Source organism: Ruegeria sp. HKCCD9138, from assembly GCF_057220975.1.
In genome coordinates, this window is record NZ_JBWVAZ010000005.1 from 1 (window position 1) to 224,447 (window position 224,447).

Below are 224,447 nucleotides of genomic sequence, written 5' to 3' on the forward strand. Positions count from 1 at the left end.
CACCCAACTCAACATGCAAAGCGTAAAGAGGCGTGCGCTTAATATCGGTCATCGGTATGGCCTTTCAATCAGCGGGATCGGTCGCGAACGACCATGACGGTGCAATGCGCATTGCGCACGACACGCGACAGGTTCGGGCCAATCTCGTAGTTAGGGAAATCGCCCTTGGTCGAGGCCATGACGATCAGATCAAAACCCTCCTTGTAGGCAAGCTTCAGGATTTCGCGGTAGACACTGCCTTCTTCGATATGCACGGGCACATCGGAAGCACTGCCATGATCCAGAATGGCCTGAACCGCCTTACGCACGTGCTCCTTGGCACCCGCGCCATAGTTGGCGGGGAGGTTCGGTAACTGAATGATCTCGGGGATGACAGAGATCGCGTGCAACTCGGCCCCGTAGAATCTGGCCTGTTCCAGAGCGACCGGCAGAGCCTGTTTCCAGGAACGGTCATCAGTGTGATCAATGGGCAGCAGGATTTTCGTGGCCATCACGCATCTCCTCGGGAATTGTATTTGGTTTCGGAAAGCGGAGGGCCGGACCGGCCCCCCGTGAGGTTTAGTTCCGAGCTTACTCGGCTGCTTTGCCGCCTGGCTCTTCAGATTGGCCGCCGCTGGCAAAGAACTCTTTCGTCAGCTTGAAGACGATCGGGCTCAGCAACGCCAAGGCAATCAGGTTGGGGATGGCCATCATGGCGTTCAGCGTGTCCGCAAGCAGCCAGATGAAGCCCAGATCCGCGGTTGCACCGAAGTAGATCATGACGATCCACAGCACGCGGTAGGGAATCAGGGATTTGACACCCAGCAGGAACTCGACGCATTTCTCGCCGTAGAAGGACCAACCCAGGATTGTGGTGAAGGCAAAGATCGACAGAGCGACGGCGATCAGCGAACCACCAATACCCGGCAGAGACAGCTCGAACGCGTGGCTGGTCAGCGCCGCACCGGATTCACCCGACGTCCATGCACCAGACGAGATAATCGCCAGACCGGTGATCGAGCAGACGATGATGGTGTCGATGAAGGTCCCCAGCATCGCGATCAGACCCTGATTGACCGGGCCTTTTGTCTCGGCCGCTGCGTGTGCGATCGGAGCAGAACCCAGACCGGCTTCGTTCGAGAACACACCACGAGCCACACCAAAACGGATTGCGGCCCAGACGGCTGCGCCTGCGAAACCACCTTCGGCGGCGGATGGAGTGAACGCGTAGGTGAAGACCAGCGACAGTGCGCTGCCGATATTGCCGATGTTGATCAGCAGAACCAGCAAGCCGGCAATGATGTAGGCAACTGCCATGAACGGTACCAGCTTACCCGCAACCGCACCGATGCGGGTGATGCCGCCCAGAATGACGGCGGCGGTCAGAACCATCAGGATCACTCCGGTGACCGAGGTGTTCACGCCGAAATTCGAATCCAGAACCTGCGCCACGCCGTTGGCCTGCACACCGTTGCCGATGCCGAACGCGGCAATTGCACCGAACAGGGCAAACGCCCAGCCCAGCCAATGCCAGTTCGCGGACAGGCCGTTCTTGATGTAGTACATCGGGCCGCCGACAAAGTTGCCCAGTTCGTCCTGTTCGCGGTATTTCACCGCGCAGACGGCTTCGGCATATTTGGTGGCCATGCCCACCAGGGCGGTCATCCACATCCAGAACAATGCGCCCGGACCGCCCAGGAAGACAGCAGTGGCCACACCGGCGATGTTACCGGTGCCGATGGTCGCCGACAGCGAGGTCATCAGCGCGTTGAACGGGCTGATCTGCCCCTCGCCCTGACCTTCACGGCCTTTGAACAGCAGGCTGAAGCCCGTGCCAATGCGCAGGATCGGCATGAATTTCAGGCCGACCTGGAGAAAGAAGCCTACGCCCAGAATGAGAACCAGCATCAGCGGCCCCCATACGACGCCATTGATGGCTCCTACGATTGAGTTTAACGCTTCCATGGTATCCCTCCCATTTGCGTTAGGTTGATGCCCCGTTGGCGATGGCCCGCTGGCGGGCCTGCTTGAGGGCGGCAAAGTCTTCGTCCGCATGGAACGACGACCGGGTCAGCGGAGTCGCCGACACGTGCAGAAAGCCCTTTGATCGGGCGATTTGTTCTATTTTTTTAAACTCTTCCGGAGCCCAGAAACGGTCAATCCGGTAGTGTTTCGGCGTCGGCTGCAGGTATTGTCCAACCGTCAGGAAATCGACATTGGCGGCGCGCAGGTCATCCATCACCTGACGCACATCGTTCAAAGTCTCGCCCAAGCCTACCATAAGGCCGGACTTGGTGAACATATTCGGGTTCGCGCGTTTGGCGTCGTCCAGAAGCCGCAGCGACGTGTAGTAGCGCGCGCCGGGACGAACCGCCGGATACAGATGCGGCACGGTTTCCAGATTGTGATTGAACACGTCCGGCGCCGCGTCGAAGACAATGTCGGCCGCATCGCCTTTGCCCAAAAAGTCAGGGGTCAGCACTTCGACCGTGGTACCCGGGTTTTGGTAGCGCACCGCGCGGATGGTCTGAGCGATATGGTCTGCTCCGCCATCCTCCAGATCGTCACGATCTACGGACGTGATCACAACGTGGCGCAGGCCCAGCTTTTTCACCGCCGCCGCGACTCGGCCGGGCTCGAACACATCCAGCACATCGGGGCGACCGGTCGCTACATTGCAGAAAGAGCACCCACGGGTGCAGATTTCGCCCATGATCATCATGGTCGCGTGGCGCTTGGACCAGCATTCGCCGATATTGGGGCACGCAGCCTCTTCGCAGACAGTCGCCAGATCGTGATCGCGCATCAGGCGGCGGGTTTCGTAATACTCGGCGCTGTCGCCTTTTTTCTTGCGAATCCACTTGGGCTTACGCGGAATGACACTGTCGGTCTTTTTTGCCTTTTCCGGATGGCGGGGGCGAAGCTGGATGGTCATCTGGTTCCCCTCGTTCACGCGTGGATCGCGCGGCTCATGGCGTCAAGGCAGGCCTCTTTGACCGCCTCGCCCATGGCCGGATGCGCGTGGCAGGTCGTTGCGACCTCGGCGACCGTTGCGCCCTTGGTCATGGCCAAAACCAGCTCGGCGATCAGATCGCCGCCATGCGCGCCGCAAATATGTGCGCCCAGAATTTTGCCGTCGGTGCCAGCCAGAACCTTGACCGCTCCGTCCGTTTCCCCGGTCGAACGTGCTCGCGAATTCGCCATGAATGCGAACTTGCCGACCGTGTATTCGGTACCGGTCGCTTTCAGTTCCTCCTCGGTCAGACCGACCGAGGCAACTTCGGGATCGGTGTAGACGACGCCCGGAACGGTATTGTAATCCACATGACCGCCCTGCCCGGCCAGCATTTCGACACAGGCAACGCCATCTTCTTCGGCCTTATGCGCCAGCATCGGTCCCGGTACGCAATCGCCAATCGCATAGACGCCATCCACAGTGGTCTGAAAATTACCGTCCACTTCAATAAAACCGCGCGGGTCAAGGGCCACCCCTAAATCTTCCAACCCCAACCCGCGCGTCACCGGGCGGCGTCCGACGGCGATCAGGACCTTGTCGGCCTCGATCACCTCTTCCTTGTCTTTGCCGACCCGATCCATAATCAACGTCAACCCGGCTTTGGACTTAGCCACGGTTTTCAATGCGCGACCCAGCTGGAATTTGAGGCCACGCTTTGTCAGGGCGCGCTGCGCGAGCTTCGCGATCTCGCCATCGATGCCAGGCAGTACGCGGTCGAGATATTCCACAACCGTGACCTTCGCACCCAACCGCGCCCAGACCTGCCCGAGTTCAAGCCCAATCACGCCCGCACCAACAACAACCAGATGTTCCGGCACGTTTTCCAACGCAATTGCGCCGGTCGAGCTCAGGACGTCCTGCTCGTCTATTTCGATCCCGCCCAGCGGCGTCGGTTCCGAGCCCGTCGCGATCAGGATGTTTTTGGCCCCAAGGACCTCATCGCCAACCCTGACCTGCCCGGCCGCAGGAATGCTGGCCCAGCCTTCGATCAGTTCAACCCCGTTTTTCTTGAACAGAAACGCGATGCCTTTGGTCAGATCACCGACGATCTTGTCCTTGCGCCCCATCATCGCCGCCACATCGATGCTGGCCCCCTCGACCGCAATACCGTGGGAGGAGAGATGTGCAAATTCGGCATATTTGGCCGAGGAGGTCAGCAACGCTTTGGAGGGTATGCACCCCACATTCAGACAGGTCCCGCCCAGCGCGCCGCGCCCTTCGACGCAGGCGACTTTCATGCCCAGCTGGGCCGCGCGGATGGCAGCCACATAGCCGCCCGGCCCGCCCCCGATAACGATGAGATCGTAGGTGGTCATTAGGTGTTCTCTCAGTAAATCGGGTGGCTTGCGCACAGGGCGCGAACTTTTTCGCGAGTTTCTTTTTCGACCGCTTCGTCGCCCTCCGGCGACTGCGCGAGGGCGTCCAGCACGTCACCGATCAGATGGCCGATCTGCTGGAACTCTTCAGGTCCGAAACCACGGCTGCAGCCGGCTGCAGTGCCAAGACGAATACCGCTTGTGATGGTGGGTTTCTCCGGATCACCTGGTACGCTGTTCTTGTTGCAGGTGAAACCGGCGCGTTCCAGCGCGGCTTCGGCGTCCTTTCCGGTTACGCCAATCGGGCGCAGATCCACCAGCATCAGATGGTTCTCGGTTCCGCCCGAAACGATGTCACATCCCCGCGACATCATCACATTCGCCAGGGCCGAGGCGCTGTCGACAACACGCTGCATGTATTCTTTGAATTCCGGTTTCAGTGCTTCACCGAATGCCACAGCCTTACCTGCGATCACATGCATCAGCGGGCCACCCTGAAGCCCTGGGAAAACGGCGGAATTCATCTTTTTCGCCAAAGCTTCGTCGTTTGTCAGGATGATCCCGCCACGGGGACCGCGCAGTGTTTTATGCGTGGTTGACGTCACAACATGCGCATGACCGACAGGTGAAGGATGCAAGCCGGTTGCGACCAGTCCGGCGATATGCGCCATATCCGCCAGCAGCCATGCACCAACCTCGTCCGCAATGGTGCGAAAGCGGGCAAAGTCGATTTTTTGAGAATAGGCAGATGCACCCGCGATGATCAGTTTGGGTTTTTCGGCTTTGGCCAGTTCTTCAACCTGATCATAATCGATCAGACCTGCATCCGTCAGCCCATACTGGATCGGGCGGAACCACTTGCCGGATTGGGCAGGCTTCGCACCATGGGTCAGGTGCCCACCGGCATCCAGCGACATGCCGAGGATCGTGTCGCCCGGGCTCAGAAGTGCCAGCTTGACCGCTCCGTTAGCCTGCGCGCCCGAGTGCGGCTGGACGTTGGCATAGTCGCAGCCAAACAGTTTCTTGAGACGCTCGATGGCCTCGACCTCGACCTCGTCGACATATTCGCAACCACCGTAATAACGGCGACCCGGATAGCCTTCTGCGTATTTGTTCGTCAAAACAGAACCCTGCGCGTCGATCACGGCCTGTGAGACGATGTTCTCGGATGCGATCAGTTCGATCTGTTCCGCCTGGCGCTTGCCCTCACGCGAAATCGACGCGGCAATGACCGGATCAGCCTCAGTCAGCGGCGTTTTGAACATGGTCTCCTCCATCTGAACCGAATCCTCAGTACGAAATTTTGTTTCCTATAGTGGAAATCATACACGCAAAGCAACACAAATCTCTAAAATGTGAAGTTGTATCCAAAAGGGGATTTTTGTAACCTTCGATAAAACAGGGGGATTATGCGTGACGGAAGAAAATCAAACGGAGGTTTCCGGGCCGGAAGAACACGATGGCGCCGCCTTGGGGCGATCCATCCGGGACGCGCGACGCGCCAAGGGCTGGACGTTGGAGGAAGCTGGGCGCGCCGCCGGGATAGGGCGTTCGACCTTGTCCAAGATCGAGAACAATCAGACCCGGCCGAGCTTCGACATCGTCCGCCGTCTGACACAAGCACTGGATATGAACACGCCCCAGCTGTTTTTGCAGTCCGGGCAATCAGGGATATCGGGAAGGCGAGACTTCACTCCGAAGGGCGCGGGCGAAACCCGACAAACGCCAACCTATGTGCATGAGTTGCTGTGCTCGGAACTGACCAGCAAACGGATGCTGCCCTACATTGCCACGATCAAGGCACGAGATGTTTCCGAATTTGAGACCTGGATCAGGCACTCGGGCGAGGAGTTCATGTATGTTCTGAGCGGTGAGCTGATCTTTATCTCGGAACATTATCGGCCGCTGCCGATGAAGGCGGGCGACGCGCTATATTACGACAGCGGGATGGGGCACGGCTGCATATCGACCAGCAAAGAAGATGCACAGGTGCTGTGGGTGTCGTTGGAATAGCGGTCAGCGATCAACCTATCCGCCAGAATATTGCGACGAATAGTAAAACGCGATCGCCTGGGTTCTGTTTTTCACCGACAGTTTTTCGTAAATGTTCGACAGGTGAAACTTGACCGTATTCGTCGAAATCTGAAGCTCTTTGGACAGGTCGCGGTTCGACATCCCCTTGGCCAGCGCCTCAAGAATTGTGCGTTCCTTGCGCGACAAGCTTTGGATCGGGTCCTGTTGCATCTTCCGAACGTCGATGAACGGAAACACCATTTTGCCCGCCGCCACATCGGCACAGGTTTCCAGCAAGACTTCGACCTCACCGGACCGGGCGGCAAATCCCGCGGCGCCTGCCTGCATCGCCAGCCGCGGGATGTCACCTGCCGTATCGCCGTAGACGACAAAACGGGGCGCATTGGCCTGTTCGCGCAACACTTCGATCAGCTTGGCCGCGCCCAATACCGGAAGATTCCAGTCCACCACACCAACCTGAACCGGGACTCGCATAACCGTTCCAAGAAACCCTTCGGCGGTGGCTGATGTCGCGACGAGAGAGAATCGCGGGTCGCGTTCGAAGATTTCGGACATCGCCGAAAGAACCAGCGGGTTACTGTCGGCCAACATGACATCGATCGGGGGTTTGGCGGCATCAACCAACTGATTTCTCCCTTATTTTCCAAAAAACTACCCATTTTGGCGGGGTGCTTTTCGGTATACATCGGTATTTTTACCACTATGGGTAGGTTATTTCCCATACTAATAGCCATCCTAAAGCAGTAGTAAGTTACGTTGCGCGATCTGGCAAGTCTCGGTTTTCTGTCTGCCAACGTAACACAACGGGCCACGGCCCAGACCAACAGCCGAGGATGTCAAACCATGACTTTTCAGATTTTCCCTCCGCTCGAGATTCCCGAGACTCTCGCTGCCGGTCCGGGACCGGGCAATACCGACGCCCGCGTTCTGCGCGCCTTTGCCAGCGCCGGTGTCGCGGACCACATGCAGGGCGATGTCCTTAGGGGCATGGTCGAATGCAAACACATGCTGCGGAAGATCTGGGGCACCGAGAATGCCTATACCTTCGCGGTTGCCGGCACCGGATGGAGCGCGCTGGACACCATGTTTTCCGCCGTCATGCCCGGTGACAGGGTCGTTGCCTTCACCAACGGCACATTTTCCGGCATCGATGCGCTGACCCTGCGCATCAAGGCCGCGACTCCCGAAGAGCATTCCGCCAACCCGCTTGACCCTCAGGCCGCCAGCGTCACGGTGATCGAGGTTCCGCATGGCCAGCCCGTGACCGGAGAAGTGGTTGAGGCCGCTTTAGCTCAGCACAAACCGAAATGGGCCTTCATGGCGCATTGGGAAACCGGATCAGGTCGTGTCAATGACCTGCGCGGCTTCTCGGATGCCTGCGAGAGTCACGGTGCATTAGGCCTGATCGACGCCGTTTCGTCACTGGGGGCCGATGATTTTTCGATCGACGACTACCCCGGAATCGCTGGTTGGGCCTCGTGCCCGCAGAAAGGCCTGTGCTGCCTGCCCCTGACCTACGCGCCGGTCAGCTTCACGGACGCCTATATCGAGTCCCTGAAAACCTCGGGTGCATATACCTATGTGCACAATCCGATTTTCGAAGCCCGCCACTGGGGCATCGTCGACGGGAAAGACGTGGAAAAAGGCACCTACCACCGGACACATTCCGGATATGCCGTCGCTGCGTTCCACGAATCCCTGCGCCTGACGCTGATGGAAGGCCTGGCGAAACGGTCACAGTCTTACCGGACCCACGAAAAGGTTCTGCGCGACGCCGTGACCGAAATGGGGTGCGAAGTGACCTCGGACATGCCCAGCCTCGTGGTCCTGAACCTGCCGCCGGAACTGGCGGGTCGCGAGATGGAGCTGGTTCAGAACTGCCGCGCCCGGGGCTTCGGCATCTGGCCAACGCTCAGCGCGCCCGTTCAGGTGCGCATCGGCATCCTCAATCAATTGAACCGGGAGGCGGTCAGCCGGATCGTGCGCCTGTTCGCCGAGGCCCTGCGCGAGCTGGGCGGAACTGTCGATCAGGAAGCCATCGAGGCTTTGCTGGAAAGCCGTTACGGCACTTCAATCGCTGCATAAACAGGAGCGGATCAGATGGATATCCACGAATACCAGGCGAAGGAAATCCTTGCCAATTTCGGCGTCGATGTGCCGTCGGGTGCATTGGCCTACAGCCCCGAACAGGCGGCTTATCGCGCCCGCGAACTTGGCGGTGACAAATGGATCGTCAAGGCTCAGGTCCACGCAGGCGGTCGCGGCAAGGCCGGTGGTGTCAAGCTGTGCAACACCGAGCATGAAATCTACGAGGCCTGCGATGACCTGTTCGGCCGCAAACTGGTTACACATCAGACCGGGCCGGAAGGCAAAGGCATCTACCGCGTCTATGTCGAATCCGCCGTGCCTATTGATCGCGAGATCTATCTTGGCTTCGTGCTCGATCGTTCCAGCCAGCGGGTCATGATCGTGGCCTCGTCGGAAGGCGGAATGGAGATCGAGGATATCTCGGCCGAACGACCCGACAGCATCGTCCGGTCGATTGTCGAACCGGCGGTTGGCTTGCAGGAATTCCAGGCACGTGAAATTGCGTTCAAGCTGGGGCTGGAACCCAAGCTGATCCAGCAGATGGTTCGTACCCTGCAAGGCTGCTATTCGGCCTTCAGCGATCTGGACGCCACCATGGTCGAGATAAATCCGCTGGTCATCACCGGCGACGACCGTGTCCTGGCCCTGGACGCCAAGATGAGCTTTGACGACAACGCCATGTTCCGTCACCCGCAGATCGCCGAGCTGCGCGACAAAAGCCAGGAAGACCCGCGCGAAAGCCGCGCGGCGGACCGGGGCCTGTCTTATGTCGGACTGGACGGCAATATCGGCTGCATCGTGAACGGTGCCGGTCTGGCGATGGCGACGATGGATACGATCAAACTGGCCGGGGGCGAGCCCGCCAACTTTCTCGATATCGGCGGCGGAGCCTCACCAGAACGTGTGGCCAAGGCGTTCCGGCTGGTTCTGTCGGATGAAAATGTGCAGGCGATCCTGGTCAACATTTTCGCCGGCATCAACCGCTGCGACTGGGTTGCCGAAGGCGTCGTTCAGGCGCTGAAGGAACTGGACATCGACATCCCGGTTGTCGTGCGACTGGCCGGCACCAATGTCGAAGAGGGGCAGAAAATTCTTGCGAAATCGGGCCTGCCGATCATTCGCGCGACGACGCTTATGGAAGCCGCCGAACGCGCCGTCGGCGCATGGAAAAACGACCTTACTCAAGGCACCAAGATGAGGGCTGTGTAATGAGCATTCTTCTCGATCGTGACTCGCGCGTTATCGTGCAGGGCATCACCGGGCGCATGGCCCGGTTCCACACCAAGGACATGCTGAACTACGGCACCAATGTCGTGGGCGGTGTCGTGCCTGGAAAAGGCGGCGAAACCGTCGAAGGCGTGCCGGTCTTTGACACGGTCAAACAGGCTGTCGAAGCCACCGGGGCGGATGCCAGCCTTGTGTTCGTGCCGCCGCCGTTCGCAGCAGATTCGATCATGGAAGCGGCGGATGCCGGTATCCGTTACTGCGTCTGCATCACCGACGGTATTCCGGCGCAGGATATGATCCGGGTCAAGCGGTACATGTATCGCTATCCACGGGACAAGCGCATGGTTCTTACCGGGCCGAACTGCGCGGGCACGATCTCTCCCGGTAAGGCACTGCTAGGGATCATGCCGGGACACATCTACCTGCCCGGGCATGTGGGAATCATTGGCCGCTCAGGCACGCTGGGCTATGAGGCTGCGGCTCAGCTGAAAGAGCGCGGGCTTGGCGTTTCGACCAGCGTCGGGATCGGTGGCGACCCGATCAACGGGTCGTCCTTCAAGGACATCCTGCAGCGGTTCGAAGAGGACGAGGACACCCATGTCATCGCGATGATCGGCGAAATCGGTGGCCCGCAGGAAGCCGAAGCCGCTGAATACATCCGCGATCACGTCACCAAGCCGGTAGTCGCCTATGTGGCAGGTCTGACCGCACCCAAAGGCCGAACCATGGGCCACGCGGGCGCAATCATCTCGGCCTTTGGCGAAAGCGCCAGCGAGAAGGTCGAGATCCTGTCCGCCGCCGGTGTGACCGTGGCTGAAAACCCGGCTGTCATCGGCGAAACCATTGCCCGCGTGATGGAGGCTGCGTGATGGTCAAACCCTCGGTCCTTGTTACCCGTCGCTGGCCTGCCGCCGTCGAGGCGCAACTGGCCGAGAACTATAACGCCGTACTGAACACCGGGGACAAACCCATGTCCCCGGCCGAAATCCGGCAAGCGCTGAAGTCCTATGACGCTGTGCTGCCAACGGTCACGGACACGCTGAGCGCGGAAGCTTTGGATGTGCCTAGCGCGCAGACAAAGATCCTCGCCAATTATGGTGTCGGCTACAGTCATATCTGCGAGCCGTCGGCACGCGGGCTGGGCATGACGGTGACAAACACGCCTGACGTGCTGTCCGAATGCACCGCCGATATCGCCATGACGCTGCTGCTGATGGTGGCACGTCGGGCGGGTGAGGGCGAGCGCGAGCTGCGCGCCGGCAACTGGACCGGCTGGCGACCCACGCACCTGATCGGCACCAAGGTCAGCGGCAAAACGCTGGGCATCATCGGCTACGGCCGTATTGGGCAAGAGATGGCCCGCCGCGCCCATCACGGGTTCGGCATGGACATACTTGTATACAACCGCAGCCACGTGGCCCCGGACGTTCTGGCCCAGTGCAACGCAAAGCAAGTAGACACAATCGACGAGTTATTACCACAGTGCGATTTCGTGTCGCTCCATTGTCCCGGTGGTGCTGCAAACCGGCACCTTATCAACTCGCGCAGGTTGGGCCTGATGAAGCCCGATGCCTTTCTGATCAACACTGCACGCGGTGAGGTGATCGACGAATGGGCGCTGATCCAAGCCCTGATGTTCGACATGATCGGCGGCGCGGCACTGGACGTCTTCGATGGGGAACCCCGCATCAGCCCGGACCTTTTGCAATGCGACAACCTCGTGATGCTGCCGCATCTGGGCAGCGCCACAAAAGAGGCACGCGAGGCGATGGGGTTCCGTGTGCTCGACAACCTGAGTGACTTTTTCGAAGGCCGCGAACCACGTGACCGTGTGATCTGAGACTCATTTGAAACATCAGCCAATGCATCCAAGGCAGCCGCATCGGCCTTTCTCAACGGAGATATGAACCATGAATGCTCCCCACCGTTCCGACGGTTTTTTCACCCAGTCCCTTGCCGAGCGTGACCCCGAGCTGTTCGGCTCGATCACATCCGAGCTGGGCCGCCAGCGCGACGAGATCGAGCTGATTGCCTCGGAAAACATCGTCTCCTCCGCCGTGATGGAGGCGCAGGGCTCGGTGATGACCAACAAATACGCCGAAGGCTATCCCGGTCGGCGCTATTATGGCGGCTGCCAGTTCGTCGACATCGCCGAAAACCTGGCCATCGACCGCGCCACGCAGCTGTTTGGTTGTGGCTTTGCCAACGTGCAGCCGAACTCGGGCAGCCAGGCCAACCAGGGTGTGTTCCAGGCGCTGATCAAACCCGGCGACACCATTCTGGGCATGAGCCTCGATGCGGGCGGCCACCTGACGCACGGCGCCCGCCCGAACCAGTCGGGCAAGTGGTTCAACGCGGTGCAGTACGGCGTCCGCAAGGAAGACAACATGCTCGACTACGATCAGGTCGAGGCGCTGGCGAAAGAACATTCCCCCAAGCTGATCATCGCGGGCGGCTCTGCCATCCCGCGCCAGATCGACTTTGCCCGCATGCGTCAGATCGCCGACATGGTTGGCGCCTATCTGCACGTGGACATGGCGCATTTCGCCGGTCTGGTGGCCGCAGGCGAGCACCCCAGCCCCTTCCCGCATGCGCATGTGGCGACGACGACCACCCACAAGACCCTGCGTGGTCCGCGTGGCGGCATGATCCTGACCAATGATGAAGATATCGCCAAGAAAGTGAACTCGGCGATCTTCCCCGGCATTCAGGGCGGTCCGCTGATGCATGTGATCGCGGCCAAGGCGGTGGCCTTCGGCGAAGCGCTGCAGCCTTCGTACAAGGACTACATCAAGCAGGTCGTGACCAACGCGCAGGCGCTGTCGGATCAGCTGATCAGAGGCGGTCTGGACACGGTGACCCACGGCACCGACACCCACGTCGTGCTGGTCGACCTGCGCCCCAAGGGCGTCAAGGGCAACGCGACCGAGAAGGCTCTGGGCCGGGCGCATATCACCTGCAACAAGAACGGTGTGCCGTTCGACCCCGAAAAGCCGACCATCACCAGCGGCATCCGCCTGGGCTCGCCCGCCGGCACCACCCGCGGCTTTGGTGAGGTCGAGTTCCGCCAGATCGCCGACTGGATCATCGAGGTGGTCGACGGCCTGGCCGCCAATGGCGAAGACGGCAACGGTGCCGTCGAGGCCAAGGTCAAGGCCGAAGTCGCCGAGCTCTGCAAGCGCTTCCCGATCTACCCGAACCTGTAATCTATTCGGCAAAAAGCTGAAAACGGCGTCCAGATCAGGCGCCGTTTCTTATTTTGTTGAGCGCATTCTTCACCTAAGTGGTCAGATGAAATCTTGCCAACGCAGGATCACAAGAAACACAGTCGCAAGAGCCAGTAAACCGAGCGCCATTGAGCCGAGAATACTCAGAAACAGGCCCCAACGGCGATCCGCAAGATTGATGGAATTCAGGTGGGACTGCACCTCATCCGACGCTTTCTGAAGTGCAGGGGTATCCAGAATCAACCTCAGCTTTGGGTGTTCGACCATTGGCTCGGCACTGGCGAGCACCAAAGCCTGTTTGTAGACCTTGCGCGGTAGTCGCCGCTTTGCCCGCCGAACGGATGCAGCCAGCGTTTTGTCGCGCACGCCGAGCTTTTTGCGCAGCAACTGGATCGTCTCGGATATCCGGGATTGGATTTCGGTTTCCTGCGACATGAGCCCTCCTGAACGGGCAATGTAGCTGTGGGTGGGGCGGGGGACAATGGGGCTGGTTACTCCGCCCGGTGAAAGGTATCACGGCAATATGCTGAACACGATCATTCACGGCACGCCGACACAGAAACCGCCATTGTTGATTGCTCATGGCTTGTATGGCTCGGCCCGGAACTGGGGCGTCATTGCCCGCAGGCTTTCAGATGAGCGGCAAGTGATCGCCGTGGACATGCGCAATCATGCCTACAGTTTTTGGGACAGTCATCATGATTATCCCCATCTCGCCAACGATCTGGCCGAAGTGATTGAGAGTATTGGCGGTCAGGCAGATGTCGTCGGGCATTCCATGGGGGGCAAAGCCGCAATGGTATTGGCCCTTCAACATGGTGAAATGGTGCGCAAGCTTGTTGTCGCCGACATCGCGCCCGTTTCCTACGGCCATAGCCAAATCCAATTCATCGAAGCGATGCGTGCCGTTGATATGTCACGTGTCGAAAGACGATCGGATGCGCAGGAACAGTTGTCCGAACTGGGTGTCGACACAGCACTGCAGAGCTTTTTCACGCAATCGCTGGATACCGAAAAAAGGAAATGGCGTCTTAATCTGGATGTTCTGGCCGAAGAAATGCCCAAAATCATGGGCTTTCCGGACATCTCATCCTCCTGGGACGGTCCGGCACTGTTTCTGTCCGGGGCCGCATCTGACTATGTGCTGCCCGAACATCGAGACCGCATTCGCAGCCTTTTCCCATCCGCCAAGTTTGCCAAGATCCCCGGCGCCGGTCATTGGCTGCATGCCGAAAAACCGCGAGAGTTCGAGGCTGCGGTCCGGGCATTCCTGAATGCCTGACTACGCGGCGTCTTGATACAGGCGCTTTGCCACCAGCCAGGATACCGGCGCAGCCACAACAGCCCCTACCGCGGCTGCCGCAAGAATGGCCATGGCTGAAACCATACCAGCCGACAAAACGGCGATTACGGCGGTCCCTGCCGTGGCGGTAGCGATCAAAGAGTACAACATGGCGGCAAGGCGAAACATGTCAGTCGTCCTATCCGGTGGCAATTGAGATTCACATAGCAACAACTGAATGCAACTTCCTTGATCTGCATCAGATCAAAGGGTTACATCCCCGAATCCACCGGACCGACCACCTTGCCACCGCCATTTACCCAATCCGCGAAACCGCCGAGGTTGTAGACCTGTTCATACCCCATTTCCCTGAGCAGCTTACCCGCCAGTGCGGCACGCCCGCCCGAGGCACAATGCAGGATTATCGGGCGATCCTTGCGCAGTTCTGCGTCGTACGAGGGCAATTCCGGGTCAGCGCGAAACTCCAGCATCCCACGCGGGATATGATGCGCCCCAACAGCGCGTCCGGCTCGTTCCAACTCGGGTGCATCGCGCACATCCAACAGCAGTGCGCCCTGCTCCAGCAGGTTTTTCGCCCGATTCACGTCGATGCGTTCGACCACGGCGTTTGCAGCCTCGAGCATAGTTTTTACCGTCAGCGGCATGAGCATTCCTCCAGTTCTGATCTGGCCAGAGGTTAACATGCAATTTTTCGAAGATGTAGCCGTGTCGGGGCCGATCGCACGAACGTCAGTGTTCCCGAAACGCACGGGACATGCTGTCGACCACGGGTTTGGCGATATAGGCCGCAAAAGTCCTCTCTTCTGTCTGGATCATGATCTCGGCTGGCATTCCCGGGGTCGGGACAAAACCGCGAACACGTTCGATTTCGTCGGCTGTCAGGGAAATACGCGCCAGATAGACCTCTTGCGGAACACCGGCCGAATCCTCGAGCAACGCGTCGGCCGAGACGTAAAAGACTTCGCCGCTCAGCACCGGTGTGGTGCGTTGATTAAGGGCCACCAGACGCACCGTTGCGGATTGCCCGGTTACTACGCTGTCAATTTCAGTGCGCGGTATCTGCGCTTCGATGATCAGTGGCGCATCGGCTGGCAGGATTTCTGCGATAGGTTCACCGGTTTCGATAACACCGCCCGGCGTATGGTGATGCAGACGAACGACCGTTCCGGTCACAGGCGCACGCACAACGGCGCGGTCCAGAACGCTGCGCGCCTGACGCGCTTTTTCACGCACGCTTTCCAGATCAGCCTCAATCACGCCCAATTCGTCCAACGCGGCTTCACGATAGGCAGATCGGGTTCGCGAAATCTGTTCCTCGTACTTCAAAAGCATCTGGTTGACTTCAGCCGTTTCGGCCTGCAAACGCGCCAGTTGGCCTTCGGCCTCGGCCTGAACCCGGCGGATCGTGTTCAGATCACCTTTGCGCACTAACCCTTTTTCGAACAAGGATTGTTTCGTGTCGAACTCTTCCTGAAGAATATCCGACCGGCGTTTCATGCTGATCAGCTGTGCTTCAAACCCCGATGCGCGTATCCTCAGCGCCTCCATGTTGCGTTCCAGCAGAGCGATGTCGTTCAGCAAAGTTTTGCGCGACACGTCAAAACTGAGCTTCTGACTGTCGAGAATGGTCATTACTTCGACATCGCTCGACGCTTCGATCAGAGCGGGCGAGAAAGTCAGTTGCTCTTTTTCGCTGTGTTCGGCCAACAGGCGTTCGGTCATGGCCTGCAAGCGAATCTTGCGGATGAACAATTCGCGCTCATTGGCTTGTGCAGAAGTCTGGTCCAGCGTCATCAGAACCTGACCGGCTTCAACCGCCGCGCCTTCCAGCACCAGGATTTCCTCGATAATCCCGCCCTCAAGATGCTGCACGATCTTGTTTCGCCCGGTGGCGACAAAGCTACCCTGGGCGATAACCGCAGCGGCCAGCGGAGCACTGAACGACCACACGCCAAAGCCACCAAAACATACAATCAACATCAGAATTCCAATGACGATCAGCTTGTTGATCGAGCGTGGGACCTCGGAATACCAAAGGGTCGGGTCATCGGTTCGAGCCAGGTCGTTCATCACATCCCCCTACCTTTGCAACTCGGGCTTACGTCGGTGGCCGCTGAGTTCCTGCAAGACCTGATCGCGCTGACCGAACAGTGCAACGCGGCCATCCGTCAGCAGCATGATCTTGTCCACCACATTCAGCAGCGTGGGTTTTTGCGTGATCACGACGACCGTGATTTTGCTTTCCCGCGCTTGTTCGATCGCCCGCGCCAACGCCTTGTCCCCTGCCACATCCAGGTTCGAGTTTGGCTCATCCAGAACCACCATTCGGGGGTTGCCAAAAAAGGCCCGCGCCAGTGCGATACGTTGCTTTTGCCCGCCGGACAGCGGCGCGCCGTCTGCGGCCACTACGGTTTCATATCCTTGCGGCAGTGTAGCGATCATATTGTGCACATCGGCCAGAACCGCAGCATCGTGGATTTGCTCGTCAGTCACATCAGCCCGCATACGGCCGATATTGTCCTTGATGGTTCCGGGAAACAGCTGCACATCCTGCGGCAGGTACCCGATGCTTTCCCCGAATTGGCGAGGATCCCAGTTGCGGATATCCATCAGATCCAACCGCACGCTGCCGGATGTCGGCAGAACCGAACCGACCAACGATTTTCCCAGCGTTGTCTTGCCTGCGCCGGAGTTGCCGATGATAGCCAGCGTTTCACCCGGATTGAGCGAAAAATTAATGCCGTTCAGAACCACCCGCTTGGTGCCGCCGGGAACGTAAAGCAGACGCTCCACATCCAGCCGGCCTTCTGGGCGCGGCAGGCGCAGCTTCTCAAACTGCAGCGCAGAGTTGGAGAGCAGCGCCTTGATGCGGCCAAAAGCGCCACGCGTCAGCAGGAAGTTGTTCCAGCCTTCGATCGACCCTTCGATCGGCGCAAATGCGCGGCCCGCGATAATCGAGGCCGCGATGACCATACCGCCGGTAATCTCGCCTTGCAGGGCCAGATAAGCCCCCCAACCCAAAATCCCGATCTGCGTCAGCAGACGCACTGCCCGTGATATTGCGGCGAAGATCACGTTGCGATCCTGCGCGCGCACCTGCCACGTCAGGGATTGTGCCGTATCGCGCCCCCAGATGCGTACCGCCTCGGGGATCATCGCCAAAGCGTTTATGATCTGACTGTTGCGCGACATCGAATCCAGATGCTGGTTTGCCATCGATTGCGCCCGATTGGCATTGGCAAACGGCTTCGCAGTCATTTTCTGGTTGATCAGGGCGATAATCATCAAAAGCAGCGCAGTAACCACAACGATCATTCCAAGCTGCGGATGCACCAAAAAGATCATCAGGATGAACATCGGCGCAAAGGGAACATCCAGGAACGAGATCAGAGTACCCGAGACAAGAAAACCTCTTACTTGCTGCAAATCGCCCAGTGTCTGGTATTCGCGGCCGTTCCCATGCAACGAGGCATGCGCGGCTGCACTCAATACCGGTGCGCCAAGACGTGCGGCAACCTCGACAGCTGTGCGCATCAGCATGAAACGGCGCACCGCATCGAACGCTGATTGGAAGATTACGGCCCCGGCTACGATTGCCGTCAACATGATCAGCGTATCCAGTGACCGGCTGGTCAGTACTCGGTCGCTGATCTGGAACAGGTAAATCGGGATCGAGAGGATCAGAATATTCGTGGCGCAAGTCAGCAACAGAACGAATGAAAGGTTACGCCAGATTGCGCGTAGAGACGTGCGAAGCGTTTTCTGAAAATCCTCGGGCGGAGTGCGTTTGTGGAATGTCTGGGGTGGCCCTTTACCGTCACCGCCGCCGGATTCCGGTCGCAACAACGGCTGATTAGCCTTGGCCTCGATCGTGGCGCCCATGCGATCTCCGCCGTCCGACGGCGCAGAGGGGGTCATACGCGCAGTCGACTGGTCGGTGGTATCACGATCCAAGGTATCGGCGTTGGCCACCCCTTCGCCGCTGTCCACGCCGGAATTGTCGGTGGCAGGTTGCGGCTGCGCACGCTGTTGGGGAGGTTCGGCGCGCACTTGATGTTCTGAGGCTTGCGGTGGTTGCTCTTTCATGCCGGCAGGGTCGACCTTTGGCGATTGCGGAGGTTGCACCGCCTGTCCGGCCTCTTCAGCTTTCACCGCCTTGGTATTTTCGCCGGTCAGCGTGGTCGTGGTTGAATCCTGATCGGCGTCCGGCACACGCATTTCCCCGGTCAAAAGAAGCTCTCTGTCTGCCGCCGGTGCTTTCGCCGGCTTTATGGATAGCGATTCAATGCGGGGCTTCTTGGTATTCGCCTGTGCGCCTCCGTTTCGGTCCAGCGGGCTGGAGTAACGGGTGCGGCGTGACGAAAAACAAATCGACATGAATAAACCTTTGAGTCACTCGTAACATTTACGGAAATCAGGCCAGCATGGTCTGCAGGCCATCGACTGAGTTCGCTGTCTCGGACGGGGTCAAATCCGGACCGTTCTGATCTACGCCCGCCTGAGCACCCGTCTGGTTTGGGTCATCCATCAGGAAGGCAATCGCTTCGTTGGCAAGCTCCGAACCGGTGTCGGCCTGGGGCGAGTCGATCAGGCTGGCCTGATGAATCAAGAGATCCGAATAGGTTCCGTTTGCCGCCATAACCGTCGAGTCCACTCCGGACTTGGTAATGTTGGCCGCGTTCAGCATCGCATTGCTGCCCGCGATCACTTCGGTCTGGGCGGCATTTGGCCCGCTCAGATGAATATCGTCCTGATCTGACAGCTTGGTAACTTGGTCAACGATATTAAGCTGCAACAGGTCGCCGTCGATCTTGAGCACACGCATCTGCTCCATGCCGGCGAACATCGGATCGTTCAGCAATGCATCCTCAAGAGCAGCAAGATCCGCTTTGGCAATCGCCATCGCGTCAGATATTTCTTTCTGAACGGCACCCTCGATATCCTGGCCAAGTGTGGTCAATGACGCCTGGTTCATCAGCAGGTTATCGTCGGCACCGCGCGCAGGTCCGGGCATTCCGCCGGTAACCACATCATCATCGGCCAGGACAAGGGTCTGAAACAGCATGTCGACGGAAATCATGTCGCCGGCAATCATGATGAGGTCATAATAGCTGCCCAACTGCACGATATCCGTCACGTTGACCAACTGGTTCGCGCCCATCGTATAAAGAGTTGAGGCGGCGGTTATTTCGGTCTGAATGTGGTCGATATCGGTGGCGTCAATCGTTTGCTGGATAAAGTTCGACACGATCAGATCAGTCTGAATCCAGTCAATATGAATTTGCGACGGCTGGCCGCCGGGATTGGTTGTGGCGTCCAACCAAGGTGCCGCTTTCGCCTCGGTCTTGATTTCAGAGGACTGGACGACATTTGTTCCTGATCCGGAGCCGGGGATGCCCTGGTCGTGATCCGAGACTACTGCAACCTGACTGATCATGGTCAGATTGACCGCCTGACCACCGACCGCGATGAACGGGGCGTCCACCCATGCAATGGTCGCAGCCACCTCGTTAATCGCAAGGTTCCCACCGGTGACCACGGTGTGCCCGTCCGCAAATTCCGGATCTTTACTTTGATCCCACTCAGCGGGAGTCATTTCTGGCCCCGCATCTTCGCTTTCGGGATCATCGGGCTGATGATACGCGGGAAGCAGATCGCTCCATTGCGGGGCCTCATCAACACGCTGCCCGTTCACAATGATGCCAACCGCGTCATCGCCGTGGAACTGGTAGATGGTTACTCCTTCCACTTCAGCCGTAATCGGCGACAGCATTTTCTGGGCCAACGCTTCGACGTACTCTACGGAAAGATAGTCCGATATCGAAAACGACGGCGCGGATAATGCGTGCAAGGACAAGGCCGTATCCAACATGGCTTCGGCCTGCGCCATCAAAGTTTCGGCGTCGCGGAAATCACCCGAACCTAACGTGTCATTGTCGCGCATGAACAGGGTCTGGAATGTGTAGGTAACGGCCGATCCGATTAAATCTGTCACGATCTGGGGTTGCAGGATGACAATAGCCTGCTCCGCAGACACAATCGGCTCAACCTCTGGCAACTGGATTTCTGGCAGGTACGGCAGTCCCACAGAGATCAAAGGCCCCGCACCCACGCCTTCGGTCGGCGGAGGCGAATCCGGATCGGTCGGAGGAGATGGAAGCCGGTACGGAAGCGGGTCATATTTTCCGGGATCAAGGTCCAATTCCGCCTTAACCCTGATAGCCGATGGATCTTCCAGCTCATCAAGCTCGAACTTGCGCCGCAGCGCAGTGAATTCTTCGTATTGATCCCTCAGGCGGGCTTGTTCAATCGTAAGGTTAAAGGTTCCGATAAAATGGGCAATCGTTTCCGTAACACTGTCGAGAGACATCTGAATGATCCCTATCTCCCTCACCGGCCAGAAATTTCCGGATCTGGGTTCGCTGTGCCGGGGCCGACAGTCCGGCCCCGGCGATTAGTTAAAACACGGAGGCCGAAAATGCGGCCTCCGAAACTGGTTTTAGACGTCAGTATCGTCGCTTGCGTAAGACGAAGACATTGCTCCGCCAACCATTGTCGTATCGACCGAATTGCCAAGTACGTTGGCACCCATGATGATCGACTGGTTGAAGGCCGACGTGTCGACCACGGCCGCTGCCGAGGCATAGGACTCACCGGTCACGATGCCGTCACCGCCATTGTTCGAGCCCCAGTTGCCGCCATTGCCGCCAGCACCGCCAGCGCCTGAATAGGCACCTGCTGCGCTACCGCCGGTAACAGTTGCACCCATGGTGTCGCCAGACATGCCGGTTCCAGTGGACGAACCGCTGGTTCCGCCGGTCGACGAAGCCATACCTCCGGCGCCGCCCGCACCCGAGCTTGCCGCGCCAGTGGCGCTGCCCGACCCGGTCGAAGTGGCGTCGTTGTCGCTGTTGGCCGATCCGCCATACCCGGCGATGGCTTCAGCAAGGCTGTCGGCTGTGCCGGTCGTCGCCGAGTCGCCCATGACGTCGGCACCACCACCCGCACCAGCGGTATTGGCCGCATCGGCCGAACCCGCACCGCTACCGGTCGAAGTCGAGGTCGGTGTGGTTGTACCACCGGCACCCGCCACGCCATCAGCCATCGACGAGCCGGATCCCGATCCGGTTGCCGAGCCAGTCGCGGAGTTGGAGCCACCGGCGCCGCCATCCGTGTCCGTTGCTTGCGAGTTGCTGGCTGCACCATTCACATCGCCAGGACTCTGATCGATGTCTGGACCGCTGGTAGACTGATCACCAACACCCTGGGACGTCGACTCTGCCGAAGACGTTCCGCCAGTACCGGCACCACCAGTACCGGTTCCACCGGTGCCGTCGCCGCCGGTTCCGTCGCCACCAGTGCCGTCACCACCGGTTCCGTCGCCGCCTTCACCGGCTTCGGCATCAAATCCGGCGATTTCTTCCTGCAGGGCCATGATGGCCGCCTCGACTAGTGCCGAGAATCCACCTTCGCCATTGCCGCCGGTGCCGTCGCCACCGGTGCCATCACCGCCAGTACCATCACCGCCGGTACCGTCGCCACCAGTACCATCACCACCAGTACCGTCGGCGCTGCTGGTGGAGGCGCTGTTTGCCTCGCCTTCCGCGGCATTGCTGCCGGCAGTCGCATCGTTGGCTTCGGTATCTGCATCGCTGGAGTTATTCGCTGTCCCGGCGGTTGTCCCGGTTGCGTCGCCGCCGTTTGCTCCACTCGCAGGAGAGTAGTTGCCGGCAGAGCCATATCCTGACGCGTCAGAGCTGGACCCGTTGTCGCCGCCGTCTGCATCGCCATTGGCGTTCGAGCCCGAAAGACCGAGGCCAAGGCCAAGGCCAAACGAGTCCGCGCTTCCGCCGTCACCGCCGGTACCGTCGGCATCTACGCCAGACGAGCCGTTATTGTTTGCGTTGGAGTTACCCGTGGCATTGCCACCATTTCCGCCGGCGCTATCGCCGTCCGCGCCCGCACCGGACAATCCCAGTCCCGCGCTGACATTGGTTGCATTACCAGAGGCACCACCGGCGCCACCTTCCGAGCTTGCACCGGCATCACCGGTATTACCGCCAAAGCCCAGCGCATGGCTGCCATAGGTGTCCGAGGCAGCCGAACCGCCATAGCTGGTTCCACCACCGCCGGAATTGCCGCCATCCGTGGACACTTTGATGCCTTCTTGCGCGTTCGCAGTGCCGCCATTGGCGTCGCCATACTGATAAAAGCCCGAGTTGTTTGACACTGACGCGTTTGACAGCGTGTCATCGTCGCTCAGCTCCGCCATCTGTTTGTTGATCGACGACATGTCATTGCCGGCACCATCAAGCGAGATGTTCAGATTCAGGTCGTCGCCCGGATCGTAATCCAGGGCGTCGCCGGCAGTAATCACGTCACCACCAACATAGCCGCCTTTGCTCACGTCAACATCGACCTTGTCGTCGTCACGCGGAATCCACTCGCCACCGCCAAAATCAATGTTGATCGAGTTGGTGTTCGAGTTGTCGTTGCTGTCGTCGCCGCCATTGACGTTGGATTGATTCTGAGCCTGTTGCTGAGCCTGGTTCTGATCTTGGTCCTGGCCTTGCTCATTGCCAACCTCGGTTGACTGTTCCTGGCTCTGCTCATTCTGGTCGGCATTGTTGTTTTCGACAGCCTGATCCTGTTGTTGCTGTTGTGCGTTCAGGTCGGCATCAATCTCGGCTTCTGCAACTTCGATATCTGTTTCGAAATCAGCGTCAAGATTGTCGATATTTACTTCGTCAACGGTCGTGACATTTGTATTATTCGTATTGCGTCTCATAATAAATTTCCATCTTTCGAGCGCCAGACCGCCATTCATCTAAAAAGCGATTACAAGCGCGATTGAAACAAACCGAAAAGCACCCGCGCACAAAATCATGCGCGATTGCCACCAAAGTTTTTCTCTGTCTGCACCCCCTTTCTCGGCCAAGCCGATTCCGTGACCTCGCAGATTCCGCAAAATAAGCGGCCTGTTCACCGGTCAGGTTCAAGGACACTTCCAAAATTGAAGCAGGTTCATCGTTGCAGCGACACAGAACTGTGACTAGCTGACCAAAAGCATAAAACCATGTAACAAGCTGTATTGAATTCGTTTTTTACAGTGGCGCCGACAAACGTGAGGCGCTGGCGCAAGAACCTAACGATCTGACCAGGGATTGGAATAAATTCAGACTTATCGCTGGGTTACAATTCAACAAGGGTTTTTTCCCTAACCAAAAGTTCTAATTTCCAGAAAAACACAATTCCCATTGGTTGCCGATTTCCGCACTTTCAGCTATAATGTGCACACATTTTAGAGACCCTTTGAACATCCTGTACCGGTTAAGTATCGCGCCCTATTTGCAAGGGACCGTTTATTAGTGGGGAAGGAAGCAATGATCGATTCATTGAAAAATAACGCCCGCAATCAGAATGATTACCCAGCAGAATTATCAGTAGTTTTTATTGGAAAGGAATTATTCTACTCCAACCAAACCCTGAGAAGTGTACAAAGCGAATTTGGAGTGCTGGCCTTTCGGTACGACAGTTTGGATACTCTACGTTCGAACAACGGCAAACAGACCCCAATCGAAAGCATTATCATAGTCGACCAGATGTTGCTGGAAGACCTGTTGGCGCGCCCCTCGGACTACACGAAAGTGGCGGCGGCGGGGTGCCTTGCGTTTGCATATCGCAAGGAGAATTCGGCCAGGTTTCTGTTCGAACACTGGGACAGGCGACATCATGGCGACATCGGCTATCTGCCGATGAATGTCGCGCCGGACGTGTGGCGCGCTATTCTGCGCCTTTTGATGCATGAGGAATTGCACCTGCCCAGCTTTGTGGCCGATTGCCTCCCGCACACGCGGGACGTGCAGCCGGAACAATCACACGCGCGAAAGACAGAGCCCAGTAAGCTCAAGCTCTATTCAACGCTGACACGTCGCGAGAAGCAGGTGCTGAAATTGGTTTCGCAAGGCAAAAGCAACAAGATGATTGCAGCCAAACTGGGGATCACCGAACACACCGTAAAACTGCATTTACATAATGTTTCCGGGAAGATCGGAGTGGGCAACCGCACCGCAGCAGCTCATTTCTTCTTCGAGGTCGCTCCGGACGAGCAGTTTCGTGACTGACACATTCGAAACCCGGTTTGACAGGCTGATCCTTCTGGTCGGCCGTCTCAACTATATGTGGACCAATACCGAAAGCTTGCTGATCCATTTGATCGCGGGCCTGACCGGGGCCAATAAAGATGTGGCCGTTATCATATTCCTGACCCTCAACACGACACGCGCGCGGATTGACCTTGTCGAACGGCTTGCCAAGATGGAGGGGAGACCCCCCGAGGTACGCGACCCAATTCTGGATCATACGCATCGCCTTACCCGTCTGGCCGCAATTCGGAACAGGTACAATCATTGCATCTATTCCTTTGACCCCGAGAGCGGGAACCCCAAGACCATTCTGATGCGCATTGCCGATCGCAAAACCGATATCAAGCTTGGCCGTGCCGACACCGTTGATGAAAAGGCCATGAAAGAGATCGAAGGCGTGGTCGACCAGCTGTCAGCCGCAAACCGCGATATCTGGCAGTTGATCCGTCAATTGGGATATCCCGTCTGATCATCCTGTAGGTGAATTTTTCAGCCAGCGGTGGATATCTTAGGTGTTGTCTCAGTACGCTCATGTTTATAACCGCTTGGAACAACGATGCAGGGTGGCTTGGTGAAACGACGTGACTTGCTCTTGTCCGGAGGAGCACTTGGAATGATCGGACCGGCGGGCCTTACCTCGGCAGGTTCAAAAACAGGTTTCTTTGTCCCCGCGGAAGACTCCAGACACCAGCGGACATTCATGCAGTGGCCTGTCAGCAGACAAGTATACCCCGACCCGCTATTCCTCGAAATGATTCAACAGACCATCGCCGACATCGCAAATATGATCGCGGAATTTGAACCGGTTTCGATGTTGGCGGCCCGAGCGGACCACAGCACCGCACGTTCGAAACTAACTGGCGCAGTCGAGCTTTGGGACGTTCCAACCGAAGATCTGTGGTGCAGGGACTCAGGTCCGATTTTTGTCGTAAACCCTGCCGGCGAAATTGCCATCAGCCACATCCAATTCAACGGTTGGGGTGGGAAGCAAGTCGACACACACGACAGCCAGATTGCGCGTCGTGTGGCAGAATTGCTGGGACTGCCGCTTTTGCCCACCGGCTTAGTCGGTGAAGCGGGCGGGATTGAACAGGACGGCAACGGCGTACTTCTTGCTCATGAAAGCAGTTGGGTGAACGCGAACCGCAACCCGGACTTGTCACGCAATGAGATCGAGTCCCGCCTGTTGGAAGCCTATGGCGCGGATCGCATGATTTGGTCCGAAGGCGTCTGGGGCGAAGACATAACCGATTACCACATCGACAGCCTTGCCCGGTTCATCGGACCCGGGAGAGTATTGATTAATCTTCCCGACGTGCCGGACGTGAACGACCCGTTTCACCTTGCAGCGTTTGATACATATGACAAGCTTGTCACGTCGGGCCTGCAGGTTGACATCATTCCCGAGCCGCACTCACCACGTATAAAAGGCATTGATTTCGTAGCATCTTATGCAAATTACTACGTCTGCAACAATGCCGTGATTGCGGCAGAGTTTGGCGACCGCGAGACAGACCAAATTGCCAAAACCGCTCTGGCGCGCCATTACCCAGACCGTGAAATCATCACGCTGAACGTCGATCCGTTGGGCGAAATGGGCGGAGGAATTCATTGCGCGGCACAGCAGATGCCGGTTGCTTGACCAAAACGCCGTGAAGCCCAGGCCGAAGCCCTTCAGCCATTTGGCTACACCTGCAAGTTTTCTGTTTTGCAAAGCATGTCTTAGCGCAGTGGTGCGGGCGGTGGGACTCGAACCCACACGGGCGTACGCCCTTCAGATTTTAAGTCTGATATGTCTACCATTCCATCACGCCCGCACGGCGCCGGACCCGTTGCGGGTCTGAAAAACCAGTAAGGCCACGGGCCACTGAATACAATCCGTTTCACCGACCAGACACCAGGATTTTCTGTTCCTTCAAAGAAACCTGAGCCAGCTCCTGCAATCCTGATCCCTCTTGTCTTCACGCCGGAATCAAGCCAAGGCCTCGGCATGACTTACGACACGATCATTCTGGGCGCCGGAGCAGCAGGCATGATGTGCGCGACCCGCTGTGGCGGGCGGGTCCTGGTGATCGATCATGCAAAGGCACCGGGCGAAAAAATCCGCATCTCGGGTGGCGGGCGGTGCAACTTCACCAACCTGTACGCGGGTCCCGAAAATTTTCTGTCCGGCAACCCGCACTTCTGCAAATCCGCCCTGGCACGGTATACGCAATGGGATTTCCTTGATCTTGTGAACACCCATGGCATCGCCTGGCACGAGAAGACGCTGGGGCAATTGTTCTGCGATGGCTCATCGAAGCAGATCATCGCAATGCTGCTGGCCGAAATGGAACGCGCAGGTGCCGATTTGTGGCTGCAAACCACACTGCAAACGCTTGACCAGACCGAAGACGGGTTCGCTGCAGAGCTCGAACGCGATGGATGTCGATACAGCGTGACCTGTCGCAATCTGGTGCTTGCGACAGGCGGCAAATCGATCCCCAAAATGGGGGCGACTGGGCTCGCCTATGAAATCGCTCGGAAATTTGGCCTCGAAATCACGGATACACGGGCAGCTCTGGTGCCGTTCACGTTTTCCGATGGCCGATTCAATGATTTGTCAGGTGTTTCCGTGCCTGCGCGTCTTACGAATTCCCACGCAAGTTTTGATGAGGCACTGTTGTTCACGCATCGCGGATTGAGTGGACCCGCGGTATTGCAGCTATCATCCTACTGGCGCGAAGGAGAGGAGATTTCCGCCAACCTGATACCCGATCTTCCCTTGTTCGATCTTCTGCGCGAACAGCGGCAGTCGGCAGGTCGCAAGGCATTGAAGACAGAACTGGCACGGCACCTGCCCACTCGGTTGATCGACTACTTGAGCCATCACATTCCGATGAACGGAAATTTGGCGGATCAGTCCGATGCCGCGCTTGGTGAATTGATCGCCGCTCTGACCGATTGGCAACTGCTGCCTTCGGGAACCGAAGGGTACAGGACGGCCGAGGTCACTTTGGGCGGGATCGATACCAAGGGATTGTCGTCAAAAACGATGGAGGCCAAGGATGTCCCCGGCCTCTATGCAATTGGCGAAGCGGTGGATGTCACCGGCTGGCTGGGCGGGTACAATTTCCAGTGGGCGTGGTCCTCTGGCCACGCCGCCGGAACGGCAATCGCCGGCCGTTAGCCGACCACGTTGTAGCCGCGCCCGCGCATGCAATTGCGCACGATCACTTCCTGGTTCTGGGTATTCTGGAGCGCGCTGGCGCCGGCACCGACCAGAGCACCTGCAGCCGCAGCGCGTCCGAGATCACTGGCACTGTCGTCGATGATGGCTTTGGTGCCTGCAGCCCCGACAGCACCGATCGCTGCTGCGCCCGCCGTACGACTGTCAACGGTCGGCTGAGACCGTGCCAGCGCCTGACACTGAGCCAGATCAGCATTGTAGTTTGGCCCAACCGGACCATCGACCACGGGTTGATAATTTGCCCCGACATTCGAGCAGGCACCCGCCAGCAGAATTGCGGGAACAATCAAAAGAGACTTACGGTTTGGCATATCCATGACCTCGTGTTGAATTTTCGCAAGGCAAGACCAATAACAATGTCGCGTCAAGCGGATAGGGTCCAAGCTTTGCCGAACCGGCAATCAATTGCAACCGGCGGCCTCTTTCAGCCGGTGTTTGACGTTCTTCGTAAAATCCTCACCCCGCTGTTCGAAATTGTCGTATTGATCGAAGCTGGCCGCGGCGGGGGCAAGCAGAACGGTTTCGCCCGGTCGGGCGTCTTGCATGGCCTGTTCAACAGCAGTTGCCATATCCGTGCATACTGCTGTTTCCATATCCAGTTGGATGGCAAACGAGGCCGCCTCGCGCCCTATTACATAGGCCTTGAGGACCCGACCGCCAGCTTCGTTCAACGCAGCAAGTCCACCTTCTTTTTCCAATCCGCCGCAAATCCAGCGGATGCGTTCAAAGGCGTTCAGCGCTTTCAACGCGCTATCGACGTTCGTGGCTTTTGAATCGTTGACGTAAGTGACCCCGTTTTCCTCGGCTACTACCTGACTGCGATGTGGCAGGCCCGGGAAACTGCGCATGGCGGCTTCGATCACGCGCGGCGCAAGCCCCAGCGCACGACAGGCCGCATAAGCGGCGCAAGCGTTCTGATGGTTGTGGGTTCCGGGCAACCCCCTGATGTCGCGCAGGTCGATCGAACCGGCTTGTCGCCCCTTGCGGTACTCTGACAAGAACCCTTTTCGAGCAAAGACCTGCCAACCCGGACCCGCCAGTTTCCGCGCGACCGAGACACGGATCACCCGATCATCTGCTGCCGCTTCGGCCAGTTGCCCCGCCAGAAATGCTCCTTCGGTTTCATCGACGCCGATTACGGCACGGTCAGGGCCGCCTTCGGCAAACAATCGCCGCTTGGCTGCAAAGTAGCCACCCATACCCCCATGCCGGTCCAGGTGATCCGGCGATAGGTTGGTGAAAACCGCAATGTCTGGCGTCAGAGCGCGGGCCAGTTCGGTCTGGTAGCTGCTCAGTTCCAATACCACGACAGACCCGTCGCCGCCCGGGTCGATGTCCAGAACACCCCGTCCGATATTGCCCGCCAGTTGGCACTCTCGTCCGGCTTCGGACAAGATATGGTCTATTAATGCAGCGGTCGTGGATTTACCATTCGATCCGGTCACCGCGATTACACGTGGGGGCGTGTCGTAGTTGTTCCACTCTGCCCCCGCGAATGAGTGGAAGAACAATCCGATGTCGTTATCCACTGGCACGCCCGCGTCAAGCGCGGCTTTCACAATGGAGTTGGGCTTTGGAAAAAGATGCGGAATTCCCGGAGACACGATCAGCGCGGCTACATTGTCGAATGCACCATTTCGGTGCAGATCGGCACACTGAAACCCTTCGGCCTCGGCCTTTTCGCGTGCGGCTGGATTGTCATCCCAACAGGCCGCGTCGGCGCCGCCGGCGCGCAAAGCTCGTGCGGTGGCAAGCCCGGAGCGGCCAAGGCCCAGTACCGCAACTTTCTGTCCGGAAAACCCTTTGACCGGGATCATTCTGCCCACCCTCACAAGAAAATTATGCGCTGCCACACTGCACCGAAGAAATTCCGAATGGCAAGGGCGCGTTCAGGCTCGCGCCTATGCGCGAGCCGGGCCCAACAGGTGGCAGGCTGGCCGCAGGCCCGCCGAACCTGGCGGGAGTGCTACCTGACCTTGAGGGTCGCCAGACCGATCATCGCCAGGATCAGGGAGATGATCCAGAACCGAATGACGATAGTAGGTTCTGCCCATCCCTTTTTCTCATAGTGGTGGTGAATTGGCGCCATCAGAAACACGCGTCTTCCGGTGCGTTTGAAATACAGCACCTGAATGATCACACTCAGCGCCTCGACGACGAACAGGCCACCGACAACCGCCAACACCAGCTCGTGTTTGGTTGCCACCGCGATTGCGCCCAATGCACCGCCCAATGCCAGCGAACCGGTGTCACCCATGAACACAGCCGCAGGTGGCGCGTTGTACCACAGAAAACCCAGACCTGCGCCGAACAGCGCCGAGGTGAAGATGAAGATCTCTCCTGTTCCTGGCACGTAATGCACGTCCAGATATTCGGTAAAGTCGACGCGTCCCACAGCATAGGCAATAACACCCAGCGTCGAGGCAGCAATCATTGCGGGCATGATCGCCAAACCATCCAGCCCGTCGGTCAGGTTCACCGCATTTGCGGCCCCGACGATCACAACGATCGAGAAAGGAATGTAGAAAATACCCAGATTGATCAGAGTATCCTTGAAAATCGGCAAAGCCAGCTGGTTCTGTAGCGCTTCGGGGTGGTGCAAGGTTGCCCAAAGCGCCGCCAGTACGGCAATCAGAATGCCCAGCGCCATTCGCATCTTGCCGGATACGCCCTTGGTGTTCTGTTTCGAAACCTTGGCATAGTCATCCGCAAAACCGATCGCCGCATAGGCCAGCGTAACAAACAGAACCATCCAGACATAAGGGTTGTCCCACCGTGCCCAGACAAGTGTCGACGTGACCAGCGCGCCGACGATCAGCAACCCGCCCATTGTCGGTGTACCGGCTTTGTTGAAATGCCCCTCGGGGCCGTCGTCGCGGATCGGCTGCCCTTTTCCCTGCTTCTTGCGCAATACGTTGATCAGAGGTTTGCCGAACAGAAACCCGAAAACCAATGCCGTCATAAAGGCGCCGCCAGCGCGGAAGGTGATGTAGCGGAAGAGGTTCCAGAAATCCCCTCCATCCGACAAGGCGGTCAACCAGTACAGCATTACAAAACCTCTCTCACGCGGCGGTCATGGTTCAAGCGCGCGCTCATGCCCCATTTTCCGCAAACCGTCAACAATTCGCGCCAGCGCCATGCTCAACGAGCCCTTGGCCAATACAACATCCCCCTCCCGGATCAGGTCGGGTAGTTGCGCGGCCATTTCATCGCTGGATTCAAACCACAGCCCGCGCTTATCTTCGGGCAACGCCTCGTGCAGCGCCCGCATGAGCGGCCCGATGCAATGCACCTTGTCAACGCGTGACATCGCCTCAACTTCCGCCATAGCCGCGTGCATTGCGTGTTCTTGTGCGCCCAGTTCTTTCATATCGCCCAGAAACGCAATGCGACGGGCGCCTTGCGCTGCGGCCAGAACGTCCAGCGCGGCCTCCATCGAGGTCGGGTTCGCGTTGTAGCTGTCGTCCAGAAGTTCAATCTGCCCGCTTCCTGCCAGAGGCAGAGTTTCGCGCACTCCGCGTCCGGTCACCGGTGACCAGCGGCCAAGGCCCTGGATTGCCTGCTTCAACGGAATATCCAGCTCGGCGCACGCCGCCAGCGCACCCAGCGCATTCATGGCAAAATGCGTGCCTGCGGATTTGACCTCGAATGTCGTCGAATGACCGTCGACCATAGCCTGCGCTTTGACCGAATTTGCGGACTGGGCTACGTCTGACAGCACATAGTCCTTCGCGTTCCGCCCGAAATCGACCATCTTGGCACCGGCCGCCGCAGCACAATCGCGCAGGATCTGCGCGTGTTCGATATCGGCATTCACGATGGCCGCGCCACCATCGGTCAGCCCTTCAAAAATAGCGGCTTTTTCATGGGCAATACCGGCAACTGACTCGAACGCCTCAAGATGGACAGCTGCAACTGTCGTGACCAGGGCGACATGTGGGCGGGCTTGCCGGGCTAACGGAGCGATCTCGCCCGGATGGTTCATCCCGATCTCGATCACTGCGAAATCTGTATCGCGCGGCATCCGGGCCAATGTCAGCGGCACCCCCCAGTGGTTATTGTAACTGGCGACGCTGGCATGGGTTTTGCCCTGCGTTTCCAATATCGTGGCCAGCATTTCCTTGGTCGAAGTCTTGCCAACGCTTCCAGTGACACCCACTACTTGCGCGGAACACCGGGCGCGCGCCGCCTGCCCCAGTGCCTCAAGTCCCGCCTGAACGTCTTCGACAATTAAAAGAGGGGCGTCCTCTGCCACACCGTTCGGCACCCGCGATACCATCGCGGCGCCTGCCCCTTTTTCGAGCGCCTGAGCGACAAAATCATGCCCATCTCGCGCTGCCTTCAAAGCAACAAACAGGTCACCGGGCCGCAATGTGCGTGTGTCGATCGAAACACCGTTGACCTTCCAATCCGATGTAGCGTGTCCACCTGTGGCCTCTGCGGCCTCCTGCGCAGTCCAGAGTGTCATGCGACCCGCCCGTCCAGCGCGGCCACGGCAATGCTGGCCTGTTCGACATCGTCAAAGGGCAGTACCTGATCGCCAACAATCTGACCCGTCTCATGGCCCTTACCCGCGATGAGCAGCGCATCGCCCGGCTGCAACGCGTCGACGCCGCGTAGGATCGCCTCGGCCCGATCACCGACTTCGGTCGCCTCAGGCGCGCCAAGCATGACGGCTGTTCGGATCGTTGCGGGATCTTCGCTGCGGGGGTTGTCGTCGGTGACAAAAACGATATCCGCGTTGGCCGCTGCAGCCTTTCCCATCAACGGGCGCTTGGTGGCATCGCGATCACCCCCGGCACCGACGATCGCAATCAGACGCCCCATCACGTGTGGCCGCATAGCCTTGAGCGCCGTGGCCACCGCATCCGGTGTGTGGGCATAGTCGACGAAGACCGCCGCGCCGTTCTCGCGCGTGGCGGCCAGTTGCATGCGTCCCCGAACGGTTGCCATGTGGGGCAGCGTCTCAAAGACACGCTCAGGTTCATCCCCGGCTGCAATGACCAAGCCACAGGCCAGCAGAACATTTTCCGCCTGAAAGCCGCCGATGAGGTTCAGACGAGTCTGGTAGACCTTCCCCTTCCACGAGAATCGCAGATCCTGCCCGGTTGCATCAAATCGCTGATTGATCAGACACATATCGGCCGATCCCAAACCTACCGTCAGTACCGACTGACCACGACGTTCCGCGATCCGGCGAACCTGCGCGCCTTTCGGGTCGCTCAGATTGACCACAGCTGTACCGTCTTGCGGAAGAACCCGGTCAAACAACCCGGCCTTGGCATTAAAGTAGGCCTCAAACGTCTCGTGATAGTCCAGATGGTCCTGCGTAAAGTTCGAGAATCCGGCAGCCGACAGGTGAACCCCGTCCAGCCGGCGCTGCTCAAGACCATGGGACGAAGCCTCCATCGCCGCGTGCGTCACGCCATTTCTCACCGCTTCGGCGAGGCAGCGATGCAATGTGATCGGCTCGGGCGTGGTATGCGCCAGCGGGGCGGTCCAACTGCCTTCAACGCCGGTCGTGCCCAGGTTGACGGCGGCATGGCCGAGTTCGGTCCAGATCTGGCGCACAAAACTGGAAACCGACGTTTTGCCGTTAGTACCCGTAACAGCAACGATTGTCTGAGGCTGTGCACCGAACCACAATGCGGCCGAGCCCGCCAGCGCCTGACGCGGGTCTTCGACCACGATCAACGCGACATCGGAACGGGCAAGCTCATCAGCCGCGATCTCGGCCCCCTCGGCGTCGGTCAGTATTGCCGCCGCACCCATGCGCAAGGCGTATTCGATGAATTCGCCGCCGTGGACCCGTGTTCCAGGCAGCGCCGCAAACAGGTATCCATCCTTGACCTCACGACTATCAACAGCCAGGCCGGTGATCGTTGGGTTCGCCCCACCCCGAGCGGTCAGGGCCAGTTGGCTGAGTTTCTTTGACCTTGCGCCCATGACCCACCTCTTGCCGGACAGTCTAATTCGAAGTCAGCGTTATAGCAGCGCCCGCCTCAGGCTCAAGCCGGGGACGCAGGCCCAGCAGGGGTGCAATCCGTGCGATCAGTTCCGAGGCCACGGGCACCGCCGTCCAGCCCGCCGTCCGCCGTTTTTCGCCGTAAGCCACGATCGACGGCTCATCCAGGGTAACCACCAGAACATATTGCGGGTTATATGCCGGGAAAATCGTGGCGAACGTGGCGATGACCTTATCGTCATAATAACCACCACGCGGTTTCGGCTTGTCCGCCGTTCCGGTCTTGCCGGCGACGGCATAACCCGGAACGTCACCAAAGCTGGCCGTTCCGTCCGTCACGACCTTGCGCAACATTTTTTGTGCCTGGCGTGCCGCCCCCTGCGACATGACCCGTGGGCCATATTGCGGCCCGTTCCTTCGCAGAATCGTGGGGCTGACATAGTGCCCACCATTGGCAATCGCAGCATAACCTGCTGCCAGATGCATCGGACTGGTTGAAAGCCCATGACCGTAAGAGATCGTCACAGTGCTCAACTCGCCCCATTTCTTGGGTTTAAGGGGTGCGCCACCCTTCGCTTCGACAATCTCGAACGGGGTCGGATCGAACATACCCAATGCCTGCAGGAAGTCCTGCTGCCGCCGTGCACCGATCTGCAAAGCCAGCCGCCCGGTGCCCCGGTTCGAGCTGTGCATGATCACATCCGCCACACTGATCTTGCCATAGTTCTTGCCGTTGAACTCTCCGATCGGGAACCGCCCGATCTTCATCGGGCCGGACGTGTCGATGATCGTCTCGGATTTCACCAACCCAAGCTGAACGGCCTGCGCAGCAGTGAAGATCTTGAAAACGGAACCCAGTTCGTAAACCCCCTGAACATAGCGGTTGAACAGAGGGCTGTCGGAAGGATCAAACCCCGAAGTCGGAGGGCGTGGCCGGTCATTTGGATCAAAAGATGGTAGCGAAGCAGCCGAAATCACTTCGCCTGTATGTGCATTCATCAGAACGGCCGAGGCACCTTTGGCGTTCATGATCTTCATGCCGCCATACAGCACCTGCTCGACCGCCGCCTGAACTGTAAGGTCGAGGGACAGTTGCAGCGGCTTGTTGCCGTTGGCCGGGTCCCGCAGATAGTCGTCGAATTGTTTTTCAACCCCGGCAACGCCAATCACCTCAGCCGCACTGACACCTTCACGACCAAAACCGGACCCGCCCAGAATGTGCGCAGCTAGTTTACCGTTAGGATAAAGGCGCATTTCGCGCGGGCCGAACAGGATGCCGGGATCGCCGATGTCGTGAACAGCCTGTTTCTGCTCGGGCGAAACCCGTTTTTTGATCCACAGGAATTTGCGTTTGCCCGTGAAATCTTTGATCAGCCTCTCTTTTTCCAGATCGGGGAAAATAGCCACCAGCTTTTCAGCCGCAGCAATGGGGTCGATCATCAGAGGGGGTTGGGCGTAAACGGAATACGTATCCAGATTGGTTGCCAGGATTCGCCCTTCACGGTCCACGATGTTGGCACGCTGCATGGCGATGGAGGCCCCCGGCGCACTGGCCAGAGGCTCTTGCGCCTCTGAGGTTGCCAGCATCCCCATGCGGAACCCGACCACGGAAAAGGCACAGAAGAAAAACAAACCCAGGACCAGCAGGCGCCCTTCGGCCCGGGCGCGGGCACGGTCCTTCATGTCTTCGTGACGCTGGCGGATGTTCTCACGCTCGATAGCCTTGGGGTTTTCACCGCGGGCACGGGCATCAAGGATTCGCGCAAGCGGGCGAAGAGGTGTGCGTGTCATGGAATCTGCACCTCGATCAATGCCTGAACCTCGGTGATGGCCTGCAACTCATCGGGATCAACTTCGGGCAGATCGGGGTCTTCACCGTAAGCAATACGATCTGCGCGCCCGAATTGCTCTGCCCGCAAGGGCAAAAGACCCAAACGCTCAAAGTTCAGGTCGGCCAGTTCACGCAGTCGGTCAGGGCGGTTGAGATAGGCCCATTCTGCGTGCAGCACCGCCAACCGCGCCTGCGCGACGCCAATCTGGCGTTGCAGCGACTGGGTTTCCTTCAGTACCTGCTGCGTCCGGTAATTCTCCTGATATGCCCATAGCGCCAGCCCGAACACGGACAGAGCAGTCAACACATACAACACACTCTTCATCTTGCCCTTCCCCCCAACTGAGGCATCCCGATGGCGCGGGCATCGATTTCGCCGGCCGGAGCCTCGGTCCGAATGGCCACGCGCAGCTTGGCCGAACGCGCGCGCGGATTTTCCTGCAATTCCTGATCATCGGGGCCGACGGCCTTACGGGTTTTCAGTGTAAATTGCGGCTGTTCCTGCTGTGTTTCGGGCGCATAACGGTTGGGGCGCCCGGTTTTGCCAGCGCGAGACTGGAAAAACCGCTTCACCATTCTGTCTTCGATGGAATGGAATGTGACAACAGCCAGTTGCCCGCCCGACTTCAATGCGCGTTCAGCGGCCATAAGGCCCTGAAACAGTTCCTCATATTCGGCGTTCACTGCGATGCGCAGGCCCTGAAAGCTGCGCGTTGCCGGATGTGATTGCCCCGGTTTCGGACGTGGCAGGCAGGATTCGATGATTTCGACCAACCTCAGGGTCGTAGTGATTGGCTCTTCGGCCCGCGCCTTGACGATGGCCTTGGCAATGCGACGGCTGGCGCGTTCTTCGCCGTAGTGGAACAGAATATCGGCAAGTTGCGCCTCGGTCGCGGTATTGACCAGATCTGCAGCGCTTTCGCCTTCCTGGCTCATGCGCATGTCCAGCGGGCCGTCCTTCATGAAGGAAAAACCACGCTCGGCCTGATCAAGCTGCATCGAAGAAACACCCAAGTCCAACACGACCCCGTCCAGATCCTGTGCGTATTCGTCCATGCGCGAGAATACACCTGGTTGCATCACCAATCGATTACCATATTCGCCGGCCCAATCCGCAGCCATTTCAAAGGCGAGCGGGTCACGATCCACGCCGATGACTTTGTCTGCCCCGGCCTCCAGCAGACCACGCGTATAACCGCCAGCGCCAAACGTTCCGTCCAGCCAAACTCCGGACACCGGTGCCACGGCGGCCAAAAGCGGGCGCAGCAAAACGGGGATGTGAGGTTTGTCCGAGGGGTTCCCTGCGCCGGCCATGCCGTCACGCATCCCCGGTTCCGTCGAGGAACTCCATTGGGTCGAAGTCGTCCGGCAGATCATCCAGCCATTCTTCGGCTGCTGCCAGTTCTTCGGCCTCGTAGGTCTCGGGTTTCCAAATCTGAAATGTATCACCGGCAGCGATGAAAAACGCCTCGCCCTCAAGCTCGATCTTGGTGCGCAACTTCGCGGGCAGCACCAGCCGTCCGGTTTCGTCCACATTGGTCGGGAAAGACTGACCATGGAACATGCGCTGCAACATCTTACGCTGCATCGAACCGCGTGGGAGCGCATCGATCTTGGCATCAACCTCGTCGATGGCCTCCATCGTGTAGCATTCAAGGTATTTCCTTCGGTGGTCGCCATAGACAATCACCAGTTCGGGATTGTCACCGGGCTGCCAGTTTGGGTCAGAGGCTTCCAGCACACGGCGAAACGAGGCCGGGATCGACACCCTGCCCTTCGTGTCCACCTTGTGGTGGCTTTCACCTCTAAACCTGCGCGCCAAGACGACTGTCCCTTTCGCTTGCGCCCCACCCAAATTTCACGTTCCCCCGGATGAAAAACGGCGGGTTGATCTGCTGCCACTGATCAACCCGCCGCATTGACCCGCTTTGCGGGATGTCCAGCTGCGCGCGCCACCTGGGGGGATGTCTGCTCGCCCGCGCGCCGGATCTCTTGAGTGATGAAAGCGAGATGCCTGTATGAAACCTGAATTAGTCTTTTTGGTTCGGGGTCGTTTGGTGCCCCATGTGCCTCGTCCTCATCGGATGTATAAGGGATGGCATGGGAATTCATGGAAATCAATAGTCATTTTTGGGATACCGCTATAATGCGAAGACAATATGGCCTCACAGAATCACAAGATATAGCGAAAATCGCACCACAAGTTGCCCTTGTCGATTCCAATAACACAAGATGTATGCGCATCGACAGGAATCAGATTCTTCCCACAATTTCCCAGAATTTTTCGAAAAACCCCGCCAGAACTAACGCTGACTTTAGTTTTGACCTCGGTTTCCGCCGAATCACCCACCGCGCGTGGTAAGGGATTTAGCCAACCGCACCTTAGAAGGTATCGGCCCATGAATTCCCATAGCACCAAATCAATCCCAGCAATTAAAGCACCAGCGCCGTCGTCCAGTTCTCAATCAGCCCAGATTTCAACCGCATCCGCCTAAACAAATCGCACGCCCCCTCTCCCCAAACATGCGCGCAAGGGGCATGACCAAGCTGCAAATCCCTGTTTTAAAGGCGGCTTGCGCTGTCGGCGGGCAACATAATGATATCTATGCATTTGCTGCATAGCAGCATTGATGACACCCGCTATTGTGCAATCGCAGCATTCGCTTATTTTCAGTCTCAAGCAAGCGCCGGACGCACCGGTGCAAGACACGAGTTACCGGAATAAGACGATGGCAGCAGCAAGCAACATTTCCGCCCTGAAAGGCACACACACAAACGTCCTGGCGTCACTGATCGAAGCGATGAAAACCCGCTTTGTCCGCTACCGGATCTATCGCCAGACGGTGAACGAACTGTCGGCATTGTCCAACCGTGAGCTGGCCGATCTGGGCCTGCACCGGTCAATGATCCGCCGTGTCGCGCTGCAGGCAACCGAAGACTACACAGCGCATTAAGCGCGAAACGAACAACCGAGATCAGGCCCACCTCCTCCCTTTGGGTCTGTATTTCAGCGGCAGCGTCTCTCCTCCTCCCTGACGTTGCCGCACTTAATACCGGCTCTGAACGCCGGACGCAGATGCATCGGGTACTCCTCCTCCCTTTCCCGATGTTGAAAGCGCGCGGTGACGCCCTCCTCCTCCCTGGCGTCGCCGCGTCTTCCTCATACCGGGCTGTAACCCGGGTTCGGATACATCGGGGCTTTCCTCCTCCCTGCCCCGGTGTTGAAAAGAACGGCGGTTCCCCCTCCTCCTCCCTGGGAACCGCCGTTTTTTCTTTTGCGCATGCCGCTGTATGATCGGGTCATATCCCTTTGCCCCGGAGTCACCCATGCCCGCCTATTTCATCGCTCAGATTGACATTCACGATCCCGAAAACTACCAAGGCTACCTTGAGGGGTTCATGCCGATATTCGACCGACACGGCGGCCGGTTGCTGACGGTTTCATCCAAGCCCGTCGATCTGATCGAAGGCACTTGGCCCGAGGGCGGGATCGTCCTTATGGAATTTCCTGACCTTGCTGCCGCTCACGCATGGAAGAACGATCCGGATTACGTCGCGCTTGCGGAAATCCGGAAAGCGACGGCAACAACAAACATGGTACTGGTCGAGGGTATTTGATCTTTCAGAATGGCACGTCATCCTTAGCAGAAAGAAACCGCGAGACGACTTTCTTGATGCCGGCCTTGTCAAAGTCGACCTCAACCTTGTCGCCTTCGATTCCGACCACCGCGCCATAGCCAAATTTCTGATGGAACACACGCTCGCCCAGCGTAAAGCTGGCGACAGCGGTCGCGTCGATCACGGTATTTCTGCTTTCGCGCGGTTGAGACATGCCATACTGGCCCTGCCGCGCCTGCATCCGCTTCCAACCGGGCGAGTTGTATACATTCGCTTCGGCCGCTCGGGTTTCGATACTGGCTGCGGTTTGCCCACCGCCATAGAGGCCCGGCGGTGTCAGAACTTCCACGTGATCCTCGGGCAATTCGTCGATGAAACGCGATGGCATCGAATTCTGCCACTGCCCAAACACCCTCCGGTTGGCCGCAAACGAAATCGTGCAGACCTCTTCCGCGCGGGTAATGCCGACATAGGCAAGGCGACGCTCTTCCTCGAGGCCTTTAAGTCCCGATTCATCCATCGACCGTTGCGAGGGGAACAGTCCGTCCTCCCACCCTGGCAGGAAGACTGCTGGAAATTCCAAACCCTTGGCGGCGTGCAAAGTCATGATCGAGACCTTTGCGCCATCTGATTCCTGCTCGTTATCCATGACGAGGCTTACATGCTCCAAAAACCCTTGCAGGTTCTCGAAATTGTCCAACTGGTTGACCAGTTCCTTGAGGTTCTCCAGCCGCCCCGGTGCCTCAGGCGTCTTGTCGTTCTGCCAATGCGCGGTATAGCCGGATTCATCCAGGACGACCTGTGCCAGTTCGATATGGTTGTGCTCCGGTTCGCCATAGCGGGCCGGCGAGGTGCCATCGTCGATCACCGAGTCATCGTCAATCTCGATCCGCGGTCCACGGGTCATGGCATTCCACCGGGTGATACCGTCAATCAATTGCCTGAGTGCCACGCCACCTTTGCCCTTGATCAATCCCTGATCCACCGCGATCCGAGCGCCATCCACCAGGGACACACCGTTTTCCCGCGCGGTCAATTGGATCGTCTGCTGTGCCTTGTCGCCCAGGCCGCGTTTTGGCGTGTTCACGATCCGCTCGAAGGCCAGATCATCCTCGGGGCTGACCACCAGCCGGAAGTAGGCCATGGCATCGCGAATCTCCATCCGCTCGTAAAACCGAGGTCCGCCAATCACCTTGTAAGGCAGGCCGATGGTCAGAAAGCGATCCTCAAAGGCGCGCATCTGGTGGCTGGCACGCACGAGAATGGCAATTTCGTCTAGGTTCATTGGCCGCACACCGCGCGTGCCGCCCTGCATCGCGTCGATTTCTTCCCCGATCCAGCGCGCTTCTTCCTCGCCATCCCAATGGCCGATCAGGCGAACCTTTTCGCCTTCCTTCTGGTCGGTCCAGAGTTCCTTACCAAGACGGCTTTCATTGCCCCGGATAACGTTCGATGCCGCCGCCAGAATATGCGGGGTCGAGCGATAGTTCTGCTCGAGCCGAACAACGTAGGCACCAGGAAAGTCCTTTTCGAACCGCAGGATGTTGCCCACCTCGGCACCACGCCAGCCATAGATCGACTGGTCGTCGTCACCAACGCAACAGATATTTTTGTGTCCGCCCGCCAGCAACCTTAGCCACAGGTATTGGGCAATGTTCGTATCTTGGTATTCGTCCACAAGGATGTACCGGAACCAGCGCTGGTATTGCTCCAGAACATCCGAATGAGATTGAAAGATCGTGACCATATGCAACAGCAGGTCACCAAAATCCACAGCATTCAGTTCGCGCAACCGTGTCTGGTATTGCGCATAAAGCTCGACGCCCCTGCTGTTGTATGCCCCGGCATCTGCAGCGGGCACTTTCTCTGGGGTCAGCGCTCGGTTCTTCCAGTCATCGATGATGCTGGCCAGCATCCGAGCGGGCCAGCGCTTGTCGTCGATATTTGCGGCCTGAACCAATTGTTTGAGCAGGCGAAGTTGGTCATCTGTATCCAGAATCGTAAAGTTCGATTTCAAGTCCACCAGCTCTGCGTGGCGACGAAGCAGCTTGACACAGATTGAATGAAAAGTGCCGAGCCAGGGCATACCTTCTGCCGGCTGGCCTAACAGACGTCCGACCCGTTCTTTCATCTCGCGCGCGGCCTTGTTGGTGAAGGTCACGGACAGGATTTCATTGGGTCGCGCCCGCCCGGTGGACAAAAGATGCGCAATTCGTGCGGTCAACGCCTTTGTCTTGCCGGTTCCCGCGCCTGCCAGCATCAGAACCGGACCGTCCAGGCGTTCAACCGCCTCGCGCTGCGCCGTATTCAATTCATCCAGATATGGCGCGGGGCGCGCGGCCATGGCGCGTACCGACAGCGATGCGCCCTCGAAGGCGTCCGTTTCATCAAAACTGCTCATGGCCTCAAACTACGCTGGATAAGCGCCGAGGGAAAGGGTTTGTTCACGGCTTGTTCGCCGAAACATATTCAGTTCAATGTGGTCAATTCTAACAATCTTTCCATACATTCAGACGACCGCGTTAAGACTCTGTCAAACCGCGCTTGTGATGCTGGTCCGGTGGATGCGGGAGCACAAGACATGCAAAACGACAGCAAGCCGGGCGATATGCCCAAAGCAAAGGCAGTGGCAATCGCGCTGATGCTGATCGGTCTGACGGGTATTGCAGGTTGGGGCATATTCACGTTGCCCGCTCCGCTGGTGGATCGAATGCTGGAATCCGATCTCCGTTACCGCGCCATGCAGCTGAAACAGCAGGTCATCTCACATTTGGGCGAAGTCGAAGCGACATTTCGAACTGGTGAATTGGATGGGCATGACGAGGAATTTCTGGAACTTTTGCCCGCAACATCCGACATCTATCGCTTCAAACTTTTCAACAGCACCGGACAAGTCGTTTGGTCGACGCGCAGGGCGGACATCGGGGAAACGGCGAACAAACCTTATTTCCAAGCGATCGTCGCCGCCGGCAACATCTTCTACAAACACGAAGAAAAGCCACTTACCGACGTCGATGCTTTCAACCCTGACCTGCAGCATAACGCGGGTAGCACAACGCGCCACGTGGCTGAAATTTATGTCCCTGTTCTGCAAGACGGGCGCTTTCTGGGCGCGATTGAATTTTACACGGACATCACGCAAGTGCGAAACCTGTTCATCCTGCGGGCCCGTCTTTCGCTGGCGGTCCTGTGCGGCGTAGCCCTGCTGGCTTTGACCGCTGTGGTGCTGGTCATCTACCGCACAAATCGCCGTCAGATGCGCGACTTGCGTGTTCGGGCCGCGAAAGAGCGTGATTTGATGGACGACCAGCTGCGTCTGGCGCGCGAGGTGCGCCTGTTGGGCGAGTTGAACGAATGGTTGCAATCCAGCCGCTCTCTGGACGAACTGTTCGATATGGTCTCGCGCTTTATGACACACATTCTGCCCGAGGCTGAGGGCAGTGTTTACGTGTACTCCAATTCACGCGACGTTTTGGACGGATGCGCCAGTTGGAACGGCGGCGCCCACAAAGCCCATATACATCCGGAAGGCTGCTGGGGTTTGCGGCGAGGTCGAACTTATGAATTCGGAGCCTCGGAAATCGATTTCGTCTGCGAGCATGCAGAACCCCATGACGGGCGTCCCTATTTCTGCTTTCCGATCCTCGCCCATGGAGAGACTGTTGGACTGCTTCACTTGCGTGCTCATGAGGGCCGCGGTGAGGAGTTTCATTCCAGCAAGAAACTCGCGCAGCTCTGCGCTGAACAAATCAGCATGGCGATTGCCAACGTGCGGATGCGGGATCAGTTGCACGACCAGTCGGTCCGCGACCCTCTGACCGGGCTGTTCAACCGCCGGCATATGACGGAAACGCTACGCAAGGCGATCGGCCGCAGTCAGCAGACGGGGGCCCGGCTCAGCCTGATCGCGGTGGATGTGGATCATTTCAAGAAGTTCAACGACACGCATGGTCACGATGCGGGCGATATGGTCCTGCGAGCTGTGGGGTCCGCACTGGAACAAGGATGCGACCGGGACGAAATCGCCTGCCGCATTGGCGGAGAGGAGTTTATGCTGATCCTGCCCGACAACAGCCCCGAGGAAGCAATCACCCGCGCAGAGCACCTGCGGCAGGCGGTCGAAGCCGTGACGGTGCGCTATGGTGAGAAATCATTGCCACGCATCACCATTTCGGTTGGGGTTGCGCATTACCCTGCGCATGGAACCATGCCTCAAGATCTGATGCGTGCTGCGGATGACGCCCTGTACGCTGCAAAGGACAAAGGAAGAAATCAGGTTCAGGTGGCTGGTTCGGCAGTTGCTGGCACCTCGGGAGTCAAAACCAAGCAAAAGGAAGAACCAACCCCGCCTGCATCGGCCGCATAGCCGTTGACCTCATGGACAGGTCCGATGCACCGCTGGCACCGGGTTTGAAAGATCAGCTTTATCCGATTTTCGACCGTCAAAGGGTGGTGGAAGGCACGAATCATTGTCCATGAATTTGATGAAGACGCTGACCCGTTCTGTTTCACTCTGACACTCCAAGGCCACCCAAGAAGGCCGGAATCGCAACCTTTGGTAAAAAACTAAGCTCGAATCGTTCAAAAGATTGATGCTGCATTGCCGCATCGCTAAAAGGTCAGCGCGAACAAGTGGCGTTTGCGAGCGTTAACATGCCGGTTCTACCCAGAAGAACTGATATCCCTGCGCATAATCTCGCTCTATCAACACGGCCACACCTAAAAGACCGGGACCAGAGATGACCGACTTCAAGAAAATCCTGATCGCCAACCGCGGCGAGATTGCCATTCGCGTGATGCGCGCTGCCAACGAGATGGGCAAGCGCACCGTTGCTGTCTTTGCCGAAGAGGACAAGCTGGGCCTGCATCGCTTCAAAGCGGATGAGGCTTACCGCATCGGCGAAGGTTTGGGGCCGGTGGCCGCATATCTGTCAATTGACGAGATCATTCGCGTCGCCAAAGAGTGCGGCGCCGATGCCATCCACCCCGGATACGGGCTGCTGTCGGAAAACCCGGATTTTGTCGATGCCTGTGTCAAGAACGGTATCACCTTCATCGGCCCCAAGGCCGAAACCATGCGCGCGCTTGGCGACAAGGCCAGCGCGCGGAAGGTTGCGATTGCCGCTGACGTTCCAGTCATCCCTGCCACCGAAGTGCTGGGCGACGATATGGACGCCATCAAGTCCGAGGCGGCAGAGATCGGCTATCCGCTGATGCTCAAGGCGTCCTGGGGCGGCGGCGGTCGGGGCATGCGCCCGATCCTGTCCGAGGATGAACTGGAAGAAAAAGTGCTGGAAGGTCGGCGCGAGGCCGAAGCCGCCTTTGGCAATGGCGAGGGTTATCTGGAAAAGATGATCACCCGCGCCCGCCATGTCGAAGTGCAGATCCTGGGCGACAAGCACGGCGAGATCTACCACCTGTACGAGCGCGACTGTTCGGTCCAGCGCCGCAATCAGAAGGTCGTAGAACGCGCGCCCGCCCCTTACCTGAGCGAAGACCAGCGCGCCGAACTGTGCGAGCTTGGCCGCCGTATCTGCGCGCATGTGAACTATGAGTGCGCCGGGACTGTCGAGTTCCTGATGGATATGAACACAAGCAAGTTCTACTTCATCGAGGTGAACCCGCGCGTTCAGGTTGAACATACCGTCACCGAGGAAGTCACCGGTATCGACATCGTTCAGGCTCAGATCCTGATCGCCGAGGGTAAAACTCTGGCAGAAGCGACCGGCAAGGCCAGCCAGGACGAGATTCGTCTGAACGGCCACGCGCTGCAGACGCGTGTGACGACGGAAGATCCGCTCAACAATTTCATCCCCGACTATGGCCGCATCACCGCCTATCGCTCGGCCACCGGCATGGGCATCCGTCTGGATGGCGGTACCGCCTATGCGGGTGGTGTGATTACGCGGTACTACGACTCGCTGCTGACCAAGGTCACCGCCTGGGCGCCGACGCCTGAAAAAGCAATCGCGCGAATGGATCGCGCGCTGCGTGAATTCCGTGTCCGCGGTGTCAGCACCAACATCGCATTTGTCGAGAACTTGTTGAAACACCCGACTTTCCTTTCGAATGAATACACCACCAAGTTCATCGATGAGACCCCGGACCTGTTCCAGTTCAAGAAGCGCCGCGACCGCGGCACCAAGGTCCTGACCTATATTGCGGACATCACGGTCAATGGTCACCCCGAAACCAAGGACCGCCCCGCCCCGCGCGCCGATCTGAAAGAGGCCAAGGCCCCTGCACCGAAGGCCGAGCCGCGGATGGGCACCCGCAATCTGCTGGAACAGAAGGGACCGCAAGCTGTCGCCGATTGGATGAAGGCGCAGCGGCAACTGCTGATTACCGACACCACCATGCGCGACGGTCACCAGTCGCTGCTGGCGACCCGGATGCGCTCGATCGACATGATCAAGGTGGCGCCGAGCTATGCGGCGAACCTGCCGCAATTGTTCTCGGTCGAATGCTGGGGCGGTGCAACGTTCGACGTGGCGTACCGCTTCCTGCAGGAATGCCCTTGGCAACGTCTGCGCGATTTGCGCGAGGCGATGCCGAACCTGATGACGCAGATGCTGTTGCGCGGGGCGAACGGGGTTGGCTACACGAACTATCCCGATAACGTCGTGCAGGAGTTCGTCCGTCAGGCATCCAGAAACATCGACGTTTTCCGCGTGTTCGACTCGCTGAACTGGGTCGAAAACATGCGTGTCGCCATGGATGCGGTCATTGAGAACGGCAAGATTTGCGAAGGTACCGTCTGCTACACCGGTGATATCCTGGACCCGGATCGCGCCAAGTATGACCTGAAATACTATGTCGGCATGGCCAAGGAACTGCGTGACGCCGGCGCCCATGTGCTGGGCCTCAAGGACATGGCGGGCCTGCTGAAACCGGCATCAGCCAGGGTTTTGATCCGCGCACTGAAGGAAGAGGTCGGCTTGCCGATCCACTTCCACACCCACGACACGGCCGGTATCGCCAGCGCGACCATTCTGGCTGCGTCCGAAGCCGGTGTGGATGCTGTGGATTGCGCCATGGACAGCTTCTCGGGCAACACGAGCCAAGCAACACTTGGTACAGTGGTCGAGGCGCTGCGCCATACCGACCGCGACACCGGGCTGGACATCAAGGCCATCCGCGAAATCAGCGACTACTTCGAATCCGTCCGCGGCCAGTACGCGGCCTTCGAATCCAGCCTGCAGGCACCGGCTTCTGAGGTTTATCTTCACGAAATGCCCGGTGGTCAGTTCACCAACCTCAAGGCGCAGGCGCGCTCGCTGGGGTTGGAAGAGCGCTGGCACGAGGTCGCTCAGATGTATGCGGACGTGAACCAGATGTTCGGCGACATCGTGAAGGTGACGCCGTCGTCCAAGGTGGTCGGTGACATGGCGCTGATGATGGTTAGCCAGAACATGACGCGCGAGCAGGTCGAGGATCCCGGCACAGACGTGGCATTCCCGGACTCGGTCGTGGACATGATGCGCGGCAATCTGGGCCAGCCTCCGGGTGGGTTTCCCGACACCATCGTCAAGAAGGTGCTCAAGGACGAAGCGCCAAACACCGACCGCCCCGGCAAGGATGTCCCCCCTGTAGACCTTGAGGCCACGCGCGCCGAGCTGTCCAAGCAGTTGGAAGGCAAAGAAGTCGATGACGAGGACCTGAATGGCTATCTGATGTATCCCAAGGTGTTCCTGGATTACATGGGGCGACATCGGGTTTATGGCCCGGTCCGGACATTGCCCACCCGCACCTTCTTCTACGGCATGGAGCCTGGCGAAGAAATCACCGCGGAAATCGACCCGGGCAAGACATTGGAGATCCGCTGCCAGGCCATTGGCGAAACCGACGAAAACGGTGAGGTCAAAGTGTTCTTTGAGCTCAACGGTCAGCCGCGTGTGATCCGGGTGCCAAATCGTCTGGTCAAGGCCTCAACCGCGCAGCGCCCCAAGGCCGAAGCTGGCAACGCCAATCATATCGGCGCTCCGATGCCCGGTGTCGTGGCGACCGTTGCGGTCAACGCAGGGCAGGAAGTCAAAGAAGGCGATCTGCTGCTGACCATCGAAGCGATGAAGATGGAAACCGGCATCCACGCCGAACGCGACGCGGTAGTCAAGGCGGTCCACGTCCAGCCCGGCGGACAGATTGACGCGAAAGACCTTCTCGTCGAACTGGAATAAACTACAGATCGAATTAGAATTATTGGGCCGTGCGGGAAACTGCGCGGTCCTTTTTTGTTGCGCATTGAAAGGCTACTTATGCTGACCATCACACCAATCTACGCGGCCCTGATTGCATTTCTTTACCTCGCGCTCAGCGTCAATGTCATCCTGCACCGTCGAAGTGGCAAGATCTCGGTGGGAGACCATGGGAATAAGACGATGATCAAAGCGATGCGCACCCAGGCCAATTTTGCTGAGTATGCGCCGTTTGCCCTACTTCTGATTGCCATGGCCGAGCTACAGGGCGCCGTAGGACTGTTGCTGAACCTGTTGGGGCTGATGCTGCTGGCTGGTCGCCTGCTTCATGCCTATGGCTTCGGTCGCACGCCGCAAATCGTGATTCTGCGACAGATCGGCATGTTCCTGACCTTTGCGGCAATTCTGGTCGCAGCGATGGCGAACCTCGTACTGGCGACTTGACGTACCACAATGGGCGCTGGCCCGCCCTACCCGGTCAAAACGCGCAATTCGACCTCGGGCGGCTGTTTCAGGTTCGGGTCGACCTTACCCAACTGATCTTCGCGGGTTTTGCACAAAGCCATGGCCAGCAATATCAATGCGGTCAGGGCCATCATTTTCACACTCTCGAACCTCGCCATCAGCTTTCCTCCACTATTCTTGTTTTGCAATTCACTGGGTCTTTAACGCGCAAGTTCACAATTTCTGTCGCCAAAGATTTTTCGGCTTTTTGTGTTTTTCCGCTTGCAGCCCCGCGTTGGAATTTATACATCCCTCCTCACTCAACGGCGCGGGCGTAGCTCAGGGGTAGAGCATAACCTTGCCAAGGTTAGGGTCGGGCGTTCGAATCGCCTCGCCCGCTCCATTGAGAGACCATTGGGTCGAATTGTATCTGATGCGGGCGTAGCTCAGGGGTAGAGCATAACCTTGCCAAGGTTAGGGTCGGGCGTTCGAATCGCCTCGCCCGCTCCAGATACCAAACACTCCGAACATACTGGTTCTTTCCCGGACGTTGCTCCATTGTGATTTTAGTCGCAATCACGAAGGAGATGCGCCCATGCCGGAATATGAAATTCGCGCGTTGACAGCGGCAGAACTGCAAAGGGCTGTGGACTGGGCGGGTCACGAAGGATGGAACCCCGGGCTTCATGACGCGGTTTGTTTTCATAGCTCCGATCCCGAAGGGTTCAAGGGCGGGTTTCTGGATGGAGAGATGATCGCATCGGCCTCGGCGGTCAATTACGATGACAGTTATTCGTTTTTGGGCTTCTACATTGTGCGGCCCGAATTTCGCGGCTCGGGATACGGTATTCAGGTGGCCGAAGCAGTCAAGGCACATTGCGGCGAGCGAAACATGGGCATGGATGGTGTCGTCGAACAACAGGACAATTATCGCAAATTCGGCTTCACCCTGGCCTATGACAATTACCGCTTCGCCGGTACTGTCGGCGATGTTTTGCAGGGCTTGGCGCACGCTCACACCAACCAGATTACACCATTGAGCGCCGTGACCGACGAGCTTAAACAGTATGATCGGAACTTGTTTCCTGCACCGCGTGATACGTTCCTGCAAGCCTGGCTGGACGCACCAAACCATGTTTCCCGCGTCTATCGGGAGAATGGGCGCATAAAAGGCTATGCGACCGTGCGGCGATGCCTGAGCGGCTACAAAGTCGGACCCTTATTCGCGGACGATTCCGAAATAGCGCAGGCCCTCTTGGTGTCGTTGTTGTCAGCCATCCCGGAAGACGAGATGGGCGCCGAGGTGTTTATCGACATGCCAAACCCGAACGGACAGGCGATGAAATTGGCCGCCCAGTTGGGATTGACCAAAGTTTTTGAGACCGGTCGCATGTATTCCAGCCACGCGCCAGACATCGATCTGGACAAGATCTTCGGTATTACGACGTTCGAGCTGGGCTGAACGTCAAAACGCCTTGAACGTCATCGTCGTCAGCGATCGCTCGATATCCGGAATCGTCAGCAGGTTTTCGTTGATGAAATGGCCTACATCCTGAGACTCGGGGATGTAGAGTTTCAGCAGCAGGTCGTATTCGCCGCTGGTCGAATAAAGCTCGGAATGAATTTCCCGCAGCGCGATGTCTTCGGCAACCTTGTATGTTGTGCCCGGCTTGCAACGGATCTGAATGAATACGCAGGTGGACATGGTATGGCCCTGTTGGTTGAGTTGCCGGCAGGCTGGCATGGCGGGCCCGTAGGTGCAATCCCCTGCAACAGATTGTATCGATAGCCAAGCTTGGGCTGGATCAATCTGCCCCAGCCCGTCTATAAGCGCGCCTGTAGCAAAAGGAATTCGCCCATGCGCACCGCTTCGATCAGCCGCAAGACCGCCGAGACGGATATCTCGGTCGAGGTCAATCTGGATGGCACCGGCACATATGACAACCAGACCGGTGTAGGTTTTTTCGATCACATGCTGGACCAGTTGGCGCGCCATTCGCTGATCGACATGACGATCCGGGCCAAAGGCGATTACCACATCGATGACCACCACACGGTCGAGGATACCGGCATCGCGCTGGGTCAGGCTCTGATGCAAGCATTGAGCGACAAGAAGGGCATCCGCCGTTACGGCGAGTGTCACTTGCCCATGGACGACGCGCAGGTAAGGTGCGCCCTCGACCTTTCGGCCCGTCCATTCCTGATCTGGAACGTGGACCTGCCGACGTCAAAAATCGGGACGTTCGACACCGAGCTGGTGCGAGAGTTTTTTCAGGCACTCAGTACCCATGGCGGCATCACTCTGCATATCGATCAGCTTCACGGGTTCAACAGCCACCACATCGCCGAAGCGGCCTTCAAAGCGGTGGCCCGTGCACTGCGTCAGGCGGTCGAGACCGATCCGCGCAAGGCGGATGCGATCCCGTCCACCAAGGGCGCGCTGTAAATGCTCACCGCAATAATCGACTACGAAAGTGGCAACCTGCATTCCGCCGAGAAAGCGTTTCAACGTATGGCGCGTGAGTTGGATGCGGGTGAAGTCGTTGTCACCTCGGATGCAGAAGTTGTCGCGCGCGCGGACCGTCTTGTTTTACCGGGCGACGGGGCCTTTCCCGCCTGTGCGTCCGAGCTGCGCGGGCACAAAGGCATCCACGACGCGATGGTCGAGGCCGTCGAACAGAAAGGCCGACCGTTTCTGGGTATCTGCGTCGGGATGCAACTGATGGCCTCCAAGGGCCATGAATATTGCGAAACCGATGGGTTGGACTGGATTGCAGGCGATGTTGTGCGGATCGAACCGTCAGACCACACCCTGAAGGTGCCGCATATGGGATGGAACGATCTGGTGCTGGAAAACACCCACCCGGTGTTTGACAGGGTGAAATCCGGCGACCATGTCTATTTCGTCCACTCCTACCACTTCCGGGTCAACGAGCCTGCGGAACGTCTGGCCTATGTGGATTACGGTCAGGAAGTCACGGCCGTGATTGGCCGCGACACGATGGTCGGCATGCAATTTCACCCCGAAAAAAGTCAGGACGTGGGGCTGCGTATGATTGGTAACTTTCTGACCTGGGCCCCGTGACGGGTTACTGAACGCGCGTCCAGGTCTGGCCGCGGCAGACCAGGCCACCGGCAACACAGCCTTTGACTGTCAGCGTATTCTGCCCGTCCAGCTCCATTTTCGACCTATAGGTTTTGTCGCGGTCGGGCGCCCAGATCTTGCCGTCGTCATACTTGCCGTCGCCTTCCGGAATCATGTCCCAGATGATCTGCTTCCCGAGGTTCTCGTATTCCAGCTGCTCGTTGCCATCTTTATCGAATGCGGTGTCGATGGTGCCGCAAATGGCACTGCCGCACTCGGCAATCGAAACGTGCAGGTAACCGCCGGTATCGCCCGGCTGCGTTTTCCATAGGCCATCGACCGGATCGGCTGCAACGGCGCTGGTGGCCAGGGCAGCAAATGCAGCCGCAATTGTGAATGTCTTCATGATATTCTCCCTGTTTTGGCCACTCTGGCCGCCTGACTGCAATCGGGCAAGATTGACTTTGCGTCGCGTTGCATCCCCTGCCCCGCTTGTGCGATATCCCGCGCGTGTAACTGAAATATAGGGCCGCGCAAAATGATCCTCTACCCCGCAATCGACCTCAAAGACGGCCAGGCCGTGCGCCTGTTGCGCGGAGAAATGGATAAGGCCACGGTCTTCAACGAAGACCCCGCCGCGCAGGCGCGTGCCTTTGTCGAGGCTGGATGCGAATGGCTGCACCTCGTCGACCTGAACGGCGCCTTTGCTGGTGAGCCGGTCAACGCCTCCCCCGTCGAAGCTATTCTGAAGGCCTGCAACGTGCCTGCCCAATTGGGTGGCGGTATCCGCGATATGGCCACGATCGAAACCTGGATCGACAAAGGTCTGGCGCGCGTCATCCTGGGCACAGTCGCTGTCGAAAACCCCGATCTGGTGCGGGATGCGGCCAAAGCCTTCCCCGGCAAAGTTGCAGTAGGCATCGATGCGCGCAACGGTATGGTCGCCACCAAGGGCTGGGCCGAAGAAACCAACGTTCAGGTCACCGATCTGGCACGTCGTTTCGAGGACGCCGGCGTGGCCGCGATCATCTACACCGACATCAATCGCGACGGCGCAATGCAGGGCCCGAATGTCGAGGCCACCGCAGCGCTTGCACGGGCTGTATCCATCCCCGTTATCGCCTCAGGCGGCGTCAGTTCATTGGACGACCTGATCGCCCTGCGCGACTGCGGAGTAGAACTGAACGGCGCGATATCAGGCCGCGCGCTTTATGATGGCGCGATTGACCTGGCCGAAGCCATTCGCGCCCTGAACTGAGTTACTGCGCGGCGGCCGAGGTCAGCTTGGCCAGCGCGCCGCGCATTTTTTCGATCACAGGCGAGTTTTCGACCGCATCAAGTTCGTCCATGGTCTCTTTTGGGTCTTCATAGGCTAGCCAGACCTGACCGTTTTCATCCTCGTAAGCCTGCACTTTCAGAGGCAGGAACAGCCCGGCGCGTGGGTCGATTTGCATCGCTGGTGTGCCCAGCGCAGGATTGCCAAAGATCAGAACTTGATTGGCCGGGATCGTCATACCTACCTTTTCGGCACCCGCAGCGTGATCTACTCGCGCAAAAACGGTCGCCCCGGCATTACCCACGGCGGCTTCGAGGGCATCCATCGCATCGGACACCGATTTGGCGGTATTTACCTTGATTATGTCGTCGGCCATCGCTGTGACAGCGCTTCCAAAAATAAATGTGGTCGTCAAAAAGAGTTTACGCATCACATTGATCTCCTGATGAATTAGTGGCCATTTTTCACGGCTTTCGTGCGAGTGACAATCACAACTCTGGCATCGGCGGGGGTTTGCCGGTAGAGGTGCGGCAACAAAGGATGCGCCATGTTGAAAACCCGGATCATTCCCTGCCTGGATGTCGCTGATGGCCGCGTGGTCAAAGGTGTGAACTTCGTGGGTCTGCGCGACGCAGGCGACCCGGTGGAATCGGCCAAGGCCTATGACGCCGCGGGCGCGGACGAAATCTGCTTTCTGGACATCCACGCCACCCACGAAAACCGGGGCACCATGTTCGATGTGGTGCAACGCACGGCCGAACAGTGCTTTGTACCGCTGACGGTCGGCGGCGGCGTTCGGACCAAGGATGACGTTCGCGCGCTGCTGCTGGCGGGTGCGGACAAGGTCAGCTTTAACTCTGCTGCCGTAGCGAACCCGGACGTCGTAGCCGAGGCCGCGGATCAGTTCGGAAGCCAGTGCATCGTCTGCGCGATTGACGCCAAGACCGTCAGCCCCGGCAAGTGGGAGATTTTCACCCATGGCGGGCGCAAACCCACCGGCATCGACGCGGTTGAATTTGCCCGAACCGTCGTCGCCAAAGGCGCAGGTGAGATCCTGCTGACTTCGATGGATCGCGATGGCACCAAGGCCGGATTCAACCTGCCTCTCACCCGCGCCATCTCGGACGCGGTGGATGTACCGGTGATCGCGTCTGGCGGTGTGGGTAATCTTGACCACCTGGTCGAAGGTGTTACCGAAGGTGGAGCCAGTGCAGTTCTGGCGGCCTCGATTTTTCATTTTGGCGAATACACGATCCGCGAGGCCAAGGAGCACATGGCCGCCGCAGGCATCCCGATGAGGCTGACATGAGCATTCTTCACGACCTCGCAGCAACCATCGAAACCCGCAAAGGCGCGGACCCGGAGTCGAGTTGGACCGCCAAACTGCTAGCCAAGGGACCCGAGAAATGCGCCGAGAAATTCGGGGAAGAGGCAATCGAAGCCATCATCGAAGCCGTCAAGGGTGACTCTGATAAACTGACTGCCGAGGCGGCTGATGTCATCTATCATCTGCTGGTCATGCTGGCCGCACGCGACGTATCTCTGGATGCCGTTTTGCAGGAACTGGCGCGACGTCAGGGCGTCAGCGGCATCGCGGAAAAGGCCACTCGTCCAGACAATTGACCCGGCGGGTTCCGGTGTCAGGCCTCGGTCTTTATACTCGGGCTGATGCGCGCTGGCGCGACAATCTGAGGGTGCAGGAATGATCAGACCTTTGGCATATGCACTGGCGCTGTTTGCCCTTGTAGCACTTGGCGCCTGTTCCACCCCGCCCCCAGCCGGCAGCGATGATGTTCAACGGCTTTCAACCCAAATCCAAGGCCTGGGGCCGGACATCGATCGGGAAGAAGCGGATCGTGCCGCCAGCATTGCTTATTCCTATACTGCGCAGCTGGTGCAGGAATACCAGATTACCGACCCACCCTTGATCCACAATGCCAAGGTTAACAAGGGATTGCGCCCCCGCGGCCTCTGTTGGCACTGGGCCGAAGATATCGAGCGGAGGCTGAAACAGGAGAATTTTCAAACCCTGACGCTGCATCGCGCAATCGCCAATGCGGACAATCCGTTCCGAATCGATCACAGCACTGCCATTATCAGCCGCCGGGGAGAAACCATGTATGACGGGGTGGTTCTGGACCCCTGGCGTTACGGAGGCGTCCTGTTCTGGGCTCCGCTGTCCGAGGATACGCGCTATGAATGGGTTCCACGCGAGGTTGTGTTGGAAAAGCGCCGCAAGGAACAAGTGGCACGCCTGAAGCCGCTGCCAGGCGGCTAAGGTCTCAGAGCTTCGACGATATCACACCGGTAGCAAAGCCACCCATTCGCAATTCGCCAAACAGGCGTTGGTATTCGATCTTGGGGCAGCGGTTCATGATCACATCAATGCCGCGCGCTAGAGCTTTCTCAGCCGCCTTTTGATTTTCGACGCCGATTTGCATCCAGATCGTTTTTAAGTCAGGAAGTACCTCCAACGCCTCATCAACAATTGGCGGCACGGCTTCAGAGCGCCGGAAAATATCCACCATATCAACAGTTTCTGTAATATCCGATAGGGACCCGCGCACCGTTTTCCCGAAAAGAACCTTGCCTGCATGCCCGGGGTTTACCGGGATCACTGAATACCCTTTGAGCGACAGGTACCGCGCGACGTAATAACTGGGCCGCACCGGATTCAGGGACACACCTACAACGGCAACAACCTTTGTGCGCTGCAAAATGGATTTCAGATACACGTCGGAATAATCTGGCATGTCGGCACCCTAACCGTACCGACTAAAAGAAAAAAGCGCCCAGGACTTCCTGGGCGCCAGTTGTTGGAACGAGGGACAGTGAAATGACCCGCGGCAGTTCCGTTCCGCGGTCACTGTGACATTTAAGCACGAGTTCGGTAAAAAAAAGAGGGGGAGCGCATTTTTGTGATGACATATCACGAAAAGCGGAAACCCGCCTATCATTGATACAGAATGCCCGGCCAGTTCTTGTCAGCCTGACGGATGAACTTACCCACATTTCGCTGCCAAATCTGTTCGATTGCTGGGGAGTGCGTCAGATACAGCTTCCCGTCGACGATCCTCCAGGCCAACGGGTCCGAACTGATGAGTTTGCCCTTCGCCATGGCATACGAGCAATACCCGCCGTACTGAGGGGCAAAGGCGCGTGGATTGCGCTCGAACCGGTCGCGGTTTTCCTCGGACACGAACTTCCAGGTCGCCCCTTTCCACATCAGGGCTATCTCAGGCCGCCCGGCTACAGGGCCAGTGGTTCTGAAATATGAAACGGTATCATAGCCGGACACAGCCACACCGCCGGCCGCGTAAAACATCGGCATGGTCTGCGCCCGGACCATTGGCGCCAAAGCGGAACATGTCAGGGCAGAAAGAAATGTGCGTCTGGACAACATGAGCGATTCATTCAGTATCAATTTGAAGGTTTAAACATGCATGTTTCATGCACCAGTAGAAACCCCCGATGACGTTGATGTGAACAACCGTGCCAAGACCCAGTCGGATCAGTCGAAAACGTCCTCGATCGCGTCCCAGGCTTCATCAAGTACGCGCGAGAAAAGGCCCTTTTTCTTCTTCTTTTTCGGCCTGTCGTATCTTTTTTCGTATTTTGAGGGCTGCTTTGGTTTGCGTTCTGCCAACTTGGCCTTGGGCATCATCTTAAGGTTATGCAGTGGCGCACCACAGCTCGAGCAGCTCAGCTCGTGCTGCTGCTTGCCTTTCAGAACCAGTGCTGCGCGGGTGCCGCAATAGCAGCACGTTGCGATTTTGGGCGGCGTGGAAATTGGAACCTCCTGCTATCTGCGTCCCGATGCATATAGGGCAATCGCGGCCGCATTTGAGACATTCAGTGACCCAAATCCACCCGCCGCGTCAATCTTAACCAGTTGATCCACGGTCTCTTTGGTCTTTTGGCGCAGTCCCGGCCCCTCGGCACCCAGCACCAACGCCACGGGTCGGTCTCGCCGCCCTTCAAGAGCCGCTTCTATTGTCTCCTCCGCCTCACCGTCCAGGCCGAGCACCAGGAACCCCATGCCCTGCAATTCGACGATTGCATCGGCCAGATTGCGGACCCGCAGATAAGGCTGCCTTTCCAGTGCCCCGCTGGCGGTCTTGGCCAGTGCGCCGGTTTCCGGGGCGGAATGGTGTCGCGTCCCGATTACGGCACTGGCCCCCAGCACCTCGGCCGAGCGCAAGATCGCCCCGACGTTATGAGGATCAGTCACCCGGTCCAGAAGCAGCACGCGTGGGTTTTCGCGCCCGATACAGTTTTCCGCAAGTCCACCCCAGTCCAGCGGCTTGACTTCGAGCGCTGCACCCTGATGGACCGAACCCGGATCGATAGGAGCGGTAAATTTGCGCGGGTCCACCATCTCGGCCTCGATCCCCGCAAACTCTATCGCGTCGGCCAGTTTATCATTCGCATTCCGGGTCACGATCAGGCGGATTTTCTTACGGTCCGGGTTCATCAACGCATCGCGCACGGCGTGCAATCCAAACAGCCAAACAGTTTCCGAGGCCGCCGCTTTGCGCGCCTGTTCCTTCTCGACGACCCATTTGGGTTTCTTCATGTCATTAGCCTCCGGGCCGACGAATACGTTTCCTGCGTCAAAGCGGAATTTTCCTGTTGACGCTCCTTAGGCGCGCTAGTAATCACGCCTCCACGTCAGGTGCAACGCCTGACAGTGGGCGACAGGCCGCAAGGTGTGGCAGGGGACTGTAACTCCCTCGCGGAGACGCACGCCTGGTTCGATTCCAGGGTCGCCCACCATTCTCCAACCTCCATACAGCACTCCTTCTTTGAACGGCGACACAGAGCATCCATGCGTGATGCATCCACACGCGCGTGAAGCTCGGAAAGGGTGAAACTCCTAATGAGGTTCACTGAATCAGCGCACCCGCTACGCGTTTCGGCTAGGGGGGCTGCGGGTCACTCTGCAGCGGTGCGCAGCGCATCGATCCGGTCGAACCACGCGACAATCGCGTCTACATCCGGTTCCAAAGCCTCCGCTGCTCCGTCCGTAAAGTCCTGAAACTTATCCTCGTTCAGACTGTTCACGCCGACCAGTACCGGGATTTCCAGCGCCAAAGCCTCGCCAATCACAGGACGGAAGCCCCGACCGTCGGCTTCATGTTTGCCGAACTTGTTGACGATCAGAAGTTGCGGCGCTTCACTTAGCGATGCCGTCACATAGCCCACCGCCTGTTCCAACGCCGCGGGGTCCAGACGACAGCCGCGCGATTCTGCCCCCAGAGATTGCGAGATTCTGATTGTGTCGCCATCGGGCAGGACCCGCAGATCCATATCGCATTTCGTGTTGTCGGCGCATTCGGTGTTGGTCTGCACAACGCCGGACAACCGGGCGCCCTTCGCCAGCAGGCGTTCGGCAACCGCGCTTAGCAATCGGTCCGTTGCTCCGCGATCGGTAGTAGTGACATAGGCCAGGTTCATTCTTCAAACCCTCAGAGAATTCCAGTGTTTCGTTTCAGATAGCACGCAACGGGCTCCGCGACCACTCCGCACCATTACGGCAGCGCTGAGAGGCCGATCACGGATGCGTGCAGGTGGATGAGGGCCGCATATGCTGCGGCGGCGACCAGCCAGACCCAGAGACGCGGCCATGGCCGAGGCGCGCGCAGCGACAGGCGCGCGGTGTTTCTGGACAGACGGGACCAATCAGCTCCCATATCCCGTGCCTTGCGGCGATCAACCAGGACCATGCCTAGCCCCGCGAATCCGGCAAACAACCCAAACAGGATCACATGAGACAGGCTGCCATTCGCCAGCAGATGCGCAATCGCCCACAGCATTAGCGCCACAAGGATTGGATGACGGGTCGTGCGCAGTATTCCGGGGTGATCGGGGTCAAATGATGCACTTCCAAGGCCTCCGAAGGAAAACGGATTTTGTATGGTCAGACCGGCGACTGCCAGCCAGCACACCACAGGCATGATCAGGATCGGCGCCCAACGCAATGCGGCATAGGGCGGGATCACCTCGACATAGGGCGCATTGGCGGCGGCAAGGATCAGCCAGGCCAGCACGAGCAGAGAAAGGACCGAATAGGCGGCAAAGTAGCCAGTCCGCCCAAACACACCGATCAGCCACCCCCGCACAGCCGGGCGTGCCGGAATGGCGTGGCTGAGCAAAAAGGTCATGAGAGCCGCGAAGAATATGCCCCAACCGGCCATGGTTGCCTCCGAACTTACTGTCACCGGTTTAGACCTCGGTTTGCTTCTGGTCCTTGTCCGAAATCAAGCCGGGCAAAGGGGCGGTCGCACCGCCCCTGCCATGATTTAAAGGCCGAGCGCTTTCCGGCGTTCCTCGGCGAAACCCTGCACCATTCGGTCGGCGATCAGGGCAAGAATTGCCATGGCTGCACCGGCGGAGATGCCGAGCCCCACATCCGCCTGCCCCAGTGCCAGATAGATTGACTGACCCAGTCCGGTCGTGCCGATCAGCGCCGCAATGACCAGCATGGCGAAGGCATAGAGGATGGTCTGGTTCAAACCCAGCAGGATGGTTGGCGCCGCGTAAGGCGCACGCACGTCACGCAGGATCTGCCACTCGGTCGCGCCGCTGGAAATCGCGGCCTCCATCATCTCGTCCGGCGTGTTCACCAGACCGTGCCGGGTGTAGCGGATCATCGGTACGATCGCGTAGGCACAAATCGCCAGAAATGCCGAAAACTCGCCGATCTGGAACACCATCAACACGGGAATCAGGAACACGAACAAGGGTATGGTCTGCAACATGTCGCAGATCGGGCGAACCACATTCCACACCGGTCCCCAAACAGCACTTGCCAGACCGATCAAGCCACCAAGCACGGCACACGAAAACACCGCCGCACCGCTGAGGTACAGCGACAACAATGCCCGCTCCCACAGCCCCGAAACGAGGATGGTGCACAGCAACCCAACCGACAGCGCCGCAAGTCGCCAGCCGCCTGCGACCCAGCCCAGAGCGGCAGCGCCGGTCAATACGAAGGGCCACGGCAGGTTGGCAATGCCCGTTTCCAACATTCCGATCAGGATCAGAACCACCAGCCCGCCGGTCAGATGCCCGCGCCATGCCATCACCAGTGCGATCACCGCACCAAAGGCAAATAGGCCGTAGCTCATCGTTGGTGTCCAGGCAAAGCCCCAGGTGAACGGCAGCACCGCCTGATCAAGGCCGATCCGCAATGGGAGCAGCACATAAAACATCGAGTTGTTCTTGAGCGCGTCCAGCCACGGGCCGTTGCTTTGCGTAAACGCTGTCAGGCCGCTATCAACAGCGCCGGCAAGCGGGTCCAGCAGGGTCAGCTCAGACGGGTTCGGAAGCCAGGCCCAGAATGCGACCGTGAGCAGAACAGTGAAGCCCAGTACCGCCCAAACGACACGTTGGTCGTATCGCTTGCGTTCTGTGGCCAAGGTCCCGCTCATGCGGTCGATAACGACGGCAAAGACCACGATCACCAGGCCGGCCAGCAGCGATTCCCCAAACTGGGCCTTGCGCATGGTCAGCAGGACTTCCCAGCCGATGTCATTGAAACCGCCGATGACGGCCGCGATGATGACCATGGACAAGGCTGCCATAAGGCATTGGTTTACGCCGACCATGATCTGGGTTGCGGCCGAGGGGATCTCGACCTGAAACAACTGTTGGAACCGATTGCCGCCGGACATAATGGCGGCCTCTTTGATTTCCGGCTCCACCCGCTCGAGGCCCAGCATTACGTTGCGGGCCATCGGAGGGGCTGCATAAATAGCCGAAGCGATCAGTCCCACAACGGGACCAAATCCAAACAGCAGCAACAACGGGGTCAGATAGGCAAATGTCGGAACCGTCTGCATGACATCCAACACGGCCTGTACCACCGATTTCACCCGAGGGACTTCGTTGGCGAGGATACCGATTGCACCGCCGACGATCAGCGCCACAGGGACAGATACCGCGACTAGGGCCAGCGTATTCATGCTTTCGGCCCAATAACCTGAGGCCAGTACAAAGCAGAGCCCGAAGAAACCCAGCGCCGCCATCGGTAGCCCGCCCAGATACCAACCCAGCGCTGTAACAAGGCCGATCAGGATCGGCCAGGGTGTATTGCCAAGCACGAAATTGGCCCAGTCCATCGGGTATGCCATCAAATCCGAGAACAGTCGCGCGGCGGGTTTGATACCGTTCAGGAACCAGGCCAGAAACGAACCCACCCATTCCGTTGCGGGCAACTCCAAAGAAGCAGGCCATTTGATCAGCCACGGAGCGACGCCCTCAAGCGCGAGGCACAGCGCGCCAACGACCAGCGTGATCAGAGCCGCCTGCGCTCCTGCCGTCATTCGAGCATGCCTGTGCACCGAAACATCCGTAAGGGCGGTCATGCTTCATCCACCTGCAAGGCCGCCGCCAGATCGGACGGGTGGACCGTGCCAACGATGGCGCCATTTTCGTCCCGTACAGGCACCGGTTCATAAAGTTCCATGCAATGCGCCAAAGCAGCGTCCAGCGTCATCGACGTCGTCAGACCGGGATCATCGGGGCCATAGTCGCTTTCTCCGTGATGCAGGACCGAAGCGACCTTGGCGTGTTGGCCTTTTGCGACGTCCTTGGAAAACTCTCGCACATAGTCGTCGACCGGGCGCAGCACGATATCCGATGGCGTACCGATCTGAACGATCTTGCCATCGCGCATAATGGCGATACGGTCTGCCAGTTTCAGCGCCTCGGCGATATCGTGGGTAATAAACACGATGGATTTCTTCAGCGTCGCCTGAATACGCAGGAATTCGTCCTGCAACTGGCGGCGGATCAGCGGGTCGAGCGCCGAGAACGGCTCGTCCAGAAACCAGATATCGGGATTCACGGCCAAAGACCGCGCGATCCCTACTCGCTGACGCTGGCCACCGGATAGCTGGCGGGGAAAACTGTCTTCGCGGCCCTCAAGACCCACCAGCGAAATAACCTCTTGAGCGCGGGCAAGCCGCTCTTTGCGACCGACACCTTGGACACGCAGCGGATAGGCTACGTTTTCGGCCACTGTCATATGCGGGAACAAGCCGAAATGCTGAAACACCATCCCCAGCTTTTTGCGGCGCAGTTCGGTCAGCTTTTTCTTTGAGGCACCAATGACGTTGTCGCCATCAACGCGAATCTCACCGCCCGTACCCGGCAAAAGTTGCGAAATACAGCGGATCAGCGTGGATTTGCCCGACCCGGACAAGCCCATGATGACGAACAACTCGCCATCCCTGACTTCAAAATTGGCATCCTGAACGGCTGGAATGAACCCGTTGTCGCGCAAGTCAGCGGCGGCTTTGTCGGCATCATTCCCTGACCGAGACAGCGCGTCGGTCAGGGCTTTGTCAGCGCCGGGGCCAAAGACCTGCCAGAGATTCTGGCAGGCGATGGCTGGCGTAGTCGCTTCAGTCACTTATGTCAGCTCACTGTGTTGCAGCGTCGACAACCGGACGCCACTTACCTTCGTTTTCTGTCATCCAGGCGGCAACAACTTCTTCAACGGAACCACCATCCACGTCGATTGCGCCCATCATCGGCTGCTGGTCTTCAACAGCCAGCTGATAGTTGGACAGAATCTCGTAGGCGGCAGGCCACTTTTCCTCCAGCCCGCTCCAACCGGCCTTGAAAATACGGGACGGAGAGAAGTCGCAATCGTTGACCGCGTTGGGGTTTGGGCCCCATGCCGGATCGGTAAAGCAAGCTTCTTCTCCAGCCGGCAGATCGACGAATTGCACGTCATAGGCCGACATCGCCCAGTGCGGCTGCCAGAAAGTGATCAGCAGCGGTGATTTACGCTCGGTCGAAGCGCGAAGTTCTGCGATCAAAGCACCTTCGGAACCTGCCGGAACGGCTTTGAACGGCAGCTCGAGACCGACCATGCGATCAGCTCCCGGTGTGCCCCAATCCGCCGGATAGTCAACCAGGCGCCCGCCGGGCAACGTTTCAGCCGTTGCGAAGACCTGCGCACAATCTTTCAGAGCTTCCCACGCGGGCAAGCCAGGGCACAGATCTGCAACGTGCGCCGGGTATGCGATACCTTCCTTGGCATCCAGCCCCAGATCGCCGATTTCGACGACAGTGCCTTCGGCAACTTTCTTGGCATATTCGTCAGATACGTTCGAAGACCAGATTTCCAGCGTTGCGTCGATGTCGCCGTCCGCCAACGCCTGGAACTGGTTCATCATGCCGGCCGTCACGTATTCGACGTTGTAACCCGCAGCTTTCAACATCTCTCCGGCAACATGTGTCGTAACGTGCTGCCCGGTCCATTCGTTGATCGCCAGTTTTATTGGTTCGTCCACAGCGCCCATGTCGGCGGCGCTGGCAGCACCGGCAACGGTCATCGCCAGAAGGCTTACACCTAGTTTTTTCATCAGTTTAACTCCCTGTTTTCCTTTAAGACCCCTTGTGACAGGCAAAACCCGACCAAGGTGTTCTCCGACTACAAAACCATGTCGCAGCATGCACAAATTCTGTCGGAAAAGAAAAGAGAACAGTTGGCCGCTTGGTCGTTTTGTTCGACCGAAGAACCATCGTCACCCTCCCCATCCCGTCTGCACCCCTTTGCGCGCATCTGGCTTGTTTCTCGTCGCAGGCTGCGGGAAATTGATTGACTAGTCAATTACAAAAATCACAGATCGACCATCGATCGCGAATTTGCGACTTGGCCGGCGGTCTCAGACGCCTGAAATTCCCACTTGCCAGAACGGAACAAACGGGCAACACTTCCCGATAAACAGGAGGTCCGACATGCGCAATTTCGACGAAATCCATACCTTGGCTGCGGACCGCCACGGTGGGTTGGACGCTCTGGAAGGCAAACTGGTCAAACCGAAATCCAAAGCAGAGCTGGCCGAGATGTCTGACGATCGTTGGTTATCGACGATCAGCAAGACCGTCTTTCAGGCCGGCTTTAACTGGAAAGTCATCGAAGCAAAATGGGAGGGGTTCGAATCCGCTTTCGACGGCTTTGACGTGGGGCGTTGCGCGTTCATGGACGACGAAAAATTCGACGCCTTGCTTCAGGATACAAGGATCGTGCGAAACGGCACCAAGATCGCATCGGTCCGCGACAACGCTGCCTTTCTGCTGGAACTGCGGAACGAAGGTGGTGCTGGACAGGTGCTCGGGGGGTGGCCGTCGTCCGATTACATCGGTTTGCTTGCGATGCTGGCAAAGCGCGGCTCGCGGCTGGGCGGCGCGTCTGCGCAGTACGCGATGCGGTTTGCCGGGCGTGACAGTTTCATCCTGTCACGAGATGTCACGGCCCGCCTGATCGCCGAAGGCGTGATCGACAAACCCGCAACGTCGAAGAAAGCGATGACAGCAGTTCAGGACGCTTTCAACATCTGGATGGAACAATCCGGGCGCTCCTTGACCGAGATCAGCCGAGTTCTGGCGATGAGCCTTTGAAAACGGCTTGCAGAGCGGATTGGACGCATTAGGCTCATACCCATGGTTCGTCCCCTGCTGATATGCATCGTGTTCCTGATTTCAGCCTGCGGTCGTCCCCTGACCGAGCAAGAACGCGCCTTTGCCGGTAATATTCATGGTGAAACGCTGAATCTCGACCGGGTGCGACTGGTCGAAGGCGCGCCGGTGACCGCAATTACCTATACTCGAAAGGTGCGCCCCCGCCTTGCTTGCCGGGAACGAATCCTGCCGCCGGCGAAAGAGGAAACCGTAACCGGAAAGCCGGCAGCCGTCGCGCTGTTCAACCGCGTGTATTTCACAAGAGACTGGTATCTGGACGACTACATGACCGAATACCCGGATCAGATGAACCTGATCGCGGCGATGTTGCTAGCTCATGAACTGACACATGTCTGGCAATGGCAAAACCGCAAAACGACCGGGTACCACCCCCTGCGCGCAGCCGCAGAACATGGAAGACAAAGCGACCCTTACCTGTTCGATCTGGATACCTCGCCCGATTTTCTGGCCTATGGGTATGAACAGCAGGGGTCGATCGTCGAAGAATACGTGTGCTGCCGTGCGCTGGACCCTGATGCACCACGCACCAAACGACTGCACAAAATGCTGAGCCCCCACTTCGACGTGTCGAAGCTGCCGGGCGCGCGACGCGAACGCGACGTGCTGCTGCCGTGGGCCGGGGCCGAGCTTCAGGGGATATGCGGTTGAAGCGTCAGTTGCCCTGCAGTGTTTTCAGATACGCAACCAAATCGACAATAGGTTTGCTTGTTAAAATCGGTTGCCCGTCTGCGGTCTTGATCGCGGTATCCTGCCCTTCGAAATACGGACCGTAGACCGGCATCGGACTGCCGTGGCTGACCAGAGGGTCACGCCCGTCGATACGCGCCACAACCCGAGCTGTTGGAAAGACGCCATCCTCGTCAACGAGGGTTTTCAGGTTGGTTGGCTGAATAATCAGTACCCCGGCCATCGGACCGTGCCCGGTCGCATCCAGCCCATGGCAGGTCGCGCAGTAGTGTTGATACAACTCAGCACCCGTTTCGGCATCCTGCGCCGCAGCGTACTGGGGAATCGCAGCAAGCGCAGCCGCCATACACGTCTTGAAGTACCACCTGATCATCGCTTCCTCCACTGCAATCAGACATTTACAGGCTTGCCCGAAGCCCTGCTGAAGGCAATGATCCAGATCAACAGTTTCAGCTTGGAAGGGCTTATCATGACACAATACGCGGCGATCATGCTGGCGGCCGGAGTTGGCATACCGGTTCTCGCAGCGCTGAACGCAGCCCTTGGCAAGCTGATCGGGTCGCCGAACACTGCGGCGGTTATCTTGTTTGGCATTGCGTTCGCGGCTTCCGCGCTTGCCTTGATGGTGTTGCCGGGCGGTCAGGCTTTTGCCAAAGCAGCCAGTGCCCCTAAACACCTGTTTCTTGCCGGCGTGCTGATTGCCTTCTACGTGCTCTCCATTACCCATGTGGCACCCCATTTTGGGGTGGGAAATGCCGTATTCTTTGTATTGCTGGGTCAGCTGATCAGCACCGCCGCGATTGACCATTTCGGCCTATTTGGCGCTCAGATCACGCCGCTCACATTGACACGGGCCGCAGGTATCACGGTCATGGCCATCGGCGTTGCAATTACTCAGCTGGCCTGAGAACGCCCGCGTCCAAACGCACCATGCGATCCATACGGGCCGCAAGGTCCAGATTGTGCGTTGCGATCAGCGCTGACAATCCGGCTTCACGCACAAGCGACATCAGCGCGGCAAACACCTGATCCGAGGTCTCGGGGTCCAGATTACCTGTCGGCTCATCCGCCAGCAGAACACGCGGCTCGTTGGCTAAAGCTCTACAGAAGGCAACCCGCTGCTGCTCGCCGCCCGAAAGGGCGGCAGGGCGATGATCAGACCGGGCGGCGACACCGACGCGATCCAGCAGTACCATCCCCCGCTCCCGCGCGACCCGTTCGGAGGCACCATTGGCGAGTTGCGGCAACACGATGTTTTCCAGCGCGGTGAATTCCGGAAGCAAGTGGTGGAACTGGTAGACAAATCCAACATCGCGCCGCCGGATCGCCGTACGCGTGCGATCTCCTTTGCCCGATGCGGCTTGCCCGGCAACCTCGATCGTGCCGGTGTCGGGAGTGTCCAGCAGACCCGCGATATGCAGCAGTGTGGATTTACCTGCACCAGAAGGTGCCACCAGCGCCACCGCCTCGCCCGCGCGCAACTCAAGATCGGCACCGCGCAATACCTGCAGCTCGCCCGGCGTGCCTTGCAAGTAGGACTTGGTCAGGCCGTTCAGCCGCAAAGTTACATCACTCATAGCGCAGCGCCTCGACCGGGTTCAGCCGCGCCGCGCGGCGGGCCGGGAAATATGTGACCAGAAAAGAAAGCCCCAAAGACAGACCAATGGCCTTGAGCACATCAGACAGGTGCAGTTCCGCGGGCAACGCGTAGATACCGCGGATGGATGGATCCCACACCCCTCCGCCCATGGCGTAGTTCACAAACGAAAAGATCGGGTCGATGTATATCGCAAAGAGACACCCCAGGATGACGCCCATCGCGGTGCCGATGATCCCGGTGAAGGCCCCGCAGATAAAAAACACGCGCAGCACCGACCCCTCGCTCAGCCCGATGGTGCGCAGGATCCCGATATCGCGGCCCTTGTTCTTCACCAGCATGATCAGGCCCGAAACGATGTTCATCGCCGCGATCAGAACCAGGATCGACAGGATAATGAACATCACGTTGTCCTCAACCTCGAGCGCGCGAAGAAACCCGCCCGATGCATCCTGCCATGTCCACAATTGCGGCCTATCACCGGCAGCTTCAAGGATCGGAACCAGAATCGGGTTCAAGTCTTCGGGCTGTGCAACCATCACCTCGATCTCGTCGGCAACGCCTTCGCGGTTGAAGAAACTCTGCGCCTCGTCAAACGGCATGTAGACACGGGTGCGATCGATGTCATAGCGACCGGCGGAAAAGACATAGACGACTTCATAAGCGTTGACCCGCGGCGAAGTTCCAAAGGCCGTCTTGACGCCGTTGGGTGAGGTTACCTTGACCGTATCCCCCACATTTGCCCCAATAGCCCGCGCCACGCCCGAGCCGATGGCAATACCCTCGTCAAAGCGGGTCAGATCACCGTATGCCTGATCGCTTTCGGCAATTCCCGGCAGGCTAAACAGGTCATCCGGCCGAATCCCGAACACTTCGACCCCGGAGCTGCGATCCCGGTTGGTTAGCAGTACCTGACCCTTGACGAGTGGAGCAGCCCGTTCCACTCCCGGCACCTGAGCGATGCGCGTGGCCATTTCATCATAGTTGGCAATGGTGCGGTCGACATGACCTTGCCCATCAATCTCGCCTGTCGAGTAAACAGTGACATGTGCATTCGCGCCCAGAATTGTGCCGACAAACTCCGACCGAAAACCTGACCTCACCGCGAGGGTTGCAATCAAAGCAAACACTGCAAGCGTGATCCCGATCAGGGATATCCATGTCATCACGTTGACGCCCCCTTCGGCGCGACGTGCACGCAGGTATCGCCATGCAATTTTCCATTCAAATGGGGCGAAAGGCGGGGGTGTACTGGCCATTCCTGCTCCGACAATTGTTTTGCCGCGACCCTTTAGGCATTTGGGCGGATGGTCAAGTCGGTTATGGGGGGCAATGCAGGTCAGACCGATTGGTCGGCGGCGGTCTGCAAAACAGCTTTGTCTGCTTACCGAACGCGCTCATGACCCTGGCCTCACGTTGCGAAATTCTGATGCTTAAGCGTGACACTTGCGAATCACTGCACGGCGCTCCTGTTAGGCGATCCTCCAAAAATAGACACGCTTTGACCTGATTAAACCGGCAGTTGTGACGCGCTTCACAGACATCGCGGTATTGTTTCGGTTATGAAGTCAATGTGATTATTGCATCCAAAACTGAATTCAAAATGCAACATATACTAAGCAATTTTCTTTCGCTTTTTGCTTAATTTAAGAAACTTTGACACCCTGTTGTTGGGGGTAACGATTTTAGAGCGGGGGTACGCTCATGAATTTTGATAGTGACTTTGAAACAGTTGGGTCGAATTTGACCCGCACGGCATCAACAGACCTGGATTGCGAAAGCGCAGCACTGTTACGCGCTTCTATCCGCCCGTTATTCACCGGCGCCGCAAACTGGGGCAACCTGACGGACATTCTGAAAGAAAAAGGCTATCGTCTCGCCTTCCGCAAAGGCCGGCTGTGCATTACCGACCGCATGACGGACCAGCGGATCTGCGGGCTGCGGTTTCTGGGCCTGGACTTTCGGGAGCTGGTGCGACGCATGGGCCGCCCGATCGTCGTGGCCCGAGGCAGTCAGGCCGACGGCGATGTGCTGGCCGTTCGGCCAACACAGGGTGCGTCTTAAAGCGTAACGAAACGGCCCGTCCTGTCAGGCGATCTGTTCGTAGATCTTGGCGATCTTGCTGACGGCAGCCTCGGGGCTCAGTTCTTCACTCTTTCCGGTTCGACGGCTGGTCAGTTCAACTACGCCATTCTTCAAACCACGCGGCCCGACAGTGATACGCCACGGCAAACCGATCAGATCCATGGTGGCAAACTTGCCCCCTGCCCGTTCGTTGCGATCATCATATAGCGGTTCAAGCCCCAGAGCGGTAAGCGCCGCGTAGATTTTCTCACAAGCCGCGTCTGCCTCTTCATCGCCTTGCTTCAGATTGACGATGCCACAGTGGAACGGCGTCACGCCTTCGGGCCAGATGATGCCCTTGTCATCATGGCTGGCCTCGATGATTGCACCGATCAGGCGGCTGACACCGATACCATGGCTACCCATGTGAACCGGGACGGGTTTACCGTCGGGTCCCTGAACCGTGGCGCCCAAGGGTTCGGAATACTTGGTGCCAAAGTAGAAAATCTGACCAACTTCGATCCCGCGCGCCACGCGGCGGCGTTCTTCAGGGATTTGGTTGAACAGCGCCTCGTCATGGGTTTCGTCCGTGCGGGCGTATTTCGAGGTAAACTCCTCAAGGATCGCCTGGCACTGTTCACGGTTGTCATAGTCGATTTCACGGTCGCCAAAGGTCAGATCGGTAACGGCGCTGTCATAGAAGACCTCAGACTCACCTGTATCAGCCAGCACGAGGAATTCATGCGTATCGTCACCACCGATGGGGCCGGAATCGGCGCGCATCGGAATGGCTTGCAGACCCATCCGCTCATAGGTGCGCAGGTAACTGACAAGGTGCCGGTTATAGGCGTGCAGCGCGTCCTCTTTCGTCAGGTCGAAATTGTAGCCGTCTTTCATATAGAATTCGCGACCCCGCATCACACCGAAGCGGGGACGGATTTCGTCGCGGAACTTCCACTGGATTTGATACAGCGTCAGCGGCAGATCTTTGTAGCTGTTGACGTGACCGCGGAAGATATCGCTCACCAGTTCTTCGGCGGTCGGCGTATACAGCATGTCGCGCCCGTGGCGATCCTGCATCCGCAGCATTTCCTGGCCGTAATCGTCATAGCGACCGGATTCGCGCCACAGGTCCGCTGATTGCAGGATCGGCATCTGTATCGGAATATGACCTGCCCGCGCCTGCTCTTCATGGACGATATTTTCCAGCTTGCGCAGAACCTTGAAGCCCAGTGGCAGCCACGAATAAATTCCGGCTGCGGCCTGCTTGATCATACCAGCGCGCAGCATCAACCGGTGGCTGACGATCTGGGCCTCGGATGGGTTTTCCTTGAGAACGGGCAGAAAGTAACGGCTGAGGCGCATTGTATGACCTTCAAAGGTGAGAATTCGACTTCAAAGCTGCTTATGACAAAGCCTCGCCGGGGGCAATCGGGCATTGGCGAAATTGCGACCTCAGGTCAGTCGGTTTTTGGATTGACCAGTCAGTCAGGAACCTCAAGTGTGACAGAAATGTAAAACTCATGAGGCTCCAATGCAGACGATTCAGGAACCCGCCCGGCAGATTCCCGTTATCCACAAGACGGACGTTCTAGTTGTCGGATCAGGTCCCGCAGGGCTGGCTGCCGCCTTGGCCGCAGCGCGCGCAGGGGCCGAAGTGTCTCTGGTCGATCGATTTGGCTGCATGGGAGGTAATATCACCGCCGTCGGGGTCGAGGGCTTCGCGTGGTACCGCCACGAACAGACCGTCGAGGCTGGCGGCATCGGCATGGAGTTCGAAACGCGTGCCAAGGAAATGGGCGCGGCCGTGCCGGAAAGCCAGTCGCTCAGCTATGAACTGGACAGTGAAGGATTCAAACTGGTCGCGGACAAACTGGTTGAAGAGGCTGGCGCGCACCCAATGTTGCACCGGCAGTTCGTGGCTCCGATCATGGAGGGCGACCGTATCACCGGGATCATTACCGAATCCAAGGCCGGACGCGAAGCGATCCTGGCCAAAGTGATTATCGACGCCACTGGTGACGCCGATGTGGCCCATCGCGCAGGCGCACCAACTCATAAGACCCCGCGAGAGGATATGATGGCCGCCTCGGTCATGTTCCATCTGGCCGGTGTCGACAAGCGTGCCTTCATGGAGGGCATCAAATCTGATCCGCAAACCTACAAGGACTGGGGCGGCGGCGGTGAATGGAACATCGAAACAAGCGGAAAAGAGGACGACATGTTCTCGCCCTTCGTCAAGAAGCCGTTCCAGCAGGCCATCGAAGAGGGGCTCATCCCTGCGCATCTGAACACCATCGCCGGCACCTGGGGCGCAATGCACGACACGGGTGAACTGACCTACATGAACCTGATCCATCTGGCAGAGATAGACGGCACCGACCCGGACAGCCTGACCAAGGGAGAGATCGAAGGCCGCCGCCAGACAATGCTGGCCATCGAGGCGCTACGGCGTTTCATGCCCGGGTGCGAAAACGCACGATTACGGAATTTTGGGATGACCATCGGCATTCGCGACACGCGCAAGATCAACGCGGTCTACAACATGACCGAAGACGACGCACGCCATCAGGGGCGGTTCGAAGATACAATCGGTATCTATCCTGAGTTCATCGACGGTTACGGCATTCTGATCCTGCCGACGACGGGGCGGTACATGCAAGTTCCGTACCGCTCGATGCTGCCAAAAGGGATCAAGGGTCTGCTTGTTGCTGGACGGTCGCACGGCGCGGACAAGGTCGCGCATGCCGCGACACGCAACATGGCCTGCTGCGCGGTTATGGGTCAGGGCGCGGGTATTGCCGCTGCATTGTCGCTCAAAACCAATCAGGAGCTGGATTGCCTGAACCTTGCGCCAGTCCACTCAGAATTGCAGCGCCAAGGGGTCAGGATCCACTGATGGACAGTATTCCGACCATTGATATCTCACCGCTCGGCGACTCAACCCATCCGCATTTTGCAAGGACGGTTCGGCAGATTCTCGACGCTTGCACTGGAATCGGCTTTTTGTCGATTACGGGCACTGGGATTTCGCAAGAGACAATAGGTAGCGTGCGCGCTTGCGTCCGTGAAATTTTCGCTATTCCGGAGAAAAGAAAATGGGATCAGGCAATTACGCGGGACAATTATCGCGGCTATATCCCGATGGGTTTCTTCACCCCTAATGACGGGTCCGGCAAAGCCGACAAGTACGAAGGCTACAAACTGCATCGCGAAACCGCCGAGGACGCCGCCATCCGTGTGGAATGCCCGCTGTATGGCCCCAACCACTGGCCACAGGAAGTTCCGCAGGCCCGGGACACTATCCTTGAGTATTGGCAAGCACTGGACGGTGTTACGGACAAGCTGCTGGGTGCGCTTGAAACAGGGTTGGAACTTGGACCCGGGGCGTTGCGCCAGGCGTTCAGCGACCCAATGACCAATATGACCCTGCTACACTACCCGCCTCAGGCACCTGATGAGGGCGGTTACGGCATCCACCCGCATAAAGATACCGACGCCCTGACCATCATCGCACCGGATCCGGTCGGCGGACTGGAGGTTCAGACCCGCGGGGGCGGCTGGGTCACTCCGGACTGCCCCGAGGGTGGATTTGTGGTCAATATCGGCGATATGCTCGAACTCTGGTCGGGCGGCCGGTTGAAATCCACACCACATCGAGTGGTCAACAGATCAGGGCGAGAACGTTATTCGTTCCCCTATTTTGCGGTGCCGCGCCACGACGTCACAGTGAAACCGCTGCTAACGCCGCTTCCCGGCTTTGACCGTCCCGCGGTGCATTGCGGCCACTGGTCGGCCGAGATCTGGAGGACCAACTGGCCCGACGAAACCGCCGACAGGGATACGCCCGAACTGGGAACGCTTCACGACTGACCAGCAAAACCGGCTGAGCTATGAACCACTTGCATCGCAGGCATTCATACGCCAAGAACATGGCAATGCGCCGCTAAGAAGGATGCGCCATGGCTTTGCCGGTTAAGGATCAATTCAGGTATTGGGGCATCGCAACGGCGGTGTTCGTACTGGTTTTGTACCTTCTGGGCGACGTCCTGCTTCCTTTCGTCATCGGTGGCGCGATTGCCTATTTTCTTGACCCGGTAGCGGACCGGCTGGAAAAACTGGGCCTGTCCCGAATAGCGGCAACCGGGATCATCACGGTGGTTGGTGTGCTTGGCTTTGTCCTGATGATCCTTATGGTCGTGCCTGCGCTGATTACGCAGCTTCTGGATCTGGTGGACACTCTTCCCAGCCTTTTCAAGCAATTACGTGCCTTTATTGAAAAACAGTTCCCGTCGCTTCTGGACAGCGAATCCAACACGCACCAGATGCTGGTCTCATTCGGTGAGACGCTGAAGTCCAAAACCGGAGATGTATTGCAAACCGTTCTGGCTTCACTGGGATCGGCCATCAATGTGGTCGTGCTGCTGGTGATCGTCCCGGTGGTTGCTGTGTATCTGCTGATGGACTGGGATCGAATGATCGCCCGTATTGGCGAGCTGTTGCCGCGCGACCATGCCCCCACCATCAAGCGGCTGGCGAGTGAGATTGACGCGGTCCTTGCATCCTTCGTGCGCGGAATGGGTACGGTCTGTCTGATCCTTGGCACCTATTACGCCATCGCCTTGATGGTCGTTGGATTGCAGTTCGGCCTGATTGTCGGTTTCATCGCAGGTCTGGTCACGTTCATACCGTATTTAGGCGCCCTGATCGGCGGCACGTTGGCGATTGGTCTGGCCCTGTTTCAGTTCTGGGGGGACTGGGCTCATATCGGTCTGGTTGCGGGGATCTTTGCGCTTGGGCAGGTGACCGAAGGCAATTTTCTGACGCCGAAACTGGTTGGCAGTTCTGTGGGCCTGCATCCCGTCTGGCTGCTGTTGGCCTTGTCGGTATTCGGTGCGTTGTTTGGGTTTGTCGGAATGCTGGTTGCTGTTCCTGTCGCGGCGGCCCTGGGCGTGCTGGCGCGGTTTGCAACTGACAAATACCTGCACAGCCGGCTCTACACCGGTCACGAAGGGCTGGAGCAGGAAGACTAAGAGATGGCCACTCAGCTGAGTTTCGATTTGCCCTCCAAGACGGCGCTGGGGCGCGAGGATTTCTTTGTCTCGCCTGCCAACGCACTGGCTGTTGCGATGATTTCGGCCACATCCTGGCCTGGAAATAAGCTGGTGCTGAGCGGCCCTGCGGGATCAGGTAAGAGCCATCTGGCGCATGTCTGGGCCGGCGAAACCGGCGCGCGGATCCTATCGGCTTCTGCATTACGGTACGAAAATGTTCCGGATCTGGCCCGCGCGCCCGTCGCTGTCGAAGACGTGCCGCTGATCGCATCGGACCTCGAGCAACAAAAGACACTGTTTCACCTGCACAACCTCGCCCTCGCCGAAGGCCACACCCTGCTGATGACCGGGCGCGAAACCCCGAAGTTGTGGAACTTGCCGCTTGCCGATCTGCAAAGCCGCGTCGAGGGCGCGCATCATGTTGCGCTGGAAAGCCCGGACGACGCATTGTTAGGGGCAGTGCTGGCCAAGTTGTTTACGGACCGGCAGTTGAACCCCGGCCCTGATGTCATCTCGTATCTCGTCAAACATATGGATCGCAGTTTTGAAAACGCGGCTGGCGTGGTTGACCAACTGGACGATTTGGCGCTCAGGGAGAAACGGGAAATTACCAGGGCGCTGGCAGCGCGTGTTTTGAATACTGCGGCCAATAAGCTCACCACCGACGATTGACCGGGCAACAACGATTTCGCATCCTGTGGCCGGAACTTCTGGGGAATCCATGAAACAGACTGTGACTGAAACCCCCGACTACGGCCCGTTTGGAACGCCTCTCTTTGACGATCCCGACGCCAGAGCGTTGTCAAAAGTGGGTGTCGTGGATGTGGGATCGAACTCGGTCAGGATGGTCATCTTCGACGGGGCGGCGCGATCTCCGGCCTACTTTTACAATGAAAAGGTCATGTGTGAATTGGGGGCTGGCCTATCGGAAACGGGGCGACTTAACCCGCGTGGACGCATTCGGGCGCTGGCAGCCCTGCAAAGGTTTCAATTCCTAGCCAACGATCTTGGGCTACCTGCCCTGCACGCGGTCGCAACTGCGGCCGTACGCGAAGCCGAAGACGGGCCTGACTTCTGCGAAGAAGTGAAAGAAAAGACTGGTCTGGCGATCAAGGTTGTCGACGGCGAGGAAGAGGCGCGTTTGTCTGCCCAGGGGGTCCTACTTGGCTGGCCAGGTGCCTATGGCTTGATCTGCGATATCGGCGGTTCGTCGGTCGAGCTGGCCGAGATCGGAGGCGGCGAGGTAGGCCGTAGAATGACATCACCATTGGGCCCGCTGAAACTGCGCGACATCAAGGGCGGTCGCCGGGCCCGCAAGGCGCATATCAAACAAACGCTGGAAGAGATGCGCGATCGGATGGGTCCACAGAGAGATCGCCTGTTTCTGGTCGGAGGCAGTTGGCGCGCATTTGCACGGCTGGATATGTTGCGTCGCGGCTATCCGCTAAACGTGCTGCACGAATACCGCATGACCCATAAACAGGTTCGCGAAACCATCAAGTTCATTGAAAAGAACGATCCGGACAAGCTGCGCAGCAAAGCCGGAGTTTCCAGTTCGCGCATGGCGTTGATACCGTTTGCAATGGATGTTCTTGCGCGCTTGATCCGAACGTTCAAACCCAAGGACATCGCGATCTCAAGTTACGGTATTCGCGAAGGGTTGCTGTATCAGCAAATGCCGCAGCATGTGCGCGACCGGGACCCACTGATCGAGGCCAGCCGCTTTTCCGAGGCCAAGGACGCGCGACTACCCGGATTCGGCAAACATCTTTTCGATTTCGTCATGCCCCTTTTCCGTTCAGCGCCACCCCAAAAAGTGCGGTTGGTGAAGGCTGCCTGCCTGTTGCATGATGTCAGCTGGCGTGCGCACCCTGATTATCGCGCCGAGGTCTGTTTCGAAACTGTAACGCGCGCAAACATGAGTGGCCTGAAGCATTCCGAACGGGTCTTCATCGGCCTGGCCCTGCAACACCGGTACCGCAACAAACGTGAAGGCAATCGGTTTGCGCCGCTGTACGAGCTGCTTGATGAAGCAGGCCAGAAGCAAGCCGAGATTCTTGGCAAAGCCATGCGTTTTGGTGCCATGCTCTGGATGCAGAAGGACGCAGCAATGGGTGAATTACGTTACTTCCCCAAAAAACGTGAGCTGGAGTTGATCCTGCCAAAAGAAGCCGCACCACTTTTCAACGAAGTGGCTGAAGCCCGGTTCAATTCACTTGCTGATGCCCTGAATTCGGAGAGCCGAGTGAAGTTGCGAGGCTGATCCTGGTTGATCAAATTTCGGTCAAACCTTCAGACGGCGCAATCTCGGGCTCAATATCCTGCGGCTCATCTCGTTGTGGCTTTTTCCTGATGATAATGTCGCCATTGGGCAGCAATTCGGGCATCTCATAGACACTCCAATCATCGATCTGCGCCGCCAGCTCTGCCAAGGCGGGACCCATCTCTTGAATAAAGGACTGAACTGCCGGGCCGAACTGATCCGTAAGCCTCAGCAATTCGTCCAGGGCCGGTTCCATTTCCTTTCGCAGGCCTTCCAGAAACAGCTCGGCACCCTGTTCCATCAGAGACTGACCGCCTTCTTCCTGGGCATGGGCTGGAATAGCCATGGCCGTACAGGCCGCGCAGATCATCGCGATACGTTGCATGGCAAAAAATATAGGTGATGCTTATTCAGGTTGAAAGGTTACAGGTTGATATCCAGCGTAACCGGAAAATGATCTGAAGCTGTCAGCAAGGCATCCCTGAGCTCCGGGTTGGACCAGCAGGCGGCATCCCGAAACGGATGCCAGATACGCCATTCCGGGTTCAGGTCACGCAAGTCATTGCTGATCATTATGTAGTCCAACAGTGCCTCAAGGAAACGGCCTTCGTCCGGTCGCGCAAAACGCGCCGTGGAAGGGACCGAGCCGGGGCGCCGCCCATATGCCCGAGCAGCATGTGGATCATAGAGACCGGCCTCCAACAATATTTCGACCGAGGAACGTCCAAACAAGTGCTCGAATTCATCCAGACCGGGACCGTCGTTGAGATCACCCAGCAGGATAGTGGGCTCGTCATCGGCAAGATGAGCCTCGACCCGACGGGCCAGCCATATCGCCTGAGCCAGTTGCTTACGGCGATTGGCAATCGAGATGCGGATCGCTTCGTCTCTGGTTTCTGCGCCGTGGGGGGCCTTGGACTTCAAATGCGCCCCGATCAGGCGAAAAGATGCGCCGGTTGCCAATTCGACGGCCAACTCCATCGGAGGTTTGGAAAATCTGACAAGATCTTCCGTGGCGTCCACATCCAGGTCTATTCTGAAAACCCCATCAAATCGCGGTGTATTGGTACTGCCGGCTTCGGTCGTAGGCTCTCCGACCGGGTCATGCCAAACGCGCAGGATATCTGGGTCGAAAAGCAGCCCCAGTTCCTGATGTGTGTCATTGGGAAACCCCATAACAGCGCGCGTTGTCCTGAGGCCGAAAGCCTCGGCAAACTGTTGAAGTGCGCGGACTGTGTTTTGGGACTTTCCTGTATTGGGTGCCTCGACAATCAGGATCGCATCGGCGTCCAATGCCGTCAGAACCTTGGCGATGGCTTCGACCTGCCGGGCTTTCGTTATGTCATGACGGCCCGACCAACTGTCATCCACGATCAACGCATCATTTCGATCAAACAGATTGGCAAACCATTCGATATTATAGGTCGCCAGCCGCATCGGCTCAGACCGTTGCCCCGTTGATCTCGTCCCAGGCGCGATTGATGTCGATCATCTTCTTTTCCGCCAGACGCACCGCTTCTTCCGGCACACCGCGGGCCATCATCGCGTCCGGATGTGTATCGCGAACAAGCTGGCGCCAGACTTTGCGGATATCGGACAAAGGCATATCCCGGGGCACGCCGAGCACAGTGTAAGGGTCATTTGGCGCGTCCGGAACAAACCGCGCGCGCAGGGCCATGAATTGAGCTTCGGATTGGCCAAAAATGCGACTGACCTCCTCCAGAAACTCGTTTTCGTTCGGATGGTAGAACCCATCCGCCATGGCAATATGAAACAGCCCTTCCATCAGGTCGCACAGGGTGGTGCTGTCCTCGCCAAACATCTTTGCGATCTTGCGGGCGTAATCCTGATACCCCGCGACATCCGTGCGGGCCATGTCAAAAACACGCGCCGCCCCCTCTTCATCTTCGCGCGCGATCTGAAACACCTCGCGAAACGCCGTCACTTCGTCGCGTGTTACCTGCCCGTCGGCCTTGGCCATCTTGGCGCCCAGTGCGATCACCGCGATGGCAAAGGCCACCGAACGCTCCGGCGGCGTGCGAAGTTTCTCAAAAACTGCTGTCAGGCTTTCGCCCTTGGCAAGCGCGCTCAGCGCGTCGGATATGCGGGTCCAAATCGACATGGGCGCACAGTAGCGCGCACCGATGCGACTGTCAGGTGCGACAGATCACTGCGGGGCCAGTATTTTTTGCATTAATACCAAATCCAGCCAGCGCCCTCGTTTTCGGCCCACCTCTGGCATCCGCCCAACCTCGTCAAAACCAATGGCAGCGTGAAAAGCCACTGCATTCGGGTTGGCCGACGATATGCCTGCCACCAGAACATGCACTCCGTTCAGGCGGGCCGCCTCTTCCAGAGCGGCCATCAAAGCACGACCGACACCCTGGCCGCGTGCCTCGGGCGCCAACTGGATCGTATGTTCGCAGGTATGAGCGTATCCCGGACCCCCACGGAACTGGTTGTACGTGGCAAAACCAACGACCTGTTCATCCAACTGTGCCACCAGATACTGTTCAGGTCGTGAGGCGATATCGGCAGCAATGCTGTCCCGGTTGCGTGTTTCGGTCGTGAACGTAACCAGTGTGTCCCGAATGATCGCGTTGGTGATCGCGGCAATCGCATCTGCATCGGCGGCCCGGGCCGGACGAATGATCATTCCAGCACACGGGGCCCGTGCGGTGTGTCAAACTCGGCCTGCATCGCCGCAGGGCCAGAGTCGAATTCGACCAGATCCAATGGCCCCAACAGACGCGCAAGATCCAATGCATCGGGATGATACACCACCAATCGTCGCAATCTGCACCCGCTGGCCTGCAGCATCTGAGCAGGATGCAGATCCCCCTGCCACTGGATGAGAGCCGGATAGAGATTGTCGAAAGGCAACCGCCCGGACGGAGGTACTGCCATCCGCCATCGCAACGCGCCCCGATCCAGATCAATTGGTGTAACGGGACCACCAGGCATTGTAACGGTTTCAATATCGGTCACACGACAAATCCAGTTGGTCAGGCGCGCGTCCCCTTGGAACCGGTCCAGATCGAACCATCGTGGCTGGTCAGGCACAGGTGCATCCGGATCAATTGCGATCGCTTCCAGATACAGACCGTTATCCAGCCCGAGCAAACGATTATGGGTGCCAAATTTCGCGTGCTTGCCGCCTTGCTGCAGTTCAACGCCGAGAGCATGCTCGACATGGGCGGTTGCGGCTTCCAACGATTCACCGGAAACGGCAATATGGTCCAATTTCATGGCGTACTCCTTCAAATCATCCAAGAAAAAGCAGCGCGAAAACGCGCTGCTTTCGATGGCAGAGTCGTCGTCGAAGGCTTTGTACCACAAGATTTTTCAGTAAAAAATCTCGATCCTGCGGTCGTTGCCTGAAAGCACTATTCGCGCGCTTCACCGATCAGACGCAAGATATCCTGCGCCGCCTCAGGTATATTTGTTCCCGGTCCGAAAATCGCCTTGACGCCGTGGTCATACAGGAACTGGTAATCCTGTTGCGGGATGACGCCGCCGCAGATCACGATGATATCCTCGGCACCGGCTTTTTTCAGCTCCTCGACCAGTTGAGGCGCCAATGTCTTGTGACCCGCAGCCTGAGAGGAGATCCCAACCACGTGCACGTCGTTATCCACTGCGTCTTGCGCCGCTTCGGCCGGGGTCTGGAACAAAGGCCCAACGTCCACGTCAAAACCGATGTCGGCAAAGGCCGTCGCAATCACCTTGGCGCCCCGGTCGTGACCGTCCTGCCCCATCTTGACGACCAGAAGACGGGGGCGGCGCCCTTCAGCCTCGGCAAAATCCTCGATGGATTTCTGGATCGCGGCGAAACCTTCGTCGCCCTCGTAGGCTGCGCCGTAAACGCCAGCCAGCGTCTTAACTTCGGCGCGATGACGACCGAATTCTTTTTCCATGGCCATGCTGATCTCTCCTACGGATGCGCGGGCGCGGGCGGCTTCGACGGCAGCGGCCAGCAAATTGCCTCCTTCGCGGGCGGTAACGGTCAGGGCGTCCAAGGCTTGCTGGCAGGCGGCTTCGTCGCGGGTCGACCGAATACGTTCCAAACGTGCGACCTGAGCTTCGCGAACGGCAACGTTATCAACGTCCAATATGTCGATCGGATCTTCCTGTTCCTTGCGATACTTGTTGACCCCGACGATCACCTCGTCTCCCCGGTCGATCATCGCCTGACGGCGGGCCGCGCTTTCCTCGATCCGCAGCTTGGGCATGCCAGAGGTGACGGCTTTGGTCATACCGCCCATCTCCTCGACTTCTTCCATCAAGGCCCAGGCCTTTTCGACCAGTTCGTTGGTCAGGCTTTCGACATAGTAAGACCCGGCCAACGGATCGACCACGTCGGTCACGCCCGTTTCTTCCTGCAGCACCAACTGCGTGTTCCGTGCGATGCGGGCCGAGAAATCGGTGGGCAGCGCAATCGCCTCGTCCAGAGCGTTTGTATGCAGCGATTGTGTTCCGCCCAGTACCGCGCTCATCGCCTCATAGGCAGTGCGGATCACGTTGTTGTAGGGGTCCTGCTCCTGCAAGCTGACGCCCGAGGTCTGGCAGTGGGTGCGCAGCATCTTGGAACGTTCGGATTTTGCCCCGAACTCTGTCATCACACGGTGCCACAGCGTGCGCGCCGCACGCAGCTTGGCAATCTCCATGAAGAAATTCATGCCGATGGCAAAGAAGAAGGACAGCCGGCCAGCAAACTTGTCCACATCCATCCCGGCCTGCGTCGCGGCGCGGACATATTCGCGGCCATCCGCCAGCGTATAGGCCAGTTCCTGAACGAGATTGGCCCCGGCCTCCTGCATGTGATAGCCCGAGATCGAGATCGAGTTGAATTTCGGCATCTCGTTCGAAGTGTATTCTATGATGTCCGAGATGATCTTCATCGACGGTTCAGGCGGGTAGATGTAGGTGTTGCGCACCATGAACTCTTTCAGAATGTCGTTCTGAATGGTGCCAGACAGGGCTGATTTGTCGTGGCCCTGCTCTTCGCCCGCTACAATGAAATTCGCCAGGATCGGGATCACCGCACCGTTCATGGTCATCGAGACAGAAACCTTGTCCAGCGGGATGCCGTCGAACAGAATCTTCATATCCTCGACGCTGTCGATAGCGACGCCTGCCTTACCCACGTCTCCAACGACGCGCGGATGGTCACTGTCATAACCCCGATGCGTCGCCAGATCGAAGGCAACCGACACGCCCTGCTGGCCGGCAGCCAGGTTGCGACGATAGAAAGCGTTCGACTCCTCAGCTGTCGAAAACCCGGCGTATTGACGGATGGTCCAGGGGCGGCCCGCATACATTGTTGCCTTGACACCGCGCGTAAACGGCCCGAATCCGGGAAGCGACCCCATATGGGGCAAATCAGCGGTATCTTCCTGCGTATAAAGCGGTTTGACGTTGATACCTTCCAGCGTCTCTTTGGTCAGATCGTCCAACGGCCGTCCGCGCAGCTCTTTTTCAGCCAGCGCCTGCCAGTCCTTCGTGTTGGTCATTTCGATTTCCTCTCGTCAATTCGGGTCGCGGCAGGCTGTTGCCCGCGCGCAGAGTTGTTCGGCGCCGCCTCTTTCCGACGGTCAAAGCGCGAATTTTTGAGCGCTGTCTGCAATTCGCCGGTCGCATTCGTCCGCACAGCGGCTATATTCAACAGGACAGGAGGCCCTATGACACGCACGCTTGCCCTTGTTTTCTCGGCACTAATCCCGCTGGCGGCATTCGCCGCAGACGGGTCTGCACCTACGGATGACGCATTCGTTCGTCCGGCTGGCGACAGCGATCTGAGCGAATTTCTCTGGGTCAATCGGCCCATTGTCGTATTCGCGGACACGCCGGCAGATCCGCGTTTCCAGCAACAAATCGACATGCTGCTTGAGGGCGAAGAAGCGATGCGCGACCGGGATGTGATCGTGTTGACCGACACGGACCCGGCGGCCCGGTCGGCGATCCGGTCACAGTTGCGCCCGCGTGGGTTCCAGATGGTGTTCGTCGATAAAGACGGCGTGGTCAAGCTGCGCAAGCCCAGTCCCTGGAGCGTGCGTGAGATCGGTCGGTCCATCGACAAGACGCCGCTGCGCCAGCGCGAAATCCGCGAGCGGCGCGAAGGCGGCTGACCGAACTCTTCCAGACTGCCACACAGGCTGGCCCCGGCGCAAAGCGCCGGTAACTTTGGGATATGTGGCACAGTCGCGCGCATGGCGTGATCACTCAAATTCCATGATCACATCGTCCACGGCCAGACTGTCGCCGGGACCCGCGTTGATCTTGGATACGGTGCCCTTCTTTTCGGCGCGCAGGATGTTTTCCATTTTCATCGCCTCAACCGTGCAAAGCGCCTGACCTTCCTGCACCTCCTGACCGACTTCGACATCGACTTTCACGATCAGGCCGGGCATCGGGCACAACAGCATCTTTGAGGTATCTGGCGGTAGTTTCTCGGGCATCAGCTTGGCCAGTTCCGCCGCGCGTGGGCGGCGCACATGCACCTTCAGGTCCGCGCCGCGGTTCCGGATGCGGAAGCCGCCCGAGACCTTGCCGACTTTCAGAACCAGCGTATGGCCATCGACATCCAGCACCGCCAGTTGATCGCCCGGAGTCCAATCCGAAGCGACACGCAGCGCGGATCCGTCCTCGAACTTCACGGTCGCACCTTCCCTGTCGGCATTGACCTGCACGGCATATTCCTGACCCTGCAACGAAACGACCCAGCGTTTCCCGACCTTGCGTTCGTGGTTGTCCATCCGGCCAGATACGCGGGTGCGGCGGATTTCCGCGACCCGGTGCATCGCCGCGCAAGAAGCCGCAATGCGTCGCAGATCGTCTTCGGGCAGCTCGACACCTTCAAAACCATCCGGGTATTCCTCGGCAATGAAGGCCGTGGTCATGTCGCCGCTGACGAATTTGGGATGGTCCATCACGGCCGACAGGAAAGGCAGGTTGTGGCCAATGCCCTCAACCTCGAAACTGTCCAATGCGACACGCATGGCCTCGATCGCCTGCGCCCGCGTCGGGGCCCAGGTGCAGAGCTTGGCGATCATCGGATCGTAATACATGCTGATCTCGCCGCCCTCATAGACGCCGGTATCATTGCGCACGGCCGTGTCGCCTTCGGGCGCGTCACCCTGCCATTTTCCATTCACCAGCAACGGGCCAGCGGCGGTTTCCTGCGGCGGGCGATAGCGGGTCAAGCGCCCGATCGACGGCAGGAAGTTGCGATACGGGTCCTCGGCATAAAGGCGGTTTTCAATGGCCCATCCGGTCAGGGTCACGTCGTCCTGCGTGATCGACAGTTTCTCGCCCGCCGCCACACGGATCATCTGTTCTACAAGATCAACACCGGTGATCAGCTCGGTCACAGGGTGCTCCACTTGTAGACGTGTGTTCATTTCAAGGAAGTAAAAGTTCTTTTCGCCATCGACGATGAACTCGACCGTCCCCGCGCTTGCGTAGTCCACAGCCTTGGCCAGTGCGACCGCCTGTTCACCCATTGCCCTGCGAGTCTCAGGATCAAGGAAAGGCGATGGAGCTTCCTCCACCACTTTCTGGTTCCGGCGTTGGATCGAGCATTCGCGCTCACCCAGATAGATGCCGTTGCCATGGCTGTCACAGAGCACCTGAATTTCGATGTGGCGAGGCTGGGTCACGAATTTTTCGATGAAAATCCGATCGTCACCGAACGAGTTGGCGGCCTCGTTTTTGGATGACTGGAAGCCCTCGCGCGCCTCTTCATCATTCCACGCGATCCGCATCCCTTTGCCACCACCCCCGGCGCTGGCCTTGATCATCACCGGATAACCAATGTCGTTTGAGATTTTCACCGCCTCATCCGCGTCTTCGATCAGGCCCATGTAGCCGGGCACGGTCGAAACCCCCGCGTCCTGAGCAATTTTCTTCGAGGTGATCTTGTCACCCATAGCCTCGATTGCGCCTTTGGGAGGGCCGACAAAGGCGACCCCTTCGGCTTCGAGCGCTTCAGCGAATTTGGAGTTTTCAGACAAGAAGCCATAGCCCGGGTGAACCGCCTGGGCACCGCTTTGACGTATGGCGTCCATGACCTTGTCGATCACGATATAGGACTGGTTGGCCGGCGGTGGGCCAATATGAACTGCCTCGTCCGCCATTGAGACATGCAGCGCGTTCTTGTCCGCATCCGAGTAAATGGCAACCGTGCCGATTCCCATCTTGCGCGCGGTTTTGATGACGCGGCAGGCGATTTCGCCCCGGTTGGCGATCAGGATCTTGTTGAACATGAAACGTCCTTTGTCTTGGTGTTCTGAAAACGCAAAAACGCCGCTGCAGGGTGCGAGCCCTGCAACGGCGTGATGCGCGATGACGGTTGGGGCCGTGCAAGCCCCGAAGAAGTGTTGTTAGTTACAGTTGTTCTGCGTCTTGCAGTACAAGACGTTGCCTGCGGCCCCGACCGCCGCTCCGAACAACGGGTCGGCGTTAAGGACCGCTGCGCCGATTGCCCCGGCACCGCCGCCAAGCACCGCTTGCTCGCCTGTGGTGTCGCCGCAGGCCGCAAGCCCTGCGCAGGCCGCCAATACATAGCATAGTCTTGAGAATCGCATTTCTTCTGCCCCTTTAGGTTTCTTGAAGTCTTTGATGGCAGATGTGGGAAACAGGCGTTGTTATGCAATAACAATGCACGGAATTTCATGAATTGCGCAGGTTTTTGCCTTCTTACCCCGGAACCCTGACTGGAACCCTGTGCAAAGAAAAACGCGGACAGGTGATTGTGGGGTTCACAAGCCTGTCCGCGGAAGGAAGGGGTACGGAATAGTAGGTGCTTGTGCGACGCAGGCAAAGTAGAGCCGCACGGCCCGACCACCTTGCACAGTTCATTTTCAGCCGCCAACCAGGCATTTCTTCCTTTTTGATTTCCGGCTGAAACCCGCCAATCGGGCAAAATCACGCGCAGATTTGCGCCGACGTCTCGACATGAGACACCCGTTTTCACACCCGTTTCGCACGTCACGTTGTCGTTACAAAACAACTGTGAGAGCCCAGCCCGACGCCAAATCCGCTCACGACAAATGTGTTGGATGCGATGAAAATTATTGCGTGCATATGGGCGCTTAGGAACGCGGATCACACCCGAGTGAATACCGGTGCAGTTCCCGTCACGATTGCTTGAGAAAATGCGCTTATTTTCTCCCGCTTTAGTGATTTCCATCAACCTTGCATGCGTGAAACGGTGGCGTCGCACACTCGCACACAAGGACTTAATCCCATGAAAATAAAGGGTAAAACCACTTGCCTGCTTGCTGCCAGCACGCTTTGCGTGACCGGTACGCAAGCCTTTGCGCAAGATGCTCAGACACAGGCCGAACTGGACGCGCTGCGCGCCCGGGTCGAAGCTCTGGAGACCGCCAATCCCGGCTCGGGGACCGGTGATTTGCAGATCGGCAACACCACACTTGACGTCTACGGATACGTCAAAGCCGACTTCTTCTACGACTTTGAATACGCTCAGGGCGACACGGCCTTCGTGAACGTAATCGGCGAGCCCTCGGCGGCAACCGACGGAACTTTTGGGGCCACGGTCCGGCAGTCGCGGATTGGCCTGAGAACCAACACTCCCTCGGCGATCGGAGACATCGGAAGTCAATTGGAACTGGACCTTTTCGCGTCGAACGGAACAGCCGAACTGCGCCTGCGCCACGCCAATATCACAATCGGGGACGCCTGGCTGATCGGTCAGACATGGACCAATTTCATGCCGCTCAATTCGTACCCGACCACGGTCGAATTCAATGGCCCTGTCGGGATCCCCTTCGCTCGTGTTCCACAAGTGCGTTATACGAATAACTTTGCGGATAACACGACCTTCGCCGTCTCGGTTGAAGAAAACGTTGGCGGCTCCAATTCCAATGATCCGGTCCTGACTGGTTCTGTCGAATACAATGACGGAACCTACCTCGCACGGGCTTCGGCCCTGTACGGCAAGGCGCAGTCCGGCAATGTCGAGGTCGACCAGACCGGCTTTACTTTGTCCGGCTCGATCCGCCCATGGAACGGCGGCTTGTTTCAGGTCAACTATGTCAACGGCGAGGCCCTTGGACCCTACCTGATCGGCCTGGGTGCTCCGATCGTTAACGGCCAAGCCAACGATGTCGACGGCTACACCGTCGAGTTCCGACAGGATATCACCCCGAAATGGAATGTTGGCATCAGCTACGGTCAGGAGGACTACGATCTGCCGACCTCGACCGGAACGCTTTCGTTCACCGAACTGGAAACGATCCACGTCAACGCCTTTTACAAGGCGACTGACAACCTGACATTGAGTGCCGAGTACATCTACGGCGAGCGGAACGACGTCAACACTGGCCGTACTTTCGACGGGAACCGCGTTCAGGTTGCCGCACAACTGAACTTCTGACGCATCAACATGGCCTCGCCCAATCCAGGGCGGGGTCACACGGCCTTCGCCGCGCTGCGCCATATTTTGCATCACACCAGTCACGATCAACCTGCCCCGTCCAGAATGTCGGGAAAGGACTGGCGCACAGCTTCCAGATCAATGACCAGCAAAGCATCATAGCTGGCAGGATCAAAGGGATCCTCCGCCGCGACAACCTCACGCCCGAACAGCCAGCTCAAGCGCCCGGCATCCAGGTTTCCGCGCTCGAAGGGCTGATCCCAAAAATGTTCTATCAAGGCACGCATAAAGGCGGCATCAGCCCTGCGGTCAGCCGGTTTGCGGTCCCTGAATCGTTCGCGCCGGGTCAGCGGTGTCGCGCCCTTTGGGTTGGCGCGTCGAATGGTGAACTGAAAATCCGTACCGGGCAAACGGCCGGGGAAACCGCGATGTTTCAACATGCTTTAATCTCCTCGCTCTTATTGCTGAGAAGACAAGGAAACCGGTGTATGGACCGGGATGGAAAAGTCATGCAAACCTCCGAAGGTGCGACATGGGGATAAGGCTCGCTGAGGTCATGAATTCTGGTATTCATGGTCAGAGCCCCTCCCAGATACACCGGGACTCTTCCAGGCGGTAGGCTTCGAAAAACTGGGTGGCGGCAAGGTCCGTTTCGCCGAAATCCAGTGCGCGATCCGAGAACGAGATTACGACGCGGGCCGGTTCCAATTCGTGCTTCGCCACGTAAGGCACCGCCAAAGCCTCGCACAAGTGCGCCATGTCGACCACCGCGACATCATAGGTGATGTGCCCGGCGGTCGAGCCGATTTTCGGCGCGACAAACCTGAACCGAACCCAAAGCTCGCCCGGATTTGTGTCCAGCAAAACGTTGTTGAGTTCGACAGGTTGTCCGGACGGAACCGGAAGCAACGATTCACCCCACGCCACCGGTGCCGACAGCAACGTTACGACGGCCCAAACAGAGGCGCAGCCCCGGAACCGCCGCGGGCGACAACCTCCATTCGGAGTTGCGCGCATCAGGCTTTGGACCTGCGCTATGCTATCTCTGTTTGCTTGCATTACTTAGAGGCTGTACGTCGCTGTTTCGCTTGGATTTCTTTGATCGCGGCGGGCGCATTGCTCCGCCGCTTACCTCACAACGGGATATTGTCGTGTTTCTTCCAGGGGTTCTTCAGCTGCTTGTTGCGCAAGCTGGCAAACGCCTTGGACACGCGGCGGCGGGTGGATTGCGGCATGATCACCTCATCGATGAAGCCACGCTCGGCGGCGACGAAGGGATTGGCAAACCGGTCTTCGTAGTCCTGAGTATGCTTGGCGATCTTGTCCGAGTCGCCCAGATCCGCCCGGTGGATGATTTCGGTGGCACCCTTGGCGCCCATCACCGCAATCTCGGCCGTGGGCCAGGCATAATTGAAATCGCCGCGCAGGTGCTTGGACGCCATGACGTCATAAGCCCCGCCATACGCCTTGCGGGTGATTACGGTGACCTTCGGCACTGTCGCCTCGCCGTATGCGAACAGCAGCTTGGCGCCGTGCTTGATCACGCCACCATATTCTTGCGAAGTACCGGGCAAGAAGCCCGGAACATCCACGAAGGTCAGGATCGGAATTTCGAAACAGTCACAGAACCGTACGAACCGTGCCGCCTTGCGGGAACTGTCGATGTCCAGACACCCGGCCAGAACCATCGGCTGATTGGCTACCACGCCAACAGTCTGCCCCTCCAGACGGATGAAGCCGGTGATGATATTTTTGGCGTAGTCTTCCTGGATTTCGTAAAAGTCGCCCTCGTCCGCCACCTTGGTGATAAGTTCCTTCATGTCGTAGGGCGTGTTCGGATTGTCGGGGATCAGCGTGTCGAGCGAACCCTCAACCCGTTCGGGGCTATCGAAGAACGGACGGACGGGCGGCTTTTCGCGGTTGTTGAGTGGCAAGAAATCGACCAGGCGCCGAACCTCTGCCAATGCCTCGATATCGTTTTCGAACGCGCCATCGGCAACCGAAGACTTCTTGGTATGGGTCGACGCCCCACCCAGTTCTTCGGCCGTTACGACCTCGTTGGTGACGGTCTTGACGACGTCCGGACCTGTCACGAACATGTACGAGGTATCTTTGACCATAAAGATAAAGTCTGTCATCGCCGGGCTATATACCGCACCGCCGGCACACGGCCCCATGATCACACTGATCTGAGGCACGACGCCCGACGCCATAATGTTGCGTTGAAAAACTTCCGCATACCCCGCCAGCGATGCAACACCTTCCTGGATTCGCGCCCCGCCCGAGTCGTTGATACCGATCACGGGGGCGCCATTCTGCACAGCCATGTCCATGATCTTGCAGATCTTCTGCGCATGTGTTTCCGAAAGAGAACCACCGAATACCGTGAAATCCTGACTGAACACATAGACCATCCGGCCATTGATCGTACCCCATCCGGTCACGACCCCGTCGCCGGCAGTCTTTTGTTTTTCCATACCAAAATCGGTGCAGCGATGGCTGACGAACATGTCGAATTCTTCAAAGCTGCCTTCGTCCACCAGCAGCTCGATCCGTTCGCGTGCAGTCAGTTTTCCTCGCGCGTGCTGCGCGTCGATCCGCTTTTGCCCGCCCCCGAGACGTGCATTGTTGCGGCGGTCTTCAAGCTCGGAAAGGATGTCTTTCATGCCGGTATTCCCCTATGAGATTTTCCGGGACAATACCGATGCGCGACCTGTGACCAAAGAAGTTTTCGGCAAATTTGCAAACCTTTGGCAATCGAAGTGTAGATAATTGCAAATTTGTTAATTCGCGCGACACCTCAAAAGCCGGATGGCGTTTCCCGGAATGAGGCACTAATGGTGAACCATGCAGTTCAGAACGTCCACTGTGAGCCGAACACCCCCGACACTTGCAACACTTGTTTTGTTGTCCGGTTTGTCGGCACTCAGCATGAATCTGTTCCTGCCCAGCCTGCCTTTCATGGCCGCCTATTTTCAAACCGACTACAAGATCATGCAGCTGTCCATTGCGTTGTACCTGTTGGTCAACGCAGTCCTGCAGATTCTGATCGGCCCCATTGCGGACAAGGCCGGGCGCAGGCCGGTTCTGCTGTGGGGGTTGGCATTGTTTCTGCTGGCCACGCTGGGTTGTATTTACGCGCCGAATGTCGAGACGTTTCTGGCATTCAGAATGTTTCAGGCTGTGGTTGTTGTGGGTATGGTACTCAGCCGTGCCGCCGTCCGCGACATGTATGAACAGGATCAGGCGGCGTCGATGATCGGGTATGTAACCATGGGCATGGCAGTCGTGCCGATGATTGGCCCTGCAATCGGCGGGTTGCTTGAGGAGGCCTTTGGTTGGAAGGCCAACTTCTGGATGCCCTTCGGTCTGGCAGCGCTGACGTTGCTACTGACCTATCGAGATTTCGGGGAAACAGCCGCCGCGAGCGGAAAGACGCTTTTGCAGCAGTTTCGCGAATACCCCGAGCTGCTGACCTCGCCTCGATTCTGGGGCTATTCGCTGTCCTCGGCGCTGTCTTCCGGCGCTTTCTTCGCCTATCTCGGGGGTGCACCATTCATCGGGACCGAAGTTTTCGGCATGACTGCTTCTGAGGTCGGAGTATATTTCGGCGCCCCAGCGCTGGGTTACTTTTTCGGCAATTTCATCAGCGGACGCTATTCGATACGTTACGGCGTCAACAGAATGGTGCGCTGGGGCTGCTGGTTGAATGCAATTGGCGTAGCGCTGTCCGCGGCATTGTTTCTGTTGGGATTGGGTACGGCCATCAGCTTTTTCGGCCTGATGACCTTTGTTGGCCTTGGGAACGGCATGTCTATCCCGAACGCCACCGCCGGCGCGCTGTCTGTCCGCCCGCGTCTGGCCGCCACCGCCTCGGGGCTGAGCGGCGCGATCATGCTTGGCGGCGGCGCCGCCCTGAGCGCCCTGGCTGGTGCCCTTCTGACGCACGAGACGGGGGCCATGCCCTTGCTGTGGCTGATGCTGGCGACATCGGTTCTGGCCATATTTGCAATTACCAGCGTGATATGGCGCGAACGGCAGCTGGGCCTCTAACGGCTTGCGCCCGTGAATTTGCAAAGTTAGCCTGCGCATTCAGGAAATCTGCAAAGGCACGCCATGGCCACTCAGAAACTATACGCCGGTGCGAAACTGCGCGAAATGCGCACGCGCCTGACCCTGACACAGAAGGAATTCGCCACCAAACTAGGTGTCTCGCTGCCCTATCTGAACCAGATGGAGAACAACAACCGGCCAATCTCGACCACGGTTGTTCTGGCGCTGGCGCAGGAGTTCGGCATGGATGTGACCGAACTCAGTACCGGCGATAGTGAGCGGCTGGTTTCGGATATGCGAGAGGTGTTGGCCGACCCCGTTTTTGCCGACACCATGCCACCACTGGCCGATCTGCGATTGACCGCCTCGAACGCTCCGGCACTGGCGCGCGCGTTTATCGAACTACATCGCACGTATCGTCAAACCCATGAGCGACTGGCGTCGCTGGACGAGGCTCTGGGACGCGAGGACGCGCGCACCCAGGCGAGCCCCTGGGAAGAGGTGCGCGATTTTTTCCACTACTGCGACAACTATATTGATGCGGTGGATCGCGCTGCCGAACGGTTCGCATCGCGCGCCGAAGCACCGGGCGGTATCCGACAGGCGGCCCTCGGTAGCCTGACGGAACGAGGAATTCAGGTCACATTTGCCGATACCGAAACGCTGCGCAGTTATGACGCGGCAGAAAAAACTCTGCGTCTGTCTTCCCGCGCCGCGCCGCAGACGCAGGTGTTTCAGCTTTTGCTTCAAGTAGCCCTGATCAGCCAGGACAAGCTGCTTGAGGCCACCCTGGATTTCGCCCGCTTTCAAAGTGACGAAGCCCGCGCCATCGCGAAAATCGGGTTGGCCAACTATTTCGCCGGCGCCTCGCTGATGCCTTACGGCCCGTTTCTGGCCGCGGCGCAAGAGGACCGGCATGATCTGGAACTGCTCAGCAACCGTTTCGGGGCCTCGATTGAACAAGTGGCACATCGCCTGTCTACGCTGCAGCGTCCGGGGGCCAAGGGCATACCATTCTTTTTCGTGCGCGTCGATCAGGCCGGAACGATTACCAAGCGCCACTCCGCCACCCGATTGCAATTCGCTCGCTTTGGCGGAGCATGTCCGCTATGGAACGTCCACCGCGCGTTCGAAACACCGGGGCACTTTCTGCGCCAACTGGCGGAAACCCCGGACGGTGTTCGCTATATCTCTCTGGCGCGGGATGTTTCGAAGTCCGGCGGCTCCTTTGGCGCGCCGGTCCGTCGATATGCTATCGCCCTGGGATGCGAGGTCCGTCACGCGGAGGCGCTGGTCTATGCCGACAATCTGGACATCAACAACGCAAGCGCCTTTGAACCGATCGGCATCTCTTGCCGGATTTGCGAACGCCAGACATGTCATCAGCGCTCAGTCCCACCGCTTGAACGACGCCTGACGATTGACGCGCATAGACGAGGTACTCTGCCCTACGAAGTGACCTGACTGTCCTCGGGCTTAAATTCCCCGAAACGGCGAGGTTGCGGCGGGGGCGGAGCCCCCACTCATATTTCAGGTCTTGGACAGGATCGCCCAGATCTCGTCCTTGAGTGCCGCGCGTTTCTTGCGCAGTTCAACTTCGGCCAGCTCCTCCATCGGGGCAACATTGGTTTCGGCCCTGTGAACCTCGCGGTTGACCTCGTGATACTCATCCGCCAGCCGCGCGAAATGCGCGTCCGTCTGCTTGAGCTGGCTCATCATTTCGACCTTGTCGGGGAATTCTTCGGCCAGTTCATGCGGGGTGTGGGACATCCTGTTCGCTCCTCTAATTGGCGTTACGTCCCGATGCTAAGGATACCTGCCAGACACCACATTGACGCGGATCAAAAACAACCCACGCCATTCAGTCTTTTGTGGGATATCTCATCGCTGCGCCGTCGCCCAACCGGGATGAATCCAAGGGCGATCGTTGGCTTTCGGCAAGGGATTTCTGCCCAGCATGTGATCCGATACTTTTTCGCCGACCATGATCGAAGGAGCGTTCAGGTTGCCATTTGTGATCTGCGGAAAGATCGAGCTGTCAGCGACACGCAGCCCATCCACGCCAATCACGCGCCCCTCGGGATCTACAACGGCGTTTTTGTCGTCAGCACGCCCCATCCGACAAGTTCCGCAGGGGTGATAGGCGCTTTCCGCGTGCTCGGCGATGAAACTGTTCAATTCTCCATCCGTCTGGACATGCGCACCCGGTTGGATTTCCTTGCCGGCGTAAGGTTTGAACGCGTCCTGCCCAAATATCTCACGGGTCAACCGGATACAGGTACGGAAGTCCTCCCAGTCTTCTTCGTGGCTCATGTAATTGAATCGGATAACGGGCGCGTCTTCCGGCCTGTTCGACCGCAGCGTCACCGCTCCGCGCGAGGGCGACCGCATCGGCCCCACATGCGCCTGGAAACCGTGCCCCTCGGCGGCGGCCTTTCCATCGTAACGCACAGCCATCGGAAGGAAATGGTATTGGATATCAGGATATTCCACGCCAGGCTTTGACCGGATGAACGCCGCGCTTTCGAACTGGTTCGACGCGCCTAGCCCGGTTTTCGTAAACAGCCATTGCGCACCGATCAGGCCTTTGCTGATCAGGTTCCAATGCTTGTAGAGCGTGATCGGCTGCAGCGAAGCCTGCTGTATATACAGCTCTAGATGGTCCTGCAGATTCGCACCCACGCCCGGACGATCCGCCACGACTTCAATGCCGTGCTCGGCCAAATGAGAGGCCCGGCCAATCCCGGACAGCATCAGCAACTTGGGCGAGTTGATCGATGACGCAGCCAGAACCACCTCGCGCCGCGCGCGGATGATCTCTTTCTTGCCGCCGCGGACCAGTTCGACCCCGCTCGCGCGTCCGTTTTCCATGACAACGCGCGAGGCGAGACCACGGACAATATCGCAGTTTTCGCGCTTCAGAGCAGGCCTCAGATACGCGTTCGCTGCCGACCAGCGCCGTCCCTTCCAAACGGTCTGCTCCATCGGCCCAAAGCCTTCCTGCTTCTCTCCGTTGTAGTCCCCGGTGACTTCGTAGCCTGCCTGCTGGCCAGCATCCACAAAGGCTTTGAACAGTGGATTTTCACGGGGTCCGCGTGAGACGTGCAGCGGCCCATCCGTGCCTCGCCATCTGTGATCGCCGCCATGACCACCGTCATGCCAGGTTTCCATGCGCTTGTAGTAGGGAAGCACATCCGCAAAAGACCAGCCATCGGCCCCCAGTTCGGCCCATGAATCAAAATCCCGGGCATGGCCGCGCACATAGACCATGCCATTGATCGAAGACGATCCACCGATCACCTTGCCGCGAGGGCAGGCCAGCCGCCGGTTGTTCAGGTGCGGTTCAGGTTCTGACTGGTAACCCCAGTCATAGCGCGACATATTCATCGGATAGCTGAGCGCCGCCGGCATCTGGATGAACGGCCCGGCATCTGTGCCACCGTGTTCGATCACCAGAACCGAGGCGCCGGCCTCGCTAAGCCGGTATGCCATCGCACAGCCCGCGGATCCTGCGCCAACGATGACGAAATCTGCTTCCATATTCACGACTCCTTGCCCCGCCGCGCCAATTCGGAAGACACTCGGCGGGAGTATTTCAAAACGATGAAAAGGTCATTCCCCGCGCGGGAAACGAGCGTTTTCCTCTACGACATTCAGATCCATGTGGTTGCGCATGTAGCGTTCAGACGCCTTCTGCAGCGGCTGGTAATCCCACGGATAGTAGCCGCCCTGCCGCAGCGCTTCATAAACGACCCAGCGGCGAGCCTGACTGGCGCGCACATCGGCGTCGAACTGATCCAGATCCCAGCGCGCTTCGGACTTTGCCTGCAGCGTCTGCAACGTGCCTGCATGTTCCGGATCGTCCGCAAGGTTGTTCAATTCGTGGGGATCAGCCTCAAGATCATACAACTGGTCGGGATCCAGCGTGCAGCGGTTGTATTTCCATTTGCCATAGCGCAGCGACACCAGCGGCGCATAGGACGCCTCGGCCGCATATTCCATCTTCACCGGCGCTGTGCGTTCGGTCCCTTTGGCAAGCGGCACGAGGTCTTCACCATCGGTCCACGGTGCAATCTCTGCCATATCAACACCGGCCAACGCCCCAAGGGTCGGCGTGACGTCGATTGTCGAGACCGGTGTATCGATACGACCGGCAGGCATATCGGGTGCGGAGATCATCAAGGGCACACGTGCCGAACCTTCGTAGAAGTTCATCTTGAACCACAGCCCGCGTTCGCCCAGCATGTCGCCATGGTCAGACACGAACATGACGATGGCGTCCTGCCGTGTGGTTTCCAGAACTTCCATGATTTCGCCGATCTTATCGTCCAGGTAAGAAATATTGGCGAAATAGGCGCGGCGGGACTTGCGGATATCTTCTTCGGTGATGTCAAAGCTGCGCCAGTCGTTGGCGTCAAATATCCGCTTGGAATGCGGGTCCTGATTGTCATAGCCCAGATCGGCAACTTCGGGCAGAAGGTGCTCACAGTCCTCGTACAAATCCCAGTACTTCCGGCGCGCTACATAGGGATCGTGCGGATGGGTAAAACTGACGGTCACGCACCAGGGACGCTCGTCCTTACCACGGGCCAAATCGTAAAGCTTGGCCTTGGCGTTGTAGGCAACCTCGTCGTCGTATTCCATCTGGTTCGAGATTTCGGCCACGCCCGCCCCGGTGACCGAGCCCATGTTGTGATACCACCAGTCAATCCGTTCGCCCGGTTTGCGGTAATCCGGAGTCCAGCCGAAATCGGCAGGGTAGATATCAGTAGTCAGGCGGTCTTCGAACCCGTGCATCTGATCGGGGCCGACGAAATGCATCTTGCCGGACAGGCAGGTGTAGTAACCCGCACGGCGCAGATGGTGGGCATAGGTCGGGATATCACTGCGGAACTCGGCTGCATTGTCGTAGACCCCTGTACGGGACGGCAACTGCCCGGACATGAAACTGGCCCGACCGGGGGCGCATAGCGGCGATGCTGTGTAAGTATTGGCAAACCGCGTCGACCGGGATGCCAGCTTTTTCAGGTTCGGAGCGTGCAGCCAGTCCGCGGGACCATCCGGAAAGAGGGTTCCGTTGAGTTGATCCACCATCAGGATCAAAATATTGGGTTTTGTCATTTTTCAGCCTCAAGCAGGGTATTGAGGACGCGCTGAGCATGCGTAACAGCCAGCTGCGGCTCTTCCGGCGCGCTGAGCGCGGCGCGGATATAAAGGCCGTCAATCAAGGCAATCATGTTCTCGGCTGCCTCGACCGGATCGTTCATTAGCGGGCGCAGGGCGAAAATCAGGTTCGACCGTATCCGCGCCTGATAGATCTGCCACAGGCGCAGGGCATCGTCATTGGTCTGCGCCAGCACATAAAAGGTCATCCACGCGGCAATCACATCCGGCGTAAAGCACGAAGGTGCGAAACATGCCCGGATGATGGCCTGCGCACGCTCGTTCGGCTTGGCATTTTTCAGTTCGTTCCGGGCCTCGGCACCGAAATCTGACAGGATGCGCCGCATGGCAGCCAGAAATATCTGCTCTTTGCCGCCGAAATAGTGGTGGGCCAACGCGCTCGACATCCCTGCCCGCTTGGCGATCTGACTGACTGTTACGTCCAGTGATTTCTGAACGCCCAGTTCGGCAATCGTCGCTTTGATGATTGCGTCACGGCGGATCGGTTCCATTCCGAGTTTTGGCATTGATACACCCCTGGCTCAGGCCTAGTAGCCAAACGCTAGGGGGTTTTTATTGACCCGTCAATCAATAACCGCATGCGGCACCCCACGTCTCTAGAATTTCGTACCAACATCGGGTGGAGTTACCGGTTTCCGGTTCAGCACCGCCTCGCGCCAAGAGATAAAGCTGACCGCAGCCAATATGAGTGTCCCGCCGCCGACAACCCAGATGTCTACGCCCTCGTGAAACACCAGCGCCCCGAGCAATGTGGCCCAGATCAGTTGCAGGAACGTCACCGGCTGGGTCACCGCCACAGGAGCCGCCTGAAGGGCAAGTGTCATGAAATAATGTCCAGCTGTTGCAAAGCTTGCAATCAGGAACAGAACAAAAATGTCTCGCAGGGTTGGTGGCTCCCACACAGCGACGGCAAAGGGGATCAAGGCGATTGTTACCCAGATCGAAAGATGGGCCACGACCACGGATGGTGGAATATGCTGCACGAGCACCTTGGCCAACAGGTAAGACCCACCCAGCGCCAGAGTTGTTCCCAGCATCGCAAGGTGCCCGGGCGACACCTCACGAAATCCGGGGCGCAGAACAATGGTCACACCGATCAGCGCTACACCAATGGCTGCAATCCTGCGAAAGGCCAGCTTTTCACCCAGAAAAAGCGCTGCACCGATGGTGACATAGATCGGTGTCAGGTAGTTCATTGCAGTAACCTCGGCCAGTGGAATGGTGGTCATTGCGTAGAACCAAAGCATAACGGCCACGGCGTGGATGATGCCTCGTACCCCGAACAGTTTCAGATCGCGCGCCGTCAGGTGCGTTGACCAAATCGTTCGCAGAGCCGGAAGCAGGAAAACCAGGCCAAGCACGTACCGCAGGAACGCTGCCTGTATAGGGTTCATTGTCGAACCCAGCGATTTCACCAATGCGTTCATCCCGACAAAGGACAGCCCGGCAGCAAGCATCCAAAGCATTCCGGCAACATGGCGAGACGGGGCAGGAGGAGATGTCATGGCCTTGGTTGAACACCGAAAACGGCCGGGCCACAACCCTTCACATGGCAACAAGTTTCGCAGCAATTCCCAACATGACGATACCGATCAGGACATCCAGAAACTGCCACGCGCGAGGACGTGTGAAAAGTGGCGTCAGAATGCGGGCGCCATACCCCAACAAAAAGAAGAACACAAAGCTTGAAGACATGGCGCCGATGGCAAAACCCACTTGGTCCTCGTACTGAGCTGATATGGATCCAATCAGCACAACGGTATCCAGATAGACATGCGGGTTGAGCCACGTAAACGCCAGCACTGTCAGCAGGGCCGTTCGTCGCGTGGTGATGCGGTCGGCCCCAACTTCCATTACGGCCCCACCCTGCCAGGCCGACCAAAAGCTTCGTAAACCGTACCAAGTCAGAAAAAGCGCACCGCCATAGCGCATGACCGATTCAAACCATGGTACGGCCTGCGCCAAAGTGCCGAACCCGGCCACGCCGGCCCCGATCAGGATTGCGTCTGACATCGCACAGGTGAAGCACAAGGCAAAGACGTGCTCGCGTCGCAGGCCCTGCCGCAGGACAAAAGCATTCTGAGCGCCAATGGCGAGGATCAGGCTGAACCCAAGGGCGAATCCGGCAATGAGCGACGTGGACATGGAACCTCCGGCTGCTGACTGGTTGACTACACAGCACCGATGATTCAAACCAATTAAAGATACTCATCCTGATTAAGACTTGCTTATGCAACTGGATCCACATCACTTGTCCGCACTGTCGGCTATCCTGCGTCATGGCAGCTTTGAGGCGGCGGCTGCGGAATTATCCGTGACGCCGTCCGCCATTTCCCAAAGAATCAAAGCATTAGAAGATCGCATTGGTGTTTCGCTGATCCAGCGTGGCACCCCTTGCACCGGGACACCATCGGGGTTGCGGATCGCGCAATACGCGGCGGAAATCGGGTTGCTTGAAGCGCAGCTAACCCGAGAACTGGGCATGGACCGGGATACCGGCCCGCCTCGGGTCAGAGTGGCAATCCCCGCTGACAGCCTGGCAACCTGGTTCATCGAAGCCATGTCTCAGGTTGAAGACATGCTTTTTGATCTCGTGATCGACGATCAGGATCACTCTGCTGAATGGCTCAAGCGCGGCGAAGTGAGCGCGGCAGTCACGGTGGGTGGACAGCCCGTTACGGGTTGCGATGCCAATGCCTTGGGGACTTTGCGGTATTTGCCGACAGCCAGCCCGGCATTCGTGAAAAAATGGTTTGCAGAAGGTGTAACAACAAGCTCACTGCAAACTGCGCCCTGTCTGACCTTCAACCGAAAGGACAACCTGCAAAAGGCCTGGATTTTGAACCATACCGGCAGCCGGATCACTCCACCCTCCCATTTTCTGCCATCTTCGAACGGGTTTGTGGATGCCGCCGTGGCCGGACTGGGCTGGGGTATGAATCCCGAGAGCCTTGTGCGATCCGCATTGGATGACGGACGCCTTTGCGCAATTGTGCCCAATGCTCCGCTGGACGTGGCGCTCAGCTGGCAGGTGGGGCGTATTCTGGCCCCTGCCCTGGCCCCTCTGACACGCGCCGTACGAAATACGGCGGCGCGCAATTTGATGCCTCCATCCTGAGGATCAGGTTTACGCCCGGACGGGCTTGCTGTCATCCGGGGTCACGATGCGGTAGCAGAAATAGGCCGACCAGAGGCTGACGATGACAATGAACACGATTGCTGCCGCGACCTCGTGAATATGTGCCACAGCCGCCAGGATGGTTGATAAGATAACCCCTGCAAGCCGGCAGATTGCCTTGATAGCGGCGGCCCCTTGAACGCGTTGCTCCTTGGGAGCGACATCCAGATAATACAATCCCTTGGCACTGCTGATTCCTGTCACCGCGACCGAGACGACGAACAGGGCGATCGCGTGCAAATGAACGCCGTGGTCAAAGTGCATGTAGTGGAACAACAGCAAGACAATCCCGGTCACGGCCACCATCAGCGTTCCCGAAACCATGACCGCCCGATGTGATTTCATGTTCACAAGTTGCCACAGCGGAGCCGAAACCAGATAACCGGACGCCGAAGAAACGATCAGTGCCGTCAGCCCCTTGGCCGAGTGATGATGCGCCTCTGCCGCGATAAGGGCAAAGAATGGTACCGACAGCGACACCACCACCAAGGGCAGGCGCATAATCAGATAGCGGCGAAACCATGCCTGATCGAACATGCCCCGGATACCGGAAATTATCTGGCGCAGCGTTTGACGAGGGCCGTGTTTCGCCTGCCCATCAACCGCTTTTTTCGACGCAACTTCAGTCATTGCCAGAATGCACAAGGCGGAAAACAAGAAAAAGGTCACCGAAGCGGCGATAACTGCTGAATGGCGGGAAAACGGTGGGCGCTCCTTTGTGATCTCATGGATGAACAACACAAGACCAATTGCAAACAGTCCGCCCGCGCCCAGTTGCAGATAGCGGATCAGCATGCGGGATTTGGATTTCAGATGATCGCCGCGCAGGTCAGACAACATCAGTGCCTGAGTCTCTTCGATCATCCCGATCGTGAAAAACGCTCCGACAAATGCGGTCGCAGTCAAAAGGACGCTGCCTGTCCATGCGGCCAGCAGGGCCAACAACAGGCACGCGCCGATCCCCAATTCGGTTATTGCTATGCCGCGTTTCTTTTGCTGCAACGCTGCAATTGGACGCGCAAAAAAGACGTCCGAAAGCATGCTGCCCACCATGCGAACCGAAACCAATGTGCCAGCCAAAAACATCGGCATCTCAAGCGACACCGCTAAAAATGGCAGGACGACCGAGGGGCTGCCCAGCGTCCAGGCCACCTGCGACAGGATGCTCTGCCCAGCGAGTACCGGCACATTCCGCTTTGCGGGATCAGAAGTCTTGCTTGCCATTCTCCGGCCGTCCACGTTGTGCGACACCACAAGGCGCGAACATTATCGCCTGCAGCGGCATATCCAGCGCTTGCCGCGAGTGTATTTACTTGCGCAGCTCCGGCCAAGAACTCGTTGAAGTACCCCAGGAAACGAAAAAACCCGGCCGTTTGGGGCCGGGTTTCGAAATAGAACGACATCGCCAATCAGAGCTGCGCCATGACCTCATCAGTGGCTTCAAAATTTGTTGTGACGCGCTGAACGTCGTCATCGTCCTCCAAAGCATCGACCAGCTTCATCAGGCGCTGCATGTCTTCCAGTCCCAGCTCGGTCGTGGTTGTAGGTTTCCAGACCAGCTTGGTGGATTCGGTTTCCCCCAATGCTGCCTCCAAGGCGTTGGAAACATCGTTCAGGTCAGTATCGGCACACCAGATGATATGGCCGTCTTCCGAGCTTTCGACGTCTTCCGCGCCCGCCTCGATTGCGGCTTCAAAGATGGTGTCTGCATCGCCGGCGGACGCGGGATAAACTACCTCGCCCTTGCGTTCGAACATGAACCCGACCGAGCCGGTCTCACCCAGATTGCCGCCGTTCTTGGAAAAGGTCGAGCGCACGGTCGAAGCCGTTCGGTTGCGGTTGTCGGTCATCGTTTCGACAATCACGGCAACGCCATTGGGGCCATAACCTTCATAGCGGATTTCTTCGTAATCATCCCCTTCACCGGCAACCGATTTCTTGATCGCACGGTCGATTACGTCCTTGGGGACCGAGTTCGACTTGGCTTCTTTCACCGCAAGACGCAGGCGCGGGTTCTTGTCGGGATCGGGGTCGCCCATCTTGGCGGCCACGGTGATCTCTTTCGACAATTTTGAAAACAGCTTGGACCGCGCGGCGTCCTGACGTCCCTTGCGGTGCTGGATGTTGGCCCATTTAGAGTGGCCTGCCATGGTGCGTCCTCGTGATAGTGATTGCGTATTTGGCGCTCATATAGACGTTTGCGGGGCATGGGATCAAGAGAGCGACTTGCGAAGGCCCTGACGGCAGGTATGGTGGCGGCATGACGACAGACCAGATTGTTCTTTTCGCGCTTTTCATTGCTGTTTTCGGAATGCTTCTATGGGGCCGGTTTCGCTATGATCTCGTGGCGTTTACCGCACTGTTGATTGGCGTTGTTCTCGGTGTTGTGCCCGTTGACAATGCCTTTGCCGGGTTTGGCCATCCCGCGACCATCATCGTCGCGCTGGTTCTGGTCGTATCGGCCGGTCTGGTCCGGTCGGGCGCCGTGTTCCTGATCACACGCACGCTGGTCGATGCATCGCGCGGCCTGGGTGCCCACATCGCGTTGATGGGCGGGATCGGGGCGATACTGTCGGCTTTCATGAACAACGTGGCGGCATTGGCACTGCTTATGCCAGTGGACATCCAGACCGCGCGAAAAGCCGGGCGTTCGGTCGGATTGAGCCTGATGCCGCTGAGCTTTGCCACCATTCTTGGCGGCATGGCAACGCTGATCGGGACGCCACCCAATATCATCATTGCCTCGATCCGGGCCGAAACACTGGGCGAGCCGTTTCGCATGTTCGATTTCGCCCCCGTCGGTGGCCTGGCTGCGATCGCCGGCCTTGCTTTTGTTGCACTGGTCGGCTGGCGGCTGATCCCCAACCGAGGGCCGCAGGAAGAAACATCGGAGGCTTTGGCCGAGTACATTGCCGAGCTGACCATTCCGGCGGACTCGGCCCATATCGGCAAGCGCGTCAGCGAGTTGTACGAGGCGGCCGAGAAATCGGACGTGGCCATCATCGGACTGATCCGGGACGGGAAGCGACGCTATGGCCGATCGGCGCACGCGACGCTTCACGAAGGCGATGCGCTGGTGCTGGAAGCGCGCCCCGAAGCGTTGGACGAGTTTCGCGCGGCCCTGAACCTGGATTTTTCCGACACACGCCGTCAGGAACTGCTGACCGCTGCAGGTGAAGGGCTGGAAGTGATCGAGGTCGTGGTTCCCGAAAGCGCCCGCATCAATGGCCGCACCGCACAAGGAATAGGCCTTGCCTGGCGGCAGAGCACCGTTCTTATGGGAATATCCCGCCAAGGTCGAAGAATTACCCAGCAAGTGCGCAAGACCGAGGTCGAACCTGGCGATATTCTGCTGCTGCTTTGCCCGCGCGACCGGGGGCCGGACGTCACCGAATGGCTGCGATGTCTGCCGCTGGCAGAACGCGGGTTGAGTGTGACTGCGAACGACAAGGCGTGGCTGGCCATTGGCCTGTTTGCCGCTGCCGTTCTGGCGGCAAGCGTCGGACTGATCTACCTGCCGATTGCACTTGGCCTGGTTGTCGTCGCATATGTACTGACCAAAATCCTGCCCATTGCCGATATCTACAACCATATCGAGTGGCCGGTCGTTGTGCTGTTGGGCTCGATGATTCCTCTGGGCAGCGCGCTGGAAACTTCTGGCGGTACGGAACTGATTGCCAACGGGTTGATTCAACTGACCAACGGCCTGCCGGCCTGGGCAATCCTGACCGTTCTGATGGTTGTCACGATGACCTTGTCGGATGTGCTGAACAACACGGCCACGGCCATTGTCGCGGCACCGGTCGGCATACAGATGGCACGCACGCTCGAAGTCTCGCCTGATCCGTTCCTGATGACCGTGGCCGTCGCCGCCTCTGCCGCGTTCCTCACACCCATCGGGCATAAGAACAATACGCTTGTGCTGGGTCCCGGCGGTTACCGGTTTGGGGACTACTGGCGTATGGGTCTGCCGCTTGAAGCTCTGATCATTGCCGTTTCCATTCCCGCGATCCTTGTCTTCTGGCCGCTTTGACGGGTAAAGGCATCGCATGAAACGCTTTTTGATCCTGCAGTTGCGCCCGGAAACCGATGCGTCGGACGCCGAATTCGCATCGATCCTGAACCGCAGCGACCTGTCGCCCGAGCATGCCCACCGCATTCGGCTGGATTGCGAGGATCTGCCTGAGGGGCTGGATGTCACGGATTATGCTGGTGTCATTGTTGGCGGGGGTCCGGGTTGTGTCAGTGACGATCCGGCAACGAAATCGTCTTTGGATGCGCGGATCGAAGCTGCCATCATGGGGCTGATGCCTCAGATCACCGCGCAGGATCATCCCTTTATGGGGTGCTGCTATGGGTTGGGTATCCTGGCGGCGCATCTGGGCGGAGAGGTCAGCAAGGATCAGTATGGAGAACCGGTCGGGCCTTCGACCTGCCACCTGACCGAAGACGGCTCACGGGATCCGCTGACCGCAGGCCTGCACTCCGAATTCGACGCCTTTGTGGGGCACAAGGAGGCCGTGCAGAAACTGCCTGACGGCTGCGTGCATCTGGTGGCCTCGGCGCCTTGTCCGATTCAGATGATCCGCTGGGGTCAGAATGTCTACGCGACGCAGTTCCACCCGGAAGCGGACGCGCGGGATTTCGAGCAACGCATCAACATCTACAAGGATCACGGATACTTCCCGCCCGAGAATGCCCAGCGATTGATCGAGATCTGCCACGCGGCCGACGTCACGCAACCCGGTGAAATCCTGCGGCGGTTCGTCCAGCGATACGGGTGACCCAACGGCGAGGTTGCCTGATCCGTTGCCCCTCGCATAGGTTGATCCGAACGGCTTTGGGAGGAGTTGTTCTTGGATCTGCTTATCAATGTAGGCCTGCCACTGTCGCTGGCCATCATCATGTTATCGCTGGGGATCGGGCTTGAGGTAGCTGACTTCAGGCGCGTCCTGGCCCGTCGCCATGCCTTTGCCATCGGCGCTTTTTGCCAGGTGCTGATACTTCCTGTCGCGGCCTTCGTCACGGTCATGCTGTTGGCCCTGCCGCCAGAGATCGCCGTTGGTTTCATGCTGCTCAGCTTTTGCCCCGGCGGCGTGACCAGCAACATTCTGTCCAAGCTGGCCAAAGCCGATGTGGCCTTGTCTGTCAGTCTGACGGCTGTCATCAGCCTGCTGTCTATCCTGACCGTTCCGATCCTTGCGGCTTGGTCCATATCATACTTCATGGGTGAAGCAGCGCCGAAAGTCTCCATCAGCGGTCTGGCCATTGCCCTTTTTCTGATCACAACTCTGCCCGTTGCCACTGGTGTCTGCATTCGCCGTTTCGCGCGCGGGTTCGCTGATCGAATTGACGGCCCCTTGTCGAAAGCCGCCACTGTATTATTCGTTCTGATCGTGCTGGCTGCATTGGCCGGGAACTGGCAACTGTTTACCGACAATCTTGCCGTGATGGGCACTGGCTTGATTTCATTGAATGTGGCTTTGTTGCTAATTGGGTTGGGTCTGGCACGCGCCGCAAATCTGTCATGGGACGAGAGTAAGACGATCTCGATCGAAACCGGCATCCAGAACTCGACGATGGGCATCACGCTGGCCGCATTGATCACCGGCACAGAAAGCGGGTTTAGCCCACTGGCGCTGCCCGCCGCCGTGTATGGCATTACGATGTACGCTGTCGTCGTTCCGTTTATCGTCTGGTTCCGTTCCCGCTGAAAGGACGCCACATGACCAACAACACTGCTGATGCAATCGTCGTCGGGTGCGGACTTGCTGGCCTGGCCGCCGCTGCCGAGTTGGGTGATCGCGGCAAAAAGGTGATCGTTCTGGATCAGGAGCCGGAACACTTTCTGGGCGGGCAAGCGTTCTGGAGCCTCGGCGGGCTGTTCATGGTCGACACGCCCGAGCAACGCCGGATGGGCATCCGCGACAGCCACGATCTTGCCCTGCGTGACTGGATGGGCAGCGCGCAGTTTCACCGGGACGAAGACGCGTGGCCCCGCAAGTGGGCCGAGGCCTATGTTGAATTCGCCGCTGGTGAGATGCGCCCCTGGCTGCACGGCATGGGACTGCGCTGGTTCCCGGTTGTCGGCTGGGCCGAGCGGGGCGGATCTTTTGCGGACGGTCACGGCAACTCGGTGCCGCGGTTTCACATCACCTGGGGCACCGGACCGGGTGTGTTGGAGCATTTCATCCGCCGAGTCCGTGAGCACATCAGTGCCGGTCTGATTGAACTGAAATTCCGCCATCAGGTAAGCCACATCATCATGCAAAACGGCAGCGCCAAAGGTGTGTCAGGAGAAGTTTTGGCCGAAGACACGGCTCAGCGCGGAGGAAAGACCAACCGGGATGAGGTTGGCGAGTTTGAGGTCTATGCACCTTCTGTCATCGTTACATCTGGCGGCATCGGCGGCAATTTCGAAATGGTTCGCAAGAACTGGCCGCGCGACCGGCTGGGAGAACCGCCGCAGGACATGGTTGCGGGCGTCCCGTTCCACGTCGACGGCCGAATGATCCCGATCAGCGAAAAGGCTGGCGGACATGTGATCAACGGCGACCGGATGTGGCACTACACCGAGGGCGTGCGGAATTGGGACCCGATCTGGCCTTTGCATGGCATTCGCATTCTTCCGGGGCCCAGCTCGATGTGGTTCGATGCAGAAGGCAACAGGCTGGCACCGCCCTGCCTGCCGGGGTTTGACACGCTCGGTACGCTGCGCGAAATTCTGAAAACCGGGTATGAATACAGCTGGTTCGTCCTGACGCAGAAAGTGATCAAGAAGGAGTTTGCGCTCTCGGGTTCCGAACAGAACCCCGATTTCACGTCGGGCAGCTGGAAAGAGGTGATCCGCCAACGTATTCTCTCGGGCGCAAAGGCAACAGCTCCGGTTGAGGCCTTCAAGGAAAAAGGTGAGGATTTCGTCGTTGCCAATACGTTGACCGAGTTGGTCAACGGCATGAACCATCTTGGCGACGGGTTGATAAACGAGGCGCACCTGCGCGCCCAGATCGAAGCGCGGGATTCGCAAGTGGACAATCCATTTTCGAAAGACGCGCAGATGATGGCTATCCTTGCTGCGCGCAACTATCGCGGGGACAAACTGATCCGTACCGCCAAGCCGCACAAGTTCCTGGATCCCTCAAACGGGCCGCTGATCGCGGTCAAGCTGCACGTCCTGACTCGCAAGACTTTGGGCGGCCTTCAAACCAATTTGGACAGTCAGATGATCGGATCGGATGGGCAGGTTGTCCCGGGCTTGTTTGCCGCCGGAGAAGTCGCGGGTTTCGGCGGTGGTGGTTATCACGGCTACAACGCGCTGGAAGGCACGTTTCTGGGCGGATGCATATTCTCCGGGCGCAATGCGGGACGGTCTCGGGCGATCGCCTGACGGCCCTGCTCTATTGCGGGCGGACGAATTTCAACGTCGGTTCACCCGCGCTGTCCAGCATCACCAGGCTGTCGCCAGCGACCGCATAGGTTGCAACGCCCTGCAGCGCATCAAAAAACGCGCGCTCGATCTCTTCCAGTTCCGGAGGGCACGCCATCAGGGTCGCGGCGATATTATCCGGGAAATCCAGACTGTTGCCTGAAATCTCTGCCTGACCGGTAAACCGATTGCAGCCGCCGCTGCCACCAAACGCCCCGCCGGTTTCGAATGCAATCTCAGGGCGGCGTTCACTGTCGAGCGCTTCGCCATTCAACCCGATGGCGATCCATTTCGTATTCTCGAGCATCGCGGCGCCCTGACTTCCCGCTTGAACCAACACGAGATCTGATGAGTTGCCCTCGCCATTGGTCAACACTGGATAGGCGGTATCCGTAGTGAACAACAATCTGTCCCCGTCGTAGATCGACCCTTGGACCACATAGATCATTCCGTCCTGAATCAGATCCTCGTCATATGTCAGCTTAAACTCAGCAGGCACTGCGTTCAGCGCATAGCGCTGAGCGGCCAAGGTCACCGCAGCAGCATCGGCGCGAGAGATGTCCTGCAGCTCTACATACAGCGTTGCTTCGGGCGGAAGCGCAATCCGTTCCCGGTACGTCGCAGTTCCAGTCACGGTTCCGGCCGAGCTGATGCTGCCCAGAAGGGTCAAAATAATTGCACCGGCCACAATGGCCGTACCGATCCTTGGAAAAGACATCGTCCCGTCCTTCTTTCAAGAGCTTTGAAGAAAAGATCGGTTCTGGATAAGCGTTTACAAGACCATTGCCACTTTTTCGGCGGTTCTGCGCCGGTTCTACAAAGGCCAGATGAGGGGGATCAGCAGCGACGCCAGTAGCCCAACGGTCAGGTTCAGCGGCACGCCGACCCGCAAAAAGTCGGTGAACCTGTACCCGCCCGGACCATAGACCATCATGTTGGTCTGATACCCGATGGGTGTGGCGAAAGAGGCAGAAGCCGCGACCATCACCGCCACCACAAGCGGGCGTGAATCTATGCCGACCGCCTGCGCCAACCCGATAGCAATAGGCGTAACCACGACAGCCACGGCGTTGTTCGAAACCAGCTCGGTCAACACTGACGTCAGCAAATAAACCGCCCAGATGATCAGGAACGGAGGCAGCATTCCCAACCCGGGCGCCACGGCTTCGACAATCAGAGATACCGCGCCCGAGGCATCCAGCGCCGCCCCGATGGCGAGCATCGAAAAGATCAGCGCCAGCAGGCGGCCCTCGACAAAGGAAAAAGCCTCATCAGCATCAATGCAGCGGGTCAGCAGAACCACGGCTACCGCAAGGATCGACAGCAACAGGATCGGCGCCACGCCCAGCGCGGCCAGAACGACGATGCCGGTAAGCGCACCGATGGCGATCGGCGCGTGGCTGCGCCTGAAGGCGCGGGCCGAAGGTTGTGTGACATCCACCATATCCATATCAGCGGCCAGCTTCTGGATGTCGGCGGGCGAACCTTCGAGCAGCAGAGTATCGCCAACCCGAACCACCAGATCGTCCAGTTGCCGTCCGATATTCTGGTTCCGACGATGCACCGCCAGCACATAGACACCATAGCGGCGACGCAACCGCATCGCGCCCAACGTTCGTCCGACCATGCGGCAACCGGGAGTAATCAGGACCTCGACGGTCTTTGTTTCGACCGCCGAGACCTGATCGACGCGTTTCAGTTCCCGGTTGCTCTGAAGGCTCAGCAACTCGGTCATCTCGGTTCTCAGAACAACCCGGTCTCCGACGTTCAGCGTAACGCCTTTCAGGTTCCGCCGCAGCGATTCATCGCCCCGGATCACGTCGATCAGACGCACACCGGGTCGCTTGAAAAGTTGAACCCCAGTCACCTCGCGCCCGATCAGGTTGCTGTCGGGGGGGATCACAGCCTCGGTAAAGAACTTCATCTTGGACCGGTCGCTGAGCATAGAGGCCATGCTGTCCCGATCCGGCAAAAGGCGCGGTGCGACAAAGCGCAGGTAGATCATTCCATAGATCACCAGCGCGATTCCCAGAGGTGTGACTTCAAAAATCGTAAAGGCCTTCATGCCTTGCGCCCGCGCCACACCGTCGACCAGCAGGTTGGTCGAGGTGCCGATCAGCGTAAGCGTTCCACCTAAGATAGCGGCATAGCTGAGCGGAATCAGCAACTTGGACGCCGGCACGCCGAGAGTGCGTGCAATCTGAACAAAGACGGGGATCATCACAACGACGACGGGTGTATTCGACACCACCGCCGAAGCCAGGATAACGAATGCCATCAACAGACCTATGGCGATACGTGGGTTGACCTGAGCCTGTTTCTGCGCCGTCGAGGTGAACGCGTCCAGCGCACCGGTGCGAACCAATGCGCCCATAATGATGAACATGGCGCCGATGGTCCAAGGTGCAGGGTTGGACAACACGGCCAGCGCCTTCTGATATGGCAAAATACCCGTCACCAGCATCACGGCGACGCCCCCTATTGCCACCACTTCAGTCGGGTAAACTTCGCGCAGGAACATGACGAACATGCCCGCAACGATTACCAGCGCCAGAATTGCACTGCCCATATCTGTCAGTTGAAGGAATTGCATTCGTGGTATTCTGTCCGAACCCTAACCTGGCCAACGCGCCTGACGGGCAGTTTCTCGCATTGACAGGGGCAGAGCAAGCCTGACGTGCACTTCAGGGGCCTGCCTGTTGCAGCCGACCGCCCACGCGGACCATGTGAACGGACTTAGCCTGCCCGTCCCGGTCGTCCGTTTCAATGAATACACCGCTCAGTGTCGCCTCGCCGGCGGCGGGCGTGAACCGTGTCTTGGGCATGCCGGTGATAAAGCGGCGCATCGGCTCCACCTTGTCCATGCCGATGACCGAATCGTAATCGCCGCACATGCCCGCATCGGTCAGGTAAGCGGTGCCACCTGGTAAAATTTGCGCGTCCGCTGTCGGTACGTGGGTGTGCGTACCAACCACCAGGCTGACGCGCTTGTCGCAATAATGGCCCATCGCCATCTTTTCCGACGTTGCCTCGCAATGCATATCGACAATTACGGCTTGCGCCTGACCGCCACGCGGATGCGATTTCAGGATGGGTTCGACAGCCGAGAACGGATCGTCGAATGGGCGTTTCATGAACACCTGTCCCAACACCTGAACCACCAGCACCTTGCGACCGCCGGGCGCCGTATACAGGCGATACCCCCGACCCGGCGCACCCTTTGCAAAATTCACCGGGCGAATGATGCGCGGTTCATTCTCGATGAATTGCAGCATATCCTTCTGGTCGAACGCGTGATCGCCCAGTGTCAGGCAGTCGGCCCCGGCCGCCAGCAGCAGCTTGGCATGATCCCCGCTCAGACCCATTCCATTCGAGGCGTTCTCGCCATTGACCACAACGAAATCCAGCCGCCATTCTTCGCGCAAACGCGGCAGATGTTGCTGTATCGCGGCGCGACCTGCGCGCCCCATGACATCACCCAGAAAAAGTATTCTCATTCAATCTGTCCTAAGTGTGGTGTCGGACAAGCACAAGCGGTTAAGCTGCGGACATAACCTGTTGAAACGATTTCTCACGGAGGAATTTGATGCACCGTTTTCTTCTGACAACTGTCGCTGTCGTGACGCTTGCCGCCTGCGAGCAAGCCCCGTCTTCGGGCGATACGGCTCAACTGGCTAACCCGGCGGCTACATTTTGCGCAGACAGCGGCCATCGTTACGAGATCCGAGACGGTGCAGATGGCCAGACAGGCGTGTGCATTCTGTCAGACGGGCGCGAGGTCGATACCTGGGACTACTTCCGCGAGAATCACACGGGCTGACGGTCACGACCGGAACGTCAGCACCCGGCTTTCGGTAATGACCATATCCAAAGGCTGATCCGTCGGCTCCAACGGCAGTCCTTCGGCCTCCTGAGCGTCAAAGGCAAATCCGATGGCAAGCGTCGGACGCCTGGCGCGCAATCCTTGCAGCGTGCGGTCGTAGAACCCGCCGCCATATCCCAACCTGCCGCCCTGCGCATCGAAAGCAACCAGTGGGACGATCAGGATTTCAGGATCGAAATAGTCGTCAATTTCCGGCACCCTGGCCCCAAACGGCCCGTCTTTCAGCGCGCCTTCGGGGGTCCAGCGGGAAAACCGGAGCGGCTGCCCGGCGGCCTGAATCACCGGCACTCCGACAGGACCATAGGCCGAGGCCTCGGCCATCGCCGGCAGTGGGTCGATTTCCGTGCGGATGGGCATGTAGCCGGACAGGGGCACGCCCCTGTGACCAGCCAGAACTTCGGACAGCCGCCCTGCAGCGCCAGGCAGGCGCGCATCGAATGCAGCTTTGCGGCGGGCAAAAGCAGCCTTTCGCGCGACAGCTTTGATTTCGGTCAGATCAGTTGTTTCGGTCACAAAAGCACCACGCTGGCAAGGCCAAGGAATATGAAGAACCCCATGACATCCGTCGTGGTTGTCACGAAAGTTCCCGATGCCAGCGCCGGGTCCACACCCAGACGATCCAGCACCACCGGTACTACCGTACCCACGAAGCCGGCGATGATCATATTCACGACCAAGGCTGAACCGATCACGACACCGAGCATCGGAGAGTCGAACCACATCATCCCCACGGTCCCCAACACGATCGCGAAACACAGCCCGTTGAGCAGGCCGACCAGCAACTCGCGCCGGATCACCCGCGCCACGTTCGAGCCCGTAAGGTCGCGTGTCGCCAGCGCGCGCACGGCCACAGTCAGGGATTGCGTTCCGGCATTCCCCCCCATTGAGGCGACTATCGGCATCAGAATAGCCAGCGCCACCAGCTGATCGATCGCCGCCTCGAATTGCGAGATCACCAGCGAGGCACAGATGGCCGTACACAGGTTCACTGCCAGCCATGGCAGTCGCCGCTTACTGGTGGCGGCCACACTGTCCGAGATCGAGCTTTCGTCGCTGACACCCGCCAGGCGCAGCATGTCTTCTTCATACTCTTCATCCAGAACGACCATCGCGTCATCGATGGTGATGACACCGACCAACCGCCCGTCTGCATCCACCACCGGGGCCGAGATCAGGTGGTACTGGTTGAAGGCATAAGCCACATCTTCTTCGTCCTGATCGACCGGAATGATGTGCAGTTCCTCATCGGTGATATCCCTCAGCAAAACTTCGCGCCGCGTCGCCATCAGCTTGCCCAGCGTCACCTGCGCCACGGGTTTCAGCCGCGGGTCGACCAGAATGACGTAATAGAACTGCTCGGGCAGGTCATCATTGGCGCGCATGAAGTCGATGGCCTGACCGACGGTCCAGTGGTCCGGTGCCATGACCACTTCGCGCTGCATCAGACGACCGGCCGAGTTTTCCGGGTATGACAGCGCCTGTTCAGCGGCAATACGCTCGGAATCCTCCAGTGCGCCCAGAATGGTTTCCTGCTGTGGTTCCTCCAGATCCTCCAGCAGGTCGACGACATCGTCGCTTTCCATGTCGCGGACCGCTTCGGCCAGAACGTCCGGCTTCAGTACGCCGATCACCTCTTCCCGTACTGCCTCGTCCAGCTCCGACAGGATGTCGCCGTCGAATTCCTTGTCATACAGGCGGATCAGGCGCGCCCGGTCATAGGGATTGATCTGTTCAAGAAGGTCAGCGATGTCAGCCGGGTGCAGTGGCTCCATCAACTCGATCAGCTTGTCGCGATCATCCACGTCCACCGCGTAGAGAATTGCCGCAACCGTCCGGCGGTCCAACGCATAGGCGTCCTCGTCATGGGGCTGGTCGGGTTTGACCTCGTCATTGCCTGTCGTCATGCGCTGCCCCCTTTTTTCGGCGATTGGCCCTTAAATAGAAGAAGCAGCTACCGGAAAACAATGACAATGCTCCGATTTACCCGCATCTTTCGCCCCCTTATGCTGATGGGCGGTTCAAAAAGGGCGGAGAACAGAACTCATGGCGCAAAAGACGCTGTTGAAAGGACGCGTGCTGACTTTCACCGGCTCACCATTCGATGGTGAACCGATCGAAGCCACCAAGATCAGCGAAGCGGTCCTTATCGAGGATGCACATATTTCTGCTGTGGGCTCGGCAGCGGACCTGTCTGCCGCGCATCCCGAAGCGCAGGTGAAAAACTATGGCGATCAACTGATCATGGCTGGTTTCATCGACCCGCATGTTCACTATCCGCAGACCGCCATGATCGCCAGTTGGGGAAAGCGCCTGATTGACTGGCTGAACACTTATACATTTCCCGAGGAGATGAAGTTCGACGCGCCGGAATACGCGTCCGAGATTGCCAACCGCTACCTGGACCTCACTACGGCCCATGGTACCACGACCATGTGCAGTTTCTGCACCATTCACCCCGAAAGCGTAGACGCCTTTTTCCAAGCGGCGCAGGAACGCGGGCAGCGTGTGGTAGCGGGAAAAACCTGCATGGACCGCAATGCGCCCGAAGGGCTGCGGGACACGGCCCAGACGGGATATGATCAATCCAAAGCCTTGTTGGAGAAATGGCATAGGGTGGGTCGAATCTCTTATGCGATCACACCGCGGTTCTCGCCCACGTCAACGCCCGAACAGCTTGAAGCCATGGGCGCGTTGTGGGCTGAAAACCCGGACTGCCTGATGCAAACTCACCTGAGTGAGCAAACCGACGAAATTGAGTGGGTAAAGTCCCTGTTTCCAGATGCACGGGATTACCTTGAGACTTATGAGAAGTTTGGCCTGTTGGGAGGACGGGGTCTGTACGGCCATGTCATCCATCTGGAACCCAGGGAACGCGACCGGCTGCGCGAAGTGGACGCCGCGCTTATTCACTGTCCGACATCGAACACCTTTATCGGTTCTGGTCTGTTCGACATGAACGGGCTCATCCGCGATGGGCATCGGGTCGGTTTGGCCACAGATACAGGCGGCGGTTCAAGCTTTTCGATGTTGCGGACCATGGCGGCGGCCTATGAAATCGGCCAGTTGCGCGGCCGTCCTCTGCATCCAGCGCAACTGCTGTGGCTCGGGACCGTTGGATCAGCCCGAACGCTGCGGATGGACGACAGCATCGGCAACGTCGCACCGGGAATGGAGGCCGATCTTGTTGTTCTAGACCTCGCCTCAACCCCGGCCATAGCGCAGCGCGAAGCCAATGCAGACGATCTGTGGGAGGCCATTTTCCCCACTATCATGATGGGCGACGACCGCGCCGTCGCCGATGTGTGGATCGCGGGAAAGCCCGCGACACACTAAACCTCATCCCTGCAAGGCGCGAACCAACTTGTTTTGCCGTTCGATCACACGGGGCAAATCCAGTGTGGTAATCTGACCATCGCGGACGATTTGCCGACCCTCGACAAACAGATGTTTGACCTTTGGTGGACCGGCCAGCAACAGTGCGGCCGGGTCCCAGCTGCCGGCACTTTCGATGCTGCCGGCGTCCCAGATCGCGATGTCTGCGCGTTTTCCCGGCATCAGGCGCCCACAATCCGGCCGGTTCAAGACGTCGGCCCCGCCTCGGGTCGCGATCTCAAGCGCCTCACGGGCGGACATTGCGTCGGCACCGTTGATGACGCGCTGTAACAACATGGTCTGGCGCGCCTCGACAAACAGGCTGCCATTGTCGTTGCTGGCCGATCCGTCTGCACCCAATCCAACCTTAACGCCCTTATCCCGCATCGCCCGGACCGGAGCGATACCCGACCCCAACCGACAATTCGAGCAAGGGCAATGGGCCACACCCGTACCGGTGCGGGCGAAAAGGTCGATCTCGCCACTGTCCAACTTCACACAATGGGCGTGCCAGACGTCGGACCCGGTCCACCCCAGATCCTCGGCATACTGTCCGGGACGACATCCGAATTGCGCTTGAGAATAGGCTATATCCTCATCATTTTCGGCCAAATGCGTGTGCAACATCACACCCTTGTCCCGCGCCAGCAGGGCAGTATCCCGCATTAGCTCTCGACTTACCGAAAACGGAGAGCATGGCGCCAGACCCACCCGGCACATGGCGCCCTCAGATGGATCATGAAAGGCATCCACAGCCCGGATCATATCTTCGAGAATAGAACGCTCGGTTTCGACCAACCCGTCCGGCGGCAACCCTCCATCGCTTTCACCGATACTCATCGCGCCTCGTGTGGGGTGGAACCGCAAACCCAACTCTGCCGCCGCCGAAATCGTATCTTCCAGACGCGCGCCGTTGGGATACAGGTACAGGTGATCGGAACTGAGCGTGCATCCGGACAATGCCAGCTCGGCCAATCCGATCTGCGCGGACACGAACATCTCTTCCGGGCCGAACCGGGCCCAGATCGGGTACAGCGTTTTCAGCCAGCCAAACAACAGCGCATCCTGTCCGCCGGGTACCGCACGGGTCAACGTCTGATAGAGATGGTGATGGGTATTGACCAATCCGGGCGTGACGACGCAGCCTTTGGCGCTATGCACCTCTCCGGTTGTCGCCAACCCGTGGCCTATCTGGACAATCTGACCGTCACGTATCAACAGATCGGCACCGGTCAATTCCCGGCGGGTTTCGTCCATTGTCAGGACCGAATCGGCGTCTTGGATCAAAATTTCCGGCATATCGCGCACTCCTGCATTTGCCCGCCTCATGCAAAGGAGTGTCGGCTGGTGGAAAACGGGCTCAAGAACCAGCCGTAGCGATGATAACCCGGGCCGCAAGACGCGGCAACCGGGTTCAATAGGCGCGCAAAACCTCCAAGGCTGCGGCATGTATCTCGGGATTGGCCGCGGCCAGCACCCGACCGCCGTCATGCGCAGGATGACCTTGCCAGTCGGTGACGACCCCGCCTGCGGCCTGAATCAATGCGATCGGTGCCTGAATGTCATAAGCGTTCAAACCCGCTTCGATCACCAGATCAACCTGCCCCGCGGCCAGCAAAGCGTAAGCATAACAATCCATACCGTATCGGGTGAGTTTGGCGCGACGGGACACGGCCCGAAACGCCTCGCCCTCTGCCGCTGTGCCGACTTCCGGGAAAGTAGTGAAGACAATTGCCTGATCCAACGAACCGGTCGCGCGGGTTTTCAGGTCGGTCTTGCCGGTCGGTCCATGAACGAATGCCTGCCCCTCACCGCCTATGAACCGTTCTCCGATATAAGGTTGGTCGATCACGCCCAAAAAAGGGCCGTCTTCGGCGCTTAGGGCAATCAGGACGCCCCAGGTTGGTGTGCCGCTGATGAAACCACGCGTTCCGTCAATCGGATCAAGCACCCAGGTCCGCCCGCTGGTGCCCGCGCTTTGACCAAATTCTTCGCCCAGAATCCCATCTTCGGGCCGGTGCATGGCCAGAACGGCACGCATCGCCTGTTCTGCCTCGCGGTCGGCAACGGTGACGGGATCGAACCCCGCATCCAGTTTATTGTCGGTTTTCAGGTCGGACTGGCGGAAAAACGGAAGAATGGCCGCACGCGCTGCGTCGGCCATTTCTTCGGCAATCTCTAGATCGCTGAGAGGAGAGTTTCGCATGCGCTACCCGTGCGATGGCGCAACCCCAAAGTCAAGATGATCGTCTCAGGCAACGTCACTCAGAACACGCGCCAATTCAAAAAGACGACGACGCTGGTTTTCCGGGATCGAATAATAGGACCGCACCAGATCAAGCGCCTCTTTGTCCCCCATCAGATCGGCCGGCACCGAACTCTTTTCGGATTCGTCCTTTTGAACTTCTTCAAGCCCCTCAAAGAAAAAGCTGACGGGAACCTCCAACGCCTCGGCAATGTCCCAAAGACGCGAAGCACTTATCCGGTTGGCACCCGTTTCATACTTTTGAATCTGTTGAAATTTTATACCAACTTGCTGCGCCAGCTGCTGCTGGGTCATGCCAATCAGCCAGCGGCGATGTCGGACGCGCTTGCCCACATGGACATCGACGTGATGGGTCATTGGTATTCTCCTCTGTTACACAAACAACCGACCGGGATAAAACGACAGCAGCCATCACCGCAAAACTAGCGGGTTGCTGCTTAAGAACTCCCTAATCCGGAACAGGCCCCCAGACCGGCACTACCCAACCAATATTGCCGCATTCGAATTTTTTTTCAAGCAGGTTGAATTCACAACCACGAATAGTTGTTTACGGTTGTACCCTTCTGGCACCCGGCTGATAGGACCCAATGTCGCAGCCGGGGCAGGCCGTCTCGAAATCATCATTCGCGGCTTGCCTTTGGAATTGACAACAGCTCGCCCGCGCCCATCAATGCGCCGAAACCGGAGGGCTGACATGCAGGCATATCGAGTAAAATCCAGCGGCTCCAGAGCCGAGCTTTGCGACGCAGAAGTACCAACGCCGGCCGATGGGCAGGTCCGCGTGGATATCCGGGCTTGCGGCCTGAATTTTGCGGATTTGCTGATGCAAAAGGGTACGTATCAGGAAACTCCCGATGCCCCATTTACACTGGGTATGGAAATCTCGGGGATTGTCGATGAGATCGGCAAAAACGTCTCTGGCCTGAAGCGTGGAGACCGAGTAGCGGTTTTTTCGGGGCAGGGTGGGCTGGCCGAATTTGGTGTCTTTGACGCTGACCGGGTCATTCCCCTACCCGCTTCAATCAGCTTTGAGGACGCCGCTGCGATGTTGATCGCCTACGGCACCGGCCACGTTTCACTGCATCATCGGGCGCGGTTGCAACCTGGGGAAACCCTGCTGGTGACAGGCGCTGCCGGTGGCGTTGGCCTTACAGCGGTTGAACTGGGCAAATTGATGGGGGCCACGGTCATCGCCCAGGCGCGAGGGTCCGAGAAACTGGCCATTGCTCAAAACGCGGGTGCCGATCACCTGGTGGATGCGGACGAGGATTTGCGCGAACGGGTTCTCGCACTGGGCGGGGCCGATGTGGTCTATGATGCGATCGGCGGGGACGTCTTCAAAGCGGCCTTCCGCGCCACAAACCCCGAGGGACGTCTGCTGCCCATAGGTTTCGCCGGCGGGGACGTACCGCAGATTCCCGCGAACCATCTGCTGGTCAAGAACCTGACCGTGATTGGCGTCTATTTCGGAGGCTACCTGAAATTCCGCCCCGACGTAATTCACGAAAGCTTTGCCACCCTGTTTCGCTGGCACGCCGAGGGTCGGATCAAACCGCATATCAGCCACGTTCTGCCTTTGCGCGACGTCGCGCTCGGTATGCAATTGCTGAAAGAGCGCAAGTCGACCGGAAAGATCGTCATTACGCCCTAACCGATTTACCCGACGACGGCCTTGAGTGGCGTGCGTCCCAGCATGTGAAAATTCTGCCGGACCAAAGCAGCCAACGCATCCACCACAGAATCGCGGGCCCGATCGCCCCCGTACAAATTGATCTTGTGACCGGGCAGCTCTGGCAACGCCCCGCCCGAGTCGATTTGTTCCAGATGCGCGGCCTCGGTGCCGTCCAACATGGCGTGAACAGCCAGATCGGCGCTGACCGTTGCCTCGATCGTCCGGTCGTTTTCGGTTTCAACCGACAATTCCCAAGGAATGCCGACCTCATCCAGCGCGGCAATCACCTGCGGCCGGAACAGGCACCGACGCCCCAGTGCCAGTGGGATGGGACGCTTCCGCCATGCGGACCCACCCGGAGCACCAATCCACCTCAGCGGTAATTCCGCGATGGTCTCCGCACCTTCTGCGCCTGATGCCTCGGTCGTGAGAATCAAGTCACATTCGCCGCGTTGAAACATGTCTTTCAATTGCAGAGAGTATGAGGACACCAATTGCACCCGGACACGTGGGAAATCCGCATTGAACCGCTGCAACACGCGTGGGATCGCCGGATAGACGATGTCGTGGGGCACGCCCAGTACGACCTCACCTTCAAAAGCTTGGTCTGTCAGCTTGGAAATCACCTCGTCGTTCAATGCGATCATCCGCCGGGCATAGGCCAGCAACTGTTCACCGGACGCGGTCAGGGCGATTGTCCGTCCGCTGCGGTCCAGCAAGTCCAGGTCCAGCAACTCCTCTAACCGTTTGAGCTGCATCGAAACCGCAGATTGCGTCAGATGCAGAAACCCGGCGGCGCGCGTAACCCCACCATGATCAGCAACGGCAACAAAAGACCGCAGGGTGGTTATATCCAAATTTCGCATCTTCAAGATTCCTTATGGGACTCTTCATAAACATTCATTTTTAAAATATGTCATGGTACGCCATATAGATCAAGAAGTTTGATCCATACCGCAAACTTCATCACATAACGACGAAAGGGCAAAAGCCATGACCCAAATTGCGATCAAAAAACCACTTGGACTGACACGATCCGGTCAAGGCAGCAAACTTTGGCGTCTGCTGAGCCTGGCCAAGCAGCGTCGCGCGTTGGCGAGGCTCGACGACCGAGCGCTCGAGGATATCGGGGTAACCCGCGCCGAAGCGCGCGCCGAGGCTGATCGCCCGATCTGGGATGCGCCGGACTACTGGTGTAAACACCTGTATTAATTGAAGTTGAGCACCGAATTGGCGGCTTGATCGGGCAAGCCGCCAGATTTGTTGACAGTTTTGCTGAGAATTGGGCCTAAAACTCTTGAAACACAAGCCACTCTCTCCGATATTTGCAGGGAAGCCGGCCCGCAATCGCGGGCTGAGCACAGAAATTTGAAGGGAGATCCTTTATGGCACAATTCGACACGATCCGGACGGCGGCCGGTGCGCGCGCTGCCGAGATTGATGAGGGCCTTCGCGCCCATATGAACAAAGTCTACGGCACGATGTCCGTAGGTATGCTGATCACCTTTGCGGTGGCCTGGGCTGTTGGCACCAGCCCGCAATTGCTGTCGGTATTCCGCGACCCGATCACGCTGAGCCCGAACATTCTGGGCTGGATCGTGATGTTCGCACCGCTGATCATGGTCTTCGCCTTTGGCGCAGCTATCAACCGCCTATCGGCGGCCGGAGCGCAACTGTTCTTCTATGCCTTTGCGGCGATCATGGGCTTGTCCCTGAGCTGGATCTTCGTTGCCTTCACCGGCATCTCCATCGCTCAGGTCTTTCTGGTTACATCAATCGCCTTCGCAGGTCTGTCGCTGTATGGCTACGTGACCAAGAAAGACCTGTCCGGCATGGGTACGTTCCTGATGATGGGCGTGATCGGTCTGATTGTTGCAATGATCATCAACCTGTTCCTGCAATCACCGGCGATCATGTTCGCGGTGTCGATTCTGGGCGTACTGATCTTTGCTGGCCTGACGGCTTACGACACGCAGAACATCAAGAACACATACCTGCAGATGGCCCATTCGGGCGATAAAGAGTGGTTGGGCAAAGCCGCCATCATGGGCGCACTGAACCTGTACCTCGACTTCATCAACATGTTCATGTTCCTGCTGCAACTGCTGGGCAGCCGCGAATAATCGGAGCACAATACCATTTCTTTAAAGGGCGAGTCCTGCGCGACCCGCCCTTTTTTGTTTTCCTTCGGAATGGCTGCAATCACTGTCGCCGGCAGGTTGGCAAGCAGACCGTAAAGGGCATACCTGGTCAGCCACTACACGTCTAAACGGAAAACCCCCACCAATCTGGCGGGGGTGAATGTCCGGGTCTGATTGTTTTCGTCAGCTGCAGTTCAGCGGCACCGCAAAACCCGAGCTGCGCTCGGACGAGCCTTTGCCATAAACATCCCCTGCAGGCAGACAGCCGGTGAAACGCTCGGTTTCCTGGCCAAAGATCGAACCGATCGAAGTATCAACCCTTGTGCTGTTGTTCACGGTGCGCAGAACACCGTAAAGGGTCCCGTTCACATCGACGGTGCTCAGGTACAGCGTGGTATCGCTGCCTGTCAGTTCCACCGCGTTCGCGCCAGAGCGGCCACCGTTATCAATGGCGACGCCGGCCAGTTTCTCTGCCTCTACCTTGTCGGATGTTACCCGAATGGTCGGAAGCTCAGCAAGTTCCGCGGGTACATTCGTGGCCTCGGGAAGAAAGGCTGCGGCGCCGGGAACGTCGGAAATCGTGCGGGGTTCACCGTCAATTCCGGTGAATCCTACACCTTCGCGGTTGAACGGATCTTCACAGGCGGTAAGCGTCAGTACGGCCAGTGCGGGCAATATGATTTTTTTCATGACGGTCAACATTTTGGAACGGTTAGCTGAAGCGTAGCGGTACGCTGCACGAAAAAGCAAGCCGCCCTGATTCAGAATACCCGAACGCCTGATGCGCCTCTGCAACGGCTGGACTACCACGAAATTGCACGTTCAACAGACCATGCACCTTGCGGACAAACAAAAAAGGACCCTGCGCGTGGCAGAGCCCTTTTGAAACTGTCCAAGTTGGACGGCAGATTACTTGATCTTGCCTTCCTTGTACTCGACATGCTTCCGAACGACCGGATCGTACTTACGAATGGTCATTTTCTCGGTCATGGTGCGAGCGTTTTTCTTGGTCACATAGAAGTGGCCCGTGCCCGCGGTCGAGTTCAGACGGATCTTGATTGTCGTCGGCTTCGCCATGGTTATCTCCTGCGTCCGAAAAGGCAGGGGCCCTTCGGTTGAATTCCTATGAGCGTGCGCTTTTACGCTCTGCACAGCCCATGTCAAGGGCATTCGCACCCATGACGACCGAGGATTGATACCCCGCTCAGGCGGGTAAGGCCGGTGCACCCATATAAGTATGGATCTGCTTTCGTTGGGCGTCCGTCAGCCCTAAGGCCGAGGCCAGCTGCCGCAAATAGGACGCCTCGCGTTCATTATCCAGACGAATCGCCGCCAGCGACGTGGCATAGACCTGCGTTTTGAGTGGTGCCGCGCAATCTGCCGCCAACCCCAGAACGTTCATCGGTGCTTCCAGTTGTTCCTGCACGAAGGTTCGTTCCTCATCACTGATGTCGTCGCCCAGCTCTTCAAGAATCGTTTGCTTTTCTTGCGCGTCCAGCTCTCCGTCAGCCTTGGCCGCCTGGATCATCGCCCGCAACATCAGCTTGGCCTGCTCTTCCATCGCCGCGCCGCCCGGAGTGCCTTTGAATACAGTCTCCATCATTTCTGCGGTCTGCTGGCTGCCGGTTTTCGCGGCCCCTTGCATGGCGTTCATCAATCCGCCGAGGCCGGCCGCGCCAGTCCGGTTGGCCATACCCAGCTTGCCGATCATTTCCTGCAAGCCGCCTGCACCGCCCGGCATGCCGAACTGTTCAGCCAGCTTGCCAAGCTGATCGACGCCAAATCCCCCACCTGCCCCGGACATCATGTCCTGCAACCCGGCCATTCCACCCATTTGCTTGTATTTCTCCATCCCCTTTGCCGCGGCAAATCCAACGGCAACCGAGGCCAGCGCCTTTATGAAACTCATGACATTTCTCCCTTTTAACGAGTCGTGCTTTCGTCGAGTAATTTGCAGTTGAAAATATAGAGACCTATCAAATTCCGAGCGCGCCATTGGAACTGTCCCGGGCACGCGGCGTGCATTTCCGCACCATATTCCAAATTTCGGATTTTGGGCCGGAAAACAAATCGCGACGTGAAAACCGGCGCAAAGTTGCAGATCAAAGGCATCATTTGAAAACATCACGATTCCGTGATATTTGCGTATTTGTTCCAAAAAACAAACAACCCACGCAAGGTTGGATCGTCGAGGCACCGGAAACAGGCGACACACTGTCGGCAGGTTTTTACTGCACGATATTTCCGGGGGGATCTCATGACAGAATGGACGATTCAAGGCGAAGAACTTGCCAATTGCAATTGCAACTTCGGATGCCCATGCCAGTTCAGCGTGCTGCCGACGCATGGCAACTGCGAAGCGGTTGTAGTTTTCGACATTGAAAGCGGGAACTACGGCGACACCGACCTTTCCGGATTGCGCGCTGCAGGCGTTTACTACTGGCCGGGTCCAATTCACGAGGGCAACGGCGAGATGCAGCTGATCATCGATGACAGCGCCACACCAGATCAACGAGCCGCCCTGCAGGCCATCATGTCCGGCGAAGACACCGATGAGATGGCGACCATGTGGTACGTTTACAGCGCCATGGCCCCCACCAAGCACGAAACACTTTACGTGCCCATCGAACTGAACTGGAGCCGGGAAGACCGTACCGGGAGCGCCAGGGCCCAAGGCATATTTGACGTAGAGGTCAGCCCAATTCCGCACATCGTTTCCGGTGCCGCGCACAGGGCCTCGATACAGTTGCCCAACGGATTTGAATATCGCCACGCCGAGGCGGCCTCGGGCACCGCCAAAACCACGGGCGGCGCAATCAGCCTGACCTTTGACGCCACGCACGCGCATCTGGCCCATCTGAATATTTCCAGCCACGGCGTCCTCGGCGCTTGACCGGGGTGATCTGATGACCAATCACCCTGCCCCTCCGCGCCAGGGGGCGGTCGAGCGGCTGATGCGTCAGGACGGCGCCATTGTCCTGGGCAGCGTTTTTTTGATCGTTCTTGCCGCGTCCTGGTACACGATCGCCGGTATTGGAATGAACATGTCGGCGGTCGAAATGACCCGCATGGCCGGCCCAATCGGTGACCCCATGCAAATGGGGGATAGCGCCCCGTGGGGGGCAGGTTTTGCCGTCCTGATCTTCCTGATGTGGTGGATCATGATGATCGCCATGATGACGCCAAGCGCAGCGCCAACGGTTTTGCTTTATGTTGCGCTCAAACGGATGGGCCCCGAGAGGGATCGCGCAGCATTCTACAGTCTGCTTTTTCTGTCCGGCTACCTGGTTGCATGGGCTGCGTTCAGCGCCATTGCGACAGTCGCGCAATGGGGGTTGGAACAGTCCGGCCTTTCGGACGGCCCCATGATGACGATCCGGTCACAGGGGTTTGCGGGCACTGTATTGCTGGCAGCCGGGGTTTATCAGTTGACCAACCTCAAATCCGCCTGCCTGAGACACTGCCGAAGCCCCGCACATTTTCTTTCAGAACACAACTTCCCGGGACCGATGGGAGCCTTTCGTGTCGGGGCCTCACACGGGATCTACTGCCTGGGGTGCTGTTGGGCTCTGATGCTGCTGCTGTTCGTGGGCGGCATTATGAACCTGTATTGGATCGCGGGTATCGCAATCTACGTCGCTGTGGAAAAACTGCTTCCGCGGGCGACCTGGCTTGTTCCCCTAACTGGCATAGCGTTGATCGTCATGGGCGTTTGGCTGATCGCAACTCCTTGGTTTCTTGCGGGCTGAAACGCACATTCTGGCCAAAGGACCGGCCAAATTACGGGTCCTGCATCAACTTGATTAACAGGAGGTACACATGCCCCTTTTCATTACCTACGCGTCCTATTCGCAAGCCGGCATCAAGGGAATGCTGAAAAAACCCGCGGATCGCACCGGTCCCGTCAAAGACCTGCTGAAGAAAGTAGGTGGCAAGCTTCTGGCGTTTTACATGACGACGGGCGACAATGATGTCGTTGTCATCAGCGAGGCCCCGGACGGAACGGATGCCGTTGCAATCGGCATGGCCGTCGCCGCCTCGGGCGCGGTGTCCAAAGTTGAGACGGTGCGTGCCTGGACGGCAAAAGACTTTGTCAAAATTTCCAAGAAGGCAGCCAAACTGACCGGGGCCTATACGCCACCGGGTGGATGATCGGAAAACGCGCGAAGGGCCTGTAAGCCGGATCCTGTTCCGGGGTTGCCCCCTTCGATGACCATTCCTCTAGGCCGTGCATTGCTGCGCGGCTCAAGCTGCCAACCCGGTCCCTCTCGGCCAAGGCGCGCCTAGCGGCGGTTTCGGCTGACGCCGACCTGCCCGCGCGGGGACCCTATTCGGCATTGCTCCCGGTGGGGCTTGCCGTGCCGTCCCTGTTGCCAGAGACGCGGTGGGCTCTTACCCCACCGTTTCACCCTTACCCCGGACCGAGGTCCTGGGCGGTCTGATTTCTGTGGCGCTATCCGTCGGGTTTCCCCGCCCGGGCGTTACCCGGCACCGTTGCCTTGTGGAGTCCGGACTTTCCTCTCGGGCTTACGCCCCAGCGGCCATCCGGCCCTCCGCGCGGGGTCGTGGGTATGCCCTGGTTTGGGTGGCGTCAAGAGTAGATGGAGTGGAAGGGGCCAGCCCCTTCTTGGCCTGCGGCCAATTCAACCCCGGGATATTTTCGGCCAGATGAAGAACGGATCAGCTTGGTGCGGTTGGAGGCGTCAGGACGGCAATATCCGCATCGTTGAGCGGGCCGGTTGCCCAAGGGCGATAGCGCAAGCGAATGGCGGCCAGGAGGGTGGCGTCATCAACCGCTGCGGTGAAACCTGCCTGATGCGCAAGAACGCGAAACTGATCCGGGCTTGGGGTTTCATTTTCGACACCTGCGTTGCGTGGATTGGCGAGGCCCTGCCGTTCCAGCCTTTGCCAGTCAAACCGGGGGCCGGGGTCGAGTTTGCGGGCCGGCGCCATGTCGGAATGCCCGATGATGCCGGCTGCCGGTATGGACCAGCGTGCCATGACCTCGCGAAGCAGAGTTTCCAGCACCGCCATCTGAGGGGCGGGAAATGGATGGTCGCCGCGGTTGTCCAACTCAATTCCGATTGAGCGCGAGTTGATGTCGGATTGGCCTTGCCACTCCCCGGCCCCTGCGTGCCAGGCGCGATCCTTTTCCTGAACCAATTGCCATAAGGTACCGTCGGCACCGATCAAGAAATGGGCAGACACTTCAGACGCAGGGTCGCACAAGCGATCCAGAGCTTCGGCAGCGTTGTCCATGGCCGTGTAGTGCAAAACGATCAAAGACGGAGTCAGCCCGCCCCGGCGCGGGCCGAAATTTGGGGAAGGATGCCAGATTGGGTCCAAAGCGTCAGTTGCTGACGGCGCTTCGGAACGGGCTGGGATCCCATCCGCAGGCATAACCGTCACCGTCCGGATCAAGCCCTTTTCGGTCGCGCTGCGGGCCGCCATTGGCCAGAAATTCGATCTGCGCCTGATCGGGTGAGGCAAATCGGGCGCAGTTTCGTTGCGCTTTGGCTTGCAGGTTGAAACCAGCGCGGCTGTAGAGTTGCGTACCGACCGGGTTCGAGGTGCTCAGGGCATATTGAACGATATTGGGCTGGCCGTCTGTCCCCCGTTGCGGAACCGCGGTAGGCGCAACGACCTCGTAGGTCTGGCGGTTTTGTTCAATGCGAGCCGCGTCGGATTCGATCGTGCGCCTGTTCGACACCGCCTCGAAGTCCTGTTCATCCGAAATATCGGTATTGTTCGGCACCAGCACAGGTTCACCTGACGTGCTGGCCAGCGCAGCAGCTGTTTGATCGGCGATATCGCTGGCGTCGTCCGTACCGTAGGGTGTTACCGCTCCGGCCGATCCCTGCGCCGAGAGCGGCTCCTCGGAGATTACGGGTGGCGGTGCCAACGGGTTGCCCGCCAAGCCCTGCCCGGTCAGTTGCGCCTCACGCTGAGCCTGATACTCGGGTGTGTTAAAGCCGGTGCTCGATACGGGCGTCACCGTATCACATGCCGCGATCAACCCGAGGGCGGGGATCAGAAGCAATCTGCGCATTTGGCTGCTCCGTCTTGCTGTGTCTTGCCTGTCTGAGGCTTACCACCATTTCCCCGGCTTGGCCACAAACCCGGCCGCGCTTTCCAGCGCATAGGCGGTGTTGAGCAGATCGCCTTCATCCCATGGGCGGCCAATCAATTGCAGACCCAGCGGCAGACCCTGAGTGTCCAGTCCCGCAGGAACCGAAATGCCGGGCAGACCCGCCAGATTGACGGTCACGGTGAACACATCGTTCAGGTACATCTGAACCGGATCCGCCTCGGTCATTTCACCCAGACCGAAGGCTGCTGAAGGGGTTGCCGGGGTCAGAATTGCGTCGACACCCGCGGCGAAGACATCCTCGAAATCCTTCTTAATCAGGGTTCGAACGCGGCGCGCGCGGTTGTAGTATGCGTCGTAGAAACCCGCCGATAGCACATAGGTGCCAATCATCACACGACGCTGTACTTCGTGACCGAAACCTTCAGCGCGAGTTTTCTCGTACATCTCGGTGATGCCGTCACCCTGCGCCAGATGCGCGCGGCGGCCATAGCGGACGCCATCATAGCGAGCGAGGTTCGAGGACGCCTCGGCCGGAGCAATCACGTAGTATGCGGGCAACGCGTATTTGGTGTGCGGCAGTGAGATATCGACAATCTCGGCGCCCGCAGCTTTCAGCATATCGGCGCCATCCGCCCACAGCTTTTCAATTTCGGCGGGCATGCCGTCCATACGGTACTCTTTCGGGATACCGATCTTCTTGCCCTTGATGTCACCGGTCAGCATCGCCTCGAAATTCGGCACGGCCAGCTCGGTGCTGGTCGAATCCTTGGGGTCGTGACCGCACATCGCCTCCAGCATGATTGCCGCATCGCGGACGTTCTTGGTCATCGGTCCGGCCTGATCCAGCGAGGACGCAAACGCGACGATGCCCCAGCGCGAACAACGGCCGTAGGTCGGCTTGATGCCAGTGATGCCTGTGAACGCGGCTGGCTGGCGGATCGAGCCGCCGGTATCGGTCCCGGTTGCGGCCAGGCAGAGATCGGCCGCCACTGCCGAAGCCGAACCACCAGACGAACCGCCCGGCGTCAATTGCGCGTCGTCATTGCCGCGCCGCCACGGGCTGACCGCATTGCCGTAGACCGAAGTTTCATTGGACGAACCCATGGCGAATTCGTCCATGTTCAGCTTGCCCAACATTACGGCGCCTGCATCGGCCAGTTGCTGCGACACGGTGGATTCGTATTCCGGCTTGAAGCCTTCCAGAATCTTCGAGGCCGCCTGCGAGGGCACGCCCTTGGTGCAGAACAGATCCTTGATGCCGATCGGCAGACCACACATCGACGGCGCGTCGCCGCCCTTGATCCGCTCGTCCGCAGCTTTCGCGCGTTCGAGCGCGATCTCGGGCGTCTTGTGGACAAAGGCGTTCAGCGCGTCGGCCTCATCAATGGCTTTAAGGCAGGATTCGGTCAATTCGACCGAGGTCACATCACCCGCTCGCAGCGCGTCGCGGGCCTCGGCCAAGCCCAGTTTGTTCAGATCGCTCATGTCTTACTCCACCACTTTGGGGACAGCGAAAAACCCTTCGCGGGCGTCGGGCGCATTGGCCAGGACCTTGTCCTGTTGGTTGCCGTCCGTGACCACGTCCTGCCGGCGCTTCAGGCGCATCGGCTCGACCGAAACCATCGGCTCGACCCCTTCGACGTCGACTTCGTTCAGTTGCTCGATGAACCCAAGAATGGTGTTGAACTCGGACGCCAGCGCCGGCAGCGCGTCATCCTCGACCTTGATCCGGGCCAGTTTGGCCACCTTGGCGGCGGTGCTTTGGTCAATCGACATCGGCTTCCCTCATAAACGTTAGGGGGCATTTACCCGTCTGCCGCAACAGCCGCAAGACCACTGCGCAACTGTCCAGCAATACCCCTTCCGGAAACGTCAAAGTTGGCCTGAATTCCGGCCCGTCGAGAAAATAAACAGATTAGTTCACTTTTGCCCTTGAAAATCTAAACTGAACTGTTCATTTCGTATTGTGCGAAACAACGCATACCGGAGAGTGACCATGAAAACCTTCATCACAGCCCTTACTCTGTCCGTCGTTGCCCTGAGCACCCCGGCCCTTGCCATTGGCACAACCAGCACCCTGATCCCGTATCTTACGTTTCCTGACCAATCCCCTGAGTCGGTAACGAAAAACCGATCCCCCCTGGACAAGTAATCTTGTCCCTTATCCGGGTCGGGTTCCCCCTCCCCGACCCGGAAATTTCACAATTGAGTGATGCACCTGCCATTGCAAGCCGTTAGGATGTCCGCACCATTCCCGCGTCAAGCGGGCCAGACAACGGAGCAGGACATGAGCGCGCAGATGCAAACGGTTTTGGACGCAATTGACGCGGCCAACGCACAAGACCCCAATCACGAAGACGGGCAGCCAGAAGCCTTGCTGTACGGCCAAAGGATGAGCGCCGAACTGAACCGTTTGTTCCCCGATGCCTCAGAACAGCTGCAAATCGCCGCGCGCGGTCAACATGTCGAGCGTTGGAAGTTGAAACGTACCGAATACCCGGAAGGGCGCGCGGGGTATCTGGCCTGGCGCAAAGCACAAGGCGTCTATCACGCGGACGTTGTCATGGGTCTGATGAAACAGGCGGGATATGACGATGACCAGGTCGATGCAGTCGGACGCATGCTGCGCAAGCAAGGGATCAAGCGAGATGCTGACGTTCAGGCGCTGGAGGATGTGATCTGTTTCGTGTTCCTGAAATGGTATTTCCAACCTTTCGCCGCAAAACACACCGACGAGAAGATTCAGCGTATTGTTGAAAAGACGGCCGTGAAAATGTCGACGGAAGGCCGGACGCGTGTTCTGAAGGAATTCGAACTGCCGGAACCTTTGGCGGCGGCTTTTCAGTCCTGAGCCGGGCTTTTTATGTCCCAAGAGGTGATCTGATGGATGATCTGCGGCTTTTGCTGGACTTGCACAAAGATGGAGATCGCCAGGGCCCCGGCAGCCCTGCCACGACGCGGCGCGCAATGAACCTGGCAGGGCTTTCGCACCAAAAGGGCTTACGTATCGCCGATATTGGCTGCGGCACAGGGGCAGCGAGCCTGATTCTGGCACAGGATCTCGACGCCGAGATCGTGGCGGTGGATTTACTGCCCGAGTTTTTGACAGAGCTTGAGATCCGGGCTGCGTCTGCAGACGTGGCGCGGCGCATCCGGACCCTGCCCGTGTCGATGGAAGCGTTGCCGTTTCAGGATGCGGAACTGGACGTAATTTGGTCCGAGGGCGCTATCTATAACATCGGCTTTGAGACAGGCATTCGAGAATGGCGCCGGTTCCTGAAGCCGGATGGCATTCTTGCCGTATCGGAACTGACGTGGCTGACGCAGGACCGACCGGATGAACTGACGCAACATTGGGCTGGCGAATACTCCGAAGTTGCCCTTGCCTCCAAAAAGATCGCGCAGCTAGAGGCAAATGGTTACGCCTTGCTGGGTTACTTTCTGCTGCCGACAGACTGCTGGCTGGATATGTATTACCGTCCCCTGCAGCTCAGGTTCAGTGCGTTTCTCGAGCAGCATGAACAGTCAGAGCAAGCCCGCGCGCTGGTCGAGGCGGAGCAGGCCGAGATCGATCTTTATGAGCGGAACGCGGCTTTTGTCAGCTATGGATTTTATATTGCCCAAAAACTGCCGGATTAGGCACGTGGATTGAAGAGGGCCCTTCGGTAGACCTCGATCATCCAGCCCAACATCACAGCGTTCAGAATGTGCCACATGAAGTGTGTCCCCAAGGGAAATTGCCCGCAAACCGGCATGTCCAGCGCCCGGAAGGTGATCGAGGCGATCAAAATCAACGCGCCGACGGCCAACCCACCTGCAATTCGCGGTGCGTGCGCCCGAAGCAAAAATGCGTAAATGAGGATCAGCAAAGGAACCGGCGCATAACCTGCTGTGCTGCCCAAGCCGGGAATCAGTCGAAAGACCGGGACTGTCAGCGCCGCGTAAGGAAAGAACAACAAGGTCAGGCCCAGCGATTGCCACGGCCCCAAACCCCACACATCGCGGTTCACGGCAAAGATATAGACCAGAATGAAAGACAGTATTGGCGTGGTATCTGCGATCGCGGCCCAGATCTGAGCATGTGTGTGAAACAGATAACTGCCCACACCGATAATCGCCAAAAGTACCACCAGCAGGCTCGCCAATGGCGCCTTTTGCCCCTGTAACCTGCGCCACATGATCAACGCGGCTACAAGAAAAGCGGCGTTTGTCACAGCATTGATCGGCTCGGCCCAATAGGCGGGCGACAACCGCTCGCAATAGCTGTCAATTTGCTGTGTCCAGTCCATAGATTTTTACATACCGGATGCTAGGCTGCATCCAATAGTATCTCGGGAGGATTTTTTCATGAATATCATCTGGCTGGGGCATGGCAGCTTTCGCATTGAAACCGAAGGTCAGGTTCTGCTGATCGATCCGTGGCTCACCGGCAACCCGGTCCTGCCCGAGACCCAACACGATGCCGCAGTCGATGGCGCGACGCATATTCTGCTGACCCACACCCACTTCGACCACGTGGTCGATGTGCTGCCGCTGGCCAAGCATCTTAGCATTCCGGTCATCGGGCAATACGACCTGATGGGATACTGGGCCGAAGCCGAAGGCATCGAAACCGTCGGCTTCAACAAAGGCGGTACGGTTAACCTGAATGGTGTGAAGGTCAGCATGGTGCCCGCCTCTCACAGTTCAACGTTCTCAACGCCGGACGGGCTGCGAACAGGCGGGACTGAGGTCGGCTTCATGATCGGGGCCGAAGGGCGCGTGGTCTATGTCTCGGGGGATACCGACATCATGGCGGATATGGAGTGGATGGGGGATTACTACAAACCCGACATCGGCATCCTGTCAGCAGGAGGCCACTTCACCATGGACATGAAGGGCGCGGCCTATGCGGCCAAGCGCTATTTCAACTTCAAGACCATCATTCCCTGCCACTACCAGACTTTCCCGATCCTCGAACAATCGGCCAAGGCGTTGGCCGGCGAGCTGCCCGGCGTCGAGGTGATCGAACCTGAAGTCATGAAAAGCATAACCCTCTGATGCCCGCGTCCGATTTCAGCCCGCAGGAATATGCCGCGCGCCTTGCAGCCACTCGGGCAGCAATGGATCGACAAGGCGTGGAAACACTACTGGTCACCGACCCCTCCAACATGGCCTGGCTGACCGGCTACGACGGGTGGAGCTTTTACGTCCCTCAGATGGTAATCCTGCACCGTGCGGGCGCTCCGCTGTGGTGGGGCCGCACGCAGGATAAGGCCGGGGCACAGCTGACCACGTGGCTGCAACCGCAAGACCTGCATGACTGGCCTGAAGAACATGTGCAGCACCCGGATCACCACCCGATCGAGTCCCTGGTCGACCTGTTGCGGGATCGCGGCTGGACAACCGGGTTGGGCGTCGAGATGGACAATTACTACTACTCGGCCGCCAGCCACCGGATCCTCGAAACTGCTTTTGGGGCGCGGGCCCTGTGCGACGCCACCGGGTTGGTTAACTGGCAGCGCGCGGTCAAAAGCGACACCGAAATCGACATGATGCGCAAGGCCGGGCGCTTGACGGCGCATATGCACGCGGTCCTGCGCGAGACCTTTCGGGAAGGCTTGCCCAAGAACCAGCTAGTAGCCGAGGTTCAAGCCGCCGGTATCGCTGGGCTGCCCGGTCTGGCGGGTGACTATCCGGCGATCGTGCCAATCGCGCCGTCCGGTGTCGAAGCTTCTGCCTCGCACATCACCTGGAACGACAGGCCATTGACACTCGGTGAGGCAACCTATTTCGAGATTTCCGGCTGTTTCCGTCGTTATCACTGCCCAGCCAGCCGCAGCCTCTTTCTGGGCGATCCTCCTGCAGCTATTCAGCGGGCCGAAGATGCAGTTCTGACCGCCATCGACGACGCCCTGCAGGTCGCACGCCCCGGCACCACCTGCGAAGAGGTCGCGCAGCGCGTCTATGATAGCTTTGCCAAAGCAGGTTACACCAAAGCCAATCGAACCGGCTATCCTATCGGTCTCAGCTATCCTCCGGATTGGGGTGAGCGCACCATGAGCCTGCGCCCCGGCGACACGACGGAGTTGCAGCAAAACATGACTTTTCACCTGATGCCGGGGCTTTGGACCGCCGATTGGGGGCTTGCAATAACCGAAAGCTTTGTCGTGACACCGCACGGTGGCCAGCCCTTGGCCGACATTCCCCGCGCAATGGTTGTCAAACAGGTCTGACCCTTCTGGCTACTCTTTGGCGTCGGCCTTACGCTGCGCGGCAAAGAACGCCCGAAGCAGTTCGGCGCAGTCATCGGCCGCAATACCATCGTAGACTTCCGGAACATGGTGGGCCTGTGGGTGGGAAAACACCCGCGCCCCATGGGCCACCCCCCCTGACTTCGGATCGGACGCGCCATAGTAAATTCGCCCGATCCGCGCCGCGGCCATGGCCGCCGCACACATGGCGCAGGGTTCGAGTGTCACATACAGATCATACCCCGGCAACCGCTCGGACCCCGCCGCGGCGCAGGCCGCGCGCAACGCAAGAATTTCTGCATGAGCCGTGGGATCGTTCAGTTCGCGCGTCCGGTTCCCTGCCGATGCAACGACGCGGCCATCGGGTGCAACGATTACTGCGCCCACCGGCACTTCGCCCCGGTCCGCCGCCGCGCGTGCCTCGTCCAGTGCTTGCTGCATGTGCGATCTGAATGTCATGCCTCTGACTGCCCCAGAAACCTGCCTTTCGCAAGCCGCGCAGATGGGTTATGGCCGGGGAATGAGCAACACCCCTCCCCCAGGCGACCGGATCGCCAAAGTGCTGGCCCGTGCCGGTGTCGCCTCGCGCCGCGAGGCAGAACGCATGATCGAAGCCGGTCGCGTGACCGTGAACGGCAAAGCGATCCAAAGCCCCGCCCTGAATGTGACCGCAAAAGACAAGATCACAGTGGATGGTAAACCGGTTTCCGAACCCGAGCCATCTCGGCTGTGGCTGTACCACAAGCCTGCCGGGCTGGTGACAACCGCGCGGGACGAAAAAGGGCGCGAGACGATTTTCGACAAGTTACCGGATGACATGCCCCGCGTCATGAGCGTTGGACGGCTGGACCTGAACTCTGAAGGGTTGTTGTTGCTGACAAATGACGGCGGCATAAAGCGCAAGCTGGAATTGCCCTCGACCGGCTGGCTGCGAAAGTACCGGGTGCGTGTCAATGGCCGCCCCAAAGACGAAGAATTTGAACCACTGCGCAAAGGCCTGACCGTCGAAGGCGAGCGATTCCAGCCCATGACCGTGACGCTGGATCGCCAACAAGGTGCCAATGCATGGCTGACGATCGGGCTGCGCGAAGGCAAGAACCGCGAAATTCGACGTGCAATCGAAGATATCGGCTTCGTGGTGAACCGCCTGCTGCGCGTCTCCTACGGCCCGTTCCAACTGGGCAACCTGAAACCCGGCGAGGTCGAAGAAATCCGCCGCCGCGTATTGCGCGACCAATTGGGGCTGGACGGGGATACCAAACCAGAGGCCGTTGCCAAGCGTCCGGCTCACCCGCAGCGGAAACGGCCTTCCGTCGGCAAGAAACCCCGCAAGTGACGCAAGTTACCTTACCTTCCCCCTAGCGCGATGCCCTTACATCCCCTACATTTTTCGTGAAAGGCTCAGTGGGGGAATACATGTCCGGCTCAGGAATCCAAAATCTGGCCTATGCAGCGCTGTTGATTCTGCTGTTCGGTGTCTGCACCGGCCTGCTTGGAGGTCTGTAGGGCGATGGCCAAACGCTATGGCGGAAAGTACAGCCCGGAAGGCGGTTCCGACCCCGAGGATCAAACACGTCGCGGTCAGTTCGACGGTGCCCGGGTTGAACCGGCCGGTGCGCGGGCCAATGTCCTGTTCCTGCCAGCGGTTCCACTGATCTTTTTGTCCCTGAACGACGGCGCTGTCGGTATGACAATCGGTCTTGTGGCGGCTGGACTTTTGACAGCTGCCGCGTTCCTGCTGCGCGAAGGGCTGCGCGCCGAGGCCGCCTATAACGCGCGCCGTACCGCCCGCCGACCGGCCATTCCGCGCAAGATTTTCGCCAGTGTCCTGACGGGCCTGGGGGCCGCGCTGGCATCGTATCGGTCTGAATATCTGGATGCCGAAACCGCCGCACAGGCCAGTCTTTTGGCACCTGTATTGTTCGGTTTGGCGGCAACAGTTCTGCATTCCACGGCCTTCGGGTTCGACCCGATGAAGGACAAGGGAATGGAAGGCATTGATACCTTTCAGCAAGATCGTGTCGCCCGCGTTGTCGAGGATGCGGAAACGCATCTGTCCGAAATGACAGACGCCATCAAACGCGCCGGAAACCGCAAGATCGAAGCGCGGGTCGAACGGTTTCAGGACACTGCTCGCGATCTGTTCCGTACAGTCGAAGAGGATCCGCGTGATCTGGCTGGTGCCAGAAAGTACCTGACGGTCTATTTGCAAGGCGCGCGCGATGCGACAATCAAGTTCGCCGATGTTTACGCACGCACGCGCGATGCGCAGGCTCTGGCAGATTTCTCCGCACTGCTGGATGATCTTGAACAGAATTTTGCTGCACGCACCCGGAAGATGCTGCTGGATGACCGCAGCGATTTGACAGTTGAAATTGACGTGCTGCGCGACCGGCTGCAGCGCGAGGGCGTCCGGTTGGACTGACCGGCCATTTTTGAGCGAGGATTATCCCCATGTCCGATACCATAAAGAACAAAGCGGTCGAGGCCGAAACTCTGGTGCAGGAAGTCACCGCCGTCACCCTGCCCGAACCCCATGCCGAGGTCGTTGCGCTGGAGGAGGCGGACGAACCGGTGGGCGCCGAAATCCGCAAGCGGATGGGTGAAATCGATATGGGAAACACCAACTCGATCGTGTCTTTTGGTTCGTCCGCGCAGGCTGAACTGCAAGAGATCAGCCAGGCCATGTTGGCCGATGTGCGCAACAAGGATGTTGGACCGGCGGGCGACAGCCTGCGCAACATCGTGACGACAATCCGCGGTTTCTCAGTCAGTGAGCTGGACGTGCGTCGCGAACGCAGTTGGTGGGAGAAGCTGCTGGGCAAAGCGGCGCCTTTCGCAAAATTCACCGCGCAATACGAAGAAGTGCAAAGCCAGATCGACCGCATCACCGACGATCTTCTTGGGCACGAGCACACGCTGTTGAAAGACATCAAGTCGCTCGATCTGCTCTATGAAAAGACGTTGGAGTTTTACGACGAACTGGCCCTCTATATCGCGGCGGGTGAGGAAAAGCTGACCGAACTGGACAGCCACGATATCCCGGAAAAAGAGGCGGCGGTTGAAGCTGCCCCAGAAGAAGAACAGGTGATGAAAGCGCAAGAGCTGCGCGACCTGCGCGCCGCGCGCGACGATCTGGAGCGCCGGGTTCACGACCTTAAACTCACACGCCAAGTGACGATGCAATCGCTGCCCTCGATCCGTCTGGTACAGGAAAATGACAAATCGCTGGTGACCAAGATCAACTCGACCCTGGTCAATACGGTACCGCTCTGGGAAACCCAGCTGGCACAGGCCGTCACCATCCAACGCAGTGCCGAGGCGGCGGCGGCTGTGCGCGGGGCCAATGATCTGACCAACGAATTGCTGACGTCGAACGCGGAAAACCTGCGGCAGTCGAACAAGATGATCCGCGAAGAAATGGAGCGTGGCGTCTTTGACATCGAAGCCGTCAAAAAGGCCAATGCAGACCTGATCGGTACAATCAACGAAAGTCTGGCCATTGCGGACGAAGGCAAGGCCAAACGCGCCGCCGCCGAGGAAGACCTGAAAAAGATGGAGGCCGAGCTGCGGGACACTCTGGCTGCTGCAAAGGCCCGGCGCGACGGAACCGGCGATAACGCCGGCACTGCAGTTCCGGGCTAAGGCTGGATCGGGCGTGCGGCCAGTAGATTATGTGAAACCTGCGTTAGCGTTGGCATCCCTGCTGGCGCTTGCCAATTGTGATGAGGCTTTGACGAGCTCGGTCTCTCTGCCGCCGCCTCCTGTACAGCCGGAACCTGCTGCAAATGCGTATGTCCCGCCATCGGCAGCCAGCCAGGATCTGGCCCGCTTCTACGCCCGGGTCGAGCGCGACCTGCTTACCAGGGGACTGTTGCGCACCGATGGAGGTGGGCCGGACACGCCTTATGATGCCGACGATCTGGCGCGCAATTTCGAAACCATCGCTTTTTACAGCGAATATCCGGATCACGCGATTTCAATCGGATCGCGTCAGACCGACGGTCAGCTTAGCCGCTGGTCCGGGCCTGTGCGTGTCCAGACAGAGTTTGGCCCGTCGGTAGCACCAGAAGTCCGCACGCAGGATGCAGCGCAGGTTGATGCCTATGTCAAACGTTTGGCGAAACTGACGGGACATTCCATTTCGACCGTAAACCGCAAGGCAAACTTCCATGTCTTCTTTGCCGGCAAGGACGACAGCAGTTACGTGGTCACGCGCCTCAGGCAATTGATTCCGAATATCAGTCAGGCGTCTTTGGATCTGGTTGCTAATCCGCGCGCCAATTTCGATTGTTTTGTGTTTGCCTCGGCGACGCGAACGTCGCCGCACAAATATGTGCGTGCCGTGACGCTGATCAGGGCCGAGTTGCCGGATCTGGTCCGACGCAGTTGCATTCACGAAGAGATCGCTCAGGGGTTGGGCCTGTCCAATGACAGCCCAAACGCGCGACCGTCGATTTTCAACGATGATGACGAGTTCGCCTTGCTGACAAGCCACGACGAGAAGTTGCTGACAATGCTTTATGATCCGCGCCTTGAACCCGGCGTAGCCGTCGACGAGGCCCGCCCTGTGGTGCGGATCATTGCACGCGAATTGATGGGTCAGTCGCTCTGACCCCCTAGGACAGGAGAACCCAAATGGGAATTTTCGATTTTCTGACCGGAGAATTCATAGACGTCATTCACTGGGTGGATGACACCCGCGACACCATGGTCTGGCGGTTCGAGCGCGAAGGACATGAAATCAAATATGGCGCCAAGCTGACCGTGCGCGAAGGTCAGGCCGCTGTGTTCGTGCACGAGGGCCAGCTGGCGGATGTTTTCACGCCGGGTCTCTATATGCTCGAGACCAATAACATGCCGATCCTGACGACCCTTCAGCATTGGGATCATGGCTTTCAATCGCCTTTCAAGTCCGAGATTTACTTTGTCAACACCACCCGGTTCAACGATCTGAAATGGGGAACCAAGAACCCCATCATGTTGCGTGACCCCGAGTTTGGCCCCACCCGCATTCGTGCGTTTGGCACCTATACTGTGCGGGTCAAGGACCCGGCCAGGTTCCTCGTCGAAATCGTCGGAACCGATGGTGAATTCACCATGGACGAAATCAGTTTTCAGATCCGCAATATCATCGTGCAGGAATTCAGCCGCGTCATCGCCGGGTCAGGCATTCCGGTTCTGGACATGGCCGCAAACACCGCCGATCTGGGCAAGCTGATCGCCGCAGAAGTCTCTCCGGTTCTGGATGGATACGGGTTGGAAATGCCCGAATTCTACATTGAAAACATATCGCTGCCGCCAGCAGTTGAAGCTGCGCTGGACAAGCGGACCTCAATGGGGTTGGCCGGAGATTTGGGAAAGTTCACACAGTATTCGGCGGCCGAAGCGATGACAGCCGCCGCGAACAATCCGGGCCAGGGCGGTGGCATGGGCGCCGGTCTTGGCATGGGAATGGGCATGGCGATGGCTCAGCAGATGTCAAACATGGCAGCGGGTCAACCGTCCGGTCCCTGGGGCAGTTCCGCACCCGCTGCACCGCAACCAACAGCGCATATGGCACCGCCACCACCGCCGCCCGTCGAGCATGTCTGGCACATCGCCGTGGACGGAAAGACAAGCGGGCCATTCTCGAAAGCCAAGATGGGACGCATGGCGACGGACGGCGAAATCACACGTGACACCTTTGTCTGGACCGCTGGTCAGGATGGCTGGAAAAAGGCGGGCGACGTGCAGGAGCTGGCTCAGTTGTTCACGATCCTGCCGCCGCCGCCTCCGGGCGCATGACGCCGACGGAAAGCTTGATTTCTGACGTTAAAGTAAGACCTGACAACCAATTGAAAGACTCAGACAATGAAGATTTCCGCCAGCTATTCCAAATCACAGATCATCCTGCACTGGTTGACTGCTCTTTTGATCCTGATCGCATGGTTTACCGGCGACAATATGGGCCGGGTATTGCGAGCCCGATTTGAAAGCGGCGCGACGGGTTTCGAGGGCAACACACCGCATGTCTGGATCGGCAGCGCCGTATTCGTGTTGGTTGTGATCCGACTGCTCATGCGGTGGCGACAGGGCACGCCGGGCCCGTTGCCGGGAAACTCGGATCTGATGAATCGGGCGGCAGAATGGGGCCACCACCTGTTGTATGCTGTGATGATTGCCGTACCCGCAACAGGTGCTCTGGTGTGGTATGGAGGTATCAAAGCGGCAGGAGAGTTGCATGAAATCGCGGCAAATGCCCTGTTGCTTGTAGCCTTGGGTCATGCCCTGGCAGCGATCTGGCACCAATGTGTCAAAGGCGATGGCGCGCTGGAACGGATGCGCCTGACCGCCCGAAGGTAAAAGCCCTGGTCAAATTCATGCCCACGACATCCAATCCATCGCCAGTATCCAACGAACACCGGTTTCCCTGCAATCAGTGCGGCGCGGACTATAGGTTCAATCCTGGCGATGGCACATTGACCTGCGATCACTGCGGCCATTCCGAGGCGATCGGGGCCGGCCCATGGGGTGGCGCCAGCCTGAAGGAACTGGATTTTGATGCGGCCATCGCCGACAAACTGCCTGAAGCCGAAATCGAGGAAACGCGCGTTCTCTCCTGCCCGAACTGTGCCGCTCAGGTCGAGTTTGATCCAAACACGCACGCCGCTGAATGCCCGTTTTGCGCCACTCCGGTGGTGACCGACACAGGCGTCAGCCGGCATATCAAGCCGCGTGGCGTTTTACCCTTTGTCTTGGACGAACGGGCAGCGCACAAGGCGATGGGGGACTGGCTTGGTCGGTTGTGGTTTGCGCCGAACGGTTTGAAAGACTACGCCCGCAAGGGGCGAAAAATGCAGGGAATTTATGTCCCCTACTGGACTTTCGACGCCAATACCAAATCCAGCTACAGGGGTGAACGAGGCGTCGTTTATTACGAGACGCGAACCGTTATGCGTGATGGCAAACGGGTTCAGCAACAAGTCGCCAAAGTGCGCTGGTCTCCAAAATCCGGACGCGTTGCGCGTTTCTTCGACGACGTGCTGGTGCTGGCCTCTCGGTCGCTACCGAAATCCTATACCGATGCGTTGGAGCCCTGGGACCTGCCCGCGCTGGAGCCCTATCAGCCCGAATACCTGGCAGGCTTTCGGGCCGAGGCCTACACCGTTGAATTGCAGGATGGCTATACAGAAGCTCGTAGTCACATGGCCCGGGTCATCGAGCGCGATGTACGTTTTGATATCGGAGGCGACCGTCAGCGCATCCACAATATCGACACGGACATCCGAGACGTGACCTTCAAACACGTTCTGCTGCCGGTTTGGTTGGCGGCCTACAAATACCGCGGCGAAACCTATCGCTTTGTTGTGAACGGACGGACAGGACGCGTTCAGGGTGAGCGCCCCTGGTCAGCCATCAAGATCACCATCGCCGTAGTTCTGGGCTTGTTGGTTGCCGCAGGTGTCGGCTATTTGGTCGCGACTGGGCAGCAATAGTTCCGCCCTCATGTGTTTCGGTAAACCCGTTGCGTCGGGCCTTGAAACTCGGGGAATCTGACGTCATCCTGCGCTTCGTTTGGGGGAGGCCGAGTTGACATTGGATGTTCTGAACAACCTGCTCGAGAACCGACACTCGTGCCGCGCTTTTTTGCCCGATCCCGTTCCTAAAGCTGTGATCGAGCAGATTCTGATCAGTGCGACCCGTGTTCCAAGCTGGTGCAACGCGCAACCCTGGCACGTCCATGTGACAAGCGGCGCCGAAACCGATCGGTTTCGTGAGGCGCTGTGTCAAGAAGCAAAAACCGGCACCCCAGCTCCGGACCTACCATTCCCCAGCTCGTACAGTGGCGTCTATCAGGATCGCCGCCGCGCATGCGGATGGGCGTTGTACGAGGCGGTGGGGATCGAAAAGGGTGACCGCGCCGCCTCGGCGCAGCAGATGATGGAGAATTTTTCTCTGTTCGGTGCCCCGCATTGCGCGATTATCTCCAGCCCCGCTGAGCTCGGCCCGTATGGCGCAATGGATTGCGGCGGCTTCGTTACAGCCTTTACGCTGGCGGCCCAGGCGCTAGGGATTGCGAGCATTCCACAAGCGGCCGTGGCATCTTACAGTCCTTTCCTGCGACGCTATTTTCAGGTTCCGGAAGACAGGATGATCTTATGCGCAGTTTCGTTCGGATACCCGGACAGCGAACACCCAGCAAACGCCTTTCGCACGGAACGCGCAGGGTTGGATGAAGTGGTATTTTGGCACGAATGAACCTGCCGATGTGCAAGACGGGAGAATGAATTGCGCGCCCTGCTACAAAGAGTGTCACGAGCACAGGTTTCGGTCGACGGATCTGTCATCGGGCAGACCGGCCCCGGGCTGACGATCCTTGTGTGCGCTATGCAAGGCGACAGTGAGGAACAGGCCTCTAACCTGGCAGCAAAAATCGCCAAGCTTCGGATATTCAAGGACGACGCCGGCAAGATGAACCGGTCCATTCTGGATATCGGGGGATCGGCCCTTGTCGTAAGCCAGTTCACGCTGGCGGCGGACACGTCACGCGGTAACCGGCCTGGGTTTTCGAATGCCGCCGCACCGGAACAGGGCGAACATCTGTACGAGTATTTTGCGCAGCAGTTACAGGCACAAGGAATCGCGGTCGAAACAGGTCAGTTCGGGGCCGATATGGCTGTTGAACTCGTCAATGACGGCCCGGTTACAATTTGGGTGGAAAATCAGTGAACCAAGCAGAGTTGGCAATCAAGATCTGGCAGGCGGGTGTCGATGCCGTGGGCGGGTATTCTGCCACAAGGGCGGCACTGCCCGACGTCTCAAGACCCGACCGCATTCTCGCAGTTGGCAAGGCCGCGGCCGCTATGGCCCGCGCGGCTTTGGATCAGTTCAAAGCAGTTCCGACCCTTGTCGTTACAAAGGATGGTCACGGGCGCGACCTGCCCGCTGATGTCGACGTGATCGAGGCTTCGCACCCAGTCCCCGACCAGCGCAGCCTGAAAGGCGGTGTAGCCCTGCGCAAGGCGGTTGAGGAGATGGGGCAAGACACTCACCTGCTGTTGCTGGTCTCAGGCGGTGCTTCCTCGCTGGCCGAAGATCTGATGCCGGGCAGGACACTGGCCGATCTGGAAAACCTCAATCGCCGGCTTTTGTCCGAAGGCCTTGATATCAAGGCCATGAATGCCGAACGGCGCAAGCTGTCCCGTATCAAGGGCGGTGGTTTGCTGTCGCACTTCACGGGTCAGCAAGTCACCGTTCTGGCGATCTCAGACGTTCCCGGCGACTCGCTTGGTGTCATCGGATCGGGGATAGGAGCCCTGCCCGAACACTATGGCTTTCAGGCCACCACAAAGATTATTGCGTCCAACGCCCACGCCCGGACTGCGGCCGAGGCTGCCGTGCACGCGGCCGGGCTGGACGTGCTGGCAAATGAAGAATGCCTGCATGACGACTTTCTTCGGGTTGCAGCAAAGCTTGGTCCCCGCCTGAGAGCAATGGAAAACGGCGTCATGGTGTTTGGCGGAGAACCCACAGTCGTCCTGCCCGAAAATCCCGGCTGGGGTGGCCGCAATCAGGCATTGGCCTTGGCGCTGGCTCGGGAAATTGCAGGCTGTGACGGTCTTACCCTGGTGGTCGGCGGAACGGACGGAACAGACGGCCCGACCGACGCGGCTGGTGCGGTCGTGGATGGCCATACCTGGAAAGAAGAAGCCGCAGGCGCCTTGGACAGAGCGGACAGCGGCTCCTTCCTTGACAAGGCGGGGGCGCTGCTCGTCACCGGCCCGACCGGCACAAACGTCATGGATCTGATTGTCGCAATGAGGTGTTAGATTGACGTTTTTGCCCTTCAAGAACATAGCGAACAGCTTGAAACTGATCGGATGACGCCCGCTCACAATTCCCTCTGCGACATCGAAGAATTTCCTAACCTCGGTATACGGTTGTCCGATGGTTGCCGCTTGTCCGCACGGGTCTGGCGACCCGTAGATGCCGAGAAATCACCGGTTCCGGCTATCCTTGAATACCTGCCCTATCGCAAGCGCGATGGGACCACCGCCCGGGACGCGCTGACGCATCCCTGGTTCGCCAAACGCGGCTATGCCTGCATTCGCGTGGACATGCGCGGCAACGGTGACAGCGAAGGGCTGATGGAAGATGAATACACGCAGCAGGAGCTTGATGACGCGGTCGAAGTGATCCATTGGCTGGCTGACCAGCCCTGGTGCAGTGGCACGGTCGGTATGATGGGGATCAGTTGGGGCGGTTTCAACGCCCTTCAGGTCGCCGCAATGAGACCAGATCCGCTCAAGGCTATAGTCACCTTGTGTTCGACCGCAGATCGATACGCTGATGACATTCATTACAAGGGCGGTTGCCTGCTGAATGAAAACCTCGGCTGGGGCGCGACGATGTTGTCCTATTCCTCGCGTGCACCGGACCCCGAGCTTCGCCCGAACTGGCGCGAGCTGTGGATCGACCGGCTTGAAAACGAGCCTTTCCTTCCATCGATCTGGCTTCGGCACCAGACGCGCGACACTTATTGGCAGCATGGTTCGGTTTGCGAGGATTTCGGGGCAATTCAGGCCGCGACGCTTGCAATCGGCGGCTGGGGTGACGCGTACAAGAACACTGTCCCTTGGCTGGTCGAGGAACTGAACGCGCCTGTCAAAGGTATCGTTGGCCCGTGGGTTCACAAGTATCCCCATTTCGCGGTGCCGGAACCTCGGATCGGCTTTCTTCAAGAAGCGCTGAGATGGTGGGATCATTGGCTCAAGGGTCACGACACGGGCATTGAGGATGACCCTGACTATCGCGCCTACCTGATGGATGGTGTTCGCCCCGCGCGGTGGTACACCGAACGTCCCGGGCGCTGGATAAGCCAAGCCGCAGGTGCGACTTCTCATCTTAACACACTGGATCTTTCGCTGGGCGATGGGGGGCTGGGGATTTCAGGGCCGTTGGATGCCCGAATCCGATCACCGCATCATTGCGGGCTGGAAGGCGGCGAATATTGCGCCATTTGGCTGGGTCCCGACATGCCCGGTGACCAGCGCGCAGATGATGCCCTGTCGGCTTGTTTCGATAGTGCCCCGCTAAAGACCGATCTGGATATTGTAGGTGCTCCGCGCATTCGTCTGAAGCTCAGCTCTGACAAACCGCAGGCACAAATGGCCGCCCGCCTGAATCACGTCCACCCCGATGGTGCCACGACCAGAATTACCTACGGGGTGCTGAACCTCAGCCACCGCAACAGCCATGCCGAGCCCTCGCCTCTGCGCGCGGGCGAGGTTTACGATGTCGAGCTGGATCTGGACCACATCGCCTACAGGGTTCCCAAGGGGCATCGCCTACGCGTCGCCATTTCCAGCACCTATTGGCCTTTGATCTGGCCGTCCCCGGAAACGGCCGAATTGCATCTGACTTCCGGAACAATCTCTGTTCCTACCCGGGCACCGGCAACAGGCGACGAGTGCAGCTTTGCCCCGCCCGACGCGGAAAAGCCGCGTCAGGTTACCACTCTGCGCGAGGGGTCGAATGCCCGCCGCCTTGAAACCGACATGAATACCGGAACCGTTCATCTGATTATTGAAGACGATTTCGGGAAGGTGAAAGATAGCCAGCATGGGTTGATCACAGGTGGCACAGCACGGGAAACGTGGTCGATTCACCCCGATGACGCCCTGTCCGCCCGTGGCGTTTGCGAGTGGACGCAGGAACTGGAACGTCCGGGCCTTCATCTGCGTACGGAATCCCGATGTGAAATGACCTCGGACACCGAGAACTTTATTCTGGAGGCCAGCATAAAAGCGTTTGAAAATGATGTCTTGGTATTCGCCAAAGAACTCGATGACACCGTTCCACGCAATCAGATGTAAACTTTGTACGCCCCGAAACCGGACAATAGGTATTGCTCGGTGGGAGGAAATGCGCCAACGTTGACTCATGCGTCAACAAAAAGCCCGCAAAGGGCTGATCCAACCTACTGGGAGATTCTGGATGAACGAACAACTCACTCACATGACCAAACAAGTGACGGCCGGCAAACTGACCCGTCGCGAGTTCATGGGGAAAGCGGCGGCTTTGGGCGTCTCGGCAGCAATGGCAAGCACCATGTTTGCAGATGCGGCACGGGCTGCTGGCCCGAAAAAGGGTGGCGACCTGAAATTTGGCCTGCAGGGCGGCGAATCTACGAACTCGCTTGATCCGGCGACTTATTCCAGTTCAGTGCCGTTCCAAAACGGAAAACAATTCGGCGACCAGCTTGTCGAGGTCGCACCTGACGGAACGATCGAACCCCGTTTGGCCGAAAGTGTCGAGGGCAGTTCGGACGCCAAAGTGTGGACCTTCAAGCTGCGCAAAGGCGTCGAGTTCCACAATGGCAAAACCATGACCAGCGAAGACGTGCTGAAAACCATGGAGCGCCATTCGAACGAAGAATCCAAGTCCGGCGCCCTCGGCATCATGAAGGGCATCGAGTCCATGAAGGCTGATGGCGACAATTTCCAGGTCACACTTACGGAACCAAACGCCGACTTGCCGTATCTTCTGGCCGACTATCACCTGATTATTCAGCCTGACGGTGGTATGGAAAACCCCGGAGCGGGTATAGGTACGGGTCCTTACAAACTGGAGGTCGACGAGCCGGGTGTGCGTCACCTGTTTACGAAGTTCGAAAATCACTGGAACAGCGATTATGGTAACTTTGACAGCGTCGAAGTCGTCGTCATCAACGATGCGACTGCACGTACAGCTGCGCTTCAGTCCGGGCAGGTTCACGCAATCAACCGCGTTGAACCCAAAGTTGCGGACCTGTTGGGTCGCGCACCGAACTTGACGGTACACTCGACCGCTGGTCGCGGCCATTACGTCTTCATCATGCACTGTGATACTGCACCGTTCGACAACAATGAGCTTCGCACGGCGCTGAAATACGCGATTAACCGCGAGGAGCTCGTAGACAAAGTCCTGCGCGGCTATGGTTCAATCGGAAATGATATGCCCATCAATGCGGCTTACCCATTGTTTGATGAAACCATCGAACAGCGTGAGTTCAGTATTGAGAAGGCAGCCGAGCATTACAAGAAATCGGGTCATGACGGTTCGCCGATCATATTGCGCACCGCGGATGGCGCCTTCCCCGGCGCGGTCGATGCGGCCGCCTTGTTTCAGCAGACGGCCGCTCAGGCAGGTATCCCGTTGGAAATCAAGCGTGAGCCAAATGACGGTTACTGGTCCGAAGTCTGGAACGTTCAGCCATTCTGTGCGTCGTACTGGGGTGGCCGTCCCGTACAAGACCAGATGTATGCGACCGCCTACTTGTCGACAGCCGATTGGAACGACACGCGCTTCAAGGTGCAGGCGTTCGACGACCTGCTGTTTGCGGCGCGTGCCGAACTGGACCCGGAGAAGCGTAAGAGCATCTACAGCCAGATGGGCCGGATGGTCCGTGACGAAGGCGGCCTGATTTGTCCGATGTTCAACGACTTTGTCGAAGGTATCAGCAATCAGCTGGACGGTTGGGAAACTGACCCGACGCAGGAGATGATGAATGGCAACATTTCCCGCAAGATGTGGTTCGTCTGATACGGGTCACTGATTTATGCATCCCATTGTCAAATTGGTTTCCCAGCGCGTTGCGCTGGGACTCCTTCTTCTGTTTGGCGCTTCGGCCCTGATTTTTGGCCTGACCGAAGCCCTTCCCGGAGACGCAGCGCAAGCCGTCCTGGGCCAGTCCGCAACGCCCGAATCCCTGGCAAACCTGCGCGAGGAAATGGGCCTCAATCGTCCCGCTCTGACGCGCTACTTTGAATGGCTGGGCGGAATTTTTCAGGGTGATCTGGGCCAATCCCTCACCAACAAACTGGACATTGCCGAATCGGTTGGCAGCCGTCTGGGCAATACCCTTTTCCTGGCTTTCTGGGCCGCCATCGTGTCGGTTCCATTGGCCATATTCCTTGGTCTGCTGGCCGTGCGCTACCGCAACCGCTGGCCTGACAAGTTGATTTCGGCGGTCACACTCACGACGATCTCGATCCCCGAATTCCTGATCGGCTATGTTCTGGTCTACTTCATCGCGGTGAAGCTGGGCATGTTCTCGCCCCTGGCCATGATCAACGACAGCATGTCGTTTGGGCAAAAGCTGAATGCAATCGCTCTGCCCGTAATCGTTCTGACCATGGTTGTGCTTGCGCACATGATGCGGATGACCCGTGCGGCGATCCTGAACGTGATGCAGTCGGCCTATGTCGAAACGGCTGAACTCAAGGGCCTCAGCAATTTCAAGGTCATCTACCGCCACGCCTTCCCGAATGCGATCGCACCGATCGTCAACGTCGTCATGCTGAACCTTGCCTATCTGGTGGTCGGCGTCGTCGTGGTCGAGGTGGTGTTCGTCTACCCCGGCATGGGGCAATACCTTGTGGACCATGTGACCAAGCGTGACGTTCCCGTGGTTCTGGCCTGTGGCGTCATCTTTGCCGCCATCTATATCGGACTGAACATGATTGCAGACATCGTTGCCATTCTGGCCAACCCAAGGCTGAGGCATCCGAAATGAAGAATATCCCAATCTCTGCAATGATCGGGCTGGCCTTCACAGCCCTGTATTTCGTCATCGCTGTTTTCGCGCCTCTGCTAGCCCCTTACGGAATGGCCGAGGTCGTCGGTGACGTCTGGGAACCATCCAGTTCTCAATTCTGGCTGGGCACGGATAACATCGGACGCGACCTGCTGAGCCGGATGATCTATGGCGGGCGCACGACCATCTTCATCGCCACCGCCGCGACGATCCTCAGCTTTGTAACCGGTTCGATCCTCGGCTTTCTGGCGGCCGTATTGGGAGGCTGGGCAGACCAGGTCATGTCGCGGACCGTGGATCTGGTCATGTCGATCCCATCGCTGATTACCGCACTGGTTGTTCTGGCCATGGTGCCAGTTACCATCCCGGTTCTGATCATCGTCATGGGTCTGCTCGACGCGACACGGGTCTATCGACTGGCCCGCGCCGTCGCGGTGGATATCGCAGTAATGGACTATGTCGAAGCCGCCAAGCTGCGCGGTGAAGGCCAAAGCTGGATCATCTTCCGGGAAATCCTGCCCAACGCTCTGTCGCCACTGGTGGCAGAACTGGGCCTGCGCTTCATCTTCATGGTTCTGTTTGTCTCGACCCTGTCATTCCTCGGCCTTGGCGTTCAGCCGCCGCTGGCGGACTGGGGTGGCATCGTGAAGGAAAACAAGGACGGCATCGTCTATGGCATCGGCGCGGCCCTGTACCCCGCCGTAGCTATCGCGACGCTGGCCATCTCGGTCAACCTTGTGGCTGACTGGGTGCTGAACCGTACCACATCGCTGAAAGGAGGCCGGGGATGAGCGATACCCTTCTCAAGGTCCGCGACCTCAAAATCGGCGCGACTGTCTACCCGCCGGGTGAGAAGCCCCATGACATAGAAATCGTGCACGGGGTCAGTTTTGACCTCGAGCGCGGTAAAGTGCTTGGCCTGATCGGAGAGTCAGGGGCTGGTAAATCCACTATTGGTCTGGCCTCAATGGCATATGGTCGTGGCGGCGTGCAGATCACCGGTGGCGAGGTTTGGGTAAACGGACGCGACATCCTGAAGTCGTCTTTGGGTGATATTCGCAACCTGCGCGGTGGCGAGGTGACCTATGTCTCGCAATCTGCGGCGGCGTCGTTCAACCCGGCCAAGAAAATCATGGATCAGGTTGTCGAGGCTGCGGTCGAGCACAAGAAATTCTCGCGCAAGCAAGCCGAAGGGCGTGCGCGGGAGCTGTTCGCCAAACTGGGTCTGCCTGATCCGGACAACATCGGTGAACGCTATCCGCACCAGGTGTCGGGTGGTCAGTTGCAGCGTTGCATGACCGCGCTGGCACTGTGTCCCGAACCGGATCTGGTGGTGTTCGACGAGCCCACCACCGCTTTGGATGTGACCACGCAGATCGACGTGTTGATGGCGATCAAGGAAGCCATAGCCGATACGGGCGTTGCCGCGCTCTACATCACTCACGACCTTGCTGTCGTGGCGCAGGTTAGCGACGACATAATGGTTCTGCGGATGGGCAACACGGTCGAATACGGCCACACCGACCAGATCATCAACAACCCGCAGGAAGAATACACCCAGGCCCTGGTCTCGGTGCGCTCGATCGAGCATGAAGAAAAAAAGCCCACACCTGAACCGGTGCTGACGGTCGATGGCATCACCGCGCGCTACAAGGGTCTGAATTTCGACGTGCTGCACAACGTCAATGTCGAGCTTCATCCGGGGCAGACGCTGGCGGTTGTTGGTGAGTCCGGCTCGGGTAAATCCACCCTTGCCCGGGTAATCACTGGTCTGCTGCCGCCACGCGATGGCGAGATCAATTTTGCAGGTCGCAAGCTCTCACCCGATCTGGCGGGACGTACCCGCGAGGACCTGCGCGAGTTGCAGATGATCTACCAGATGGCTGACGTTGCGATGAACCCACGTCAGACAGTTGGAACAATCATCGGGCGGCCGTTGGAGTTTTATTTCAACATGCGTGGCGCCGAAAAGCGCAAGCGGATCATCGAACTGCTGGACGAGATCGAACTGGGCGAAAAGTTCATCGATCGCTATCCGGCGGAACTGTCAGGTGGCCAGAAGCAGCGCGTCTGTATCGCCCGGTCGCTGGCAGCCAAGCCCAAGATGATCATCTGTGACGAGGTTACCTCGGCGCTCGATCCGCTGGTCGCAGACGGAATTCTCAAGCTGCTGCTGGACTTGCAGAAGATCGAGGATGTGGCCTATCTGTTCATCACCCACGATCTGGCGACGGTCAAGGCGATCTCTGATTCGATAGCTGTGATGTATCAGGGTCGTGTGGTTCGCTATGGCTCCAAGTCTCAGGTTCTGAGCCCGCCGTTTGACGACTATACCGACCTGCTACTCAGTTCGGTTCCGGAAATGCATCTGGGCTGGTTGGAAGAGGTTGTAGCGCATCGCAAAATGGAAAGCGCGGGTAACTGATCCCGCCCCTCATTGTAACAACGCAATGAAACTTTGAACTCCCCGGCGTTTGTCGCAATGACAAGCGTCGGGATTTTGCTATTGGGGGCGCGAACTGGCGACCCAGAGAATGCGAATCCATTAGGATCGCCAAAAGGCAAATACTGTCAAAAGGGCCGAAACATGGACCGCAAGCTGTTACTCATCATTCTGGACGGTGTCCCGTGGCGCAACTTTCGCCGCCTGTTCGGCAATCTCGAAGGCTGGGTCGACAGCGGTGAAGCGCAGGTCTGGAAACTACGGGCCGTTCTGCCCTCGACCTCAGCCAGCTGCTACGCGTCGATCCACACCGGTGTCACTCCGCAGGAACATGGTTGCACGGGAAACGGCAACGTCTTCCGTCTGAGCCACAAGGACGTCTTCAGCCAGGTTCGCGAAGCCGGTGGCGTGACCGGAGCCGTCACGCACAGCTATTGGTCACAGTTCTTCAACCGTCACCCGTTCGACTATGTGCGCGACATCGAATATGACGAGCCGGAAAACAAGACGATCAACCATGGCCGGTTTCACAGCATGACCGGTTACGGCAAGGACAACCAGATGACGCCCAGCGACGTCGACCTGTTTGGTACTTTGACCAATCTGTGCCTGCGGTTCGGGCTCGATTACGGTATTCTGCATACCTGCACGCTGGACAGTATGGGGCACCGCTTTTTTCACGATTGCGAGGAAATGGACCATGCATGCTTCGTCATGGATGAAATGCTGGCCCCGTTTATTCCGCGCTGGCGGGATTTGGGGTACGAGGTGATTGTAACCGCCGATCATGGTCAGGATGAACGCGGGCACCACGGCGGACGTGGCCCCCTGCAACAGGAGACCGCGCTATACTATTTTGGTGACGCTCAAGGCCCGGACGCAGATACCGTGATTGACCAACTGCAACTGGCGCCCACGATCCTGACCCTTATGGGCGCACCAATTGCTGGTACGATGAAGGCCGATCCGTTCCTGCGCTGATTCAGCTCATCAGTCGTAGGACCAGATACACTGCCCCAGCGCCTCGATTGCGACAGAAATTCGTTCGAAACTATCGGCGGCCCGTTTCACTGTAGTGCGGGCCCGCAGGTAGCCGTGAACCAAACCCGGCTCGTTAATCCAATGCGCCTGCCCTCCCGCCGCAGTGATTTTCTCACAATAGGCCGGCCCGTCATCGCGCAGGGGATCGCAATCGGCCGTAAACACCACCGTCGGCGGCAAGCCCGAGAAACCGGAATCTTTAAGCGGTGCGAATGTGGGATCGTTTTGCGGCACGGTACCGCCGCAACGAATCTTCTCGTAAAAGAGAATTTCATCCAGCGTCAGTAACGGGGCATGCGCATGCTCGACGTAAGAACCCTGTGATGTGTCCCCGCCAAGACCTGGGTAGATCAGTACCTGACCCAGGACATTATCCAACCGGCCTCGGGAGTGTTGCGCGACGGCGGCCGCCAGATTGCCCCCGGCGCTGTCGCCAGCCAATACGATGGGATCTTCGAAATGCTGAACGACCCAGTTGGTTGCGGTCCAACTGTCGTCGAACTGCGCCGGGTGCGGGTGTTCCGGACACAGGCGATAGTCAACGGCCACCACCCGATACCCGGTTTGTGCACAAAGCTCGGCGCAGACATCGTCGTGACTGTTCAACCCGCCGACGACAAAGCCGCCACCATGGAAATAGACGACAGAACGAGTGGGATCCCCGGCAGAATAGACGCGGACAGGTACACCGTCGGCAGACCTGTCCTCTGTTTCGACGCCACGTGGGCGAGGTTGTCGGAAATCCTCGCACATATTGTCATAGACCCGGCGCTGATCAACGATCGTCAGATCCACCGCATCATCAGGATAGCTTTCGGCAGTGCGTCTTATGAACGCCCAGGTTTCCTCATCAATCAGACGTTCATAGTCCATTGTCCCTCCGGATTATTCAGACCACTCCCAAGGCCGGGTAAATGCACCCAACACCTTCGAGACATCGTCTTCGGAGGAACCGTTCGCGTCAAGCTGCGCGACAAGTCCGCGTTTCTTGTCATCAATCACGGACACGACGCGGGCCGTTACTCCGGCCGTCTCCAGCGCCCCGTTGTAGATGCGTGTGATTGCCTGTTTGCGCAGTTCGGGCTTGAAAACCTTGCCGACCGCGGTCTTCGGCAGTTCGGGAAGGATCGTCATGTGCTTGGGTTGTGCCGCCCGTTCGTGGACGTGGACCTTGCAATACTCCATCAGCTCTTTTTCTGTGGTCGAAGCTCCTTCGACCAATTCGACAAAGGCGCAAGGCACCTCGCCCGAATGCGCATCGGGCTGGCCGATTGCGCCCGCAAAGGCGACAGCCTCGTGCCCAAGCAACGCCTCTTCGATCTCGGCCGGGTCGATATTGTGACCACCGCGAATAATCAGATCCTTGGCACGGCCTGTGATCCAGAGGTAGCCATCCTCGTCAAAACGCCCGAGGTCGCCCGTCCGCAGATACTTGTCGAAGTGGTACAGATTCACGTTCTTGTCCGCTTCGGTATAAGTGTTGCCCGCGAAGACGCCCGGGTTCGAAATGCAGATTTCGCCGATTTCGTCCTTTTCGCACTCTACCGGCCCGTCGGCTCCGTCTTTGAGAATTTTGACATCCGTGTACGGGAACGGAATACCAATCGAGCCGATTTTCTTTTCGCCATCCACCGGGTTGCACGAGACCAGACAGGTTGCTTCGGTCAAGCCATAACCTTCGACGATTGTGACCCCGGTGGCCTCCTCGAACCTGCGAAACAGTTCAACCGGCAACGGAGCCGAGCCGGAAAACGCGGTTTTCACGGTCGAGATATCAGCATCCACCGGGCGCTGCATCTTAGCGGAAATCGCCGTCGGTACCGTGATGATGAAGGAGACTTTCCAGCGTTCGATCAGCTTCCAGAAATTGTCAAACACACCGTCTCCACGATAGCCGGCAGGCGTCGGGAAAATCACGTGCGCACCGGACGACACCGCAGCCATCACAATCACATGCACCGCAAAGACATGAAACATGGGCAGCGGGCACATGATGACGTCATTTTCATCAAACAGCAGCGTGTTGCCCAGCCATCCGTTATAGATCAGCCCGGAATATTTGTGCTGCGCCACTTTCGGCATCCCGGTGGTCCCGCCGGTATGGAAATAGCAGGCCACACGGTCTTCGATACTGTCATCGAAGGTCAGCGTCGTAGGCTGTTTGGCCAGTTCCTTGTTGAAACTTTTGTAATCTGCGTGCGCCAGATGCTCCTTGTCGCCCATCTTGGGGCGCAGCAGCGGCACCAGCCATGACTTGGGCGGCGTCAGATATCGGTTCAGGTCGATTTCCAGGATCGTGTTGACATTGGGCGCGTGGCGCACGGCCTCTTCGACCTTTTGGGCCACATCCGTTTTCGGGAAGGACTTCAGCGTGACAACGACTTTGGCCTTGGTTTCGCGCAGGATGGCCGCGATCTGTTCCGGCTCGAGCAACGGATTGATCGGATTGACGATACCAGCCACTGCACCACCCATCATTGTAACCAGTGTTTCGTTGCAGTTGGGCAGGACGTAGGCCACAACATCCTTTTCTCCAATCCCCAGAGACCGGAACAGGTTCGCCGCCTGATTTACCTTGCTCAGCAACTGGGACCAGGTCAGCGTCTCTGCTTTGTCCGTCGGCCCCGACAAAAGCTGGAAACTGATGGCATTGTGGTTCGGGAACTTGCCCGCCGTGCGCGACAGCAGTTGGTGGAAAGTCACAGGTACGTCCCGGTCCTCCCACGGCATCTCCTGTTCGATACGCGCCTTGTCTTCCAATCCCACAAAGGCCATGTGGCTCCTCCCCTGATTTTTCCCATGTCCTGCACGGGCTTTTGCTCGCCCCCAAGATGGAAGCAAAAGCAACCTCGTGCAAGCAAGGGCTTAGCTTTCGGGTCAGAGAAAATGTAGAATGACGCTACGGCCCAATGCGATGTGCCGGGGCGTCACTTTATTCCGCGGCAACACCGTCAGTAAATTGCAGGCGCGCCAGACGGGCATAAAGACCGTCCTGAGACACCAGGTCGTCATGCGTACCCTGGGCGACGATACGCCCATTCTCCATCACTACGATGCGGTCGGCCTTTTTCACCGTCGCCAATCTATGCGCCACGATCAGCGTCGTGCGCCCGGCGCGCATCTTGTCAACGGCCCCCTGCACAGCGCGCTCGCTTTCGGCGTCCAGCGCCGACGTTGCCTCGTCCAGCAGCAGAACCGGCGCGTCGCGCAGAATAGCGCGTGCAATCGCGATGCGCTGTTTTTGACCACCCGACAGCATCACGCCACGCTCGCCCACAAAACTGTCATAGCCTTCCGGCAGTGCCATAATGAAGTCATGCGCCGCGGCGGCTCGCGCTGCAGCCTCAACCTCGGCATCGCTGGCGTCCAGACGCCCAAAGCGGATGTTTTCGCGGGCCGAGGCTGCGAAGATCACAGGGTCCTGCGGCACCAGTGCCATATGCTGTCGGAAATCCGAGCGGTCCAGTTTCTTCAGATCAACGCCATCCAGGCTCACCTGTCCGGCATCCGGGTCATAGAAACGCTGGATCATCTGAATCACAGTCGTCTTGCCGGCGCCTGACGGCCCCACGAATGCGATGGTCTCACCCGGTTCGACTTTGAGCGAGAGGTGGTCCAGCGCCACAACGTCCGGGCGGGCAGGATAGCGGAATGTAACCTCGTCGAACTGGATCTCACCGCGCACGGGCTGCGGCAACGCTTGTGCCCGCTTTGGATCGGTCACGGTATCCTCGGCGTTTAATAGTTCGATAAGCCGTTCCGTTGCGCCTGCGGCACGCTGGAGCTCGCTCCAGATCTCGGACAGGGCTGCTACCGACCCGGCCATGATGATCGAATAGATCACGAACTGGATGAGAACACCTTCGGTCATGACGCCGTTGCGTACGTCATTCGCCCCCATCCACAGCACACCAACGATGCCGGAAAAGACCAAAAAGATTACAATCACCGTCAGCACGGCCCGGGTCTGGATGCGCCGCAACGACACCACATAGGATGTCTCGGTCACCTCGCCGAACTGCTTTCGGCTGGCGTTTTCATGTGTGAAGGCTTGCACGGTCTGCACCGCGCCCAGCGCTTCACCGGCATTCCCGGATGAGGCTGCGATCCAGTCCTGATTTTCACGGCTGATCACGCGCAAACGGCGGCCCAATACCAGAATCGGCACAATCACAACCGGGATCAGCAGCAGAACAAGTCCGGTCAGCTTGGCCGAGGTCAGCAGCATAAGGACCAGCCCGCCGACGAACATCAGCATATTCCGCAATGCAATCGAAACCGAAGACCCCAGCACCGACTGGATCAGTGTTGTATCCGTGGTGATCCGGCTCAGCACCTCGCCGGTCATGATACGCTCGTAGAATTCCGGGCTCATGCCGATTACTCGGTTGAACACCGCCTTGCGGATATCGGCCACCACACGTTCGCCCAAGCGGGTCACCAACGCGTAACGAATACCTGTACCGACGGCCAGAATTGCAGCGATGCCAAGCGCTGCCAGAAAATACCAGTCCAGCAGTTCGCCGTCCTGAATGCGAAAGTTGTCGACCACGCGGCGCACTGCCAGTGGCAATGTCAGGGTCATGCTGGCAGTTAGAATCAATGCAAGCGTCGCGCCGAACATCAGCAGTTTGTATGGCTTCATGAAGGGCCAGAGCGATGCCAGCACCCCAAGCTTTTTTGAGCCCGCTCTTTCTTCGCTGGCTCCCGGTGCAGGTGTGTTTGCTGGACTGGCAGCGGTCTTTCTCGCCATGTCGGGCCCTTGTTTCCTGAACGGTCCTGAGTGAACGCTTCTTGGCGGCAGTGGCAACCGGGGTCAAGCAGCACAACGCAATTTGGCGTGCCAAAAGGGCCATTTGACGCAGAAACCGTGGGGATGAACTGGAGCGGGTAGACGGAATCGAACCGACATAGCCTGCTTGGAAGGCAGGGGCTTTACCATTAAGCTATACCCGCTCAGGTCTGGGCTGAGTAGTCCATGCGCCTGCGGGCGTCAAGCGGCGAAATCGCGCCCAGGCCCGCTTTTCCGATCCTTCTCGCCTGATCCCAAAAAGCGCGGCCCAGAATTTTGTGTTATTTTGAGACTGGCCGAATTCCGGCAAGCCCGGGGCTATTGAGGAACGCGGGCGGTTTTCTCACGGGGGATTTCAAAGATGACCGAATTCGATCTGGGTACATATGGCCGTCAAATCACGACGTCGTCACCTGTGGCACAGGAGATCTTCAATCAGGGGCTTATCTGGCTATACGGATACAATCACGAAGCTGCGGCGGCAAGTTTCGAGCAGGCGGGCGTACGCGACCCGCAATGTGGCTTGGCACATTGGGGCGTGGCCCATGCAATCGGTCCAAATTACAACAAACCATGGGAGTTCTTCGAACCGGACGAAAAGACCGAAACCCTGAAGCGAGCACATCGGGCCATTCAGGATGCGATGGCGCTGCGCGAAGCCGTTACACCTCTGGAAGCCGCGCTGATTGATGCGCTGTCAAACCGATTCCCGACGGACCCTGAAATCGAGGATTACGGCCCGTGGAACGACGCATTTTCCGATTCGATGCGCAACGTTTATGCGGATCACCCCGACGATCTGGACGTCGCCTGTCTCTTTGCCGAGGCTTTGATGAATCGCACGCCATGGCAGCTTTGGGATCTTAAACAAGGCGCTCCCGCAGAGGGTGCCTCAACGGTTGAGGCGCAAGAAGTTTTGGAACGGGCATTCGACACCCTGCCCGGCGCTTGGGACCATCCGGGATTGTTACACATGTATATCCATCTGATGGAGATGTCGCCGACACCTGAAAAGGCACTGCGCCACGGGGATCGGTTGGTCGATCTGGTTCCAGATAGCGGTCACCTGGTTCACATGGCCACGCATATCGATGTGCTGTGCGGTGACTATCAGAACGTCGTCTGGCGCAACCACCGCGCCGCGCAGGTGGACAAGAAATACGAGGCCATGGCGGGTGGCGAGAACTTTTACACCGTCTATCGCGTTCATAATGTTCATTTTGAAGCCTATGGTGCCATGTTCCTTGGACAGCCGGAAAAGGCCCTGGCCGCTTCGGAAGAACTGATGCGCATGCTGCCCGACAACGTGATCCGGTACTTCCCGGACCTGTTCGAATCCTTCTACGGCAAGAAAATCCATGTCATGGTCCGCTTTGGCATGTGGCAGGAGATTTTGGATGAACCCATGCCGCAGGATGCCGAACTCTATAGTTACACCACCGCCGCTATTCATCAGGCCCGTGCCGTGGCTCTGGCCAATCTGGGGCGCCTGAACGACGCGCAACAGGCGCAAGCGCTGGCCGTTCAGGCCCGCAAGGCGGTGCCGGAAAGCCGTCTGGTCTTCAACAACACCGCCGAGGATGTGCTAATGATCGGCGAGGCCATGATGGATGGCGAGATTGCTTTCAAGTCCGGTGACCGCGAAGGCGGGCTTGCACATCTGCGGCGTTCGGTCGAGCTCGACGATAGTCTGGTCTACGACGAGCCCTGGGGCTGGATGCAGCCTACTCGACATGCGCTTGGCGCCCTCCTGATGGAAGATCAGCGGTTCGAGGAGGCCGAGGCGGTCTACCGGGCCGATCTGGGGCTGGACAACACTCTCGCCCGCGCCTGCCAGCACCCCGGAAATATCTGGAGCCTGCACGGTCTGCACGAATGTCTGGTCCGACGCGGAGAGGAGAAAGAAGCGCGCCACATCAAGCTGCAACTGGACAAAGCGGCCGCACGGGCGACAGTCTCAATCCACGCTTCCTGTTATTGCAGAAGCAAAGCAAAAGCAGCCTGATTTCGATTTGCTGACCCTGCACGAGACGGACGGCTCAATCGTAACTCCGGCCGGCGGACAGTCAGATGCCCTGCCCAACCGGCGATTTTCTGCGCACGCGATCAACGGAATAAAACTTTACTTTGGATGTTATTTTCCTGTCATGTGGACGCTCTACACCCGCTGAACGAATCTTAATTCAGACAGCCAGGAGCCATCCATGAAAGACGTCGATCCTACCACCCTGTCCGCCGACGATTGGGACGAGCTGCACTTCCCCCGCCCTGAAGAAAACGACTTTGACCGTGTGGTCGAAAGCGCCATTTCCCGCCGTGGTTTCCTGGGCGGCGTATTGGCCTTCGGCTCGGGCGCGGCTGCCATGGGCGCGGGTCTGATGGGCTCGACTTCGGCACAGGCCGTCGAAGCCTCGCGCTTTGCTTTCACACCGATTCCGGCGCAAACCGATGGCACCGTACATGTGCCTGAAGGTTACGAGTGGAAGATGCTGATGCGCTGGGGTGACCCGCTGTTCTCGGAAGCGGACGGCTACGACATCACCGATGGCGGCCCGGTCGAGAATTCGGACAAGATTTTTGGTGAAAACACCGACGGAATGGAGACCTTCTCGTTCCAGGGCCACGAGCTGATCGCAATCAACCACGAATACCCCAACCGCAAGATTAACCTGCCTGCCGCGCAGGATGGTGTTCCGGCCAACGCCGATGAAGTTCTGAAGTTCCAGAACATACAGGGCGTCACCGTAATGGAGATCAAGGAAGGCCCCGACGGCTGGTCGGTCGTCAAGGACAGCCCCTTCAACCGCCGTATCCACCACAACACCCCTATGAAGATCGTTGGCCCGGCAGCTGGTCACGACCTGCTGAAAACCGAGGCCGACCCGACCGGCACGGCTTCACTGGGCACCCTGAACAACTGCGGTTCCGGAAAGACACCGTGGGGCACCTATCTGACGTGTGAAGAAAACTTCAATGGTTACTTCGGTTCCTCGAACGAGAATGCCAGCTATGATCAGAAGGTCGCGGACGGCATGAAGCGGTATGGCATCAAGGCCGAAAGCTGGAACCACTACGAGCTGTTCGACTCGCGCTTTGACACGTCAAAGAACCCGAACGAGCCTCACCGCGCTGGCTGGATCGTTGAGATTGATCCGACCAAGCCGGACAGCACTCCGGTCAAGCACACAGGCCTGGGCCGTTTCAAGCACGAGAACGCCGAGGTAACTCTGGCCAAGGATGGTCGTGTCGTCGTTTATATGGGTGACGATGAACGCGGCGAGTACCTGTACAAGTTCGTTTCAAATGGCACCTATCAGCCAGGCGCCGAGACCGAGAGCCTTCTGAACGACGGCACGCTGTTTGTCGCCAAGTTCAACGACGATCTGACCGGTCAATGGCTACCCTTGACGCCGGACTCCACGGGTATGGACGCGGCCGAGATCCTGATATTCACGCGCATGGCGGCTTCGGCCGTGGGCGGCACCACCATGGACCGTCCGGAATGGGTGGCCTCCAGCCCTGTTGCGGTCGAGGCCTATTGCTGCCTGACCAACAACAAGAACCGTGGCGTCAAGCCGAATGCCGGTGGTGACGATACCTCGGCCAATGGCCCGAACCCGCGCAACGAGAACAAGTACGGTCAGATCGTGCGCTGGCGTCCGGCGGATGAAGATCATGCCGCCGAAGCCTTCGATTGGGATCTGTATGTCATGGCTGGAAACCCGACCGTGCACTCGGACGACCGCGCCGGTTCTCCGAATGTGAACGAAGGCAATCTGTTCAACTCACCTGACGGCATGGCCATCGACTCGACTGGTCTGGTCTGGATTCAGACGGACGGCAACGACGACAACGAGGAAGACTTCGCTGGTAACGGCAACAACCAGATGCTGGTTGGCGACCCGATCACCGGTGAGATCGCGCGTTTCATGACTGGACCAAACGGCTGCGAAGTCACCGGTCTTGCCTGGTCCACCGACTTGCGCACCATGTTTGTCGGCATCCAGCATCCCAGCAGCAACTGGCCAGATGGCGGCACGCCACGGTCGTCCGTGATTGCGATCAAACGAGCAGATAACGGTCTGGTCGGCTAAACAGGTTTAATAATTGAATGCCCCGGTGCCCAAGTCTCTGGGGCACTCCTTTTCAGGGTTCAAATGTCTTCGCCGGGCGGCTCCAGTGGTCCGCCCGGCGCCATCAAATGACGTTCGGACAGCCAGGGATTCAGTTCCAACGCCTGCGACAACGCCTCTCTTGCCTCGTCTATCCGTTGCAGCCCCAAAAGTGTAAGTGCTCGACCACTTATGGCTGCGACATGGTTGGGCGACAGTTCTATTGCCTTGTCCAGATCGATCAGTGCAGCTTGAAAATTCTGCCTAAGGTAATTCGCAAAGGCGCGTTGGTTGTACCCTTCGGCATATGACGGGCAATAGGCGATGAGCCTGTCAAAATCTTCGATCGCACCCAACAGGTCCCAGGCATTTCGCCGTGTCATGCCTCGATCCAATACGGCCTGAGCGCTTTCATCCGGTGCGTCCGTCCAAAGCTCCCAAAGCTGGTTTGACAATTCCCGGGCCGCACGTTCATTCTCGGCGTTTTGAATCTGCGCGATGAGCGCATCGACGCCTTCCGTATGATCCGGCGGCATCGGGCATTCTTCGGAATATGCAGTAACCGAGGTTGCCAGGAACAGGACTATGGACGCAGCGCAGAGTTTCATATTCCTATGGTGGCCCAAAGGCGGATTTGGTCAACCCATGCCCTCGATACTGCCTGACACTCCCGTCTCTTTGACCGCCTCCATGGCAACAAAGGTCGAGGTGTTTGCCACATGCGGCAGTGAAGAGATTTTCTCAGCCAGAACAGCGCGGTATTCCGACATCGAACCGGTGCGCACCTTCAAGAGATAGTCAAAATTGGACGCGATCATGTGCGCCTGTTCGATCTCGGCGATGCGACGTACGGCGGCGTTGAACTCACCCAGCGCCTTTTCGCGCGTGTCGGACAACCGAACTTCGACAAAAGCAACGTGATCCAGCCCCAGACGGATCGGATCCAGCATTGCGCGATAGCCGGTAATGACCCCTTCGGCCTCGAGCCGTTTCAGCCGCGCCTGAGTTGGCGATTTCGACAAACCGATCCGCCGGGCCAGATCCGCCACGGAAATCCGGCCATCCTCGGCCAGAATCGTCAACAAGGCCTGGTCAAACCGATCCAGTCCGGGAAAGTCCTTTTGCATCTCAAACACCGTTAATTTCAGCACATTGATCTGCAGAATACTGAAAAACGAACGATTGTCCTGAAAAATCACATGTATACTCCCCAAAAGCCCGGAGGATACATGACTCATACCTTGCGCACCTTAATCGACAATCAGACCTACGCCGATCAATCTGTTGCACTGGAAGAACTGGTTGCCCAAGCCTCATTGGCAACCGATGACCGCCAGTCCATCTGCGATGCGGCGGCCCAGTTGGTGCGCGACATCCGGTCCAGCACCTCACCGGGCCTGATGGAGGTGTTTCTGGCCGAATATGGTCTGTCCACTGATGAAGGCGTGGCCCTGATGTGTCTGGCCGAAGCGCTGCTGCGCGTGCCGGACGCTGACACCATAGACGCGCTGATCGAGGACAAGATCGCCCCTTCGGACTGGGGCAAGCATTTGGGTCAGTCTTCCTCCTCTCTGGTCAATGCCTCGACATGGGCACTGATGTTGACCGGGCGCGTTCTGGACGAAGACAAATCCTCGCCCGTGGGGGCGCTGCGCGGGGCGATCAAAAGGCTGGGTGAGCCGGTGATCCGCACAGCAGTGGGACGCGCCATGAAAGAGATGGGCCGCCAGTTCGTGCTGGGCGAAACCATCCAATCGGCGATGTCTCGGGCCAAAGGCATGGAGGCCAAGGGCTACACCTATTCCTATGACATGCTCGGCGAAGCGGCCCGCACCGAGGCTGACGCCGCGCGATATCACCTGTCCTATTCGCGCGCCATTACCGCTATTGCCGAAGCTTGCACGCATGATGATATCCGCGCGAACCCGGGGATATCGGTCAAACTGTCCGCACTGCACCCGCGCTATGAACTGGCGCAGGAAGGGCGCGTGATGGATGAACTGGTCCCGCGTCTGCGTGCCTTGGCCCTGCTGGCAAAATCCGCTGGCATGGGGTTGAACGTGGATGCTGAGGAAGCCGACCGTCTGTCGCTGTCCCTGCAGGTCATCGAGGCCGTGATGGCAGAACCTGCGCTGGCCGGATGGGACGGATTCGGCATCGTGGTTCAGGCCTATGGCCCACGGGCCGGGCTGGTGTTGGACACGCTGTATGACATGGCCCAGCGACATGACCGCAAACTCATGGTTCGGCTGGTCAAAGGCGCTTATTGGGATACCGAGATCAAGCGCGCTCAGGTCGAGGGGGTCGACGGTTTCCCGGTCTTCACCCAAAAGGCCGCAACGGATGTGTCATACATCGCAAATGCCCGCAAATTGCTGGCGATGACGGATCGTATCTATCCACAATTCGCCACACACAACGCTCATACCGTCAGCGCAATCCTGCATATGGCTGATGATCAGCCGTTCGAGTTCCAGCGCCTGCATGGGATGGGCGAAACCCTGCATCAAATCGTCAAGGACAAGCAGAACGCCCGCTGTCGTATCTATGCGCCCGTCGGTGCGCATCGTGACTTGCTGGCCTATCTGGTCCGTCGCTTGCTGGAAAACGGTGCAAACTCGTCTTTTGTCAACCAGATCGTCGACGAGGACGTCCCGCCCGAGGTCGTCGCGGCGGACCCGTTCGACATGGTGCAAAAGCCGGCGACGCCGCTGCCGACCGGCCCCGAACTATTCAAACCCGAGCGGCCGAATTCCAAAGGCTTCGATCTGCATCACACGCCAACGCTTGATAGCATCGAGGCTGCTCGGGATCAGTTCAGGGCGCATCACTGGTACGCGCAACCGCTTCTGTCGGAAACCGCCAAGCCGGAAAAAGACCAACCTGTGATCAATCCCGCGCAACCCCAGGACCATCCCGGCTCTGTCGCAGCGGCCAGCGAGGAAGATGTCGAGCTGGCCTTGGCGACGGCAAACCCATGGCACGCCTCGGCCCCCGATCGAGCGCGTATTCTGAACGCTGCGGCCGATCTCTACGAGGCACATTTCGGCGAACTTTTCGCTCTTTTGGCGCGGGAGGCCGGAAAATCCCTGCCCGACGCGGTTGCCGAACTGCGCGAGGCCGTCGATTTCCTGCGCTACTACGCCGCCAATATTCCCGGCGCAAAACCTGCTGGCGTGTTTACCTGCATCAGCCCATGGAATTTTCCGCTGGCGATCTTCACCGGTCAGATATCGGCGGCCTTGGCGACCGGAAACGCCGTGCTGGCCAAACCAGCGCCGCAAACCCCGCTGATCGCACATCGGGCAGTGCAGCTGCTTCACCAAGCCGGTGTGCCACGAGACGCCCTGCAACTGTTGCCCGGAGGCCCGATGGTGGGCGCAGCGCTGACCTCGGATTCCCGCGTTAACGGAGTGGCGTTTACCGGATCGACCGCGACTGCATTGAAAATCCGCGCAGCAATGGCCGAAAACCTTCGTCCCGGCACCCCGTTGATTGCGGAAACGGGTGGTTTGAATGCGATGATCGTGGACAGCACCGCGCTGCCGGAACAAGCTGTTCAGTCCATCATGGAAAGCGCGTTTCAATCCGCTGGCCAGCGGTGTTCGGCTTTGCGCTGCTTGTACGTGCAGGAAGACATCGCAGACGATCTTCTGACGATGCTGAAAGGTGCAATGGATGCGTTTCAGATTGGCGACCCTTGGCTGATCTCAACCGATTGCGGGCCGGTCATCGATGAGCAGGCACGCCAGGGCATTGCGGAACACGTTGCCCGGGCACGCGCCGATGGTCGGGTGCTCAAGGAACTGTCCTTGCCGCCTGAAGGAACATTTGTTGCGCCAACGCTAATCGAAATTCCCGGAATCGCTGCGCTGGAGCGTGAAGTGTTCGGCCCGGTCCTGCATGTCGCTCGGTTCAGGGCGCAGGATATCGACCATGTCATCGCCGATATCAATGCCACCGGTTATGGGTTGACCTTTGGCCTGCACACTCGGATCGACGATCGGGTTCAACACGTGACCGAAGCGATCCATGCGGGCAACATCTACGTCAATCGCAATCAGATTGGGGCAATCGTTGGTTCGCAACCGTTCGGGGGCGAGGGGCTGTCGGGTACGGGACCCAAGGCAGGCGGGCCGAACTACATGGCCCGGTTCTGCGCACCCGATCGGCAGACGACCTCGGCTGAATGGACCGACACGATGCCGTCGCTTCCCGTGGCTAAAGGCCAGGCCGTCGCGGTCCGGACTCAAACTCTGCCCGGACCGACCGGTGATTCAAATCGTCTGAGTGAGTTTCCCCGGCCTCCGCTTTTGTGCATGGGCCCCGGAGCGGACGCCGCAAAAGCGCAGGCGGACGCTGTCAATGCCCTGGGCGGAACCGCAATCTGCGCAACCGGCGCCGTGGACCTGCATCGGCTGGAAAACCTGACTGATATCGCAGGTGTGCTGTGGTGGGGTGACGAAGGCACGGCCCGCGAGATCGAACGGCATCTGGCCCGCCGAGATGGCCCAATTCTCCCACTGATCCCCGGCAAGCCGGACCGTGCACGTGTTTTGGGAGAGCGTCACGTCTGCGTTGACACCACGGCGGCAGGTGGCAACGCGGCCCTTTTGGGTGGTGCGGCATAACCGAACCTTGACGCTGGGCCGGTAAAGGCCCAGCGTCACGCCATGTTTCCGATCCGAGACCATAACCCTTCGGGGCGCACACCCTTTGTCGTCTATACGCTGATGGCGGCCAATATCCTGATCTTCCTCAGTTATGTAGGGATCATGGACGAGGCGCGCCTGATTAATCGCCTGTATTTCGACTATGCGATCATTCCTGCGCGGATCGCCGACGGAGTCGCGTTCGAGACATTGGTCACGTCGATGTTCCTTCATGGCGGCTGGATGCATCTGGCCGGAAACATGCTGTTCCTGTGGATCTTTGGCGACAATCTGGAAGACGAGATGGGCCACCTGCCCTTTTTGCTGTTCTATATTATTGCCGGTGTCGGCGCGGGGTTAATCCATGTCGTGACAGCTCCGGACTCCGTTGTTCCGACCATTGGCGCGTCGGGTGCAATCGCTGGCGTCATGGGTGGGTACTTGCTGTTATTCCCGCGCGCCCGTGTAGACATCCTGCTGATTTTGATCGTCTATATTCGTATCTTCACGATACCGGCTTTTGTCATGTTGGGCGTTTGGCTTGGGTTCCAGTTCCTTGGCAGTCTGGCCAGCAGCCCGGACGAAGGCGGTGTTGCCTATTGGGCGCATACAGGCGGGTTTGTGGTTGGGCTGATCCTGTGCATCCCGCTTTGGCTGAAACGGGGCGGGACAGGATACTGGAATCGCACCCATGGTCACCCACCGCATCCGGAGCATAAATACAAACTTTCGGCGTCGCGAATTCCCAAAATACCCCGCCGGTAGTCCTTTTAAGACGGGTTTTGCCCCCCACTTAAATGCGTGATCTCTTGCGCGGCTTGCGTGACCAAATCGGCCAGCTCCGGTGCCCGCGCCGCATTGAACCGAACGGTCGGACCCGACACCGAAATGCCGGCGCAGGGCTCGCCCCGACTGTTGAATATCGCGGCACCGATACATGACATGCCCTCGTACCGTTCTTCCCGGTCATGAGACCATCCGCGCGCGCGGGTTTCCGATAGATCGTCCAACAACCCCGAATCCGGCAGTCGCGTGTGCTCGGTAAAGGCAATCGGGTCCGTTCCCTGCAGGACCTTGGTCAACGCCACCTCGCTCATCGCGGCCAGAATCGCTTTGCCTGTACCCGAGGCATACATCGGCGTCCTTGCGCCCGGCGGAAAAAATGCGCGGATCGGGTTGAGGGTTTCGACCTGACCGACAAAAACAACTTCCGCCCCGTCCGGTACGGCCAGATTGGCAGTCTCGCCGCTGTCCTGCATCAACCTGCGCAGAATTGGCCTGCCGATCTCAAGTACGCTACTGCGTCTCAGGAAGGTTGCACCGGTCCGGTACGCCTCGATCCCGATCAACCACTCCTGCCGTTCTTCATCAAATGCGACAAACCCGTGCTTTTGCAACGTCACGAGAATGCGGTGCGTGGTGGCCGTTGGCACACCGATCTCACGTGCCAGGTCGCTGAGCGTTGCCTTTTCGAGCCGGGCAATTGACGTTAGAACGCCCAACGCCCGGTCCAGTGATTGCATGGTCCCGGCGGAGCTTTCCTTAAACATCGACTTGGGTCTGCCGCGCGGTCTCTTCTGGGTCTCCAAGGCTGATACTCCCTTACGCATTCGGCCGGTACGATACCAAGGTCAAAAGACTGGCATTTCCCGATCGCTAAATTGAGAAACTAAAATTGTATGATTTTCAGCGTGTTAGATATTTTATTCCATAAATGAAAATATTTTTCAAGAAAATTGCACAATTACGAAAGACAAGCGACACTTATGTCCAAAGCGGAGGACATGATGATGTCAAACCAAAACCCGGTCTTTATTCCAGGCCCTACAAACATTCCCGACCGACTGCGCCTTGCCATGCAGGTGCAGACGCAAGATCACCGCGCCCCGGACTTTGTCGAAACCTTTGCACCAGTCCTTGAAGACACCAAAAAGGTGTTCGGCACGACCGACGGCCAGATCGTGACCTTCCCCGCCAGCGGAACCGGCGGATGGGAGGCAGCTATCACCAATACGCTCAGCCCCGGCGACAAGGTATTGGTGGGCCGCTATGGCGTATTCAGCCATCGCTGGATTGATCTTTGCCAGCGGCACGGGCTGGACGTACAGATCATTGACTGCCCATGGGGCAGCGGAGCGCCAGCTGACAAGTTTCAGGAGGTCCTGTCCGCAGACAAGACCCACGCAATTCGCGCCGTTCTGGTTACGCATAACGAAACGGCCACGGGTGTGCGTTCGGATATTGGTGCCGTTCGGCAGGCGATGGACGCCTCGGATCACCCGGCGATGATGTTCGTGGATTGCGTCAGCTCTCTGGCTTCAATGCCGTTTGAGTTTGATCGCTGGGGCGTCGACATCGCCGTTTCAGGTTCGCAAAAAGGGTTCATGCTGGCGACCGGTATGGCGATTTTGTGCGTCAGCCCCAAAGCGTTGGAAGCCGTGGAAACGGCAAAACTGTCCCGCACATTCTTTGATTTTAAGGACATGATGGCGGCCAATGCTTCCGGAGGTTTCCCTTACACCCCTCCCCTGCAACTGATTTACGGCATGCGGGAAAGCCTGAAAATGCTGTTCGAAGAAGGCCTTGATAACGTCTATGCACGTCATTTCCGCCTCGCCGAAGGGGTGCGCCGCGCGGTGGATGCCTGGGGCCTGAAACTGGTCGCGCAATCGCCGGACCTTTATTCGGACACCGTCAGCGCCATTTACGTGCCTGAAGGGTTCGACAGCAACGCCCTGACCGATCACGCGTTCAATGCTTACGGCGTCTCGTTCGGGATCGGACTGGGGCAGTTGAATGGCAAAGCGTTCCGCATCGGCCATCTGGGCAGTCTGACAGACGTGATGGTTCTGTCCGGGCTGGCAACCATCGAAATGGCGATGGCTGATCAGAACTATCCCATCACGCTGGGCAGCGGTGTTGCGGCCGCACAGGACTTTTTTCGCACGGGGCCGTCCGGCCACGCACAGGCTGCGGCGTAAGGAGGGCATGGATGTTGGATCAAATTGCTGCTGCTGACCTGACAATTGACGACATGCGCACGGCGCATGAACGGATAAAACCATATATTCGCCGAACGCCGGTGATGACGTCTGATTACCTCAACGATCTGACCGGCGCGCAGTTGTTCTTCAAATGCGAGAACTTTCAGGAGGCCGGTGCCTTCAAGGTGCGCGGAGCCTGCAACGCGGTGTTCGGACTGCCCGAAGATATGATGGAAAAAGGTGTCTGCACGCATTCCAGCGGTAACCATGCGCTGTCTCTGTCCTACGCAGCGGGCCGACGCGGCATTCCATGCAACGTGGTCATGCCGCGTACGGCACCGCAAGCCAAAAAGGACGCCGTGCGCCGCTATGGCGGAACGATTACAGAATGCGAGCCGTCAACGTCATCCCGAGAGGCGACATTTGCCGAAGTACAGGCACGCACGGGGGGCGAGTTCGTGCATCCCTACAATGATCCGCGCGTGATCGCAGGTCAGGCCACGTGCTCGGCAGAGCTGCTGGAGCAGACCGAGGGCGTGGACGCAGTTATCGCACCCATCGGCGGTGGTGGCATGGTGTCCGGCACATGCCTGACGGTTTCCAATCTGGCACCGCAAACCGCGATTTTTGCGGCAGAGCCGGAACAGGCTGACGATGCCTACCGCTCGTTCAAGGCAGGCCATATCATCGCGGATGATGCGCCCAAGACGATTGCCGACGGTCTGTTGGTTCCGCTTAAGGAAAACACCTGGCATTTCGTTTCGAACCACGTGACCGATATCTTCACGGCGTCCGACGCCGAGATCATCGAAGCGATGAAACTGACCTGGAAGTACTTGCGGGTGGTGATGGAGCCATCTTCGGCGGTACCGCTGGCCACCATTCTGAAGAACCCCGACATGTTTCGGGGCAAGCGCGTCGGCGTGATCGTCACCGGCGGCAATGTGGATCTGGATAAACTGCCCTGGCTGAAAGGGTAAGGAGGAAGAAGATGAACAAACCTGTGAACATTGATCAGCTTGAGGTTGGCTTCGACATCCCTGCCGCTGTCGGCATGGATGAGGCCGACATTCAGACGCCCTGCCTGATCCTCGATCTGGACGCGCTGGAGCGGAACATCAAGAAGATGGGCGACTATGCCAAAGAACACGGAATGCGTCACCGCGTTCACGGCAAGATGCACAAATCGGTTGATGTGGCCAAGCTGCAGGAGGAACTGGGCGGCGCCGTCGGAGTGTGCTGTCAGAAGGTATCCGAGGCCGAAGTGTTCGCCCGTGGTGGCATCAAGGATATTCTTGTCTCGAACCAGGTGCGCGACCCCGCCAAGATCGACCGTCTTGCGCGCCTTCCCAAGCTGGGTGCCCGCACGATCGTTTGCGTCGATGACATCGATAACGTCGCGGACCTGTCAGCAGCGGCCCAGAACCACGGAACCGAGCTGGAAGTTTTCGTTGAGATTGACTGCGGCGCAGGTCGTTGTGGCGTAACAACGACCCCGGATGTGGTTGCAATCGCCAAGGCCGTCGAAGCTGCGCCCAATCTGAAATTCACTGGAATTCAGGCATATCAGGGCGCTATGCAGCATCTGGATACTTACGACGCGCGTAAAGAAAAACTGGATGCAGCGATTGCGATGGTCAAAGACGCTGTTGACGGCCTGGAGGCCGAGGGTATCTCGTGCGAGCTGGTTTCGGGCGGTGGAACAGGGTCTTACTACTTCGAAAGCAATTCAGGCGTTTACAACGAGTTGCAGTGCGGTTCCTACGCGTTCATGGATGCCGATTATGGTCGCATTCTGGACAAAGATGGCAATCGGATCGATCAGGGAGAATGGGAGAATGCACTGTTCATCCTGACCAGCGTCATGAGCCACGCCAAACCCGACAAGGCCATTTGCGATGCGGGCCTCAAGGCTCAGTCGGTCGATAGCGGGCTGCCGTTTATCTTTGGGCGCGACGACGTGGAATACCTCAAATGTTCCGACGAGCATGGCGTGATCGGTGACCCGAATGGTGTGCTCAAGGTAAATGACAAACTGCGACTGGTGCCGGGTCATTGTGATCCCACCTGCAACGTCCATGATTGGTACGTGGGTGTACGAAACGGCAAAGTCGAAGCCTTGTGGCCCGTCTCGGCCCGCGGAAAGGCTTACTGAACGATGAGGGATGCCATGAATACGCAAGATGGCCTGCTGATTGTAGGCGAAGACCTCTGCCAGAAGCTGGTCGGCCGCGAACAGGCCTTTGAAGCCGTGCAATCGGTCTTTGGTGCTATGGCCAGCGGAGGTGCCTGGAACTTCCCGGTTGTCCGCGAAGCGTTGGGTTATGCCGATGCTCTCTATGGTTTCAAATCCGGCTTTGACCGCGACGGTCAGGTTCTGGGCGTGAAGTCAGGGGGGTACTGGCCCGGAAACGCCGACAAAGGGCTGACAAACCATCAGTCCACGGTGTTTCTGTTTGATCCCGACACGGGGCGATTGTCCGCTCTGGTCGGCGGCAATTACCTGACAGCCGTGCGCACGGCGGCCTCCTCGGCGGTCTCGATCGCGCATCTGGCCCGCGCGGACGCCAAAGTTCTGGGCATGGTTGGCGCAGGACATCAGTCCACGTTCCAACTGCGCGCCGCAGCCGAGCAGCGCGCGTTTGAAAAGGTCGTGGCCTGGAACCCGCATCCGGATATGCTGCCGCGTCTGGCGGCAGTCGCCGAAGAGATCGGCTTGGAATTCGAAGCCGTCAGCCAGCAGGAACTGGGTGCGCAGGCCGACGTGATCATTACGATCACCTCGGCGTTCGAACCTCTCTTGATGAAAGACTGGATCAAACCCGGCACGCACCTGGCCTGCATGGGCACGGACACCAAAGGCAAGATGGAAGTCGACCCCGCACTTGTCGCCAATGCTTCTGTTTTCACCGACGAAGTGGCGCAATCCGTCACCATAGGCGAAGCGCAACACGCCGTTGGCTCGGGCGATCTCTCAGAAGACGAAATCACTCAGATCGGCGCTGTCATCAATGGTGATCATGCCGGTCGCACCAGTGAGACTGAGATCACATTGTTCGACGGAACCGGCGTGGGGCTTCAGGACCTGGCGGTGGCCTCCGTAGCCGCGAGGCTGGCGGACGAGGCCGGACTGGCACAGCGCACCACCCTCTAAAACGAACAAGCGCGCCCCGTCGGGGCGCGCCTGTTCGCTTCTTGCTTCCGAAGCTTAGCCCCGGATGACCTTGGCGAAATTGTCGAAAATCGGTTCGTTGGCGCAGATCACCTCACCGTCTTCCAGTACGCTGCCTTCGGGGTTGATGGCCTGAACGAAACCGCCTGCTTCTGTGACGATGATTATTCCAGCGGCCAGATCCCAGGCATGCAACCTGCGTTCCCAGAATCCTTCATATCGGCCTGCGGCCACGTAGGCCATGTCCAGCGCCGCAGCTCCCCAGCGACGCACACCGGCGCATGTGGGCATCAGGCGCGCCAGATCCTGCAGCGTGGCAGGCAAGTCGGAACGGCCACCAAAAGGCACGCCGGTTGCAAAGACCGACTCGATCATGCGGTGACGACCCGAAACGCGGATACGGGTGTCATTCATCCACGCGCCCTCGCCTTTTTCGGCAAAGAACATTTCGTCCTTGGCCGCGTCATAGATCACTCCGGCGACAATCTTGCCCTTGTGCTCCAGCGCGATGGAGACTGCCCAATGGGGCAAGCCATGCAGAAAGTTCGTGGTGCCGTCCAGCGGATCGACAATCCAGCGACGGGTCGGATCTTCTCCGTCCTGACCACCGCCTTCTTCGCCCAGCCAGCCATAGGTCGGACGGGCACCCAGCAGTTCCTCTTTCAAGATGTTTTCGGCCGCGATATCAGCCTTGGACACAAAGTCTCCGGCGCCTTTCATCGACACCTGCAGGTTCTCGACTTCACGAAAATCCTTGACCAAAGACCGCCCCGCTTTGCGCGCGGCTTTCATCATGATGTTGAGATTTGCACTGCCAACCATTTTCAAAAGGCTCCTGTCCGGTCAAACCGCGCGTATACTGGGGCAATGCGCCCTTGCCAAGAGGAATGATGCGCATAGCAGACCCGCGTTTTGCGCTTATTGCGCCTGCAGCTTTCGCGCCTCGGTCCGGGCCAGTTTCACCAGTTCCTGCACAAAGGGTTTTTCCAGGTCTTCGGACCGAACAGCGGCGTAGAGCCTGCGTGTGATCCCTTCTTTCGTGAGCGGGCGCGTGACATAGTCCGAGTTGTATTTGACTTCACGCACAACCCAGTCCGGCAGCACCGAAACCCCTCTGTTCGAGGCGACAAGCAGCAGGATCACAGCGGTCAACTCGACCTGACGGATCGTCGCGGGTTCAACGCGCGCGGGGATCAGAAGCTGGCTGAATACATCCAGTCGGGTGCGCTCCACCGGATAGGTGATCAATGTCTGACCGCGAAAATCCTCGGCTTCGATGTAGGCTTTTTTCGCAAGGGGATGAGAAGATGCAGCCACAAACACCGCGTTGTAATCGAAGAGTTCGACAAACTCGACACCAGGCAGATCTTCCGGGTCCGATGACACGACCAGATCAACTTCTTCTTTTTGCAACGCAGGCAAAGCGTCGAACGCGAGGCCGGGTCGAATGTCCACATCCACGTCGGGCCAGGATTTGCGGAATGCCTCCAACACTGGAAACAACCACTCAAAGCAGGCGTGACATTCGATCGCGATATGCATCCGCCCTGTGCGGCCATCTCGGAGTGACGAAAACTCATCCTGCATCGCCTCGACCTGAGGCAGAATCTGTTCGGCCAATCGCAGCAAGCGCAACCCGGCAGCGGATAATTTCATCGGTTTCGAACGACGCAGGAACAGTTCGACACCGGCCTGATCTTCCAACCCTTTGATCTGATGACTTAATGCCGATTGCGTTATGTTTAGTTGATCCGCCGCACGGGCCAACCCGCCGCATTCGTGTATGGCCTTGATTGTGCGAAGGTGGCGGAATTCGATATGCATATCTCACGCAACTCATGTTGTTCTTGAATAATATGAGTTTGTCTCACAATGCATTGGATGTCACAAGGGGATAGTTCTGCTGTTGATGAGGCTCCGATGACTACGCCCGAAATTTCCTTCGAGTTCTTCCCGCCCAAGTCGCTGGAGGCGTCATTCCGCCTTTGGGACACCGTTCAAACGCTTGCTCCGTTAGAGCCCCGGTTTGTTTCCGTAACCTACGGTGCTGGGGGCACGACGCGTGAATTGACGCGAGACGCCGTTGCCACACTTCACAAATCCTCGGGATTGCCTGTCGCGGCACATCTTACCTGCGTCGACGCCTCGCGTCAGGAAACGCTGGAAATCGCCGACACATTCGCGCGCGCCGGAGTTCAGGATATTGTCGCCCTGCGTGGTGATCCGCCTTCGGGTCAGGATCGGTTTGTGCCACATCCGGATGGATTTGCGAATTCTGTCGAGTTGATTTCTGCATTGGCCGAAACCGAAATGTTCAGCATCCGGGTTGGCGCTTACCCCGATATTCACCCCGAGGCGCAAAACGCGCGTACCGATGTTGACTGGTTGAAGGCAAAACTGGATGCCGGCGCGGACGAGGCACTGACACAGTTCTTCTTCGAGGCCGAGACGTTTTTTCGGTTCCGCGATGCCTGTGCCAAGGCCGGGATCGACAAACCCATCGTTCCGGGCATCCTGCCGATCGAAAACTGGAAAGGCGCCCGCAAATTTGCAGAGCGTTGTGGTACCCGTATTCCGCCCTGGATCGATCAGGCCTTTGAAAAAGCTGTGCGCGATGATCGCGAGGATCTGCTGGCCACGGCGCTGTGTACCGAACTTTGTTCGGACCTGATTGAAGGCGGCGTCGACAAACTGCATTTCTACACGCTCAATCGCCCCGAGCTTACCCGAGACGTGTGTTTCGCCTTGGGAATCACTCCGCGCGCGGAACTGCAGAACGTGGCTTGATTTCGCGCACTGAAGTCTGTGATTGGGCCAATGAATGTTGGCCCAATCGCCATTTTTCGCATTTGATTCAGATGAAATCAGGTCGACAGTTTCGGGCAACAATTTCGAAATGCTCGACCAAACTGTTGACCCAATTCACGCTAATACCCCGATAAATTTGACAAAAATGCAGCCATTCACAAAGTGGTGTGAGTGTAGTTGTTAACGAGTTCTGTGAGTATGGAGCCAGTAAGTAAGATAAAGGCTCGGGCCGAAGCGTTGAAAGAGCTGGGTCTAGACCAAAATGCCAGTGCCGATGAAATTCGCGATGCCTGGCGAGACGTGGCCTTTCACGCCCACCCCGATCACACCGGTGGTGATTGCGCTGATTTTGCGCGCGCCAAATCGGCTTATGATTTCCTCCGGAAAGAGGGGCTGGCCGGCAACAATCGCGCGGGACCAACGAAGCCACGCCGCCCGAAACTGCGCAAGCGCGTGGTTGAGTTGTCGGCCGATGTTCTTAAGACGTGCCGCGAACTCTTATGCCCTGACCGGGTTCTGTCGCATGCGCCAGACACCGGTGGAGTACCAGAAGATTCATCCGACCTAACTTCTGATCCTGCGGCTGATCACATCCCGGATGCGATTGGCTGTTTCGGTCGTGACCTGACTTATTTTGTAAAGACACCAGTCTGTGAAGGTCCGAACCGGGTGGCCTTGCCAACTTCGGTTTTGGCAGGCACGCGCAAGGCCGAGGCGGAAATTCTGACCTTCCAATCCAAAAATTCGGGGAAAGGCGAAGTTGTGGTTCCGGATACAATCCGCGTTCGAAAATTTCCCGGTGCTCGCAGCGTAAAGATCAAATTCGATGCGAACCAGCAGATGAGAGATGACTACTGGCTTGCCAGTTAAAGGGGGGTTGTGCCCATCTGCACATAAAGCCCGGCTGAAATCAGCCGGGCTTTTTTCTTGCCTGTATCAGTTGGTGACCGGACCTTCGGAAGTGAATTTCGGGATAACGCTGGTCGATGCGGCATCAGCCTCGATCCCGGGCCAGTTTCCTTCGGCCAAGTTGATATTGCCCGGTACATCCTCTTCCCAGAAACCGACCACTACATCTGTGATGTTCAGATAAAGCTTGTCATCGACGATCCGCCACAGGTTGGGGTTGGCCGGAACCTTGCCGCCGCGCGACACACCATAGGCGCAATGGCCGTCATATTGCGGCGCATAGTATGCCGGGTTTTCCAGAAATTTGTCGCGATTTTCTTCAGTCGCAAACGCCCACGTCGAGCCGTTGTATTCCGCTGTGATTTCCGAGCGACCGCGGACTGCCTCGGGCTGTGCCTGACCGACAGGAACTTGGTCGAGGCTGCGATACGCTACGACATCATAGCCCGAAACGGCAAAGCCGGTGCCGTCGACATACTGATCTCCGGCAAAGGCGGGGATGGCAAACGCCATCGCTGCCGCAAAAGTCATGGCAAATCGTTTCATGTGGTCGATCCTTTTTTTGTCTCAACAATTTCTGATGCGCCATCGTGGCGGAACTGGCATGACAATAAGTGATTCTGGATGACTTCGTAGTCCCGCTCGCGGCGGTGTGACCGACTACCAAGAAACGTGAGGCCGCGGCCGGGTATTGTTACAAAAACAGTTTCCCGACCGGGGTTGGACTTTGCCTTTTGCAATATTAGCTGTGGATGCAGCGGCCGCGCGGCCCGGCAGTGAAACGAAAGGCACGAGATGAGCGAACTATCCACCTATACCCCTCCGAAGGTCTGGACCTGGGACAGCGAAAGCGGCGGGCGTTTTGCCAATATCAACCGGCCCATTGCTGGCGCCACTCATGAAAAGGAGCTGCCTGTCGGACAGCATCCTTTACAGCTGTACTCGCTTGCGACACCGAACGGAGTAAAAGTGACGGTCATGCTGGAAGAACTGCTGGCACTTGGGCACAAGGAAGCCGAGTACAACGCCTGGCTGATCGATATTGGCGAAGGCGAGCAGTTCAGTTCAGGATTTGTAGGTGCCAACCCCAACTCCAAGATCCCCGCCCTGTGGGACCGGTCAGGCGAGGAGCCGGTGCGCGTATTCGAAAGCGCTTCGATCCTGTTTCATCTGGCCGAGAAGTTCGGAGCGTTCCTGCCCAAAGTCGGCCCCGAGCGGACGGAGGTGATGAACTGGGTTTTCTGGCAGATGGGCAGCGCGCCCTATCTGGGCGGCGGATTTGGTCACTTCTACGCTTATGCGCCTGAAAAGTGGCAATATCCGATCGATCGTTTCGCGATGGAGGCCAAACGCCAACTGGACGTTCTGGATCGTGAACTGGCGGAGAAAACCTATATCGCAGGCGATGAATACTCCATCGCAGACATGGCAATCTGGCCTTGGTACGGTCAGTTGGTCCTGGGTCGTCTCTATGATGCAGCTGAATTCCTGGATGTGGAATCCTACAAAAACGTGGTGCGTTGGGCCAAGGAAGTTGATGCGCGCCCGGCGGTTCGGCGCGGGCGCATGGTCAACCGGTCATTCGGCGAGCCTCACATGCAACTGCATGAGCGTCATGACGCGAGCGATTTTGAGACGCGCACACAAGACAAACTGGAACCGGCGGACTAACTCTTAGACTACCGAAGAATCGGGGGCCGTTCCGGATCGCTTCCCGGTGCGGCCCTTTCTGCGTTCGACGCCTGCGGTTGCGGAAGGTCGAACCGCAAGCCGACTTTGGCCAAGGCCGTCGTCGTCGGATCATCCGCCTCGAAAAACCCGACATCCAATGCGCCAGCGTCGATCCCGGAAAAAGTCAGGGCCTCGGACACAGCCCGCGCCAGCGCCGGTTTTGCGGCGTCAATCGCAGCTACGAATCCAAGCAAGTGACCCCGACCACCGCCATCAGATTTCGTTCCGACAAGAAATGCAGTTGCAGCCAGACCGGCAGCGGTCGCGAGCTTCGTGTCCAGCGCCGATAGCAGCGTGTCAGGCAGACCAGTTGGCGGCAGAAATTCTGCCAGACGTTGCCGAACTTCTTCTGGGCCATGTTGCAAAGTGGCCGACAACCACCCCAGCGCTTCGGCCGGAATTAGCATCGAGGACGGTGCAACATCCAGATTCAGCCCCAGCCCGACCCCCTGCCCGGCCAGCATTGATGACAAGACCCGCCCGGATAGCGCCACGTAGGGAACCGGACGACCAGCGAACTGTGCCAACCGCTCCTCCAGATCAAAGACCAGCACGAAACGGCCATCGGCCACATCGAAGAGTTCCGGCGAGATGTGTTCGTCCTGCGCTTCTTCAGCCAGCATCAGGAACAGTTCACTGTCGGCCAGGCGCTCGAAAAACCGTAACCGCGCCGCGTCATCTTGCGGGGCGGCCTCCATCGCAGAATGCGCGGTGTCCAGAGCCGTGGCGTCAGTCATTCAGCACCTCTTGCACCCGGGCACGCAGATCCGGCACCAATTCGGTCTCGAACCACGGGTTTTTCTTCAACCAAGCCGTATTGCGCCAGGACGGATGAGGCAAGGCAAAGACCCGCGGCGCATGGTCCCGCCAGTTCCGCACCGTTTCGGTCACCGATGATTTTGTGCCAAGGTGGTACTTATGCGCATGCCCGCCAACCAAAACGGTCAGCGGCACCTCACCCAGTTCCGCCATCACCCGGCCATGCCAAGTGCGGCGGCAGAGTGGAGGGGGCGGCAGATCCGCATTGCGATCATCGTAGCCGGGAAAACAAAACGCCATTGGCACGATTGAGACCTTTGATCGATCATAGAACGCCGCCTCGTCCAGCCCGAGCCACTCGCGCAGACGATCCCCCGATGGATCGGTAAAAGGACGGCCCGACTCGTGCACCCGAGCACCGGGTGCCTGACCTGCGATCAGGATACGGGTGCCGGAACGGAACCAAACAACCGGGCGCGGCTGATGCGCAGTTGCGGTTTCCGCAAACCGCCCCGCACAAAGTCGGCAATTTTCGATTTCCCGGGACAGTGAGGTCATCAATTCCTGCTTTTTCTTCAAAGAGGCCCGGCATAGATATGCAAGTTCAGTGCAGCGTCCAATACCCGTCTGATGCCTCCAACATCACACATTGCGTGATAACCTCTCTGAACGCATTGATCATTTGTTTCATAATTCGACATAATGTGGCCAACATGGATCGGTAGCACTCATGCATTTAAACCGACGCGCGCCGAAGGACTGAGCAGGCCCCAGATGCTGGAATTCGAAAACGTCAGCAAATCCTTTTGGACCGGGACTCGCCGCAAGGTGATCCTGGATCAGGTGTCGTTTCGGGTCGAACTGGGCAAATCCATCGGTATCCTCGCGCCGAACGGGACCGGGAAAACCACGCTCATCAATATGATGGCCGGGCTGGAAAAGCCCGACGAAGGCGTAATCCGTCGCGACTGCCGGGTTTCTTTCCCCATGGGGTTCACCGGTGGGGTGTCCAAACGGCTGTCAGCACTGGAAAACGCCCGATACATCGCGAAAATCTATGGTATGGATCCGGACTACGTCGAGGCGTATTGCAATTGGCTGTGCAATCTCGGGGAATATTTCAACCAACCGTTGGGCACCTATTCATCCGGCATGCGGGCCCGGTTCACCTTTGCGCTGATGCTGGCGCTGGACTTCGACATGTACCTTATTGACGAAGGGATGCCGGCGACGACGGATGTGGACTTCAACAAAAAGGCTGGCGACATCCTGCGCGAGAGGCTGCGAACGACAACCTTGGTGATTGTTTCCCACAACCCCTCGGTCCTGGAAAAGTTCGCCGAACAGGCCGCCGTTCTTGTGGACGGGCAGCTTTATATGTTTGAAACCTTGGAAGAGGCAAAACAGTTATATGACTACCAAACCCAAGGCTAAGAAATACAATCCGGATCCCAAGCCGCAGGGCAAGGGAACCGCGGACGCCCGTTCCGACGCCATTTCACGGATTCGGCGCGCCACGCAGGGACAGGCACAAGAGGCGGATGAGAATACGAAACCGTCCACCAATCTGGACGAGATCAAGCGCGAGGGGCTGACCGGTCGGCAACTGCGGGTGGCACGGCGGTTGGCGCAAAAAAACGGATTGGCCGCGACGTCGGATTATGACGCGGTGCGCCTGCTGCGCGAGAATGGGATCGACCCGTTTCAGCGCATGAACCTTTTGAATCTTGCGGCCAATGACCAGCCTTCGCCCGAGGCGCAGGACACGATAAAAGTGCAACTGCCGCAAACCGTTGTGAAAAAGCCTGAAAATCTGCCTGGTCCTGAACTCAGCCCGGCGCAGCGCCGGGATTACGAAATCGGGCAGATCCAGAAAGACATCGCCCGACGGCGGCGGCGCAAGCTTTTCGGCCTCTTCGCAAGGCTGGCGGCGTTCGTGATTCTGCCAACGCTGATCGTGGGTTACTATTTCTATCGTGTGGCAACCCCGATGTATGCCAGCGATTCCGAATTCCTGATCCTTCAGGCGGATGGAGGCCCGGGCTCGATCGGCGGCCTGTTGGCCGGGACTCAGTTTGCGACGACGCAGGATTCCATTTCGGTCCAGTCTTTCCTTGAATCGAAAGAGGCGCTGCTGTCGCTGGATCGCGACGCCGGATTCTCGGATGCATTCAAACAGGAATGGATCGACCCGGTTCAGCGGCTCGCGCCAGATGCGACCCTTGAAGACGCGTACAAGCTGTACAAAAAAATGGTAACAATCGGCTATGATCCGACCGAAGGCGTGATCCGAATGGAAGTGGCCGCACCGGATGCGGCAACGGCGACTTTGTTCTCTGAAAACCTGATTTCCTATGCTGAGGACCGGGTGAATGCCCTTTCCGAGAAAAAGCGCGAAGATCAGATGCGCGACGCGTTGGAAAGTTTCGAATCCGCACAGGAAGCACGCAGGCAGGCACAGGAAGACCTGATCGAGCTGCAATTGCAGGGTGCGGTTCTGGACCCGCAGAACGTCATTGCCAGCCTGCGTGCCCGCATTGACCAGTTCGAATTCGAATTGCAGGACAAGAAACTGGAACTGGCAGCCCTTCTGGACAACCTTCGCCCGAACCAGGCCAAAGTTGACGGCGTCAGCCGCGACATCGCGCGGCTTGAGGCGGTTCTGGAAGAGTTGAACGCCGAGATGCTGGACGCCTCCGCCGGCGAAAACTCGCTGGCGCGGTTAAGTGTACGAATCCAGATGGCGCAGGCGGATCTGGCCGCGCGTGACCTGATGCTTCAAACAGCTATGCAGCACATGGAAACCACACGGACCGAGGCCAACCGCAAGGTGCGCTATCTCACGGTGTCGGTAAACCCCGTGCCCAGTCAGGAACCCAGCTATCCGCGCAAGTTCGAAAATACGATTTTGGCTTTCCTGTTGTTTGCTGGTATCTACCTCATGATCTCGCTTACCGCGTCGGTCCTTCGTGAACAGGTATCCTCGTAAGACTCATGAAACATGTAAAAATCGCCGACCTGACCGTTGGCAACGACCTTCCGCTGACCATCATCGCCGGCCCTTGCCAGCTTGAGACAGCCGATCACGCCCAGATGATTGCCGGCACCATGAAAGAGGTATGCGAGGCCACTGGCGCGCAGTACGTTTTCAAAGCCTCCTATGACAAAGCAAACCGTACGTCCTTGTCCGGCGCACGCGGCATGGGGATTGATGCCGGCCTGAAGGTGCTGGACGATATCCGCAAAACGATGGGCATCCCGGTGCTGACCGACGTCCATACCGAAGCGCAATGCGCCATCGCGGCCGAAGCCGTGGACGTCCTGCAAATCCCCGCGTTCCTGTGCCGCCAGACCGACATGCTGTTGGCGGCTGGGAAAACCGGCGCCGTGATCAACGTTAAAAAAGGTCAATTCCTTGCCCCTTGGGAGATGCCCAACATCGTCTCCAAAATCGAAAGCACCGGAAATCACAATATTCTGTTGACAGAACGCGGAACATCGTTTGGCTACAACACTCTGGTTGCCGACATGCGGTCGCTGCCGCAAATGGCACAAACTGGGTACCCGGTGGTGATGGATGCCACTCATTCGGTGCAGCAACCCGGCGGACAAGGCGGATCTTCGGGCGGCCAACGCGAATTTGCTCCGGTCATGGCGCGCGCAGCAGTTGCTGTCGGCTCTGCCGCAGTATTCATGGAAACTCATCAGGACCCGGATAATGCGCCCTGTGATGGCCCGAACATGATCTACCTTGATCAGATGCCCAAACTTGTCGACACATTGATGCGCTTTGATGCGCTGGCCAAAGCAAATCCTATTCAGATTTAACGATTGAGACTTGTTATGATCAAACCCCTTCCCGAGGTGACTCCAAACACCTGGAGCTTTCTGCGCGACCCGATGATCAAGCCTACGGGCTTTCGCGAATATGACGCGCGGTGGAAATACCCGGACGAGATCAACCTGCCGGGCATGACGGCCCTTGGTCTGGGTCTGGGAACTCAGATGCACAAGCGCGGCATCGCTCCTGTTATCGCGGTCGGAAACGACTACCGCGACTATTCGCTGTCGATCAAGAACGCCTTGGTCGTTGGGTTGATGCAGGCCGGTATTCAGGTCAAGGACATAGGTCCGGCGCTTAGCCCGATGGCTTACTTCGCTCAGTTCCATCTGGACGTGCCCGCCGTGGCAATGGTGACCGCCAGCCACAACCCAAACGGCTGGACCGGGGTCAAGATGGGCTTTGACCGCCCTCTGACCCACGGCCCCGATGAGATGGCAGAATTGCGCGACATCGTCCTGAACGGTCAGGGTGTCGCCCGCGAGGGCGGTTCTTACGAGTTCGTGGAAGGTGTCAAGGAAGCCTATATCGACGATTTGGTGGGTGACTTCAAAATGTCCCGCCCGCTCAAGGTTGTTTGTGCCACCGGTAATGGCACGGCATCCGCCTTTGCGCCCGAGATTTTCGAACGTATGGGCGTCGAGGTCGTACCCAGCCACAATGAACTGGATTACACATTCCCCAACTACAACCCGAACCCCGAAGCGATGGAAATGCTGCATGACATGGCAGACACCGTGAAGTCCAGCGGCGCCGATCTGGCGCTGGGGTTCGACGGGGACGGCGATCGCTGCGGCGTAGTCGATGACGAGGGCGAAGAGATCTTTGCCGACAAGGTCGGTGTCATCATGGCCCGCGATCTGGCCAAGCTGCATCCCGGATCAACCTTTGTTGCGGATGTGAAATCAACCGGCTTGTTCGCCAGTGACCCCGAACTGCAGACCCTTGGCGTGAAAGCAGATTACTGGAAAACCGGCCACAGCCACATGAAGCGCCGGGTCAAGGAAATCAACGCGCTGGCCGGGTTCGAGAAGTCTGGGCATTACTTTCTGGCCGAACCGATCGGGCGCGGCTACGACTGCGGCATGCGGGTGGCGGTTGAGATCTGCAAGTTGATGGACCGCAACCCGGACCGCAGCATGTCCGATCTGCGCAAGGCGCTGCCCAAGACGTGGTCGACCCCGACCATGTCCCCCTACGCAGCCGACACCGAGAAGTACGACATTCTGCAACGACTTGTGGGCAAGCTGGTCGCCAAGGCCGATGCGGGTGACAGTTTTGCCGGTCGCGCGATCAAGGAGGTCGTGACGGTTAACGGAGCGCGCGTTATCCTGGACAATGGCAGCTGGGGTCTTGTGCGGGCCTCGTCAAATACGCCGAACCTGGTCGTAGTCTGTGAAAGCAGCGAAAGCGAAGACGAAATGCGCGCGATTTTCGGTGAGATCGACGCCGTTATCCGCACCGAACCCGGTGTCGGTGAATACGATCAAACCATCTGAACTCGGACCAAGGGGCGGCGCCGAATAGTTGCCGCCCCGGTCAATCGCCGCCCAGCAGTTTCAACAGTCCTTTCCTGGCTTCGTCTTCAAGCTTGTTCTTGATCGCGTCTTCGATCTGTTCGCTGTCGGTTATGGTGGTGTCCAGTTCGTTCCCAACTTTGTCCAAGACCTTTTGTTTGGCGTCATCCTCCAACCCCTTGATCTTACCTTCAGCGGCAGCTTCGATAACCTTGGTGAGGTCAGGCTTGATCGAAGGGTTGCTCCATGGGCCCTGAATACGCACAGGAACGGAAATCCCCTGCCCGGCATTGGCGCGCAGAGCGACCGGAGTGAACAGATAGTCGATATCGTGCGCACCTAGCCCGACCCGCCCTGCTCCGTCCGCGCGGAAATTGTCCAGCTGCATCAGCAGGTCGTTGTTGGTCAGGTTGCCGCCATCCATTGTGAAGCTTGCGGTCAGGCTGTTGAACACGGTTGTGCCGCCCGACCCCTTACCCCGCCCCATCAAGCGATCAAGATCTATCCCCGCGATGACGCCTTTGCCGACGTTGATATTGCCCTTGCCGCTAAGCGAATTCATGATCTGATCCTCGGTCTGCCCGACCGCCAGAAACTCCAGTGCGCCCGAACCGGTCCCCGACAGACGCTCGATCCCACCCAAGGCACTCAGCGCCTGCTGAATGTCGATGCCATCAGCCTTAAGGCTGCCGCCAACCGACAGGCCGTTCCGGTTATTTGCAACAACCTGCCCGTTCAGTTGCCCGGAAAACAGCGTTGCCGGATGCATCTTCAAAACTGCGCGGGACCGGTCGAGGATCAGCGTCAGATCGCTCGGGCCCAGTGTCAGATCCGGAGCGGCAATTGAATTGGCCTGCAGCCTGATAGTCCCGTTGGCCAATGCCAGCGCGGATGCGTCGATCGGCGTATTGGACCATCCTTGAGACGCGGCTGAGCTTCCGGACCCTGTACCTCCGGCACTGTCTCCAAGAGACTGTGTGAGGTCCAGATCACCGGCGTTCAGCCTTGCCGTGATCTGTGGCGGGTCGGAGATCACGATATCCGCCTCTCCGGTCAGCCTGTTGTTGTCAAGCGCTGCGGTCATGTTCCGCAATGAAATCCGGCCATCGCTGGTATAGGTCATCTGGGCCGTCAAGTCCGCCACCCGCCCCAATCCCATGGGTACGGAAACCCCGCTCTGACCAAAAGCCGCCAGCATCTTATGGGTGTTTGTGGCTTTGACCGATGTCTTGCCATCCATTTCCCCAGCCAGATTGACGCGCCCGGAAAAGCCGAATGTGCCGCCCGGCGCCATCATGCTCAGTTCCAGCGGAGTTGCTGCTCCACTCGAAAATGCCGGCAGATCAGGTATTTTCAGATCTACCCGAACAGAGCCGCCCTGCACAGGCATGCTCGCCTCCATCTCCATCGGGGCAGAAACGTCTGGCCAGCGCGCTGCCAGATCGACATTCGCGAAATCCAGTCTTGTCTGGCCGTTTTCGACATAGATCAGGCGCGCATCAGTAAGTTCCAGCCGATCCAGTGTGACCGTTCCAGAGGACTCTGGAACACTGCCAGTGTTCGAAGGCTGCGCCTGAGTGGCTGGCGCGCTCAGTTCCCAATTCCCGCGCCCGTCGCTCAGTTCAAGACGTAGAACCGGTTTGTCTGCAACGACGCGCCTGATCTTTAGATCGCCAGCCAGCAAGGCCGAGGCATCGACGCCGACTGCAAGGCTGTTCGCGCTCAGCATTGGGTCGGGTCCGGCCCATTGCGCGTTACCGAATGTGACTGGACCGGTTTCCATACCCAGAACCGGCCAGAATGACAGGCTGACGTCACCGGACAGCGTCAGGTCACGGCCAGTCTGCGCCTTGACCTGCTCGGCCAGAATATCGCCCAGCTTGTCGCCTGGCATCAGAAGTAGCGCCCCTACCATCAGCCCGAAGACCGCTACCAGAATGAATAGGATACGTATCAGCCACTTCATTTTCCGCCACCTGCCTTTTCGGCTTATCTGCTCTGATGCAAGTCAGCCCTGCGCGCACAACATTTGCAAGGGGAAGCGTTCCCCACTATATGCCGCGCCATGAGTATGAACCCGCCGAACCTCCGCCCCGACCTGGCGCCCGCCGCCCGGATCTCTGATGCTCCGCGCACTGGCCAGCCGACGCTGGGCATGGTGTCGCTTGGCTGTCCCAAAGCCCTGGTCGACAGCGAACGCATTCTGACGCGCCTTCGCGCGGAAGGGTACGGTATTTCGCCCGATTATGCAGGGGCTGATGCCGTGATCGTGAATACATGCGGCTTTCTGGACAGCGCAAAGGCGGAATCCCTGGACGCCATCGGCGAGGCGTTGGTTGAAAACGGCAAGGTTATCGTGACGGGGTGCCTTGGGGCCGACCCTGACTATATACGCGAACATCACCCGCGTATTCTGGCGGTCACAGGCCCGCATCAATACGAGCAGGTTCTGGATGCGGTCCATTCTGCCGTGCCCCCGGATCCAAATCCGTTTGTGGACTTGCTGCCCGCCTCGGGTGTCAAACTGACGCCACGACACTACAGCTATTTGAAGATTTCAGAGGGCTGCAATCACAAGTGCAAATTCTGCATCATCCCCGATATGCGCGGGAAACTGGCCAGCCGCCCGGCACATGCGGTGCTGCGCGAGGCCGAAAAACTTGTCGACAACGGCGTGCGAGAGCTGCTGGTGATTTCTCAGGACACCTCGGCCTATGGATTGGATCGCAAATACGATTCGAACCCCTGGAAAGACAGAGAAGCCCGCAGCCACATCAATGATCTCGCGCGCGAACTGGGACGGTTTGATGCCTGGGTACGCTTGCATTACGTCTATCCCTACCCGCATGTACGCGATCTAATACCTCTGATGGCGGATGCGGGCTGCAACGTGCTGCCGTATCTGGACATCCCCTTCCAGCACGCACATCCAGACGTTCTGAAACGCATGGCCCGCCCGGCGGCTGCGGCCAAAACACTGGACGAAATTTCGGCCTGGCGGTCGGTTTGCCCGGACATCACACTCCGATCGACCTTTATTGTTGGCTACCCCGGCGAAACTGAGGCCGAGTTTCAGACGCTGCTGGATTGGATGGACGAGGCAAAGTTAGATCGCGTCGGGTGTTTTCAATATGAAAACGTGGATGGGGCCAGATCGAACGACTTACCCGATCACGTCCCCACCGAGATCAAGCAGGACCGGTGGAACCGCTTCATGGAAAAGGCGCAAGCCATTTCCGAGGCAAAACTGGCGGCGAAGGTTGGTAGAACACTGGAGGTCATCGTTGACGACGTCGATGATGAGGCCGCGACATGCCGGACCAAGGCGGACGCGCCTGAGATAGACGGCAACCTGTTTATTGACGAAGGGTTTGAGGCGTTATCTCCCGGAGACATTGTAACGGTCGAAGTCGACGAGGCTGGCGAGTACGACCTCTGGGGAAAATTGTCCACAAGCCGCTGAGGCTTACGGTCGGATATTCACGCAAGACTGACCAGCGCTGCAACCCAGGAAACTCCTGCAGCAACCGCCGTGAGGGCCACTGCGGCGCTTGCCGCGTCCTTGGCCTGACCAGCCAGCTTATGGTGATCCGTCGAGGTGTGATCGACAGCACGCTCGATGGCGGTATTGAACAGCTCGGCCACCAAAACCAATAGCCCAAGCACAAGGATCAGCGCTCGCATGTTGCCAGCAATTGGCAGCCAAAAGGCGAAGCCAGCTGATATCAGGTTTGCCCAGGCCCAAACGCGGAACGAATATTCATCGCGGAACGTTTCGACCAATCCCTGCCAGCTCCACCTGGTTCGATCCCTCAGCCGAACAAAGAAGTTTTTCAACGCAATCCCCCGAAAACAAAAAAGCGGATTTGGCGACCGTGCCGCCCGTGAGACAACAAAAAACCGCCCAGCGGGCGGTCTGTCAAAGCCTGATTGCAGGCGGCCCGCAATTGGGCCGCCTGCGGAAAGGTTATTGTGTGATCGGGTTACATACGGTCTGACCAGCTTCGGTCGTGGCCAGTTCATACCCGGCCGAGCAGCTGGGCGTACCGTACTTGTCATAGTCGGGCTGAATGTAAACGGGGGTCGGTTCTTCCTGCTGCGAGCAGGCGGCCAAAACAACGGCCGTGGCACAGATAGCAGCGAATTTCAGTTTCATGTCCATCAATCCTCTAATACTTTTCTGATATTGCCCAACTTTTCGGGGCCACGGTCAGAATAGGGACAAGACTGCACTCTGGCAACTCGGTTAATCACAACCTTGTGATTAGAGGCAAAACAACGCTTGCCGACAATTACGTCGATGCGGGCTATTCATTTTGAAGTTTGGCCCTGAACATTAAATCCGGCATCAACTCCAGACAAAGAAGCCGCATGTCCGACGCTCCGTTCATCGCCCGGATGTCCCTGTTTCCCGTCGAGGTGCCCGAGGGCAAAAGCCGTTTCTGGTGCGTTTGAGGGAGGTCACACAAACAGCCGTTTTGCGATGGATCGCACAAGAGAACAGATTTCGGACCCGTGAAGTACACAGCTAAGGACCGCAAGAAAGCCTTTCCCTGTGGCTGCAAACAAACCGGCACGGCACGACCTTGCAACGGCAGTCACACAGGGCTCTGACAGTGATTAAGTCAAGTCGTTAAGGACGTCCGCGTTGGCGCAGAAATCAGGCGCCGTTCGGGCGCGGGCCTGTTGAGCCGCGAGCCAGAACTGACAGTTTTCACTGCAATCCGCGGTGCGGCATTTGGTTACCATCTCGGCATAGTCGTGGGACGAGAGTTTTCCTTCGGCCATCGCCTCGCTCAGTGAAACGCCCATGCACCGGGCCACGGAACGCGTCAGCCAAAAGTGCTTTTCGATATCCCCCAGCGAATTCTGTGGCATTAGCTTACCTGCGTCCTTCCGGCTTTGAGCGCCGCAAACCGCGATTGGTTCGGACAGGTGCATGGCGCGACTTGTGCAGCTTCATTTTCGTCCAACCAGTCCGGGCAGGCATTGGCCCATTCACACCCACGACAATGTTGCACCATCTCGGACCAATCCTGTTGGCTCAGATAGCCTTCACGGTGCGCCGCTACGATATCGGTTCCGGTGACCTTCCCCATCCGCAGAACCAGACGAAGGTGGGTCATGATCTCTCCGAGTTGCGGCATGATGGCCTCTCTTTGTTATGGCGCTAATCGAGCCAGCAGGTCCCTGTTACGGCAGTATTCCGGCGCTGCGGGATCGGCGTGCAATTGCGCCAGAAAAGTCTCGCAGTGACCGGGGTTGGGGCACTCGGTGCACTGAAGAACAGCATCCGAGATTTCATCCACCCGCAGAATGCCGCCTATGGCGGCTTCTTCCAAGTCTACGCCCAGCTTGGTGGCCATCTGATCCACCAGCCCGGCATGGTGTCGCAGCGTTTCGCGGCGGGACATGCGGTTTCCTTTCCGTTTCGCGTCTGCGTTAACGGTACCGCATCGAAAAGTCTGCGCCTTTGACTCATGTCAATGCCCGGATTCCAGGTGATCCAGATAGGCACGGGTGGCATCTTGTACACGGCGAAATCGGTCGCCACCCAGTTTTTTGCCACCATACCAGCGGGTTACAACAATGACGTGATCTTCGAGCATGGCGCGCTGCATCATCCGCAGGATCACCATGGCCGCACCGGTTTCGCCATCATCGGCCTTCAGGGCACCCGTCGGCAAAATTGCGGCCCAAGTGTTATGCGTGGCCTTAGCATAGGCCTTGTCGGATTTCAGCTCTGCCAGAACCGCATCCACGTCCTGCCGACAAGAGACGCGCGCGCCGGTCACTGCATATTTCGACCCCCGATCGCTGAGGACTACACCCAGACAGGTCATGCGCGTCATTGCGTCAACCCCAGCTCCGCTGCGGATTGCAACACAACCTGAACCCGTTTGGCATTGGGCGGGTGAGTAGCCAGAAAGCGGTCTCCCGGGTCGGGAATCTTTCGAAAGAAATTCATACCAATCAGCGGATTATACCCGGACGAATACGTAATTACTGTTCCAAGCCGGTCTGCCTCAAGCTCAAATTCCTTGGAATAGCTCTGCACGCCGACTTCGGCACCCAGTTCCTGTGCCCGTTCGACGCCGGCGTCGTCTTCACCTTGCGATCGGGCGAGATCTCCGAAGATTCGGGCACTTTCCTTGGCGTTTTCGGCCTGACGTCGGATATGGCCCAGAACGTGGTGCGCCGCTTCGTGTCCCATGACAAAGGCCAGCTCGTCAGAGTTCTGCGCCGACCGGATCATGGATTGCGAGAAGATGATGACCGGGCGCCCGTCTGCGTCCAGCGTTTGCATGGCGTTTGCGGGTGAACGCGGGTTCAGATCGACCAAAATCCCAAAGTCGCAATTGACGTCACGTGTGTGGCGCAGGCACTCGGTTCGGGCTGCGGACCCGACCTTTTGACTGACCTCGGCGAAGTTGCGTGCCATGGCTTGCAATTCGGGTGTGTTTGGCTGCCAATCTTCGGCCGGCACGGCAACAAGCGAACGGTATCCGCACGCCGCCAGAGACAGAACCAGCATCAGGGCAAGGCGGCGCATTCAATTTCCTTTCAGTCACTCCTGCCGGCAGGCAAGCATAACGCGGCAAATCCGGCTCGACCACTATCGAATTGGTTCGACGCGGGTTGCATTAGGCGTCACAGCCCTGCACTCTGCGAACATGTTTTCGATTGAGCATGAATTCGACTCGACAGTGATTACTCTGGTGGATGAAGGCCCTAAGCCTTTGCAAGAGGATGTCGTCATCAACAGCTTTGCCGAATGTGTCACGCTGGAACAGTTGGACCCGCGCACAGACAAAGTTCAAAAAATTACCCTTTCACCGGAACAGGTGCGCGACCTTGCGGCGGCACTGGATCTGCCTGAAGGCGTCTATCAAGTCCGGGCAACAGCGCGCGACCGATAGTCCGCATCAGGACTTTGGCAAAGGACTGCACGTTGCCGTGACGGTAGTGATACGTGTCGCGCAGATCTGGTGGCAGCCTGAACAGGGCGGCACGCAAGCTTTTTTCATTTTTCCGGTTGAGAATCTTCCACCCTTCCCATCAGTTTGCACTTGAAACAGGGCCCTGCCCAACCGAGATACATCTGGGCCATGTAAAGGAAGTTAACATATGTCGCTGAAATCTCCCGCCGCGCTCGAATTTCTGCAGAACCGTCGCTCTCGCCCGGCCAAAACGTTGGTGGCTCCGGCCCCGACGCGGGAAGAACTGAAGCCTTTGCTGAACGCGGCCGCGCGCAATCCCGATCATGGCAAACTGGAACCCTGGCGATTTATCGTTCTGGAAAAGGGCGCGATGCACCGCTTGGCCGAATTGACGGAAACACGCGGTGCTGCCATGGGCAAAAGCCCCGAAGACGTTGCCAAGGCACGAAGCCAGTTCGACATGGGTCTATTGGCGGTGGCCGTCGTCGAGGTTCAGAAACCTTCGGATAAAGTGCCTTCAATCGAGCAAACCTATTCTGCCGGGGCGGTCTGCCTGGGTCTGCTCAACGCAGCGCTGGCGGCGGGATGGGGCGCGAACTGGCTGTCCGGATGGCAGGCGCATGACAGAGAGTTCTGCAGACAGGCGCTGGGACTGGACGAAAACGAACGCGTTGCCGGCTTCATCCACATCGCCACCGAAAGTGTCGCCCCGCCTGAACGGCCTCGACCAGATGTCGAGGCCCTGACGCAATGGGTTTCTGAATGATCATTCTGAACGCCTTCTTTTCAGCTTTGGGTCAGATCGGAGACCCGAGATTCCGAGGCGTCCTGTGGCGCGGCGTCGGCCTTACGATCCTGCTGTTGATTGCGGCCTGCACCGGCGCGATCTGGCTAATAAATACATTGTCTGGGAATGAGATCACGTTGCCCTTTGTCGGCGCGGTGCCTTGGCTGAATGATGTGCTGAATTACTCGGGCATCGTTTTGGTGCTGATCTTGCCAATGTTCCTGATGGTCCCGGTTGCATCAGCCATCACGTCCATGTTTCTGGAAGAAGTCGCGCAGGCCGTCGAGGACAAACACTATCCAAATCTACCCAAGGTTCCCGGCATCCCGTTTGGCGATGCTCTGAGGGATACCATTGCCTTTCTTGGCGTCCTGATCACGGCCAACTTGCTGGCGCTGATCCTCTACGCGATCTTTACACCACTTGCACCATTCATCTTCTGGGGCATGAACGGGTTCCTGCTGGGACGCGAATACTTCACCCTTGCCGCCATGCGGCGAGTGGGTCGAGAAGGTGCACGAAAACTGCGGGCCAAGCATTCGATGACAATCTGGCTGGCCGGCACGTTGATGGCCATTCCGCTCTCAGTGCCTCTGGTCAACCTCGTGATCCCGATCATCGGGGCGGCGACCTTCACGCATATCTATCACGGGCTGTCAGGTACAAAACCCTAACACTTACTCACGAGGCTCCAACTGGTTGAGCCAGTCGAAATCGCGAACCGAGATCACGCCCGACAGGATAATTCCCGCGATGATTGCCCATAACACCACCGAAATCCCGGTGGTAATCCACAGCTTTTTCTTCATGTGATGGATTTCGGGGGCGCCCGCATGTGTGCCCGGTACGATTTCACCCAGGTCTCCCTGCGTCTTGATCCGCACGGGCAGCACAACCAGTAAGGTCAAAAACCAGATAACGGCAAAAAGAACCAGCGCTGCGGTGATTGTCATCGGGTGGCCTCAGACCTGTTCCAATTCAACTAGACAGCCGTTGAAATCCTTGGGATGCAGGAACAGCACGGGCTTGCCATGCGCCCCGATCTTGGGCTCGCCCGAGCCCAGAACACGTGCACCCGTTTCCTTCAGATGGTCACGAGCGGCAATGATGTCCTCGACCTCATAGCAGACGTGATGGATCCCGCCCGAAGGGTTCTTTTCCAGAAACCCTTTGATCGGGCTGTCATCACCCAGCGGATAGAGCAGTTCGATCTTTGTATTGGGCAGTTCGATGAACACAACCGTTACACCATGATCGGGTTCGTTCTGTGGCGCGCCAACCTTTGCGCCCAGCGCGGTGCGGTATTGCGCCGACGCGGCCTCGAGGTCGGGAACTGCAATGGCGACATGATTCAGGCGGCCGATCATGGAACTCTCCTCTGTTCTGCGTTGCAGCGGTTATGGGGGGTGTGCGGACAAAGGGCAAGTGCGCCAAAACGCGCGTTAACCCGGTATTAGCCAGAAGTTCCTAGCGTGAGGCATCTGCTGATAAGGAGTTCTGCCATGGACGATTCGGGACCTTTCGAAGCCCCCTCTGCCACCGCGTTGCGGCCATTGCTGGGACAGACCATCCTGGTGGTCGAGGATAGCCGCTATGCCTGCGACGCCATCCGCCTGATGTGCCTGCACAGTGGTGCGCGTATTCGGCGGGCCGACTGTTTGAAATCGGCTCGGCGGCATCTGCGGATATATCGTCCGTCAGTCATCATCGTGGATATGGGATTGCCCGACGGCTCTGGGGCGGATTTGATCGCGGATCTGACCCACGCCACACCTCGGATCGGCGTTATTCTGGGCCTGTCCGGAGATGATGCGGCAAAAGATCTGGCACTTCAGGCAGGGGCGGATGGGTTTCTGGCCAAACCACTGACTTCTCTGGCCTATTTCCAGAGGACAATACTGGAACTATTGCCCGAAGACCGACGCCCGAGCGCGTTGAGCGCCGTGAGGGACGACACCATAAGCCCTGATCCGCTGGCCTATCAGGACGACATGGCTCATATCGCGGATGTTCTGACCGGTCCAACGGATCATCAAACGCTGGATTACGCTGCACAGTTTCTGAGCAGCGTCGCTCGGGATGCCGATGACACTGTGTTGGCGGAAGCCGCTCAACAACTGGCGGCCTCGCGGGCGTGCGGCGCTCCGGTCACAGCGCAGGCCGCACGAGTTGCCGGGCTGGTTCAAATCCGACTGGAACGGCAGGAAGCGATCTGAAATGGTGACAGCCTATTTCGTGACCGCCTCGATGTTGTGTTATTGGGCCCATCGTCAAACCAGACGAAAAGCTCACAACATTCGCGCCAACCGACAACGGCTGGGCAATCCGCTCGGGTAGATTGTTGGATTCCCCGGTTCTGGAAGTGGCCAATTGCCTGCGTTTTCAGTGCAGAATGTACCGGTAAGCGACGCGTTTCAGAACCAGCACTGCCATACGCAAACCGCCCGCTCTGGGGCGGGCGGAAAAGGTCAGTCCTGCGGGATGATCCGGAGGCCGAGCTCCATCAACTGATCCGAAGTCGGATCGGACGGCGCATCCATCATGAGGTCTTCGGCGCGCTGATTCATCGGGAACATCATGACCTCGCGGATGTTGGCCTCGTCGGCCAGCAGCATAACGATCCGGTCGATACCCGCAGCGCAGCCCCCGTGCGGTGGAGCGCCATAGTGGAACGCATTGAACAGAGCGCCAAAGCGGGATTTCACTTCATCCTCGCCATAGCCAGCCAGTTCAAAGGCCTTCAGCATGATCTCAGGTTTGTGGTTCCGGATCGCGCCCGAGACCAGCTCATAACCGTTACAGGCTAGATCGTACTGATAGCCACGTACGTCCAAAGGATTGCCGTTCAGCGCTTCCATCCCGCCCTGCGGCATCGAGAACGGGTTGTGTTCGAAATCGATCGCGCCGGTTTCCTCGTCCTGTTCATAGATCGGGAAATCCACGATCCAGGCGAAGGCAAAACGGTCTTTTTCCGTCAGGTTCAGTTCCTCACCGATCACGTCGCGCGCTTTACCGGCAACTTTTTCAAAGGCCTTCGGCTTGCCACCCAGGAAGAACGCTGCGTCGCCAACGCCCAAACCCAGTTGCTGACGGATCGCTTCGGTCCGCTCGGGGCCTATGTTCTTGGCCAGTGGACCTGCGGCCTCCATCCCTTCGCCCTGATCGCGCCAGAAGATATAGCCCATACCGGGCAGACCTTCTTTCTGCGCAAAGGCGTTCATGCGGTCGCAGAACTTGCGGCTGCCACCAGTCGGCGCGGGGATGGCGCGGATTTCTGTGCCTTCCTGCTCCAGCAGCTTCGCGAAAATCGCGAAGCCACTATCGCGGAAGTGGTCGGAGACCACTTGCATTTTAATAGGATTGCGCAGGTCGGGCTTGTCGGTGCCGTACCAAAGCGCCGAGTCTTTGTAGGAAATTTGCGGCCATTCCTGATCAACCTTTCGACCACCGCCGAACTCTTCGAACACGCCGGTCAGAATGGGTTGAATCGTGTCGAACACGTCCTGTTGCTCGACAAACGACATCTCGAGGTCGAGCTGGTAGAAGTCGGTGGGCGAACGGTCGGCACGTGGGTCTTCGTCGCGGAAACACGGCGCGATCTGGAAGTACCTATCGAAACCCGAGACCATGATCAGCTGTTTGAACAGCTGCGGCGCCTGCGGCAGTGCATAGAACTTGCCCGGGTGCAGACGCGACGGCACCAGGAAGTCGCGCGCGCCTTCGGGCGAGGACGCAGTAATGATCGGCGTCTGGTATTCGCGGAACCCCTGATCCCACATCCGGCGGCGCATCGAGGCCACCACGTCCGAGCGCAGGGTCATGTTGCGTTGCATCGCCTCGCGTCGCAGGTCCAGATAACGATAGCGCAGGCGAGTTTCTTCAGGGTACTCCTGATCGCCGAACACCATCAGCGGCAGTTCCTCGGCGGCACCCAGCACCTCCAGCTCGCGCACATATACTTCGATCTCGCCGGTGGGCAGTTTCGCGTTCACCAGTTCGGGGTCACGCGCCTTGACGGTGCCATCGATGCGGATGCACCATTCGGAGCGCACTTTTTCCAGTTCGGCAAAAGCTGCGCTGTCGCCGTCGCACAGAACCTGCGTGACGCCAAAATGATCGCGCAGGTCGATGAACAGGACACCGCCGTGATCTCGGACACGATGCACCCAGCCGGACAGGCGAACGGTTTCGCCAACATTGGCGGCAGTCAGAGCGGCGCAGGTGTGGCTGCGATAGGCGTGCATGGATCATATCCCTTCGGGCGCAAAATTCGTCGCGCCGATACACCGCGTCAGGTCCGGAAAGTCAAGGCAGGTTGCGCCGTCAAAACGGTCTTTGCACGTTGCCCGAGTAGAAATAGACACCCAATCCCACGGCAAAGATGATATTGCCCGCAATGGCGTGCAGCAGAACGGCAAAGAAAAACGATCCGCGCTTGCGATAGGCCCAGGAAAACAGCAGCCCGCCCGCAAAAGTCATGACCGCGACGATCCAGCTCCAATACATCAGGTGAGCCAGTGAAAACAGCGTCGCATTCAACAGATAGGCGACGCGTCCGTTGGGCAGGATCGCATGATATCGGCGGTAAAAGAGCGACCGGAACAACAACTCTTGCGGCAGGGCAGAGGCCAGCGGATAGCCGACCCAGATAAAGGCCAGCAATTCGGGCCGATACAGCAAAAGGCCAAATGCCGCGTCGGGCCGTGCGATCAAAACGATTGCCGAACAGACAGCGACCATCGCGACTGAGAAGCAAAATACTTCGACCCAGGACCAACTGCGCCATCCATAGCGTAGCTCGGCCCAGGAAAATCCCGGTGTGCAATGCAGCAAAATGATGCCCAATGCGGTGAAGGCAAACAGCGAAGGAAACATCCAGTCGGGCGGAAATAGCACTGCGATCAGCACTGGTGCTGCAACATAGAACAGGCCGAATTCCAGCTTTAACCGCAGATGGGTTTCAGGGGCTTCTGCCCAGTCACTTTGTTTGCTCACCTTGTCACCAACTCAGCCCGGATCAATCCTCTCAGGGAGTTCCCGAGATGGATAGTTCGCGCATTCTGCAAGTCGGTCAAGGTCAGCACGGCCTCGGTAACCTGTTTAGTATCCAATAATTCTTCGCGCAGGACACCGGGAAGCAGCCCGCTGGACAGCGCCGGTGTCAAACATTGACCATCGGGCATATCAAGAAACAGGTTGGTGATCGTGCCTTCGCACAGTTCCTCGCGTTCATTCAGAAACAGTAGCTCGTCGACACCCTGGGGTAAGGATGCTCGTGCGGTGTCGTACACTGCGCGGCGGGTTGTCTTGTGGCGCAACCAGATGTCCGCAGCAGCAAGGCGTTTTCCTGAAACAGCCAGCTTCCATACTGCTGGATTGGCCGCGAGTTCTCCGGTTGTAACTTCAAAACCACCCGGTGCATCCAAAGTCAGACGGCAGCGCAATGGCACACCCCCGGCCACAGCTTCCAGGGCTTTAACTGCCGCCTTGATGTCAAAGGGAATTCCGAAGGTCGCAGCCGTCCGGGCCATGCGGTCCAGGTGGCGGTTTCGTCGGATAAATCCCTGCCCCGGCCGGAAGGCCAGCGTTTCGATCAGGCGGAAATCAGGCTCAGCTGGTGGGCGAAGCGGGCTTTCCATAGCGCCTCCTCATATTCAGACGGAGCGGTGCTGTCCCAGACGAGACCGCCGCCTACGTTCAGCGTCGCGGTGCCGTCTTCGACCATCAGGGTGCGAATGGCCACGTTGAATTCAGATCGCCCATCCGGCGCAGCCCAGCCGATGGTTCCGCAGTAAATGTCCCGTGGCCAGGGCTCCAGATCCGACAGGATTTCCATTGCTCGGATCTTGGGGGCGCCTGTGATCGAACCGCACGGGAACAGCGCGTTCAGAATGTCCGATAGTCCCACGCCCAAATGCAATTGCGCCTGAACCAGTGAAACCATCTGGTGGACCGTGGCATAGGTTTCGACCTTGAACAGTTCGGGCACCTTGACTGACCCCGCCAATGCAACGCGGCTGATATCGTTGCGTAGCAGGTCGACGATCATCAGGTTTTCGGCCCGGTTTTTTTCGTCCGATGAAAGAAACGCGCGGCGGCGGGCATCTTCGACCGGTTCTTCGCAGCGCGGCTGCGTACCCTTCATCGGACGCGTTTCGATACGTCCCTCTGCATCGGTTCGGAAAAACAGCTCGGGCGAGCGGCTCAGCAGATCCGGCAGCCCGTCTTGCTGCACCAGTGCGCCGTGTCCCACAGGTTGCCCAGCCGCCAGCGAGGCATAAATCGCGGCGCTGTCACCAGAGACTTTAAGGTCGATCGGAAAGGTCAGGTTAGCCTGGTAGATGTCGCCCGCCCCAATAGCATTGTGAACCGATTGGAAGGCTGGCGTATACCGCGCCTCGTCCCAACGTGGGCTGAATTCGGTGATTTCGCCCGTTGGTTTGGGCAATCCAACCCGGTCGGGCGCATCGAACACCCCAAAACACAGCAGGGGCAATCTGCGCGCCTCGGGTAACCGGGCCGCCAGGCGCGGTTCCAGAACATATCCCAGCTCATAGCTCGCGTACCCGGCCAGCCACGCGCCGTCCGCGCGCGCCTCATCCAGCGCCGCCAGAGCCTGGGGCACATCCTCCGCGTTGTCCGCGCGGATCACATGAGACGGGTGCTCAAACCGGGTGCCTCGCCCGGCCGGTCCCTGATCGAAACGAATACGCAAGTGCATCCTCTTTTGCCGTGCGTCGCGATATAGAGAATAGTCTGCCGAGGGAAAGGGGGGAAAGCGGCAATTTCGCCCCTGTTTCCGATACCCCTTGAACCTTTTCGCGCTGTCCCTATAACGCACGACAATTTGGGCGCTTGGGCGGTGCCCTGACTCGCGGACAATCGAAGGGAAAAGGCCATGCCGAAGAGAACCGACATTCAGTCGATCATGATCATCGGGGCGGGCCCCATTGTCATTGGTCAGGCGTGTGAATTCGACTACTCGGGCGCTCAGGCCTGCAAGGCGCTGCGCGAGGAAGGGTACCGAGTCATTCTGGTAAACTCGAACCCCGCCACGATCATGACCGATCCGGGTCTGGCGGATGCCACCTATATCGAACCGATCACGCCCGAAGTTGTCGCCAAGATCATCGAGAAAGAGCGCCCCGACGCCCTGCTGCCCACGATGGGCGGGCAGACCGGCCTGAACACATCACTGGCGCTGGAAGAGATGGGTGTGCTGGAGGAGTTCGGTGTCGAGATGATCGGCGCCAAGCGCGACGCCATCGAGATGGCCGAAGACCGCAAGCTGTTCCGCGAAGCGATGGACCGGCTGGGCCTTGAGAATCCGAAGGCGACCATCGTGACCGCGCCCCGCAAGGAAGACGGCTCGGCCGATCTGGATGCGGGCGTGCAGATCGCGCTGGATGAACTGGAGAATATCGGCCTGCCCGCCATCATCCGCCCGGCCTTCACCTTGGGCGGCACTGGCGGTGGTGTGGCTTATAACCGTGAGGATTATATCCATTTTTGCCGCTCGGGCATGGATGCTTCGCCGGTCAATCAAATCCTCGTCGACGAAAGCCTGTTGGGTTGGAAAGAATACGAGATGGAGGTGGTGCGCGACACAGCCGACAACGCCATCATCGTCTGCTCCATTGAAAACGTCGACCCGATGGGCGTGCATACGGGCGACTCGATCACCGTAGCCCCGGCGCTCACGCTGACCGACAAGGAATACCAGATCATGCGCAACGGTTCGATTGCCGTTCTGCGTGAGATCGGCGTGGAAACCGGCGGGTCTAACGTTCAATGGGCGATTAACCCGGACGATGGCCGGATGGTCGTGATCGAGATGAACCCGCGCGTGTCGCGCTCCTCGGCGCTGGCCTCAAAAGCGACCGGTTTCCCAATTGCCAAGATCGCCGCGAAGCTGGCGGTGGGCTACACGCTGGACGAGCTGGACAACGACATCACCAAGGTCACGCCTGCCTCGTTCGAGCCGACCATCGACTATGTCGTCACCAAGATCCCGAAATTCGCGTTCGAAAAATTCCCGGGTTCCGAACCCTACCTGACCACCGCAATGAAGTCGGTGGGTGAGGCCATGTCCATTGGCCGCACGATCCACGAATCGATGCAGAAGGCTCTGGCCTCGATGGAATCGGGCCTGACAGGGTTTGACGAAATCGAAATTCCCGGGCTGAACGTGAGCGTCTGGGAAGAAGCGGACGACAAGGCCGCCGTGATCAAGGCGATCAGCCAGCAGACGCCTGACCGTCTGCGCACCATTGCGCAGGCTATGCGCCACGGCCTGACTGACGACGAAATCTTCGGCGTCACCAAGTTTGACCCCTGGTTCCTGGCCCGTATTCGCGAGATCATCGATGCCGAGCATCAGATACGGAAAGACGGCCTGCCAGTGACCGAAGAAGGCATCCGCAAGCTAAAAATGCTGGGCTTCACCGACGCGCGTTTGGGTGACTTGACCGGCCGCGACGAGGACAACATCCGCCGCGCCCGCCGCAACCTCGGAGTCAACGCCGTGTTCAAACGGATCGACACTTGCGCGGCCGAGTTCGAGGCCCAGACGCCTTATATGTATTCGACTTACGAAGCCCCGATGATGGGTGAGGTCGAATGCGAGGCCCGCCCGAGCGACCGCAAAAAGGTCGTCATCCTCGGTGGTGGCCCGAACAGGATCGGTCAGGGGATCGAGTTCGACTATTGCTGCTGTCACGCCTGTTTTGCGCTGACCGAGGCCGGCTATGAAACCATCATGGTCAACTGCAACCCCGAGACGGTCTCGACCGACTATGACACCTCGGATCGTCTGTATTTCGAGCCGCTGACTTTTGAGCACGTCATGGAGATCCTGACGAAGGAACAGGAAAACGGCACGCTGCACGGCGTCATCGTTCAGTTCGGCGGCCAGACCCCGCTGAAACTGGCCAACGCGTTGGAGGCCGAAGGCATCCCGATCCTCGGTACGACCCCTGACGCTATCGACCTGGCTGAGGATCGGGAAAGATTCCAGGCGCTGGTTAACGAGTTGGGCCTGAAACAACCCAAAAACGGCATCGCATCCACCGACGAGCAAGCATTGGAAATCGCCGAGGATATCGGTTTCCCGCTGGTGATCCGCCCGTCCTACGTGCTGGGCGGCCGTGCGATGGAAATCGTGCGGGACATGGACCAGCTCAGACGCTACATCAACGAGGCCGTGGTGGTTTCCGGCGACAGCCCGGTTCTGCTGGACAGCTATCTGGCCGGTGCGGTCGAGCTGGACGTGGATGCGCTGTGCGACGGCACAGATGTGCACGTTGCGGGCATCATGCAACATATCGAAGAAGCTGGCGTACACTCGGGCGACTCTGCCTGTTCGCTACCGCCCTACTCTTTGTCGAAAGAAATTCTGGCCGAGATCAAGGATCAGGCATTCAAACTGGCCAAGGCGCTGAACGTTGTCGGCCTGATGAACGTGCAGTTCGCGATCAAGGATGACGAGATCTACCTGATCGAGGTCAACCCGCGTGCCAGCCGTACCGTGCCCTTCGTGGCCAAGGCCACCGACAGTGCGATTGCATCCATAGCCGCGCGCGTCATGGCGGGGGAAAAACTGTCGAACTTCCCGATGCGCCCACCCTATCAGGAAGGCAAAGACACCAAGATTGCCGACCAGATGACGCTGGCCGATCCGGACATGCCTTGGTTCTCGGTGAAAGAGGCGGTACTGCCTTTCGCCCGTTTCCCGGGCGTCGACACGATCCTTGGTCCGGAAATGCGCTCGACCGGCGAGGTGATGGGCTGGGACCGCGAATTCCCTCGCGCTTTCCTCAAAGCGCAAATGGGGGCCGGAATGGTGCTGCCGTCCTCGGGTCGCGCCTTCATCTCGATCAAGGACGCCGATAAAGGCACAGCCATGCTCGAGGCAGCGCAGGTTTTGGCGGCGCAGGGTTTTTCTCTGATCGCCACCCGCGGCACGCAAAGCTGGCTCGAGGAACATGGCGTCGCGTGCGAGGTGGTCAACAAGGTCTATGAAGGTCGCCCGGACGTGGTCGACATGCTGAAGGACGGTCAGGTGCAACTGTTGATGAACACTACCGAAGGCGCGCAGGCGGTCGAGGACAGCAAGTCCATCCGCTCCATCGCGCTCTACGACAAAATCCCGTATTACACGACCGCTGCGGCAAGCCATGCCGCCGCGCTCGCCATTAAGGCGCAAGCCGAAGGGGATGTGGAAGTAAAGTCGCTTCAGGGATAAGACCCTTCCTGCCCTGCTTTAGGATTACAAAACCCCGGCCAACGCGTCGGGGCTTTTCTTGTTACGGGTTGCCCATCCGTTGGATCTGCCCCGGCGCGTCGGCGGAAAAGCACGCAATGCTGCAAGAATTGACACCGAATGTGACCCGAACGCGCATATTCCCTTAGGTCAACATGCCTTGATCAAATGCTGTACCGGCTGCATTTTGTGCAGATCAAAACATTCAGGACCCACCATGTATACGCCCGCGATCACCGGTACCGGAGTTTTCACGCCTCAGAACATCATCACGAATGCCGAGCTTGTCGAGGCGTTCAACGCCTATGCCGATCGCCAAAACGCCGAAAACGCCGAAGCCATCGCCGCCGGAGAGATGGAACCGATGCAGCATTCCTCGGAGGAATTCATCCTCAAGGCTTCGGGCATTGAAAACCGTTACGTGATGGACAAGACCGGTGTGCTGGACCCCGAAATCATGCACCCCTCTTTACGTCAGCGCAGCGATGATGAACCCGGAATCATGACCGAAATGGCGGTGGATGCTTGTAAAACGGCGCTGGCACAGGCCGGGCGAACGGCTGCGGACGTTGATCTGGTCATCTGCGCGGCGTCCAACCACGAACGCGCCTATCCCGCTATTGCGATAGAAATTCAACAGGCGCTGGGAATCAAGGGCTTTGGTTTCGATATGAATGTCGCCTGTTCGTCGGCTACGTTCGGTATTCAAGCGGCGGCGGATATGGTGCGCTCGGGCTCGGTCCGGGCGGCGCTGGTGGTGAACCCCGAGATTTGCTCGGGCCACCTGGAATGGCGGGACCGTGATTGCCATTTCATTTTTGGTGATGTCGCCACAGCCACGCTGATCGAGCGCATCGAAAACGCCAATGGCCCGCATTTCGAGATCCTCTCGACCCGATGTGCCACCGAGTTCTCCAACAATATCAGGAACAACAACGGGTTCCTCCGACGCTCTCGTCCGGATGGTATGATCGACCGTCGCGACATGCAATTCATGCAAAACGGTCGGAAAGTGTTCAAGGAAGTTCTACCCATGGTCAGCCGCCACATCGCTGACCACATGGAGGCCGAAGGTGTCGCCAGCGAGACCCTGAAACGCCTGTGGCTGCATCAGGCTAACAAGACGATGAATGACTTCATTGGCAAAAAGGTCCTTGGACGCGAACCGGAAGACGGAGAGCAGCCCAACATCCTGCAGGACTATGCAAATACGTCCTCGGCCGGTTCGATTATAGCCTTTTCTAGGTATTCCGATGATCTGACGGATGGAGATATCGGCCTGATCTGTTCGTTTGGAGCGGGGTATTCGGTGGGGTCGGTGATAGTGAGGCGGCATGGGTGACGCAAATAACGTTCTCCAGTAGGGCGGAGAGGCCGAGAGCTTTCTCCGCCTCCTAGATTTAAGAAAACTTGTGTGCCAAGTCTTCTTGATGGTGAATTCAACGACGAACACCACACCTCGCTACGAATCCGCCGCACCCCGGTGGAGAGATAAAATGCGGGCGTTGGGATATTATGACGGGTATCTCGGATTTCTTTCTGCGTCCTCCCATTGCCCAAAGCCTGAGATCAGCGTCGTCGATGTCGGCGCAGGCACGGGTTCATTTGCGGAAGCATGGGTCGCGGCTTTCGGCGCACCCGGTGCGTTGACTTTGCTCGACCCCAGCGGTGCCATGCTCGAGCGCGGCCAGACCGCATTGCGCGCGCGTGGTGTAGAGCCCCATTTGGAAAAGTGCGTGCTGAACGAGGCGGCTCTGAAACCTTCAGACGTAGTTTTGGCCGCCCATGTGATCGAACATTGCGATGACCCATTGACTGCGCTGCGGGCCATCCATGATCTGTTAAGCCCCGGTGGCCGGTTGTATCTTGTTGTTTCGAAACCACATTGGTGCAATGCGATAATTTGGTTTCAGTGGCGACATCGCACCTTTCGCAAGGACGAGATCATTGAGTTATTGCGAAAGGCAGGTTTCAGCGTAGAGCGCGTCCATGCTTTTCCGTCAGGACCACCTTCGCGAACAAGCCGGGGTATCGTGGCCGTTCGTGCAGCTTGATCCTGATATTGGCCCTAACGTCGAAGCGGAACTTTAACAAATACGAACCCTATTCGAATGTGTGTTGCGTTGCGAAATACCCAGACACGCCGTTGACGCGACCGCGCTTGACCACGTTAGGGAACGCGTTTGGGTTCAGCTCACACTCTCTTCTTCCAGGTGCAGCTTCATCTCGATCAGCACCTGTTGCAGCAGGCTGGTCTCTTTCAACAAGCGTTTGGCCTCGTTCACGGTAATTATGCCGTCTTCAATCGCGGCCTGATATTCGGTCATCAGCATTGCAAAACGTTGGCTCAGCGCGATGACGTCCGAGTTGACGCCCCCGGTCCGGGGATTGTCGGAATTTCGGCCGTCATACGACAGCGTGATGTTTCGAAGATCGGCAAGTGCAGATGTCACGTGCGGAAACGAAGAGGCATTCTCCAACCGCGCTACTGCGTCCACCGGCATGAACCGATCCGCATGCTCAGCATTGTCGGAATAGTATCGACCCAATGTAGCCTTGGATTTGCCGGTGATCTCGCACGCGGCTTCGATTCCGACGTCTTTGACCAAAGCTTCGGTATGCTTTTTCAGATAGGCCCCGATATCCGCCATTTTGTTACCTTTGTTACCTGCACACCCACCCCGCCTGTCCATGCGGGGGAAAGGGTGGGGAAATTTCCCATATTCGATTCATAATTGAAATGCCATAAATTGACTATCCCTCAGATATGCAGGGATTTTGTGAGTGAGTGGCGGCCGTTCGTGCCGGTAAAGAGTGGTAGTAGGGCACCATTTATAGCCCTGCCGTTATAGGCCTCATGGTGGCCGGTGCGCCGCTGTTGTGATATCGGGATATCCATCCCCAAGAGCATCTGCTCGATCCCGAGGACCGCAACGGCGGCGTTGCTTTTTCAAATAGATAGACGACTTGCCCCCGCGGGCTGCGCGAATTAGACCCGCGTCATGGCCAAGCTGTATTTCAACTATTCCACCATGAATGCCGGCAAATCGACCGTTTTGCTGCAAGCCTCGCACAATTACCGCGAGCGTGGCATGGACACTTATCTGTTGACCGCCGCCATAGACGGGCGCGCCGGAACGGGGCGCATCGCTTCGCGCATCGGCATTTCGGAAGAATCCGACACATTCCGCCCGGAAGATAATGTATTTTTGATGATCGAGAGACGGTTAAAACAGAGTCCGGTAGCCTGTGTCTTCGTCGATGAGGCTCAGTTTCTGTCCGAAGATCAGGTCTGGCAACTGGCCCGGGCGGTGGATGATCTGAAGATCCCGGTACTTGCCTATGGCTTGCGGGTGGATTTTCAGGGCAAGTTGTTTCCGGGCTCGGCGGCATTGCTGGCACTGGCAGATGAAATGCGGGAAGTTCGGACCATATGTAAATGCGGCCGCAAAGCGACAATGGTGATTCGTCAGGATGAAAACGGTCAGGCGATCACCACTGGGGCTCAGGTGCAGATCGGCGGGAACGAGACTTACGTCTCGCTCTGCCGAAAGCACTGGCGTGAGGCGGTGGGCGCCTAAACCGGGTTGAGTAATGGGCGCGCCGCTATATACGCGGCAACGTTGTCCAACGCCATTTGCCCCATATCGGTGCGCACTTCCTCGGTGGCCGTCCCGAGATGTGGCAGCAGGGTTACATTCTCCATATCACACAATGCCTGCGGGACGGCGGGTTCGAACTCATACACGTCCAGCCCGGCACCTGCGATCTGGCGCGCTTGCAGGGCCGAGATCAGGGCGGCTTCGTCCACGACCTCGCCCCGTGCGATGTTGATCAACAGCGCCGTGGGCTTCATTGCCGTCAAAACCTGCGTGCCGATCAGATGGCGGGTTTCTGCTCCGCCCGGCACAGCCAGCACAAGGAAATCGACGTTTGATGCCAAAGCCAGAAGATCGGGTGCGTGAGTCGCCGGGAAGTTGAGGTCCTTCGGGCTGCGCGCAGTGTAAGACACCTGCATCCCGAAGCCGAAATGGCAGCGCCGGGCAATGGCCTGACCGATGCGGCCCATGCCAACGATCCCGACATGCTTTCCGGTGACGTGAAGACCCAACATCTGCGTTGGGTGCCACCCCTGCCATTCACCTGCCCGCACCAATCGTTCCCCTTCGCCGGCGCGTCGGGCGGTTGCCAGCAGCAGGGTCATTGCAATGTCTGCCGTGGCGTCGGTTACCGCGCCGGGCGTGTTGGTGACCTCGATCCCCGCAGATCGGGCAGCCGCAACGTCGATATGGTTGTAGCCTACCCCAAAATTTGCCAGCAGTTTGCAGCGCTGCGCGGACATTTCCGAAAAGACCTGTGCCGAAAACTGATCGCCCAAGGTAGGCACCACAACGTCAAATTCCGTCAGGGCTTGCACCATTTCTTCGTGTGTCATTGGCAGGGTGCTGTTGCGCATTTCAACGTCGAATTCGGATCGCGCCCGGGTCTCAACGGCCTCGGGCATCGGGCGTGTGATCAACACTTTCATCAGTGCATCCTTCCGCCGACAGGCACTTCACCATCTGGCCCGATCAATACGATCTCACCTTTTTCATCCGGCAGACCCAAGACCAGCACCTCGGACATGAACTTGCCGATCTGGCGCGGCGGAAAGTTGACCACCGCCATCACCTGTTTGCCGATCAGCGTCGACGGGTCGTAATGCGCGGTGATCTGAGCCGACGTTTTTCGCTCGCCGACCTCATCGCCGAAGTCGATCCACATCTTGATCGCGGGTTTGCGCGCTTCGGGAAAGGGTTCGGCACGGATGATTTCGCCTACGCGGATGTCGACCTTCAGGAAATCGTCAAAGGAAATCTCACTCACGCGAAAGCTCCTTCGATCGGTCGGTTGCAGCTTTGACTGCGCGGTGCAGAAGATCGGGAAACCCCTCCTCTTCATGCATCAAAACCTCAAGCGCTGCCTGCGTGGTACCGTTGGGTGAAGTCACATTGACACGCAACTGCGCCGGGTCTTCTTCTGCGGCCATGGCCAAAGCCCCTGCTCCGGCCACTGTGGACTTGGCCAGTTTCATCGCCAGCTCATGTGGCAAGCCCTGCGCCTGACCAGCAGCGGCAAGGGTTTCGATCAGGTGAAAAACGTAAGCCGGACCCGAACCGCTGAGGCCGGTCACCGCGTCCATCTGCACCTCATCTTCCAGCCGAACGGTTTCCCCGACTGCAGAAAGCAGATTTTCAGCCAGCTCCAGATCGGTTTCCGAGACATGCGAATTTCCGATCAGGGCCGTAATGCCTTGCCGGATCGCCGCCGGTGTGTTGGGCATCGCCCGGACGATGGGTGTCCCTTCACCCAGCACCGCCTCAAATGTCGCCAGAGATGTGCCGGCTGCAACCGAAACGAACAGGCATCTGCCTTTCCCCAACGCCTGAATGGAGGGCAAGGCTTCGCCCATCATCTGCGGCTTGACGGCCACCAGCACCACTGCCGGGGCTTCGGGCAACGCTGTGTTGATGTTGACACCCTGCGCCTTGAGCCAATCAGAAGGATAGGGATCGATAACCCAGACGGATGCGGCCGGAAGGCCATGCTCAAGCCACCCGGCGAGCATGGCGGATCCCATTTTCCCACATCCCAGAAGCACAAGCCCCTGTTCAGCGACACGTGACATGTCCATGATTGCCCCTCCCCTTACTTGTCGGTTCGGGGCAAAGCTTTACGCGCGGCCGTAAGCCTCTGCAATGGCGACTTGCATCGCTTCTTCGGGGGAGCGGTTCCCCCAGGTCACCAGCTGGATCGCCGGGTAGTAGCGCTCGGCGCTCAGTACGGCGGCGTTGATCATCGTATCGATCTGCTCGGGGCTGGCCATCTGGCCACCTGCAAGCACAAGACCATACCGATAAACCATCAGCTTCTGGTTGGCCCAATACGTGAACGCGCCAGCCCAGCACTGATCGTTCATCTTGTTGAGCAATTCATAAAGCTCGGGATCACGATCCGTTGGTGGTTCCATTTCGAACGAGCAAACCATCCGCAGCGTTTCATCATAGTTGGACCACGCCAGCGTGATCGAATAGGTGCGCCACTGGCCTTCAACAGCCATGGCGATCTGATCATCCCCGATGCGGTCAAAATCCCAGTCGTGGTGTTCAGCCAGATGTTCAACAATGTCGATTGGATGAAGGTCTTCTTCGAGAAACTGCTCGGAAAGGGCCATAATGCCACCTCACTCATCTCTAGCATTTCGGGGCTGGCAGTGCCCCAGCGCTAGTTGCCTGCTCTACAAGCCGGGCTTCCCCCATAGGCTTGTACTAAATATGGTGCGATGCGAGCGGGGTTCTGACAACCCTATTTCTTGGGGATAAGAGCAATAAGTTGTGGACAGCCGGCAACGGCGATCAAAATATTGGCGCGGGATGCAGCTTTGTCTTGATTAAATTCTGCGAGGCGTCACACTACAGCGCACCGCACAACCCGGCACAGGATTGTACGGTGGATGGAATTGTCCTGACAATCTGGGTGACGCGGGGGAAGCTGGTGCTATTTGTCCAGTTTCGCCTCAAGTGCGGCGATCCGTTCCTCGAGCGCTGCGTTTTCTTCACGTGCTTTCTGGGCCATCGCGCGAACGGCATCGAATTCTTCGCGCGTGACGAAATCGCGATCAGCAAGCCAGCGGTCGATCATCGACTTCATGGCATTCTCGGCCTCTTCCCGCGCGCCCTGCGCCACGCCCATGGCGTTGGTCATCAACTGGGAAACGTCGTCGAGAATCTTGTTGCGGGTTTGCATGGCTTTACTCCGATATCGCGATTGGTCTCTATATGGGTAAAGAATGGCCCGGGCTCAAGGTTGACTTGCCACGCCAACCCCGGGCAATGAGACGCACATGCAGGCTGTTCTGAATTTCCCCGATCTGTCGCCCGAGCTGTTCTCGATCTCATTGTTCGGGATGGAGCTCGCGCTGAGATGGTACGCCTTGGCCTATATCGCGGGCATCCTGATTGCCTGGCGCATGGCGATGATGGCGTTGCGGCGCCCTACCCTATGGCGGAATGACTTGCCGCCGATGAAACCCGAGCAACTCGAGGACCTGGTCACGTGGATCATCTTAGGTGTCATTCTGGGCGGTCGTTTGGGCTTTGTGCTGTTTTATCAACCATCGTACTACTTTTCGCACCCTCTCGAGATTCTGAAAGTCTGGCAGGGCGGGATGGCCTTTCATGGCGGATTGCTTGGTGTGGTACTCGCCTCATTTCTGTTTGCGCGTCGTCATGGCATATCCGCCCTGTCGCTTGGCGATTTGGTGGCTTACACGGTACCGCCCGGTTTGTTGCTGGGACGGTTGGCGAATTTCGTCAACGCCGAGCTGTGGGGTCGCCCAAGCGAATTGCCCTGGGCGGTGATCTTTCCCGGAATGGCGGCGCAGGACTGTCCCGGTGTCGTTGCGGGCATGTGCGCCCGGCATCCGTCGCAACTCTATGAAGCAGCGCTTGAAGGACTGCTACTTGGGGCATTGCTGATTTGGTTGGCTTATCGGCGCCAAGCGTTTTGCAAGCCGGGCCTGATCATGGGCGTCTTTCTTGCCGGCTATGGCGCATCCCGGTTCATCGTCGAATTCTTCCGGCAACCAGATGCACAGTTCGTTTCCCCCGGCAACCCGTTGGGGCTGGCATGGCATGTGGGCGGGTATGGTCTTACCATGGGGCAGATGCTGTCACTTCCGATGATTGCCCTTGGCCTTTGGTTTGTATGGCGAGCGGAGCGTGCAACATGAGCCTCAAGGATCATCTGCTTGCCCGCATCCAACAGGATGGCCCGATGAGCGTAGCGGACTTTATGACCGAGTGCCTGCTGCATCCAGAGTTTGGGTATTACACGACCCGCGATCCATTGGGTGCTCAAGGCGATTTCGTCACGGCACCCGAGATCAGCCAGATGTTCGGCGAACTGATTGGGCTCAGTCTTGCGCAGTCATGGCTGGATCAGGGACACCCGGAGCAAATCGCTTTGGTCGAACTCGGTCCCGGGCGTGGGACACTTATGGCCGATGTCCTGCGTGCGACCCGCAAAATGCCTGGGTTTCACGATGCCGCACAGATCATCTTGCACGAGGTCTCGCCAGCGCTGCGTGAGATCCAAGCCAAAACACTGGAGGGATATTCCCCCCGGTGGATCGACTCACTTACCGAGTTACCTGATCAGCCCCTGTATCTGGTCGCCAATGAATTTTTCGACGCGCTTCCAATCCGTCAATTTGTTCGGGACCAGAATGGCTGGCGTGAACGCCTGATCGGGGCTGAAGCAGGAAATCTGACATTTGGGCTTGGCCCGCAAGCCGCTCAGGTCGCTCTGGCGGATCGGCTGAAGGATACGCAGGACGGAGATCTGGTCGAATTGTGCGCCGCGGCGATTCCGATCCTCACGGTAATAGCCAGTCGCATCGCGACAGAAGGTGGTGCAGCGCTGATCATCGATTATGGCGACTGGCGCTCTCTCGGTGATACGTTTCAAGCGTTGCGCGCGCACGAGCCTGCAAACCCACTGGACGCGCCCGGTCAGGCAGACCTGACCGCGCATGTTGACTTTGAGCCGCTGGCCATTGCGGTCCATGCGGCGGGTTGCGGGCACACGCGATTGACAACACAAGGCGTGTTTCTGGAGCGCCTGGGAATTGCGACACGGGCCGAGACACTGGCCGCAGCGCAAAGCGGACCGGCGCTCGACTCGTTGATTGCCGCGCATCGACGGTTGACGCATCCAGATGAAATGGGAAACCTGTTCAAGGTGCTGGGTCTCTACCCTTCATATTCCACGCCGCCACCTGGACTGGAGCGATGACACTGGAAATTCTCACCTCGGATCTTCTGTCCCCCGTTCGCCATGGGTTCTTCACGCGCCGCGGAGGCGCTTCCTCGGGGATCTTTGCCGGGTTGAACTGCGGGCTCGGGTCGTCTGACCTGACCGAGGCCGTTGCATTGAATCGTCGTCGCGTCGCGAACGCAATGGACGTCGCTCCGGAGGCTCTGGTCGGAGTGCATCAGGTCCATTCACCGAATGTCCTGACGATTGATGCACCTATCAACGGAGAAAAACCCAAGGCCGACGCGGTAGTAACAGCGACGCCGGGGCTGGCCCTGACAATTCTGACCGCCGACTGCCAACCGGTGCTGTTTGCCGATCCTGACGCAAAAGTGATCGGGGCTGCTCATGCCGGATGGCGCGGCGCACTGGACGGCGTGCTTGAGGCGACGCTTGACGCGATGGAAGGGCTGGGCGCAAACCGCCAAAACACTGTGGCCGTGATTGGGCCAACAATTTCGCAGCGGGCCTACGAGGTCGGCCCGGAGTTTTTGGACGACTTCCTGTCGGATTCACCGGAAAACGCCCGATTCTTTGCAAATGGTCAAGGCGACCGGTTGCAATTCGACCTGCCCGCATTCGGTTTGCATCGACTGCGGGAAGCAGGCGTCGGCCAAGCCGAATGGACCCGGCACTGCACGTATTCCGATCCGGACAAGTTCTTTTCCTATCGTCGTGCCACCCATTCCAATGAAGTTGATTACGGGCGTCTGATTTCCGCCATCAAGTTGTAATTCTGGCCCGAATTAAGGCAACTCTGCCCAGATTCTGCCACATTCATTGTGTTTATCTGAATCAGAATCGTTTCAAGTTTTCACTAGTCCTCAGGCAGTTACCCGGTACGTCACCCTGACCTGCCTGATCTGGTTAACCAAGGAGTACCAATAACCTTCATTTTGTCCTGAATTCATCCCGGATCAGCCTTATCCGCGCCTCAAATGGGCGTCACTTTAAGGTCATAACCGGAAACCGGGGTTCAAACCCCAAATGAGCAGGACCCAATATGAAGTCGAAATCGCGCTTTCTCAGTGCCGTTGTTGCGGCCATCCGGGATCAGGAACCTGAAATGCCCTGGAAGCGGGTTTCAAGCCATTCTGTCAGAGTCGCGCGCCGTCTGGCCGCACGCCGCTGACACACCAACCCCACGGGGCCATGCTGCCGGCTCCAACGGGCAAGCCGCACATCGGAGGTTGCTTCGACCTGGTGTGTGTTGCTGCAGATGGGTTCTGCGGCGGTTTCTTTCGGAGCGCGTGTGAGCAGGTAATTTTCGCCTGCGAGTAATGAGTTTGTCTGGGGGGTCGGAATATTGACCAGAAGATCACAATTTTCTGTCGCAGCTGTTCGCCTCGATGGCACCGTGCTGCTTCAGCCCCTCGATTCAGACAAAGAACAAGACGGTTTGGTGGGAATGCACGGGGGTTCACCCCGCCAAAACGGAGTTTTAGAGGGGACGGAATATAAATGACTATTCCAAATTCGCTGTCGCGTGCAGCCAGAAACGCGGTCGAAACATCGGCCCTTTTACGGGACGCACCCAGACCTGCATCCAAACCAAAGGCGCAGCTGCGGCGCTATGAAGTCAGCACGCTGTTGGAAAACGGCGACGTTTCCCAGACACGCCACATCGCGCCGGCCCTGCCGATGTTCGAAGACGCGTTCTGCGCCTTCACACGCGGTTCGCTCGTCGAGACGGAAATGGGACCGACGGCCATCGAAGATCTGTTGCCGGGGGATACTGTGCTGACCCAGGACGGGGCGTCGCAACCGGTCCTTTGGAAAGGCTCCGTCACACTGATTCCCGGGCGCGTTGATTCTCGCGGGCGTACACGACCCCTGACTCGGATCATGGCTGACACGTTCGGTATGCAGAAACCAATGTCAGGCGTGATCACCGGTCCGGCAGCGCGGTTGCTGGGAACGCCTGCACACATGCGTCATCTCAACGGTGGCCAGCCCATGTTGACACCAGTGTACGAATTCCAGGACGGCATGAGCGTGATCGAAACATTGCCGCCTACCCCGGTCGAATTGTTTCACATCTGCCTTCCACGCCATTCTGTCATTCGTGTCGATGGCCTGCAATTCGAAACGTATCATCCCGGCATCAACGCCGCTCGGATGATCAGTCAATCCTTGCGTTCTATTTACCTCAATTTATTCTCTCATATAGAATCACTGAATGATTTCGGCCCGCTGCTTTTCCCGCGTGCCGGAGATGGTGAGATCGACGCGATTACCGCGTAAGTACATTAACGATTACTGCAAGTGTGGGGGCATCATGCAGATAATTTTATGGTGGGGCTTTTCCCTAACCGTTGCCGCGTTTTTGCGGCCCTGTTGCGCAAGTGACGCTGCAACAGGTGTCAGGCCGTACGGTTCATCCGGTCTTCCAGCACGTCAAATGGTACGCCTGGCTCGTCTTTTGCGCCTCGGATAACCAGAGATGTCTTGACACTGGCCACGTTCGGCGTGGTCAGTAGTTCGCCGGTCAGAAACTGCTGAAAACTGCTGAGATCCGGTGCGACGCATTTCAGGATGAAGTCAACTTCGCCATTCAACATGTGGCATTCGCGGACCAGCGGCCATTCCCGGCACCGCTCTTCAAATGCGCTCAGCTCGGATTCAGCCTGACTTTCCAGCCCAACCATGGCGAAGACCTGCACCTCGAAACCCAGTTCGCGGGCATTCACTTCGGCGTGGTATCCCCGGATATAGCCGGACTCTTCCAGCGTACGCACCCGTCGAAGGCAGGGCGGAGCCGAGATTCCCACCCGTTTGGCCAGTTCCACATTGGTCATGCGACCGTCCGCCTGCAATTCCGCCAGAATCTTGCGGTCGATTTCATCCAGCCGAGTCGTGACCATAAAAAGCTCCTGATTTTTTCGGTTGTTATAACAGCAGACCGGAAATGCGCAATAATATTTCGCAGATACGCAATATCCTTAGTTCTCAACGGATTTCAGTCGGAAATACCATGCAAGGAACGCATATCCGGCTGGCAAAAGGAAGGGGCTTTAAGCCCCGCCCTGTGGTCGCTATATCGAAGCGCACCGGACAAATAGTCCACCGAGGCAGATTGAGTGGGGGTACAATGGGCGACACACGACACACCAAGGTTTTGATCATCGGATCAGGGCCCGCAGGATATACCGCCGGCGTTTACGCGAGCCGGGCAATGCTGGAGCCCATCCTGGTGCAGGGAATCGAACCCGGCGGCCAGTTGACAACCACGACCGAGGTCGAAAACTGGCCCGGCGATACCGAGGTTCAGGGCCCCGACCTGATGGTTCGGATGCAAGATCACGTCAAAGCCATGGGGTGCGAGGTGGTGGGCGATATCATTAGCGATCTGGATCTGAACCAGCGCCCGTTCAAAGCCAAAGGTGACAACGGCACCACATATACCGCCGATGCGGTCATACTTGCGACCGGTGCCCGCGCGAAATGGCTGGGCCTGCCGTCGGAAGAAAAATTCAAAGGCTTTGGCGTTTCGGCCTGTGCAACTTGCGACGGTTTCTTTTACCGCGGGCAGGAGATCGTGGTGATCGGCGGCGGCAACACCGCGGTCGAAGAAGCCCTTTTTCTGACCAATTTCGCCAGCAAGGTCACCCTGATCCACCGCCGTGATGAACTGCGCGCAGAGAAAATATTGCAGGATCGCCTGTTCAAAAACGAAAAGATCGAGCCGCTCTGGTTCCATGAGCTGGACGAGGTGATCGGGACCGATGCGCCGCTTGGTGTCGAAGGTGTTCGTGTCAAGAACGTCAAGACGGGCGAAATCACCGAAATCCCGTGCAAGGGCGTCTTTGTCGCCATCGGTCACGCGCCGGCCAACGAACTGGTCAAGGACTCGCTCGAGACTCATATGGGTGGCTACGTCGTGACCAAACCCGGAACGACCGAAACTTCGGTTCCCGGCGTCTTTGCCGCCGGAGACCTGACCGACCACGTCTACCGTCAGGCTGTGACCAGCGCAGGCATGGGATGCATGGCTGCACTTGATGCCGAACGGTTCCTGGCGGAGCAAGAGTAAACAACGACTGAATAACCTGGTTCGGGCGGCGGTTTCCTTCCGGTTTGAAACTGGTGCAATTCCGACCATTCTTGAGCCGGATCAATCAGCTATGCGGTTTGACCTTGCATGACATCGCCTCAATTGGGATCGACCCGTGACTTGACCACCGCCCGGACGCCGCCCACACTTGCGAAAACGAGGTGATTGCGAGTGGTCGCATTGGACAACGCTCTTTGGCGCGGTGGGTGGGCAACCCGGCTCAGGATTGGCAGCGGGCTGATCCTGTTCATATTTGCGTTCTTTCACTTCATTAATATCGGTCTGGGTCTATTTCACACCGACTACCTTCACGGCATGCAGGACGGGCGAAAAGCGGTCACGCGACACGACGTCATGAGCGTGCTTCTCTATGTTGCACTGTTCGTGCACGCTGGTCTGGCGCTGGTGTCCATTGCCCAGCGCAGAACCCTGCGGATGCCGTTCAGCTCTGCCTTGCAGATCGTGCTTGGTTTCCTGATCCCGTTGCAGCTGATCTCGCACATCATTCAGACGCGCGTTGCACACGAGATATATGATGTAAATGACGAGATGGGTTATATCATCATCCTGATGTGGCCCAGTTCGGCGGTGTGGATGCAAAGTCTTCTGCTGCTGATTGTCTGGATACATGGCTGCATAGGGCTTCACATGTGGCTGCGCCTAACCCGTTGGTGGCGCAATGCGCTCCCTTATCTGATTGGCATCGCTGTTTTCATACCGTCCTTCGCACTGGCCGGGCTTCTGACAGAAGGCAGGCGCATCTGGACCGACTTCTCGGATGAGTTCCTGCGTGAGCAGTATATCGAGCATTACAACTGGCCCTCGCCCCAAGCGTTCCAGACCATGTTCAGCATCAAAGACAATGCGGTGGCGGTGTTTCTATTGATGCTTGGCGCGACGGGTCTGATCTACCTGGGGCGCAAGCTGTGGCGGCGCAGACATTCAGTTCGCGTCACCTATGCCCGCGGCCCTGAGGTTGTCGCGGAGAAAGGCCTGACGTTGCTGGAGATTTCACAGGCGAACGGCATCCCACACACGGCACTGTGTGGCGGTAAGGGGCGGTGTACCACCTGTCGGGTCATTGTCGAGGACGGCGCCGATGACCTGCCGCAACCCAGCGATGTTGAGGCCCGCAGCCTGGCAGCAGTAGGCGCAAGCGGGCACACACGGTTGGCCTGTCAGATACGTCCGACCGAACCGATCACTGTGTTTCGCGTTTTCCGACCTGATGGCGGTCGCAATCGCGGGCACGCAAGTCAGGGGCAGGAAAGGCAGTTGGCCGTTCTGTTTTTGGACATGCGCGGGTTTACGGCGCGCACTACAGGCCAATTGCCTTATGACATCGTTTTCCTCCTGAACCGATTTTTCGACGCGATTGTACCCTCGATCACCGAGGAGGGCGGCGTCGTGGACAAGTATATGGGCGATGGCCTGCTGGCCGTGTTCGAAAAACCAGATGCAGCCCGTTCTGCCCGCGCCGGTCTGAATGCAGCGATCCACATCAGCCATGCGCTGGACGGTTTCAATCAGAAGTTGGAGGCCGAAGGCAGCCCGCGAATCCGCGTTGGTATGGGGTTACATCTGGGCGACCTCGTTCTGGGCGAGATTGGCGCGGCAGGGCACGCCTCTCGCACCATAATCGGAGACGCTGTAAACGTTGCCAGCCGCCTGGAAAGCGCAACCAAAGAACAAGGCGTCGAGTTGCTGGTTTCCGAGACTCTGCTGAAGGCAGCGGGCATCGACGTCGACTCGAATCAGATCCGTCTGTTTCAGCTGCGGGGTGTTACGCATCCTGTTCCCGCCCTGCCTGTGGCGCGTGCGTCAGATCTCGATCAATCGGCCCGAGAACGAGAACACACATACTCTGCCTGATTGAATTGTTGCCGATACGCAGAACCAAAGTCGCAATTTCGGGGCCCGGCTGGAAATTCCTTCCAATCAGGAAAAAATCAGCGCATATCGTCCTTTGTTCCATTGACGCCGGTGGACTTCATCGGGCTGTCGGGGCAAATGCCTCGCAAACGCCTGAGAATCACGGGCAAAACACCACTGCGACAAGAGTTTTCTGATGACGATGTTAAGCAATCTGGCCCCGATCCCCGAACTGTATGTTTCCTATGAATCGGCCCAGAAACTGAAGGTTGAAGCGGCAGACCTGACCAGTTGGGATCTGAGCCCGCGCCAGATTTGCGATCTGGAACTGCTGATGAACGGTGGGTTCAACCCGCTCAAAGGGTTCCTGAGCGAAGCCGATTACAACAATGTGGTCGAGAATATGCGCCTGGCTGATGGCACGCTTTGGCCGATGCCGATCACCCTGGACGTCAGCGAAGACTTCGCAGAGAAAATCGAACTGGGTCAGGACATTGCCCTGCGCGATCAGGAAGGCGTCATTCTCGGCACGATGACTGTGACCGACCGCTGGACGCCCGACAAGGCCAATGAGGCAGAAAAAGTCTTTGGCGCGGATGACATCGCTCACCCGGCGGTGAACTACCTACACAACGTGGCCGGCAAGGTCTATTTGGGCGGACCGATCACGGGCATCCAACCGCCCGTGCACTATGACTTCAAGGCCCGCCGCGACACTCCGAACGAGCTGCGCGCCTATTTCCGCAAGGTGGGCTGGCGCCGCATCGTCGCGTTCCAGACCCGTAACCCGCTGCACCGGGCGCACCAGGAACTGACCTTCCGCGCCGCCAAGGAAGCGCAGGCCAACTTGCTGATCCATCCGGTTGTCGGCCTGACCAAACCCGGCGATGTCGACCACTTCACCCGCGTGCGCTGCTACGAGGCGGTGCTGGACAAGTACCCTGCTTCGACCACCTCGATGTCGCTGCTCAATCTGGCCATGCGCATGGCTGGCCCGCGCGAGGCGGTCTGGCACGGCCTGATCCGCGCCAACCACGGCTGCACCCATTTCATCGTGGGCCGCGACCATGCAGGTCCGGGCAAGAACTCGGCAGGTGAAGATTTCTACGGCCCCTATGACGCGCAGGACCTGTTCCGCAAGTATCAGGACGAGATCGGAATCGAGATGGTCGATTTCAAACACATGGTCTATGTGCAGGAACGCGCCCAGTACGAGCCTAATGACGAGATTAAGGATAAGGACAATGTCACCATCCTGAACATCTCGGGCACCGAACTGCGCCGCCGTCTGCGCGAGGGGCTGGAAATCCCCGAATGGTTCTCATTCCCCGAAGTTGTGCAGGAACTGCGAAACCGCTTCCCGCCGCGCTCGCAGCAGGGCTTCACCGTGTTCTTCACCGGATTCTCGGGCTCCGGAAAGTCAACGATCGCCAACGCGCTGATGGTCAAGCTGATGGAAACCGGCGACCGCCCTGTGACCCTGTTGGATGGCGATATCGTGCGGAAGAACCTGTCGTCCGAACTGGGCTTCTCGAAGGAACACCGCGATCTCAACATCCGCCGCATCGGTTATGTCGCCTCCGAAATCACCAAGAACGGCGGTATCGCGATCTGCGCTCCGATCGCTCCTTATGCTTCGACACGGCGCGCGGTTCGCGAAGAGATCGAGGCGTTCGGTGCATTCTGCGAGGTCCACGTGTCGACCAGTATCGAAGAATGCGAGCGCCGTGACCGCAAAGGTCTGTACAAGCTGGCCCGTGAGGGCAAGATCAAAGAGTTCACGGGTATTTCCGACCCCTATGACGTGCCAGAAAGCCCTGAGCTGCGTGTCGAGACCGAGAATGTCGATGTCGACAATTGCGCCCACCAGGTGCTGCTCAAACTCGAAAGCATGGGCTTGATTGCCGGATCTTGATCTGGCCGGAACGTTTCAAGGCCTCCGGCACACCGGGGGCCTTTTCATTTGATCCGCCTAATCCGGCAGATCGACCTGCCCGCGCATCAGGACAAACCCCTTGCCCGCCACTTTGATACCGGACATGTCATCAATGTTGCCAACTCGCGTGACCGTGGCCTGACCTGGGCGACCCAAGTCGTGGCCTTGCTCGGCAACAAATGTATCTTTGTTCATCAATCCGTATTTCCAAAGATAGGCCGCCATCGCTCCGGTCGCTGACCCGGTAAAAGGATCTTCGGGCGGGCTGGGCGGCGCCATCAACAGGCGCGAGAATGTATCGCCGTCTTCGGTCGCGCCTTTTAGTGTGACCAGAAAGGGTTCCGCTATGTCGGACCCGGAATACCCGCCGGCTTCAGCCACTTTGCACAGGGCACGATCATCCAGCTTCGCGGCGCGCAAGGCTTCATGGTCGCGCAGAACAGTAATGCAGTATGGCAACCCCGTTGAGACCATCTGAGGCGGCGAGATGATTGCATCTTCAGGCAAGTTGACGGCGGCCGCGACCAGACCGGCAGCAACATGCAGACCAAATTGCGGGGCGACCTGAGTCATTTCGATACTGTCGCCGTCCAACCGAATCGAAACGATGCCGGCCCCGGTTTCCAATGTCAGGGCATTTCCGGAAAACAGGCCACGCGACCGCATGGCAGCAACGGTCGCAATGGTCGGATGCCCGGCAAACGGAATTTCCCGACTGGCCAGAAAATAGCGGACATGGATATCGGCCACTTCTGAAGGGCCCGTGAATGTGCACTCAACCAGCGAGGTTTCGCGGACATAAGCCAGACAGACCTCATCCGACAGCCCTGCCCCGCCATGAACTACGGCACATCCGTTGCCGCCAAAGGCGCTGTCACTGAAGGCATCCACCCAATCGAAATCGAACCAGCCCATCTACGCCCTCCGGTACTGCGCCACGGCAGTTCGCGCCTTTTGCCTCAGTCGCGGCCAATGCCACGTCAATTCAGATGGATAAGGGGCCGTTCAGTGAACGGCCACCGGGGACAGGTCATGCTGGCGGGCCAGGACAAAGGCCAGCTTGCGGTCCGCCACAAGCGCCAATTGCTGCCCGTCCGAATCGTGAACGGCATAAAGCTGGTCCAAATCGCCCGCCTGATCACGAAGATCCCGAGGCAGATCAGCAACATCAACCGTTTTGACATAGACGATACGATCGCCTTCGGTGTTGATCTCAACCGGTGTATTCATAGCTCTTACCCCTTTTTTATGTTGATCGTTTGCACCACGGTTTCGGGCACGGCGCGGGTCAGGTCCACGTGCAACAGACCGTTTTCCATAATCGCCTCGCCCACTTCGACGCCGTCGGCCAGCACGAACATGCGCTGGAATTGACGCGCTGCGATGCCGCGATGCAGGTAGATGCGCCCCTCGCTGTCGTCGCGCTGACGGCCCCGTATCACCAATTGGCGGTCTTCGATGGTTATCGACAGGTCTTCTTCCGCAAAACCGGCCACGGCCAGAGTAATGCGATAGGAATAATCCGAGGTCTGTTCGATGTTATAAGGCGGGTACCCTTCGTTTCCGGCCTTTGCGGACCGTTCCAGAAGGCGTTCCAACTGCTCGAACCCCAAAAGATGCGGGTATGAGCCAAGAGTTAGTTTCGACACGTTTTTTCGTCCTTCATTGTCAAAGCGACGTATTGGGCGGCCCCGTTCCGGCAACCGCGTACTATAGAATATGGGAAGATATGGGGATGTCCACAAGGTCTGGCCGGATAAACCCTGACACACTATCTTGTGTGAAAAGCACCACAACCAAGCCGAGTCGCCAATGAACGCGCCCACCGATCTGTCCATGAAAACCGATGAAGTTCTGCGGGTTGAGCTGGAGGTCTTCCGCCGCCAGCACCGGGATCTGGACGAAGCGATCGAGGCATTGGAGGCCAAGGGTACGGCCGACCAGCTAACCATCAAACGGTTGAAAAAGCAGAAACTGCGGCTGAAAGACATCATTCGTCTGATCGAGGACCGCCTGACCCCCGATATCATTGCTTAAAACCCCCATACCGCATTGCCACAAAACCGGATTTGGCTATAGTGCGCGCTCTTTCTGGATCGCAGGGGCATGAGCGGATGGGCGAGATCAAAGTCGGGATCATCATGGGCAGCCAGTCGGACTGGCCGACAATGAAAGAAGCCGCAGACATTCTGGACGAGTTGGGCGTTGCCTATGAAAAGCGTATCGTTTCGGCCCATCGGACACCCGACCGCCTTTGGGACTACGGAAGGACCGCCGTTGAACGAGGACTGCAGGTCATAATTGCGGGAGCCGGCGGTGCCGCGCACTTACCTGGCATGATGGCATCGAAGACACGGGTTCCCGTGATCGGCGTACCTGTACAGACACGGGCACTGTCCGGGGTCGATTCGCTCTACTCCATTGTTCAGATGCCCAGGGGTTTTCCAGTGGCGACCATGGCCATTGGGTCGGCAGGCGGTGCCAATGCCGGTCTCATGGCGGCTGGCATACTCGCGCTGCAGGATGATGCGCTGGCCACGCGGTTGGACACATGGCGCGCGACCTTGTCCGCCTCGATCCCCGAGGAGCCGCAGGGATGAGCCGGATCGGCTTTGTCGGCACCGGCCATATCGCAGCCCCTATCGCGCGATTCCTGGCGGGCAAAGGGCATGAGATATTCGTAACCGAACGCAGCGCCTCGGTATCCGCCGCGCTGGCAGCCGAAATAGACGCAACAGTTTCAGGCCCACAAGGCGTTCTGGATCAATCCGAGATCGTCTTTCTGTGTCTGCGCCCGCACTTGGCGGCCGAAATCCTTGAACCTCTGAGCTTTCGCGCCGAACACCGGATCGTTTCGGTCATGGCGGGCGTGAACGAGGCGCAGTTACGTGCGCTATGCGCCCCGGCGGCGGAGTGTGTGCAGACCATACCGTTGGGATTTCTGGAGCAAGGCGGCTGTCCGATGGCAGCCTACGGCAATGATCACCTTCTGGCCGAGTTGCTCGAACCCGAGAACCCGGTGATCAAGGTCGCGGACGAATCCGCGTTTAATGCCCATTTCGCTATATGTGCCATGGTGCCGGGTATTCTGGATTTGTTGGCCACCGGGTCCGAATGGCTGGGCGAGGTGACCGGCGATGCGGATGGGGCAGAATTCTATACCACACAATTGATATCCGGCTTTTTGGCCGCAATGGATAAAGGTACTGCCGGCCGGTTGGCTGAAGAACGCGATGCATTGGCGACCGAGGGAACTCTGAGCCTGCAGATGACAGAAACCCTGCATGACCAGCGCGCGCATGATGCCTTGTGCGCGGCGCTCAGCGCAATTGGCAAACGGTTGGAGAATTGAAAATGGCGAAAATGCTCGCCCCCGGCGCAGTAATCGGAATTCTGGGCGGAGGCCAGCTGGGCCGAATGCTGTCGGTGGCCGCAGCACGACTGGGATTCGTTAGCCATATCTATGAGCCCGGCGCGAACCCGCCCGCCGGTCAGGTTGCCGATCGTGTCACAACGGCAGCCTACGACGATGTCGAAGCGCTGAAAGCTTTTGCCGATGCCGTGGATGTAATCACCTACGAGTTCGAGAACATCCCGACCGATGCGCTGGATGTACTGGAGGCTCACCGCCCGATAAGACCAGGTCGAGAAGCTTTGCGGGTCAGTCAGGATCGATTGACGGAAAAGACCTTTCTGCAAGATCTGGGTCTGAACACCGCGCCCTTTGCCGATATCTCGGACCTGAAAGATCTTAACGCAGCCATTGAACGGATCGGTGCCCCCGCCATCCTCAAGACCCGCCGCTTGGGATATGATGGCAAAGGCCAGGCCCGGCTGGGATCACCCGAGGATGCCGAAGCCGCCCTTGCGGAGATGTCCGGTGCACCGTCCATTCTGGAAGGTTTCGTGAATTTCTCCCACGAAGTGTCCGTCATCGCCGCCCGCGGGCTCGATGGGCAGGTTGCCTGCTTCGATCCCGGCGAGAACGTGCATCGGGACGGTATCCTTCACACGACAACGGTCCCTGCCCGTCTGTCGCCGGCCCAGCGCACGGACGCCGTTTTGTTGGCAGCCAGCATCCTCAACGCGCTCGACTATGTTGGCGTGATGGGAGTGGAGCTGTTCGTAACACCCAAAGGTCTGATCGTGAACGAGATCGCTCCGCGGGTGCACAATTCGGGACACTGGACACAGAACGGATGCGCGGTTGATCAGTTCGAACAACACATCCGCGCCGTGGCCGGCTGGCCCTTGGGGGACGGTCAGCGCCATACGGACGTGGTGATGGAGAACCTCATCGGTCACGATATGGACCGCGTGCCCGAACTGGCACGAGAACGCGATGTCGCCCTGCACCTGTACGGGAAGGCCGATGTCAAGCCAGGTCGAAAGATGGGCCATTTCAACCGGATCGTTCGCTGACCGATCCGGTATTGCCCGCTTGTCTCAATTGATGAAGCGGGTTGCGATATCGCCGGACATATAGCTCATGCGCCCAGCGGCAATTGTTGCCGCGACCCTGTGCGTATCGGCATGCAGTATCACCAGATCCGCACGTTTTCCGGGTGCGAGGGTGCCTCGGTCGCTCAACCCCAACACATTTGCGGGACCAGAGGAAACTAGGGCCCATGCGCCTGCGAGATCGAGCAAACCAGTTCTGGCCACCAATAGCGCGGCGCGGCGCGGGCTGGGATAGTGGTAGTCCGAGGCCAGCGCGTCGCACAGCCCCATCGCAATCAGATCCAGCGCGCTGGCATTGCCTTTATGAGATCCGCCGCGCACCACATTGGGCGATCCGAGGATGATATGGTCCCCGGCTGCGCGCGCGGCCTCGGCGGCCAACAGCGTCTCAGGGAATTCCGCGATCGAAACGCCTCTCTTTCGCCACCATGCCCTTGTTTCGGCTGTGGCGTCGTCATGGCTGCCCATCCGAACACCCTGCTTGCGCAGCTCCTCGCACAGTGTATCAAGCGCCGCAGGCACTTCATCCTTTCGTTCGTGCATGTTCATCAGCAGGTCAAAATGAACCTCAGGATTGCGCCCCGCTTTCAGCGCCTGGCCGGTCAAGCGCGGTGGTTTGCGACCCTCGGCCAGACGGTCATGCGGCAGGTGGTCGTTGAACACCACGTAGGGCACCTGCCAAGCGGCAACACGCCTTGGTAGATCATCATAGTCGTCCAGCATGTGTGTTTCGAACCGCAGTTGCGGGATCAGATCGGTCACCACGCTATCTTTGACTGTCGCAATGGCCTCAAAGACCTGCGCCGCGAACTCTGGGCCGCGAACCCCACCTTCCCAGCTGTGAAATTGCGCCAGTACGGCGGTGGTAATACCATTCGCGGCCAGTTCGGCCTCGGCCGAGAGTATACCCTCGGCCATTTGCTTCATCGCCCCGCGCCGCGGTGCAATATGGCGTTCAAACCCGTCACCGTGCAGATCAATTATTCCGGGCAGAACGATATAGCCCGTCAGGTCGACGCGCCGTCCAACTGTGCCCGATTGTACCAGCCCTTGGCCTATGCTGAGCTCTGCCTGCACGACGCTGCCCTCGGGCTGCAGGACATCCGCACCCGTGAATGTCAGTTCAAGAGATGTCATTGCGTGGGTTCCGATTCCGGTTCCGAACAATCCTGCCCGATGCAGATCTCGTCTATTATGTCCATGACACCATCAAGCCAAGTGATTTGCGGATCGAACCTGCCGAACTCTATGAAATGGAGCACTTGCGCCATGACGCGCGGGTTGTTCATCATGAACGTGTGAGTCACCGGCAAAACGATATGGTCCGCCATCCCTTGGACCTTGGTAGTCTCGACTGAGACCTTTCCGTCATCCGGGCCATCAATCAGCGAAGAAAACACCGGGTTCAGTGAGTTTTCACCCGCGACGACTCCCAATTCAAACTCCACGGGCGGCAATCGGCGCGGCAATCCTTCCGGCCCGGTTCCAAGCGCCAAACCGGCCGGGCCGTGCAACACGCCGAACACCTCCCAATCGCCCAGCTCGTCCACAAGTTGGCTGCCCTGATTTGGCGGCCCCAACATGACAACGCGGCCCAGGTTTTCTGGCGCGTTGCCCTGCAGCCAATAGCGCAACAGAATACCGCCCATGGAATGCGCAACCACATTGACCGTATCGTCGCCGCAGGCAGCAAAGGCATCGGGCAAGGTTTGGTCGGCCAGATCCGGTATCGGAAGATCCGTGGACGGATAACCGGGTCGAACCACGGTGTAGCCGTGCGCTCGAAACAGCTGCTCCATTACAGAAAATGATGCTTCAGTCCGCGCGAGACCGTGCAACAGCACAACGCATTTCGCGGAAGCTGCGACCGGTGCAAGAACGAACAGCAGGGCGACAAGAAATCTCATGCCCGCCAGATAAGCGCTCGGGCGGAGTGAGGGAACCCCTAACCGCGGCCGACACGCACTACCGCGAGCGCGATACCGCCCAGAACCAGAGCCGCGCCCAACAATAGCTTTATTGTCGCGACCTCTCCCAACAGAACGACCCCACCAGCGATGGCAATCACCGGGACGCTGAGTTGGACAACGGCCGCGATGGCCGGGGCAAGCTGCGGCAATACGCGATACCACAATGCATAGCCCAATCCAGAGGTTACACCGCCAGACAGCGCGGCCAGTAGATAGCCCAAGGCGGTCATCTGCCACGTTCCGCCAGTTGCCAGCAGCACCAATCCCGTCACCGGCAGCGCCGCCAGGAAATTTGCCGCCGTACCCGATAGGGCATCCGGCTCGGACCGTCCTGCCAGCGAATAAGCCGCCCAGCCGATTCCGGCCGCTGTCATCAACGCAGCGCCGGGAAGATCAACCTGAACCTCACCTGAAGGCCAAAGAACATAAGTAAGGCCGCTCAGCGCGATAACTGCGCCCAATAATTGTCTCGTGGTTGGCGTCGTCCCCAGTACACCGCCGGCAGCGAACATTGTGATCTGTACAACACCAAACAGAATCAAAGCTCCTACACCGGCATCCAGCGTCAGGTACGCAACGGAAAACCCAATCATGTAAAGCGACAAAGAACCTGCACCCACAATCCGCCGAAGGTCAAACAGTGGCAGAGGTCCGTGTCGCAGCGAAACCAAAACGACCAATACAAGCGCTCCGGCCAATACGCGGACGACGGCAAAACCAGCCGGGTCGCTGGCACCACTGTCAATGGCAAGACGATTCAGGACCGAATTCGCCGCAAAGGCGCACATGGTCAGGGCAGTCAGCAAGAACAGTCGCATATCAATGGCATAGCGCGTCGGCCGAGGTTTTGACACTCACTTTCGCACAGACGCCCCTGCCCTTCATCTTTTTGTAAATACTCCCGCCGGAGGCTTAGCCGCGCAGCGGCTAATCATAACGAAACGGGGCCGCCCGAAGGCGACCCCGTCCATAAGCACTATGGCTTAAGCAGCTTACATCATGCCGCCCATGCCGCCCATGTCGGGCATACCACCTGCAGCAGGCGCATCTTTCTGCGGCTTGTCTGCAACCATCGCTTCGGTGGTGACCAGCAGACCAGCAACCGATGCCGCATCTTCCAGAGCGGTCCGGACAACTTTGGCCGGGTCGATCACGCCGAACGAGAACATGTCGCCATATTCTTCGGTCTGCGCGTTGAAGCCGAAAGACGCGTCCGAAGATTCGCGAACTTTGCCAGCAACAACAGCACCATCAACGCCTGCGTTTTCGGCAATCTGGCGCAGCGGCGCTTCGATGGCCTTGCGAACGATGTTGATGCCTGCGTCCTGATCGGCATTTGCGCCTTTCAGCTCGTTCAGCGCTTTGCCGGCCTGAACCAGAGCAACACCGCCGCCCACAACAACGCCTTCCTGAACGGCAGCGCGCGTTGCGTTCAGAGCATCGTCCACACGGTCCTTACGCTCTTTCACTTCAACTTCGGTCATGCCGCCGACGCGGATAACGGCAACACCACCTGCCAGTTTGGCAACGCGCTCTTGCAGCTTCTCACGGTCGTAATCCGACGAGGTTTCTTCGATCTGAGTGCGGATCTGAGCAACACGTGCTTCGATCTCGGCTTTCTCGCCAGCACCGTCGACGATGGTGGTTTCGTCTTTGGTGATTTCGATTTTCTTGGCGGTGCCCAGCATGTCCATGGTGACGGACTCGAGCTTCATGCCCAGATCTTCGCTGATGACCTGACCGCCGGTCAGGATTGCGATGTCCTGCAGCATGGCTTTGCGGCGATCGCCGAAGCCCGGTGCCTTGACAGCAGCAATTTTCAGGCCACCGCGCAGTTTGTTGACCACGAGGGTCGCCAGCGCTTCGCCTTCAACGTCTTCTGCAATGATCAGCAGCGGCTTTTGCGACTGGATCACTTGCTCCAGCAGCGGAACCATCGGCTGCAGCGAGGACAGTTTCTTTTCGTGCAGCAGGATCATGCAGTCGTCGAGTTCTGCAATCATCTTGTCTGCGTTGGTGACGAAATAAGGCGACAGGTAGCCACGGTCGAACTGCATACCTTCGACAACATCGGTCTCGGTTTCCAGACCTTTGTTTTCTTCGACGGTGATGACGCCTTCGTTGCCAACTTTCTGCATCGCGTCTGCAATCTGCTGGCCGATTTCGGCTTCGCCGTTGGCCGAGATGGTGCCGACCTGAGCAACTTCTGCCGAGTCTTTGACTTCCCGCGAAGCAGCTTTGATGCCCTCGACGACTTTGGCGGTAGCCAGGTCGATGCCGCGCTTCAGGTCCATCGGGTTCAGGCCCGCCGCAACCTGCTTCAGACCTTCCTTGACGATGGCCTGAGCCAGAACGGTCGCAGTGGTGGTGCCGTCGCCGGCTTCGTCATTGGTGCGGCTGGCGACTTCTTTCACCATCTGCGCGCCCATGTTTTCGAACTTGTCTTCCAGTTCGACTTCCTTGGCAACCGAAACACCGTCTTTGGTGATGCGCGGCGCGCCGAAGGACTTGTCCAGAACCACGTTACGGCCTTTGGGGCCGAGGGTTACTTTTACAGCATCTGCCAGGATGTTCACACCTGCCAGCATGCGGTTACGGGCATCGGTGTCGAATTTGACGTCCTTTGCAGCCATGTCGTTTCTCCTTGAGAAAAATGTTGAGAATGAAGATCAGAGAAAGCGCATGGGCTTACTCGATGATCCCCATGATGTCGCTTTCTTTCATCATCAGCAGCTCTTCGCCGTTGACCTGGACCTCGGTGCCCGACCATTTGCCGAACAGGATCTTGTCGCCAGCCTTCACAGCCATTGCGATCAACTCGCCGCTGTCCTTGCGTGCGCCTTCGCCGGTTGCGACGACTTCGCCTTCGCTGGGCTTTTCTTTTGCGCTGTCAGGAATGATCAGGCCGCCTGCGGTTTTTTCTTCGCTCTCCACACGGCGAACCAGCA

General features: G+C 58.3%; 222 protein-coding genes, 5 tRNA genes and 1 other RNA gene (1 of these 228 running past the window's edge). 109 read left to right on the forward strand and 119 right to left on the reverse strand.

The annotated features are described in order from the left end of the window. Nucleotides 1-68: 68 nt before the first annotated feature. The 5 genes from AC2TEL_RS10225 to glyA (AC2TEL_RS10245) form a co-directional block, all read right to left on the reverse strand. Complete coding sequence (locus AC2TEL_RS10225) at nt 69-491, reverse strand: universal stress protein (RefSeq protein WP_480903618.1); 423 nt, start codon at nt 489-491, stop codon at nt 69-71. A gap of 79 nt (nt 492-570) precedes the next feature. Continuing rightward, on the reverse strand, nt 571-1,944 hold the full coding sequence (locus AC2TEL_RS10230) for an alanine/glycine:cation symporter family protein (protein WP_480903621.1): 1,374 nt from the start codon (nt 1,942-1,944) through the stop codon (nt 571-573). A gap of 19 nt (nt 1,945-1,963) precedes the next feature. Next, entirely contained in the window at nt 1,964-2,914 is a 951-nt protein-coding gene (lipA, locus tag AC2TEL_RS10235) for a lipoyl synthase (RefSeq protein ID WP_480903624.1), read from the reverse strand. Nucleotides 2,915-2,928: 14 nt separating this feature from the next. Further along, nucleotides 2,929-4,311 carry a dihydrolipoyl dehydrogenase gene (lpdA, locus tag AC2TEL_RS10240; RefSeq protein ID WP_480903626.1) on the reverse strand — a complete coding sequence of 461 codons (1,383 nt, stop codon included), beginning with the start codon at nt 4,309-4,311 and terminating at the stop codon, nt 2,929-2,931. 11 nt (nt 4,312-4,322) lie between these two features. Beyond that, a complete protein-coding gene (glyA, locus tag AC2TEL_RS10245) occupies nt 4,323-5,576 on the reverse strand; it encodes a serine hydroxymethyltransferase (RefSeq protein ID WP_480903629.1) in 1,254 nt (417 codons plus the stop codon). A 148-nt stretch (nt 5,577-5,724) separates the two neighbouring features. On the opposite strand from glyA (AC2TEL_RS10245), the gene AC2TEL_RS10250 reads away from it, so the two are divergent. Continuing rightward, nucleotides 5,725-6,324, forward strand: coding sequence for a helix-turn-helix domain-containing protein (locus tag AC2TEL_RS10250; protein ID WP_480844631.1), 600 nt, complete (start codon nt 5,725-5,727; stop codon nt 6,322-6,324). A gap of 15 nt (nt 6,325-6,339) precedes the next feature. On the opposite strand, the gene AC2TEL_RS10255 is transcribed toward AC2TEL_RS10250, so the two are convergent. Continuing rightward, nucleotides 6,340-6,936 carry a LuxR C-terminal-related transcriptional regulator gene (locus AC2TEL_RS10255; protein ID WP_480844636.1) on the reverse strand — a complete coding sequence of 199 codons (597 nt, stop codon included), beginning with the start codon at nt 6,934-6,936 and terminating at the stop codon, nt 6,340-6,342. A 252-nt stretch (nt 6,937-7,188) separates the two neighbouring features. Here AC2TEL_RS10255 and AC2TEL_RS10260 point away from each other — a divergent pair, with 252 nt between their 5' ends. The 5 genes from AC2TEL_RS10260 to glyA (AC2TEL_RS10280) all read left to right on the forward strand — a co-directional run bounded on the left by AC2TEL_RS10260 (nt 7,189) and on the right by glyA (AC2TEL_RS10280) (nt 12,866). Next, on the forward strand, nt 7,189-8,430 hold the full coding sequence (locus AC2TEL_RS10260; protein ID WP_480903632.1) for a pyridoxal-phosphate-dependent aminotransferase family protein: 1,242 nt from the start codon (nt 7,189-7,191) through the stop codon (nt 8,428-8,430). Between the two features lie 15 nt (nt 8,431-8,445). Then, nucleotides 8,446-9,642, forward strand: coding sequence for a malate--CoA ligase subunit beta (locus tag AC2TEL_RS10265; protein ID WP_480844633.1), 1,197 nt, complete (start codon nt 8,446-8,448; stop codon nt 9,640-9,642). Then, nucleotides 9,642-10,529, forward strand: coding sequence for a succinate--CoA ligase subunit alpha (gene sucD / locus AC2TEL_RS10270; RefSeq protein ID WP_480844634.1), 888 nt, complete (start codon nt 9,642-9,644; stop codon nt 10,527-10,529). Before AC2TEL_RS10265 ends, sucD begins: the two co-directional genes overlap by 1 nt. Continuing rightward, complete coding sequence (locus tag AC2TEL_RS10275) at nt 10,529-11,500, forward strand: 2-hydroxyacid dehydrogenase (protein WP_480903634.1); 972 nt, start codon at nt 10,529-10,531, stop codon at nt 11,498-11,500. Before sucD ends, AC2TEL_RS10275 begins: the two co-directional genes overlap by 1 nt. A 70-nt stretch (nt 11,501-11,570) precedes the next feature. Further along, nucleotides 11,571-12,866 carry a serine hydroxymethyltransferase gene (gene glyA / locus AC2TEL_RS10280; protein WP_480903637.1) on the forward strand — a complete coding sequence of 432 codons (1,296 nt, stop codon included), beginning with the start codon at nt 11,571-11,573 and terminating at the stop codon, nt 12,864-12,866. A gap of 81 nt (nt 12,867-12,947) precedes the next feature. On the opposite strand, the gene AC2TEL_RS10285 is transcribed toward glyA (AC2TEL_RS10280), so the two are convergent. Then, entirely contained in the window at nt 12,948-13,322 is a 375-nt protein-coding gene (locus AC2TEL_RS10285; RefSeq protein ID WP_480843678.1) for a hypothetical protein, read from the reverse strand. A gap of 46 nt (nt 13,323-13,368) precedes the next feature. Here AC2TEL_RS10285 and AC2TEL_RS10290 point away from each other — a divergent pair, with 46 nt between their 5' ends. Further along, nucleotides 13,369-14,169, forward strand: a complete 801-nt coding sequence (locus tag AC2TEL_RS10290) for an alpha/beta fold hydrolase (protein ID WP_480903640.1) — start codon at nt 13,369-13,371, stop codon at nt 14,167-14,169. Here AC2TEL_RS10290 and AC2TEL_RS10295 read toward each other — a convergent pair whose 3' ends face one another. The 6 genes from AC2TEL_RS10295 to AC2TEL_RS10320 form a co-directional block, all read right to left on the reverse strand. Next, nucleotides 14,170-14,358, reverse strand: a complete 189-nt coding sequence (locus tag AC2TEL_RS10295; protein ID WP_480903643.1) for a hypothetical protein — start codon at nt 14,356-14,358, stop codon at nt 14,170-14,172. An 83-nt stretch (nt 14,359-14,441) separates the two neighbouring features. Beyond that, nucleotides 14,442-14,834, reverse strand: a complete 393-nt coding sequence (locus tag AC2TEL_RS10300) for a rhodanese-like domain-containing protein (protein WP_480903645.1) — start codon at nt 14,832-14,834, stop codon at nt 14,442-14,444. A gap of 85 nt (nt 14,835-14,919) precedes the next feature. Next, complete coding sequence (locus tag AC2TEL_RS10305; protein ID WP_480843686.1) at nt 14,920-16,260, reverse strand: HlyD family type I secretion periplasmic adaptor subunit; 1,341 nt, start codon at nt 16,258-16,260, stop codon at nt 14,920-14,922. Between the two features lie 9 nt (nt 16,261-16,269). After that, a complete protein-coding gene (locus AC2TEL_RS10310) occupies nt 16,270-18,567 on the reverse strand; it encodes a type I secretion system permease/ATPase (protein ID WP_480903648.1) in 2,298 nt (765 codons plus the stop codon). Between the two features lie 37 nt (nt 18,568-18,604). After that, complete coding sequence (locus AC2TEL_RS10315) at nt 18,605-20,560, reverse strand: type I secretion protein (RefSeq protein WP_480903651.1); 1,956 nt, start codon at nt 20,558-20,560, stop codon at nt 18,605-18,607. A gap of 129 nt (nt 20,561-20,689) precedes the next feature. Next, nucleotides 20,690-22,978, reverse strand: coding sequence for a hypothetical protein (locus AC2TEL_RS10320; RefSeq protein ID WP_480903654.1), 2,289 nt, complete (start codon nt 22,976-22,978; stop codon nt 20,690-20,692). A gap of 748 nt (nt 22,979-23,726) precedes the next feature. Here AC2TEL_RS10320 and AC2TEL_RS10325 point away from each other — a divergent pair. From AC2TEL_RS10325 to AC2TEL_RS10335, 3 genes are all read left to right on the forward strand, one after another. Further along, nucleotides 23,727-24,314 (forward strand): helix-turn-helix transcriptional regulator, encoded by a 588-nt coding sequence (locus AC2TEL_RS10325; RefSeq protein ID WP_480903656.1) that lies wholly within the window; start codon nt 23,727-23,729, stop codon nt 24,312-24,314. Then, nucleotides 24,307-24,804 (forward strand): hypothetical protein, encoded by a 498-nt coding sequence (locus tag AC2TEL_RS10330; protein WP_480843695.1) that lies wholly within the window; start codon nt 24,307-24,309, stop codon nt 24,802-24,804. The genes AC2TEL_RS10325 and AC2TEL_RS10330 overlap by 8 nt, the downstream gene beginning before the upstream one ends. Nucleotides 24,805-24,906: 102 nt before the next feature. Then, nucleotides 24,907-25,977 (forward strand): agmatine deiminase family protein, encoded by a 1,071-nt coding sequence (locus AC2TEL_RS10335; protein WP_480903659.1) that lies wholly within the window; start codon nt 24,907-24,909, stop codon nt 25,975-25,977. A gap of 89 nt (nt 25,978-26,066) precedes the next feature. Here AC2TEL_RS10335 and AC2TEL_RS10340 read toward each other — a convergent pair. After that, nucleotides 26,067-26,152: transfer RNA gene (locus tag AC2TEL_RS10340), tRNA-Leu, on the reverse strand. Nucleotides 26,153-26,325: 173 nt separating this feature from the next. Here AC2TEL_RS10340 and AC2TEL_RS10345 point away from each other — a divergent pair. Continuing rightward, nucleotides 26,326-27,504, forward strand: a complete 1,179-nt coding sequence (locus AC2TEL_RS10345; RefSeq protein ID WP_480903662.1) for a BaiN/RdsA family NAD(P)/FAD-dependent oxidoreductase — start codon at nt 26,326-26,328, stop codon at nt 27,502-27,504. Here the strand turns inward: AC2TEL_RS10345 and AC2TEL_RS10350 are convergent. The 9 genes from AC2TEL_RS10350 to mraZ all read right to left on the reverse strand — a co-directional run bounded on the left by AC2TEL_RS10350 (nt 27,501) and on the right by mraZ (nt 37,182). Then, nucleotides 27,501-27,881 (reverse strand): glycine zipper family protein, encoded by a 381-nt coding sequence (locus tag AC2TEL_RS10350; RefSeq protein ID WP_480843703.1) that lies wholly within the window; start codon nt 27,879-27,881, stop codon nt 27,501-27,503. The two genes, AC2TEL_RS10345 and AC2TEL_RS10350, sit on opposite strands and share 4 nt — an antisense overlap. An 84-nt stretch (nt 27,882-27,965) precedes the next feature. Further along, the gene (gene murD / locus AC2TEL_RS10355) at nt 27,966-29,381 is read right to left on the reverse strand and encodes a UDP-N-acetylmuramoyl-L-alanine--D-glutamate ligase (RefSeq protein WP_480903665.1); all 1,416 of its coding nucleotides are present in this window, start codon (nt 29,379-29,381) and stop codon (nt 27,966-27,968) included. Nucleotides 29,382-29,530: 149 nt separating this feature from the next. Beyond that, entirely contained in the window at nt 29,531-30,613 is a 1,083-nt protein-coding gene (mraY, locus tag AC2TEL_RS10360) for a phospho-N-acetylmuramoyl-pentapeptide-transferase (RefSeq protein ID WP_480843707.1), read from the reverse strand. A 24-nt stretch (nt 30,614-30,637) separates the two neighbouring features. Then, the gene (locus AC2TEL_RS10365) at nt 30,638-32,032 is read right to left on the reverse strand and encodes a UDP-N-acetylmuramoyl-tripeptide--D-alanyl-D-alanine ligase (RefSeq protein ID WP_480903668.1); all 1,395 of its coding nucleotides are present in this window, start codon (nt 32,030-32,032) and stop codon (nt 30,638-30,640) included. Then, complete coding sequence (locus AC2TEL_RS10370; protein WP_480903671.1) at nt 32,029-33,510, reverse strand: UDP-N-acetylmuramoyl-L-alanyl-D-glutamate--2,6-diaminopimelate ligase; 1,482 nt, start codon at nt 33,508-33,510, stop codon at nt 32,029-32,031. Before AC2TEL_RS10370 ends, AC2TEL_RS10365 begins: the two co-directional genes overlap by 4 nt. Nucleotides 33,511-33,532: 22 nt before the next feature. Further along, a complete protein-coding gene (locus AC2TEL_RS10375; protein ID WP_480903674.1) occupies nt 33,533-35,320 on the reverse strand; it encodes a peptidoglycan D,D-transpeptidase FtsI family protein in 1,788 nt (595 codons plus the stop codon). Further along, complete coding sequence (gene ftsL, locus AC2TEL_RS10380; RefSeq protein ID WP_480843711.1) at nt 35,317-35,685, reverse strand: cell division protein FtsL; 369 nt, start codon at nt 35,683-35,685, stop codon at nt 35,317-35,319. Before ftsL ends, AC2TEL_RS10375 begins: the two co-directional genes overlap by 4 nt. Further along, complete coding sequence (rsmH, locus tag AC2TEL_RS10385) at nt 35,682-36,674, reverse strand: 16S rRNA (cytosine(1402)-N(4))-methyltransferase RsmH (protein ID WP_480904167.1); 993 nt, start codon at nt 36,672-36,674, stop codon at nt 35,682-35,684. Before rsmH ends, ftsL begins: the two co-directional genes overlap by 4 nt. Nucleotides 36,675-36,678: 4 nt before the next feature. Then, on the reverse strand, nt 36,679-37,182 hold the full coding sequence (mraZ, locus tag AC2TEL_RS10390) for a division/cell wall cluster transcriptional repressor MraZ (RefSeq protein WP_480843712.1): 504 nt from the start codon (nt 37,180-37,182) through the stop codon (nt 36,679-36,681). 907 nt (nt 37,183-38,089) lie between these two features. On the opposite strand from mraZ, the gene AC2TEL_RS10395 reads away from it, so the two are divergent. Both AC2TEL_RS10395 and AC2TEL_RS10400 read left to right on the forward strand, forming a co-directional pair. Continuing rightward, on the forward strand, nt 38,090-38,314 hold the full coding sequence (locus tag AC2TEL_RS10395; protein ID WP_480862139.1) for a DUF1127 domain-containing protein: 225 nt from the start codon (nt 38,090-38,092) through the stop codon (nt 38,312-38,314). Nucleotides 38,315-38,687: 373 nt separating this feature from the next. Then, the gene (locus AC2TEL_RS10400) at nt 38,688-38,978 is read left to right on the forward strand and encodes a DUF1330 domain-containing protein (RefSeq protein WP_480903678.1); all 291 of its coding nucleotides are present in this window, start codon (nt 38,688-38,690) and stop codon (nt 38,976-38,978) included. A gap of 4 nt (nt 38,979-38,982) precedes the next feature. On the opposite strand, the gene AC2TEL_RS10405 is transcribed toward AC2TEL_RS10400, so the two are convergent. After that, nucleotides 38,983-41,379 carry an ATP-dependent helicase gene (locus tag AC2TEL_RS10405; RefSeq protein WP_480903681.1) on the reverse strand — a complete coding sequence of 799 codons (2,397 nt, stop codon included), beginning with the start codon at nt 41,377-41,379 and terminating at the stop codon, nt 38,983-38,985. A 180-nt stretch (nt 41,380-41,559) separates the two neighbouring features. Between AC2TEL_RS10405 and AC2TEL_RS10410 the strand changes: the two genes are divergently transcribed. The 3 genes from AC2TEL_RS10410 (at nt 41,560) to AC2TEL_RS10420 (ending at nt 47,617) form a co-directional block, all read left to right on the forward strand. Next, complete coding sequence (locus AC2TEL_RS10410) at nt 41,560-43,344, forward strand: sensor domain-containing diguanylate cyclase (protein WP_480903685.1); 1,785 nt, start codon at nt 41,560-41,562, stop codon at nt 43,342-43,344. Between the two features lie 373 nt (nt 43,345-43,717). Further along, nucleotides 43,718-47,155, forward strand: a complete 3,438-nt coding sequence (locus AC2TEL_RS10415) for a pyruvate carboxylase (RefSeq protein ID WP_480903689.1) — start codon at nt 43,718-43,720, stop codon at nt 47,153-47,155. 78 nt (nt 47,156-47,233) lie between these two features. Continuing rightward, nucleotides 47,234-47,617, forward strand: coding sequence for an MAPEG family protein (locus AC2TEL_RS10420; protein ID WP_480903692.1), 384 nt, complete (start codon nt 47,234-47,236; stop codon nt 47,615-47,617). 26 nt (nt 47,618-47,643) lie between these two features. Here AC2TEL_RS10420 and AC2TEL_RS10425 read toward each other — a convergent pair whose 3' ends face one another. Beyond that, nucleotides 47,644-47,796 (reverse strand): hypothetical protein, encoded by a 153-nt coding sequence (locus AC2TEL_RS10425; RefSeq protein ID WP_480903695.1) that lies wholly within the window; start codon nt 47,794-47,796, stop codon nt 47,644-47,646. A gap of 149 nt (nt 47,797-47,945) precedes the next feature. Between AC2TEL_RS10425 and AC2TEL_RS10430 the strand changes: the two genes are divergently transcribed. From AC2TEL_RS10430 to AC2TEL_RS10440, 3 genes are all read left to right on the forward strand, one after another. Further along, a tRNA-Gly gene (locus AC2TEL_RS10430) sits at nt 47,946-48,020 on the forward strand. A gap of 32 nt (nt 48,021-48,052) precedes the next feature. Next, a tRNA-Gly gene (locus AC2TEL_RS10435) sits at nt 48,053-48,127 on the forward strand. Nucleotides 48,128-48,212: 85 nt separating this feature from the next. Beyond that, complete coding sequence (locus AC2TEL_RS10440) at nt 48,213-49,079, forward strand: GNAT family N-acetyltransferase (RefSeq protein WP_480903698.1); 867 nt, start codon at nt 48,213-48,215, stop codon at nt 49,077-49,079. 3 nt (nt 49,080-49,082) lie between these two features. Here the strand turns inward: AC2TEL_RS10440 and AC2TEL_RS10445 are convergent, their stop codons facing one another. Continuing rightward, the gene (locus tag AC2TEL_RS10445; RefSeq protein WP_480843721.1) at nt 49,083-49,322 is read right to left on the reverse strand and encodes an Lrp/AsnC ligand binding domain-containing protein; all 240 of its coding nucleotides are present in this window, start codon (nt 49,320-49,322) and stop codon (nt 49,083-49,085) included. Nucleotides 49,323-49,475: 153 nt separating this feature from the next. On the opposite strand from AC2TEL_RS10445, the gene hisB reads away from it, so the two are divergent. Together hisB and hisH are read left to right on the forward strand one after the other, a co-directional pair. After that, entirely contained in the window at nt 49,476-50,063 is a 588-nt protein-coding gene (hisB, locus tag AC2TEL_RS10450) for an imidazoleglycerol-phosphate dehydratase HisB (protein WP_480862141.1), read from the forward strand. Then, nucleotides 50,064-50,702 carry an imidazole glycerol phosphate synthase subunit HisH gene (gene hisH, locus AC2TEL_RS10455; protein ID WP_480862142.1) on the forward strand — a complete coding sequence of 213 codons (639 nt, stop codon included), beginning with the start codon at nt 50,064-50,066 and terminating at the stop codon, nt 50,700-50,702. Nucleotides 50,703-50,706: 4 nt separating this feature from the next. Here the strand turns inward: hisH and AC2TEL_RS10460 are convergent, their stop codons facing one another. Next, nucleotides 50,707-51,108, reverse strand: a complete 402-nt coding sequence (locus AC2TEL_RS10460; RefSeq protein WP_480862143.1) for a DUF2147 domain-containing protein — start codon at nt 51,106-51,108, stop codon at nt 50,707-50,709. A gap of 132 nt (nt 51,109-51,240) precedes the next feature. On the opposite strand from AC2TEL_RS10460, the gene hisA reads away from it, so the two are divergent. Then, a complete protein-coding gene (gene hisA / locus AC2TEL_RS10465) occupies nt 51,241-51,960 on the forward strand; it encodes a 1-(5-phosphoribosyl)-5-[(5-phosphoribosylamino)methylideneamino]imidazole-4-carboxamide isomerase (RefSeq protein ID WP_480843725.1) in 720 nt (239 codons plus the stop codon). Between the two features lies 1 nt (nt 51,961). Here hisA and AC2TEL_RS10470 read toward each other — a convergent pair whose 3' ends face one another. Further along, entirely contained in the window at nt 51,962-52,354 is a 393-nt protein-coding gene (locus tag AC2TEL_RS10470) for a DUF302 domain-containing protein (RefSeq protein WP_480862212.1), read from the reverse strand. Between the two features lie 171 nt (nt 52,355-52,525). Here AC2TEL_RS10470 and hisF point away from each other — a divergent pair, with 171 nt between their 5' ends. From hisF to AC2TEL_RS10485, 3 genes are all read left to right on the forward strand, one after another. Then, complete coding sequence (hisF, locus tag AC2TEL_RS10475) at nt 52,526-53,287, forward strand: imidazole glycerol phosphate synthase subunit HisF (protein WP_480862144.1); 762 nt, start codon at nt 52,526-52,528, stop codon at nt 53,285-53,287. Next, nucleotides 53,284-53,601 (forward strand): phosphoribosyl-ATP diphosphatase, encoded by a 318-nt coding sequence (locus AC2TEL_RS10480; protein WP_480903701.1) that lies wholly within the window; start codon nt 53,284-53,286, stop codon nt 53,599-53,601. Before hisF ends, AC2TEL_RS10480 begins: the two co-directional genes overlap by 4 nt. Before the next feature lie 79 nt (nt 53,602-53,680). After that, on the forward strand, nt 53,681-54,256 hold the full coding sequence (locus AC2TEL_RS10485; protein ID WP_480903704.1) for a hypothetical protein: 576 nt from the start codon (nt 53,681-53,683) through the stop codon (nt 54,254-54,256). 4 nt (nt 54,257-54,260) lie between these two features. On the opposite strand, the gene AC2TEL_RS10490 is transcribed toward AC2TEL_RS10485, so the two are convergent. The 3 genes from AC2TEL_RS10490 to rlmB form a co-directional block, all read right to left on the reverse strand. Then, nucleotides 54,261-54,731: a CoA-binding protein gene (locus AC2TEL_RS10490; RefSeq protein ID WP_480903707.1), complete on the reverse strand. Its 471-nt coding sequence runs from the start codon at nt 54,729-54,731 to the stop codon at nt 54,261-54,263. 200 nt (nt 54,732-54,931) lie between these two features. Beyond that, the gene (locus tag AC2TEL_RS10495) at nt 54,932-55,381 is read right to left on the reverse strand and encodes a YHS domain-containing (seleno)protein (RefSeq protein ID WP_480843730.1); all 450 of its coding nucleotides are present in this window, start codon (nt 55,379-55,381) and stop codon (nt 54,932-54,934) included. Between the two features lie 399 nt (nt 55,382-55,780). Next, a complete protein-coding gene (gene rlmB, locus AC2TEL_RS10500) occupies nt 55,781-56,554 on the reverse strand; it encodes a 23S rRNA (guanosine(2251)-2'-O)-methyltransferase RlmB (protein WP_480903711.1) in 774 nt (257 codons plus the stop codon). A gap of 116 nt (nt 56,555-56,670) precedes the next feature. On the opposite strand from rlmB, the gene AC2TEL_RS10505 reads away from it, so the two are divergent. Continuing rightward, nucleotides 56,671-56,754: transfer RNA gene (locus AC2TEL_RS10505), tRNA-Tyr, on the forward strand. A gap of 159 nt (nt 56,755-56,913) precedes the next feature. Here the strand turns inward: AC2TEL_RS10505 and AC2TEL_RS10510 are convergent. The 5 genes from AC2TEL_RS10510 to AC2TEL_RS10530 form a co-directional block, all read right to left on the reverse strand. Further along, nucleotides 56,914-57,435 carry a DUF2478 domain-containing protein gene (locus tag AC2TEL_RS10510; protein WP_480903714.1) on the reverse strand — a complete coding sequence of 174 codons (522 nt, stop codon included), beginning with the start codon at nt 57,433-57,435 and terminating at the stop codon, nt 56,914-56,916. Nucleotides 57,436-57,509: 74 nt separating this feature from the next. Next, nucleotides 57,510-58,199 carry an NnrU family protein gene (locus AC2TEL_RS10515; RefSeq protein WP_480903717.1) on the reverse strand — a complete coding sequence of 230 codons (690 nt, stop codon included), beginning with the start codon at nt 58,197-58,199 and terminating at the stop codon, nt 57,510-57,512. Nucleotides 58,200-58,280: 81 nt separating this feature from the next. After that, a complete protein-coding gene (locus tag AC2TEL_RS10520; protein ID WP_480903720.1) occupies nt 58,281-60,347 on the reverse strand; it encodes an ABC transporter permease in 2,067 nt (688 codons plus the stop codon). Beyond that, a complete protein-coding gene (locus tag AC2TEL_RS10525; protein ID WP_480843736.1) occupies nt 60,344-61,396 on the reverse strand; it encodes a quaternary amine ABC transporter ATP-binding protein in 1,053 nt (350 codons plus the stop codon). The genes AC2TEL_RS10520 and AC2TEL_RS10525 overlap by 4 nt, the downstream gene beginning before the upstream one ends. Before the next feature lie 10 nt (nt 61,397-61,406). After that, nucleotides 61,407-62,357: an ABC transporter substrate-binding protein gene (locus AC2TEL_RS10530; RefSeq protein WP_480843737.1), complete on the reverse strand. Its 951-nt coding sequence runs from the start codon at nt 62,355-62,357 to the stop codon at nt 61,407-61,409. Between the two features lie 376 nt (nt 62,358-62,733). Between AC2TEL_RS10530 and AC2TEL_RS10535 the strand changes: the two genes are divergently transcribed. Both AC2TEL_RS10535 and AC2TEL_RS10540 read left to right on the forward strand, forming a co-directional pair. Continuing rightward, entirely contained in the window at nt 62,734-63,396 is a 663-nt protein-coding gene (locus AC2TEL_RS10535) for a DNA-3-methyladenine glycosylase I (protein ID WP_480903723.1), read from the forward strand. Nucleotides 63,397-63,438: 42 nt separating this feature from the next. Next, complete coding sequence (locus AC2TEL_RS10540) at nt 63,439-64,125, forward strand: hypothetical protein (RefSeq protein ID WP_480843739.1); 687 nt, start codon at nt 63,439-63,441, stop codon at nt 64,123-64,125. Between the two features lie 4 nt (nt 64,126-64,129). Here the strand turns inward: AC2TEL_RS10540 and AC2TEL_RS10545 are convergent, their stop codons facing one another. Beyond that, on the reverse strand, nt 64,130-64,537 hold the full coding sequence (locus AC2TEL_RS10545) for a c-type cytochrome (protein WP_480903726.1): 408 nt from the start codon (nt 64,535-64,537) through the stop codon (nt 64,130-64,132). 96 nt (nt 64,538-64,633) lie between these two features. Between AC2TEL_RS10545 and AC2TEL_RS10550 the strand changes: the two genes are divergently transcribed. Then, complete coding sequence (locus AC2TEL_RS10550) at nt 64,634-65,071, forward strand: DMT family transporter (protein ID WP_480844000.1); 438 nt, start codon at nt 64,634-64,636, stop codon at nt 65,069-65,071. On the opposite strand, the gene AC2TEL_RS10555 is transcribed toward AC2TEL_RS10550, so the two are convergent. Together AC2TEL_RS10555 and AC2TEL_RS10560 are read right to left on the reverse strand one after the other, a co-directional pair. Further along, entirely contained in the window at nt 65,055-65,741 is a 687-nt protein-coding gene (locus AC2TEL_RS10555) for an ABC transporter ATP-binding protein (protein WP_480903729.1), read from the reverse strand. The genes AC2TEL_RS10550 and AC2TEL_RS10555 overlap by 17 nt on opposite strands. After that, complete coding sequence (locus tag AC2TEL_RS10560; RefSeq protein WP_480903732.1) at nt 65,734-67,020, reverse strand: lipoprotein-releasing ABC transporter permease subunit; 1,287 nt, start codon at nt 67,018-67,020, stop codon at nt 65,734-65,736. Before AC2TEL_RS10560 ends, AC2TEL_RS10555 begins: the two co-directional genes overlap by 8 nt. A gap of 445 nt (nt 67,021-67,465) precedes the next feature. Here AC2TEL_RS10560 and AC2TEL_RS10565 point away from each other — a divergent pair, with 445 nt between their 5' ends. Continuing rightward, nucleotides 67,466-67,825, forward strand: a complete 360-nt coding sequence (locus AC2TEL_RS10565; RefSeq protein WP_480862149.1) for a hypothetical protein — start codon at nt 67,466-67,468, stop codon at nt 67,823-67,825. A gap of 24 nt (nt 67,826-67,849) precedes the next feature. Here AC2TEL_RS10565 and proS read toward each other — a convergent pair whose 3' ends face one another. Beyond that, complete coding sequence (gene proS, locus AC2TEL_RS10570) at nt 67,850-69,190, reverse strand: proline--tRNA ligase (RefSeq protein WP_480903735.1); 1,341 nt, start codon at nt 69,188-69,190, stop codon at nt 67,850-67,852. A 169-nt stretch (nt 69,191-69,359) separates the two neighbouring features. Here proS and AC2TEL_RS10575 point away from each other — a divergent pair, with 169 nt between their 5' ends. The 5 genes from AC2TEL_RS10575 (at nt 69,360) to AC2TEL_RS10595 (ending at nt 75,142) form a co-directional block, all read left to right on the forward strand. Then, on the forward strand, nt 69,360-70,724 hold the full coding sequence (locus AC2TEL_RS10575) for an FAD-dependent oxidoreductase (RefSeq protein ID WP_480903737.1): 1,365 nt from the start codon (nt 69,360-69,362) through the stop codon (nt 70,722-70,724). Then, nucleotides 70,724-71,698, forward strand: coding sequence for an isopenicillin N synthase family dioxygenase (locus tag AC2TEL_RS10580; protein WP_480843746.1), 975 nt, complete (start codon nt 70,724-70,726; stop codon nt 71,696-71,698). Before AC2TEL_RS10575 ends, AC2TEL_RS10580 begins: the two co-directional genes overlap by 1 nt. A gap of 89 nt (nt 71,699-71,787) precedes the next feature. Then, nucleotides 71,788-72,858 (forward strand): AI-2E family transporter, encoded by a 1,071-nt coding sequence (locus tag AC2TEL_RS10585; protein WP_480903740.1) that lies wholly within the window; start codon nt 71,788-71,790, stop codon nt 72,856-72,858. A gap of 3 nt (nt 72,859-72,861) precedes the next feature. After that, nucleotides 72,862-73,551, forward strand: a complete 690-nt coding sequence (locus AC2TEL_RS10590) for an HdaA/DnaA family protein (RefSeq protein ID WP_480903743.1) — start codon at nt 72,862-72,864, stop codon at nt 73,549-73,551. A 49-nt stretch (nt 73,552-73,600) separates the two neighbouring features. Next, the gene (locus AC2TEL_RS10595) at nt 73,601-75,142 is read left to right on the forward strand and encodes a Ppx/GppA family phosphatase (RefSeq protein ID WP_480843749.1); all 1,542 of its coding nucleotides are present in this window, start codon (nt 73,601-73,603) and stop codon (nt 75,140-75,142) included. A gap of 10 nt (nt 75,143-75,152) precedes the next feature. Here the strand turns inward: AC2TEL_RS10595 and AC2TEL_RS10600 are convergent, their stop codons facing one another. The 5 genes from AC2TEL_RS10600 to AC2TEL_RS10620 are packed head-to-tail and all read right to left on the reverse strand — an operon-like array spanning nt 75,153 to nt 78,391. Next, nucleotides 75,153-75,527, reverse strand: a complete 375-nt coding sequence (locus tag AC2TEL_RS10600) for a hypothetical protein (protein ID WP_480903746.1) — start codon at nt 75,525-75,527, stop codon at nt 75,153-75,155. Nucleotides 75,528-75,565: 38 nt separating this feature from the next. Then, nucleotides 75,566-76,579 (reverse strand): endonuclease/exonuclease/phosphatase family protein, encoded by a 1,014-nt coding sequence (locus AC2TEL_RS10605; protein WP_480903749.1) that lies wholly within the window; start codon nt 76,577-76,579, stop codon nt 75,566-75,568. A 4-nt stretch (nt 76,580-76,583) separates the two neighbouring features. Next, the gene (locus tag AC2TEL_RS10610) at nt 76,584-77,264 is read right to left on the reverse strand and encodes a TerB family tellurite resistance protein (protein WP_480862150.1); all 681 of its coding nucleotides are present in this window, start codon (nt 77,262-77,264) and stop codon (nt 76,584-76,586) included. A gap of 45 nt (nt 77,265-77,309) precedes the next feature. Further along, the gene (locus AC2TEL_RS10615; RefSeq protein WP_480903752.1) at nt 77,310-77,798 is read right to left on the reverse strand and encodes an N-acetyltransferase family protein; all 489 of its coding nucleotides are present in this window, start codon (nt 77,796-77,798) and stop codon (nt 77,310-77,312) included. Continuing rightward, complete coding sequence (locus AC2TEL_RS10620) at nt 77,795-78,391, reverse strand: VOC family protein (RefSeq protein ID WP_480903755.1); 597 nt, start codon at nt 78,389-78,391, stop codon at nt 77,795-77,797. The genes AC2TEL_RS10615 and AC2TEL_RS10620 overlap by 4 nt, the downstream gene beginning before the upstream one ends. Here AC2TEL_RS10620 and AC2TEL_RS10625 point away from each other — a divergent pair. Continuing rightward, on the forward strand, nt 78,377-78,523 hold the full coding sequence (locus AC2TEL_RS10625) for a hypothetical protein (RefSeq protein ID WP_480903758.1): 147 nt from the start codon (nt 78,377-78,379) through the stop codon (nt 78,521-78,523). The genes AC2TEL_RS10620 and AC2TEL_RS10625 overlap by 15 nt on opposite strands. 5 nt (nt 78,524-78,528) lie before the next feature. On the opposite strand, the gene scpA is transcribed toward AC2TEL_RS10625, so the two are convergent. Continuing rightward, complete coding sequence (gene scpA / locus AC2TEL_RS10630) at nt 78,529-80,655, reverse strand: methylmalonyl-CoA mutase (protein ID WP_480843755.1); 2,127 nt, start codon at nt 80,653-80,655, stop codon at nt 78,529-78,531. Nucleotides 80,656-80,823: 168 nt separating this feature from the next. Here scpA and AC2TEL_RS10635 point away from each other — a divergent pair, with 168 nt between their 5' ends. Continuing rightward, complete coding sequence (locus AC2TEL_RS10635; protein ID WP_480862152.1) at nt 80,824-81,270, forward strand: DUF4174 domain-containing protein; 447 nt, start codon at nt 80,824-80,826, stop codon at nt 81,268-81,270. A gap of 90 nt (nt 81,271-81,360) precedes the next feature. On the opposite strand, the gene AC2TEL_RS10640 is transcribed toward AC2TEL_RS10635, so the two are convergent. Both AC2TEL_RS10640 and AC2TEL_RS10645 read right to left on the reverse strand, forming a co-directional pair. Beyond that, the gene (locus AC2TEL_RS10640; RefSeq protein WP_480843757.1) at nt 81,361-83,406 is read right to left on the reverse strand and encodes an ATP-binding protein; all 2,046 of its coding nucleotides are present in this window, start codon (nt 83,404-83,406) and stop codon (nt 81,361-81,363) included. Between the two features lie 117 nt (nt 83,407-83,523). Next, nucleotides 83,524-83,727 (reverse strand): hypothetical protein, encoded by a 204-nt coding sequence (locus AC2TEL_RS10645; protein WP_480843758.1) that lies wholly within the window; start codon nt 83,725-83,727, stop codon nt 83,524-83,526. Between the two features lie 662 nt (nt 83,728-84,389). On the opposite strand from AC2TEL_RS10645, the gene AC2TEL_RS10650 reads away from it, so the two are divergent. Then, entirely contained in the window at nt 84,390-85,541 is a 1,152-nt protein-coding gene (locus tag AC2TEL_RS10650; RefSeq protein ID WP_480903760.1) for a DcaP family trimeric outer membrane transporter, read from the forward strand. Nucleotides 85,542-85,627: 86 nt separating this feature from the next. Here AC2TEL_RS10650 and AC2TEL_RS10655 read toward each other — a convergent pair whose 3' ends face one another. From AC2TEL_RS10655 to AC2TEL_RS10665, 3 genes are all read right to left on the reverse strand, one after another. Continuing rightward, on the reverse strand, nt 85,628-85,981 hold the full coding sequence (locus AC2TEL_RS10655) for a hypothetical protein (protein ID WP_480903763.1): 354 nt from the start codon (nt 85,979-85,981) through the stop codon (nt 85,628-85,630). A 136-nt stretch (nt 85,982-86,117) separates the two neighbouring features. After that, nucleotides 86,118-86,600 carry a DUF6497 family protein gene (locus AC2TEL_RS10660; RefSeq protein WP_480903766.1) on the reverse strand — a complete coding sequence of 161 codons (483 nt, stop codon included), beginning with the start codon at nt 86,598-86,600 and terminating at the stop codon, nt 86,118-86,120. A 74-nt stretch (nt 86,601-86,674) separates the two neighbouring features. Further along, nucleotides 86,675-88,207 (reverse strand): acyl-CoA carboxylase subunit beta, encoded by a 1,533-nt coding sequence (locus AC2TEL_RS10665; RefSeq protein ID WP_480843762.1) that lies wholly within the window; start codon nt 88,205-88,207, stop codon nt 86,675-86,677. Between the two features lie 181 nt (nt 88,208-88,388). Here AC2TEL_RS10665 and AC2TEL_RS10670 point away from each other — a divergent pair, with 181 nt between their 5' ends. Both AC2TEL_RS10670 and AC2TEL_RS10675 read left to right on the forward strand, forming a co-directional pair. Beyond that, the gene (locus tag AC2TEL_RS10670; protein ID WP_480843763.1) at nt 88,389-89,594 is read left to right on the forward strand and encodes a multidrug effflux MFS transporter; all 1,206 of its coding nucleotides are present in this window, start codon (nt 88,389-88,391) and stop codon (nt 89,592-89,594) included. 63 nt (nt 89,595-89,657) lie between these two features. Further along, nucleotides 89,658-91,058: a helix-turn-helix domain-containing protein gene (locus tag AC2TEL_RS10675; protein ID WP_480843764.1), complete on the forward strand. Its 1,401-nt coding sequence runs from the start codon at nt 89,658-89,660 to the stop codon at nt 91,056-91,058. A 66-nt stretch (nt 91,059-91,124) separates the two neighbouring features. Here AC2TEL_RS10675 and AC2TEL_RS10680 read toward each other — a convergent pair whose 3' ends face one another. From AC2TEL_RS10680 to AC2TEL_RS10705, 6 genes are all read right to left on the reverse strand, one after another. Further along, entirely contained in the window at nt 91,125-91,364 is a 240-nt protein-coding gene (locus AC2TEL_RS10680) for an HP1242/YdcH family protein (RefSeq protein WP_480843765.1), read from the reverse strand. 111 nt (nt 91,365-91,475) lie between these two features. Beyond that, complete coding sequence (gene betA / locus AC2TEL_RS10685) at nt 91,476-93,134, reverse strand: choline dehydrogenase (protein ID WP_480903770.1); 1,659 nt, start codon at nt 93,132-93,134, stop codon at nt 91,476-91,478. A gap of 72 nt (nt 93,135-93,206) precedes the next feature. Further along, nucleotides 93,207-94,715 carry a choline-sulfatase gene (gene betC / locus AC2TEL_RS10690; RefSeq protein WP_480903773.1) on the reverse strand — a complete coding sequence of 503 codons (1,509 nt, stop codon included), beginning with the start codon at nt 94,713-94,715 and terminating at the stop codon, nt 93,207-93,209. Beyond that, nucleotides 94,712-95,284 (reverse strand): choline-binding transcriptional repressor BetI, encoded by a 573-nt coding sequence (gene betI, locus AC2TEL_RS10695; protein WP_480843768.1) that lies wholly within the window; start codon nt 95,282-95,284, stop codon nt 94,712-94,714. Before betI ends, betC begins: the two co-directional genes overlap by 4 nt. A gap of 90 nt (nt 95,285-95,374) precedes the next feature. Further along, entirely contained in the window at nt 95,375-96,283 is a 909-nt protein-coding gene (locus AC2TEL_RS10700; RefSeq protein WP_480843769.1) for a DMT family transporter, read from the reverse strand. A 40-nt stretch (nt 96,284-96,323) separates the two neighbouring features. Continuing rightward, entirely contained in the window at nt 96,324-96,923 is a 600-nt protein-coding gene (locus AC2TEL_RS10705) for a LysE/ArgO family amino acid transporter (protein WP_480862155.1), read from the reverse strand. An 85-nt stretch (nt 96,924-97,008) separates the two neighbouring features. On the opposite strand from AC2TEL_RS10705, the gene AC2TEL_RS10710 reads away from it, so the two are divergent. Further along, nucleotides 97,009-97,896 carry a LysR family transcriptional regulator ArgP gene (locus AC2TEL_RS10710; RefSeq protein ID WP_480862156.1) on the forward strand — a complete coding sequence of 296 codons (888 nt, stop codon included), beginning with the start codon at nt 97,009-97,011 and terminating at the stop codon, nt 97,894-97,896. Between the two features lie 9 nt (nt 97,897-97,905). Here the strand turns inward: AC2TEL_RS10710 and AC2TEL_RS10715 are convergent, their stop codons facing one another. Both AC2TEL_RS10715 and AC2TEL_RS10720 read right to left on the reverse strand, forming a co-directional pair. Beyond that, on the reverse strand, nt 97,906-99,180 hold the full coding sequence (locus AC2TEL_RS10715) for a permease (protein WP_480903776.1): 1,275 nt from the start codon (nt 99,178-99,180) through the stop codon (nt 97,906-97,908). Between the two features lie 185 nt (nt 99,181-99,365). Beyond that, a complete protein-coding gene (locus AC2TEL_RS10720; RefSeq protein ID WP_480843773.1) occupies nt 99,366-100,106 on the reverse strand; it encodes a YebC/PmpR family DNA-binding transcriptional regulator in 741 nt (246 codons plus the stop codon). 110 nt (nt 100,107-100,216) lie between these two features. Between AC2TEL_RS10720 and AC2TEL_RS10725 the strand changes: the two genes are divergently transcribed. From AC2TEL_RS10725 to AC2TEL_RS10740, 4 genes are all read left to right on the forward strand, one after another. Next, nucleotides 100,217-101,989: an SLC13 family permease gene (locus AC2TEL_RS10725; protein ID WP_480903778.1), complete on the forward strand. Its 1,773-nt coding sequence runs from the start codon at nt 100,217-100,219 to the stop codon at nt 101,987-101,989. A gap of 16 nt (nt 101,990-102,005) precedes the next feature. Next, nucleotides 102,006-102,740 carry a glutamine amidotransferase gene (locus AC2TEL_RS10730; protein WP_480903781.1) on the forward strand — a complete coding sequence of 245 codons (735 nt, stop codon included), beginning with the start codon at nt 102,006-102,008 and terminating at the stop codon, nt 102,738-102,740. Nucleotides 102,741-102,812: 72 nt separating this feature from the next. Continuing rightward, nucleotides 102,813-103,670, forward strand: a complete 858-nt coding sequence (locus tag AC2TEL_RS10735; RefSeq protein ID WP_480903784.1) for a bile acid:sodium symporter family protein — start codon at nt 102,813-102,815, stop codon at nt 103,668-103,670. Nucleotides 103,671-103,681: 11 nt separating this feature from the next. Further along, nucleotides 103,682-105,343, forward strand: a complete 1,662-nt coding sequence (locus AC2TEL_RS10740; protein WP_480903787.1) for an FAD-binding dehydrogenase — start codon at nt 103,682-103,684, stop codon at nt 105,341-105,343. 10 nt (nt 105,344-105,353) lie between these two features. Here AC2TEL_RS10740 and AC2TEL_RS10745 read toward each other — a convergent pair whose 3' ends face one another. The 3 genes from AC2TEL_RS10745 to AC2TEL_RS10755 form a co-directional block, all read right to left on the reverse strand. Further along, nucleotides 105,354-106,100 carry a YbaY family lipoprotein gene (locus tag AC2TEL_RS10745; RefSeq protein WP_480903790.1) on the reverse strand — a complete coding sequence of 249 codons (747 nt, stop codon included), beginning with the start codon at nt 106,098-106,100 and terminating at the stop codon, nt 105,354-105,356. Between the two features lie 96 nt (nt 106,101-106,196). Next, entirely contained in the window at nt 106,197-107,975 is a 1,779-nt protein-coding gene (locus tag AC2TEL_RS10750; protein ID WP_480903793.1) for an SLC13 family permease, read from the reverse strand. Nucleotides 107,976-108,066: 91 nt separating this feature from the next. Then, the gene (locus AC2TEL_RS10755) at nt 108,067-108,879 is read right to left on the reverse strand and encodes a TIGR00282 family metallophosphoesterase (protein ID WP_480903796.1); all 813 of its coding nucleotides are present in this window, start codon (nt 108,877-108,879) and stop codon (nt 108,067-108,069) included. Nucleotides 108,880-108,968: 89 nt separating this feature from the next. Here AC2TEL_RS10755 and AC2TEL_RS10760 point away from each other — a divergent pair, with 89 nt between their 5' ends. Continuing rightward, the gene (locus tag AC2TEL_RS10760) at nt 108,969-109,202 is read left to right on the forward strand and encodes a putative hemolysin (RefSeq protein ID WP_480903798.1); all 234 of its coding nucleotides are present in this window, start codon (nt 108,969-108,971) and stop codon (nt 109,200-109,202) included. Between the two features lie 3 nt (nt 109,203-109,205). On the opposite strand, the gene AC2TEL_RS10765 is transcribed toward AC2TEL_RS10760, so the two are convergent. Both AC2TEL_RS10765 and mgtE read right to left on the reverse strand, forming a co-directional pair. Further along, nucleotides 109,206-109,778 carry a 5-formyltetrahydrofolate cyclo-ligase gene (locus AC2TEL_RS10765; RefSeq protein WP_480903801.1) on the reverse strand — a complete coding sequence of 191 codons (573 nt, stop codon included), beginning with the start codon at nt 109,776-109,778 and terminating at the stop codon, nt 109,206-109,208. Continuing rightward, on the reverse strand, nt 109,775-111,169 hold the full coding sequence (mgtE, locus tag AC2TEL_RS10770) for a magnesium transporter (protein WP_480843783.1): 1,395 nt from the start codon (nt 111,167-111,169) through the stop codon (nt 109,775-109,777). Before mgtE ends, AC2TEL_RS10765 begins: the two co-directional genes overlap by 4 nt. Nucleotides 111,170-111,308: 139 nt before the next feature. Here mgtE and guaD point away from each other — a divergent pair, with 139 nt between their 5' ends. After that, nucleotides 111,309-112,598, forward strand: a complete 1,290-nt coding sequence (gene guaD, locus AC2TEL_RS10775) for a guanine deaminase (protein ID WP_480903804.1) — start codon at nt 111,309-111,311, stop codon at nt 112,596-112,598. A 3-nt stretch (nt 112,599-112,601) separates the two neighbouring features. Here guaD and AC2TEL_RS10780 read toward each other — a convergent pair whose 3' ends face one another. From AC2TEL_RS10780 to AC2TEL_RS10790, 3 genes are all read right to left on the reverse strand, one after another. Then, the gene (locus tag AC2TEL_RS10780; protein WP_480903807.1) at nt 112,602-113,936 is read right to left on the reverse strand and encodes an 8-oxoguanine deaminase; all 1,335 of its coding nucleotides are present in this window, start codon (nt 113,934-113,936) and stop codon (nt 112,602-112,604) included. A gap of 115 nt (nt 113,937-114,051) precedes the next feature. After that, nucleotides 114,052-114,843 carry a histidinol-phosphatase gene (gene hisN / locus AC2TEL_RS10785; RefSeq protein WP_480843786.1) on the reverse strand — a complete coding sequence of 264 codons (792 nt, stop codon included), beginning with the start codon at nt 114,841-114,843 and terminating at the stop codon, nt 114,052-114,054. A 45-nt stretch (nt 114,844-114,888) separates the two neighbouring features. Next, entirely contained in the window at nt 114,889-115,260 is a 372-nt protein-coding gene (locus tag AC2TEL_RS10790) for a helix-turn-helix domain-containing protein (protein WP_480843787.1), read from the reverse strand. Between the two features lie 337 nt (nt 115,261-115,597). Here AC2TEL_RS10790 and AC2TEL_RS10795 point away from each other — a divergent pair, with 337 nt between their 5' ends. Further along, nucleotides 115,598-116,554, forward strand: a complete 957-nt coding sequence (locus tag AC2TEL_RS10795) for an NADPH:quinone oxidoreductase family protein (RefSeq protein WP_480903809.1) — start codon at nt 115,598-115,600, stop codon at nt 116,552-116,554. A gap of 5 nt (nt 116,555-116,559) precedes the next feature. Here AC2TEL_RS10795 and AC2TEL_RS10800 read toward each other — a convergent pair whose 3' ends face one another. After that, entirely contained in the window at nt 116,560-117,441 is an 882-nt protein-coding gene (locus AC2TEL_RS10800) for a LysR family transcriptional regulator (protein WP_480843789.1), read from the reverse strand. 127 nt (nt 117,442-117,568) lie between these two features. Between AC2TEL_RS10800 and AC2TEL_RS10805 the strand changes: the two genes are divergently transcribed. Together AC2TEL_RS10805 and AC2TEL_RS10810 are read left to right on the forward strand one after the other, a co-directional pair. Further along, entirely contained in the window at nt 117,569-117,787 is a 219-nt protein-coding gene (locus AC2TEL_RS10805; RefSeq protein ID WP_480843790.1) for a DUF1127 domain-containing protein, read from the forward strand. 173 nt (nt 117,788-117,960) lie between these two features. Further along, on the forward strand, nt 117,961-118,698 hold the full coding sequence (locus tag AC2TEL_RS10810; protein WP_480843791.1) for a Bax inhibitor-1/YccA family protein: 738 nt from the start codon (nt 117,961-117,963) through the stop codon (nt 118,696-118,698). Nucleotides 118,699-118,899: 201 nt separating this feature from the next. Here AC2TEL_RS10810 and AC2TEL_RS10815 read toward each other — a convergent pair whose 3' ends face one another. The 3 genes from AC2TEL_RS10815 to AC2TEL_RS10825 all read right to left on the reverse strand — a co-directional run bounded on the left by AC2TEL_RS10815 (nt 118,900) and on the right by AC2TEL_RS10825 (nt 120,625). Beyond that, nucleotides 118,900-119,406 carry a membrane lipoprotein lipid attachment site-containing protein gene (locus AC2TEL_RS10815; RefSeq protein WP_480903812.1) on the reverse strand — a complete coding sequence of 169 codons (507 nt, stop codon included), beginning with the start codon at nt 119,404-119,406 and terminating at the stop codon, nt 118,900-118,902. Between the two features lie 219 nt (nt 119,407-119,625). Next, nucleotides 119,626-119,793, reverse strand: a complete 168-nt coding sequence (gene rpmG / locus AC2TEL_RS10820) for a 50S ribosomal protein L33 (protein WP_037309480.1) — start codon at nt 119,791-119,793, stop codon at nt 119,626-119,628. Between the two features lie 127 nt (nt 119,794-119,920). After that, complete coding sequence (locus AC2TEL_RS10825; RefSeq protein WP_480903815.1) at nt 119,921-120,625, reverse strand: DUF533 domain-containing protein; 705 nt, start codon at nt 120,623-120,625, stop codon at nt 119,921-119,923. A 348-nt stretch (nt 120,626-120,973) separates the two neighbouring features. On the opposite strand from AC2TEL_RS10825, the gene AC2TEL_RS10830 reads away from it, so the two are divergent. The 3 genes from AC2TEL_RS10830 (at nt 120,974) to AC2TEL_RS10840 (ending at nt 122,868) form a co-directional block, all read left to right on the forward strand. Continuing rightward, nucleotides 120,974-121,609 (forward strand): DUF1326 domain-containing protein, encoded by a 636-nt coding sequence (locus AC2TEL_RS10830; protein ID WP_480903818.1) that lies wholly within the window; start codon nt 120,974-120,976, stop codon nt 121,607-121,609. Nucleotides 121,610-121,622: 13 nt separating this feature from the next. Continuing rightward, entirely contained in the window at nt 121,623-122,465 is an 843-nt protein-coding gene (locus AC2TEL_RS10835; protein WP_480903821.1) for a DUF2182 domain-containing protein, read from the forward strand. Between the two features lie 70 nt (nt 122,466-122,535). Continuing rightward, complete coding sequence (locus AC2TEL_RS10840; RefSeq protein WP_480843796.1) at nt 122,536-122,868, forward strand: GYD domain-containing protein; 333 nt, start codon at nt 122,536-122,538, stop codon at nt 122,866-122,868. A 7-nt stretch (nt 122,869-122,875) separates the two neighbouring features. Here the strand turns inward: AC2TEL_RS10840 and rnpB are convergent. The 5 genes from rnpB to gatC form a co-directional block, all read right to left on the reverse strand. After that, an RNA gene (gene rnpB / locus AC2TEL_RS10845) (RNase P RNA component class A) lies at nt 122,876-123,273 on the reverse strand. 123 nt (nt 123,274-123,396) lie between these two features. Beyond that, the gene (locus tag AC2TEL_RS10850) at nt 123,397-124,116 is read right to left on the reverse strand and encodes an N-acetylmuramoyl-L-alanine amidase (protein ID WP_480903824.1); all 720 of its coding nucleotides are present in this window, start codon (nt 124,114-124,116) and stop codon (nt 123,397-123,399) included. Further along, nucleotides 124,067-124,765 (reverse strand): hypothetical protein, encoded by a 699-nt coding sequence (locus AC2TEL_RS10855; RefSeq protein ID WP_480903827.1) that lies wholly within the window; start codon nt 124,763-124,765, stop codon nt 124,067-124,069. The genes AC2TEL_RS10850 and AC2TEL_RS10855 overlap by 50 nt, the downstream gene beginning before the upstream one ends. Before the next feature lie 39 nt (nt 124,766-124,804). Continuing rightward, nucleotides 124,805-126,292: an Asp-tRNA(Asn)/Glu-tRNA(Gln) amidotransferase subunit GatA gene (gatA, locus tag AC2TEL_RS10860; RefSeq protein ID WP_480903830.1), complete on the reverse strand. Its 1,488-nt coding sequence runs from the start codon at nt 126,290-126,292 to the stop codon at nt 124,805-124,807. A gap of 3 nt (nt 126,293-126,295) precedes the next feature. Beyond that, on the reverse strand, nt 126,296-126,583 hold the full coding sequence (gene gatC, locus AC2TEL_RS10865; RefSeq protein ID WP_068335936.1) for an Asp-tRNA(Asn)/Glu-tRNA(Gln) amidotransferase subunit GatC: 288 nt from the start codon (nt 126,581-126,583) through the stop codon (nt 126,296-126,298). A gap of 511 nt (nt 126,584-127,094) precedes the next feature. Between gatC and AC2TEL_RS10870 the strand changes: the two genes are divergently transcribed. Together AC2TEL_RS10870 and AC2TEL_RS10875 are read left to right on the forward strand one after the other, a co-directional pair. Continuing rightward, entirely contained in the window at nt 127,095-127,658 is a 564-nt protein-coding gene (locus AC2TEL_RS10870) for a DUF4202 domain-containing protein (protein ID WP_480903833.1), read from the forward strand. A gap of 32 nt (nt 127,659-127,690) precedes the next feature. After that, on the forward strand, nt 127,691-128,446 hold the full coding sequence (locus AC2TEL_RS10875) for a class I SAM-dependent methyltransferase (RefSeq protein WP_480903836.1): 756 nt from the start codon (nt 127,691-127,693) through the stop codon (nt 128,444-128,446). Here the strand turns inward: AC2TEL_RS10875 and AC2TEL_RS10880 are convergent. Further along, nucleotides 128,443-129,096 (reverse strand): ceramidase domain-containing protein, encoded by a 654-nt coding sequence (locus tag AC2TEL_RS10880; protein ID WP_480903839.1) that lies wholly within the window; start codon nt 129,094-129,096, stop codon nt 128,443-128,445. The two genes, AC2TEL_RS10875 and AC2TEL_RS10880, sit on opposite strands and share 4 nt — an antisense overlap. Before the next feature lie 58 nt (nt 129,097-129,154). Between AC2TEL_RS10880 and AC2TEL_RS10885 the strand changes: the two genes are divergently transcribed. Together AC2TEL_RS10885 and AC2TEL_RS10890 are read left to right on the forward strand one after the other, a co-directional pair. After that, nucleotides 129,155-129,847, forward strand: a complete 693-nt coding sequence (locus AC2TEL_RS10885; protein ID WP_480903842.1) for a metal-dependent hydrolase — start codon at nt 129,155-129,157, stop codon at nt 129,845-129,847. Continuing rightward, nucleotides 129,847-131,022: a M24 family metallopeptidase gene (locus AC2TEL_RS10890; protein WP_480903845.1), complete on the forward strand. Its 1,176-nt coding sequence runs from the start codon at nt 129,847-129,849 to the stop codon at nt 131,020-131,022. The genes AC2TEL_RS10885 and AC2TEL_RS10890 overlap by 1 nt, the downstream gene beginning before the upstream one ends. 9 nt (nt 131,023-131,031) lie before the next feature. Here AC2TEL_RS10890 and AC2TEL_RS10895 read toward each other — a convergent pair whose 3' ends face one another. After that, a complete protein-coding gene (locus AC2TEL_RS10895; RefSeq protein ID WP_480903848.1) occupies nt 131,032-131,499 on the reverse strand; it encodes a nucleoside deaminase in 468 nt (155 codons plus the stop codon). Here AC2TEL_RS10895 and AC2TEL_RS10900 point away from each other — a divergent pair. The 16 genes from AC2TEL_RS10900 (at nt 131,480) to AC2TEL_RS10975 (ending at nt 149,024) form a co-directional block, all read left to right on the forward strand. After that, the gene (locus AC2TEL_RS10900; protein WP_480903850.1) at nt 131,480-132,376 is read left to right on the forward strand and encodes a pseudouridine synthase; all 897 of its coding nucleotides are present in this window, start codon (nt 131,480-131,482) and stop codon (nt 132,374-132,376) included. The genes AC2TEL_RS10895 and AC2TEL_RS10900 overlap by 20 nt on opposite strands. 174 nt (nt 132,377-132,550) lie before the next feature. After that, complete coding sequence (locus AC2TEL_RS10905) at nt 132,551-133,465, forward strand: 5-bromo-4-chloroindolyl phosphate hydrolysis family protein (protein ID WP_480903853.1); 915 nt, start codon at nt 132,551-132,553, stop codon at nt 133,463-133,465. 29 nt (nt 133,466-133,494) lie between these two features. Next, nucleotides 133,495-134,685, forward strand: coding sequence for a toxic anion resistance protein (locus tag AC2TEL_RS10910; RefSeq protein WP_480843808.1), 1,191 nt, complete (start codon nt 133,495-133,497; stop codon nt 134,683-134,685). A gap of 31 nt (nt 134,686-134,716) precedes the next feature. Further along, nucleotides 134,717-135,655: a DUF2927 domain-containing protein gene (locus tag AC2TEL_RS10915; RefSeq protein WP_480843809.1), complete on the forward strand. Its 939-nt coding sequence runs from the start codon at nt 134,717-134,719 to the stop codon at nt 135,653-135,655. 23 nt (nt 135,656-135,678) lie between these two features. Continuing rightward, nucleotides 135,679-136,827, forward strand: a complete 1,149-nt coding sequence (locus tag AC2TEL_RS10920; protein WP_480843810.1) for an SPFH domain-containing protein — start codon at nt 135,679-135,681, stop codon at nt 136,825-136,827. A gap of 66 nt (nt 136,828-136,893) precedes the next feature. After that, nucleotides 136,894-137,385: a cytochrome b gene (locus tag AC2TEL_RS10925; RefSeq protein WP_480843811.1), complete on the forward strand. Its 492-nt coding sequence runs from the start codon at nt 136,894-136,896 to the stop codon at nt 137,383-137,385. A 17-nt stretch (nt 137,386-137,402) separates the two neighbouring features. After that, nucleotides 137,403-138,518 carry a TFIIB-type zinc finger domain-containing protein gene (locus tag AC2TEL_RS10930; protein ID WP_480862162.1) on the forward strand — a complete coding sequence of 372 codons (1,116 nt, stop codon included), beginning with the start codon at nt 137,403-137,405 and terminating at the stop codon, nt 138,516-138,518. A 94-nt stretch (nt 138,519-138,612) separates the two neighbouring features. Then, nucleotides 138,613-139,281, forward strand: a complete 669-nt coding sequence (locus AC2TEL_RS10935) for a nitroreductase (RefSeq protein ID WP_480843813.1) — start codon at nt 138,613-138,615, stop codon at nt 139,279-139,281. Between the two features lie 30 nt (nt 139,282-139,311). After that, nucleotides 139,312-139,752, forward strand: coding sequence for a D-aminoacyl-tRNA deacylase (gene dtd / locus AC2TEL_RS10940; protein WP_480843814.1), 441 nt, complete (start codon nt 139,312-139,314; stop codon nt 139,750-139,752). Then, the gene (locus AC2TEL_RS10945) at nt 139,749-140,852 is read left to right on the forward strand and encodes a glycerate kinase type-2 family protein (protein WP_480862164.1); all 1,104 of its coding nucleotides are present in this window, start codon (nt 139,749-139,751) and stop codon (nt 140,850-140,852) included. The genes dtd and AC2TEL_RS10945 overlap by 4 nt, the downstream gene beginning before the upstream one ends. A 51-nt stretch (nt 140,853-140,903) precedes the next feature. Continuing rightward, nucleotides 140,904-142,898 carry a CocE/NonD family hydrolase gene (locus AC2TEL_RS10950; RefSeq protein ID WP_480903857.1) on the forward strand — a complete coding sequence of 665 codons (1,995 nt, stop codon included), beginning with the start codon at nt 140,904-140,906 and terminating at the stop codon, nt 142,896-142,898. A gap of 121 nt (nt 142,899-143,019) precedes the next feature. Further along, nucleotides 143,020-144,606, forward strand: coding sequence for an ABC transporter substrate-binding protein (locus tag AC2TEL_RS10955; protein WP_480843817.1), 1,587 nt, complete (start codon nt 143,020-143,022; stop codon nt 144,604-144,606). Between the two features lie 16 nt (nt 144,607-144,622). Further along, complete coding sequence (locus AC2TEL_RS10960; protein ID WP_480843818.1) at nt 144,623-145,579, forward strand: ABC transporter permease; 957 nt, start codon at nt 144,623-144,625, stop codon at nt 145,577-145,579. Beyond that, a complete protein-coding gene (locus AC2TEL_RS10965) occupies nt 145,576-146,391 on the forward strand; it encodes an ABC transporter permease (protein WP_480843819.1) in 816 nt (271 codons plus the stop codon). Before AC2TEL_RS10960 ends, AC2TEL_RS10965 begins: the two co-directional genes overlap by 4 nt. Further along, a complete protein-coding gene (locus tag AC2TEL_RS10970; RefSeq protein WP_480903860.1) occupies nt 146,388-148,025 on the forward strand; it encodes an ABC transporter ATP-binding protein in 1,638 nt (545 codons plus the stop codon). The genes AC2TEL_RS10965 and AC2TEL_RS10970 overlap by 4 nt, the downstream gene beginning before the upstream one ends. Nucleotides 148,026-148,187: 162 nt before the next feature. After that, nucleotides 148,188-149,024, forward strand: a complete 837-nt coding sequence (locus tag AC2TEL_RS10975) for an alkaline phosphatase family protein (protein WP_480903863.1) — start codon at nt 148,188-148,190, stop codon at nt 149,022-149,024. A 9-nt stretch (nt 149,025-149,033) separates the two neighbouring features. Here the strand turns inward: AC2TEL_RS10975 and AC2TEL_RS10980 are convergent, their stop codons facing one another. The 4 genes from AC2TEL_RS10980 to AC2TEL_RS10995 all read right to left on the reverse strand — a co-directional run bounded on the left by AC2TEL_RS10980 (nt 149,034) and on the right by AC2TEL_RS10995 (nt 154,040). After that, nucleotides 149,034-149,957 carry an alpha/beta hydrolase gene (locus AC2TEL_RS10980; protein WP_480903866.1) on the reverse strand — a complete coding sequence of 308 codons (924 nt, stop codon included), beginning with the start codon at nt 149,955-149,957 and terminating at the stop codon, nt 149,034-149,036. A 12-nt stretch (nt 149,958-149,969) separates the two neighbouring features. Beyond that, nucleotides 149,970-151,859, reverse strand: coding sequence for an acyl-CoA synthetase (locus AC2TEL_RS10985; protein ID WP_480903868.1), 1,890 nt, complete (start codon nt 151,857-151,859; stop codon nt 149,970-149,972). A gap of 157 nt (nt 151,860-152,016) precedes the next feature. Continuing rightward, nucleotides 152,017-153,837, reverse strand: coding sequence for an ABC transporter transmembrane domain-containing protein (locus AC2TEL_RS10990; RefSeq protein WP_480843824.1), 1,821 nt, complete (start codon nt 153,835-153,837; stop codon nt 152,017-152,019). A 129-nt stretch (nt 153,838-153,966) separates the two neighbouring features. Continuing rightward, nucleotides 153,967-154,040 (reverse strand) — tRNA-Gly (locus tag AC2TEL_RS10995). A 197-nt stretch (nt 154,041-154,237) separates the two neighbouring features. On the opposite strand from AC2TEL_RS10995, the gene AC2TEL_RS11000 reads away from it, so the two are divergent. Continuing rightward, a complete protein-coding gene (locus AC2TEL_RS11000) occupies nt 154,238-155,881 on the forward strand; it encodes a hypothetical protein (protein ID WP_480903870.1) in 1,644 nt (547 codons plus the stop codon). A 199-nt stretch (nt 155,882-156,080) separates the two neighbouring features. Continuing rightward, entirely contained in the window at nt 156,081-157,970 is a 1,890-nt protein-coding gene (locus AC2TEL_RS11005; RefSeq protein WP_480903873.1) for a PhoX family protein, read from the forward strand. Nucleotides 157,971-158,029: 59 nt separating this feature from the next. On the opposite strand, the gene AC2TEL_RS11010 is transcribed toward AC2TEL_RS11005, so the two are convergent. Together AC2TEL_RS11010 and AC2TEL_RS11015 are read right to left on the reverse strand one after the other, a co-directional pair. Further along, nucleotides 158,030-158,596, reverse strand: a complete 567-nt coding sequence (locus tag AC2TEL_RS11010) for a tetratricopeptide repeat protein (RefSeq protein ID WP_480903876.1) — start codon at nt 158,594-158,596, stop codon at nt 158,030-158,032. Between the two features lie 30 nt (nt 158,597-158,626). Beyond that, the gene (locus tag AC2TEL_RS11015; protein ID WP_480844002.1) at nt 158,627-159,115 is read right to left on the reverse strand and encodes an Lrp/AsnC family transcriptional regulator; all 489 of its coding nucleotides are present in this window, start codon (nt 159,113-159,115) and stop codon (nt 158,627-158,629) included. A 102-nt stretch (nt 159,116-159,217) separates the two neighbouring features. Between AC2TEL_RS11015 and putA the strand changes: the two genes are divergently transcribed. Both putA and AC2TEL_RS11025 read left to right on the forward strand, forming a co-directional pair. Beyond that, entirely contained in the window at nt 159,218-162,619 is a 3,402-nt protein-coding gene (putA, locus tag AC2TEL_RS11020) for a bifunctional proline dehydrogenase/L-glutamate gamma-semialdehyde dehydrogenase PutA (protein ID WP_480903879.1), read from the forward strand. A gap of 42 nt (nt 162,620-162,661) precedes the next feature. Beyond that, entirely contained in the window at nt 162,662-163,405 is a 744-nt protein-coding gene (locus AC2TEL_RS11025) for a rhomboid family intramembrane serine protease (protein ID WP_480843829.1), read from the forward strand. Nucleotides 163,406-163,410: 5 nt separating this feature from the next. Here AC2TEL_RS11025 and AC2TEL_RS11030 read toward each other — a convergent pair whose 3' ends face one another. Then, a complete protein-coding gene (locus AC2TEL_RS11030; protein ID WP_480903882.1) occupies nt 163,411-164,229 on the reverse strand; it encodes an IclR family transcriptional regulator in 819 nt (272 codons plus the stop codon). Between the two features lie 201 nt (nt 164,230-164,430). Between AC2TEL_RS11030 and bhcA the strand changes: the two genes are divergently transcribed. Genes bhcA through bhcD form a run of 4 tightly spaced genes read left to right on the forward strand, consistent with a single transcriptional unit; the run spans nt 164,431 to nt 168,778 of the window. Beyond that, the gene (gene bhcA, locus AC2TEL_RS11035) at nt 164,431-165,621 is read left to right on the forward strand and encodes an L-aspartate--glyoxylate aminotransferase BhcA (protein WP_480843831.1); all 1,191 of its coding nucleotides are present in this window, start codon (nt 164,431-164,433) and stop codon (nt 165,619-165,621) included. 11 nt (nt 165,622-165,632) lie between these two features. Beyond that, entirely contained in the window at nt 165,633-166,604 is a 972-nt protein-coding gene (bhcB, locus tag AC2TEL_RS11040) for a beta-hydroxyaspartate dehydratase BhcB (RefSeq protein WP_480843832.1), read from the forward strand. Between the two features lie 11 nt (nt 166,605-166,615). Then, nucleotides 166,616-167,779: a 3-hydroxy-D-aspartate aldolase BhcC gene (gene bhcC / locus AC2TEL_RS11045; RefSeq protein WP_480843833.1), complete on the forward strand. Its 1,164-nt coding sequence runs from the start codon at nt 166,616-166,618 to the stop codon at nt 167,777-167,779. A 15-nt stretch (nt 167,780-167,794) separates the two neighbouring features. Further along, entirely contained in the window at nt 167,795-168,778 is a 984-nt protein-coding gene (gene bhcD, locus AC2TEL_RS11050) for an iminosuccinate reductase BhcD (RefSeq protein WP_480843834.1), read from the forward strand. Nucleotides 168,779-168,832: 54 nt separating this feature from the next. Here bhcD and AC2TEL_RS11055 read toward each other — a convergent pair whose 3' ends face one another. Both AC2TEL_RS11055 and AC2TEL_RS11060 read right to left on the reverse strand, forming a co-directional pair. Beyond that, nucleotides 168,833-169,618: an inositol monophosphatase family protein gene (locus AC2TEL_RS11055; RefSeq protein WP_480843835.1), complete on the reverse strand. Its 786-nt coding sequence runs from the start codon at nt 169,616-169,618 to the stop codon at nt 168,833-168,835. Between the two features lie 96 nt (nt 169,619-169,714). After that, nucleotides 169,715-170,620, reverse strand: a complete 906-nt coding sequence (locus tag AC2TEL_RS11060) for a LysR family transcriptional regulator (RefSeq protein ID WP_480843836.1) — start codon at nt 170,618-170,620, stop codon at nt 169,715-169,717. A 96-nt stretch (nt 170,621-170,716) separates the two neighbouring features. On the opposite strand from AC2TEL_RS11060, the gene metF reads away from it, so the two are divergent. Together metF and AC2TEL_RS11070 are read left to right on the forward strand one after the other, a co-directional pair. Beyond that, nucleotides 170,717-171,583: a methylenetetrahydrofolate reductase [NAD(P)H] gene (metF, locus tag AC2TEL_RS11065; protein WP_480843837.1), complete on the forward strand. Its 867-nt coding sequence runs from the start codon at nt 170,717-170,719 to the stop codon at nt 171,581-171,583. 219 nt (nt 171,584-171,802) lie between these two features. Beyond that, the gene (locus AC2TEL_RS11070) at nt 171,803-172,474 is read left to right on the forward strand and encodes a DnaJ domain-containing protein (protein WP_480843838.1); all 672 of its coding nucleotides are present in this window, start codon (nt 171,803-171,805) and stop codon (nt 172,472-172,474) included. Nucleotides 172,475-172,540: 66 nt separating this feature from the next. On the opposite strand, the gene AC2TEL_RS11075 is transcribed toward AC2TEL_RS11070, so the two are convergent. Then, on the reverse strand, nt 172,541-173,059 hold the full coding sequence (locus AC2TEL_RS11075; RefSeq protein ID WP_480903885.1) for a YHS domain-containing (seleno)protein: 519 nt from the start codon (nt 173,057-173,059) through the stop codon (nt 172,541-172,543). 249 nt (nt 173,060-173,308) lie between these two features. On the opposite strand from AC2TEL_RS11075, the gene yghU reads away from it, so the two are divergent. After that, nucleotides 173,309-174,184, forward strand: coding sequence for a glutathione-dependent disulfide-bond oxidoreductase (gene yghU, locus AC2TEL_RS11080; protein ID WP_480903888.1), 876 nt, complete (start codon nt 173,309-173,311; stop codon nt 174,182-174,184). 8 nt (nt 174,185-174,192) lie between these two features. Here yghU and AC2TEL_RS11085 read toward each other — a convergent pair whose 3' ends face one another. Both AC2TEL_RS11085 and AC2TEL_RS11090 read right to left on the reverse strand, forming a co-directional pair. Further along, the gene (locus AC2TEL_RS11085; RefSeq protein ID WP_480903891.1) at nt 174,193-174,981 is read right to left on the reverse strand and encodes an SseB family protein; all 789 of its coding nucleotides are present in this window, start codon (nt 174,979-174,981) and stop codon (nt 174,193-174,195) included. Beyond that, nucleotides 174,974-175,561, reverse strand: coding sequence for a uracil-DNA glycosylase family protein (locus AC2TEL_RS11090; RefSeq protein ID WP_480903894.1), 588 nt, complete (start codon nt 175,559-175,561; stop codon nt 174,974-174,976). Before AC2TEL_RS11090 ends, AC2TEL_RS11085 begins: the two co-directional genes overlap by 8 nt. Before the next feature lie 216 nt (nt 175,562-175,777). Here AC2TEL_RS11090 and AC2TEL_RS11095 point away from each other — a divergent pair, with 216 nt between their 5' ends. The 4 genes from AC2TEL_RS11095 to AC2TEL_RS11110 are packed head-to-tail and all read left to right on the forward strand — an operon-like array spanning nt 175,778 to nt 180,343. Next, the gene (locus tag AC2TEL_RS11095; protein ID WP_480843843.1) at nt 175,778-176,437 is read left to right on the forward strand and encodes an ABC transporter ATP-binding protein; all 660 of its coding nucleotides are present in this window, start codon (nt 175,778-175,780) and stop codon (nt 176,435-176,437) included. Further along, nucleotides 176,415-177,992 carry a KpsE/RkpR family capsule polysaccharide export protein gene (locus tag AC2TEL_RS11100; RefSeq protein ID WP_480843844.1) on the forward strand — a complete coding sequence of 526 codons (1,578 nt, stop codon included), beginning with the start codon at nt 176,415-176,417 and terminating at the stop codon, nt 177,990-177,992. Before AC2TEL_RS11095 ends, AC2TEL_RS11100 begins: the two co-directional genes overlap by 23 nt. A gap of 5 nt (nt 177,993-177,997) precedes the next feature. Continuing rightward, nucleotides 177,998-178,831: a 3-deoxy-8-phosphooctulonate synthase gene (gene kdsA / locus AC2TEL_RS11105; RefSeq protein WP_480843845.1), complete on the forward strand. Its 834-nt coding sequence runs from the start codon at nt 177,998-178,000 to the stop codon at nt 178,829-178,831. A gap of 15 nt (nt 178,832-178,846) precedes the next feature. Continuing rightward, a complete protein-coding gene (locus tag AC2TEL_RS11110) occupies nt 178,847-180,343 on the forward strand; it encodes a phosphomannomutase/phosphoglucomutase (RefSeq protein ID WP_480903897.1) in 1,497 nt (498 codons plus the stop codon). A gap of 40 nt (nt 180,344-180,383) precedes the next feature. On the opposite strand, the gene AC2TEL_RS11115 is transcribed toward AC2TEL_RS11110, so the two are convergent. Beyond that, nucleotides 180,384-182,327, reverse strand: coding sequence for an AsmA family protein (locus AC2TEL_RS11115; RefSeq protein ID WP_480903900.1), 1,944 nt, complete (start codon nt 182,325-182,327; stop codon nt 180,384-180,386). A gap of 99 nt (nt 182,328-182,426) precedes the next feature. Between AC2TEL_RS11115 and rimO the strand changes: the two genes are divergently transcribed. After that, the gene (gene rimO, locus AC2TEL_RS11120; protein ID WP_480903903.1) at nt 182,427-183,824 is read left to right on the forward strand and encodes a 30S ribosomal protein S12 methylthiotransferase RimO; all 1,398 of its coding nucleotides are present in this window, start codon (nt 182,427-182,429) and stop codon (nt 183,822-183,824) included. A gap of 17 nt (nt 183,825-183,841) precedes the next feature. On the opposite strand, the gene AC2TEL_RS11125 is transcribed toward rimO, so the two are convergent. From AC2TEL_RS11125 to AC2TEL_RS11155, 7 genes are all read right to left on the reverse strand, one after another. Next, a complete protein-coding gene (locus AC2TEL_RS11125) occupies nt 183,842-184,198 on the reverse strand; it encodes a diacylglycerol kinase (RefSeq protein WP_480862178.1) in 357 nt (118 codons plus the stop codon). Between the two features lie 130 nt (nt 184,199-184,328). After that, nucleotides 184,329-184,517, reverse strand: a complete 189-nt coding sequence (locus AC2TEL_RS11130; RefSeq protein WP_480903906.1) for a hypothetical protein — start codon at nt 184,515-184,517, stop codon at nt 184,329-184,331. 464 nt (nt 184,518-184,981) lie between these two features. After that, complete coding sequence (locus AC2TEL_RS11135; RefSeq protein WP_480903908.1) at nt 184,982-185,239, reverse strand: DUF6455 family protein; 258 nt, start codon at nt 185,237-185,239, stop codon at nt 184,982-184,984. After that, nucleotides 185,239-185,508, reverse strand: a complete 270-nt coding sequence (locus AC2TEL_RS11140; protein WP_480903911.1) for a DUF6455 family protein — start codon at nt 185,506-185,508, stop codon at nt 185,239-185,241. The genes AC2TEL_RS11135 and AC2TEL_RS11140 overlap by 1 nt, the downstream gene beginning before the upstream one ends. 15 nt (nt 185,509-185,523) lie before the next feature. Beyond that, entirely contained in the window at nt 185,524-185,775 is a 252-nt protein-coding gene (locus AC2TEL_RS11145; RefSeq protein WP_480903914.1) for a DUF6455 family protein, read from the reverse strand. 69 nt (nt 185,776-185,844) lie between these two features. Continuing rightward, nucleotides 185,845-186,213: a YigZ family protein gene (locus AC2TEL_RS11150; RefSeq protein ID WP_480843854.1), complete on the reverse strand. Its 369-nt coding sequence runs from the start codon at nt 186,211-186,213 to the stop codon at nt 185,845-185,847. Further along, entirely contained in the window at nt 186,210-186,914 is a 705-nt protein-coding gene (locus AC2TEL_RS11155) for a M48 family metalloprotease (protein ID WP_480903917.1), read from the reverse strand. The genes AC2TEL_RS11150 and AC2TEL_RS11155 overlap by 4 nt, the downstream gene beginning before the upstream one ends. Nucleotides 186,915-187,035: 121 nt before the next feature. Between AC2TEL_RS11155 and AC2TEL_RS11160 the strand changes: the two genes are divergently transcribed. The 3 genes from AC2TEL_RS11160 (at nt 187,036) to AC2TEL_RS11170 (ending at nt 188,763) form a co-directional block, all read left to right on the forward strand. Next, nucleotides 187,036-187,281 (forward strand): hypothetical protein, encoded by a 246-nt coding sequence (locus tag AC2TEL_RS11160; protein ID WP_480843856.1) that lies wholly within the window; start codon nt 187,036-187,038, stop codon nt 187,279-187,281. A 208-nt stretch (nt 187,282-187,489) separates the two neighbouring features. After that, complete coding sequence (locus AC2TEL_RS11165) at nt 187,490-188,068, forward strand: nitroreductase family protein (protein ID WP_480843857.1); 579 nt, start codon at nt 187,490-187,492, stop codon at nt 188,066-188,068. Then, nucleotides 188,065-188,763: an EI24 domain-containing protein gene (locus AC2TEL_RS11170; RefSeq protein ID WP_480903920.1), complete on the forward strand. Its 699-nt coding sequence runs from the start codon at nt 188,065-188,067 to the stop codon at nt 188,761-188,763. Before AC2TEL_RS11165 ends, AC2TEL_RS11170 begins: the two co-directional genes overlap by 4 nt. 3 nt (nt 188,764-188,766) lie before the next feature. Here the strand turns inward: AC2TEL_RS11170 and AC2TEL_RS11175 are convergent, their stop codons facing one another. Next, a complete protein-coding gene (locus tag AC2TEL_RS11175; RefSeq protein WP_480843859.1) occupies nt 188,767-189,042 on the reverse strand; it encodes a DUF1467 family protein in 276 nt (91 codons plus the stop codon). Nucleotides 189,043-189,051: 9 nt separating this feature from the next. Continuing rightward, nucleotides 189,052-189,456 (reverse strand): methylmalonyl-CoA epimerase, encoded by a 405-nt coding sequence (mce, locus tag AC2TEL_RS11180; RefSeq protein ID WP_480903924.1) that lies wholly within the window; start codon nt 189,454-189,456, stop codon nt 189,052-189,054. A 135-nt stretch (nt 189,457-189,591) separates the two neighbouring features. Between mce and AC2TEL_RS11185 the strand changes: the two genes are divergently transcribed. Then, on the forward strand, nt 189,592-190,305 hold the full coding sequence (locus AC2TEL_RS11185; protein WP_480843861.1) for a response regulator: 714 nt from the start codon (nt 189,592-189,594) through the stop codon (nt 190,303-190,305). Between the two features lie 252 nt (nt 190,306-190,557). On the opposite strand, the gene aspS is transcribed toward AC2TEL_RS11185, so the two are convergent. From aspS to AC2TEL_RS11205, 4 genes are all read right to left on the reverse strand, one after another. Next, nucleotides 190,558-192,333, reverse strand: a complete 1,776-nt coding sequence (gene aspS, locus AC2TEL_RS11190) for an aspartate--tRNA ligase (protein ID WP_480903927.1) — start codon at nt 192,331-192,333, stop codon at nt 190,558-190,560. Between the two features lie 79 nt (nt 192,334-192,412). Further along, a complete protein-coding gene (locus AC2TEL_RS11195; protein WP_480903930.1) occupies nt 192,413-193,084 on the reverse strand; it encodes a CPBP family intramembrane glutamic endopeptidase in 672 nt (223 codons plus the stop codon). Continuing rightward, nucleotides 193,081-193,728 carry an aminotransferase class IV family protein gene (locus AC2TEL_RS11200; protein ID WP_480903934.1) on the reverse strand — a complete coding sequence of 216 codons (648 nt, stop codon included), beginning with the start codon at nt 193,726-193,728 and terminating at the stop codon, nt 193,081-193,083. The genes AC2TEL_RS11195 and AC2TEL_RS11200 overlap by 4 nt, the downstream gene beginning before the upstream one ends. Further along, nucleotides 193,683-194,810 carry an aminodeoxychorismate synthase component I gene (locus AC2TEL_RS11205; RefSeq protein ID WP_480903937.1) on the reverse strand — a complete coding sequence of 376 codons (1,128 nt, stop codon included), beginning with the start codon at nt 194,808-194,810 and terminating at the stop codon, nt 193,683-193,685. The genes AC2TEL_RS11200 and AC2TEL_RS11205 overlap by 46 nt, the downstream gene beginning before the upstream one ends. Before the next feature lie 177 nt (nt 194,811-194,987). Between AC2TEL_RS11205 and carB the strand changes: the two genes are divergently transcribed. From carB to AC2TEL_RS11220, 3 genes are all read left to right on the forward strand, one after another. Beyond that, a complete protein-coding gene (gene carB / locus AC2TEL_RS11210; RefSeq protein WP_480903940.1) occupies nt 194,988-198,332 on the forward strand; it encodes a carbamoyl-phosphate synthase large subunit in 3,345 nt (1,114 codons plus the stop codon). Between the two features lie 235 nt (nt 198,333-198,567). Next, nucleotides 198,568-199,692 (forward strand): beta-ketoacyl-ACP synthase III, encoded by a 1,125-nt coding sequence (locus AC2TEL_RS11215; RefSeq protein WP_480903942.1) that lies wholly within the window; start codon nt 198,568-198,570, stop codon nt 199,690-199,692. Nucleotides 199,693-199,846: 154 nt separating this feature from the next. Continuing rightward, on the forward strand, nt 199,847-200,404 hold the full coding sequence (locus AC2TEL_RS11220; RefSeq protein WP_480903945.1) for a class I SAM-dependent methyltransferase: 558 nt from the start codon (nt 199,847-199,849) through the stop codon (nt 200,402-200,404). Nucleotides 200,405-200,539: 135 nt separating this feature from the next. On the opposite strand, the gene AC2TEL_RS11225 is transcribed toward AC2TEL_RS11220, so the two are convergent. After that, a complete protein-coding gene (locus tag AC2TEL_RS11225; RefSeq protein WP_480843869.1) occupies nt 200,540-201,001 on the reverse strand; it encodes a hypothetical protein in 462 nt (153 codons plus the stop codon). 351 nt (nt 201,002-201,352) lie between these two features. Here AC2TEL_RS11225 and AC2TEL_RS11230 point away from each other — a divergent pair, with 351 nt between their 5' ends. Continuing rightward, the gene (locus AC2TEL_RS11230) at nt 201,353-201,931 is read left to right on the forward strand and encodes a thymidine kinase (RefSeq protein ID WP_480843870.1); all 579 of its coding nucleotides are present in this window, start codon (nt 201,353-201,355) and stop codon (nt 201,929-201,931) included. Here the strand turns inward: AC2TEL_RS11230 and AC2TEL_RS11235 are convergent. The 5 genes from AC2TEL_RS11235 to AC2TEL_RS11255 form a co-directional block, all read right to left on the reverse strand. Beyond that, the gene (locus AC2TEL_RS11235; RefSeq protein ID WP_480903948.1) at nt 201,928-202,878 is read right to left on the reverse strand and encodes a 2-hydroxyacid dehydrogenase; all 951 of its coding nucleotides are present in this window, start codon (nt 202,876-202,878) and stop codon (nt 201,928-201,930) included. The two genes, AC2TEL_RS11230 and AC2TEL_RS11235, sit on opposite strands and share 4 nt — an antisense overlap. Beyond that, on the reverse strand, nt 202,878-203,216 hold the full coding sequence (locus AC2TEL_RS11240) for a tRNA-binding protein (protein WP_480843872.1): 339 nt from the start codon (nt 203,214-203,216) through the stop codon (nt 202,878-202,880). The genes AC2TEL_RS11235 and AC2TEL_RS11240 overlap by 1 nt, the downstream gene beginning before the upstream one ends. After that, complete coding sequence (gene proC / locus AC2TEL_RS11245; RefSeq protein WP_480862181.1) at nt 203,209-204,024, reverse strand: pyrroline-5-carboxylate reductase; 816 nt, start codon at nt 204,022-204,024, stop codon at nt 203,209-203,211. Before proC ends, AC2TEL_RS11240 begins: the two co-directional genes overlap by 8 nt. A gap of 39 nt (nt 204,025-204,063) precedes the next feature. Beyond that, nucleotides 204,064-204,564, reverse strand: a complete 501-nt coding sequence (locus AC2TEL_RS11250) for a type III secretion system chaperone family protein (protein ID WP_480843874.1) — start codon at nt 204,562-204,564, stop codon at nt 204,064-204,066. A 323-nt stretch (nt 204,565-204,887) separates the two neighbouring features. Beyond that, nucleotides 204,888-205,136: an accessory factor UbiK family protein gene (locus AC2TEL_RS11255; RefSeq protein WP_170384762.1), complete on the reverse strand. Its 249-nt coding sequence runs from the start codon at nt 205,134-205,136 to the stop codon at nt 204,888-204,890. 97 nt (nt 205,137-205,233) lie between these two features. Here AC2TEL_RS11255 and lgt point away from each other — a divergent pair, with 97 nt between their 5' ends. The 5 genes from lgt to AC2TEL_RS11280 all read left to right on the forward strand — a co-directional run bounded on the left by lgt (nt 205,234) and on the right by AC2TEL_RS11280 (nt 209,450). Next, complete coding sequence (gene lgt / locus AC2TEL_RS11260) at nt 205,234-206,121, forward strand: prolipoprotein diacylglyceryl transferase (protein WP_480843876.1); 888 nt, start codon at nt 205,234-205,236, stop codon at nt 206,119-206,121. Continuing rightward, nucleotides 206,118-207,185, forward strand: coding sequence for a class I SAM-dependent methyltransferase (locus tag AC2TEL_RS11265; protein WP_480903951.1), 1,068 nt, complete (start codon nt 206,118-206,120; stop codon nt 207,183-207,185). Before lgt ends, AC2TEL_RS11265 begins: the two co-directional genes overlap by 4 nt. Then, the gene (pgeF, locus tag AC2TEL_RS11270) at nt 207,182-207,940 is read left to right on the forward strand and encodes a peptidoglycan editing factor PgeF (RefSeq protein ID WP_480903954.1); all 759 of its coding nucleotides are present in this window, start codon (nt 207,182-207,184) and stop codon (nt 207,938-207,940) included. Before AC2TEL_RS11265 ends, pgeF begins: the two co-directional genes overlap by 4 nt. A 269-nt stretch (nt 207,941-208,209) precedes the next feature. Beyond that, nucleotides 208,210-208,338 carry a hypothetical protein gene (locus AC2TEL_RS11275; protein ID WP_480843879.1) on the forward strand — a complete coding sequence of 43 codons (129 nt, stop codon included), beginning with the start codon at nt 208,210-208,212 and terminating at the stop codon, nt 208,336-208,338. A 329-nt stretch (nt 208,339-208,667) separates the two neighbouring features. Next, nucleotides 208,668-209,450, forward strand: coding sequence for a Hint domain-containing protein (locus AC2TEL_RS11280; RefSeq protein WP_480843880.1), 783 nt, complete (start codon nt 208,668-208,670; stop codon nt 209,448-209,450). Nucleotides 209,451-209,569: 119 nt separating this feature from the next. Here the strand turns inward: AC2TEL_RS11280 and AC2TEL_RS11285 are convergent, their stop codons facing one another. Beyond that, nucleotides 209,570-210,070: an Lrp/AsnC family transcriptional regulator gene (locus AC2TEL_RS11285; RefSeq protein ID WP_480843881.1), complete on the reverse strand. Its 501-nt coding sequence runs from the start codon at nt 210,068-210,070 to the stop codon at nt 209,570-209,572. Between the two features lie 227 nt (nt 210,071-210,297). Here AC2TEL_RS11285 and trxB point away from each other — a divergent pair, with 227 nt between their 5' ends. From trxB to AC2TEL_RS11300, 3 genes are all read left to right on the forward strand, one after another. Then, the gene (gene trxB, locus AC2TEL_RS11290; RefSeq protein ID WP_480843882.1) at nt 210,298-211,239 is read left to right on the forward strand and encodes a thioredoxin-disulfide reductase; all 942 of its coding nucleotides are present in this window, start codon (nt 210,298-210,300) and stop codon (nt 211,237-211,239) included. Nucleotides 211,240-211,440: 201 nt separating this feature from the next. Then, nucleotides 211,441-213,132 carry an adenylate/guanylate cyclase domain-containing protein gene (locus tag AC2TEL_RS11295; RefSeq protein ID WP_480844003.1) on the forward strand — a complete coding sequence of 564 codons (1,692 nt, stop codon included), beginning with the start codon at nt 211,441-211,443 and terminating at the stop codon, nt 213,130-213,132. A 196-nt stretch (nt 213,133-213,328) separates the two neighbouring features. Further along, complete coding sequence (locus AC2TEL_RS11300) at nt 213,329-215,047, forward strand: bifunctional sulfate adenylyltransferase/adenylylsulfate kinase (RefSeq protein ID WP_480843883.1); 1,719 nt, start codon at nt 213,329-213,331, stop codon at nt 215,045-215,047. Between the two features lie 57 nt (nt 215,048-215,104). Here the strand turns inward: AC2TEL_RS11300 and AC2TEL_RS11305 are convergent, their stop codons facing one another. The 3 genes from AC2TEL_RS11305 to AC2TEL_RS11315 form a co-directional block, all read right to left on the reverse strand. Further along, nucleotides 215,105-215,983 carry a PhzF family phenazine biosynthesis protein gene (locus tag AC2TEL_RS11305; RefSeq protein ID WP_480843884.1) on the reverse strand — a complete coding sequence of 293 codons (879 nt, stop codon included), beginning with the start codon at nt 215,981-215,983 and terminating at the stop codon, nt 215,105-215,107. 90 nt (nt 215,984-216,073) lie between these two features. Then, nucleotides 216,074-216,298: a DUF1150 family protein gene (locus tag AC2TEL_RS11310; RefSeq protein ID WP_480843885.1), complete on the reverse strand. Its 225-nt coding sequence runs from the start codon at nt 216,296-216,298 to the stop codon at nt 216,074-216,076. A gap of 5 nt (nt 216,299-216,303) precedes the next feature. Continuing rightward, nucleotides 216,304-216,717, reverse strand: a complete 414-nt coding sequence (locus tag AC2TEL_RS11315; protein ID WP_480843886.1) for an Hsp20 family protein — start codon at nt 216,715-216,717, stop codon at nt 216,304-216,306. A gap of 163 nt (nt 216,718-216,880) precedes the next feature. Between AC2TEL_RS11315 and AC2TEL_RS11320 the strand changes: the two genes are divergently transcribed. From AC2TEL_RS11320 to AC2TEL_RS11335, 4 genes are all read left to right on the forward strand, one after another. After that, nucleotides 216,881-217,105 carry a YdcH family protein gene (locus AC2TEL_RS11320; protein ID WP_480843887.1) on the forward strand — a complete coding sequence of 75 codons (225 nt, stop codon included), beginning with the start codon at nt 216,881-216,883 and terminating at the stop codon, nt 217,103-217,105. 77 nt (nt 217,106-217,182) lie between these two features. After that, on the forward strand, nt 217,183-217,668 hold the full coding sequence (gene purE, locus AC2TEL_RS11325; RefSeq protein ID WP_480904171.1) for a 5-(carboxyamino)imidazole ribonucleotide mutase: 486 nt from the start codon (nt 217,183-217,185) through the stop codon (nt 217,666-217,668). Beyond that, complete coding sequence (locus AC2TEL_RS11330) at nt 217,620-218,420, forward strand: NAD(P)-binding domain-containing protein (protein ID WP_480903957.1); 801 nt, start codon at nt 217,620-217,622, stop codon at nt 218,418-218,420. The genes purE and AC2TEL_RS11330 overlap by 49 nt, the downstream gene beginning before the upstream one ends. A gap of 2 nt (nt 218,421-218,422) precedes the next feature. Continuing rightward, complete coding sequence (locus AC2TEL_RS11335) at nt 218,423-219,490, forward strand: 5-(carboxyamino)imidazole ribonucleotide synthase (protein ID WP_480903960.1); 1,068 nt, start codon at nt 218,423-218,425, stop codon at nt 219,488-219,490. A gap of 24 nt (nt 219,491-219,514) precedes the next feature. On the opposite strand, the gene AC2TEL_RS11340 is transcribed toward AC2TEL_RS11335, so the two are convergent. The 5 genes from AC2TEL_RS11340 to groES all read right to left on the reverse strand — a co-directional run. Next, nucleotides 219,515-220,666: an alpha-D-ribose 1-methylphosphonate 5-triphosphate diphosphatase gene (locus AC2TEL_RS11340; protein WP_480903963.1), complete on the reverse strand. Its 1,152-nt coding sequence runs from the start codon at nt 220,664-220,666 to the stop codon at nt 219,515-219,517. Continuing rightward, complete coding sequence (locus AC2TEL_RS11345; RefSeq protein WP_480903966.1) at nt 220,663-221,436, reverse strand: alpha/beta fold hydrolase; 774 nt, start codon at nt 221,434-221,436, stop codon at nt 220,663-220,665. Before AC2TEL_RS11345 ends, AC2TEL_RS11340 begins: the two co-directional genes overlap by 4 nt. Before the next feature lie 38 nt (nt 221,437-221,474). Next, nucleotides 221,475-222,317, reverse strand: a complete 843-nt coding sequence (locus tag AC2TEL_RS11350; protein ID WP_480903969.1) for a DMT family transporter — start codon at nt 222,315-222,317, stop codon at nt 221,475-221,477. 174 nt (nt 222,318-222,491) lie between these two features. After that, nucleotides 222,492-224,132 (reverse strand): chaperonin GroEL, encoded by a 1,641-nt coding sequence (groL, locus tag AC2TEL_RS11355; RefSeq protein WP_480843893.1) that lies wholly within the window; start codon nt 224,130-224,132, stop codon nt 222,492-222,494. Between the two features lie 55 nt (nt 224,133-224,187). Then, a protein-coding gene (gene groES / locus AC2TEL_RS11360; RefSeq protein ID WP_010441779.1) for a co-chaperone GroES crosses the window boundary here: on the reverse strand, nt 224,188-224,447 show its 3' portion. 28 nt of this gene lie beyond the right edge of the window; the window shows 260 of its 288 coding nt (coding positions 29-288); the start codon falls outside the window, past its right edge; it ends in the stop codon at nt 224,188-224,190.

What these genes read in the sequence shown, in the direction of transcription:
- AC2TEL_RS10225 (WP_480903618.1), bottom strand. Translation starts at nt 491, where the DNA reads ATGGCCACGAAAATCCTGCTGCCCATTGATCACACTGATGACCGTTCC.
- AC2TEL_RS10230 (WP_480903621.1), bottom strand. Translation starts at nt 1,944, where the DNA reads ATGGAAGCGTTAAACTCAATCGTAGGAGCCATCAATGGCGTCGTATGG.
- lipA (WP_480903624.1), bottom strand. Translation starts at nt 2,914, where the DNA reads ATGACCATCCAGCTTCGCCCCCGCCATCCGGAAAAGGCAAAAAAGACC.
- lpdA (WP_480903626.1), bottom strand. Translation starts at nt 4,311, where the DNA reads ATGACCACCTACGATCTCATCGTTATCGGGGGCGGGCCGGGCGGCTAT.
- glyA (WP_480903629.1), bottom strand. Translation starts at nt 5,576, where the DNA reads ATGTTCAAAACGCCGCTGACTGAGGCTGATCCGGTCATTGCCGCGTCG.
- AC2TEL_RS10255 (WP_480844636.1), bottom strand. Translation starts at nt 6,936, where the DNA reads ATGTTGGCCGACAGTAACCCGCTGGTTCTTTCGGCGATGTCCGAAATC.
- AC2TEL_RS10260 (WP_480903632.1), top strand. Translation starts at nt 7,189, where the DNA reads ATGACTTTTCAGATTTTCCCTCCGCTCGAGATTCCCGAGACTCTCGCT.
- AC2TEL_RS10265 (WP_480844633.1), top strand. Translation starts at nt 8,446, where the DNA reads ATGGATATCCACGAATACCAGGCGAAGGAAATCCTTGCCAATTTCGGC.
- sucD (WP_480844634.1), top strand. Translation starts at nt 9,642, where the DNA reads ATGAGCATTCTTCTCGATCGTGACTCGCGCGTTATCGTGCAGGGCATC.
- AC2TEL_RS10275 (WP_480903634.1), top strand. Translation starts at nt 10,529, where the DNA reads ATGGTCAAACCCTCGGTCCTTGTTACCCGTCGCTGGCCTGCCGCCGTC.
- glyA (WP_480903637.1), top strand. Translation starts at nt 11,571, where the DNA reads ATGAATGCTCCCCACCGTTCCGACGGTTTTTTCACCCAGTCCCTTGCC.
- AC2TEL_RS10285 (WP_480843678.1), bottom strand. Translation starts at nt 13,322, where the DNA reads ATGTCGCAGGAAACCGAAATCCAATCCCGGATATCCGAGACGATCCAG.
- AC2TEL_RS10290 (WP_480903640.1), top strand. Translation starts at nt 13,369, where the DNA reads ATGGGGCTGGTTACTCCGCCCGGTGAAAGGTATCACGGCAATATGCTG.
- AC2TEL_RS10295 (WP_480903643.1), bottom strand. Translation starts at nt 14,358, where the DNA reads ATGTTTCGCCTTGCCGCCATGTTGTACTCTTTGATCGCTACCGCCACG.
- AC2TEL_RS10300 (WP_480903645.1), bottom strand. Translation starts at nt 14,834, where the DNA reads ATGCCGCTGACGGTAAAAACTATGCTCGAGGCTGCAAACGCCGTGGTC.
- AC2TEL_RS10305 (WP_480843686.1), bottom strand. Translation starts at nt 16,260, where the DNA reads ATGAACGACCTGGCTCGAACCGATGACCCGACCCTTTGGTATTCCGAG.
- AC2TEL_RS10310 (WP_480903648.1), bottom strand. Translation starts at nt 18,567, where the DNA reads ATGTCGATTTGTTTTTCGTCACGCCGCACCCGTTACTCCAGCCCGCTG.
- AC2TEL_RS10315 (WP_480903651.1), bottom strand. Translation starts at nt 20,560, where the DNA reads ATGTCTCTCGACAGTGTTACGGAAACGATTGCCCATTTTATCGGAACC.
- AC2TEL_RS10320 (WP_480903654.1), bottom strand. Translation starts at nt 22,978, where the DNA reads ATGAGACGCAATACGAATAATACAAATGTCACGACCGTTGACGAAGTA.
- AC2TEL_RS10345 (WP_480903662.1), top strand. Translation starts at nt 26,326, where the DNA reads ATGACTTACGACACGATCATTCTGGGCGCCGGAGCAGCAGGCATGATG.
- AC2TEL_RS10350 (WP_480843703.1), bottom strand. Translation starts at nt 27,881, where the DNA reads ATGGATATGCCAAACCGTAAGTCTCTTTTGATTGTTCCCGCAATTCTG.
- murD (WP_480903665.1), bottom strand. Translation starts at nt 29,381, where the DNA reads ATGATCCCGGTCAAAGGGTTTTCCGGACAGAAAGTTGCGGTACTGGGC.
- mraY (WP_480843707.1), bottom strand. Translation starts at nt 30,613, where the DNA reads ATGCTGTACTGGTTGACCGCCTTGTCGGATGGAGGGGATTTCTGGAAC.
- AC2TEL_RS10365 (WP_480903668.1), bottom strand. Translation starts at nt 32,032, where the DNA reads ATGACACTCTGGACTGCGCAGGAGGCCGCAGAGGCCACAGGTGGACAC.
- AC2TEL_RS10370 (WP_480903671.1), bottom strand. Translation starts at nt 33,510, where the DNA reads ATGGGCGCAAGGTCAAAGAAACTCAGCCAACTGGCCCTGACCGCTCGG.
- AC2TEL_RS10375 (WP_480903674.1), bottom strand. Translation starts at nt 35,320, where the DNA reads ATGACACGCACACCTCTTCGCCCGCTTGCGCGAATCCTTGATGCCCGT.
- ftsL (WP_480843711.1), bottom strand. Translation starts at nt 35,685, where the DNA reads ATGAAGAGTGTGTTGTATGTGTTGACTGCTCTGTCCGTGTTCGGGCTG.
- rsmH (WP_480904167.1), bottom strand. Translation starts at nt 36,674, where the DNA reads ATGGCCGGCGCAGGGAACCCCTCGGACAAACCTCACATCCCCGTTTTG.
- AC2TEL_RS10395 (WP_480862139.1), top strand. Translation starts at nt 38,090, where the DNA reads ATGGCAGCAGCAAGCAACATTTCCGCCCTGAAAGGCACACACACAAAC.
- AC2TEL_RS10400 (WP_480903678.1), top strand. Translation starts at nt 38,688, where the DNA reads ATGCCCGCCTATTTCATCGCTCAGATTGACATTCACGATCCCGAAAAC.
- AC2TEL_RS10405 (WP_480903681.1), bottom strand. Translation starts at nt 41,379, where the DNA reads ATGAGCAGTTTTGATGAAACGGACGCCTTCGAGGGCGCATCGCTGTCG.
- AC2TEL_RS10410 (WP_480903685.1), top strand. Translation starts at nt 41,560, where the DNA reads ATGCAAAACGACAGCAAGCCGGGCGATATGCCCAAAGCAAAGGCAGTG.
- AC2TEL_RS10415 (WP_480903689.1), top strand. Translation starts at nt 43,718, where the DNA reads ATGACCGACTTCAAGAAAATCCTGATCGCCAACCGCGGCGAGATTGCC.
- AC2TEL_RS10420 (WP_480903692.1), top strand. Translation starts at nt 47,234, where the DNA reads ATGCTGACCATCACACCAATCTACGCGGCCCTGATTGCATTTCTTTAC.
- AC2TEL_RS10425 (WP_480903695.1), bottom strand. Translation starts at nt 47,796, where the DNA reads ATGGCGAGGTTCGAGAGTGTGAAAATGATGGCCCTGACCGCATTGATA.
- AC2TEL_RS10440 (WP_480903698.1), top strand. Translation starts at nt 48,213, where the DNA reads ATGCCGGAATATGAAATTCGCGCGTTGACAGCGGCAGAACTGCAAAGG.
- AC2TEL_RS10445 (WP_480843721.1), bottom strand. Translation starts at nt 49,322, where the DNA reads ATGTCCACCTGCGTATTCATTCAGATCCGTTGCAAGCCGGGCACAACA.
- hisB (WP_480862141.1), top strand. Translation starts at nt 49,476, where the DNA reads ATGCGCACCGCTTCGATCAGCCGCAAGACCGCCGAGACGGATATCTCG.
- hisH (WP_480862142.1), top strand. Translation starts at nt 50,064, where the DNA reads ATGCTCACCGCAATAATCGACTACGAAAGTGGCAACCTGCATTCCGCC.
- AC2TEL_RS10460 (WP_480862143.1), bottom strand. Translation starts at nt 51,108, where the DNA reads ATGAAGACATTCACAATTGCGGCTGCATTTGCTGCCCTGGCCACCAGC.
- hisA (WP_480843725.1), top strand. Translation starts at nt 51,241, where the DNA reads ATGATCCTCTACCCCGCAATCGACCTCAAAGACGGCCAGGCCGTGCGC.
- AC2TEL_RS10470 (WP_480862212.1), bottom strand. Translation starts at nt 52,354, where the DNA reads ATGGCCGACGACATAATCAAGGTAAATACCGCCAAATCGGTGTCCGAT.
- hisF (WP_480862144.1), top strand. Translation starts at nt 52,526, where the DNA reads ATGTTGAAAACCCGGATCATTCCCTGCCTGGATGTCGCTGATGGCCGC.
- AC2TEL_RS10480 (WP_480903701.1), top strand. Translation starts at nt 53,284, where the DNA reads ATGAGCATTCTTCACGACCTCGCAGCAACCATCGAAACCCGCAAAGGC.
- AC2TEL_RS10485 (WP_480903704.1), top strand. Translation starts at nt 53,681, where the DNA reads ATGATCAGACCTTTGGCATATGCACTGGCGCTGTTTGCCCTTGTAGCA.
- AC2TEL_RS10490 (WP_480903707.1), bottom strand. Translation starts at nt 54,731, where the DNA reads ATGCCAGATTATTCCGACGTGTATCTGAAATCCATTTTGCAGCGCACA.
- AC2TEL_RS10495 (WP_480843730.1), bottom strand. Translation starts at nt 55,381, where the DNA reads ATGTTGTCCAGACGCACATTTCTTTCTGCCCTGACATGTTCCGCTTTG.
- rlmB (WP_480903711.1), bottom strand. Translation starts at nt 56,554, where the DNA reads ATGAAGAAACCCAAATGGGTCGTCGAGAAGGAACAGGCGCGCAAAGCG.
- AC2TEL_RS10510 (WP_480903714.1), bottom strand. Translation starts at nt 57,435, where the DNA reads ATGAACCTGGCCTATGTCACTACTACCGATCGCGGAGCAACGGACCGA.
- AC2TEL_RS10520 (WP_480903720.1), bottom strand. Translation starts at nt 60,347, where the DNA reads ATGACCGCCCTTACGGATGTTTCGGTGCACAGGCATGCTCGAATGACG.
- AC2TEL_RS10530 (WP_480843737.1), bottom strand. Translation starts at nt 62,357, where the DNA reads ATGAAAAAACTAGGTGTAAGCCTTCTGGCGATGACCGTTGCCGGTGCT.
- AC2TEL_RS10535 (WP_480903723.1), top strand. Translation starts at nt 62,734, where the DNA reads ATGCGCAATTTCGACGAAATCCATACCTTGGCTGCGGACCGCCACGGT.
- AC2TEL_RS10540 (WP_480843739.1), top strand. Translation starts at nt 63,439, where the DNA reads ATGGTTCGTCCCCTGCTGATATGCATCGTGTTCCTGATTTCAGCCTGC.
- AC2TEL_RS10545 (WP_480903726.1), bottom strand. Translation starts at nt 64,537, where the DNA reads ATGATCAGGTGGTACTTCAAGACGTGTATGGCGGCTGCGCTTGCTGCG.
- AC2TEL_RS10550 (WP_480844000.1), top strand. Translation starts at nt 64,634, where the DNA reads ATGACACAATACGCGGCGATCATGCTGGCGGCCGGAGTTGGCATACCG.
- AC2TEL_RS10555 (WP_480903729.1), bottom strand. Translation starts at nt 65,741, where the DNA reads ATGAGTGATGTAACTTTGCGGCTGAACGGCCTGACCAAGTCCTACTTG.
- AC2TEL_RS10560 (WP_480903732.1), bottom strand. Translation starts at nt 67,020, where the DNA reads ATGGCCAGTACACCCCCGCCTTTCGCCCCATTTGAATGGAAAATTGCA.
- AC2TEL_RS10565 (WP_480862149.1), top strand. Translation starts at nt 67,466, where the DNA reads ATGAATTTTGATAGTGACTTTGAAACAGTTGGGTCGAATTTGACCCGC.
- proS (WP_480903735.1), bottom strand. Translation starts at nt 69,190, where the DNA reads ATGCGCCTCAGCCGTTACTTTCTGCCCGTTCTCAAGGAAAACCCATCC.
- AC2TEL_RS10575 (WP_480903737.1), top strand. Translation starts at nt 69,360, where the DNA reads ATGCAGACGATTCAGGAACCCGCCCGGCAGATTCCCGTTATCCACAAG.
- AC2TEL_RS10580 (WP_480843746.1), top strand. Translation starts at nt 70,724, where the DNA reads ATGGACAGTATTCCGACCATTGATATCTCACCGCTCGGCGACTCAACC.
- AC2TEL_RS10585 (WP_480903740.1), top strand. Translation starts at nt 71,788, where the DNA reads ATGGCTTTGCCGGTTAAGGATCAATTCAGGTATTGGGGCATCGCAACG.
- AC2TEL_RS10590 (WP_480903743.1), top strand. Translation starts at nt 72,862, where the DNA reads ATGGCCACTCAGCTGAGTTTCGATTTGCCCTCCAAGACGGCGCTGGGG.
- AC2TEL_RS10595 (WP_480843749.1), top strand. Translation starts at nt 73,601, where the DNA reads ATGAAACAGACTGTGACTGAAACCCCCGACTACGGCCCGTTTGGAACG.
- AC2TEL_RS10600 (WP_480903746.1), bottom strand. Translation starts at nt 75,527, where the DNA reads ATGCAACGTATCGCGATGATCTGCGCGGCCTGTACGGCCATGGCTATT.
- AC2TEL_RS10605 (WP_480903749.1), bottom strand. Translation starts at nt 76,579, where the DNA reads ATGCGGCTGGCGACCTATAATATCGAATGGTTTGCCAATCTGTTTGAT.
- AC2TEL_RS10610 (WP_480862150.1), bottom strand. Translation starts at nt 77,264, where the DNA reads ATGTCGATTTGGACCCGCATATCCGACGCGCTGAGCGCGCTTGCCAAG.
- AC2TEL_RS10615 (WP_480903752.1), bottom strand. Translation starts at nt 77,798, where the DNA reads ATGATCATTCGTCCGGCCCGGGCCGCCGATGCAGATGCGATTGCCGCG.
- AC2TEL_RS10625 (WP_480903758.1), top strand. Translation starts at nt 78,377, where the DNA reads ATGGTCCAATTTCATGGCGTACTCCTTCAAATCATCCAAGAAAAAGCA.
- AC2TEL_RS10620 (WP_480903755.1), bottom strand. Translation starts at nt 78,391, where the DNA reads ATGAAATTGGACCATATTGCCGTTTCCGGTGAATCGTTGGAAGCCGCA.
- scpA (WP_480843755.1), bottom strand. Translation starts at nt 80,655, where the DNA reads ATGACCAACACGAAGGACTGGCAGGCGCTGGCTGAAAAAGAGCTGCGC.
- AC2TEL_RS10635 (WP_480862152.1), top strand. Translation starts at nt 80,824, where the DNA reads ATGACACGCACGCTTGCCCTTGTTTTCTCGGCACTAATCCCGCTGGCG.
- AC2TEL_RS10640 (WP_480843757.1), bottom strand. Translation starts at nt 83,406, where the DNA reads ATGTTCAACAAGATCCTGATCGCCAACCGGGGCGAAATCGCCTGCCGC.
- AC2TEL_RS10645 (WP_480843758.1), bottom strand. Translation starts at nt 83,727, where the DNA reads ATGCGATTCTCAAGACTATGCTATGTATTGGCGGCCTGCGCAGGGCTT.
- AC2TEL_RS10650 (WP_480903760.1), top strand. Translation starts at nt 84,390, where the DNA reads ATGAAAATAAAGGGTAAAACCACTTGCCTGCTTGCTGCCAGCACGCTT.
- AC2TEL_RS10655 (WP_480903763.1), bottom strand. Translation starts at nt 85,981, where the DNA reads ATGTTGAAACATCGCGGTTTCCCCGGCCGTTTGCCCGGTACGGATTTT.
- AC2TEL_RS10660 (WP_480903766.1), bottom strand. Translation starts at nt 86,600, where the DNA reads ATGCAAGCAAACAGAGATAGCATAGCGCAGGTCCAAAGCCTGATGCGC.
- AC2TEL_RS10665 (WP_480843762.1), bottom strand. Translation starts at nt 88,207, where the DNA reads ATGAAAGACATCCTTTCCGAGCTTGAAGACCGCCGCAACAATGCACGT.
- AC2TEL_RS10670 (WP_480843763.1), top strand. Translation starts at nt 88,389, where the DNA reads ATGCAGTTCAGAACGTCCACTGTGAGCCGAACACCCCCGACACTTGCA.
- AC2TEL_RS10675 (WP_480843764.1), top strand. Translation starts at nt 89,658, where the DNA reads ATGGCCACTCAGAAACTATACGCCGGTGCGAAACTGCGCGAAATGCGC.
- AC2TEL_RS10680 (WP_480843765.1), bottom strand. Translation starts at nt 91,364, where the DNA reads ATGTCCCACACCCCGCATGAACTGGCCGAAGAATTCCCCGACAAGGTC.
- betA (WP_480903770.1), bottom strand. Translation starts at nt 93,134, where the DNA reads ATGGAAGCAGATTTCGTCATCGTTGGCGCAGGATCCGCGGGCTGTGCG.
- betC (WP_480903773.1), bottom strand. Translation starts at nt 94,715, where the DNA reads ATGACAAAACCCAATATTTTGATCCTGATGGTGGATCAACTCAACGGA.
- betI (WP_480843768.1), bottom strand. Translation starts at nt 95,284, where the DNA reads ATGCCAAAACTCGGAATGGAACCGATCCGCCGTGACGCAATCATCAAA.
- AC2TEL_RS10700 (WP_480843769.1), bottom strand. Translation starts at nt 96,283, where the DNA reads ATGACATCTCCTCCTGCCCCGTCTCGCCATGTTGCCGGAATGCTTTGG.
- AC2TEL_RS10705 (WP_480862155.1), bottom strand. Translation starts at nt 96,923, where the DNA reads ATGTCCACGTCGCTCATTGCCGGATTCGCCCTTGGGTTCAGCCTGATC.
- AC2TEL_RS10710 (WP_480862156.1), top strand. Translation starts at nt 97,009, where the DNA reads ATGCAACTGGATCCACATCACTTGTCCGCACTGTCGGCTATCCTGCGT.
- AC2TEL_RS10715 (WP_480903776.1), bottom strand. Translation starts at nt 99,180, where the DNA reads ATGGCAAGCAAGACTTCTGATCCCGCAAAGCGGAATGTGCCGGTACTC.
- AC2TEL_RS10720 (WP_480843773.1), bottom strand. Translation starts at nt 100,106, where the DNA reads ATGGCAGGCCACTCTAAATGGGCCAACATCCAGCACCGCAAGGGACGT.
- AC2TEL_RS10725 (WP_480903778.1), top strand. Translation starts at nt 100,217, where the DNA reads ATGACGACAGACCAGATTGTTCTTTTCGCGCTTTTCATTGCTGTTTTC.
- AC2TEL_RS10730 (WP_480903781.1), top strand. Translation starts at nt 102,006, where the DNA reads ATGAAACGCTTTTTGATCCTGCAGTTGCGCCCGGAAACCGATGCGTCG.
- AC2TEL_RS10740 (WP_480903787.1), top strand. Translation starts at nt 103,682, where the DNA reads ATGACCAACAACACTGCTGATGCAATCGTCGTCGGGTGCGGACTTGCT.
- AC2TEL_RS10745 (WP_480903790.1), bottom strand. Translation starts at nt 106,100, where the DNA reads ATGTCTTTTCCAAGGATCGGTACGGCCATTGTGGCCGGTGCAATTATT.
- AC2TEL_RS10750 (WP_480903793.1), bottom strand. Translation starts at nt 107,975, where the DNA reads ATGCAATTCCTTCAACTGACAGATATGGGCAGTGCAATTCTGGCGCTG.
- AC2TEL_RS10755 (WP_480903796.1), bottom strand. Translation starts at nt 108,879, where the DNA reads ATGAGAATACTTTTTCTGGGTGATGTCATGGGGCGCGCAGGTCGCGCC.
- AC2TEL_RS10760 (WP_480903798.1), top strand. Translation starts at nt 108,969, where the DNA reads ATGCACCGTTTTCTTCTGACAACTGTCGCTGTCGTGACGCTTGCCGCC.
- mgtE (WP_480843783.1), bottom strand. Translation starts at nt 111,169, where the DNA reads ATGACGACAGGCAATGACGAGGTCAAACCCGACCAGCCCCATGACGAG.
- guaD (WP_480903804.1), top strand. Translation starts at nt 111,309, where the DNA reads ATGGCGCAAAAGACGCTGTTGAAAGGACGCGTGCTGACTTTCACCGGC.
- AC2TEL_RS10780 (WP_480903807.1), bottom strand. Translation starts at nt 113,936, where the DNA reads ATGCCGGAAATTTTGATCCAAGACGCCGATTCGGTCCTGACAATGGAC.
- hisN (WP_480843786.1), bottom strand. Translation starts at nt 114,843, where the DNA reads ATGCGAAACTCTCCTCTCAGCGATCTAGAGATTGCCGAAGAAATGGCC.
- AC2TEL_RS10790 (WP_480843787.1), bottom strand. Translation starts at nt 115,260, where the DNA reads ATGACCCATCACGTCGATGTCCATGTGGGCAAGCGCGTCCGACATCGC.
- AC2TEL_RS10795 (WP_480903809.1), top strand. Translation starts at nt 115,598, where the DNA reads ATGCAGGCATATCGAGTAAAATCCAGCGGCTCCAGAGCCGAGCTTTGC.
- AC2TEL_RS10800 (WP_480843789.1), bottom strand. Translation starts at nt 117,441, where the DNA reads ATGCGAAATTTGGATATAACCACCCTGCGGTCTTTTGTTGCCGTTGCT.
- AC2TEL_RS10805 (WP_480843790.1), top strand. Translation starts at nt 117,569, where the DNA reads ATGACCCAAATTGCGATCAAAAAACCACTTGGACTGACACGATCCGGT.
- AC2TEL_RS10810 (WP_480843791.1), top strand. Translation starts at nt 117,961, where the DNA reads ATGGCACAATTCGACACGATCCGGACGGCGGCCGGTGCGCGCGCTGCC.
- AC2TEL_RS10815 (WP_480903812.1), bottom strand. Translation starts at nt 119,406, where the DNA reads ATGAAAAAAATCATATTGCCCGCACTGGCCGTACTGACGCTTACCGCC.
- rpmG (WP_037309480.1), bottom strand. Translation starts at nt 119,793, where the DNA reads ATGGCGAAGCCGACGACAATCAAGATCCGTCTGAACTCGACCGCGGGC.
- AC2TEL_RS10825 (WP_480903815.1), bottom strand. Translation starts at nt 120,625, where the DNA reads ATGAGTTTCATAAAGGCGCTGGCCTCGGTTGCCGTTGGATTTGCCGCG.
- AC2TEL_RS10830 (WP_480903818.1), top strand. Translation starts at nt 120,974, where the DNA reads ATGACAGAATGGACGATTCAAGGCGAAGAACTTGCCAATTGCAATTGC.
- AC2TEL_RS10835 (WP_480903821.1), top strand. Translation starts at nt 121,623, where the DNA reads ATGACCAATCACCCTGCCCCTCCGCGCCAGGGGGCGGTCGAGCGGCTG.
- AC2TEL_RS10840 (WP_480843796.1), top strand. Translation starts at nt 122,536, where the DNA reads ATGCCCCTTTTCATTACCTACGCGTCCTATTCGCAAGCCGGCATCAAG.
- AC2TEL_RS10850 (WP_480903824.1), bottom strand. Translation starts at nt 124,116, where the DNA reads ATGCCTGCGGATGGGATCCCAGCCCGTTCCGAAGCGCCGTCAGCAACT.
- AC2TEL_RS10855 (WP_480903827.1), bottom strand. Translation starts at nt 124,765, where the DNA reads ATGCGCAGATTGCTTCTGATCCCCGCCCTCGGGTTGATCGCGGCATGT.
- gatA (WP_480903830.1), bottom strand. Translation starts at nt 126,292, where the DNA reads ATGAGCGATCTGAACAAACTGGGCTTGGCCGAGGCCCGCGACGCGCTG.
- gatC (WP_068335936.1), bottom strand. Translation starts at nt 126,583, where the DNA reads ATGTCGATTGACCAAAGCACCGCCGCCAAGGTGGCCAAACTGGCCCGG.
- AC2TEL_RS10870 (WP_480903833.1), top strand. Translation starts at nt 127,095, where the DNA reads ATGAGCGCGCAGATGCAAACGGTTTTGGACGCAATTGACGCGGCCAAC.
- AC2TEL_RS10875 (WP_480903836.1), top strand. Translation starts at nt 127,691, where the DNA reads ATGGATGATCTGCGGCTTTTGCTGGACTTGCACAAAGATGGAGATCGC.
- AC2TEL_RS10880 (WP_480903839.1), bottom strand. Translation starts at nt 129,096, where the DNA reads ATGGACTGGACACAGCAAATTGACAGCTATTGCGAGCGGTTGTCGCCC.
- AC2TEL_RS10885 (WP_480903842.1), top strand. Translation starts at nt 129,155, where the DNA reads ATGAATATCATCTGGCTGGGGCATGGCAGCTTTCGCATTGAAACCGAA.
- AC2TEL_RS10890 (WP_480903845.1), top strand. Translation starts at nt 129,847, where the DNA reads ATGCCCGCGTCCGATTTCAGCCCGCAGGAATATGCCGCGCGCCTTGCA.
- AC2TEL_RS10900 (WP_480903850.1), top strand. Translation starts at nt 131,480, where the DNA reads ATGTGCGATCTGAATGTCATGCCTCTGACTGCCCCAGAAACCTGCCTT.
- AC2TEL_RS10895 (WP_480903848.1), bottom strand. Translation starts at nt 131,499, where the DNA reads ATGACATTCAGATCGCACATGCAGCAAGCACTGGACGAGGCACGCGCG.
- AC2TEL_RS10905 (WP_480903853.1), top strand. Translation starts at nt 132,551, where the DNA reads ATGGCCAAACGCTATGGCGGAAAGTACAGCCCGGAAGGCGGTTCCGAC.
- AC2TEL_RS10910 (WP_480843808.1), top strand. Translation starts at nt 133,495, where the DNA reads ATGTCCGATACCATAAAGAACAAAGCGGTCGAGGCCGAAACTCTGGTG.
- AC2TEL_RS10920 (WP_480843810.1), top strand. Translation starts at nt 135,679, where the DNA reads ATGGGAATTTTCGATTTTCTGACCGGAGAATTCATAGACGTCATTCAC.
- AC2TEL_RS10925 (WP_480843811.1), top strand. Translation starts at nt 136,894, where the DNA reads ATGAAGATTTCCGCCAGCTATTCCAAATCACAGATCATCCTGCACTGG.
- AC2TEL_RS10930 (WP_480862162.1), top strand. Translation starts at nt 137,403, where the DNA reads ATGCCCACGACATCCAATCCATCGCCAGTATCCAACGAACACCGGTTT.
- AC2TEL_RS10950 (WP_480903857.1), top strand. Translation starts at nt 140,904, where the DNA reads ATGACGCCCGCTCACAATTCCCTCTGCGACATCGAAGAATTTCCTAAC.
- AC2TEL_RS10955 (WP_480843817.1), top strand. Translation starts at nt 143,020, where the DNA reads ATGAACGAACAACTCACTCACATGACCAAACAAGTGACGGCCGGCAAA.
- AC2TEL_RS10960 (WP_480843818.1), top strand. Translation starts at nt 144,623, where the DNA reads ATGCATCCCATTGTCAAATTGGTTTCCCAGCGCGTTGCGCTGGGACTC.
- AC2TEL_RS10965 (WP_480843819.1), top strand. Translation starts at nt 145,576, where the DNA reads ATGAAGAATATCCCAATCTCTGCAATGATCGGGCTGGCCTTCACAGCC.
- AC2TEL_RS10970 (WP_480903860.1), top strand. Translation starts at nt 146,388, where the DNA reads ATGAGCGATACCCTTCTCAAGGTCCGCGACCTCAAAATCGGCGCGACT.
- AC2TEL_RS10975 (WP_480903863.1), top strand. Translation starts at nt 148,188, where the DNA reads ATGGACCGCAAGCTGTTACTCATCATTCTGGACGGTGTCCCGTGGCGC.
- AC2TEL_RS10980 (WP_480903866.1), bottom strand. Translation starts at nt 149,957, where the DNA reads ATGGACTATGAACGTCTGATTGATGAGGAAACCTGGGCGTTCATAAGA.
- AC2TEL_RS10985 (WP_480903868.1), bottom strand. Translation starts at nt 151,859, where the DNA reads ATGGCCTTTGTGGGATTGGAAGACAAGGCGCGTATCGAACAGGAGATG.
- AC2TEL_RS10990 (WP_480843824.1), bottom strand. Translation starts at nt 153,837, where the DNA reads ATGGCGAGAAAGACCGCTGCCAGTCCAGCAAACACACCTGCACCGGGA.
- AC2TEL_RS11000 (WP_480903870.1), top strand. Translation starts at nt 154,238, where the DNA reads ATGACCGAATTCGATCTGGGTACATATGGCCGTCAAATCACGACGTCG.
- AC2TEL_RS11005 (WP_480903873.1), top strand. Translation starts at nt 156,081, where the DNA reads ATGAAAGACGTCGATCCTACCACCCTGTCCGCCGACGATTGGGACGAG.
- AC2TEL_RS11010 (WP_480903876.1), bottom strand. Translation starts at nt 158,596, where the DNA reads ATGAAACTCTGCGCTGCGTCCATAGTCCTGTTCCTGGCAACCTCGGTT.
- AC2TEL_RS11015 (WP_480844002.1), bottom strand. Translation starts at nt 159,115, where the DNA reads ATGCAAAAGGACTTTCCCGGACTGGATCGGTTTGACCAGGCCTTGTTG.
- putA (WP_480903879.1), top strand. Translation starts at nt 159,218, where the DNA reads ATGACTCATACCTTGCGCACCTTAATCGACAATCAGACCTACGCCGAT.
- AC2TEL_RS11025 (WP_480843829.1), top strand. Translation starts at nt 162,662, where the DNA reads ATGTTTCCGATCCGAGACCATAACCCTTCGGGGCGCACACCCTTTGTC.
- bhcA (WP_480843831.1), top strand. Translation starts at nt 164,431, where the DNA reads ATGTCAAACCAAAACCCGGTCTTTATTCCAGGCCCTACAAACATTCCC.
- bhcB (WP_480843832.1), top strand. Translation starts at nt 165,633, where the DNA reads ATGTTGGATCAAATTGCTGCTGCTGACCTGACAATTGACGACATGCGC.
- bhcC (WP_480843833.1), top strand. Translation starts at nt 166,616, where the DNA reads ATGAACAAACCTGTGAACATTGATCAGCTTGAGGTTGGCTTCGACATC.
- bhcD (WP_480843834.1), top strand. Translation starts at nt 167,795, where the DNA reads ATGAATACGCAAGATGGCCTGCTGATTGTAGGCGAAGACCTCTGCCAG.
- AC2TEL_RS11055 (WP_480843835.1), bottom strand. Translation starts at nt 169,618, where the DNA reads ATGGTTGGCAGTGCAAATCTCAACATCATGATGAAAGCCGCGCGCAAA.
- AC2TEL_RS11060 (WP_480843836.1), bottom strand. Translation starts at nt 170,620, where the DNA reads ATGCATATCGAATTCCGCCACCTTCGCACAATCAAGGCCATACACGAA.
- metF (WP_480843837.1), top strand. Translation starts at nt 170,717, where the DNA reads ATGACTACGCCCGAAATTTCCTTCGAGTTCTTCCCGCCCAAGTCGCTG.
- AC2TEL_RS11070 (WP_480843838.1), top strand. Translation starts at nt 171,803, where the DNA reads ATGGAGCCAGTAAGTAAGATAAAGGCTCGGGCCGAAGCGTTGAAAGAG.
- AC2TEL_RS11075 (WP_480903885.1), bottom strand. Translation starts at nt 173,059, where the DNA reads ATGAAACGATTTGCCATGACTTTTGCGGCAGCGATGGCGTTTGCCATC.
- yghU (WP_480903888.1), top strand. Translation starts at nt 173,309, where the DNA reads ATGAGCGAACTATCCACCTATACCCCTCCGAAGGTCTGGACCTGGGAC.
- AC2TEL_RS11085 (WP_480903891.1), bottom strand. Translation starts at nt 174,981, where the DNA reads ATGACTGACGCCACGGCTCTGGACACCGCGCATTCTGCGATGGAGGCC.
- AC2TEL_RS11090 (WP_480903894.1), bottom strand. Translation starts at nt 175,561, where the DNA reads ATGACCTCACTGTCCCGGGAAATCGAAAATTGCCGACTTTGTGCGGGG.
- AC2TEL_RS11095 (WP_480843843.1), top strand. Translation starts at nt 175,778, where the DNA reads ATGCTGGAATTCGAAAACGTCAGCAAATCCTTTTGGACCGGGACTCGC.
- AC2TEL_RS11100 (WP_480843844.1), top strand. Translation starts at nt 176,415, where the DNA reads ATGACTACCAAACCCAAGGCTAAGAAATACAATCCGGATCCCAAGCCG.
- kdsA (WP_480843845.1), top strand. Translation starts at nt 177,998, where the DNA reads ATGAAACATGTAAAAATCGCCGACCTGACCGTTGGCAACGACCTTCCG.
- AC2TEL_RS11110 (WP_480903897.1), top strand. Translation starts at nt 178,847, where the DNA reads ATGATCAAACCCCTTCCCGAGGTGACTCCAAACACCTGGAGCTTTCTG.
- AC2TEL_RS11115 (WP_480903900.1), bottom strand. Translation starts at nt 182,327, where the DNA reads ATGAAGTGGCTGATACGTATCCTATTCATTCTGGTAGCGGTCTTCGGG.
- rimO (WP_480903903.1), top strand. Translation starts at nt 182,427, where the DNA reads ATGAGTATGAACCCGCCGAACCTCCGCCCCGACCTGGCGCCCGCCGCC.
- AC2TEL_RS11130 (WP_480903906.1), bottom strand. Translation starts at nt 184,517, where the DNA reads ATGAAACTGAAATTCGCTGCTATCTGTGCCACGGCCGTTGTTTTGGCC.
- AC2TEL_RS11135 (WP_480903908.1), bottom strand. Translation starts at nt 185,239, where the DNA reads ATGCCACAGAATTCGCTGGGGGATATCGAAAAGCACTTTTGGCTGACG.
- AC2TEL_RS11140 (WP_480903911.1), bottom strand. Translation starts at nt 185,508, where the DNA reads ATGCCGCAACTCGGAGAGATCATGACCCACCTTCGTCTGGTTCTGCGG.
- AC2TEL_RS11145 (WP_480903914.1), bottom strand. Translation starts at nt 185,775, where the DNA reads ATGTCCCGCCGCGAAACGCTGCGACACCATGCCGGGCTGGTGGATCAG.
- AC2TEL_RS11150 (WP_480843854.1), bottom strand. Translation starts at nt 186,213, where the DNA reads ATGACGCGCATGACCTGTCTGGGTGTAGTCCTCAGCGATCGGGGGTCG.
- AC2TEL_RS11155 (WP_480903917.1), bottom strand. Translation starts at nt 186,914, where the DNA reads ATGCGCCGCCTTGCCCTGATGCTGGTTCTGTCTCTGGCGGCGTGCGGA.
- AC2TEL_RS11160 (WP_480843856.1), top strand. Translation starts at nt 187,036, where the DNA reads ATGTTTTCGATTGAGCATGAATTCGACTCGACAGTGATTACTCTGGTG.
- AC2TEL_RS11165 (WP_480843857.1), top strand. Translation starts at nt 187,490, where the DNA reads ATGTCGCTGAAATCTCCCGCCGCGCTCGAATTTCTGCAGAACCGTCGC.
- AC2TEL_RS11170 (WP_480903920.1), top strand. Translation starts at nt 188,065, where the DNA reads ATGATCATTCTGAACGCCTTCTTTTCAGCTTTGGGTCAGATCGGAGAC.
- AC2TEL_RS11175 (WP_480843859.1), bottom strand. Translation starts at nt 189,042, where the DNA reads ATGACAATCACCGCAGCGCTGGTTCTTTTTGCCGTTATCTGGTTTTTG.
- mce (WP_480903924.1), bottom strand. Translation starts at nt 189,456, where the DNA reads ATGATCGGCCGCCTGAATCATGTCGCCATTGCAGTTCCCGACCTCGAG.
- AC2TEL_RS11185 (WP_480843861.1), top strand. Translation starts at nt 189,592, where the DNA reads ATGGACGATTCGGGACCTTTCGAAGCCCCCTCTGCCACCGCGTTGCGG.
- aspS (WP_480903927.1), bottom strand. Translation starts at nt 192,333, where the DNA reads ATGCACGCCTATCGCAGCCACACCTGCGCCGCTCTGACTGCCGCCAAT.
- AC2TEL_RS11200 (WP_480903934.1), bottom strand. Translation starts at nt 193,728, where the DNA reads ATGGAAAGCCCGCTTCGCCCACCAGCTGAGCCTGATTTCCGCCTGATC.
- AC2TEL_RS11205 (WP_480903937.1), bottom strand. Translation starts at nt 194,810, where the DNA reads ATGCACTTGCGTATTCGTTTCGATCAGGGACCGGCCGGGCGAGGCACC.
- carB (WP_480903940.1), top strand. Translation starts at nt 194,988, where the DNA reads ATGCCGAAGAGAACCGACATTCAGTCGATCATGATCATCGGGGCGGGC.
- AC2TEL_RS11215 (WP_480903942.1), top strand. Translation starts at nt 198,568, where the DNA reads ATGTATACGCCCGCGATCACCGGTACCGGAGTTTTCACGCCTCAGAAC.
- AC2TEL_RS11220 (WP_480903945.1), top strand. Translation starts at nt 199,847, where the DNA reads ATGCGGGCGTTGGGATATTATGACGGGTATCTCGGATTTCTTTCTGCG.
- AC2TEL_RS11225 (WP_480843869.1), bottom strand. Translation starts at nt 201,001, where the DNA reads ATGGCGGATATCGGGGCCTATCTGAAAAAGCATACCGAAGCTTTGGTC.
- AC2TEL_RS11230 (WP_480843870.1), top strand. Translation starts at nt 201,353, where the DNA reads ATGGCCAAGCTGTATTTCAACTATTCCACCATGAATGCCGGCAAATCG.
- AC2TEL_RS11235 (WP_480903948.1), bottom strand. Translation starts at nt 202,878, where the DNA reads ATGAAAGTGTTGATCACACGCCCGATGCCCGAGGCCGTTGAGACCCGG.
- proC (WP_480862181.1), bottom strand. Translation starts at nt 204,024, where the DNA reads ATGGACATGTCACGTGTCGCTGAACAGGGGCTTGTGCTTCTGGGATGT.
- AC2TEL_RS11250 (WP_480843874.1), bottom strand. Translation starts at nt 204,564, where the DNA reads ATGGCCCTTTCCGAGCAGTTTCTCGAAGAAGACCTTCATCCAATCGAC.
- AC2TEL_RS11255 (WP_170384762.1), bottom strand. Translation starts at nt 205,136, where the DNA reads ATGCAAACCCGCAACAAGATTCTCGACGACGTTTCCCAGTTGATGACC.
- lgt (WP_480843876.1), top strand. Translation starts at nt 205,234, where the DNA reads ATGCAGGCTGTTCTGAATTTCCCCGATCTGTCGCCCGAGCTGTTCTCG.
- AC2TEL_RS11265 (WP_480903951.1), top strand. Translation starts at nt 206,118, where the DNA reads ATGAGCCTCAAGGATCATCTGCTTGCCCGCATCCAACAGGATGGCCCG.
- pgeF (WP_480903954.1), top strand. Translation starts at nt 207,182, where the DNA reads ATGACACTGGAAATTCTCACCTCGGATCTTCTGTCCCCCGTTCGCCAT.
- AC2TEL_RS11275 (WP_480843879.1), top strand. Translation starts at nt 208,210, where the DNA reads ATGAAGTCGAAATCGCGCTTTCTCAGTGCCGTTGTTGCGGCCATCCGG.
- AC2TEL_RS11280 (WP_480843880.1), top strand. Translation starts at nt 208,668, where the DNA reads ATGACTATTCCAAATTCGCTGTCGCGTGCAGCCAGAAACGCGGTCGAA.
- AC2TEL_RS11285 (WP_480843881.1), bottom strand. Translation starts at nt 210,070, where the DNA reads ATGGTCACGACTCGGCTGGATGAAATCGACCGCAAGATTCTGGCGGAA.
- trxB (WP_480843882.1), top strand. Translation starts at nt 210,298, where the DNA reads ATGGGCGACACACGACACACCAAGGTTTTGATCATCGGATCAGGGCCC.
- AC2TEL_RS11300 (WP_480843883.1), top strand. Translation starts at nt 213,329, where the DNA reads ATGACGATGTTAAGCAATCTGGCCCCGATCCCCGAACTGTATGTTTCC.
- AC2TEL_RS11305 (WP_480843884.1), bottom strand. Translation starts at nt 215,983, where the DNA reads ATGGGCTGGTTCGATTTCGATTGGGTGGATGCCTTCAGTGACAGCGCC.
- AC2TEL_RS11310 (WP_480843885.1), bottom strand. Translation starts at nt 216,298, where the DNA reads ATGAATACACCGGTTGAGATCAACACCGAAGGCGATCGTATCGTCTAT.
- AC2TEL_RS11320 (WP_480843887.1), top strand. Translation starts at nt 216,881, where the DNA reads ATGAACGCGCCCACCGATCTGTCCATGAAAACCGATGAAGTTCTGCGG.
- purE (WP_480904171.1), top strand. Translation starts at nt 217,183, where the DNA reads ATGGGCGAGATCAAAGTCGGGATCATCATGGGCAGCCAGTCGGACTGG.
- AC2TEL_RS11330 (WP_480903957.1), top strand. Translation starts at nt 217,620, where the DNA reads ATGGCGCGCGACCTTGTCCGCCTCGATCCCCGAGGAGCCGCAGGGATG.
- AC2TEL_RS11335 (WP_480903960.1), top strand. Translation starts at nt 218,423, where the DNA reads ATGGCGAAAATGCTCGCCCCCGGCGCAGTAATCGGAATTCTGGGCGGA.
- AC2TEL_RS11340 (WP_480903963.1), bottom strand. Translation starts at nt 220,666, where the DNA reads ATGACATCTCTTGAACTGACATTCACGGGTGCGGATGTCCTGCAGCCC.
- AC2TEL_RS11345 (WP_480903966.1), bottom strand. Translation starts at nt 221,436, where the DNA reads ATGAGATTTCTTGTCGCCCTGCTGTTCGTTCTTGCACCGGTCGCAGCT.
- AC2TEL_RS11350 (WP_480903969.1), bottom strand. Translation starts at nt 222,317, where the DNA reads ATGCGACTGTTCTTGCTGACTGCCCTGACCATGTGCGCCTTTGCGGCG.
- groL (WP_480843893.1), bottom strand. Translation starts at nt 224,132, where the DNA reads ATGGCTGCAAAGGACGTCAAATTCGACACCGATGCCCGTAACCGCATG.